Source organism: Flavobacterium aestuarii (assembly GCF_040049115.1).
In the GTDB taxonomy this organism is placed as follows: Bacteria; Bacteroidota; Bacteroidia; order Flavobacteriales; family Flavobacteriaceae; genus Flavobacterium; species Flavobacterium aestuarii.
In genome coordinates, this window is sequence record NZ_JBDLZZ010000003.1 from 1 (window position 1) to 230686 (window position 230686).

General features: G+C 35.5%; 184 protein-coding genes, 1 tRNA gene and 1 pseudogene (1 of these 186 cut by a window edge). 100 read left to right on the plus strand and 86 right to left on the minus strand.

From position 1 onward, the window contains the following. The 3 genes and pseudogenes from ABEG11_RS03755 to ABEG11_RS03765 form a co-directional block, all read right to left on the minus strand. A pseudogene (locus ABEG11_RS03755) lies at positions 1-483 on the minus strand (IS1595-like element ISBbi1 family transposase); the annotation flags it as partial. Between the two features lie 353 nt (positions 484-836). Then, positions 837-998, minus strand: coding sequence for a hypothetical protein (locus ABEG11_RS03760; RefSeq protein WP_348822860.1), 162 nt, complete (start codon positions 996-998; stop codon positions 837-839). A 61-nt stretch (positions 999-1059) separates the two neighbouring features. Then, positions 1060-1704: a Crp/Fnr family transcriptional regulator gene (locus ABEG11_RS03765; RefSeq protein WP_348822861.1), complete on the minus strand. Its 645-nt coding sequence runs from the start codon at positions 1702-1704 to the stop codon at positions 1060-1062. A 729-nt stretch (positions 1705-2433) separates the two neighbouring features. On the opposite strand from ABEG11_RS03765, the gene ABEG11_RS03770 reads away from it, so the two are divergent. After that, positions 2434-2880, plus strand: coding sequence for a response regulator (locus ABEG11_RS03770; protein ID WP_348822862.1), 447 nt, complete (start codon positions 2434-2436; stop codon positions 2878-2880). 67 nt (positions 2881-2947) lie between these two features. On the opposite strand, the gene ABEG11_RS03775 is transcribed toward ABEG11_RS03770, so the two are convergent. From ABEG11_RS03775 to ABEG11_RS03855, 17 genes are all read right to left on the minus strand, one after another. Continuing rightward, entirely contained in the window at positions 2948-3544 is a 597-nt protein-coding gene (locus ABEG11_RS03775) for a murein L,D-transpeptidase catalytic domain-containing protein (RefSeq protein WP_348822863.1), read from the minus strand. A gap of 532 nt (positions 3545-4076) precedes the next feature. Then, positions 4077-5120, minus strand: a complete 1044-nt coding sequence (locus tag ABEG11_RS03780) for a LacI family DNA-binding transcriptional regulator (protein ID WP_348822864.1) — start codon at positions 5118-5120, stop codon at positions 4077-4079. Positions 5121-5405: 285 nt separating this feature from the next. Then, on the minus strand, positions 5406-6731 hold the full coding sequence (locus tag ABEG11_RS03785) for a sugar porter family MFS transporter (protein WP_348822865.1): 1326 nt from the start codon (positions 6729-6731) through the stop codon (positions 5406-5408). 51 nt (positions 6732-6782) lie between these two features. Continuing rightward, complete coding sequence (locus ABEG11_RS03790; protein WP_348822866.1) at positions 6783-8732, minus strand: glycoside hydrolase family 97 protein; 1950 nt, start codon at positions 8730-8732, stop codon at positions 6783-6785. A 143-nt stretch (positions 8733-8875) separates the two neighbouring features. Continuing rightward, complete coding sequence (locus tag ABEG11_RS03795; RefSeq protein WP_348822867.1) at positions 8876-9913, minus strand: LacI family DNA-binding transcriptional regulator; 1038 nt, start codon at positions 9911-9913, stop codon at positions 8876-8878. Positions 9914-10085: 172 nt separating this feature from the next. Next, positions 10086-10595 carry a cupin domain-containing protein gene (locus tag ABEG11_RS03800; protein WP_348822868.1) on the minus strand — a complete coding sequence of 170 codons (510 nt, stop codon included), beginning with the start codon at positions 10593-10595 and terminating at the stop codon, positions 10086-10088. A gap of 18 nt (positions 10596-10613) precedes the next feature. Next, positions 10614-11540 carry an ROK family protein gene (locus ABEG11_RS03805; protein ID WP_348822869.1) on the minus strand — a complete coding sequence of 309 codons (927 nt, stop codon included), beginning with the start codon at positions 11538-11540 and terminating at the stop codon, positions 10614-10616. A gap of 10 nt (positions 11541-11550) precedes the next feature. After that, positions 11551-11685, minus strand: coding sequence for a hypothetical protein (locus ABEG11_RS03810; RefSeq protein WP_348822870.1), 135 nt, complete (start codon positions 11683-11685; stop codon positions 11551-11553). An 11-nt stretch (positions 11686-11696) separates the two neighbouring features. After that, complete coding sequence (locus ABEG11_RS03815) at positions 11697-13880, minus strand: GH92 family glycosyl hydrolase (RefSeq protein WP_348822871.1); 2184 nt, start codon at positions 13878-13880, stop codon at positions 11697-11699. A 27-nt stretch (positions 13881-13907) separates the two neighbouring features. Further along, positions 13908-15338 carry a glycoside hydrolase family 125 protein gene (locus ABEG11_RS03820; RefSeq protein WP_348822872.1) on the minus strand — a complete coding sequence of 477 codons (1431 nt, stop codon included), beginning with the start codon at positions 15336-15338 and terminating at the stop codon, positions 13908-13910. A 36-nt stretch (positions 15339-15374) separates the two neighbouring features. After that, positions 15375-17672 carry a GH92 family glycosyl hydrolase gene (locus tag ABEG11_RS03825; RefSeq protein ID WP_348822873.1) on the minus strand — a complete coding sequence of 766 codons (2298 nt, stop codon included), beginning with the start codon at positions 17670-17672 and terminating at the stop codon, positions 15375-15377. A gap of 3 nt (positions 17673-17675) precedes the next feature. Next, the gene (locus ABEG11_RS03830; RefSeq protein ID WP_348822874.1) at positions 17676-19484 is read right to left on the minus strand and encodes a glycoside hydrolase family 2 protein; all 1809 of its coding nucleotides are present in this window, start codon (positions 19482-19484) and stop codon (positions 17676-17678) included. Between the two features lie 9 nt (positions 19485-19493). Next, entirely contained in the window at positions 19494-20189 is a 696-nt protein-coding gene (locus ABEG11_RS03835) for an SGNH/GDSL hydrolase family protein (RefSeq protein WP_348822875.1), read from the minus strand. A 91-nt stretch (positions 20190-20280) separates the two neighbouring features. After that, on the minus strand, positions 20281-21459 hold the full coding sequence (locus ABEG11_RS03840) for a glycoside hydrolase family 76 protein (RefSeq protein ID WP_348822876.1): 1179 nt from the start codon (positions 21457-21459) through the stop codon (positions 20281-20283). Between the two features lie 65 nt (positions 21460-21524). Beyond that, positions 21525-22652, minus strand: a complete 1128-nt coding sequence (locus tag ABEG11_RS03845; protein WP_348822877.1) for a SusE domain-containing protein — start codon at positions 22650-22652, stop codon at positions 21525-21527. Between the two features lie 34 nt (positions 22653-22686). Then, positions 22687-24303: a RagB/SusD family nutrient uptake outer membrane protein gene (locus ABEG11_RS03850; protein ID WP_348822878.1), complete on the minus strand. Its 1617-nt coding sequence runs from the start codon at positions 24301-24303 to the stop codon at positions 22687-22689. An 11-nt stretch (positions 24304-24314) separates the two neighbouring features. Continuing rightward, positions 24315-27443 carry a SusC/RagA family TonB-linked outer membrane protein gene (locus ABEG11_RS03855; protein WP_348822879.1) on the minus strand — a complete coding sequence of 1043 codons (3129 nt, stop codon included), beginning with the start codon at positions 27441-27443 and terminating at the stop codon, positions 24315-24317. Between the two features lie 540 nt (positions 27444-27983). Between ABEG11_RS03855 and ABEG11_RS03860 the strand changes: the two genes are divergently transcribed. The 5 genes from ABEG11_RS03860 to ABEG11_RS03880 all read left to right on the plus strand — a co-directional run bounded on the left by ABEG11_RS03860 (position 27984) and on the right by ABEG11_RS03880 (position 33611). After that, a complete protein-coding gene (locus tag ABEG11_RS03860; protein WP_348822880.1) occupies positions 27984-29969 on the plus strand; it encodes a GAF domain-containing hybrid sensor histidine kinase/response regulator in 1986 nt (661 codons plus the stop codon). 78 nt (positions 29970-30047) lie between these two features. Next, the gene (locus ABEG11_RS03865; RefSeq protein WP_348822881.1) at positions 30048-30413 is read left to right on the plus strand and encodes a response regulator transcription factor; all 366 of its coding nucleotides are present in this window, start codon (positions 30048-30050) and stop codon (positions 30411-30413) included. A 50-nt stretch (positions 30414-30463) separates the two neighbouring features. After that, positions 30464-31300, plus strand: coding sequence for a hypothetical protein (locus ABEG11_RS03870; protein WP_348822882.1), 837 nt, complete (start codon positions 30464-30466; stop codon positions 31298-31300). Positions 31301-31374: 74 nt separating this feature from the next. Beyond that, positions 31375-32730, plus strand: a complete 1356-nt coding sequence (locus tag ABEG11_RS03875; RefSeq protein WP_348822883.1) for a glycosyltransferase family 2 protein — start codon at positions 31375-31377, stop codon at positions 32728-32730. Positions 32731-32882: 152 nt separating this feature from the next. Further along, complete coding sequence (locus ABEG11_RS03880; RefSeq protein WP_348822884.1) at positions 32883-33611, plus strand: DUF72 domain-containing protein; 729 nt, start codon at positions 32883-32885, stop codon at positions 33609-33611. A 112-nt stretch (positions 33612-33723) separates the two neighbouring features. Here the strand turns inward: ABEG11_RS03880 and ABEG11_RS03885 are convergent, their stop codons facing one another. Further along, the gene (locus ABEG11_RS03885; protein ID WP_348822885.1) at positions 33724-33981 is read right to left on the minus strand and encodes a hypothetical protein; all 258 of its coding nucleotides are present in this window, start codon (positions 33979-33981) and stop codon (positions 33724-33726) included. 426 nt (positions 33982-34407) lie between these two features. Between ABEG11_RS03885 and ABEG11_RS03890 the strand changes: the two genes are divergently transcribed. The 4 genes from ABEG11_RS03890 to ABEG11_RS03905 all read left to right on the plus strand — a co-directional run bounded on the left by ABEG11_RS03890 (position 34408) and on the right by ABEG11_RS03905 (position 38867). Further along, positions 34408-35031: an SDR family oxidoreductase gene (locus ABEG11_RS03890; RefSeq protein ID WP_348822886.1), complete on the plus strand. Its 624-nt coding sequence runs from the start codon at positions 34408-34410 to the stop codon at positions 35029-35031. A 21-nt stretch (positions 35032-35052) separates the two neighbouring features. Continuing rightward, a complete protein-coding gene (locus tag ABEG11_RS03895) occupies positions 35053-35925 on the plus strand; it encodes a mechanosensitive ion channel family protein (protein ID WP_348822887.1) in 873 nt (290 codons plus the stop codon). 213 nt (positions 35926-36138) lie between these two features. Continuing rightward, the gene (locus ABEG11_RS03900; protein WP_348822888.1) at positions 36139-38280 is read left to right on the plus strand and encodes a catalase; all 2142 of its coding nucleotides are present in this window, start codon (positions 36139-36141) and stop codon (positions 38278-38280) included. Positions 38281-38297: 17 nt separating this feature from the next. Further along, the gene (locus ABEG11_RS03905) at positions 38298-38867 is read left to right on the plus strand and encodes a ferritin-like domain-containing protein (RefSeq protein WP_348822889.1); all 570 of its coding nucleotides are present in this window, start codon (positions 38298-38300) and stop codon (positions 38865-38867) included. A gap of 201 nt (positions 38868-39068) precedes the next feature. Here the strand turns inward: ABEG11_RS03905 and ABEG11_RS03910 are convergent, their stop codons facing one another. Further along, positions 39069-41045 carry a TonB-dependent receptor plug domain-containing protein gene (locus tag ABEG11_RS03910; protein ID WP_348822890.1) on the minus strand — a complete coding sequence of 659 codons (1977 nt, stop codon included), beginning with the start codon at positions 41043-41045 and terminating at the stop codon, positions 39069-39071. A gap of 73 nt (positions 41046-41118) precedes the next feature. Continuing rightward, complete coding sequence (locus ABEG11_RS19080; RefSeq protein ID WP_435302826.1) at positions 41119-41436, minus strand: DUF6660 family protein; 318 nt, start codon at positions 41434-41436, stop codon at positions 41119-41121. Positions 41437-41569: 133 nt separating this feature from the next. Between ABEG11_RS19080 and ABEG11_RS03915 the strand changes: the two genes are divergently transcribed. Together ABEG11_RS03915 and ABEG11_RS03920 are read left to right on the plus strand one after the other, a co-directional pair. Beyond that, positions 41570-42604, plus strand: coding sequence for an MBL fold metallo-hydrolase (locus ABEG11_RS03915; protein WP_348822891.1), 1035 nt, complete (start codon positions 41570-41572; stop codon positions 42602-42604). 59 nt (positions 42605-42663) lie between these two features. Beyond that, positions 42664-44949, plus strand: coding sequence for a GH92 family glycosyl hydrolase (locus tag ABEG11_RS03920; RefSeq protein ID WP_348822892.1), 2286 nt, complete (start codon positions 42664-42666; stop codon positions 44947-44949). A 92-nt stretch (positions 44950-45041) separates the two neighbouring features. On the opposite strand, the gene ABEG11_RS03925 is transcribed toward ABEG11_RS03920, so the two are convergent. The 15 genes from ABEG11_RS03925 to ABEG11_RS03995 form a co-directional block, all read right to left on the minus strand. Beyond that, entirely contained in the window at positions 45042-46187 is a 1146-nt protein-coding gene (locus tag ABEG11_RS03925; RefSeq protein ID WP_348822893.1) for an acyltransferase family protein, read from the minus strand. A 92-nt stretch (positions 46188-46279) separates the two neighbouring features. Continuing rightward, complete coding sequence (locus ABEG11_RS03930) at positions 46280-46927, minus strand: DUF1349 domain-containing protein (RefSeq protein WP_348822894.1); 648 nt, start codon at positions 46925-46927, stop codon at positions 46280-46282. 79 nt (positions 46928-47006) lie between these two features. Further along, positions 47007-49223: a glycoside hydrolase family 3 C-terminal domain-containing protein gene (locus ABEG11_RS03935; RefSeq protein WP_348822895.1), complete on the minus strand. Its 2217-nt coding sequence runs from the start codon at positions 49221-49223 to the stop codon at positions 47007-47009. 208 nt (positions 49224-49431) lie between these two features. Beyond that, positions 49432-51072 carry a SusR family glycan utilization regulator gene (susR, locus tag ABEG11_RS03940; protein WP_348822896.1) on the minus strand — a complete coding sequence of 547 codons (1641 nt, stop codon included), beginning with the start codon at positions 51070-51072 and terminating at the stop codon, positions 49432-49434. 180 nt (positions 51073-51252) lie between these two features. Then, positions 51253-53676: a glycoside hydrolase family 2 TIM barrel-domain containing protein gene (locus tag ABEG11_RS03945; RefSeq protein WP_348822897.1), complete on the minus strand. Its 2424-nt coding sequence runs from the start codon at positions 53674-53676 to the stop codon at positions 51253-51255. A gap of 147 nt (positions 53677-53823) precedes the next feature. After that, positions 53824-56037, minus strand: coding sequence for a glycoside hydrolase family 43 protein (locus ABEG11_RS03950; RefSeq protein WP_348822898.1), 2214 nt, complete (start codon positions 56035-56037; stop codon positions 53824-53826). A gap of 6 nt (positions 56038-56043) precedes the next feature. Continuing rightward, a complete protein-coding gene (locus ABEG11_RS03955; RefSeq protein ID WP_348822899.1) occupies positions 56044-57627 on the minus strand; it encodes a glycoside hydrolase in 1584 nt (527 codons plus the stop codon). Positions 57628-57748: 121 nt separating this feature from the next. Continuing rightward, positions 57749-60574: a LamG-like jellyroll fold domain-containing protein gene (locus ABEG11_RS03960; protein ID WP_348822900.1), complete on the minus strand. Its 2826-nt coding sequence runs from the start codon at positions 60572-60574 to the stop codon at positions 57749-57751. Between the two features lie 208 nt (positions 60575-60782). After that, positions 60783-62426 (minus strand): glycoside hydrolase, encoded by a 1644-nt coding sequence (locus tag ABEG11_RS03965; protein ID WP_348822901.1) that lies wholly within the window; start codon positions 62424-62426, stop codon positions 60783-60785. Position 62427: 1 nt separating this feature from the next. Continuing rightward, a complete protein-coding gene (locus ABEG11_RS03970; RefSeq protein WP_348822902.1) occupies positions 62428-64035 on the minus strand; it encodes a RagB/SusD family nutrient uptake outer membrane protein in 1608 nt (535 codons plus the stop codon). Between the two features lie 12 nt (positions 64036-64047). Next, positions 64048-67059, minus strand: a complete 3012-nt coding sequence (locus ABEG11_RS03975; RefSeq protein ID WP_348822903.1) for a SusC/RagA family TonB-linked outer membrane protein — start codon at positions 67057-67059, stop codon at positions 64048-64050. Positions 67060-67202: 143 nt separating this feature from the next. Next, positions 67203-68600, minus strand: a complete 1398-nt coding sequence (locus ABEG11_RS03980; protein WP_348822904.1) for a cadherin repeat domain-containing protein — start codon at positions 68598-68600, stop codon at positions 67203-67205. An 885-nt stretch (positions 68601-69485) separates the two neighbouring features. Beyond that, entirely contained in the window at positions 69486-72278 is a 2793-nt protein-coding gene (locus ABEG11_RS03985) for a DUF8487 domain-containing protein (RefSeq protein ID WP_348822905.1), read from the minus strand. 307 nt (positions 72279-72585) lie between these two features. Continuing rightward, positions 72586-75969 carry a DUF5107 domain-containing protein gene (locus ABEG11_RS03990; RefSeq protein ID WP_348822906.1) on the minus strand — a complete coding sequence of 1128 codons (3384 nt, stop codon included), beginning with the start codon at positions 75967-75969 and terminating at the stop codon, positions 72586-72588. Positions 75970-75983: 14 nt separating this feature from the next. Further along, positions 75984-77360 (minus strand): sugar porter family MFS transporter, encoded by a 1377-nt coding sequence (locus tag ABEG11_RS03995; protein ID WP_348822907.1) that lies wholly within the window; start codon positions 77358-77360, stop codon positions 75984-75986. A gap of 369 nt (positions 77361-77729) precedes the next feature. On the opposite strand from ABEG11_RS03995, the gene ABEG11_RS04000 reads away from it, so the two are divergent. Next, on the plus strand, positions 77730-78614 hold the full coding sequence (locus tag ABEG11_RS04000; RefSeq protein WP_348822908.1) for an AraC family transcriptional regulator: 885 nt from the start codon (positions 77730-77732) through the stop codon (positions 78612-78614). A 9-nt stretch (positions 78615-78623) separates the two neighbouring features. On the opposite strand, the gene ABEG11_RS04005 is transcribed toward ABEG11_RS04000, so the two are convergent. After that, positions 78624-82697 carry a two-component regulator propeller domain-containing protein gene (locus tag ABEG11_RS04005; protein WP_348822909.1) on the minus strand — a complete coding sequence of 1358 codons (4074 nt, stop codon included), beginning with the start codon at positions 82695-82697 and terminating at the stop codon, positions 78624-78626. A gap of 472 nt (positions 82698-83169) precedes the next feature. On the opposite strand from ABEG11_RS04005, the gene ABEG11_RS04010 reads away from it, so the two are divergent. Together ABEG11_RS04010 and ABEG11_RS04015 are read left to right on the plus strand one after the other, a co-directional pair. Beyond that, entirely contained in the window at positions 83170-83631 is a 462-nt protein-coding gene (locus ABEG11_RS04010; protein ID WP_348822910.1) for a hypothetical protein, read from the plus strand. Between the two features lie 49 nt (positions 83632-83680). Further along, the gene (locus ABEG11_RS04015; protein WP_348822911.1) at positions 83681-84445 is read left to right on the plus strand and encodes a hypothetical protein; all 765 of its coding nucleotides are present in this window, start codon (positions 83681-83683) and stop codon (positions 84443-84445) included. Between the two features lie 167 nt (positions 84446-84612). Here ABEG11_RS04015 and ABEG11_RS04020 read toward each other — a convergent pair whose 3' ends face one another. Next, entirely contained in the window at positions 84613-85581 is a 969-nt protein-coding gene (locus ABEG11_RS04020; RefSeq protein ID WP_348822912.1) for a DNA cytosine methyltransferase, read from the minus strand. A gap of 617 nt (positions 85582-86198) precedes the next feature. Here ABEG11_RS04020 and ABEG11_RS04025 point away from each other — a divergent pair. Beyond that, positions 86199-87062 (plus strand): hypothetical protein, encoded by an 864-nt coding sequence (locus ABEG11_RS04025; protein ID WP_348822913.1) that lies wholly within the window; start codon positions 86199-86201, stop codon positions 87060-87062. Between the two features lie 181 nt (positions 87063-87243). After that, on the plus strand, positions 87244-87933 hold the full coding sequence (locus tag ABEG11_RS04030; RefSeq protein ID WP_348822914.1) for a 2'-5' RNA ligase family protein: 690 nt from the start codon (positions 87244-87246) through the stop codon (positions 87931-87933). Between the two features lie 257 nt (positions 87934-88190). Here the strand turns inward: ABEG11_RS04030 and ABEG11_RS04035 are convergent, their stop codons facing one another. After that, entirely contained in the window at positions 88191-88778 is a 588-nt protein-coding gene (locus ABEG11_RS04035; RefSeq protein WP_348822915.1) for a DUF6642 family protein, read from the minus strand. Positions 88779-88955: 177 nt separating this feature from the next. Here ABEG11_RS04035 and ABEG11_RS04040 point away from each other — a divergent pair, with 177 nt between their 5' ends. Both ABEG11_RS04040 and ABEG11_RS04045 read left to right on the plus strand, forming a co-directional pair. Continuing rightward, positions 88956-89390: an acyl-CoA thioesterase gene (locus ABEG11_RS04040; protein ID WP_348822916.1), complete on the plus strand. Its 435-nt coding sequence runs from the start codon at positions 88956-88958 to the stop codon at positions 89388-89390. Between the two features lie 20 nt (positions 89391-89410). Next, entirely contained in the window at positions 89411-89800 is a 390-nt protein-coding gene (locus ABEG11_RS04045; protein WP_348822917.1) for a DUF1398 domain-containing protein, read from the plus strand. Positions 89801-89919: 119 nt separating this feature from the next. Here ABEG11_RS04045 and katG read toward each other — a convergent pair whose 3' ends face one another. Then, positions 89920-92205, minus strand: a complete 2286-nt coding sequence (katG, locus tag ABEG11_RS04050; protein ID WP_348822918.1) for a catalase/peroxidase HPI — start codon at positions 92203-92205, stop codon at positions 89920-89922. Between the two features lie 176 nt (positions 92206-92381). Here katG and ABEG11_RS04055 point away from each other — a divergent pair, with 176 nt between their 5' ends. The 12 genes from ABEG11_RS04055 (at position 92382) to ABEG11_RS04110 (ending at position 110810) form a co-directional block, all read left to right on the plus strand. After that, positions 92382-92759: an iron chaperone gene (locus tag ABEG11_RS04055; protein ID WP_348822919.1), complete on the plus strand. Its 378-nt coding sequence runs from the start codon at positions 92382-92384 to the stop codon at positions 92757-92759. A gap of 438 nt (positions 92760-93197) precedes the next feature. Further along, positions 93198-95705 (plus strand): nitrite reductase large subunit NirB, encoded by a 2508-nt coding sequence (gene nirB / locus ABEG11_RS04060; RefSeq protein ID WP_348822920.1) that lies wholly within the window; start codon positions 93198-93200, stop codon positions 95703-95705. 105 nt (positions 95706-95810) lie between these two features. Then, a complete protein-coding gene (gene nirD / locus ABEG11_RS04065; protein WP_348822921.1) occupies positions 95811-96188 on the plus strand; it encodes a nitrite reductase small subunit NirD in 378 nt (125 codons plus the stop codon). A gap of 32 nt (positions 96189-96220) precedes the next feature. Continuing rightward, positions 96221-96808 carry a DUF4202 domain-containing protein gene (locus ABEG11_RS04070; protein WP_348822922.1) on the plus strand — a complete coding sequence of 196 codons (588 nt, stop codon included), beginning with the start codon at positions 96221-96223 and terminating at the stop codon, positions 96806-96808. Between the two features lie 149 nt (positions 96809-96957). Then, complete coding sequence (locus ABEG11_RS04075; protein WP_348822923.1) at positions 96958-98766, plus strand: sensor histidine kinase; 1809 nt, start codon at positions 96958-96960, stop codon at positions 98764-98766. Positions 98767-99236: 470 nt separating this feature from the next. After that, the gene (locus ABEG11_RS04080; protein WP_348822924.1) at positions 99237-99896 is read left to right on the plus strand and encodes a response regulator transcription factor; all 660 of its coding nucleotides are present in this window, start codon (positions 99237-99239) and stop codon (positions 99894-99896) included. Between the two features lie 206 nt (positions 99897-100102). Continuing rightward, positions 100103-101584 (plus strand): MFS transporter, encoded by a 1482-nt coding sequence (locus ABEG11_RS04085; RefSeq protein ID WP_348822925.1) that lies wholly within the window; start codon positions 100103-100105, stop codon positions 101582-101584. A 152-nt stretch (positions 101585-101736) separates the two neighbouring features. Further along, the gene (locus ABEG11_RS04090) at positions 101737-103125 is read left to right on the plus strand and encodes a CmpA/NrtA family ABC transporter substrate-binding protein (RefSeq protein WP_348822926.1); all 1389 of its coding nucleotides are present in this window, start codon (positions 101737-101739) and stop codon (positions 103123-103125) included. 510 nt (positions 103126-103635) lie between these two features. Beyond that, a complete protein-coding gene (locus tag ABEG11_RS04095) occupies positions 103636-107151 on the plus strand; it encodes a molybdopterin-dependent oxidoreductase (RefSeq protein ID WP_348822927.1) in 3516 nt (1171 codons plus the stop codon). A 75-nt stretch (positions 107152-107226) separates the two neighbouring features. Beyond that, a complete protein-coding gene (locus ABEG11_RS04100; RefSeq protein WP_348822928.1) occupies positions 107227-108654 on the plus strand; it encodes a rubredoxin in 1428 nt (475 codons plus the stop codon). 446 nt (positions 108655-109100) lie between these two features. Then, a complete protein-coding gene (locus ABEG11_RS04105; RefSeq protein ID WP_348822929.1) occupies positions 109101-109853 on the plus strand; it encodes an SDR family NAD(P)-dependent oxidoreductase in 753 nt (250 codons plus the stop codon). 102 nt (positions 109854-109955) lie between these two features. Next, positions 109956-110810 (plus strand): L,D-transpeptidase, encoded by an 855-nt coding sequence (locus ABEG11_RS04110; RefSeq protein ID WP_348822930.1) that lies wholly within the window; start codon positions 109956-109958, stop codon positions 110808-110810. Positions 110811-110861: 51 nt separating this feature from the next. On the opposite strand, the gene ABEG11_RS04115 is transcribed toward ABEG11_RS04110, so the two are convergent. From ABEG11_RS04115 to rocD, 4 genes are all read right to left on the minus strand, one after another. Continuing rightward, entirely contained in the window at positions 110862-112166 is a 1305-nt protein-coding gene (locus ABEG11_RS04115; protein ID WP_348822931.1) for a M28 family metallopeptidase, read from the minus strand. Between the two features lie 137 nt (positions 112167-112303). Then, positions 112304-112540 carry a MoaD/ThiS family protein gene (locus ABEG11_RS04120; RefSeq protein ID WP_348822932.1) on the minus strand — a complete coding sequence of 79 codons (237 nt, stop codon included), beginning with the start codon at positions 112538-112540 and terminating at the stop codon, positions 112304-112306. Beyond that, on the minus strand, positions 112537-113349 hold the full coding sequence (gene cobA / locus ABEG11_RS04125) for a uroporphyrinogen-III C-methyltransferase (RefSeq protein WP_348822933.1): 813 nt from the start codon (positions 113347-113349) through the stop codon (positions 112537-112539). Before cobA ends, ABEG11_RS04120 begins: the two co-directional genes overlap by 4 nt. A 263-nt stretch (positions 113350-113612) precedes the next feature. Further along, positions 113613-114863: an ornithine--oxo-acid transaminase gene (rocD, locus tag ABEG11_RS04130; RefSeq protein ID WP_348823114.1), complete on the minus strand. Its 1251-nt coding sequence runs from the start codon at positions 114861-114863 to the stop codon at positions 113613-113615. Between the two features lie 234 nt (positions 114864-115097). Here rocD and ABEG11_RS04135 point away from each other — a divergent pair, with 234 nt between their 5' ends. From ABEG11_RS04135 to ABEG11_RS04150, 4 genes are all read left to right on the plus strand, one after another. Further along, entirely contained in the window at positions 115098-115550 is a 453-nt protein-coding gene (locus tag ABEG11_RS04135) for an Lrp/AsnC family transcriptional regulator (RefSeq protein ID WP_348822934.1), read from the plus strand. A gap of 112 nt (positions 115551-115662) precedes the next feature. After that, positions 115663-116436: a dienelactone hydrolase family protein gene (locus ABEG11_RS04140; RefSeq protein WP_348822935.1), complete on the plus strand. Its 774-nt coding sequence runs from the start codon at positions 115663-115665 to the stop codon at positions 116434-116436. A gap of 24 nt (positions 116437-116460) precedes the next feature. Further along, a complete protein-coding gene (locus ABEG11_RS04145) occupies positions 116461-117477 on the plus strand; it encodes a M28 family peptidase (protein ID WP_348822936.1) in 1017 nt (338 codons plus the stop codon). 252 nt (positions 117478-117729) lie between these two features. Next, positions 117730-118833 (plus strand): PAS domain-containing sensor histidine kinase, encoded by a 1104-nt coding sequence (locus ABEG11_RS04150; RefSeq protein WP_348822937.1) that lies wholly within the window; start codon positions 117730-117732, stop codon positions 118831-118833. 67 nt (positions 118834-118900) lie between these two features. Here ABEG11_RS04150 and ABEG11_RS04155 read toward each other — a convergent pair whose 3' ends face one another. The 5 genes from ABEG11_RS04155 to ABEG11_RS04175 form a co-directional block, all read right to left on the minus strand. Further along, the gene (locus ABEG11_RS04155; protein WP_348822938.1) at positions 118901-119230 is read right to left on the minus strand and encodes a YegP family protein; all 330 of its coding nucleotides are present in this window, start codon (positions 119228-119230) and stop codon (positions 118901-118903) included. A gap of 173 nt (positions 119231-119403) precedes the next feature. Then, positions 119404-119477: transfer RNA gene (locus ABEG11_RS04160), tRNA-His, on the minus strand. 77 nt (positions 119478-119554) lie between these two features. After that, positions 119555-120271: a bacillithiol biosynthesis deacetylase BshB1 gene (gene bshB1 / locus ABEG11_RS04165; RefSeq protein ID WP_348822939.1), complete on the minus strand. Its 717-nt coding sequence runs from the start codon at positions 120269-120271 to the stop codon at positions 119555-119557. Positions 120272-120343: 72 nt separating this feature from the next. Then, complete coding sequence (locus ABEG11_RS04170) at positions 120344-121408, minus strand: isochorismate synthase (protein ID WP_348822940.1); 1065 nt, start codon at positions 121406-121408, stop codon at positions 120344-120346. 1 nt (position 121409) lies between these two features. After that, positions 121410-121838, minus strand: a complete 429-nt coding sequence (locus tag ABEG11_RS04175) for a PaaI family thioesterase (RefSeq protein ID WP_348822941.1) — start codon at positions 121836-121838, stop codon at positions 121410-121412. A 191-nt stretch (positions 121839-122029) separates the two neighbouring features. Here ABEG11_RS04175 and ABEG11_RS04180 point away from each other — a divergent pair, with 191 nt between their 5' ends. The 9 genes from ABEG11_RS04180 to ABEG11_RS04220 all read left to right on the plus strand — a co-directional run bounded on the left by ABEG11_RS04180 (position 122030) and on the right by ABEG11_RS04220 (position 137133). Beyond that, positions 122030-123556, plus strand: a complete 1527-nt coding sequence (locus ABEG11_RS04180) for a VHS/ENTH/ANTH domain-containing protein (RefSeq protein WP_348822942.1) — start codon at positions 122030-122032, stop codon at positions 123554-123556. A gap of 414 nt (positions 123557-123970) precedes the next feature. Continuing rightward, on the plus strand, positions 123971-127663 hold the full coding sequence (gene purL, locus ABEG11_RS04185) for a phosphoribosylformylglycinamidine synthase (protein WP_348822943.1): 3693 nt from the start codon (positions 123971-123973) through the stop codon (positions 127661-127663). A gap of 109 nt (positions 127664-127772) precedes the next feature. Then, positions 127773-128642 carry a hypothetical protein gene (locus tag ABEG11_RS04190; RefSeq protein WP_348822944.1) on the plus strand — a complete coding sequence of 290 codons (870 nt, stop codon included), beginning with the start codon at positions 127773-127775 and terminating at the stop codon, positions 128640-128642. A gap of 205 nt (positions 128643-128847) precedes the next feature. After that, positions 128848-129483, plus strand: a complete 636-nt coding sequence (locus tag ABEG11_RS04195) for a response regulator (RefSeq protein WP_348822945.1) — start codon at positions 128848-128850, stop codon at positions 129481-129483. Next, on the plus strand, positions 129461-131239 hold the full coding sequence (locus ABEG11_RS04200) for a 7TM diverse intracellular signaling domain-containing protein (RefSeq protein ID WP_348822946.1): 1779 nt from the start codon (positions 129461-129463) through the stop codon (positions 131237-131239). The genes ABEG11_RS04195 and ABEG11_RS04200 overlap by 23 nt, the downstream gene beginning before the upstream one ends. A gap of 136 nt (positions 131240-131375) precedes the next feature. Beyond that, a complete protein-coding gene (locus ABEG11_RS04205; RefSeq protein WP_348822947.1) occupies positions 131376-131981 on the plus strand; it encodes a hypothetical protein in 606 nt (201 codons plus the stop codon). Positions 131982-132139: 158 nt separating this feature from the next. Next, positions 132140-132583, plus strand: a complete 444-nt coding sequence (locus tag ABEG11_RS04210; RefSeq protein ID WP_348822948.1) for a hypothetical protein — start codon at positions 132140-132142, stop codon at positions 132581-132583. A gap of 229 nt (positions 132584-132812) precedes the next feature. Then, a complete protein-coding gene (locus ABEG11_RS04215; protein WP_348822949.1) occupies positions 132813-134591 on the plus strand; it encodes an AMP-dependent synthetase/ligase in 1779 nt (592 codons plus the stop codon). 304 nt (positions 134592-134895) lie between these two features. Beyond that, entirely contained in the window at positions 134896-137133 is a 2238-nt protein-coding gene (locus ABEG11_RS04220) for a nitric-oxide reductase large subunit (protein ID WP_348822950.1), read from the plus strand. A gap of 178 nt (positions 137134-137311) precedes the next feature. Here ABEG11_RS04220 and ABEG11_RS04225 read toward each other — a convergent pair whose 3' ends face one another. The 6 genes from ABEG11_RS04225 to ABEG11_RS04250 form a co-directional block, all read right to left on the minus strand. Then, positions 137312-137935: a putative polyvalent protein kinase domain-containing protein gene (locus tag ABEG11_RS04225; protein WP_348822951.1), complete on the minus strand. Its 624-nt coding sequence runs from the start codon at positions 137933-137935 to the stop codon at positions 137312-137314. 128 nt (positions 137936-138063) lie between these two features. Continuing rightward, positions 138064-140730: a DEAD/DEAH box helicase gene (locus tag ABEG11_RS04230; RefSeq protein ID WP_348822952.1), complete on the minus strand. Its 2667-nt coding sequence runs from the start codon at positions 140728-140730 to the stop codon at positions 138064-138066. Further along, positions 140730-141668, minus strand: a complete 939-nt coding sequence (locus tag ABEG11_RS04235) for a HamA C-terminal domain-containing protein (RefSeq protein ID WP_348822953.1) — start codon at positions 141666-141668, stop codon at positions 140730-140732. The genes ABEG11_RS04230 and ABEG11_RS04235 overlap by 1 nt, the downstream gene beginning before the upstream one ends. 219 nt (positions 141669-141887) lie before the next feature. Next, positions 141888-142700: a hypothetical protein gene (locus ABEG11_RS04240; RefSeq protein WP_348822954.1), complete on the minus strand. Its 813-nt coding sequence runs from the start codon at positions 142698-142700 to the stop codon at positions 141888-141890. 161 nt (positions 142701-142861) lie between these two features. Further along, positions 142862-143863, minus strand: coding sequence for a PorP/SprF family type IX secretion system membrane protein (locus ABEG11_RS04245; protein ID WP_348822955.1), 1002 nt, complete (start codon positions 143861-143863; stop codon positions 142862-142864). 16 nt (positions 143864-143879) lie between these two features. Beyond that, on the minus strand, positions 143880-148253 hold the full coding sequence (locus tag ABEG11_RS04250) for a PKD domain-containing protein (RefSeq protein WP_348822956.1): 4374 nt from the start codon (positions 148251-148253) through the stop codon (positions 143880-143882). A 533-nt stretch (positions 148254-148786) separates the two neighbouring features. On the opposite strand from ABEG11_RS04250, the gene ABEG11_RS04255 reads away from it, so the two are divergent. The 4 genes from ABEG11_RS04255 (at position 148787) to ABEG11_RS04270 (ending at position 154849) form a co-directional block, all read left to right on the plus strand. Then, entirely contained in the window at positions 148787-149248 is a 462-nt protein-coding gene (locus ABEG11_RS04255; RefSeq protein ID WP_348822957.1) for a MarR family winged helix-turn-helix transcriptional regulator, read from the plus strand. Further along, positions 149232-151622 (plus strand): 3-hydroxyacyl-CoA dehydrogenase/enoyl-CoA hydratase family protein, encoded by a 2391-nt coding sequence (locus ABEG11_RS04260; protein ID WP_348822958.1) that lies wholly within the window; start codon positions 149232-149234, stop codon positions 151620-151622. The genes ABEG11_RS04255 and ABEG11_RS04260 overlap by 17 nt, the downstream gene beginning before the upstream one ends. A gap of 94 nt (positions 151623-151716) precedes the next feature. Beyond that, complete coding sequence (locus tag ABEG11_RS04265) at positions 151717-152898, plus strand: acetyl-CoA C-acyltransferase (protein WP_348822959.1); 1182 nt, start codon at positions 151717-151719, stop codon at positions 152896-152898. A gap of 160 nt (positions 152899-153058) precedes the next feature. After that, the gene (locus ABEG11_RS04270) at positions 153059-154849 is read left to right on the plus strand and encodes an acyl-CoA dehydrogenase FadE (protein WP_348822960.1); all 1791 of its coding nucleotides are present in this window, start codon (positions 153059-153061) and stop codon (positions 154847-154849) included. A gap of 149 nt (positions 154850-154998) precedes the next feature. Here ABEG11_RS04270 and ABEG11_RS04275 read toward each other — a convergent pair whose 3' ends face one another. The 15 genes from ABEG11_RS04275 to ABEG11_RS04345 all read right to left on the minus strand — a co-directional run bounded on the left by ABEG11_RS04275 (position 154999) and on the right by ABEG11_RS04345 (position 169756). Continuing rightward, positions 154999-155397 carry an FKBP-type peptidyl-prolyl cis-trans isomerase gene (locus ABEG11_RS04275; RefSeq protein ID WP_348822961.1) on the minus strand — a complete coding sequence of 133 codons (399 nt, stop codon included), beginning with the start codon at positions 155395-155397 and terminating at the stop codon, positions 154999-155001. Positions 155398-155543: 146 nt separating this feature from the next. After that, positions 155544-156068 carry a GNAT family N-acetyltransferase gene (locus tag ABEG11_RS04280; protein ID WP_348823115.1) on the minus strand — a complete coding sequence of 175 codons (525 nt, stop codon included), beginning with the start codon at positions 156066-156068 and terminating at the stop codon, positions 155544-155546. Between the two features lie 115 nt (positions 156069-156183). After that, complete coding sequence (locus ABEG11_RS04285) at positions 156184-156657, minus strand: hypothetical protein (protein WP_348822962.1); 474 nt, start codon at positions 156655-156657, stop codon at positions 156184-156186. Between the two features lie 600 nt (positions 156658-157257). Then, positions 157258-158343 (minus strand): AI-2E family transporter, encoded by a 1086-nt coding sequence (locus ABEG11_RS04290; RefSeq protein WP_348822963.1) that lies wholly within the window; start codon positions 158341-158343, stop codon positions 157258-157260. Positions 158344-158442: 99 nt separating this feature from the next. Then, a complete protein-coding gene (locus ABEG11_RS04295) occupies positions 158443-159144 on the minus strand; it encodes an ion channel (RefSeq protein WP_348822964.1) in 702 nt (233 codons plus the stop codon). A 171-nt stretch (positions 159145-159315) separates the two neighbouring features. Beyond that, on the minus strand, positions 159316-160884 hold the full coding sequence (locus ABEG11_RS04300) for an MFS transporter (protein WP_348822965.1): 1569 nt from the start codon (positions 160882-160884) through the stop codon (positions 159316-159318). A gap of 115 nt (positions 160885-160999) precedes the next feature. After that, on the minus strand, positions 161000-162064 hold the full coding sequence (locus ABEG11_RS04305; protein ID WP_348822966.1) for an HlyD family secretion protein: 1065 nt from the start codon (positions 162062-162064) through the stop codon (positions 161000-161002). A 9-nt stretch (positions 162065-162073) separates the two neighbouring features. Next, positions 162074-163408 (minus strand): TolC family protein, encoded by a 1335-nt coding sequence (locus ABEG11_RS04310; RefSeq protein WP_348822967.1) that lies wholly within the window; start codon positions 163406-163408, stop codon positions 162074-162076. A 42-nt stretch (positions 163409-163450) separates the two neighbouring features. Further along, the gene (locus ABEG11_RS04315) at positions 163451-164368 is read right to left on the minus strand and encodes a transporter (protein WP_348822968.1); all 918 of its coding nucleotides are present in this window, start codon (positions 164366-164368) and stop codon (positions 163451-163453) included. Between the two features lie 140 nt (positions 164369-164508). Beyond that, complete coding sequence (locus tag ABEG11_RS04320) at positions 164509-165264, minus strand: hypothetical protein (protein WP_348822969.1); 756 nt, start codon at positions 165262-165264, stop codon at positions 164509-164511. Positions 165265-165484: 220 nt separating this feature from the next. Then, complete coding sequence (locus ABEG11_RS04325; RefSeq protein WP_348822970.1) at positions 165485-165967, minus strand: hypothetical protein; 483 nt, start codon at positions 165965-165967, stop codon at positions 165485-165487. A 134-nt stretch (positions 165968-166101) separates the two neighbouring features. After that, positions 166102-167208, minus strand: coding sequence for a BamA/TamA family outer membrane protein (locus ABEG11_RS04330; protein WP_348822971.1), 1107 nt, complete (start codon positions 167206-167208; stop codon positions 166102-166104). A gap of 143 nt (positions 167209-167351) precedes the next feature. Beyond that, positions 167352-168596, minus strand: a complete 1245-nt coding sequence (locus ABEG11_RS04335) for a BamA/TamA family outer membrane protein (RefSeq protein WP_348822972.1) — start codon at positions 168594-168596, stop codon at positions 167352-167354. 104 nt (positions 168597-168700) lie between these two features. Next, entirely contained in the window at positions 168701-169207 is a 507-nt protein-coding gene (locus tag ABEG11_RS04340) for a DUF4251 domain-containing protein (protein ID WP_348822973.1), read from the minus strand. Between the two features lie 120 nt (positions 169208-169327). After that, on the minus strand, positions 169328-169756 hold the full coding sequence (locus tag ABEG11_RS04345) for an META domain-containing protein (protein WP_348822974.1): 429 nt from the start codon (positions 169754-169756) through the stop codon (positions 169328-169330). Between the two features lie 124 nt (positions 169757-169880). Here ABEG11_RS04345 and ABEG11_RS04350 point away from each other — a divergent pair, with 124 nt between their 5' ends. From ABEG11_RS04350 to ABEG11_RS04365, 4 genes are all read left to right on the plus strand, one after another. Further along, entirely contained in the window at positions 169881-170405 is a 525-nt protein-coding gene (locus ABEG11_RS04350; protein WP_348822975.1) for a DUF8685 domain-containing protein, read from the plus strand. Positions 170406-170477: 72 nt separating this feature from the next. Beyond that, positions 170478-171005, plus strand: a complete 528-nt coding sequence (locus tag ABEG11_RS04355; protein ID WP_348822976.1) for a superoxide dismutase family protein — start codon at positions 170478-170480, stop codon at positions 171003-171005. A gap of 14 nt (positions 171006-171019) precedes the next feature. Continuing rightward, positions 171020-171589 carry a YdeI/OmpD-associated family protein gene (locus tag ABEG11_RS04360; RefSeq protein WP_348822977.1) on the plus strand — a complete coding sequence of 190 codons (570 nt, stop codon included), beginning with the start codon at positions 171020-171022 and terminating at the stop codon, positions 171587-171589. A gap of 188 nt (positions 171590-171777) precedes the next feature. Then, positions 171778-172980, plus strand: a complete 1203-nt coding sequence (locus ABEG11_RS04365) for an LETM1-related biofilm-associated protein (RefSeq protein WP_348823116.1) — start codon at positions 171778-171780, stop codon at positions 172978-172980. A gap of 53 nt (positions 172981-173033) precedes the next feature. Here ABEG11_RS04365 and can read toward each other — a convergent pair whose 3' ends face one another. The 3 genes from can to ABEG11_RS04380 all read right to left on the minus strand — a co-directional run bounded on the left by can (position 173034) and on the right by ABEG11_RS04380 (position 176621). Continuing rightward, positions 173034-173675, minus strand: coding sequence for a carbonate dehydratase (gene can, locus ABEG11_RS04370; protein WP_348822978.1), 642 nt, complete (start codon positions 173673-173675; stop codon positions 173034-173036). Positions 173676-173756: 81 nt separating this feature from the next. Beyond that, complete coding sequence (locus tag ABEG11_RS04375) at positions 173757-175409, minus strand: SulP family inorganic anion transporter (RefSeq protein WP_348822979.1); 1653 nt, start codon at positions 175407-175409, stop codon at positions 173757-173759. 732 nt (positions 175410-176141) lie between these two features. Then, the gene (locus ABEG11_RS04380) at positions 176142-176621 is read right to left on the minus strand and encodes a Dps family protein (protein WP_348822980.1); all 480 of its coding nucleotides are present in this window, start codon (positions 176619-176621) and stop codon (positions 176142-176144) included. 135 nt (positions 176622-176756) lie between these two features. Here ABEG11_RS04380 and ABEG11_RS04385 point away from each other — a divergent pair, with 135 nt between their 5' ends. Further along, positions 176757-177698, plus strand: coding sequence for a LysR substrate-binding domain-containing protein (locus ABEG11_RS04385; RefSeq protein ID WP_348822981.1), 942 nt, complete (start codon positions 176757-176759; stop codon positions 177696-177698). A gap of 436 nt (positions 177699-178134) precedes the next feature. Here the strand turns inward: ABEG11_RS04385 and ABEG11_RS04390 are convergent, their stop codons facing one another. Both ABEG11_RS04390 and mnmC2 read right to left on the minus strand, forming a co-directional pair. Next, entirely contained in the window at positions 178135-178332 is a 198-nt protein-coding gene (locus ABEG11_RS04390; protein WP_348822982.1) for a hypothetical protein, read from the minus strand. A 153-nt stretch (positions 178333-178485) separates the two neighbouring features. Then, a complete protein-coding gene (gene mnmC2 / locus ABEG11_RS04395; protein WP_348822983.1) occupies positions 178486-179145 on the minus strand; it encodes a tRNA (5-methylaminomethyl-2-thiouridine)(34)-methyltransferase MnmC2 in 660 nt (219 codons plus the stop codon). 307 nt (positions 179146-179452) lie between these two features. On the opposite strand from mnmC2, the gene ABEG11_RS04400 reads away from it, so the two are divergent. Next, entirely contained in the window at positions 179453-180520 is a 1068-nt protein-coding gene (locus ABEG11_RS04400; protein WP_348822984.1) for a branched-chain amino acid aminotransferase, read from the plus strand. Positions 180521-180596: 76 nt separating this feature from the next. Here ABEG11_RS04400 and ABEG11_RS04405 read toward each other — a convergent pair whose 3' ends face one another. Continuing rightward, positions 180597-180980: a pyrophosphohydrolase domain-containing protein gene (locus tag ABEG11_RS04405; protein ID WP_348822985.1), complete on the minus strand. Its 384-nt coding sequence runs from the start codon at positions 180978-180980 to the stop codon at positions 180597-180599. Between the two features lie 373 nt (positions 180981-181353). Continuing rightward, positions 181354-183390, minus strand: a complete 2037-nt coding sequence (locus ABEG11_RS04415) for a dipeptidyl-peptidase 3 family protein (protein WP_348822987.1) — start codon at positions 183388-183390, stop codon at positions 181354-181356. Between the two features lie 278 nt (positions 183391-183668). On the opposite strand from ABEG11_RS04415, the gene ABEG11_RS04420 reads away from it, so the two are divergent. The 4 genes from ABEG11_RS04420 to ABEG11_RS04435 all read left to right on the plus strand — a co-directional run bounded on the left by ABEG11_RS04420 (position 183669) and on the right by ABEG11_RS04435 (position 186395). Then, on the plus strand, positions 183669-184775 hold the full coding sequence (locus ABEG11_RS04420; RefSeq protein WP_348822988.1) for an SRPBCC family protein: 1107 nt from the start codon (positions 183669-183671) through the stop codon (positions 184773-184775). Positions 184776-184836: 61 nt separating this feature from the next. Further along, on the plus strand, positions 184837-185379 hold the full coding sequence (locus ABEG11_RS04425; RefSeq protein WP_348822989.1) for an RNA polymerase sigma factor: 543 nt from the start codon (positions 184837-184839) through the stop codon (positions 185377-185379). A 92-nt stretch (positions 185380-185471) separates the two neighbouring features. Then, complete coding sequence (locus ABEG11_RS04430; RefSeq protein ID WP_348822990.1) at positions 185472-185900, plus strand: hypothetical protein; 429 nt, start codon at positions 185472-185474, stop codon at positions 185898-185900. 15 nt (positions 185901-185915) lie between these two features. Next, entirely contained in the window at positions 185916-186395 is a 480-nt protein-coding gene (locus tag ABEG11_RS04435; RefSeq protein ID WP_348822991.1) for a sensor of ECF-type sigma factor, read from the plus strand. Between the two features lie 57 nt (positions 186396-186452). Here the strand turns inward: ABEG11_RS04435 and ABEG11_RS04440 are convergent, their stop codons facing one another. Beyond that, entirely contained in the window at positions 186453-187517 is a 1065-nt protein-coding gene (locus ABEG11_RS04440; protein ID WP_348822992.1) for a WD40/YVTN/BNR-like repeat-containing protein, read from the minus strand. Positions 187518-187631: 114 nt separating this feature from the next. On the opposite strand from ABEG11_RS04440, the gene ABEG11_RS04445 reads away from it, so the two are divergent. From ABEG11_RS04445 to ABEG11_RS04455, 3 genes are all read left to right on the plus strand, one after another. Then, on the plus strand, positions 187632-188981 hold the full coding sequence (locus ABEG11_RS04445) for a hypothetical protein (RefSeq protein WP_348822993.1): 1350 nt from the start codon (positions 187632-187634) through the stop codon (positions 188979-188981). Between the two features lie 132 nt (positions 188982-189113). After that, positions 189114-191084 (plus strand): KUP/HAK/KT family potassium transporter, encoded by a 1971-nt coding sequence (locus ABEG11_RS04450; protein WP_348822994.1) that lies wholly within the window; start codon positions 189114-189116, stop codon positions 191082-191084. A gap of 101 nt (positions 191085-191185) precedes the next feature. Continuing rightward, positions 191186-192403 (plus strand): RsmB/NOP family class I SAM-dependent RNA methyltransferase, encoded by a 1218-nt coding sequence (locus ABEG11_RS04455; RefSeq protein ID WP_348822995.1) that lies wholly within the window; start codon positions 191186-191188, stop codon positions 192401-192403. A gap of 124 nt (positions 192404-192527) precedes the next feature. Here the strand turns inward: ABEG11_RS04455 and rho are convergent, their stop codons facing one another. Further along, entirely contained in the window at positions 192528-194366 is a 1839-nt protein-coding gene (rho, locus tag ABEG11_RS04460) for a transcription termination factor Rho (RefSeq protein ID WP_348822996.1), read from the minus strand. A gap of 184 nt (positions 194367-194550) precedes the next feature. On the opposite strand from rho, the gene ABEG11_RS04465 reads away from it, so the two are divergent. The 3 genes from ABEG11_RS04465 (at position 194551) to ABEG11_RS04475 (ending at position 197518) form a co-directional block, all read left to right on the plus strand. Then, entirely contained in the window at positions 194551-194964 is a 414-nt protein-coding gene (locus ABEG11_RS04465; protein ID WP_348822997.1) for a DUF4293 domain-containing protein, read from the plus strand. 149 nt (positions 194965-195113) lie between these two features. After that, positions 195114-195776, plus strand: coding sequence for a response regulator transcription factor (locus ABEG11_RS04470; RefSeq protein ID WP_348822998.1), 663 nt, complete (start codon positions 195114-195116; stop codon positions 195774-195776). A gap of 47 nt (positions 195777-195823) precedes the next feature. Further along, positions 195824-197518 carry a tetratricopeptide repeat-containing sensor histidine kinase gene (locus ABEG11_RS04475; protein ID WP_348822999.1) on the plus strand — a complete coding sequence of 565 codons (1695 nt, stop codon included), beginning with the start codon at positions 195824-195826 and terminating at the stop codon, positions 197516-197518. A gap of 4 nt (positions 197519-197522) precedes the next feature. On the opposite strand, the gene ABEG11_RS04480 is transcribed toward ABEG11_RS04475, so the two are convergent. Further along, complete coding sequence (locus ABEG11_RS04480) at positions 197523-198020, minus strand: metallophosphoesterase family protein (protein ID WP_348823000.1); 498 nt, start codon at positions 198018-198020, stop codon at positions 197523-197525. A gap of 235 nt (positions 198021-198255) precedes the next feature. On the opposite strand from ABEG11_RS04480, the gene truA reads away from it, so the two are divergent. From truA to cysK, 4 genes are all read left to right on the plus strand, one after another. After that, positions 198256-199053, plus strand: coding sequence for a tRNA pseudouridine(38-40) synthase TruA (truA, locus tag ABEG11_RS04485; RefSeq protein ID WP_348823001.1), 798 nt, complete (start codon positions 198256-198258; stop codon positions 199051-199053). A 47-nt stretch (positions 199054-199100) separates the two neighbouring features. Further along, complete coding sequence (locus ABEG11_RS04490; protein ID WP_348823002.1) at positions 199101-200870, plus strand: ABC transporter ATP-binding protein; 1770 nt, start codon at positions 199101-199103, stop codon at positions 200868-200870. 240 nt (positions 200871-201110) lie between these two features. Further along, the gene (gene lpdA, locus ABEG11_RS04495; protein ID WP_348823003.1) at positions 201111-202499 is read left to right on the plus strand and encodes a dihydrolipoyl dehydrogenase; all 1389 of its coding nucleotides are present in this window, start codon (positions 201111-201113) and stop codon (positions 202497-202499) included. A 201-nt stretch (positions 202500-202700) separates the two neighbouring features. After that, positions 202701-203615 (plus strand): cysteine synthase A, encoded by a 915-nt coding sequence (gene cysK, locus ABEG11_RS04500; protein WP_348823004.1) that lies wholly within the window; start codon positions 202701-202703, stop codon positions 203613-203615. A 54-nt stretch (positions 203616-203669) separates the two neighbouring features. Here the strand turns inward: cysK and ABEG11_RS04505 are convergent, their stop codons facing one another. Further along, positions 203670-204122 carry an Lrp/AsnC family transcriptional regulator gene (locus ABEG11_RS04505; protein ID WP_348823005.1) on the minus strand — a complete coding sequence of 151 codons (453 nt, stop codon included), beginning with the start codon at positions 204120-204122 and terminating at the stop codon, positions 203670-203672. A 151-nt stretch (positions 204123-204273) separates the two neighbouring features. Between ABEG11_RS04505 and ABEG11_RS04510 the strand changes: the two genes are divergently transcribed. The 11 genes from ABEG11_RS04510 (at position 204274) to ABEG11_RS04560 (ending at position 213948) form a co-directional block, all read left to right on the plus strand. Next, on the plus strand, positions 204274-205434 hold the full coding sequence (locus tag ABEG11_RS04510; protein WP_348823006.1) for a histidine decarboxylase: 1161 nt from the start codon (positions 204274-204276) through the stop codon (positions 205432-205434). A 145-nt stretch (positions 205435-205579) separates the two neighbouring features. Continuing rightward, positions 205580-206233, plus strand: a complete 654-nt coding sequence (locus ABEG11_RS04515; protein WP_348823007.1) for an SGNH/GDSL hydrolase family protein — start codon at positions 205580-205582, stop codon at positions 206231-206233. Between the two features lie 141 nt (positions 206234-206374). After that, complete coding sequence (gene epsC / locus ABEG11_RS04520; RefSeq protein WP_348823008.1) at positions 206375-207166, plus strand: serine O-acetyltransferase EpsC; 792 nt, start codon at positions 206375-206377, stop codon at positions 207164-207166. A 1-nt stretch (position 207167) separates the two neighbouring features. Then, positions 207168-208055 carry a cysteine synthase CysM gene (gene cysM, locus ABEG11_RS04525; protein WP_348823009.1) on the plus strand — a complete coding sequence of 296 codons (888 nt, stop codon included), beginning with the start codon at positions 207168-207170 and terminating at the stop codon, positions 208053-208055. Between the two features lie 117 nt (positions 208056-208172). After that, the gene (locus ABEG11_RS04530) at positions 208173-209159 is read left to right on the plus strand and encodes an aldo/keto reductase (protein WP_348823010.1); all 987 of its coding nucleotides are present in this window, start codon (positions 208173-208175) and stop codon (positions 209157-209159) included. A gap of 15 nt (positions 209160-209174) precedes the next feature. Then, the gene (locus ABEG11_RS04535) at positions 209175-209729 is read left to right on the plus strand and encodes a hypothetical protein (RefSeq protein WP_348823011.1); all 555 of its coding nucleotides are present in this window, start codon (positions 209175-209177) and stop codon (positions 209727-209729) included. Positions 209730-209896: 167 nt separating this feature from the next. After that, positions 209897-210220 (plus strand): ArsR/SmtB family transcription factor, encoded by a 324-nt coding sequence (locus tag ABEG11_RS04540; RefSeq protein WP_348823012.1) that lies wholly within the window; start codon positions 209897-209899, stop codon positions 210218-210220. Between the two features lie 6 nt (positions 210221-210226). Beyond that, complete coding sequence (locus ABEG11_RS04545; RefSeq protein WP_348823013.1) at positions 210227-210691, plus strand: SRPBCC family protein; 465 nt, start codon at positions 210227-210229, stop codon at positions 210689-210691. 5 nt (positions 210692-210696) lie between these two features. Then, a complete protein-coding gene (locus ABEG11_RS04550; protein WP_348823014.1) occupies positions 210697-211074 on the plus strand; it encodes a DoxX family protein in 378 nt (125 codons plus the stop codon). Positions 211075-211364: 290 nt separating this feature from the next. Beyond that, positions 211365-213383, plus strand: coding sequence for a M13 family metallopeptidase (locus ABEG11_RS04555; RefSeq protein ID WP_348823015.1), 2019 nt, complete (start codon positions 211365-211367; stop codon positions 213381-213383). Positions 213384-213504: 121 nt separating this feature from the next. After that, a complete protein-coding gene (locus ABEG11_RS04560) occupies positions 213505-213948 on the plus strand; it encodes a hypothetical protein (RefSeq protein ID WP_348823016.1) in 444 nt (147 codons plus the stop codon). An 82-nt stretch (positions 213949-214030) separates the two neighbouring features. On the opposite strand, the gene ABEG11_RS04565 is transcribed toward ABEG11_RS04560, so the two are convergent. Then, entirely contained in the window at positions 214031-214441 is a 411-nt protein-coding gene (locus ABEG11_RS04565; RefSeq protein WP_348823017.1) for an OsmC family peroxiredoxin, read from the minus strand. 197 nt (positions 214442-214638) lie between these two features. On the opposite strand from ABEG11_RS04565, the gene ABEG11_RS04570 reads away from it, so the two are divergent. The 5 genes from ABEG11_RS04570 to ABEG11_RS04590 all read left to right on the plus strand — a co-directional run bounded on the left by ABEG11_RS04570 (position 214639) and on the right by ABEG11_RS04590 (position 218644). Then, a complete protein-coding gene (locus ABEG11_RS04570; protein WP_348823018.1) occupies positions 214639-215046 on the plus strand; it encodes a hypothetical protein in 408 nt (135 codons plus the stop codon). Positions 215047-215293: 247 nt separating this feature from the next. Further along, positions 215294-215758, plus strand: a complete 465-nt coding sequence (locus tag ABEG11_RS04575; RefSeq protein WP_348823019.1) for a hypothetical protein — start codon at positions 215294-215296, stop codon at positions 215756-215758. A 133-nt stretch (positions 215759-215891) separates the two neighbouring features. Next, the gene (gene rlmD, locus ABEG11_RS04580; protein ID WP_348823020.1) at positions 215892-217304 is read left to right on the plus strand and encodes a 23S rRNA (uracil(1939)-C(5))-methyltransferase RlmD; all 1413 of its coding nucleotides are present in this window, start codon (positions 215892-215894) and stop codon (positions 217302-217304) included. 10 nt (positions 217305-217314) lie between these two features. Then, complete coding sequence (locus ABEG11_RS04585) at positions 217315-217857, plus strand: DUF6452 family protein (RefSeq protein ID WP_348823021.1); 543 nt, start codon at positions 217315-217317, stop codon at positions 217855-217857. Then, positions 217829-218644 (plus strand): DUF6048 family protein, encoded by an 816-nt coding sequence (locus ABEG11_RS04590; protein WP_348823022.1) that lies wholly within the window; start codon positions 217829-217831, stop codon positions 218642-218644. Before ABEG11_RS04585 ends, ABEG11_RS04590 begins: the two co-directional genes overlap by 29 nt. A gap of 131 nt (positions 218645-218775) precedes the next feature. Here ABEG11_RS04590 and ABEG11_RS04595 read toward each other — a convergent pair whose 3' ends face one another. Then, entirely contained in the window at positions 218776-219012 is a 237-nt protein-coding gene (locus ABEG11_RS04595) for a hypothetical protein (protein WP_348823023.1), read from the minus strand. A 283-nt stretch (positions 219013-219295) separates the two neighbouring features. Between ABEG11_RS04595 and ABEG11_RS04600 the strand changes: the two genes are divergently transcribed. Both ABEG11_RS04600 and ABEG11_RS04605 read left to right on the plus strand, forming a co-directional pair. Further along, positions 219296-219733, plus strand: a complete 438-nt coding sequence (locus ABEG11_RS04600; protein WP_348823024.1) for a hypothetical protein — start codon at positions 219296-219298, stop codon at positions 219731-219733. 5 nt (positions 219734-219738) lie between these two features. After that, positions 219739-220059, plus strand: a complete 321-nt coding sequence (locus ABEG11_RS04605) for a hypothetical protein (protein ID WP_348823025.1) — start codon at positions 219739-219741, stop codon at positions 220057-220059. A 79-nt stretch (positions 220060-220138) separates the two neighbouring features. Here the strand turns inward: ABEG11_RS04605 and ABEG11_RS04610 are convergent, their stop codons facing one another. Continuing rightward, positions 220139-221302, minus strand: coding sequence for a THUMP domain-containing class I SAM-dependent RNA methyltransferase (locus tag ABEG11_RS04610; protein ID WP_348823026.1), 1164 nt, complete (start codon positions 221300-221302; stop codon positions 220139-220141). 113 nt (positions 221303-221415) lie between these two features. Here ABEG11_RS04610 and ABEG11_RS04615 point away from each other — a divergent pair, with 113 nt between their 5' ends. The 14 genes from ABEG11_RS04615 to ABEG11_RS04680 all read left to right on the plus strand — a co-directional run. Then, the gene (locus tag ABEG11_RS04615; protein ID WP_348823027.1) at positions 221416-222180 is read left to right on the plus strand and encodes a class I SAM-dependent methyltransferase; all 765 of its coding nucleotides are present in this window, start codon (positions 221416-221418) and stop codon (positions 222178-222180) included. A 108-nt stretch (positions 222181-222288) separates the two neighbouring features. Beyond that, positions 222289-222957, plus strand: coding sequence for a ZIP family metal transporter (locus ABEG11_RS04620; protein WP_348823028.1), 669 nt, complete (start codon positions 222289-222291; stop codon positions 222955-222957). Between the two features lie 210 nt (positions 222958-223167). After that, on the plus strand, positions 223168-223635 hold the full coding sequence (locus tag ABEG11_RS04625; protein WP_348823029.1) for an OsmC family protein: 468 nt from the start codon (positions 223168-223170) through the stop codon (positions 223633-223635). Positions 223636-223736: 101 nt separating this feature from the next. Beyond that, positions 223737-224912: a cation:proton antiporter gene (locus ABEG11_RS04630; RefSeq protein ID WP_348823030.1), complete on the plus strand. Its 1176-nt coding sequence runs from the start codon at positions 223737-223739 to the stop codon at positions 224910-224912. 108 nt (positions 224913-225020) lie between these two features. After that, positions 225021-225833, plus strand: a complete 813-nt coding sequence (gene murQ, locus ABEG11_RS04635) for an N-acetylmuramic acid 6-phosphate etherase (RefSeq protein WP_348823031.1) — start codon at positions 225021-225023, stop codon at positions 225831-225833. Between the two features lie 14 nt (positions 225834-225847). Further along, positions 225848-226309: a hypothetical protein gene (locus tag ABEG11_RS04640; protein ID WP_348823032.1), complete on the plus strand. Its 462-nt coding sequence runs from the start codon at positions 225848-225850 to the stop codon at positions 226307-226309. 2 nt (positions 226310-226311) lie between these two features. Further along, complete coding sequence (locus tag ABEG11_RS04645) at positions 226312-226530, plus strand: DUF6095 family protein (RefSeq protein WP_348823033.1); 219 nt, start codon at positions 226312-226314, stop codon at positions 226528-226530. Further along, positions 226530-227102, plus strand: coding sequence for a pentapeptide repeat-containing protein (locus ABEG11_RS04650; RefSeq protein WP_348823034.1), 573 nt, complete (start codon positions 226530-226532; stop codon positions 227100-227102). Before ABEG11_RS04645 ends, ABEG11_RS04650 begins: the two co-directional genes overlap by 1 nt. Before the next feature lie 554 nt (positions 227103-227656). Then, positions 227657-228121 (plus strand): IS200/IS605 family transposase, encoded by a 465-nt coding sequence (tnpA, locus tag ABEG11_RS04655; protein ID WP_348823035.1) that lies wholly within the window; start codon positions 227657-227659, stop codon positions 228119-228121. A 17-nt stretch (positions 228122-228138) separates the two neighbouring features. Beyond that, complete coding sequence (locus ABEG11_RS04660) at positions 228139-228714, plus strand: DUF1572 domain-containing protein (protein WP_348823036.1); 576 nt, start codon at positions 228139-228141, stop codon at positions 228712-228714. Positions 228715-228808: 94 nt separating this feature from the next. Beyond that, complete coding sequence (locus ABEG11_RS04665; protein WP_348823037.1) at positions 228809-229183, plus strand: DNA topoisomerase IV; 375 nt, start codon at positions 228809-228811, stop codon at positions 229181-229183. 91 nt (positions 229184-229274) lie between these two features. After that, positions 229275-230045: a TerC family protein gene (locus tag ABEG11_RS04670; RefSeq protein ID WP_348823038.1), complete on the plus strand. Its 771-nt coding sequence runs from the start codon at positions 229275-229277 to the stop codon at positions 230043-230045. Position 230046: 1 nt separating this feature from the next. Continuing rightward, positions 230047-230277, plus strand: coding sequence for a nitrate/nitrite transporter NrtS (gene nrtS / locus ABEG11_RS04675; RefSeq protein ID WP_348823039.1), 231 nt, complete (start codon positions 230047-230049; stop codon positions 230275-230277). 49 nt (positions 230278-230326) lie between these two features. Next, positions 230327-230686, plus strand: partial view of a DUF294 nucleotidyltransferase-like domain-containing protein gene (locus tag ABEG11_RS04680; RefSeq protein WP_348823040.1) — the beginning only. It continues 1560 nt past the right edge of the window; 360 of the gene's 1920 nt are visible here — the first part of the coding sequence; its start codon is at positions 230327-230329; its stop codon lies off the right edge, out of view.

Sequence of the window (230686 nt, forward strand, 5' to 3'; positions counted from 1 at the left end):
AACGTTCTGCTTTCCCTCGGCTCCCCGGCCACGTGTACCCTTGCCTCGCTCGATTTCCTTACTGGCCACCGAAAAGTAACCCTCATCCAGTTCTATCATCCCTTCCAGTGTATACCTTGCATCCCGGTTGCCCATCGCCCTGCGGAGTTTGTGTACCATCGCCCATACCGGTTCGTAACGCTTCAATCCTAATTGCTTCTGGAGTTCGTTGGTGGAGAATCCCTTTTTTGTGCAACTCATCAGGAACATCGTTTTGTACCACACCAGAAACGGCAGCTTGGAGCTCTCCATGTTCGTACCGCTGCGCAACGAGGTGCGGAAACGGCAACCTTTGCATTCATAACTCCATTTACCCTGTAACCAATAATGGGAAGTGCCCCCGCATCGCTTGCAGACAACCCCTTCCTTATCACGCTGCTCCTTGAAATGCAAACGACAATCTTCCTCCGAACCGAAATGAGCCGTAAAACTGAATATGTTCATAATCCCTGCTTTTTGAGCGCTAATATACTAAAAATATTAGGTGTGTTTGCGGAGAATCAGAAAAAGCATTATCTATTGATCAGGTAAAAAAATTATACATACTGCTCAATTCAGATATTTCAGATAAATTTGAGGATTCGCATGTAGAAATCATTAGGCTTGCTTCTCAAAAGTGCCATATCGGACAGCCTGTTAATGTTAAATATGAAAATACTTTTCAAAGTGCTGTTCTAAGAATAAGCCTCGGGGCAAGAGTCATTTCGGAAAGCTGGGTTAACAGAGATATCAGTCTCTTTTTTAGAAACATTGAAGCTCAAATGAATCAGATTACAATAATTATAAAAAAGATAGAATTAATCCTGAACCATCCCGAACTGCTGGATTAAACAGACAGGAAAAAAGCCTGCATAATGCCCGGATTCCTTTGTCTTCAATGCTTCCTCATAAAAGGTCAGAATAGGAAACAAAGTGATTCGGTGATGCGGTATCTGACTTCGATTTGGCAAGATTCCCATGCCATTACATTCGAATCAGGATTCGTATTGCCTCAAAAAAACTGATTAGGCAGAATCCCATTTATAGCTTTTCCCTTTTATCCATTAATTCTATATATGCTCTGTGGAGTTTTATTTTTCCTTTTTTCTCCAATGCTTTCAGCAGTCTTGAAACCACTACCCTTGAGGTATTTAAATCATAGGCAATATCCTGGTGCGTGCTTAGAATCCGGTTTGAATTATTGATTTTGGCTTTGTCCAGAAGATAACCAAATAACCGCTCATCCATATTCATAAAAGCTAAATTATCAATAGCAGAAAGCATTTCTTTTAGCCTGTTGTTATAACTGCTGAAAACATAGTTTCTCCAGCTTTTGTATTTGCCTAGCCATTCCTCCATTTTGCTGACTGGTATCATTATGACCTGTCCATCGTTTTCGGCCACGGCTCTTATCTCGCTTTTTGTGTCTCCAATACAGCAAGCCATCGTCATGGCACAGGTGTCCCCTTTTTCCAGAAAATACAGCAGCATTTCTCCTTCGTCTAAATCTTCCCTCATTATTTTAATAGCTCCAGATATAAGTAAAGGCATTTTTTTGATATAATCGCCAAAATCAATTAACACATCACCTTCTTTAAAATCCTTTAGAACTGAGATCTGAGCAATTTCGTCAATGAGTTCTTTTTCAAAAAGGTGCCCGTAAGCCTTTTGCAGTAATTCATTCATTCTATTTTTTTGGTTACAAATTTAATGCGAAATTTCAATGATTCTGTTTTTTAAGTACTGAATTCCATTGAATTTCCATTTACTGATAAAAATTTCATCCTATGATTTTAAAAATAAATATGGATATAATACAATCCTTTAATAATGAATATAATTCCGGCAAAAACCAGCAGATCCTAATACTTTAATTGTTTTGCTTATTTTATATATTTTTTAGAGATTTTGACACTTCTTATTCATTTTATTACATTATTAATTATTCGGTATTCGTATAACCACGAATATTACAGGTATTTTTTTTACTTCAGCAGGCCATTCATTAATTCTTTTGCAATCATCCAATTCTCACGGTTAATACAATATTTTAAACCTAAGAAAATCGAAGAAGTTTTTGTACAACATATAATGATGAAATATCTAAAAATTATAGTCATCTAAAAATACATGTGAGCAGCCTTAATTGATTTATCAAAATAAAAATGCTTTTTGCAGCCGTTCATCCATGATGTTATATTAGAGCATAATATGGACATTTGTATTGTTAACTAAATCTAAAAAAACTAATCTATACAGATTTTCTTAAATAAAAAACGTACCTTTCCATATTATTAACCGTATACACGGATATAATTCGATAGTTTATCGATTTACAAAAGCTTATATTTTTATAAACATTTGCAGATTTCTAAATTCTTGTCTTATGTTTTTGCAGTATAAAAATATAGCATAATGGCCTTAGAAAAACAAAATTCCCAACGATACATTTACTTGGCAGATGACGACCCAGATGATCGGGAACTATTTGTTGAAGCACTGCAGGAAGCTGATCCATCGGTAATTATAACGCAAGCCGAAGATGGCATGCAATTAATGCAGATTCTCGACACTATCACTGAACCGCTTCCTGAAGTCCTTTTCCTGGATATTAATATGCCTGGTATGTCTGGTTTTGAATGCCTGGAAAAGATACGCAGACAGGAAGGAAATATCAGAAAAATAAATATTATCATTCTCTCAACCAGCAATGATCCCACCGTTATTGAAAAAGCACTAGAACTTGGTGCAACATTTTATGCGGTAAAACCAAATAAGTTTGATGTCTTGAGAACTTTTGTAAAAGATGTACTGCAGACTGACTGGCAATTGACTCAGAAAAAAAATTTCAGGCTGATCTGATTTAATTTTATATCATAAAAAAAGAGTTCATACGAACTCTTTTTTTTATCTATATTTCGTTATTAAATTAATAATAAACGTAAAGCATAATTTTAGAATTTGAGCTGTCTATAATTTTTTCAAGCCTTTTAAAAAAAACTTCGTTAACCATTGGACATCCTTGACTCCTAACAATATAATGATCTTGTTCATCATAAGGAACAGCTGAATATTGATGCAATACAATCGCTCTTTTATATGCATTGCTATTGGATTCATCCAAACCGTTCAGCTTAAATGCTTTGCCAAACATGCCATTGTATGATTTCTCAACAGCATATTTTCCGAGTGATGTACAATAGGAATTTGGTGCGTTACTAAATTTTAAATCTCCAGGTACGCCTGTCTCTGAACCGCTTCCGTGAGCGACAAGCCCCTGATCCAGTATTTTATTATTTTGAAGATCGTATACAAAAAAACGATTCTTCCCAGATTTAATTTTCATATCCACTAAAAATGCAATTTTAGAACTGTATTTATGATCAGCACCAATTTGTGATTTAATTTCATTGGCATGATCACTAAGCCTTAGCATTTCTAATTCACTCAATACTGCTTTATTGGCAGTATTATAAGTTGTAAAAGAGCTTAAACAAACAAACAAAGTCATTAAAACTGTTTTCATAAGCAATTGGGTTAGTTGATAAATTAAAATTATTTACAAAACCTAGAAAGCGTTTTTTAGTGGTTACAAAATTATACAGAAAGCTTATATAATTCCCATATAAATGTGTTAATGTTTTGTAAATATTTAAAAATGTGACAAGTACATACTTTTTATTAATTATTATCAATACTAGGCGGGATCATTTTCTACATCACCGGCGTAACAATTCTGGACAAGATTGTCGAACTGATTAGACCGCCGATTAATACAATGGCTAACGGCGCAATCAGAGGATTGGAGTTTAAAGCAATAGGAATCAAACCACAGATGACCGTAACAGCAGATTTGAAATCGGTTTAATAACATTTAGAAGTGTATAATCGCTTCATATTTCTCCATCAATCAAAGAAAATTACTAAAATGTGCTTTTTTTAGCACTTACTGCAAATGCACAATACATAATGGGACTTTCTCCCTCCAAGTACAGAGAACAGGAAACGAATATCTATAAAATTTAAAGAAAAAGCTTTGCGAAGCTGAATAGAATTTATCAGGAAACAATCAAGCTGTTCTTTTTCAATGAAGATTCTCTAATGATAAGATCAGTTTTGAGAATTACTTTGCTAATAGATTCAGAAACATCTTTTTTCTTCAAAAGAGGCAATAAAATTTCCATTAACTTGGTGCTTATTTCTACTAAAGGCTGCGAAACGGAAGTTATCGAAGGATCATAAATTTTGAACATTTCATTATCATCAAAGGCAATAATACCCAAATCATAAATCAAATTAGGCTTATTCTCCTTAAAAACTTCCAATCCTGTTTGTGCCAGATAATTGGTAGCAAAAAAAGCGGCATCTATATCAGCATGCTGTTCTAAAAATTTATTAACGTAGTCTTTGCTTTTTCCTTTATGAATATCATTATATGGAATTTGAAGTACTTTGGTTTCCAGATTATGCTCAAAAACTGCTTTTTCATAACCCGATAAGCGCCCTTTCATTTGCGATTGATCTGAATTGGTAGTGATGAAACCTATTTTTTTAAAACCGTTATCAATTAAATGACTTGTTGCATTGTAGGTTGCTTCCTCATTATCTATAATTACGCTATTGCATTCTAAGTCTTCAAAATTCCTGTCCAGCAAAACTACTGGAATATTTTCATCGATCAATTCTTTAATCGTATTTTTTATACCTGGCGAGGGAACAATAATAAATCCATCGACCTGCCTGAATTTAAAAAGACTGATAAGATCATTAGACTTTTCATCATCGTTTTCATTACTGCAAAAAATGACTTTATATCCTTTTTCATACGCAATATCTTCAATGATACGAGCCAATTTTGAGAAAAAGCTGTTCGAAAGATCTTCGACCATAAAAACCAGTAAATTTGATTTCCCTGTCCTAAGGCTTTGAGCAATCTGATTGGGTTTATAATTAACTTCTTTTGCATAATCCAGCACTTTTTGAGTCAGTTCTTTTGAAATATGTTTTTCTTTTGCTTTTCCATTTAAGACAAAAGAAACTGTTGTCACTGAAATATTTAAATTTGCCGCAATAGTTTTTATAGATACCTTACTTTTTTTCATTCTGCACGCTTATAAGATTAAAAAACTATTTGTTCACTATTTCAATATTCATTAAAATAGTGAACAAAATAACTGCGATAAAAGTAAGCAATGCTGACCTATAAGATTAATAGTATAATTTCAATAAACAATAGTATTTTGACAATCAAATCTTCAATTATAATCAAAAAATTATAATTTATTCAGCTGCATCGTCTAATAATAATGGCTTTATATCAAAATCTGCTGCTGATAGTATCAGTAATTTAACAGTTGCAAAAATCAGAATCTATGCCAAATACTGCTTTATTTGTCTGCAAGACTTTTAGACAGTTCTTCTAATGTTCTTCCTTTTGTTTCGGGCATTTTAAAGACGACCCAAAGCAGCTGAAATACCATCATAATACAAAAAACTGCAAAAACCGTGGCTGCACCGATTTCTTTGAATAAAAAGGGAATAAAAGACGGAATTAATGCCGCCAAGACCCAATGCACAGATGTTCCAAATGAAGTCCCTGAAGCCCTAAGCTTGTTTGGAAACAATTCGGATATAAACACCCATATAACTGAACCCTGCCCAATGGCATGAGAAGCAATGAATAAAAAGAAAAATAGGGGCACAATCATACCTTTCCATTCATTATAAAAGGCTAGTGTAACCAAACCTAATGAAACTATGTATCCAAATGATCCAATATACATTAAGGTTTTCCTTCCATATCTGTCAATCAGTGAAATTCCAATAAACGTAAAAAAAAGGTTTACTGCACCAATCCCGATACTGCTAAAAAATGAAGCTGACTGTTCCAGTCCTGCTAATTCAAAAATACGTGGTGCATAATATAGAAAAGCATTGATTCCTGAAAACTGATTGAACAATGCTATAAAAAAAGCAAGCATCAATGGTTTTCTATACTTTTTCATAAAAATAGATTCATCAAGTGACTCCTGCTGTCTCTCATTTTCCATCGTATTTATTTCCTGTGTGGCCTCTTCATCTGTATTAACCTGCTTTAAGATTGCAATAGCTCCTTCGCGATCATTTTTATATTCATAAACCCAACGTGGGCTTTCGGGAACTCCTAAAACCAATATGGTGTATAAAAATGCTGGTACGGCTTGGACTCCTAACATCCATCTCCATGAATTTTCGCCAAGATCCTGCAGCAGATAATTAGACAGATAAGCGATTAAAATACCAAAAACAATATTAAATTGGTAAAGCGCTACTAATCTGCCCCTGTTTTTTGCGGGAGCAATTTCAGAAACATAAGTTGGCGCAGCTATCGTTGAAACGCCAATACCCAGACCTCCCAAAAACCGGAAGATTGAAAAAACGACAGAACCATTTGAAAAAGCAGTTCCTACTGCCGAAAGAAAAAACAAAACTCCTATTAGTAAAAGTGTCTTTTTTCTTCCCCAAAAGTTCGTAGGAACTGCGCCAACAAGCGCTCCAACTACTGTTCCCCAAAGTGCTGACGACATTACTACCAATCCGTGGGCTAAGTCAGATGTTCCCCATAACTGCTGCAATTGCTTATCGGCACCAGAGATAACTACAGTATCAAAACCGAATAAAAAACCTGCTAATGCCACTACAATTGACCAATAAACTATTTTTCTGCTATCCATTTTGCTTTAATTTGGTTAATGCTATTTCCTTCCAATTATATAAAACCAAGTCTATTTTTTTAATGAAATCTTGGCGGTCCATCCTCCATTTTTTACCATTTCAACAGCGATCTCCTGTCCTTGACTTACTACTCTTTCATTTCTTTTATAATCCATTGCCTGTCTTCCTGCATTGATCCCGTCTGCAAAGGAAACCATATCATATTCTTTGCTTTTATCCAAAAAATCAAGCCTTATCTTGAATGCTCTTTTCTCCTGGCTTCCATTGGCTATTGCTCCAATAAACCACTGGCTGCCTTTGCGCTTAGCCACTATGGCATACTCTCCAGCTTTGGCCTCAAGAGCAATGGTTTCGTCCCAAGTTGTTGGCACCTGAGTAATAAATTCAGTACATTCTTTGTTCTGATAATAGTTGGTCGGATTATCGGCAAGCATCTGCAGGCCGCTTTCGAAAACGACATATAAAGCCATCTGAAAGGCTCTGGTTCCCATACCTGCCGAATTGGGTCTTTCGCTACGATACACATTGGGCTGCATGTTTATCATGGCTCCCGGCGTAAAATCCATAGGTCCTACTGCGTTTCTGATAAAAGGAAGATAAAGACTGTTATCTGGTGTAGCCCCGCCCATTTGCTCCAATCCTCGAACCCCTTCGTAGGAAAGCAGATTGGGATAAGCATATTCTAAGCCTGCCGGCTTGAATGAACCATGAAAATCTACAAACAGCCTGTGCTTGGCAGCCTCTTTTACAACACGTTCATAATAGTTCACCATCCACTGATCGCTGCGATCCATAAAATCAATTTTAACACCTGCAATGCCCCAGTCACTAAAAGTCTTGAATAATTCAAAATGATGTTCAACTGTAAGCCAGGTCAGCCATAGAACAATCCTGACATTCTTTTTTTTCCCGTATTCAATAAGTTCAAAAAGATTAATATCAGGATTTGGGGTAAAAGGATCGGTGGTCGATTTTGCCCAGCCTTCATCCATAATGATATAGGGGATGCCAAAATCCGAAGCAAAATCAATATAATATTTATAGGTTGCCTCGTTATAGCCCGATACGAAATCGACATGATAAGGAGAGGCATCGTTCCACCATTCCCAGCTTACCTGACCAGGCTTGATCCATGATGGATCATTTATTTTATTGGATTCGGCCAAATTATAAGTCATCGTGTTTTCCAGCAGCTGCTTATCTTCCCTGGTGATTACAAAATAGCGCCAAGGGAAGTTTCTTTTACCCGCTGTCTTGGCAATATAATCAGCCTGCGAAGTAATTTTCACGCTTCGGTCGCCGTCGTCCCCAAAGGCCAGAGGAGCCTGGGCAAAAACACCTTTCATTTTATTGGGTGCTATTCCCTTTAAGAACATGGCTGGATAATCTGTAAGATTGGATTCGGAAATTAATATTTTATGGTTTTGAGACGAATTAAGCAGTACCGGCAGAGTTGCCATTTTTGTTTTAGAATCAAAATCCTTAGTATTTACTTTAGAATAAGCATCCTCGTATGAGGTCTTAAAAGATCCTGTCTGCTGTAAATTTGCAATGTAATCAGCCGGTGTATTCAGTATGAATTCCTCATCATAAACCGCGATAACTGCTGGCTTTAAATTGGTAACAAAACGGTAAGCAATACCATTGTTATAGGCACGGAATTCCAGGCTGTAATTACCTTTGAAATTTAATTTTAGCTCATTATAGTGATTGCTGACTGTACTGAATTTTATCGGTACAACTGGTTTATCCTGCTTATTTACAGTTTCGGTTTTTCTGCCAATGAGTTTTGGCTGTCTTCCTAAAACCTGGTCTTTAAGCTTTAAGCTTAGGCTGTTATTTTCAAAAATTGCTTCACTGCCCAAAAAAACCGAATAAGTAATGCTATCCTTCAGATTTATCTGGATTTTCAAACTCCCATCAGGTGATGAAAGAGCTTCTTTTTGAGCGGAAATGCTCAGTGAAAGAAAAAAAAGAAATGAAAAAATAATTCGTCTCATTAAAAGTGGTTTTGAATGTTAAGGTTATCTGGTCAATCATTGAATATATTGAAAGCTGATAACTAAATCGATTTAGCAAACAAGGCAAAAAAACTCCTCTGCAATTCTATTAATCATTTTTTCTAAATAATATTACTCTGCAATTAGATTTTAAACGAGCCATGCAACGATGACTCGCGTATTTTTAATTCGGCATTAAGTACAATTTTTTCTGATATCTCCTTTACATCTTTCTGTTTCAGCAATCGCAGCATAAGTTCCATCAGCTTATTGCCAATACTTTCTAAAGGCTGGGAAACTGCGGTAATAGTAGGGCTGTAAATTTTAAACAGTTCATTATCATCAAATGTAACAATACCTAAATTGTGGATCAGCTCTGGATTATTTTCTTTAAACGATTCTAATCCCGCTTGTGTCAGATAGTTGGTTGCAAAAAAAACAGCATCCAAATCCTTATTAGTTGCAATAAATCTCTTTATAAAATCATTTGCTTTGCCATCATTAGCTTCTCTGTATGGAATTTTGAGAACATTCGCCTTCAGATTATTCTGAATCATAGCACTCTCGTAGCCTAATAAACGATTATGCATCTGCATCTGCTCCGAATCAGTAGTAATGAAACCTATGTTTTTATACTTATTGGCAATCAAATGACTGGTGGCTTCAAACGTAGCTTCGTGGTTATCAATTATAACACTATTGCATTCCAGGTCTAAAAAATATCTGTCTAAAAGAATTACAGGATGATTCTCCTCAATTAATTCTGCAATCATATCTTTTATTCCAGGCGATGGAACAATTATAAAACCGTCTACTTGCCTATTCTTGAACAGTCCAATTAATTCGAGAGATTTTGTATCCTGATTTTCGTTACTGCAGAAAATAACTTTATATCCTTTGTCATAAGCAATGTCTTCGATAATTCTAGCCAATTTGGCAAAGAAATAATTAGAAATATCCTCGACCATGAAAACTAAAATTTTGGATTTTCCAGTCCTCAAGCTTTGTGCAATCTGATTGGGCTTGTAATTAACTTTTTGGGCATAATCTAAGACTTTCTGAGTAAGAATTTTTGAAATATGTTTCTCTTTTGCTTTGCCATTTAAAACAAAAGATACGGTAGTTACTGAAATATTCAGATGTTCAGCAATATTTTTTATAGAAACAGTTTTCTTTTTCATTTAGCTTTAGATAAAATTTAAAACGCTGCAATAATTTTTTAAAATTACGACAATAAAAGTACCAAATATAGACAAAAGTTATTATGTGATTCCTACTAAATACCAGCTCCTTTGCCAAAATATTGCAAAAGATAAAAGCAGGCAATCGCAATCTATTTTTTAAAAAAATTATTTACCTCCCAAAATCATCCTGAAGCCGTACTATATCCTCCTCATCCGATGGATTATCAGGATCAGTATGCTGCCATATCTCAGCGACAATCCCCCATGATTCTAACCCTATCAAGCGGTGGCGTTCTCCTTTATTCATTTGTATAAAACTGTCTTTTGACAGCTCTTTTAGTTCTCCTTCCACATCAGTGTCACTAATTTTTACGCCTACGGGGCCCTGCAGTACTTTCCATATTTCAGCCCTCCTGAAATGATATTGCCATGACAATCTTTTCTCAGGAGCTACTATAAGGATTTTGGGACTCAATTTGTTTGTGATCTGTATATCTGACATTTTAAGATGCGGAAAAAACTGTTCCGCAAAACGGCCTGCCTGAGATTCATCTATTACAAAAAAACCTCCCCAAGGCCTGCTGTTATCCTGCTGTACTACAGTATAATACTGAGTCTGCAGCCATTTAGCTATTTCGCTAAAAATGGTTTCTTTATCAACATGATTGTTATTATCCATACTATAATTATAAGTTATTTAAAAATTAGGCAAGGCTTCTTTTATTTTGCTCCAAAACAATTCGTTAAACATATAACTTGCCCCTATTATACTTGATTCTTCTGTATTTTCTAGAATTATAACCTCTATTTCGCAATTATTATCTTTCCAGATCTGCACTGCTTTTGGCAAAAACAAAGCACTGCATTTTGCGATATTCCCTCCTAAAACCAGTGTCTTGCAATCAAAATTATTTAGAAAAGGAAGCAGAAAAGCACTAAAATTATTGGCAAACTCCTCAAAAACCTTTTTAGAAAAATCATCATTTTTATTTGATACTTCTTTTACACCGTCTGTAATTTGGCTTCCACTGTATTCCTCATACTTTTTGATAAACCATCTTGTAGAGAAAAATTCATCGGCAATATCGTCCTGAAAAATCTTATCCCATAAACAGCCATTTTCTGGAATGTTTTCGCCAGTTGTCAGCGGTATAGTACTATCTAAAAATGAAGCTCCAAAACCGGTACCCAAAGTAATTGCAACCACTTTCTGGACTTTTTTATCCAGCCCATTTATTAATATACTTCCAATGCCAAATGAAGAAGCATCATTTAAGAATCGAAAGCTTATATTTTTTGCTGATGTGATGTATTTTGAAAATTCATCAGGTATAACCACATTATATAATGCTTCGAACTTATCGTTACCTTTGAACATTGCCCTTCCGGTTTCATACTGAAATGGCCCAGGCATAGAAAAAGCAATTTGTATATCATCCTGCGGGCATTTTTCAATAGTCTTATTTATAACTGCTGCCCATTTGGAAAAAATAATTTCTTTTGAAGCCTTATTATCAACAATTCCACTAAAATATGTATCTGGAACTATTTTAAAATTTTCATTATCTACTGCCGCGCTGCTTACGTGGCTGCCTCCTACATCAACACCTATTACTAATGCCATTCTTATTGTTTTAATTTTTATTTAATAATCTAAAATGCTTTCCTGCTCCAGCAGAAAAATTCCTAAAAGCCTCCACGACAAAACATGAAGACATTGCAGCATCATCATCTAAAGTAAGCAAGAAGGCTTTAGGCAAATTATTCATGATTTTTTATATTACTTTTTTGTCTGCACTTCTATCTTTCCTCCATTTTTGAAAAGGTCGTGTGAAATAAAATATCCTTTGTTTTGAGTGCCATTCACTTTGACAGCTTTTAAATTTCTTCCTCCATTCGGATTTGCTATTATCAGCTTTTTACCCGAAGGCATAGTCCAATTTACTTCGCTAAAAATAGGTACTGTCACTATATACTCAGGATCTGCAGGTGATAATGGATAAAGTCCCAATGCGCCAAACACGTACCAGGAAGACATTTCGCCAGCATCATCCATCCCGGACATAGCCAGTTTTTCGGGACCAATGCCGTACATAGTATCAAGGATTTCGTCAATTCTCTGCTGTGACTTTTCGGGTTTATCTACAAAATAATACGAGAACGGTGCTTCATGATCCGGCTGATTGCCGTGGCAATACTGCCCAATAAAACCCGAGATGTTCCAAGCTATATACGATGGATTCCATGGTTTTGTAAAAAATTCATCCAGTTTAGCTTCAAATGGCTGAGCTCCGCCATATAATTCGACAAGACCTTTCATATCATGCGGTGCAAAAAACGATAACTGCCAGGCATTTGCTTCACGATACATATATTCGTAGTATGGAAATTCGGGATTAAAAGGTGTTACCCAATTGCCATCAGCTAACTTTCCTCTCATAAAGGCAGTAGATTTATCAAAAACATTGGCATAGTTTTTTGAACGTTTTACCAGATCATTGTAATGCTCAGTGTCATTCATTTCTTTGGCCAATAATGCAAGCGCATGATCATCATAAGCATATTCTAGTGTTTTGGTAACTCCAGCGTTTGCCTTAGTTTCAATTTTAGGGTCTTTTATATCTTGTTCGGGAACATATCCTTTTGCGATATATTCGGCTATATGAGGTCTTGTACCGCCTTCTTTGTAGGCGTTGTTAAGCAATAGCTGGTAGGCTTTTTTTACATCATAATTTCGTATTCCCCTCATATAAGAACCTGAGATAAACGAAGCGGCGTGGTCACCGTGAAAAAATGTAGGTATAAAACCTTTTATTTCTCCTTCGTTAATGATGGAACTAATGACATCACTCGTAACCTCAGGAGAAAATATACTCAATAAAACAAGTTTATTTCTGTAATCATCCCACAATGACGGCAATGTGTAATAACGGTAATTTTCTTTTCTCACTTTGCCAGCTTCATCTGTAAACTGCCCATTTACATCGCTTCTTAGAGCTGGCCATAGGAAAGACCGGTACAGCATGCTGTAAAACATTACATCCTGCTGTTTACTGCCGCCTTTAACCTGAATTTTAGATAACAGATTTTCCCATGAAGTGCTTCCTTCTTCAAAAACTTTAGTGAAGGTTTTATCGCCCACTTCCTCTTTAAGGTTTTCTTTAGCATTATCGGTACTTACAAAAGATAAGGCAATCTTAACAATGACAGGCTTGGTATCGCCATTCTTAATATTTAGCAGTGCATAACCATTGCTTTTGGCTATGTCCTTTACATCCAGCTTATCTATTGGACTGCTTAGTACTGCATAAAAATATATTTTTTCGCCACCCGTCCTCTGAAAGCCGCTTACAGCATTAGAATTTTCCTGCTTAATCTGCCAGTCATCTACATGATTGTTAGCACGTCCTAAGTCAAAAAGCACTTTTCGTCCTTTGTTATTTTTAAAGGTATATTCATGAACTCCGCAGCGCAATGTGGATGTAAGCTTTACCTTTACATCATATTCTTTTAAGTATACCTCATAGTAAGCTGGACTTGCTTTTTCCAGATCATGGCTAAATAATGATTTATAAGGATACACTGCACCATCAGGAACTGGCAATAATGGAATATGGCAAAGATTCCAATGTCCTTTATTGGTATGTGTAAATCCTAAAATGCTGGTATCTTCATATTCATACCCTGCTCCCGATCTGTATTTTGTCATTGGACTCAGCTGCACCATTGCGTTAGGTACCGACGAACCAGGAAAAACCAATCCTGCCCAGACACGCATATCTGCTGGTGGTGTATAACCAATTATCTTGGTGTCCAGCAATGGTGCCGTACCTATAAATGGATTGACCAAAGCCGTATATTTTCCTTTCGAAAGCCCGCCTCCTGATTCTTGTGCCTCAGCGTTAAAGCCAAAGAATGACACAGAAAGAACAGCAACAGCAATTTTCTTTCTAAATTTTATCATGATATAAATAAATTAGTTTCCTGTTTATTATAGTTCCAGAAGCTTTGGATTTTTTTGATAAGTATCCCACAAAAGTTCCCCAAAAAGCGTATTGGTCCAGGCAAACCAGGATCTAGTAAAGTTTTTGGCATCATCTTTATGGAAAGATTCATGCATAAAACCAGTGTCTCCATGCGAAGCCTTAAGCATTTTTATGCAGTCCTTAATTTCATTTGGGTCAGATGTGGTGTAGGCTCTCATAACAAGAGACATTGGCCAGATCATATCCATACCTACGTGCGGGCCACCTATTCCTTCGGCTATTTTTCCTTTAAAAAAGAATGGATTATCCAGAGAAAGCACAAATTTTCGAGTGTTCTGATAAATTGAATCCTTAACATCAACTGCATCCAAGTATGGCAATGCCAATAAACTTGGCACGTTAGAATCATCCATTAAAAGATGACCTCCAAAACCATCAACCTCGAAAGCGTAAATGTCACCGTATTTAGGATGTTTCACCACCGCATGTTCTTTGATTGCGTTTTCTACTTCTGAAGCCAAATCCCTAAGTTCTTTTGCAAAAGCGGCATCCTTTTTAATTGTTTCCATCATCTCTGCAGCCTGCTTCATGCTTACAACTAAAAAGAAATTTGATGGAATAAGAAAAGAGAAAACCGTTGCGTCATCACTTGGCCTGAATGCAGAACAAACTAATCCTACGGGCTTTACAGGATAACCAAAACCTTTCAGCGGACGGGTATCTGTTGCAAATTGGGTGGTTCTTTCAAATCTGTATGGATTTTTTCCATCTTTCTGCTGCTGATCCCTGAATGTTTTGAGCGTTGCCTGAATAGCTTTTACCCAATTATCATCAAAAGGAGCTGTATCGCCGGTATTTTTCCAATAGTTATACGCCAGTCTTATAGGATAACAAAGAGAATCAATTTCGTATTTTCGCTCGTGAACACCTGGTTTCATATCGGTATGATCGGTTGTCCACTCCCCTTTTTTGTCAGCGTCATTATAAAAAGCATTCGCATAGGGATCCTTAAGGATGTATTCTGTCTGCCTGTTGATAACACCAGCTATCAGATTTTTCAGTTTTGTATCCTTGCCAACAAAAGCCATATACGGCCATACCTGAGCAGAACTGTCCCTTAGCCACATAGCATCTATATCTCCTGTAATTACATACGTATCTGGCCGTCCGTTTTTTTGGCCGTGAGTTACAGTTGTGTCAAGTGTGTTAGGAAAACAGTTATTAAAAAGCCATCCCAATTCTTTATCTTTTACATTCTTCTGGAATTCAGCAATTGCTTTTTCAATAAAATCACTTTCAAAATTTCTTTTGCCTTTTGCAACCCTTACAACAGGAAAATCAGCTGCTGCTGCATTGCCAGCAAATATCTCCATAGGATCTATTAAAGCCAAGCTGCTGAATAAGGCAGTGTTCTGGATAAATTTTCTTCTTTGCATAACTATATATTTTAAATTTCGAGAATTTTTATATTTTTATTCGTTTGTCAATGAGTAAGGAAGATCTTCTTTTTTTGTTCCTCTTTCTTTATTAGGTGTATCACTCATCTCCACATCAATGACAGCACCTTTCATGAGCTCTGTAAAACTGAAATAGTTTTTAGTATATTCCTTGCCATTGAACTGCATTGTTTTAATGTATCTATTGCTGTCGCTGTTTTTAGGCGAATTGATTACTACCTGTTTTCCATTTTCGAGTTGCAGCGTAAGCTTTTTAAACAATGGTGCGCCTATAACATATTGATCTGATGCAGGAGTTACAGGATAGAATCCCATTGCCGAGAACACATACCAGGCAGATGTTTGCCCATTATCCTCATCGCCGCAATAACCATCAGGATTTGGGCTGTATAATCTATTCATGGTTTCCCTTACCCAATACTGCGCTTTCCAAGGTTCGGAACCGTGATTATACAGATAAATCATGTGCTGGATCGGCTGATTTCCATGAGCGTACTGCCCCATATTGGCTACCTGCATTTCCCTCATTTCGTGAATGAAACCGCCATTAAAGCTATTATTAAAAACTGGAGGCAATGCAAATACACTGTCCAATTGTTTGGTGAAAGCTGTGGCACCCCCCATCAAGTCAATAAGTCCCTGCACATCATGAAAAACTGACCAGCTGTAGTGCCAGCTATTTCCCTCCGTAAAGCCTTCGCCCCAGCGGATTGGGTCGAATGGTTCCATAAATTTCCCGTTTGACATTTTTCCACGCATTAAATTATGCGTAGGATCGAAAAGGTTTTTATAGTTCTGGCTGCGTTTTCTGTACAGTTCAATTTCACTTTTTGGACGGTTTAAAGCTTTTGCTAATTGATAAATCGCAAAATCATCATAGGCATATTCGAGTGTGCGGGCGGCGCTTTCATTGACAACATCATATGGCACATAACCTAATTTATTGTATTGCTCAGCACCTGCACGGCCAACCGCTTTGAGTGGCCCAGCATTATTAGCACCGTGCAAAACAGCTTCATATAGATTTTTGATATCATAATTGCTTTGAGCGCCAATTTTCAGGTAAGCATCTGCTACAATTGAGGCCGAATTATTACCGACCATAATATCTCTTAAACCTGGACTTGCCCACTCTGGCAGCCATCCGCTCTCTTTATAGGCATTGCTAAGCCCTTCCTGAATTTCTGCATTTGTTTTTGGGTACGCTAAATTAAGGAATGGGAAGAGTGAACGAAATGTATCCCAAAAACCTGTATCAGTATACATATACCCAGATAATACTTCTCCATTGTATGGACTATAATGAACTGCTCTGCCAGAGGCATTGTATTCATAAAATTTTCTAGGAAAAAGCAGCGAGCGATATAAGCACGAATAGAACGTAGCCGTTTGAGCAGCTGTACCTCCTTCGGGTTTTATCCTGCTTAAATTATCATTCCAAATTTCTTTTCCTTTTGCTTTGAGCTGATCAAAATCGTTATTGCCAATTTCTTTCAGATTGATTTCGGCTTGCTCAAAACTAATAAATGAAGAAGCAACCCTGGCATTGACCTTTTCGCCGTCTTTAGTCTTGAAGCCAATCACAGCACCCGAATGATCAGCTGTCACTTCGAGGGCATCACCTAATCTATCTCCGTTAAAAGTATGCGTTACTGTAAACTCTTTATCAAAAACAATTACGAAATAGTTTTTAAAGTTTTTTGGCACACCTCCACTGTTTTTTGTTGTGTAACCAATAATTTTTTTCTCCTGAGGTATAATCTTTATATACGATCCTTTATCAAAAGCATCTACAACTATATAAGCATCCGTTTTAGGGAATGTAAACCTGAATCTCGCCGCTCTTTCTGTTGGAGTGATCTCAGTAGTTACATCATGTTCTGCGAGATAAACACTGTAATAATACGGAGTTACTGTCTCGGTTTTGTGCGAAAACCAGCTTTGCCTTTCTTTTTCCTTAAACTTGAGTCTGCCTGTTACCGGCATGATAGAAAACTGACCATAATCATTCATCCACGGTGAAGGCTGATGTGTCTGCTTGAAACCTTTTATTTGCGAGGCTCTATAAGTATATGCCCATCCATCTCCCATATTTCCAGTCTGTGGCGTCCAGAAATTCATTCCCCAGGGCATAGCGATTGCGGGATACGTATTTCCATTAGAAACATCATAATCAGAGTCTGTACCCGTTAACGGATTCACCCATTCCACAGGAGTTTTACTATCGCTAACAGGGACACTCTGACCACTACTCGAATTAACGGCGAATAGTGTTACTAACCAAAAACCAAATTTTAATTTATTAACCGGCATAAATTATTTATTAATAGCGTTTATTACTTCTTTATTGATTTTGTTAACTTCAGAAAAAATCATCTTATCTACCTTTCGGTCATAAGTCATAAATCCATTTACTTCACCTTCAACATCTGTTGTCTGAGTGTAGACTGCCGCCGAGAATCCAACTTTTGCCATTTTGATAAGCTGATCAGCATACTCTTTATATTTTGCAGTAGTTTCTCCGGTATTTTTAAATTGAGTATAGCCCCAGTTTTTATCTGTCTGCCATAAATGCCCTTCAACTGGAAGCCCTATACCACCATATTCTCCAAGTACAGTTACTCTTCTTGCATCATATAATTTTAAGTCGGGTCCAGGATAATGATGTATATCTAGAATATCTCCTGTCTGAAAATGATTACCGCCACTCGAAGAATTTACCAATCTGCTTGGATCATAATTTTTGGTCCACTCAGTAATTTCTACAGTTTTAAATTGTCCCCATGCTTCGTTAAATGGAACCCACACTACAATACTTGGATAGGAATATAATTCGTCCATTATTTCTTTCCATTCTTTTCTATAGGTCGCTTCGGACTGTGCGGTTCTTTTCAGTTCATTTCCTTCAAAATATTTGTGCATTTGCCATATAGGACCTTCATCGCCGCTTGGCATATCCTGCCAAACCAAAAAGCCCATTCTATCACAATACGTATACCAGCGTGCTGGTTCAACCTTTACGTGTTTGCGAATCATGTTAAAACCTAATTCTTTCGTTTTTACAAGGTCATATTTCAGTGCTTCGTCTGTTGGGGCAGTATATAAACCGTCAGGCCACCATCCCTGGTCAAGTGGTCCGAATTGAAAAACATCCTTATTATTAAGCTGCATTCTTACTATTCCATCAGCATCCCTTTTAGAAGAAATTTTTCGCATAGCAAAATAGCTTTTCACTTCATCTGCAACTTTTCCATTACTAATCAGCTTAATTTTTGTATCATAAATAAAAGGTGAATCTGGTGACCATAATTTAGGGTTAGCCAATACAATATCTACTGCTTGACCTGCAACTGCTTTGGCCGATGCTATTGTTTTTGCCCCATCAAATACAGAGATTTCAATAATATCACCCGCTGAAGCGCCTTCGATATTACTTAAGATACTGATTGTATTATGATCGATATCAGGAGTAGTCCTAATGTTATTAATATGTTTTTTAGCCACTGGCTCCAGCCATACTGTCTGCCAGATTCCTGTTACGGGAGTATACCAGATAGATTCCGGATTTTTAACCTGTTTGCCACGTGGCTGAGTTCCTTCGCTGGATGGATCCCAGACTTTTACAACTAGTTTTTGAGATTTTCCGTTTAAGAACGGAGTTATATTAAAACTGAAAGGTGTATAGCCTCCAGTGTGAATTCCAATTTTTATATCATTGATCCAGACTTCTGTTTTCCAGTCTACGGCTCCAAAATGCAATAGTATGTCTTTATTTTTCCAATCGCTATCGATAGTAAAACTCGTTTCATACCATAGCTCTTTCTCTGCTCCTACAGTTTTCATTACGCCCGAAAGACTTGATTCGACTGCAAATGGAACTAATATTTTGCCATCATAATTTACTGGCGCTTCTTTGCCTGCTGGCTGAATAGAATAGTTCCATAAACCATTAAGGTTTTTCCATTTGTTACGCTCCATTATAGGTCTTGGGTAATCAGGAAGGGTATGATTTGGATCTACCTCCTCTGCCCATTTTGTTTTTATTTTATCGCCTTGAGGTTTCCACTGGGCCACTGCTGATAAGCTAGCTAATACAAAAAGTAAGATTGTAAATTTGTTCTTCATTATGATTTTCTATTTTTTAGATTTTTTAAAGAGGTCTGCTATTGCTTTATCAACGATAGGTTCCATAATTTTATATCCCGCCTCATTAGGATGCACTCCGTCATCACCCAATTCTTTTTTTAGCCCCAGCGAATTATTTACCATTGGTATATAATAATGAGCAAATGGAATAGTGTGCTCTGCAGCATATTTATTTAGCAAAGCATTAAGCTTAACAACTTTTGGTCCCGGTTCCATTCCTGGTCTCCAGGACAAATCTGATGCAGGAAGTACTGTACAGATTATCACTTTTATGCCATTGGCTTTTGCCAATTCAGCCATAGAAAAAATATTTCCAGCGGTTTCTTCGAGCGTCATTGGCCCAGTATTTTGAGCAATGTCGTTTATTCCTGCCAGTATCACTACCGCAAAAGGCTTAAGATTTATTACATCCTGCCTAAAGCGCAGCAGCATCTGCGGTGTCGTCTGCCCGCTTATACCCCTGTTTATATATGGCTTTCCTTCAAAAAATGAAGGATGTATTCGCAGCCATCCTTCTGTTATGGAATTACCCATAAAAATAACTCTTTTTTCAGAAGCTGCCACAGGAACTAATACAGCATTCTCCTTTTCATATCGTTTTAAATTAGCCCAATCCTGCGCATTAGAATTATGAATTACAAAAAATATTATAAATAGACTAAATGTTAATGCTTTGTTTTTCATTCTAATCTTCTTAAAAAATGCAACATGCAATTAATACCATTAAAACCTGCAGGCAGAAATGCCTGCAGGCATTAAATAACCAAACTACTAATTAATCTAATAAATCTTCTTTATGAAGTTTTGCTGCTGCTTCTATCAGCATAACACCGCTTAACTGTGTTGTAAGATCTGTAGCTCCTGCTGGAAGTGCGTTCCACTTAGGACCGCAAAACATTACAGGTCTTTTTATACCATCATTATATAACGTTTGTGCATTAAATTCAAAGAATTTTACAAAGCTTTCATGATCTGTAGAGTTTACTGTAGGCTCTTCAATAAGTTCAGTAAAATAACGCACAAAGATACCTTTGAACAATCCGCCATCGCCCTGGCCTTCATCTTTCAGCAAACCTTCAGATACCAGTTTAGGACTTGTTAGGGAAGTTTTAGCTGATTTAAGAGCGTCATTTAAATATGACTGATCGGCAGTAATTTGATACAGTCTTAATCCAGCTCCTATCCATGTTCCCATATTATAAGTAAATACCCAGTCTTTGTTTGTAGTTACCACACCATTAGTTTCGGAAATATTATCCCATACTAATCCATTTGCAGGATCAACTAAATTGCTTTTCTGCCAAGCATAGATTTTTTTGGCCCATTCCAGATCATCAGCATTATGACTAATTTCATAAAGACGTAAAGCAACTATCGCCGCAGGAGCATTTGACACAGCATTCTTTTGCTTAGGAGTATCCTGTTTCCAGGTTATACCTCCGCCAAAAACGTCATCACTCCAGCTTAATTTTATTCTGCCCCAAAGGTAATCGGCAACATCTTTGTATTCCTGATCATTGGTCGCTACAAACGCCCTAAGGCTTGCATTAGCCAACCAAATCATATCGTCATTAAAAACGTTGTTATACGTATTTCCGTTTTTTACTTTAATGCCTTGGAGCAGTGCTTTCATTTTAGACAGATAATTGTCATCATGAGTACGCAAATAGCCATCTACCAGTACATCAAGCGTGTGAGCGTTTGGCCAATAATTAAAATTGCTGTTACCTGCATTATCCTGAACAAAAGTTCCATTTGAACCCAAATATCCATTGTAGGTAGCGGTTTGCAATGAATCGGCGGTTTTTGCCCAAGTATATTCAAATTTGGTGCCACCGCCTGCTGAAGGATCTCTCAATGGAATAGCCTCATCATCACATGAAACAGCCGTTATGCCCAGCCCAATTGCCATAGCCATCATTATACTTTGGCGTATCGAAATAAATCTTTTCATATTTGTGTGTTTTTTTTAAAGCTTCTCTTTAATTTATTAGTAACTAAAGAGAAGCATTATTTTATCTAAAGAACCTTAAAACTATGCGTGTAAGCTGTTGCAGTCGCACTAAAGTCGATTACTGCATTTACATTCTTGTTATCAACCGCTCCATCAAATTTGAAACTGTTAGCCCAGTAATCGTTAGTTACGGGAACCATATACCAGTATGCTGGCGACGTGTTAGCGTCTGGCCTGCTGTTATCTCCGTTTACGCTTCCAAACCATTCTTCAGCTGCTGTTCCAGCGTTGTCTACAGTAAACTTAAATTTGTAACGTTCGTCTCTACCCCATGATTCTTGCTTGAATACGATAAGCTTGTTATCGGCTTTCCAGATTCCTTTTCCTGAATAGGTGTACTCAAAAAGATATTGTCCAAGAGGCGGAAACCATAATTCGATTTTTTTGATCTCAGTCATTTTAGCAGAACCGTCACTAAAGTCAATTCGGATTCTGTAAACCTTATCTGCACCTGTAACAGTAGCAGCACCATCTTCTTTTAACTTGCCATTATCAATATAATACGTTTCTGGTGTACCATTTTTTCTGGTAATGAATTTGTATTGACCAGCTTTAAGCTTAGTGTAAATTTCATAAGTTGAAGCACCAGTTTTTTTGAAAGGAACAGCATCAGCTACAGCATCACCTCCTTCAGAACCAGTACCTGTTATAAACAATTGATCTGGCGTAGGGAAACCTCCTGCTCTTTGTACCTGAATTACTCCAGATACTGCCGATTTCACAACATTCAGTCCTTTAGTAGAATATACAGTCCATTTAAGCTTTCCAATGGCTTCTGTATCAATTCCAGCCATTTCGGCAATCTTGTTAAGCTGTGTAAAAGTCAAATTTAAAGCTGGCTGAAAACCTTTTCCATCAGATGGAATTGTAAAAATTGGCTTAGAAAAATCTCCGTTTTCTACATCAAACAGTACATCATAAAGCACAGCACCATTATCTTCGGCCTTTGCTCCTTCCCATTCAAAAACAGCTGAACCTCCTGGAATAGCAAGGTTAAAGAATTTATCATTTGCAGGAGCATATAATGCATTTACTGCACTCACATTTGTATGGCTCATTGTGTCATCATCCTGGCATCCAACTGCCAATACTGAAAACATAAATAGGAATAATTTTATATATATATTTTTCATCTTATTGTTTTTTAAAATTTATATTCAAATACGATTACCAACCTGGATTTTGAGAAAGATTTGGATTAATCAAACGCTCATCTCTAGGTATTGGCCATAAGTAGTGCTTTTCTGGGTCAAATGATCTCAAGTTGACTCTTAGGTAACCATTATCAATAGAAGAAACTCCAAATTTTGCACCATGAGCCCATCCGTTTAATACATCTTCGGCTATTTTCCATCTTCTGATATCAAAGATTCTTAGACCTTCCATACCTAATTCTGTACGGCGCTCGTTTCTTATTACTTCACGAAGTCCCGCCTGAGATAATGAACTATCATAGTTTACTGCTGCAGGATCTGTAAATCCAGCACGTTTTCTTAAAGCACCTATGGTAGTATTCCATGTATTTGCATCTAGCTTGCTAATCTCATTTTTAGCTTCTGCGTTCATCAAAAGGACATCAGCATAACGAAAAAGAATTAAGTTTAGCCCTGACTGTAATGATGTTGTATGCTGAGGATCAAAATATTTACGAGTGTAGTACCCTGTTGGCGTTGCTGAAGAACCTGATACATATTGATCTGGAGAAGTATTATTTGCATCTGGTTTAATGTAAATAGTACGGGTTCCACTAGCGTCTTTCCATTCATATTTATCATATACAACAGTTCCTTTAAGTCTTGGATCTCTGTTCATATAAGGATTATTTTCATCATATCCAGAACCTGTTTCATTAATTTTTTTACCATTAAGCATCAAATAGCTGTCTACCAGTTCCTGAGTTGGAGCCAGAGCATTTAATCTGGCACCTGCCGATATTGGAGCAATATCAAAGAACTCGCCCCACATTCTTAATTGAGGTACATACTGTAAGCTCAGGATATCTTCGCTGTTATATTCATTTTCAGGAAGAAAAACGCCTTCATAAGATGAAAATAGACTATATGGACCATAAGTTCCTGCTATAATTGCATCAGTTGTTGTAACTACTTCGGCCCAGCGGCTTTCATATAAAAGCACTCTCGCTTTTAGCGCCATTGCTGCTCCAGAAGTAATTTTTCCTTTTTCACCAGCAGGGTAAGTTTTTGGCAAATCTGCCACTATTGCATCTAGCTCACTAAGAATAAATGCAATCACCTCTGCATGTGAAGTACGAGTTATAGTGAGAGCTTCTGCCAATGATGGGTCTTTTGCAACAAGTGGTACATCCCCAAACCATGTTGTAAGCTGAAAATGCTGAAACGCTCTTAGAAAACGTGCTTCTGCCTTCATTCTGGCAATAATTTTTTGATCTGCACTTGGTACACGGTCAATGTTTTCAAGCAATATATTGCATGATTTTATCCCCGCATATCTTTCTTTCCATTCATCTTTTAACCTGCCTAATGACGGATCATGTATACCTGCCGCTAATGATGCAGCACCGGCATTATCTCCCCTCCCATTATATGCATTATCAGACAAAGCTTCATTATAAAAGAAATAATTGCTTTTTTGCATTTGCGAATAAGCAGTATTAAGCATAGTCTGTGCCTTATCTATGCTTGTCCAGTAATTAGAATCAGTAAACTGATTTTCCGGTGCCAAATCCAGGTTTTCGCAGCTTACTGTAACCAGCAAGAGGAAAATAGGTATCAGTTTCAATTTTTGTACAAATATATTTTTCATGTTCAATTTTATTAAAAGGTGACATCTAAACCAAGTCCATAATAAACCTGTGTAGGATAGGCTCTACCACTATTTCCGCCAGAAGGTCTCATACTATTATCAAACTCTGACAATTCTGGATCTACAAATTTAACTTTAGATAATGTCAGCAGGTTTTGCCCAGAAACAAACATTCTAAAGCTTTTGAGTCCGATTTCTTTAATTGCGTTTTGAGGAAGCGAGTATCCAATCTGTAAATTTTTAAGCCTTGCATAAGCGCCGTCGTATAAATACATATCTGATCCTCTTCTAAAATTATTGGTATTTGACTGTGTACCATTATTAGCCAAACGCGGATAAGCAGCGTCTGGATTTTGTGGTGTCCAATAATCCAATTGATGCGTGTACATTGTCATACCATAGTTGTAATGAAAAGGCTCTACAAGTTCTCCCCTAATCATCATTGTTCTCTTGCCTACACCTTGAAAAAATATATTGATATCAAATCCTTTGTATGCAATATCATACGTCACACCAAAAGTATATCTTGGGAAAGGATTGCCAAAAACGAATTTATCATTCTCATCAATTTTTCCATCTTTATTAAGATCCACATAACGATTATCTCCTGGCTGTACAGTAAGGCCTACCGGAACTGCAGCCCCTTGTATCTCTTCATAATTCTGGAAATATCCATCTGTTTTCAAACCAACATAAGAGTTGAAAGGCAATCCTTCACGAAGTAAAACCTGTAATTCCTCAATTCCTTGAAGTCTTTCTTGTCCGTTATTATAGTCAAGCACTTTATTTTTTGAATCTCCAATATTTACTGAAAGATTATGATTAAATAATTTCCCTGCATGTCTATAAGTAGCAGTAAGCTCCCATCCTTTGTTTTCTAATTTGCCAGAATTGAAATCAGGAAGATCAGTTCCATATACGCCAGGAACTTGTGGCTTAAGCAAAATATCTGATGTTACCTTATCAAAGAATTCAAAAGATAATCCCAAAGCACCCTTGAAAAAGTCTGCCTCAAGTCCTGCGTTAAAAGTAGCAGCATTTTCCCATTGAATATCTGGATTTGCAAAGTTATAACCTGTACCGCTGGCAACTCCATTATCATATCCATAAGCATTTGCAAAGCCAAAATAAGTAGTCTGATACTGATAGTTGCCTACATTCTGATTTCCTACAATACCGTAGGAAGACTTGAATTTAAGATTTCCAACAGCATTTTTATATCCTTCCATAAAGCTTTCTTTAGTAAGGGCATAACCTACTGCAACTGAAGGAAAGAAACCCCATCGATTCTCCTCTGCGAATTTTGATGAACCATCATATCTAAAAGTGAACTCGGCAAAATATTTGCTGTCATAATCATAAGAGGCACGGCCAATTAATGAGTTAAGGCTGTTCTCTCCAGATTTCTCATTAGAATTATAGGTTTTTGGATCTATAATTGTTTCCGTGATTGGTATTCCAAGATCGGGATCTGTGAATTTCTTATAAACCCCCACCCCTCTTTCTTTAAAATTTTCGCCTGTACCTCCTATTAAAGCGCTTACATTATGACTGCCAAACGATTTATTAAACTCCAGCATTAATTGCGAATTCAGCTCAACAATTTTTTTATCTTCATCTTCTGTATTGGCATCAGCACCAGAAACTCCCTTAGGGAAATACTCAACCTTTTGTACTCTTTTATACAATGTATTAGACCAGACACGTCCACCTATTACCCCTCTTAACTTTAAGTAATTAGTAAGTTTCAGTTCTGCATTTAATGAGCCAAAAATATCATCATTATCATATTTTCTAAAACCGCCCTTTTCTAAAATACCTAAAGAATTGAATTCCTGAAGAATATCATTAGTAAGGTAATTGCCATTTTCATCTTTTTGCTCATAATACAATGGTACCCTGAATGCATCAACCATTAATGTACCAGTACTGCCAGCATGATCTCTGATTTTTTGCTTAGAATATGCTAATATGGAAGTCAGCTTGAATTTACCAAATTCGTTAGTAAGATTGATTCTGTAATTGTATCGCTCCATTCCTTTTTCTGGACCAACAAAAACACTTTCATTATCCAAATATCCTAGCGATACCAGATAAGTAGAATTTTCATTTCCGCCAGTAGCTGAAATATTATAGTTTTGCTGAAGAGCAGGTTTTACAATTTCTTTAGCAAACCACTTAGTATCTCCTTTTTGTTTCATTTCGGCTATCTGAGCTGAAGTAAATACAGCACTGGCCTCACCTGAATTAAAAGCAGCTTCATTTCTTAACATCGCATTCTCATAACCATGCACTGGTTTTGTGAAAAATTTAGGGGTATTAAATCCTACAAGACTGCTGAACTGCAAAGTCATTGGTGATGACTTACTGCCTTTTTTGGTAGTAATAAGAATTACACCGTTACTTGCTCTTGAACCATAAATTGCAGCACTGCCCGCATCTTTCAATACAGAAACATTTTCTATATCAGCTGGGTTAAGTGCATTAATATCGCCACCAGTTACACCATCTATAACTATCAATGGGTTACTGCTTCCTAAGGTGCTTACCCCCCTGATATTAATATTGACACCTGCACCCGGCTCAGAATTAGTCTGCTGAATTGTTAAACTTGGTGCCTTTCCTTGCAATGCCGCAGTTGCATTCACACTGGGTCTGTCTTTGAAAGCACCACTGCCAATTTTATCTACGGCACTGATAAGTTTTGCTTTTTTCTGAGTTCCATAACCAATCACAACAATCTCGTTCAGATCTGTAGCTAAATCTTTCATTACAATAGTAGGGCTCAAACCATCGCTGGCTCTCTTCTCAATCGTTTGCATTCCAACAAAAGAATAAACAACTACTGATTGAGGACTAGCTACTGATAAGGAAAAGTTTCCGTCGAAGTCGGTCTGAGCTGCATTCTTAGTGCCTTTTTCCAAAACAGTAACTCCTGGAACAGAAAGACCAGTCTTGTCAATTACTTTTCCTTTAACAATAGTTTTTGGGCTTGTGGCATTGTTTTGTGCAATACCATTGCTAAAACTAAAAAACAGCAGCAATAAAAGAATTAACCCAATACTCTCGAAGTTATGACCCAATGCTTTTATTGCACCTCTCCGTGGCGGTGAAATTTTTAAATTAATTTTTGTTTTCATTTTTAGGTTGTTTCATTTTGGTTTAATATTAATTGAGATAATATATAGTCGACAGTACAAACATACTAAAACGTTTTAGTAAAAAAACAAAATTATCTACCTATTAAAATTTTTATTAAAAAAATACATTAAACGTTTTTTTTATGATTTTTTTTAGATAAAAAAAACCAAATATTAGTTATAACAAAACATTTTGCAAACAAATACTGGTAACCATAAAATAAAAAATTGATAATATTGTATTAAAACAGCTTCATAAATAAATAAAATACATTTATCTATAAGTAAAAGTCATTTTGACTATATATAATTCAATACAAATTACAGCTGTAAAAAATAATTTTGAGAAATTGCGTTTATAAACATCAATAAATCTGATTTTCAGTAAATCAGTGACAAATAAAATCGAAGCAAATGATTGGAAAACAAACACTTTGTAACTGAGAATAAAAAATACAGCGCTCTGCATAGGCAGAAATACTTTTCATCTGAGATGTTTTATTTGAAATTATATATTTTTGCCACTATACCTTTAACAAAATGAATAGAGAATTTCCAGTACCGTCTGACGAGCTCCAGCGCCTAGCAGCATTGAAACGCTACAATATCCTTGATACGCTTCCTGAGCATGCTTTTGACGATGCCACACAGCTTGTTTCGTATATATGTGGCGTACCAATTGCTCATATATCTTTTATTGACGAAAAAAGGCAGTGGTTTAAATCAGAAATTGGAATTGGGGTTACAGAAGTTCCTCGGGAAATTTCTTTTTGCCAATATACTATTATGGACTCCAAGCTGGTTGAAATACCAGACACCCATTTAAACGAACGATTCAAAGATGACCCCAATGTTCTGGATGGTTTCAAAATAAGATTCTACGCTGGTATACCGCTTACTACACCTGATGGTTACAATATAGGTACCATTTGTGCGATAGATCAAGTTTCGAAAGAGCTGAATGAAAACCAGCGCAATGCACTTTCTATTGTTGCAAAACACGTCATTAATCAATTAGAGTTAAGAACAAAAAATATCGAACTGGCAGCTCAGAAAAAAATTGCCGAACGAGCCTTACATGCAAAAGACAGCTTCTTAGCCAATATGAGCCACGAAATCAGGACGCCTTTAAATGCCATTATCGGATTTACGGATCTGCTTGCCCAGACAAAACTAGACACATTGCAGCAGGATTATGTTGACAATGTACAAATAGCTGGAGAAAATCTTCTATTGATAGTAAACGATATTTTGGATCTTTCCAAAATCGAATCAGGCAGCTTGACTATCGAAGCACAGCCATTCAACTTAAAAAATACACTGAAGCATATTTATAATCTTTTAAAAGTAAAAGTGCCGCCTGCTGTAGAATTCAATCTCTTCCTGGATGCCGACATGCCGGAAATTGTTATTGGTGATCAGGGAAGACTAAACCAGATATTAGTAAACCTAACAGGAAATGCCCTAAAATTTACTGAAGAAGGGGAAGTAACTCTTTCTGTAAAAAAAGTGGATGAAACAAATGATAATTATTCCCTAAGATTCACTGTCAAAGATACAGGAATTGGCATACCTGAAGACAAACTGAAAACAATTTTCGAGCGGTTTACACAAGCTGAAGAAAGCACTACGCGAAGATTTGGAGGCACTGGACTTGGACTGAACATTGTAAAACAGCTAGTGGAATTGCATGACGCTGAAGTGTATGTTAAAAGCAAACAAGACCGAGGTTCAGAATTCATTTTTACACTTGTTTATAAAAAAGCAGACCAAGATGAAACCGCTGCTGAACCATCTCTATACAACAATCTTGGCAAGCTGAAAATACTGCTTTGTGAAGACAATATATTAAATCAAAAACTGGCTAAGAGTGTAATTCATAACTTTGGCTTCGAATTGGACATTGCCGAGAATGGCGAAGCGGGAATTGAACTTCTTTCCAAAAACGAGTATGATCTAATACTAATGGATCTTCAGATGCCTGTCAAAGATGGCTATCAGACCACACTCCACATCAGGAACGAAATGAATTCGGATATACCTATCATTGCCATGACGGCACACTCTCTTGTGGGTGAGCAGGAACATTGCTACAGGGTAGGCATGAATGCCTATGTGCCAAAACCCTTTAAACAGGCTGCTCTTTTAGAAGCAATAACAAAAGTACTTAGCAAAGATGGCAAGACTGATTTAAAGAAAAAGGCAGACTTGTCGTATCTGGATGAAATGTCAGGCGGAGATTCAAGCTTTATTAAGGAGATGATTTCTATTTTTATAGAAAAAATTCCGGATCAGATGGAACAGCTCGTAAAAGCTTTTAACAGCAATGACAATGATACAGTAAAAAAACTGGCTCATAATATGAAAACCAGCATGGATATGTTCGTGCTGGAGGATTTCACTGCATACTTGGATATTATTGAAAAAGAAGCTTTGTCAGGTCAATTCAGCGTTACAACTTCGGATAAAATTACTTCCCTGCAAACAGCAATACTCGAAGTTGTTAAAAATTTAAAGGAACTATGATAAAAGAGAAATATGCAATAGCTTTGTGTATTACTTGATTTTATATACAGGTTTTGCTCCAAAGATAAATTTAAGCCAATGAGAATAGTTTTAGCCGAAGATAATGACATCCTACGCAAATCATTATCTTTTTTCTTAGAATCTAAAGGATTTACTGTAGATCAGTTTGCCGATGGCAAAGATGCGTTGGATGCAATACAATTCAACAGCTACGATCTGATCTTGACAGATATAAACATGCCTGGCATCAGTGGCATGGAAATTACACAGTATGTAAGAGAAAATATCAGCGCCGATATTCCGATAATTATTTTTACTTCTTCTGGTATTGAGCAGACAGAGCTGGATTCATTCAGCATTGGTGCAAACGAATTTATTGCCAAACCCGTTAGTCCTGCAGTACTTTTGGTAAGAATCAATAAACTGCTGAATATCCGTGTCTAATAAATTGTATTATTCCGATTCTCTCAAAAAGGCAATTAAACGCAGCTGATATGCAAAAACTCTTGGAACTTTATAATAATGGCAAATGGACAGAACCTTTCCTTATGTTCTCAATTGGAGTATTTGTAATGACATCATTTATCTTATATCTATGGATTATAAGCAGCCGCAGCAAAAACATCAGAAAAGAAAGATTAGAGATAAAATACAGCGAAATTATTGAAAAATTAATGTTCGCGATGATGTTCCAAGATATTCCTATTGAAGCTATTAAAGAAGATGAAAAATATAAGACGCTTTCTAATAAAGCTTTTTTCAGAAAAGTATTAACTGATTCCATTATCAATCTACATAAAAACTACGAAGGCATTTATGCCCGAAAACTAGAAGAGTTTTATAAAGACACTGGGCTGATGGATGAATCACTGAAAAAGCTTAAGAACCTGAAATGGGAAGTAAAATGCAAAGGTATAACTGAACTCGCTGAGATGAATTTAAAAGAGGCTTTTGATCCTATACTGACAGCTTCTAAAGCCCGCAATAAAACATTAAAAATAACCGCCCTGAATGCCTGTATTAAATTAGCAGGAACAAATGGCATAGCGCATCTTACAGAGCATCCATACCCTATTGATGACTGGACTCAGATAAATATTATAAGCGCTTTTAAAAAACACGATATAGGTGACACCCAAGGCGTTGAATTCCTGCTGGAATCAAAAAACACAACTGTTGTTGCTCTTGGGCTTAAACTTATTAAGGAACTAAAGCTTACCCAAAAACTTCAGTACGTAACTTTATTAGAAACCAAAGCTCCTAATCCATCAATACGTTATGAGGCGCAAAATGTATTGCAGGCATTAACAGTTAACAACATAGGCTCTTGACTTTTTTAACCAATGAAATAACAGCTCTTTTTGACATATATCTCTTGTTTATACTTGGGTATGCAATACTTATTATGTCATCCTATCTTGTATTGGCACACCTTTCTACCAGAGAACTCAGGGAATATCTCAAAAAAAACAGTTTTGCCGATTATGAAGTTCTGCTTACCAGCGAGTTTGCACCAAGCCTTTCGCTGATTGCTCCAGCATATAATGAAGGATTTACCATTGAAGAAAATGTAAAATCATTACTTTCCCTAAATTACAATAATTATCAGGTGATTGTCGTAAATGATGGAAGCAAAGACAATTCAATGGAGATTCTTATCAAGACTTATGACCTAACCCTTACGGAACTTGATATTCATCCAAAAATTGAAACCAAAAAAATTAAAGGCCTCTATGTTTCCAGAAACGCCGCTTATAAAAAACTGATAGTTGTTGATAAAGAAAATGGCGGCAAAGCCGATGCACTTAACGTTGGGCTCAACATTGCCCAAAACCCTTATGTAGTGTGCATAGATGTTGACTGCATCCTGGATAAAGACTCATTGCTCAAACTGGCAAAACCTTTCCTTGAATCCTATGGCAAACGTGTTATTGCAACTGGTGGCGTAGTAAGAATAGCTAACCAGTGCATCATTAAAAATGGCCGGTTGTTTGAAGTAAATATCCCTGACCTTATGCTGCCAAGGATCCAGGTTCTCGAATATTTAAGAGCGTTTCTTCTTGGGAGAATGGCTTGGGGAAGACTCGATGGGTTATTGCTTATCAGCGGGGCATTTGGTGCTTTTGATAAGGAAATAGCTTTGCTGGCAGGAGGATATGATACCAAAACAGTAGGCGAAGATATGGAACTCGTTGTAAGAATGCGCCGTTATATGCTGGAAAACAAACTGCCATATACCGTTAGATACATCCCCGATCCGCTATGCTGGACAGAAGCTCCGGAAGATTTCAAAATATTCAAAAAACAGCGCAGCCGCTGGATGAGAGGAACTATAGAAACATTGAGTTTTCACAGAAAAATGTTTCTGAACCCAAAATATAAGCTTTTGGGCATGATTAGTATTCCCTATTGGACGTTATTCGAGTTCCTTGCTCCTGCTATAGAATTTATAGGCCTCATGATAACTGTAATATTTATCATATTGGGAATGCTTAACTGGCATTTCTTCATTTTGCTTGTCTTGTTTGTTTACTTTTTTGCGGTCATGTTTTCGGTCATTGCCTTATATAGTGAAGAATACTCTTTTCACAAATATCCAAAACAGGCCGATTTTTTCAAGCTGTTAATAGCCGCTTTCATTGAGCCTTTTTATTTCCACCCGATGGCTGTATATGCTGCATTAGCAGGGTACAAAGAAAAAATTATGGGCACTAAAGGCTGGGGGGAAATGACAAGGAAAGGGTTCTCCAAGAAAGAGTAATTATACATTTTATCCTTTTAGTCTATTCGCAAGAAATTGATATTTTACAATATCGGATATATATTCTATAATTTTAGCCAATACCAAGTGATTAAATTTACCTTGAAACCTCAACAGCAATAGGTTCTCCAAAATGAATTTTAATCAGGTTTATGGAAAAGCATACAATTCACATAGGAACATCGGGCTGGTCTTATAAGCATTGGCGTAACAAGTTTTACCCGCAGAATCTCAAAATCAAGGATCAATTTGGTTATTATGCCAAAAAGTTTACTACAGTAGAAATCAACAGCACTTTTTATGGAGTTCCTTCTGATGAAACAATAATTAATTGGGGAAAAAAAGTACCCGAAGATTTTGTATATGTCATTAAAGCCAATCGCTTTATTACACATCTCAAAAAATTGCGGAATCCAGATGAAATTCTGCTTCCTTTTTTGCACAAAATGAAACTTTTAGGAAACAAATTAGGCTTGATATTATTTCAGCTGCCTCCATCTCTGAATGCTGATTTAAAACTTTTAGAAAAATTTCTGCAAAAACTTCCTTTACACCAGCGTTTTGCATTTGAATTTCGGCACAGCAGCTGGTACGCAGACGATGTATATGATCTTTTGCGAAAATACAATGCCGCTTTTTGCATATATGAACTCGCAGGACACATATCTCCTTTGATAACAACTGCTGATTTTGTTTATCTCAGGCTGCATGGGCCTACCGCCAATAAGTATCAGGGAAGTTATTCTGACGAGGCTTTAAGGAAATGGGCTGAACAATGCAAAACATGGCTGAAGTCTGACGATGTATTTGTTTATTTTGATAATGATGAGGAAGGATATGCTGCCTTTAATGCCTTACAGCTAATTGAATTGATGAAATAATAAATATAAATCCAGTACAATTTTATCAGCGGATTTTCAGGTTACAAAAATATTTCCGGCAGAGAAATACAATTTATCTGCCGGAAATATTTTGCGAAAAAACAGCGCTTTCTTATTGCCCTTTTGGAAGCGAATCGGTTCCAGAGCCAGTGGTTCCATTTTTGCTGTTAGGACTGTTTTGACTATCCTGAGCATTTTGATCAATAGCCGTCGTATCAATATTTGCAGAGCCAATGGTATCGACAACAGTTTCTGTAGTATCCGTCTCATATGTTGTTTCTACAGAAGTATCTTCTTTCTTTTTGCATGCAAAAGCTAATCCTATCAGAAGAATTAACATTGCCATCTTTGTTTTTGATAATGTATTCATAATACTGGTTTTTAGTTTCTAAAAAATCAAACTCAATTTCAAATGTAGCATACTGATTTACAATTAATTTATACAATTACAGCTAATAGCTGCAAAAATCAAATAATCCTGATTATAACCCATTGGGTGTAATTCAAAATAAATAAAAAAATGAACCACATAGAGACATAGATTTATAGTTGAACGTGAAAGAATAGATAGAAAATAGACAATTTTTCACATAGATAGACTAATCCTTTAAATATTCAAAAAAATCTATGTTTCTATGTGGTTAAAAATAATTACACCCAACGGGTTGATTATATTTTTTTTTATAGGTTATAAATCAAAATTTTATAAATCAAAGTTTTAATTCTGTAAAAAAATATGCCTTGTGATGGGAGAAATTTGTTATTAATTGAATTCAGGTTATTAAAAATAAAAAGCATGAGAGATCAAGACGATTTTGACAATGCAATAAAAGAAATCAAGGAACAATCTAAAGGAAAAGTATATGGGCTTACGGCAGATGTAACTGAAAAACAAGATATTGAACGAATCTGGAATGAAATAGATAAAACCCTTGGCGGAATTGATATACTTATAAATAATGCGGCATTGCCTGCTAAAGGAGTTATTGACGAAGAATATGAAAATATAAAATACATCTTGGAAACAAATATTTTAGGCTATATCAATTTTACCAAACAAGCAGTTTCTAAAATGCAGTCACAGCAATCGAGCCACATTATAAATATTGGATCAATGAGTGCTGATACCCAGGAAGCAACAGGAACGGTTTATGTAGCATCAAAATCAGCTATCAGAGGATTCAGCGCGGCACTACGCAAAGAAATCAACGCTAAGGGAATTAAGGTTTCCTTAATTGAACCTGGCCTGACAAAAAGCGATATACATTCAATGTCCAAAGAAGAACAGAGAGAAAAAATAAAAAGAATGGAAATGCTGGAAGCCTCAGATGTGGCTATAACAATTTTATTCTGCCTATCCCAAGCCAATAGATGCGATATTGTCAGTCTGCAAGTCAAGCCTCATCTGCAAATCATCTGATGCTATTTAATATAATGCGTTATGGAAGCACTAAATGAATATTGGCAAAAAACAGTACAAGCTGCAATGGCATTCTGGCCACACCTTCTATCAGCGGTTATTACACTAATAATTGGAGTTTTTGCTATAAAAATCTTCAAAAAAATCATGATGAGGCTTATCGATAAAAAACGCTTTGATCCAACCATGCTCAAATTTGTAACCGATGTTCTTATCTGGATTTTCCGTGCCTTGCTTTTTATAAGCATTATAACCAAACTGGGAGTAGAAACCTCAGCTTTTGTTGCCGTTATAGGAGCTGCTGGATTAGCAGTAGGCCTTTCGCTTCAAGGCTCGCTGGCAAATTTTGCAGGAGGCCTGCTGATTATTCTTTTCAAGCCTTTACGTGTTGGAGATTATGTTGAAGCTCAGGGCGAATCTGGAACTGTAGCCGCAATATTTATATTCAGCACAAAAATCATCACTCCAAGCAATCAGTCAATATATATGCCAAATGGAGCCCTGTCCAATGGCATAATCCGAAATTTTTCTAAAGAATTAACCCGACGGACTGATATCACGCTCAGTGTTAATCATGACAGTGAATTGTCTCACGTCAAATCAATAATCTTCAAAGTTATAAAAGCCGATAAAAGAATTCTTCAAACTCCCGATCCCATGGTTATGGTCAAAGATTTAACATCTGAAGCCATGCTTTTATCCATATATGCGTGGGCATCCAATACTGATTATGGTTTTGTTGTTTCAGATTTCTACGAAAATATAAAAAACGCTTTTAAAGAAGAACATATAGAAATGCCAGCTCTGAAAAGAGAAATTACTATAGAAAGAAAAGTTAATTCTACAACTCACAAAAAAATAAATCATCCAGCACAGAAAAGCAGCAAAATATAAATATATGATTCAGGCATCAAAGGCTTATTAAACACAACAAATAAATATAAATTACTCATTTACTAAAAGTTACATCATGGCAATTATAAAACTATAACGAGTAATTCTATAAAAACAATCTGACATTATGAGATAAATTTGAATGATTGAGGATTTATACAGTAAATCTAAAATTTACAGCTCCATCAATAACAAATTAAATACTAATTATTTATGAAAAATTTTCAAGACGAAAAACAGCGTGATTTGTCAATTAATAAATCAGATGGCACCAACAAAATCTTAACTACGAATCAAGGAGTACAGATTAATGATGATAACAATTCGCTTAAAGCAGGCGAAAGAGGTCCTTCATTATTAGAAGATTTTATACTTAGAGAAAAAATTACACATTTTGACCACGAAAGAATTCCCGAAAGAGTAGTTCATGCCCGAGGCTCTGGAGCTCACGGTTTTTTTGAAGTAACTAACCCAATCCCCGAATTGACCAAGGCTGGTTTCCTGCAGGAAGCTGGGCAGATAACTCCTGTATTTACGAGATTTTCTACAGTAGCAGGCTCGCGTGGTTCAACCGATCTCCCTAGGGATGTCCGAGGTTTTGCGGTTAAGTTTTATACTCAGGATGGAATCTTTGATTTGGTCGGCAATAATATTCCTATATTTTTTATTCAGGACGCATCAAAATTTCCAGACCTTGTACATGCCGTAAAACCAGAACAGAATAATGAAATACCACAAGCATCTTCTGCACACGATACTTTTTGGGATTTTATTTCATTAATGCCAGAATCGATGCATATGATCATGTGGCTAATGTCAGACCGTGCCATCCCAAGAAGCTACAGAATGATGGAAGGTTTTGGCGTGCATACTTTTAGATTAATAAATGCTAAAGAAGAATCGGTTTTTGTTAAATTCCATTGGAAACCAAAATTAGGGACTCACGCTGTTGCCTGGGATGAAGCTCAGAAAATTTCGGGAAAAAACCCAGATTTTCACAGGGAAGATTTATACGAAGCTATCGAAATGGGCAATTTCCCTGAATGGGAATTGGGTGTACAGATTATTCCAGCTGAAGACGAAACCAGATACGAGTTTGATTTATTAGACCCTACGAAAATTGTCCCCGAGGAATTAGTTCCAGTTACTATTGTGGGAAGAATGGTATTGAATAAAAATCCTGATAACTTTTTTGCAGAAACGGAACAGATTGCTTTTCACCCAGGACATGTTGTGCCAGGTATTGACTTTACAAACGATCCATTATTGCAAGGAAGATTGTTTTCGTATACCGATACGCAGCTTACCCGATTAGGAGGTCCAAATTTTCATGAAATTCCAATTAACAGAAGCATTGCGCCCATACATAACAATCAGCGTGATGGCTTCATGCGTCAGGAAATTAACAAAGGGCGTGTAAATTATCATCCCAATTCATTAGGAGGCGGCTGTCCTTATCAGCAGCAGATAAGCCAGGGAGGATTTTCCAGCTTCAATGAACGTATCGAAGCACACAAGGTCAGAGAAAGAAGCGAAAGTTTTTCGGATCACTTTGGCCAGGCAAAACTATTCTTTAACAGCCAGACCGCAGCAGAAAAAAGCCATATTGTGAAAGCACTCCGTTTTGAGCTTGGAAAAGTAAAAACAACTGCAATTAGAGTCCGAATGCTAGGACTATTATCTCAAGTTGATACCGAACTTGCCGAAAAAGTTGCTTTAGGCCTCGGTGCTTCGGTACCTCTAGAATTAGAATTTCCTGTAAATAAAGGTGTTTCTCCAGAAAATGAAGGTGGTGATCAGGAACCAAAAACTGTCGAACAATCTGTTGCTTCTTCTGATGCTTTAAGTATGGTAAAAAACCCAGCTAATTCACCCACCATCGAGTCCAGAAGAGTCGCTATACTATGCTCAGACGGTGTCTCCGAAGAAGCGGTATTGAATATGAAAGATGCACTGAAACAGCATGGCGCCAAAGGATTTGTCATTGGACCGCATTTAGGATCTATAATTACAGATTCAGATGGAGCATTATCGGCACAATACAGTTTTTTAACCGCCTCATCTGTGCTGTTTGATGCTGTCTATGTGCCACATGGATTAGGAATTAATGCTTTGGCCGAAAATGATGATGCACTTGAATACCTTAATGACGCGTATAAACATTGCAAAGTCATTGGTGCCGATGGTGAAGCTGCCAAATTATTCAGCGCAGTACCATTTGCAGTTAAAATTACAAACGACGATGCCGGAGTAATTATTAGCAGTGAAGCCGCTTCTAAAGCATTTGCTGAAGAATTCATTACAGCAATGGGCATGCACCGATTCTGGCAACGTGAACCCAACTTATACATTTAATATCAAAAATATTTAACATGAAAAATTCAGAAAAAACAAATCAAGCCAATACAGCGCAGCCAAAAGCAGTAAAAGACATAGTGGAGCCAGCTTCAGATGCTGCAACAGAGTTAAAAGAACTCTTTATCGATAATCTTAAAGACATTTATTGGGCCGAAAACGCACTCGTGAGCAGCCTTCCAAAAATGGCTGCCAATGCTGCATCTCCAGGACTTTCGTCATTAATTCTGGAACATCATGCCATTACACAGCTTCAGGTTGCAAGACTGGAACAGATTTTTGAATCCTTAGGACAAAAAGCAGAAGGAAAAAAATGCGAAGCAATGGCTGGACTTCTCAAAGAAGGAGAATCTATACTCTTGGAAACAGCTCCTGGACCAGTAAGAGATGCCGGAATAATTGCCGCATCGCAAAAAATTGAACATTATGAAATTGCAACTTACGGAACTTTAGCCGCTTTTGCCAAAACACTGGGAGAAAATGATGCAGCAAAATTACTGACTCAAACTCTTGCAGAAGAAAAAGAATCAGATTGCCTGCTTAACGATATTGCATTAAATGCAGTAAATATTATAGCAACAATTTAATTATCTCACAAAAAAAGGCAAATACTTAACTCTTGCTGTTTTTAATTTTGCTGGAAAAACATCTGCGGTTTACTGCAGATGTTTTTTGTTATCAGTAGTAATAGCCTGATTTATTTTCATATTGCTGATTACAAGAGAATAGCCTCATAATTATAATCCTTTTCCCTGTAACAGCATAATAAATCTATGTGTTTTTATAATTTACAGCTTAATTTTTAAACCTCCATTAAAAACAAAACCTTCTGTATGATTCCAAATGTCATCAAAAGATGGGCTGGTATATGGCGGATTTACTACTCCTTTGTATTTACTTTGGCGTTCATCTGTAAAGTTTTCAAAATTTATAAAAACAGTGACCTTGCCAAAAGTTTTTTGAGCGCTGGCTCCAAATTCCCAATAAGACGGTGTTTCTTGACCATTATATAAAAACTGCTTGTCTGTGTAATAGCTCTCTAAACCAATTTTAAAGTCATCTTCCTTCTCGTAAACCAGCGTTAAATTGACTTTGTTTTTAGGTACTAACGGCATGAATTGATTAGTTTCCAAATAGGTATTTTTAGCATTTGCAAAAGTATAGCCTCCAAATAATTTATAATTTTCCTTAAAAATGAATTTAACATTGGTTTCAAAACCATTGCTGGTAATAGGCTTAGATGCGTTTATAAAAAATGAATTGCCTGAGCTGTCCATTTCTAGAACTAATGGCTTATTGATTTGCGTTAAAAAAAACATCTGGTTGATACTAAAGAGCAATTCATCGGCCAGTTTTGCCTTGTAATTAAAATCCAGTGTCCCTCCAATACTCTTTTCGGCCTCAACATTATTTAATGGCAATACATTCTGATATTGAATAGTTTCTGTCTGTTCTGTAAAAGCAGTTGGAATTTTGTATCCCAAACCACCCCCTAAGCGAGTTGAAAGCTGATTATTAATTTTATACAAGCCCGAAATCCTTGGCAGAATAAATGTCTGATTTTTTTTGTAATTGATATTGCTGAAGCTCACATTGTCTAGACGCGCTCCATATTCCAGTTTTATTTTCTCTGCAGCATCCCAAGTGTCCTGAGCATACACTCCCGCTGTGATAGACTTTGCATTCAGGCTATTATTTGCTGATGCTCCTTTTGACTGATCGAAATTATCATAAACAAAATTCAATCCGCTTATTATATTGTGCTGTTTCTGATGAAAAACATACGAAGCATCTGTAAAACTATTGGTGTTCTGCCCAGAAAAACTATAAGCTGGAATGCTGATTTTTCTATCAAAAATACTTAAGCTTTGCTTAAGCTTAAAGCTTTTGTCGTTGCTGAATTTTTTATCAAATTCAAAAACAGTTGTATTCCGAATGGTTTTGTTTTCCTCAAAATACACATTATCTGCACTCGGATTTCCTTTGATGACCTGCATATCTCCACCTAGGCTGCTGCCTTTCAAAAAACTATTGCCCAGCATAAAAGAGACAGATTCATCTGGATAATAAAAAAGCTGTGGATTGACTGTAAAACTATGTGCTTCCGGCAGTTCCGAAAAGTTATCATGATCTACATCATATGCTGACTGATTATTGTACAATGCCAACAAAGTGTATCCAAATTTTCCTTTTTTCTGTGAAGCATATCCCCCAATATTAGTCTGTCCAACATTAGACTGATTGATTAAAAAATTATACTCACCTTTTTCTTTTGGTGTTTTGGAAATAAAATTGACCACACCGGCAATCGCACCGCCACCATACAAAGTAGATGAAGGCCCTTTGATAATCTCGACCTGCTGAAGATCCAAAGGCGGAATTTCCAGTATGCTCAAACCGCTTGCAAAGTTTCCAAAATTAGGATAACTGTCTTTTAACAGCTGTGTATATCTTCCATCGAGACCCTGAAGCCTTACACTTGCATTGCCATTTGTAGCCGATGTCTGCTGTACTTGAATCCCTGTGCTTTCATGCAGAACCATACTTACATTTGCAGGCCTCATATTGTTTTTCTCATCCAGTTCTTCGGCATCAATAGCTTCAATCCGGGTGGGTGTGTTAGAAATGGTTCGGCTTGTCCTTGTTGATTTTACAACTATTTCGTCCAGTTCTTCAGAATCTTTAATGGTATCATTGACTGGCTCCTGAGCAAAAAGCATAACAGAATTGCATACTAATGCCAGTATTAAAAATATTTTTTTCATTGAAAATTAATTTGTTACATACTATAATACCTCACTGATAAAATAGTGAAGGTTTTAAAACATCTATTGTATTTTAACAAATTTTGGGCGGCTGCCAGATGGAAGTATGAAACCCTGAAAGAAAAACAGGACTGTATTCAATTTTAGTATTCTTACTGTTTATTTTTATAATTGCTGAAGTTATATATTCAGCAGTTTTATAAAAACCGCTGTTATGGCAGCAATTGCATATACAAAACGGGGAACAGCTATCCTCGCGATGATCCGCTGAAGATTTATCCTCAGTTTTTACAGAAACCATTTTGTTGTCCATATCATTTACTGCATCCGAACATGGCAGGCATGACAGCGCGATTATATAAATTGATAATATGAAGTGTATAAATTTCACATTGCAAATATAAAATTTTAATGCAGATATGTGTAAAGCAATTTATTTAATAACAACATCAAAATAATCAATAATCCATTTGAAAATACACTCAACAGTAGTACTTTTAGTTTCCAAAAAAAGTTCCTGCCGTATGCGAAAACAATTTGGTGCAAAACCAGCAAAATCGGACATAGCCACATATTCCAAATCAAAACAATGGGATGGCGAAAAATTCTTAAACATTGAAAACACTTCAATAGATATAAGCATCCGGACGATGCCAAAACTTTTATACAAACAATTTTGCCAAAAAAAAGACAGAATGCCAAAAACGCCTTTAAGCATAATTCCGTTTAATAAAGAAGCTTTCGGAATGCCTGCGGAAAACATGCAGTTTATATGGTATGGCCATTCGGTGCTTTTATTGCGGATGAATGGATTGAATATTCTAATTGACCCAATGTTTGGCAGCAATGCAGCGCCTATCTCTCCTTTTGCGATAAAACGGTTTTCTGAAAATACTTTAGATATAATTGATGAACTGCCTGATATAGATTTGGTATTACTTTCTCATGACCACTATGATCATCTCGATTATGACAGTATTCAAAAATTAAAACCTAAAGTAAAACAGTTTTATGTGGCATTGGGCGTAAAGCGTCATTTGGTGAAATGGGAAATTGAATCTACACTTGTTACTGAATTTGATTGGTGGGACACTGTTTTTTTTAATGATGTGCAAATTACTTTTACTCCCACAAGACATTTTTCAGGACGTGGTTTGAGAGACAGGGCAAAGTCATTATGGGGCGGCTGGAGCATGATAACTGCAAAAGAAAAAATATGGTTTAGCGGTGACAGCGGTTATGGAGAGCATTTTAAAGAGATAGGAAAACGATTAGGACCTTTTGATTTTGCTTTTATGGAATGCGGGCAATACAATGAGAACTGGAGTCAAATACATATGTTTCCTGAAGAAAGCATACAAGCTGCAATAGATGCCAAAGCCAAAGTTATAATGCCTGTCCATTGGGCTGGATTTGCTTTGGCACAGCATAGCTGGACTGAACCTGTAAAGAGATTTATGATCGCTGCCAATAAACAGGAATTAAAATATATTGTTCCGCAGCTAGGCGAACTAGTATCGATTAAAACTCCCACAAGCCCTCCAAACTGGTTTCAATAAGAGAATTATATTTTATTTTTTATGCAACAAATTTATCTGCTTAACCTAATGCTCATCTGATGAAAAAAATATTGCTGCCGTTCTTGTTTCTTACTTGCTGTTGCAGTTATTCTCAGCAAAATCTGATTCCCTTTGTAAAACCAATTATTGGTACCGAAAAGATGGGACACACCTACCCGGGTGCCACAGTACCATTTGGAGCTGTACAGCTTAGCCCGGAAACTGATACTATATCCTATGAACTGAATGGAAAATACAATGGCGAAGTTTATAAATACTGCGCGGGATACCGCTATGAAGACAAAACTATAACCGGTTTTAGCCACACCCATTTTAGCGGAACAGGACATTCGGATCTTGGTGATTTTTTGATAATGCCCACACAGGGGAAACTGCAATTGAATCCCGGAACTGCCTCCAATCCAAAAAGCGGATACCGATCTTCATTTTCACATGCTAATGAAACCGCCGAAGCCGGCTATTACAAGGTGAAACTGGATGATGATAATATCTTGGCCGAAATGACCGCCACTACCCGCGTTGGAATGCATCAATATACTTTTCCAAAATCCGAAGAAAGCCATATTATATTAGACTTAATGGCTGGAATTTACAATTATAATGACAAAAATGTCTGGACCTATGTAAGAGTCATTAACGACACTCTGGTTACTGGCTACAGGCAGACCAATGGATGGGCAAGAACAAAAACAGTTTATTTTGCCATGTCTTTCTCTAAGCCTTTCTTTCAATATGGGCAAAAAAATTACGAAAACAAACAGGCCTACAGAGGTTTTTGGGGGAAATTTGATCAAAACAGAAACTTCCCCGAAATAGCTGGAAAACAAATCCGGATGTATTTTGATTTTAAAACCAGTGAGGCCGAAAAAATCAAGATAAAATTCGCAATATCTCCAGTGAGTCAGGAAAATGCACTGCAGAATATGAAAGAAGAGATCAAAGACTGGAATTTCGAAAAAGTAAAAGCCCAAGCGCAATCTATCTGGAATAAAGAACTGAATAAAATCAATATTTCAGCTTCTGATGATATCAAAGTGAATTTTTATACCGCTATGTATCACACTTTTATAAATCCTACGGTTTATACAGATGTGAATGGTGAATACAGAGGCCTGGATCAAGGCACACACAAAGCAGACGGTTTTACGAATTACAGTACTTTTTCACTATGGGATACTTACAGGGCTTTGCACCCTTTTTTTAATATTATTCAGCCATCGCGAAACAATGATATAGTAAAATCGATGGTGGCTCATTATAATCAAAGCAGTCTTCATATGCTGCCTATCTGGTCACATTATGCCAATGATAACTGGTGCATGAGCGGTTATCACAGTGTATCTGTTATTGCTGATGCTATTTTGAAAGGAATTTATAAGGGTGACCCGGATGAAGCTTTGCAGGCCTGCGTAACCACAGCAAAACACCGTGATTACGAAGGTATTGGCCAATATATGGATTTAGGATATATACCTGCCGAAAAAAGCGGTATCTCAGTATCCAGCACATTAGAATATGCTTATGACGACTGGTGTATCGCCCAATTAGCCAAGAAGCTTAACCAAACCGAAATTTACAATGAGTTTTTAAAACGCTCTGAAAATTGGAAAAATAATTTTGAAGCAGAAACAGGTTTTATGCGGCCGAAGCTGGCAGACGGCTCTTTCAAAAAAGAATTTGATCCTTTAAGTACACATGGTCAGGGTTTTATTGAAGGCAACAGCTGGAATTATAGTTTTTTTGCTCCACATAACCCAACAGATCTTATTGCGCTAATGGGCGGAAAAAAAGCTTTTGCTTCTCGATTAGACACTTTGTTTTCCATGCATTTGCCTGATTCGTTTTTTGCCGAAACGGAAGATATTACAAGAGAAGGAATTATTGGAGGATACGTTCATGGCAACGAGCCAGCACACCACGTAGCCTATTTTTACAATTGGACAGACGAGCCATGGAAAACTCAGGCACAAGTACGCAGAATTTTAAATATGCAGTACAAACCTGCTCCCGATGGATTGGGCGGTAACGATGACTGCGGACAAATGAGTGCCTGGTATATTTTTTCATCACTGGGCTTCTATCCATTTGCTCCAGGATCTGGTCAATATGCATTGGGATCACCGCTGGTGAATAAAGCCGAACTCACATTAGAAAACGGAAAAACTTTTACAATAGAAGCTATTAACCAAAGTGCTAAAAATATCTATGTGCAAAAAGTGCTTTTGAACGGACAGCTTATCCATAGTTTATCTATCAATCATGCTGCTATTACTAATGGTTCTAAAATAACCTTTTATATGGGGTCAAAGCCCAAAATAAAATAACCGTACCAATTGCGGATTATCATTAAAAAACAAATTGCCTTTGATTAATTGAAATCAAAGGCAATTTGTTTTTAAATTATATCTGCATGCAGTTATTCTACAGCAACAGCTTTCTGCTTTTGAAATTTGTTCTGCAGCCAATTGCGTACTGGCTCATCATACAGCTTCAAGCACAGGTAAGCAAGAAGTATGCTGCCAAATAAGACTCCTAATCCTAATACAAAACCATTTTCCAATGAAACTTTATTATCAACAACCCAGGCAGTATACCAATAAACGAGCGGATAATGTGTGATATAGATTGGATATGAAATATCACCTAATAATTTGCAGACTTTTAGAGAAAACGGATTATTTATTTCGCCACCAGCACCAATTGAAACTATCAGTGGAAAAATCAGAATAATACAAAAAGACTCATACAAGCCATTCATCCACAAACTGTTTTCGTCTCCAATTCTTGGTACCATAAGAACTGCGGCTATCAATAAGCTGCAAATCCAGAAAGCACCTTTTATATGAATTAATTTTCCTAATCGGGAAAGCAGAATACCTGCAAAAAATGGATACAATAAACGTGTGAATCCAATATTCATTTGTTCCAGATTCAATGACCACCCGCCTATAACATCGCCTTTAGGGCCAAAAACTGTATAATTGACAAGCATTCCTGCAAAAATCAGAACAAAAACACCCAGCACTTTATTAGAGAATTTTCTAAAAAATAAGGCGTATAAAATATTCGCTATATACTCAAAAAACAATGACCAGGCGGGACCGTCCAGCGGATGCATTTCGCCCCAGCCTCTTATCTCCATTGAAGGAGGAATTGGAAGCAATGTGAAACCAATAACCATGGTCAGAATCACTTTCCAGACTTCCATTTCGGCAATCATCGGAAATAGAATATCCGAAGCCTGAAAATAATAAAAAATGGCTCCAATAATCATTCCCATAATTACCATGGGCTGCAAGCGGATTAATCGCCGTTTGTAAAACTCCCATTGAGTCATTCTGCCCCAGCGGTCATCATAGGCATAAGCGACAACAAATCCTGATAAAAGGAAAAAGAAATCAACAGCCAGATAGCCATGGTTTATAATCTGCTTAAACCGGTTTCCGCCAGTAAAAGTTTCAAATATGTGGAAAGCAACCACTAAAACTGCGGCTACACCGCGCAAGCCATCTAATATTTCATAATGTTTTTTTGGTTTGATACCAGTCGAAATAGAACTCATATAAATTGTAGGTTAAAAATGAATTTATGTTTTTGGTTACTCTAAAGTAAAAATACTTTTTTAAACATTTGGCAATGTAATAGATTATTCTGCTACTGATGATTTTTAAGCCATTCAGTTCGGCGCTGATCTGGCAGATGCTTAACCGTGAAGTTCTCAAATCTGGCCTCAAATCCATTGCCATCTGGCGAAGCCGCCATCATGCCAACCATTACAGGCACATTGTCCTGCAATGGTGCATTGCGTGTCAGGATGTAATTTTTATCATCAAAGGAAAAGAATACTTCAACAGCATCTAATCTTCTAACGGCCTTGATCCAGATAAATGGAGGAGCTTTATCTAAAACTGTTACGCTCCAATCGCTTTTATCATGCGTTACAACAGTACTGATATTAAATTTTCCATCTACAAATTCAACTCCAGTCTTAATATAGTTTTTTTCGTCAATACGAATCATTAATCCCATCTGATCAAAACGCGCAATATAATTTCCGGTCAATTTTACTTTGGCTTCAAACTCCCCGCCATAATCAGCATAGTAAAAAGGAGCATCATCAACCGTAAATCCGTAGTGAGAAATCCGCCAGTAATCACTATTGGCAGTCACATTCATGATTAAGGAATTGTTTTTTATTTCCCACTTCTCAGGTTCATTAAACCATTGCATTTTATTTAAGCTTTGTGCCGAAAGATTTTGCAGCGACATGCAAACTAATACAGATAATACTATTTTTTTCATGTTATTTAACTTTTAAAAATAAAGCTGCAATATTTTTACAATTGCAGCTTTACAACTAACCAATTTAGAAATAATGAAATTATTGAAGTGTAAAACTCACTTTTGATTTTATATCTGTTGAAGATGCACCAACGATGGCATCAAAAACTCCAGATTCAGCAACCCAATCGTGTTTTTTATCATCAAAGAAACTCAAAGCCGTTTTATCTACGGTAAAAGTTACTGTCTTCTCTTCGCCCGCTTTAAGCAAAACTTTTTCAAAACCTTTTAGTTCTTTAACTGGTCTAGGCAATGAGGATTTCAAGTCACTGATGTAAAGCTGTACAACTTCTGCTCCATCGCGGTTACCTGTATTTTTTACTTTAACTGAAAACGTAATTTGATCCCTGTTTGAAATTTGCTTTTTGTCTGCAGTTACTTTGCCATATTCAAAGGCTGTATAGCTTAAGCCATGGCCAAATGAAAACAAAGGTTTTACTTTTTGTTTATCGGCCCAGCGATAACCTACAAAAATGCCTTCGTTATATTTTACCTCCTCACCACCTGGGAATTCTCCTAATGCATGAGCTCCATTATCCGATAATTTTACAGGAAAAGTAAAAGTTAATTTTCCGGAAGGATTAATATCACCAACCAAAACAGATGCCAATGCAGTACCCGCTTCGGTACCTAAAAACCATCCTTGAACAATTCCAGGAACTTCGTTTACCCACGGCATTGCCACAGCGTTTCCAGAAATATTTACAAAAACCACATTTTTGTTTACTTTAACCAGCTCATTGATTAATTGATCCTGATTGTATGGAAGGCCTAAATCTTTGCGGTCAGCTCCTTCTGCATCCTGATTGTCGCTTTTATTCAATCCTCCAATAAAAAGAACTATATCGGCTCCTTTAGCTGCTTTTACTGCTTCGGCTGTCAATTCTGCAGGTGAACGCTTGTCCTCCAGACTCACTTTGGCCACAACTCCATTGTAATTACTTGTAGGATCTCCAACATAACCGCGGGCATACACAATCTCAGCCTGATTACCTATTCTTTTCTTTAGTCCTTCCAGAGGAGTAATTTCATATCGTGCTTTCAACGAAGAGCTTCCGCCTCCAACAGTCATCATCTTGATTGCATTTTCGCCAATTACAGCTATTTTTTTAGTTTTAGAAAGATTGATTGGCAGAATATTATTTTTATTTTGCAACAAAACAATTCCTTCCTGAGCAATTTTCAGACCTGCATCGGCATGTTCTTTTGTGCCAAATGATCCAAAAGGTCTTTCTTTATTCATTGTTGTCAAGAACGATAAACGCAAAATACGACGTACTTTTTCATCCAGTTCTTTAGTCCCGATTTCACCTTTTTTGATCATTTCTGAATATGGTTTTGCCAGATAATAGTTGTCATACGCATTACTTGTTCCCCACGAAAGTCCATTGGTCCATGAACCAAATTCCATATCCAGACCATTAGAAATGGCTTGTTTAGTATCATGCACTCCGCCCCAGTCTGAAACTACAACTCCTTTGAATCCCCATTCGCCACGAAGAATATCATTGAGCAGAAACTCATTATGGCAGCAGTGCTGTCCTTTGTACTTATTATAGGAACCCATAATTGCCCATGTATCGCCTTCCTGAACTGCAGCCTTAAATGCCGGCAGATAAATTTCATACAGCGCACGATCATCAACAATTACATTTACTGAATTACGGTTGGTTTCCTGATTGTTTAAGGCAAAATGTTTTACGCAGGCAGCAACTCCAATTGACTGCACCCCCTTTATATATGGCACCACCATTTTTGAAGTAAGAAACGGATCTTCTCCCATATATTCGAAGTTACGGCCGTTTAAAGGTGTTCGGTAGATATTTACACCTGGTCCCAACAGTACATTTTTGTTGCGGAAACGAGCTTCTTCACCAATTGATTTACCATACAAAGAAGCCATTTCCTTGTTCCAGGTCGATGATAAAGCTGTGAGTGCTGGAAATGCAATACAGGAATCATTTGTCCATCCTGCCTGATCCCATTCGTCCCATTTCACTTCGGTACGGATTCCATGGGGGCCATCGGTCATCCAGTTTTCTGGAATTCCCAAACGGGGAACACCTGGTGAACTAAATTTAGATTGCGCATGAATCATGGCAATTTTTTCTTCAGTTGTCATTTTAGAAAGCGCATCCTCTACGCGTTCGTTAATAGTTTTTTTATCATCAAGATAAACTGGAACTTGACTTTGTGCATTGGCTCCGAATGAACCTAACAATAGTAAAAGAACAATTGTTTTAACATTTTTAAACATACCTCTTAATTTATTAAAGCATTAATTTTGTTATCAAGATGCTTATTTTTTTAAGAGCATCTTTGAATGATATTGTAAAGCTAAAACGTTATAGGAACTGTTGAAAATTTAAACAAAAAAAGTAGTCAATTAAAAACTTAAAACATTGAAAACAAATACTTTAAAAAAAATAAAAGATCAAAAAAAGTAGTGGTTTTAAAAGTAAAAATTACACTTTTTGAGACAGCAGACCTATTTTCATCACTGATTCCTCAAAATCATTACGAGAAACAGCAGCCTTGTTGCGGACTCGGGTCCGATAATTATAAATAGTGCTCAAAGAGTAGCGAAGAAATGCTGCAATTTTTACGCTGTCGGTAATCCCAAGACGGATCAATGCAAAAATACGAAGTTCAGTATTCAGTAATTCTCCATGTTTCAATACAATCTGTTCTTCGCTGATAAGCAAAGCATTAAAATCTTTTACAAAAGTTGGATACAGGTTCAGAAAAATTACATCAAAATTCTCATACAGCTCTTTAAGCTCTTTTTCGACCAGCGTTGTTGATTTCAGCATTTTATAAATTTCATCAAACTGCTTCACGGCCGCTTTTTTATTTAAAATAACCCGATAGTTTTCTAACTTATTGATATAAGTCGAACATAGACTGAAGAAATGCGCAATATACTCTTCCTTGATATGATTTGATTCAGATAACTGTGCGTTTCGTTCCTGCAGCTGGCTGTTCGTTTCAGTAATATCTTTGTTTAATTCGGCTAGCTTTTGACTGGTTGCAAAAAGCTCAGCGCGGATTCTCGATACCTTTTTCATTTGCCTGTACACATAAATTACTGCTACAACCAAAAAACCGGAAAGCAGGCTTATGCATAGCAGATACAATTGCAGTTCATTTTTCCTTTGTGCTTCTCTTTCCAGGTAAGCCGTGTTAATAATCGAATATATTTCAGACATAAGCAGAGTCCGAAACTGTACATTACAGTAAAGCGCATCTTCAATCGCTGATTGCGTGAGCTTATAAGCCATGTCTACATCGCCAATCTGATAAAAGACCAAAGCCATTTTCTGCAGTGAAGCATTGTCCTTATTAGCCGTTTTTATATCAGATATTGCTGAAAGTGCATAGTATTTTTTTCGCAATTCAAACTGGTTTCTTGTCTCATAAATATCTCCAATAAGATAGGTAATCATAGCATATTGAGAGTCCTCTTCGCTGGTTACCTTCAATAAGTCCATTAATTGCTTCAGGGCTATTTCAAGCCTTTTTTCAAAAATATTTTTCTGGATCAGGTTTATTTTGAAATTCAATGTTGCGGAATTCAATACACCAAGCAAAGAATCTCTGTATTTTCCAATTTGTGCCATATATAGCTTACTCGGGCTGTTGGCATTATAATGCTCAAAAAATTCCCGATACACCAGATAGTAATTGGGCAGCAGCGATTTGGATAATATTTTTTTATTTATGCTTTTTAAAATTGACTCTGATTCCCTGTACTTTCCAGACGATGAATAGAGGTTGGCTAACTGCAATTGAGCCAGATCTGCTAAATCTTTATTCTGCAGTTCCTGGGCAATGATCAGATTCTTTTTTACATAAAAAATTGCCGAATCCGAATCGAGTTTCTGATATTCGGTATATAGCGTCTTGTTGTAATTGTATTCCTGTTCTTTGGATAAATCAGAGGACTTGATTTTTTTGAAATTCAAAATACGCTCTTCTTTCAGCAAGACATATTGCTGCTTATTTTTTAGTGCCTCATTCAGCTTATCGTAAATAGAATCGGCAGTATCCGATGAATAACCCGAATAACTGATTGCAAATAATAAAAACAGAAGATAATTTTTCAAACTGATAACCGCTAAATGATTGGAATACAAATATAGTAAAGTGACTATTAAATAGAATGTTTTTCGATTTGTATTTGTTACTAAAAGCAAAAAGCTGTCCCTATTAAAAGAAACAGCTTCTGCTAATTAATCAAATTAATTTTATACTCACTTTATTAAAATGATCATCAATACTATAAATTATTTTACTTGAATAGTAACTTCTGCAGACTTTAACCAAGTGCTGGTAAATTTTACAGTTATAGGTTCAGTACCGCCATTTGCCTGAATATAAGCCACCAGATGACCGTGAAATGCTCTTTGAACATTATCTGTATAATCGCCCATATCGCTATTGTTTCCAGCTTCTAACCCCAGTAAAGTACCTGAGCCATTAATTGTGCAAGTGATTTCATTATCTGAAAGCATTACTGGCAAACCTTTTTCATCTAATACCTGCACAATTACTTTGGCTACACCTTTATCCTTATTGATAGTTATGTTCTTTTCATTAATAGCTAAAGCATAAGGCTGCTGTGATGATATTATTGAATACTGGCTCACGATTTTATTGTCTGAGCTAAGACCGATTGCTTCCAATTTGCCTGGAGCATAAGGGATGTCCCAATAAATAACACCTGTCTTTTCATCGTAGTTTTTCTCTTCGCCAACTACTTTGCCGTTTAATTCTAAGCGTGCTTTAGCCGCATTGGTATAACAAACCACTCTGATTAATTGTCCCTCAGTGTAATTATTCCAGATTGGCCATGCATCTTTAGAAAGATCTTTTTCATTATTGCTGATGTAAGTTCCTGCATAAATCATTGGTTTATCTGACCATAATGACTGACGGAAATATCCTCTTGGCTTGATAATCCCTGCCAGATCCACTAATCCGGAGTAGAATCCTCTTGAAGGCCATGCATTAGATTCACCTAAATAATCAATACCAGTCCATAAAAACTGCCCAAATATGTGTTCGTTATTTTTTACTGCCAGCCATGGATCCATATCATGAACATTTTCACTTCCAAAAATTACTCTGTTTGGGTATTTTTTGTGATCAGACAGATATTTGCTTTCAGTATAATTATAACCTGTAATGTCTAAAGCTCCTGGGTATTCTGTTTCGTTAGACATTGCAACACCTGCAAGACCTGCAGTTGTAGGACGGGATTTATCATATTTTTTTACAGCTGCCACAAGACGTTTAGCTATGGCTCCAAGACGCATAGCATCTGGTGCATCTTTTTTGTAGCCGCCATAATTTGCTTGCCCAAAACCATCTTTTCCTTTATCCAGAACAGGGTGCGAATAAGGATCATTTGGATAATCTACCTCATTACCAATACTCCATCCAAATACAGAAAGATGATTGCGGTCGCGACGTACCATGTCTTCCAGATCTTTTTCGCCCCAAGTACCAAATATATCATGAGAACCTTCAAATCCTGGAGTACCAACATTCCATCCTGTTAACCATTTGCGTTTAGGAAATTCCCATTCATCATAAGCTTCATTAAGAACCAGAATTCCTAATTCATCACACAAAGCATAAAAGTCTGGAGCTTGAGGATTATGGCTTGTACGAATGGCATTTACACCAATTTCTTTCAGCGTTTTTAATCTTGATTTCAAAACATCTTTTGGCACTGCCGATCCCAAAACCCCAGCATCATGATGCAGGCAGACCCCTTTCATCTTCATCCATTTTCCGTTCAGGGCAAAACCTTTATTAGCATCAAAAGTAAAATTTCTGAAACCTGTTTGTGTTACTGTCTTGTCAATGATTTTTCCGCCATTCAAAACAGTAGTCTTCAGCTGATAGAGATTAGGATGTTCTAAATTCCATAATTGAGGATTTTTTACATTTATCTGTACATTGCTTTTATTTACTGCATTAGCATTTACAGCTATATTTTGAGAACTTTTGGACACCACTTTTCCATCTGGACCTACAAGTTCATTTACAACCATAAGATTTGCTTTTGCAGCCGAACCATTGTCTAAAGAAACTTCAACATTTAATTTTCCAGCGCCATTTTTGATTTCTGGGTAAGCATACACTCCCCATTGCTCAATATGTACTGGATTAGAATACACCAACCATACATTGCGATAGATACCAGACCCAGTATACCAGCGTGAATCAGCACTTTGGCTGTGATCCACTTTTACGGCAACCGTATTGTTTTCTCCATATTTTACATAAGGCGTAACATCATAAGCAAATGAAATATATCCATTAGGGCGTTTTCCTAAAGAATGGCCGTTAATAAAAACTTCACTTCGGTTGTAAACACCTTCAAAATACAAGTACACTTTTTCGCCTTTCTTATTTTGAGGAATATTCAATGCTTTTCGGTACCAGCCAATACCGCCTGGCAGATATCCTGTACAGCTTGCCAATGTAGGACTTAATCGTCCCTCTACGCTCCAGTCATGAGGAACATTGACTGACTGCCAATTAGCATCATTGTAAGATGGATTTTGAGCATCTGCAACATCCTGCAGCTCAAACTTCCAGTTGTCATTAATCTTTTGAGAATCTCCAAACGATATCTGGCTAAAAGCAGATAAGCAGGAAAAAATCAGCGTTGGCAATATTAATTTTTTAATAGTCATTGTGTATGTATTTTTAATTATTCATTCATAAGTTTAATATCGAAAACAGTATTTTTTTACATAAAAAGTCCCATTATGAAGCCAATAAACTGTCTTCATTTAGATATTATTCATTAAAAAAAATCAAATAAATCCTTCGTTGCAAGCCTATTTTTTTATAGGCTTAACCCCTTCATGAGTTGGAGTTATTGGCAAAATAGCATCATCTTTGCCAAATTCCATTTTATCGATACAGACCTCCCTATTGAATCCTGCTGGATCACCCATAGTAATTCCTTTTGGATAATTAAACCTGTGATAAACTATATACCATTCATCTTTACCAGGAACCTGAAGAACTGAATTATGACCTGTGGCGAAAATGCCTGCTTCCTTATCTTTAGCAAGAATTAAATTGTTTTCAGGAATTGTTATTTTGCCTATTGGCGAATCAGAATATCCATAGCGCACACGGTAGTTTTCGCTTCGAGTATCATCTTCAGACCATAAAAAATAATATTTCCCATTTCTAAAAAAGACTGTAGTTCCTTCACGGAAAGTGTTATCTGGAGTCATTACGATAACTGATTCGGGCTTGATCGAAATCATGTCGTCGTTCAATTCGGCGCAGGCCATATAACCATTACCCCAGTATAAGTAGCTTTTCCCTGTTTTAGGATCTGTAAACACATCTGGATCTATCTGCTGTCCGCCTGAAACTCCATTTGGCAACTTGTCTACTAATGGTTTTCCAGAATCTGTAAAAGATCCTTCCGGTTTATCAGCAACTGCTACTCCGATTTTTTGTGCTGCAGTGAAATAGAAATAATATTTATAACCGTTTCCTGTTTTTTTCTCAGTAATACAAGGAGCCCAAGCGTTTCTGTTTCCCCAGGCAACGTCTTTTTCCAGATCCAGAATAATTCCTTCATCAGTCCAATTCACTAAATCAGGCGAAGAGAATGTTTTAAAATAAGTTCCAGACCAGCCATCAAATCCATCGCTTGTTGGGTAGATATAATATTTTGAAGTTTTCTCAGAATACATTACATCAGGATCGGCATAGAAACCGTTCAAAGCAGGATTATTGGCGACTGAAGCTGTAACAGACCAGATTTCTGCTGGCTGTCCTGCTATTGTTACTGTATATTTTACAGCTCCTTTTGTAAAATCCTGAGGCGTTTTTGGTTCAACTGTAACGCCTGCAAATTTTGTAAAATCAGGTTTGAATGCCGAAAGGTTTGTTCCCCATTTTACAGGAAGATGAACTTGCTTTGCATCAGCATCGGCTTTGATATTTGTTTTCTTAATTGCTGCAGCTTCAGTAGAACTCATGATATCCTTTGCACTTCCCCATTTAGTTTCTAAACGTGCCAGTTCATCTGCAGTTATAGGCATAACCGTTCCGTGGCGAGGGTGAAAATTCATTGTAACAGCATTGTCAATCACTGAGAAATTTTCTAAATCACTCGTTTTTGTAAATTGATATTTTCCTTTAGTATACATATCATACATAAGGATATAATCTTTAGAATTATTCAGTTTAAAAACTCCGGCACCTTCTACAGGATATTTGGTCTGCTGCACATATTTATCTTTCAAGACATAGCCTTCGGTAAGTTTATCAGAAACTGCCACTTTGATTCCTGCTCCTGCTCCTTCGGTTTTGAAAAATAAATGGTATTTATTGTCTTTGAAAATAATTTCACCGTCAATACAGGCTCCGTTTGTCGGGCTGAAAAACAACTGCTTAGGTTCGGTTTCCAAATCGGTAAAATCAGCATTGGCGTAAGCATAATAAATTATATCAATACCATTGCCATGCTGCATTGACCAATAAATCATGTACTTGCCTTTTTTGGTATCATATATGGTCTGTGGTGCCCAGACACGTTTTAGATTTTCCTGATTTGAGTATTTCTTCTGAATATTAATGATGGCAGAAGTCCAGTTTACTAAATCGGTCGATTTTAATAAAACCATAGCCCTGTTCGAATCCCATCCTTTATCCGAAACCATATCAGTGGCTACCATATAAAATGTTTTGCCATCAGCACCACGCAGAATATGCGGATCACGAATCCCTCCTGTAGAACTGATCTGTTTAGAATCAATCACCGGCTGATTATTATTTAAAGCTCTAAAATTATAGCCATCATTACTCACTGCAAATCTGATTGCCTCCTCATTGCCTGAATTACCAGTAAAATAAGCAAACAGATAAGCAGTGGTTTTTATTTTGGCATTTGTTGTTTCCGTTTTAGAAGATTTCTTTTTGGAAGCTTGTTGTGCATTAACAGCTGCCATGGTAATTAAAGCCAATAAAGTAATAATCCATTTACTTGAATCCTTTTTTATTGCTGTTTTTGAATTGTATTTCATGCTTTTTTATTTTAATTCTCCTACAAATGTCACTACTGACCTTGCAGGGATTTCTATTGCATCGCTTTTCTGAACCGCAGCTCTTTTCAAATTAGAACTTTCAGAAGTTACATAAGGAGTTACTTCATTGTTTTTCAGAGTTCCTTTAGTCAGGTTAAATTTATATTTCTGATCAGATTTGCCACAGTTTACTGCAACTACCACCAGTTTTTTATTGGCCACATCTTTGTAAGCTGTTATCATCACATCATTAGCAGCACCCAGTTCATCTTGGTTGGGAACATCAATACGCTGCATTCCCGGACGTACAAACAAAGAATAATTTCCTAAAGCCCAAAGCAGTTTTGAATCATGAAATTCACCGTCATTTTTCACATAATCAGGAGCTGTGCCTCCTTTGCTTTTTCCATCGTCCAGATAAATCAAGCCATCTTTATAATCTACTCTGGTAAGAGATGTCCACCATTGCCATGAGGCCGCATTGGCAACAGCAATATCATTGTGTATCAAACGGGCAACAAATAAAGCTGTCTGCATTCCTAAATCTCTGCCTCCGCCAGCACCTCCAGGGATTTCGGCTTCACCAGGATTTTCCAAAATACAATATTCGGATTGCCAGTATTTCAAGCCTGGATACTGCTTAACATTGGCAGCAATCAGTTTGCGGCTTAAAACCTGTCTGTCCACAGGCCAGGTTGTAAAATAACTGTGACCCAAAATGGTGCTTTTTACATTGGATAATTTTGAAATGTTCGTTTTTGAATTTCCAAAAAAATAATCAATCTGATTATCACGGTTTTCACCATTTACATTTTCATATAGATAATTAATCTGTCCAGCTTCGGCAATAACAATTTCGGTGCTCATTTTTTGAGCTTTTAATTTTTCAGAAAGTGATTTAGTCAAATCATAAATTTCCTGATTGGTCGCCGGCGTTCCTTCCTGGCTGTTTTTGTCGCCATTATTAGGCATCCATTCCCATTGAGGCTCATTTATTGGACTCACATAATCAAATTTGACTCCTTCGTTTTTCTCTAATCCCTGAATACTTTTTACAAAAAAATCAGCAAATTTCGGGATTGATCCTTCCTTTAGGTTCAGCTTATTTTTTTGTGTTGCAAATGACAATCCATTGTTTGTCATAGATACAGGCGGACTGTTTGTAAAAATCAAGTATTTCTCTACTCCACGTTTTTTTGCTGCCTGCAAAAACCATCTCTGTCCTTCCTGTTTTGAAAAATCATAAGTTCCATCTGCATTAAGAAAACATTCACTGCGTCTCCATTCATCAGATACCCTGCTGCTTTCCCCTTGTTCAGTACTTCCTGCCCCGAGATTGAATCTCCAGATAGAAAGTCCGATTCCTTTAGGATTGCCTTCGGCATCAATTTCTTTACTAAACAGCAGATCGGCAATGGCATTCTTTTTCTGCTCAGGCCAGTTTTTGCCAACAAATTGGCATCTCCAGGCATCTGAACCTCCAAAACCGTCCATGGTCTGTACAACATTATCGGTGCTGATTATAGCTGTTCGCTGTGCAAAAGAGTGCAAACCCATTAGCAATACAAGCGAGACATATACCTTTTTCATTTTTTTTTATTCTTTGTATATTAATATTATAACTATTACTAGCTTTTACGGATAACCCGCAGAAGATTTTGACTATCAGCTTGCGGGAAATCTGTAAAAAAATTCATAATCTGATCTAAAATCAATGCTTTACAATAAATTGCTTGGCTACTGTTTTTTCGTTGTTTTTTAACTTCAGTATATAAGTTCCCGATGGAAGAAAAGAAGTGTCCAGTTCAATATTTTTACTATTACTATACGTTTTGCTTATAACAATTTTTCCTTGCATGTCATATACAACAAGGGCTGACGCAGTGCTATTCATTTCGGCAAGACCCATACGCAGTACCTCATTAGCAGGAACTGGCCATAACGACACATTCGCTAACCCGTTTTTCATCTCATTAGAATCTATACCTAAATTGTTCGAAGCAAGAGCGGCTATTTCGCTATCAGATAATGTGTAATTGTAAATCCTGAAATCGTCTATATAGCCATTGAATAATGGATCGGCAGCGTATTGACTGCGGCCGATGTAATTAAGAATTGGCTTAAAATCATTAGGGCTCACAGCGGAGTTATCCAGCTGTTTCACTAATTTACCATCAACATACATTTTTAAGCCTTGTGTTTTACTTACTGTTACAGCAACGTGTACCCAAGTGGAGACTGCTAACTTGTCACTCTCCAATTGAATCTCACCATTTCCATTATTGATTACAAAACGTAAATTACCACTGTTAGCATTGGCAGTTAAAAACATATTTTCATCCACACCATTTCCAAAATCAAAAATTCGCTGCCACTGATTTCCGCCTTTCCAATTTACCCATGTCGCAATAGTACTATCCTCATGATTTGCTACATTTGACGGAAGCTGCAGGAAACCATTGGTACCTTTCAGCGAAATTGCTTTTGAGCCTTTTTTTCCCTCAACAAAAGCAATATCACCGTAAGAAGCACTGTGGTTTAATTGAATACTTTTGTCTAATGTATTATCATCAAATTGAAAATATGCTATGATATCCTTGGTGCCTGTGGATGCAGCCGAAGTTTCATTTGAATAAACAGAACAGTTCAATGAATTATCTACCGCTTTGATTACATAAAAATAAGTTTTCCCTGTATCAGTCGTATTGTCAACAAAAGAAGCTGTTTTTATATTTCGGGCTATTGTATTGTAAGATCCGCCTTTTGATTCGGCTCTAAAAACTGTATATCCAGCAACATCAGTATCTGTACTTGGCGTCCAGTCTAAACGGATAGATGCAGCATTAGCTGTGGCTGTCAAATTACCTGGAGCATTGGGAGATACAAAATCTATAGGCATACCAACAGGGAGCAAACGCCATTGCTGCTGATTACCTCCGGATTTTTCGGATTGTTCGATATTATCGCCAGTACTGGCAGCCTGCAGGCATTTTGCACTGAATCGGCTGCGGATATAAAACCATCCATCTTCGGCATAATCCAGATACCATTGCTGGTTTACCGATTTAAGATCATTCCAAACAACAATTTTTCCTCCATCCTCTAATGAATAATTATAGATATCCAGAGACATGCCATTATGCTGTGCAGTAATTGTAAAATAGCTGAAATCACCACCAATCCTTGAATCGACTGGAGTAACATTCCATTGCTGATATGCTGCACTTGAATTATAATTGTATTGACGAAGGCTTGAACCAGCTGAAGCAGAGCCATTTTCTACTTCCAAAACTTTTCCGCTATTGCGATTTACTAATACATAACGGCCATTAATAACAGGCTGAATATCATCACCCCAAGTAATATTTACAACTCTTTCGGCATTGGTCTGTCCCTTTTGGTAGCCAGTACCTCCTGGCAATGGCATTGTATATTCACGCTGCGGGCCATAACCATCAAAGTAAACCTCTTTATCTTTTGATATAAAACGGTACGTTGTGGCTGCAGCCTGTCTTTCAGAAGTTCCTCCAAATGCCTGTACCTTGCCTTCGCTAGTTTTATAAACTGCGGCAGCTGTCCACTTTGGACGATTTTCTGCATATGCTAATCGTTGTCCATTTCGGCTTGCTTTTACAAATTCACCTCTTGCGAGTTCGGCAGTACCCCACCATATTCCTGTCTGCATACCGTATTGGATACCAACTATAGCTTCCATTACATTGTGTAATTCATCTGCAGTTGCATGCTTACCGTCATTTCGGACTTTTTCAAAAAAGCTTGCATAACCATCAAATCCACCAGCAAGCTGATGGGTGTTTCCTTCATCTAAATTAGACTTTAACTGGTCATACCAATTATGAGCCAGATCGCAATTGAGTGTATTTCCTCCCGAAACACGGATAGCAGAAAAATATGGATTAGCTTTAATACGGGCAGCAATATCATTAAAGTTTGTAACAGTACCCTGCCCCCATCCATTATCTGGTTCATTAAAAGGAGCTACAGATACTACGGTTCTCCCTTTTGCCTGAGCATATTTTGTACTGGCATAAATCAGCTGTTCCCAGCGTTGGGCATAGGTGGCACGATCTCCAGGACTAAACCAGGAAGCTACAAAAGGGTGATCACAATTGAATGCCACTTTTGTTTTTTCTCCTGTTAAAGCCACAAGAGCAAGACGTCTGTCCAGCCAATCAGTTTGACTTTCGTACGTTTTTCCATCGGAACCTACATAGTTGCCGCTTTGAAATTCTCCATTAATCAGTTCACGAGTAGGCTGAAATGATATTCTTACAATATCAACATTTTCTTTGCCCATAAAAGATACGCCTCTACGCATATTATTTTCATCAGGCCAAGCGGTATCAAGTCCCCATGTAACAGGAGATGAAATACCATTATCAAAAACACTGAATGGCACGGTGTTATCTGTAATAGGCTGTGCTACTAAGTTATCACTTGTGCTTGATTGTGCATGTATGTTTATTATTCCAAATCCTAACAATAAAACCCCTAATAGGAAATATTTTTGTCTCATGATTGTCAATTGTTTTTCACTTATTTTTAAATTATATCAGATAGACGCAAATTGCAGCTCACAAATAGTATGTACAATATGACAACTGATTATATATCCTTTTTTGCATTGCTTTTTTTTCCCCCTAATAACTCTAATTCATGTTATCAGGGGTAAAAAAAGCCGTCTTTTCTATTCATCAAAGACAAAATTCTATCCAAAAAATATTTTACTTATAGGTACCTACAAACGTTACAACTGATCTGGCGCCAATTTCAAAATTGGATGCATCAACATCAGTTCCTTTTTTCAGGCTTTTAGAATCGGAGGTAACATAAGGAGTCAATTTATTGTTATTCAAAGCCCCACCTGCAAGATTCAATTTATATGTTCTAGCTGTATTGCTGAAATTAACAGCAACAACAACTAATTTTTTGTTCGCTTCGTCTTTATAAGCAGTCAGCATTATATCTGTGGTGGCTGCAGCGCTATCCAATCCTGGTATCTGTACTCTCACCATTCCAGGTTTTACAAAGAATGAGAAGTTTCCTAAAGCCCAAAGTGTTTTGGAATCTCTGATGTAACCGTCATTTTTACAATAATCAGCATTTCCTGCTCCTTTGCTTGCGCCATCATCAACATGAATAAGACCGTCTTTATAATCACCTCGGCTAATAGCTGTCCACCATTGCCATGATGTAACACCACCAACAGCAATATCGGTACTTATAATACGTGCTGTCCATAATGCTAACTGCATGCCTAAATCTCTTCCTGCTCCTGCTCCACCAGGTAATTCAGCAGTTCCTGGACTTTCTAGAACACAATATTCTGAAGACCAAAGGCTAAGCCCTGGAACTGTCATAATTTTTGAGGCAGCTGATTGTCTCGAAGAAACAAGCTCACTTAATGGCCAAGCCTGCCAATAGCTGTGTCCAGAAATTGTTTTCTTGACATTGCTCATTGAAGCAATATTTTTTGTAGAATTTACTCCAAAGAAATAATCAATCTGGTTGGATCTGCTTGTTGTATTGCTAACCGTTTTATATAAAGGTTCATAAGCTCCAGCCTCACCAACAACAATTTGGGAACTAAGCCCCTTTGCCTGCAATTTTGGAGATAAAACTGATACCAGGCTATAGATATTTGCATTAGTTGCTGGAGAACCTTCCTGACTGGTTCCGTCCCACTCATATTGCGGTTCGTTGAAAGGACTGATATAATCGATTGTCAAGCCATGAACCGTTTTCAATTTATCGATTGAATTCGCCCAGAAATCTGCCAAATCTGGCATTTTTCCGTCCTTCAGATTATAAAACTCCTTGATACTTGCATGAGCCTTGCCATTGCCTGTCAAATAAACAGGAGCACTGTTTGCAAAAGCCAATAATTTATCAACGCCACGCTGTTTAGCAGCTTTCATAAACCATACTTGTCCTGCCTGTTTTGTCATGTCATAAGCCACTCCATCTGCAGTGAAACATTCGGTACGTCTCCATGGATCGCCAATGTCACTGGCCTCTCCCTGCTCTGCACTTCCTGCACCAAGATTAAAACGCCATAAAGACAACCCAATACCTTTAGGATTTCCCTGAGCATCTACATCTTTGCTAAACAATAAATCAGCAATTTGGTTTCTTTTATCCTGAGGCCAATTTTGACCAATGAAATTACATTGCCAGGCATCAGATGCTCCAAAGCTTTCCATTGTCTGCAGATTGGCATCAAGATTTACCTTCAGCTCTCTTGTCGAAGAATTAACAGGAGGCTGTTCATCAGTACTATCAGACGAACTGCAGCTTATTAAAGATGAGTTAATGAAAAGCAAGCCCGCAAATAGCAGGCTCGCTTTATAGTTAATAATTCTAGTCATATTAGTAACCAGCATTTTGAGTTATTAAACCACCACTTAAATCTATTTCCAATTGAGGAATTGGCCATAGTAAATTTTTGGCAGGGTTAAAATTGATTCCTTTGTCCTGTGCTTCTTTCAGATTCGTAGTTTCATAAGGATCTGTAGAAGTCAAGTTATATTTAACAAAAGATCCGTTTGGTCCCATTAAAGATTCTATAACTGGTCTTCCAGTGCTTGGATCTTTCTCACGACGGATATCAAATAAACGGAATCCCTCGAAAGCTAATTCTAAACGTCTCTCTTTGTAAATCTGTCTCAATAAATTTGGACCTGCCAAACCTTCTTTAGGATCTAATTTTGCACGGGTTCTGATCACATTAATATCTGCCAAAGCTGCTCCAGCATCACCCAACTGGTAAGCTGCCTCTGCTCTTGTCAAATACATTTCGGCTAGACGGATCAATGGCACATTCAATGGCAGTTTTCCATCTTTTTTATCTAATGCACGGCGTGTAGCAATTGGAATATAGTATTTACGGCAGATACGACCCGATTTGTTGTCATTCAAGCTGAATTTGTGCGTAGGATTTAACACCTCGTCACCATAAGCAGCTTCACCCCATTTGGTAATGGTACTTCTGCGGCGTACTACGTCACCTTCAGAAAGGTAAGCATTCTCTAAATCACTGGTTGGCATACACCATCCCCATCCGTCAATAACATCTCCAGCATCATTGCTAGGGAAATTTTTCTTATCCTCTCCTCTTGCACCTGAAAAAGTCGGCAGCATAGATCCTAAACTTTTATCCTGTACAGAAGAAGACTGAGCTTCCAAGATTGACTCTACACCATTGTGATTATTTACATCCCAAATTTTCAAGAAATCTGCTTCAAGAGCAAAAGGCCCTTCTGTAATAACTTTATTTGAGTATAATTTAGCTTCGGCCCATTTTTCCTGGTACAAAGACACACGAGCTAATAAAGCATAAGCCGCCCATTTGTTTACTCTACCGTTTCTGTTTACTGTAATACCTTCTAATCTTGATGCTGATTCTTTAAGATCGGCTTCAATTTGTGCATATACAGCAGCAACAGGACTGCGCTCCAATTTCAAATCACCTGTTCCAAGAGAAGTGGTATATAATGGAACAGCTCCAAAATTATTTACCAGCTCATTATAGCAATAAGCGCGAATAAACAATGATTCACCTATATACTGGTTTTTTTGTGCATCAGAAAGCGGTGATAAAGCCATTTTTTCTATACCAATGTTAGCTGATTGAATGGTATAGTAATGAGCTGTATAGATACTGTTCATAGATCCCATATTTTCGGGAGTAACGATGTATTGGGAACAAGGTCTGAAAGCACCGCTGTCTTGTCCAGTATTTCCCATCCAAGCGTCATCTGTCGCAGATTCATTTGTCAATCTTGGTGCCAGCAATGTGTACCAGTCATTTGACATTAATAATCTATGCGTTAATTCATTTACATAATTTTCGCATTCTTGTGCGGTTTGAAAATAGTTTTCTAAAGTTTGAGTCCCTCTTGCGTCTTTCTCTATAAAATCTTCACAGGAAACTGCAAATAATGAAAATGCTATTATCGATACTATTATTTTTTTCATATTCGTTTATTATTAAAATCCTACATTAACACCCATTAAAACTGTTGGCTGCACTGGATAATTCCATCCGCCAAAGCCTGAGCCTAAAACGCCTCCACCTACTTCAGGATCCACACCTGTGTAGTTTGTCCATGTCCATAAATTTTGTCCTGACAATGAAAGTCTAAGTCTGTCCAATCCAAACTGGTTGTGGAAAGTATATCCTAGCTGAATGTTTTTCATACGTACATATGAACCATCTTCAACATACAGAGAAGAAAATTTGGTATAGTTTTCGTTATCATCATTTTTAGACAAGCGAGGAACATAATTTGAAGTTCCCTCACCATGCCAAGCCATATCCTCAAGTCCAGCAACTTTGTTTGTCAAGCTTGCTCCATTGTACAGATCCGAAATATTCTGGTTTACAATTTCATTTCCGATACTTGCATAGAAGTTAGCAATCAAATCAAAACCTTTGTAGGCAAAATTCAAGTTCAATCCCATTGTGTAATCGGCCCATGGAGAACCAAGTTTTGTTCTATCCTTATCATCCAGTTTACCATCACCATTTACATCTTTGAAACGAATATCTCCTTGCTTAGCATAAGGCTGTAATTTAGTACCATGCTCATCTGTATGAGAATTCAGTTCTGTCTGGTTTTGAAATATACCATCAGCAACATAACCATAGTAATAACCAGGCTCATCACCTTCAACAGTCAATGTTCTGTTGCTAGATCCGTATAATTTTTCACCATCAGCTGATAATGAAATCATCTCAACATTAAAAGTAGTAAATGTAAAATCAACTCCGTAAGAAAAATCTCCTTTTTTGTCCTTGTACGCTAACAGCACATCAATACCATTCGATTTCATAGAACCTACGTTTGTCCACATTCTTGAATAATCTGGAAATCCGCTAGAGGTTGGAAATTGCTTAGTAAACAACATGTCTTTTGTTGTTTTTTCGTAATATTCAAATGAACCTGAAATTTTGTTTTTCAAAAGTCCAAAATCAAGACCAAAGTTGATATCTTCAACCGTTTCCCATTTGATGTCTTTGTTAGCCATCGAAGAAGGATAAGCAGTATCTACCACTTCGCCACCAATAACATAATAACCTTGACCAATTTTAGACTCATAAACACCACCTGGCAAACTTCGATTACCAACTTTACCCCAGCCCGCTCTTAGTCTAAGATCATTAATCACTTCTTTAGTATTTTCCATAAAACCTTCATTAGAAATTCTCCAAGAAGCTGATGCAGATGGGAAATCTGCCCATTTGTTATCAGCCATGAATTTAGAAGAACCGTCACGTCTGGCAGTTGCCGTAAGATAATATTTACTGTCGTAATTATATGAAAGGCGTGAGAAGTAAGACTGCATAGATTCAGACCAGCTATTACCACCACTGTTACGGTTTTTTGTAGCTGCATTTACCTCTCTCATCAAATCAGAGTTATTTGGCACTCCTTCGCCATAAGCCCAGGCATCATTTCCATTGTATTCTTCCAAAGCGGCACCTACCATTAAAGACATATTGTGTTTTTGTGCAAACGTTTTATTATAGGTTGCAGTTGTCTGCCATGTCCAGTCATGATTAGTAGTGTTTTTTCTTTCCACACTATTGATTTCAGCTTTTTCGTGAGCCGCATCAATTATGAAATCAGGTCTAAAGATACTTTGTGTTTTATCTCCCACCTCTACAGAACCCTGTGTACGGAAAACTAATCCTTTGATAGGCTCATATTGAAGATATGCATTGGTATTTAAATTATACTGATCTGTGTAATCATCATATCTTGCAACAGAAGCTACAGGATTCCATACATACGAAGGAGAACGTGCATAGATACTGTATTCATTTTCGGTACCATTTAATTGATCTGCTGGTTTATAAATTGGCGTAATTGGATCAATCTTATCAAAATCAGCCCAGTTTCCTGGTGATCCCCATGTTTCAAAACGAGGATTTAAAGTAATACCTACAGAAACTTTATCTGAAAATTTAAAATCATTAGCAATTCTAGCTGTAATTCTTTCCCAGCCTCCAACTCCATAAAAAGAGTCCGATTTATAGTAGTTTAAACTTGCTGCATAGGTGTTTTTTTCAGAACCTCCAGTAACTCCTATAGAAGCATTTCTTACTGGTGAAGCTTTTTTGATTCCTGTTCCCCACCAATCGGTAGTTTTGCCTCTATACTGCTCAGCATTTGGCAAATACTCAGAATATCCAGATGCAGTATAAGCCTTATTCATAATATTAGCATAGCTTTCGGCATCTGCCATATTATAAGGATTGTCCATAATCTGGAAACCATTGCTTAAGTCAACATTAAATTTTGGTTTACCTACTTTTCCTTTTTTGGTGGTAATAAGAATAACCCCATTTGATGCACGAGAACCGTAGATAGCACTTGCAGAAGCATCCTTAAGTACGTCCATAGATTCAATCTCATTATTACTCAAGAAGTTGATGCTAGTTCCCATCGGGATACCATCTACAACATAAAGCGGATCTGTGCTAAGATTTACAGTAGAGATACCACGTATAAGTACTCTAGGCTGACCACCTGGACCTCCTGTACCTGTAATTTGAACCCCAGCTACTTTTCCCTGTAATGATTCGGTAGCATTACCAACTGTCATTGTTTGAAGGTCTTTCCCTTTTACAGAAGAAATAGAGGTAGTCACATCTTTCTTTTTTACAGTAGCATAACCTACTACTACAACCTCTTCAAGGTTTTGTCCTGCTTGCTCCAAAACAACATCTATCGTTGTTCTGTCGGCAACAGTAATTGTTTTAGATGTAAAGCCTATAAATGAAAACTGCAGCTGTGCATCTTTATTTGGCACCACTATAGTATACTTACCATCAAAGTCGGTAGAAGCTGATGCCCCCGATCCTTTCACTGTGATGTTTGCTCCTGGAATTGGCAAGGCAGTTTTGTCCTTAACAGTTCCTTTTACTGTTATCTGCGCAAATGCTGCACTACTGCACAACACGGCTATAAATAACCATATAAATTTATATTTCATATATGTTAATTTTAATTATTAGAAGTCATATATGGTGTCGCCTTTTTATTTGTCGGTATTTGCTTGCGCAAATTTGTTTTAGTTGGCGATTTCATATTCAGATATTTTATTTATTAAATGTTACAACACAAAGCTATAACAAACTATTTTTTTGTTATGAAAGCTCTTTCCAGCTCAGTATCAACGATTACTTTATAAACTCCTGGTGCAGCAGGATATTTAGCATTTCCATTTTCTCCTGGTGACATAGTAGCGATACCGTTTTTAATCAATCTCCATGAAGGGTTCCACCATTGTCCTGTAAATGTTGCTTCCATAGTTCCAGTAAGCGTATACTCACCTACTAACTGATATGGATTATCAGGATTGTTTGCTAAATGAAGTCCTGTTTGAACCCATCCATTCCAAGTATCCCAGTTAGCATCTTTGATTCCGCCTCCGCATACACTTACGAATGGTCTTCTTAATGCTTCATCATCATGCCATTGACCATTTGCAATATCAGCCCATACCTTGCTTGATGGTGTATATTTAGTAACTGTATATTGTAATGTATTCGGATTTACTTTAATTTTATAGTATCCTTTTGTAGGCAGTACAATTGGAGCCGAAGCCACATCGTCTTTTAAATTTCCTGATGCATCCAATCCAAAGCAGTGTGGTGCAAAATCTGACTCTTGTCCTAAGAAATATATTTCTTTATTATTTGAATCAGCATAATATTTAAATTCAAAATCCTGTCCATTTTTATCATGGAAATACATTGGTACACCAACTGCATCTGTTGTAAGATTTGTTCCTTTTGGCTGATCGCATAAATAAATTGCTGGATACTCATTAGTAGCTACTACATTAATATTCAATGCTCCAGTGTTTGGAATAGCAAATTTATCTTTGGCAGTAATTGTCAAAACATAATTAGCAGCAGTTACTGGCAATGTATATGTTTTATTGAAAGTATATGATTGTGGCGAACCAGTTAACTGAACCATTTCGTCAATACCCAATGCATCACATTTAACTTGAACAAAATCAATACCTGAATCATCATTAACAGTGAAGTTTACAGGCATTAAATTGCTTGTTGACAACAATACTACAGCACCTTCTTTTGGAGTTATCATTGTTATCGAAGGAGCATCAAACTCACCGTCTAAACGCAGATTAATATCCTGCTCAACTGTGCCATTAGAAACATCGGTTACTGTAAGTTTAATTTTGAAAGCTTCTGATGTTCCTCTGTCAGATGGAACTTCAAAAAAGTAACTCAAATCATAAGCAGTTACTAAAGGTTCAGTTCCAAATGCGATTACTTTATCTAATGCTAATTCTGGTATTTGAATTCGTACACTTTTTAATCCCAAATCATCAGCCAATGCGGCTTTGATTTCAAATTTCCTGTTAGGAGCACCATATATTTCTGTTGTGCCTACAACAAGAGTAGGTTTTTCTGAAGCTGGAAATTCATCTTCATTATCTTGACATCCCGTAAAAAGGACTGCAAAAAAGGCAAGAAAAAATAAAAATTTAATTTTTTTCATCTCTTTAATTTTAAGGTTATTTTTTTTTGTTTTCTAAACATTGAATGCTATTCAATATTGGCTGGTCTTTTTTTTGTAATTGTTTTAAACGTACACAAGGCAAACCGTTTTCTTCATATATAATAAATCGAATAATTTATTGACGGGCGCCAATATCTCTTTAAAAGCCAAAAGGCTTTCTTTGCTTTGCAATTGAAAACTGCAATAAAAAAATGTTTTGTTGGTTTTTGTCATACTTTGTTTTTTAAGTTAATTAGGTTGTGGTTATTTATAAGTGTTTATTTTACATTTTAAAAATTTGGTGAAAAAAAATTATTTGTCAGCACTGTTAGAAACAAAAATTGCAACAGGATTCAACAAATAATCTATCCATAATATATATCCTTTTATTAATATTAAATTCTTAATCAAAAACGTTGGGACATACAGTAAACCAAATTCTAAATATAGTTACGAAAACGATTTCTTTTTAATTTATATGCTTTCAAAAAAATATCTTGACGCTTATTATTAAATTAATAAATATATAACGTTGTAGTAACTATAAGTGCAAAGTAATGGCTTGTTTCAAAGTTTTATGAGGGGTAAAATGGAAAAAAAAGGAGGTCAAAATGGTAATTATTAATTTTAGATTACTAAAAAATACCAACTATTAAAAAAAACTTACAGATTTTTAAACAAAATACAATTATTACCTTACTTTATTTTTAAATCTAAAAAGATTGAAATTTTAATGATTTCCTTTTCCCTGCATAAAATTGCAGTCAAAAACAACATCTCAAAGCTTTCCTGGCCTTTTAAAGCTTATCATGTATTCAAAGCAGATCTATTCTTAAAAAATCATAATCTTTTAAAAATAGATCTGCTTTAACTTTAATTATTTTTCTAATAAATACTCTTCGCGTCCTCCTTGCCTTTCTCCTTCTGCTCTGTCAAAACTGATTTTATAATTTCAGGATTTTTTATGGGTGCAGGATTAAATGATTCGCTGTTCATATATTTTAAGATTGAAATCAGCATTTGTTTTGCGACTGGGCATTTATCCAAATCGGTGGTTAAATCAAAAGATGCGATTACCAGTTTTCCAGATCCGATGCTTCCTTCAAAGAGCGATGCCAGTTTTCGGTTATTGGCAAAATTATCGACCATTTCAACAATTGGATTTCCTCCTTCTATTCCGTCTGTAATGAGCGTTGTCGAATTTACATTCAAATCCCACCACTGCCAGTCGGTATTCATATCTGTCGGGAAATCGGCCAAAGCTTTATGCGAAGGATTACACAATACTCCCATCGTTCCAGCCTGTTTCGGAAAATGCACCGGACTCCAGAATACAGGAACAAATTTTCCTTCTATTCCTTTGATCTTTTTCCAATCTGGATTCAGCAGTACTTTTTTACCTTTTTTCAGCAGTTTGTACGCTTCATCAAGACTTCTGGTGTAAACTACTTTTCCGTAATCTACAGACTGCTGCTGCGGATACACCCAGATATTCCATTGGTTTTTATAATTTGTTCCTTTCAGATTTACAGTCACTGTTAATTTGGCAGCTTTCGTTATTTTTTGAAGGCTCTCATTTATATCCAATATTTTATGATTGTAACCAATAGAAACTGCAGATTTTGTGCTGCCGGAAGCAACTACAATATTGCCGTCGTTAATGCTCCATTCAATTTCCTGATCTTTTAAAACTGCATCCGAATAATTACTGATATCCAAAGAAGCAGTAAAAGATTCATCGTTTGTATACGTTGCTTTAGCAAAACGCAGCAATGGTACTACCGGAGCCGAAAACTGCCTGAACTCCTCTGGTGAAATTAATCCCTTACTGTCCCAGAAAGCATCCAAAAGACCTACCAATGCAGTTCCCTGTCCCGGAAAATCATGCAGATCCAATAATTGAAAACCGCTTATCCCTGCAGTTTTCAACGCTCTTTCGATTTCTTCTTTGTACAAAATAACGGCTAATTTACCCGACGCTTTAGTATAATCTGCAGCTTTGCTGATTAAACCTTTACGCTCTAAATCTTCCTTAACCGATTTAAAATTGATGGGTTCCAAGACTCCTGTGTATTTAGAAATTTCATCAATTTTAGGATAAACCGCATACTGACCAATTTCGTGCGTAACCAATGGCACCGTCATTCCTTCAACAGAAGCAGCATAATCTTTGTTGAAAGTTGGGGATTCACTGTTAAAAACACCTTGCCCTCGAACCCATCCTTTCTTTGTCCATTGTGTAATAAAGAAATCATCTTCGGGTTCTGGCCAGTCGCCATGTCCTTTTTCAAAAGTAAACGAAGTCGTGGTATAAAGATGTCTGTCATCTTTGGCTCTTAAACTGTTCATCAATTTGGTCAAAACAGTCATATCGCCCTGCAGTTCATTCCCCATCGACCACATACAAAATGAAGGATGATTGCCGTATTCATTAATCATGCGCTGTGCTTCGGCGTATAGAAAATCGGTAGCTTTTTGATCCTGACCAATTTTAAGACTCCAAACCGGCAGTTCCACCTGCAGATAAAAACCCATTTCGTCGGCAACTTCAAACGCAGCCTGTGGCGGACACCAAGAGTGAAAACGCAGGTGATTCAATCCCCAGTTTCTCGCAGTGCCAAAAACTTTTCTCCAGCCTTCTTTATCCATTGGCGGATGCCCTGTCAGCGGAAAAATATCACACTCCAATGTTCCTCTCAAAAATACCGGCTCATTATTATTAGTCAAAACAGAACCTTTTCTGGAAAAACTTCTCATACCAAAATCAACTGAAGCATTCGATTCATTTTTTCCGGCTTTTAATTCGGCTTTCAATTCATATAACTCAGGTGAAAATTCGCTCCAGAGCTTTATGTCTTTCCCCATATTATAATCGGTCTCAACAATTGATTCTCCCGTTTTTATCTGAATTTCCTTTTGAAGTGCTTCAACAGCAATCTTAGTCTTTTTATTTACAGCAGTAATACTCAGAATTCCTTTTGTATTTTTTGCACTGTTGTCAAGCGTCACTTTTACCTTAGCAATTCCTGTACTGACTTCCGATTTTACCTGAAGATTCGCAATTCGGACAGCATCAAAAGCTTCAATTTCTATTCTGCCGATAATTCCGTTCCAGATAATCTGCGTTTCATTGGTATAAGAATGCGCCATATTATCTACGCTGATGTCAAACAGTTTGCGGTTGTCCACACGAATTGTGATGCGGTGTATTTTTCCGGCGGTAAGATATTTGGTAAGGTCAAAATAATGCGGTGCTATCAGACTATTTTGTTCTGCTGGAAGTTCATTTCCATCAATCCAGACATTGGTTTTCCAGATAACGCGCTCCAGTTTTAGAATAAATTCTTTCCCTTTCCAATTATTTGGCACTGTAATCTCACGAGTGTACCAAGCCGCTCCCAGATAACTGTTTTTTCGGGTTAGATGGCTCATCTGCAGTTTCTCTAAACTTGGTTTTAGTTTATTAGGAACTCCAAGACCCGCATCATCTGTAGTTCCCGGCAGTTTCATCAATTGCTTAAAACTCATGTTCTGCCAGCCGTTTTTCAGTCCGCTGTCGGTGCTGTCGAGCTGTACGGTCCATTCTCCCGCAATATCCAGTACCATTTTCTCTTTTGAATCCCATGAAGAGAGAAAAAGCAAAAACAGAACAGACGTTATGATATGTTTAATTTTCATTTTATTACATTTTATAATTATATTCTAAAGTAAGCTGCATTTAATCTTAAACATATAAGTCATGTAAGCTAAACAAAGTCAGTTGTCAGATCATCCGGTTAAAAGTAAATATAAGAAGACAAACCTTTTCATTTTGGTTACGTTACCTTACTTAAATGAACTATTGTTTTACGGATTCTTTTAAACTAAAACTTAAATGACTTATATGTTTTAACAATGAGTTCGGATAAATGCTGCTGTTTGTAGAATTAAGCGAATTTCATAATTAAAGTAGTTTTCCGTTTTACAATTAAACCTTCGCAAATCATTATCTACGAAACGTTTGCTTGTTTATATCCAATTCTTTCACTTTCTGATAATATTTTTCAGATTCGGTTTCATTACCTAATCCGCTGTGACCTAAAGCCATCACATAGTAACAATGCACCTGATTTCTAACATTCAAATCATCATCCCAAATGGCAAGATCCGGAAGTGAAACCGCGAAATAATCTATTCGTGATTTTTCGAATAAATATTTCTCTCCGTGAGCCAGCAGTTTGTTGAAACGGCTTCGGGCTTTGTCTTCGTCACCTAATTCTCGCCAAGCCAATCCCTGATAAAAAATCTTATCCGGCTGCTGATCGTTATAGAAAAATGCCTGAACCGGTTCTGATGACCCCAAAGTTGCTTCAACAAAATTAGCTGTCGCATTTTCTAAATCTCCAAGTCCTTTGTATGCTAATCCTTTATAATAAAAAACTTCATTTTCTTCTGCATTTTTCAGTTTTCCTTCGCCTAAATCATGCGGATAAACTTCGGTTTCTTTCAGTAATTGTACAGCATCTGCAAATCGGTTTTCTGCTATTGCTATTTTTGCCAATTCTACTCTGCATAAAGTATATTGTCCTGTTACTTTTCCTTCACCGCCTTCCCAAGGATGGAATTTTCGCTGTGCAATCAATTCTTTTGCAATGGCGTATTTCCCTGTCTGATTATAAAGTGTAATGCGTTCAATACACAAATCATCACGTTCTTCAACCAGATTTGGATATTGGTTTAAAACTTCTAAACGGAATTCAGGCGTTTTTCCAATTTTCTTGTACAGCTGATCCAATTCCATAAAAATTCTTGAATCGGATGTGTCTAATGCAAATGCTTTTTCTAACATTTCCTGAGCCTTCACTTTGTCATTTGTCTTGTTGAAATAAGCCAATGCAAGGTTTCTTAACAAGGTAGGAAATTTTTCGTCTATGCTGTATGACAGTTCCCAGCATTTTACAGCCTCATCATATTGACGGAAAGCATACCAAAAGTTCCCTAAATAGTAAGGCGCTTTTGCATCCTTAGGATTTAAATGAATAGCGTCCTGCAGCATATTTACTTCTTCAATACGGTTTGGAAAACACTTTTCTGGCGACTCTATAGCCGCTTTTTTATACCATTCTAAAGCTTCGTCTTTATTTCCAGCCATTGAAGCAAAATAACCCAAAGCATAATACACCATTGGATAAACTTCTTCGGCATCATTAATCGATTCCTGCAATAATTGAGAAGCTTCTGCATATAGTCCCGCTCCCGCAAAATCCAAAGCATACTCGATATAACCGTGTGACCACTGGCGCATGATGGTATTCATTTCGTCCAATACCGATTGGTCTTTTGTCAGCAGGTATTTCTCAAAACGGCATCCCATGTTGAAACGGTCAATTTTGAGCGATTCGTCGATCCATGCCAAAGCTTCCTGATTTCTGTTTAATTTTCTTAAAATAGAAGCTTTCAGCTGGCGCGCTTTGTGATTATGCCAATTGCGGATCAATGACGACTTCACTCTTTCCAGTGCTTCTGACCATTCTCCTTTTATGCTGTCAATTTGTGCCAATGCATAAAAACCGGCGTCCTGCCACGCTGCATTCCAAGTTGATTTGAAAAGTGAATTATAAGCGTCTTCAAATTTTCCCTGCAGTTTCAAGCAATAACCCAGATTGTATAAAGGTTCTCCGTCAATCGGATTTGGATTTCGTTCTGTTAAAACTTCAACTGCGGTTCTGAAATAGGTTTCAGCTTTTTCAAATTGACCTCTGCGCAGCATCAATAAACCAACAGCATTATTACATCTCACATCTCTTGAATCTCTGCTTAACGCTTCAAAATAATAATCCAGCGGATTGTAAGTCGCATGTCTGTATTGTTCCAAATGCAGTCCTGTCAGGTACAATTGTTCCATTGAAGCAATATCTTTCGGATCAAGAGCTGCTTTTGCGGGATCAGGAACTGGCTTAATTTCTGCTTTTTCTTCCTGATACTGCACCAGAATTTTACCATTTGAAGTATAAACCGTAAAAATCAAATCCTCAGATGCTGTTTCTCCAATCGAAACTCTCTTTTTATATGGATTTACAGGCGAAATCGTAATTTCATCTTCAAACAATACCGTGTTTTGCTTGTCTTTTAATTCAACTTTTAAGTTTTCATAAAGACCAGTTGTATACAAAATCAGATCCGCTTCGTTTCCTTCAGCTTCTATGTTGATGATTGCATCTTTGGTTGCATTTTTTACATAACCCACTTCGGCATACGGCATGAAATACTGCACCCACGACTTTTCCTCATAAGCCTGAAGCCAAGAAAAATCAGGCTGATTATCTGTGAAAACTCCTGTCATTAATTCGATATACGGACCGTCTTTATCAGTTAAATTTCTGTCCCATGCCAAGCCGAAATCTCCGTTACCCCACGTCCATTGTTTTTTCCCTGGAGACACATGATGATTTGCCACATGCAGTAATCCAGCCTGTACATTATCTTCGTAACCGCCCACAAAATTATATTTGGACTGCACCGCCATATACGATGTTGGCACCGGAATGTTTTTATATTTTGAAATATCAACTCCTGCAGAATAATCCTGCTTGTAATATTCTCCAGTTGCAATCGGAAACTTGGAAACATCTCTTTTTCCGTGGTCAAATACCGCATTCACATCGGGAGGAAAAACCGATTTATAACCATCATTCACTACCACAGCCGGGTTCGCCCACCAAAGGAATGTCTGCGGAAAAGCGGTACGATTGTAGATTTTGACTTTTATTTCAATGTAAGCTTTGTCAGGATGCAGCGTGAATCCCTGCATTCCTTTGGTTCTGAACATTCTTTCTACTTCATTGCACCAGATTGTTTTGCTTCCGTCTTCGTTTTCCTCAATATTATAATCTGTCGGCAAAAAAGTGCTCGGACGGTGGTGCTGAGGCCAGTTAAACTCAATTCCGCCGGAAATCCAAGGTCCTGTAAGTCCCACAAGAGCAGGTTTTATCACCTGATTATAATATACAAAATGACGCTGTTTTACTTTGTCATACGCCATGTGAACACGCCCGCCTAACTCTGGCAGAATCATTATTTTGATGTATTTATTTTCTAAAAATACCGCGTTATAGGATTTATCAACCTTCTCATCAGATAATTTTTCGACCACAGGATAAGGATAAACAGCTCCAGAACTTCCCTGATACACACGTTTTTCAAGAAAAATAGGATTCTTTTCTTCTTCGCCAATTTGATAGGTCGGGAGTAAAATATCTTCTTCCCAAACGCGAACCACACCGTCTTCGTTAACAGTAGACTGAATTAAATAAGCTGTTATTTTTTCGTCCTGAACCATTTCATTTATTGATTGTTCTGCATGCAGATTGTCTGCAATTGTATTTTCCATTTTATTATATGCTTTTATTTTGTCAATTCATTTTCTATTTCCTCTAAAGACTTTCCTTTGGTTTCCGGCAGCGAAATGCGAAGGAAAACAAATCCCAACAGGCAGATTACACCGTATAGCCAGAAGGTTCCGTATGATCCGAGACTGCTGTTTAGTATCGGAAAAGTATAAGTAAGTACGAAACAGGCTGTCCAAAGAGCAAAAGTCGAAACCGCCATCGCCATAGCCCGTATTTTTGTCGGGAATATTTCAGATAAAACGACCCAGGTAATAGGTGCCAATGTCATGGCATAGCAGGAAATCGCTGCAATAACAAGTCCTAAAACTGCAAGTCCTGTTATTTCAAAATAATAGCAGGCGCCAAGTGCCGCGTAGATGAAAAACAATCCAATTGAGCCGATGAGCATGAGCGTTCTTCTTCCCCATCTGTCTACGAAATACATTCCTGCGAATGTGAAGATTACATTCGTTACGCCAGTAATTACGATATTGAACAAGATATCCGAAACGCCATAACCGGCAGCTGAAAATATTTCCTGTGCATAATTGAAAATCACGTTAATACCGCACCACTGCTGAAAAACTGCAATCACAATTCCTAACAAAAGAATCTTTGGCATTTTGCCTTCAAAAAGCATTTTATAATTAGCTTCTTCTTTGACGTCTCCGGCACTTGATTTCAATTCTTCAATTTGTTCTTTTGCAAAAGCAAGCCCGCCAATTTTGGTAAAAATAGATGCCGCTTTATCATATTTTCGCTGACTCGCAAGCCATCTTGGACTTTCGGGTATAATTAGTATCAAAACAAAAAAGGCCACAGATGGAACCGCTCCCGCCCAGAACATGTATCTCCATCCCCACTGGCCATTCCAGGAGCTTAAAATATCCTGTCCATCTATAATTGGATCGGCAATTAACCAGTTTACAATCTGCGCTGCCAATATTCCTATCACAACCGTCAATTGATTTATTGATACAAATTTTCCTCTGGATTCACTCGGAGCGATTTCGGCTATATACATCGGTGAAAGATTCGAAGCAATTCCGATGCCGATACCGCCAACAACTCTCCAGATAATAAACCATTCAATCGTATCGATCATTCCGGTGCCGACAGCAGCAAGCGTAAAAAAGATTGAAGCTACAATCATCAGCGGTTTTCTGCCGTATTTATCAGACAGACTGCCCGAAATCATAACTCCCAGAAGACAGCCCAAAATAGCACTGCCCATTACCCATCCCTGCATCGACGGAGAATTGGTGATATTAAAAAAAACTTCATAAAATGGCTTTGCACCGCCAATCACTACCCAATCATACCCAAACAGCAATCCGCCCATAGCCGAAACTAATGCGATGAAAAGCAGATAGGAAGAATTATACTTTTTCATAAATTTTATTTTCTTTAAATAATTTAACTTTACAAATGTCGTCACATATTATACTTGCAAAAATGTAATATTTATGTAAAACATGTATAAAACATAGATTTTAAAGCTAAGTTTGTTATTCTAAAAATAAAAAAACGTTTTTTTTATTACTGCTGTATTTATTTGAGTTAAAATTTAATGAATTCGCAGTTAACAACAGATAAAATATCTGACTAAAAAAATTCAGCAGTACCGAATTAGCCATTTTAAAGTAACTTTACAATAGAATATGTATATTACCATGGTTTTACATTAAATTGTATTATTTCATAAATTTGGTTTTTAATAACCCTGAAATTTTTCTTTTAAAAATTAATAAATAACCGCATCATGGATCAGATAGCAGATGGATTTAAAGGCGAAAGAGCAATAGTTGTCCCGTACAGCGTACGGCATTTTCAATCTGAAAATGAACTGACAAAAAGTGCTTTTATTACCCACATTGGCTATTATCCCAATGCAAAATATCATTTCAGGAAACGGTCAAAAGGCGCTCTTGAAAACATTCTTATTTATTGTGAAAGCGGCAAAGGGTTTATAACTTTTGAAAATGAACAGTTTTCGCTTACTAAAGATCAGGCTTTTATAATTCCGGCACACAAAGCACACAGCTATGAAGCCGAAATATCAAAGCCTTGGAGTATTTACTGGCTTCATTTTAAAGGAACTTCAGACACATTATATACAGCTGTTTCCGGAAAAGTCCTCAGCCTGAACGACAGCCGTTCAGCAGACAGATTACACTTATTCGAAGAAATCTACCAGAATCTGGAAATGGGTTTCAGTCCTGATAATCTCGAATATTCCAGTATCTGCCTCCAGCATTTTCTTGCCAGCATAAAGTATACGGATCAGTTTTTAAAAATAAAAACGGCTGACACAGAAGTTTTAGATGTAATACCAATGAGTATCATCTTCATGAAAAATAACCTGACAAACAAAATAACACTTCATGATATCGCACAGCACGCAGGTTATTCCAGTTCTTATTTTGGAGCATTATTTTTAGAAAAAACATCATTTACCCCAATGGATTATTACAATCAGCTGAAAGTCCAGAATTCCTGCTCGCTTTTGCAGTTCAGTAATTTGAAAATAAAAGAAATCGCTTATCAATTGGGCTATTACGACCCGTTTCACTTTTCAAAATCGTTCAGGCAGGTAATGGAAATATCACCAAGGGAATACCGCCTTAGATACAAAAGCCAAGTGTAGCCTTCATTTTTATTTTATCACATTCAGATCGGAATTGAACGAACTTTTATACTTCTTGATATATTCTGACGGTGTCATTCCAAAGAGTTTAACAAACTGCTGCCTGAAATACTTTGGGTCTTCAAAACCAACCTCAACACTTGCCTGAGCAATATTCATGTTTTCGGTAAGCATTAACATCGCTGCTCTTCTTATCCGGATGGAACGTATAAAGGCATTAAGCGTCTGCCCGGAAATGATTTTAATTTTGGTATAAAGAGTCCTGTGGCTCATACCCATCTCGGCAGCAAAGTTTTTAATGGTATAATCACGTTTGTGAATATTGGCCTCGATAATCGATATACATTTCTTTAAAATCTCCTGATATTCAGCGGGGACTTTTTGTGTGTTTTCCTTTAAAGTAATACTGTCTAGAAAATAAGACCTCAGATTGCTTCGGCTTTTCAATAACGATTCGACACGAGCAACCAGCAGATCATCATCAAAGGGTTTGGTAATATAATCATCTGCTCCATCACTTATTCCCTGCAAGTGTGTTTCCGGGTTTTTGGATGCTGTCAGCAATATCACTGGAATATGGGAAAGGCTGCTGTTTTCCTTAATTTTACGGCACAATTCAAGACCATCCATGATATCCATAGCAATATCGCTGATAACCAGATCTGGCATGTGTTTTTTGGTCAGTTTTAAACCTTCTTCTCCGTTATCGGCACTATAAATGATATGAGTATCTGAAAATAACCGAACCAGATAATTCCTGATATCAGTATTATCATCTACTATTAAAAGCGTACGTTTTTCAGTAAGCATCATTTTGTGCAGTTCATTATCTGGAATTGACTGGGCAGAAACCTCAACAATTTCTTCAATATCATCGGCCATCAGCTCCTCTACCAAGGGGCTTAATTTGGGAGCAACAATACTTAAATGCAAATCTTCAAAATGGTCTTGGCCTTTCAATAAAGTCAGTTTAAACGAGCTTCCTTTCCCTATTTCACTACTGCAGGTCACTGTGCCTTTGTGTTTTTCGACAAAATACCTTACTATAAAAAGTCCAATTCCAAAACCGGAACTGCCTCCTACCGGCACTTTAGAATTCACTCTTTTAAATTTCTCAAAAATAGTTTCCAGATCCTCTGCAGCAATTCCTGTCCCGCTGTCTGCAACTTCTATGCTGACAGTATTTTCAGTTTCAGACAAATGAAGACTGATTTCGCCCCCAGCTGGAGTAAATTTAAAAGCATTGGAAATCAGGTTAAACAGCGATATTTCTATTTTTTCGTAATCGCCTATTACCTCAATATTGTTTTCAGGTATCTGAAACGTATAATCTATATTTTTGTCTTTTGCCTGATTTACAAAACACTGATAAATTTCGTAGCACAGATTATTTACATTTATGACCGACATCTTAAGTTCATCGGCATCATTTTCGGCCTTGCGAAAAAGCAAAAGCTGATCTACCAGACTCAAAAGCCTTTTGGAATTTCGATGTGCAATTATCAAATCCCCTACAGAATCACTGTTCTCGGCATTGCCTTTTTGAATAGCTTTTTTCAATGGATTTATAATCAATGACAAAGGCGTACGGAACTCATGAGAAATATACGTAAACATTGACGACTGCTTTTCGGCGATTTCCTTTTCCTTTGCGCTTTCTAATTCGGCTATTTTTACCTTGTACTTTAATTTTTCCTTGTTTTTATTATAGCGGATGTATCCATAAATAATTCCCGCTCCAGCCAGAATATAAAAGCTGTAAGCCCACCAGGTTCGATACCAGGGCGGTGAAACAATAACCGTTACAAGGCTTTCCTCTTTGTTCCATCCCCCTCTGAAATTTGTTGTCTTTACTTTAAAAACATAAGTACCTTCTGCTAATCTTGCATAATTTGCTTTTCGGGCCTGACCCACATAATTCCAGCGGTTATCCCAGCCCTCCAGGTAGTAAGCATAATTAATTTTATCGGCATTATTATAATCCAATGCCACAAATTCTATTGATAAGGCTGTCTGGTCATAAGGGAGATTCACTTCCTTAATCCGGCCTGAGTTCCATTCTGAAATAAATTCGTTTTTACTTTTTTCAATTGGTTCATTGTTCAGATAAAAATCGGTCAAAAGTAAATTATGCTTCTGATTAAACTCTTTTATATCTTCTGGAAAGAAAGAATTAAAACCATTTATTCCTCCAAAAAGAAATTCTCCTGTAGACAATTTTAATCCAGCATTGAAACTGAACTGATTGCTCTGCAGTCCATCATTTACCGAAAAATTCCTGAATGTTTTGCTCTTTTTATCAAATCGGCAGATACCGTTATAGGTGCTCATCCATAGATTTCCGTCCTTATCCTCGAGCAGTCTCAAGATGGTATTAGACGGCAGGCCATCATCTGTAGTAAGTCTTTTGAATTTATCTGTTTTGCGGTCAAACAACAATAATCCACCCTCCTGCGTGCCCAGCCAAAGATTTTTGTCCTTGTCTTCATGAATGCATCTTATGGGATTCCCAATCAGGATTTTTTTATATGTACGCAGCCTTTTGTCGATAGCTAATAAAGAAGTATAGTTACATCCCCAGAATTTACCATCACTTGCCTCAATAAGACACTGCAGATTATCAATAGTTTTATTAAAAAGCATAAAACTGTTTTTGGCTCTGTCAAATAAATATAAAGAACCTTCATTAGTCGCACTGGCCCAAATATCTCCTTTAGAATCCTTGTAAACAAACCAGATATTTTTCTCAATCTGTTTTGTAAATGGATTGTAACATGAAAAATGAGTAACACTATTGGTTACAGGATTAATACGGTTTACGCCACCTGCCCATGTAGAAACCCAGATTTCATTATTATTGTCTTTTATTATACCCGTAATAAAATTGCTGCTGATTTTATGAGGAGCCGCCGCCGAAGTATTATAAAGAGTATAACTGTTGTTTTTTTTGTTCCAGTATTTTAATCCAGCCCCATCTGTTCCTATCCACAGATTCTTTTTTTCGTCTTCACAAAACGAGAGGATGAAATTTTTGGCAGGATCGTTGTCGTTATTGTCCCTTATATTTTTAAAATATTTGGGGCTGTTGCTTATCATGCTTATACCGCCGCGCAAAGTCCCAATCCAAATATTCCCCGAAATATCCTGGTGCAGGCTCCATATCGAATTGCTTTTTACAAACTGCTTGCCTTTGGCCATGTCATACTGGATAGCTTTTTGGGTTCCAGCGATTACTTTATAGACACCACAGCCATCAGTAGTAAACAAAATTTCCTTATTCTTATTGATACATATATCTGTCACGGTGCAATTTACAGGAAGATAATTGCTGGATATGGAATTAGAATTAGTTTTAAAAGCGTATAACCCCTCATCTGTCCCTAGCCAAAGAGTTGCATCCTCAGAAAGCTTCATGCATTTTACATCCATGGATAGCGGATATACAACTTTTACTTTTTTTGTACTGTAAACGTACTGGCAAATACCCACATTCCTTACATAGACCCAGCAACGGTTGTTCTTAGGATCATTCTCAAGAACTGTTGCATTGTATGCATATTGATTTTTTTTATTGAATTTTTCGAGACCTATAATCGTTCCCTTAAAAGAACCGTTTTCGTACAGCAGCACTCCAAAATTCTGCGAGGCAACTAATACCTGCTGATCTGATACAGACCTAATCTGATGAATAACATCCTTTACAATCTGGGAATTATTATTCTTTGAAACAAAGACTAAAGGATGAAAAATAGACTCTTTTTTGTCAAAAACACATGCTCCATTTGCACCGCCAACCCATATATTCTTTTTAGAATCACCTTCTATATTGTAAATTGTATTGAAAGACAATGAATTTTTATCATTAATCTTATTGCGATAGACTTTAAAGTTATATCCGTCATAACGGTTTAACCCATCATAGGTTCCAAACCACATGAAACCATCACTGTCCTGATAAATTGCAGTTATAGAATTATTAGACAAGCCATTCGATATGTCAAGAAATTTAACCGAGTACTCTTGCGAATAACTGGTTAAAGAAAAGGCTGTCAGCAGTATAAAATATAATATATTGTTCTTCAAGAGAAGTGGTTTTTTAAGTTTATTTTTTAAAGTGTAAAAACTACAATTATAAAGCAAAATTATAAATATCTTAGAATAATGAGGAAATAATTGTAATAAAATATTTTTTTGATCTGAATAAAAAGAACATGCTAAGTTAGGTCGAATTTGAGTTAAAAACAAGCAAATGCTGTTTTGAATGCTGTCTGAAGCCTCTCTTTCAGTTTTTTATAAGGATACTTTTCAGTTCTATAATCTGCTATGGAGTTTTCTAACAAAGAACTCATCATTTTTTCGAAAAAAATAATAAGCGATCAGGATAAGCAAGCTCGATTTTTACTTCAAAAAATCAAATTAATATGGAGCAATCTGAATGCTTTTAAAATGTAAATTATTTTTTACTATTTTTATAAATCGAATCCAGTCATAAAAAGAAAACAATTCGTCATTATCAAATAATATTTTCTATTAAACAACTATAAAGCAATTTTTTATGAACATTATTGAACTAAAAGAAAGAAATGAAATTTCAGAGAATATTAAAGCTGGCCAAGCCTGCAATCAGCTGGATGAACTGTTGACAGAACTAAGAAAAAAGCAAATTCCTGCCAACATTGCTCAATCCATTAATGAAGATATTGAAGCGTTAAATTCAGCCACAATAAACGATACTGATTTTGGAAAACTAGTTAAGCAAAAACAGTCCAAAATCATAAAACTGGTCGAAAAAGAACTCAAAATTGTACCTCAAAAATATTATACAAAACTGTGGCTGGCACTTGGAATGTCGGTATTTGGCATTCCGCTTGGAGTTTCTTTCGGAATAAGTATTGGCAATTTAGGATTGCTCGCTATTGGACTGCCAATTGGCATGGGTATTGGCGCTCTGGCAGGTTCTGGAATGGATAAAAAGGCTTTTGAAGAAGGAAGGCAATTAGCCATAGAAATTAAATAATATATTAATAACAGAAATTCAAACCCGATAGAAGTTAACTGCCCATTTCATGAAGCTAGAAAACATAGAAGGCTCCAGTAATTATTATGTAAGCTGCAAAAAAACCTTTGCTGGAACTCCCATTTCAAGTGAAGCTATTCAAATTGCTCTGGATTTTGCTTATGAAATGTGTTTTGGTACAGGACACCATAGAAACTGCCGGACTGGCGGACAGCATGAACGCAAGGGAGGTGAAAAATTCTGCAACACATTTCAGGGAAAATTAGCTGAAATAGTATTGTATAACTATTTTAAATCGGAAGGCCTGGAAATTAAAGAACCTGATTTAGGCATTTATAAAGAAGGAGTCTGGGATGATTCGGATTTAGAGATTCGGGGAAAAAAAATCAATGTAAAATCGGCGGGCTCACAATCGAATCTGCTGCTGCTTGAAACAAAGGACTGGAATACAGAGGCACAATATATCCCAAATATACTGCTTGATAATGGCTCTTCTGTTTCCTATGATTATTTTATTCTGGTTAGAATTGAACCCGACATTAAAAAACTTTTTAAAGCTGGAAACATATTCTACAGCAATGAAATTTCCCGAAAAACCATTGTTGATATACTTCTTGCCAAGACTTGGAATTTTGACATTGCAGGCTACTGCACCAATACCGATGTAATAAAAACTATAGCAGATAATTATATGCTGCCCCAAAATGCAATGCTGAACCAGTATACAAAAATGGACGCCAGCAACTACTACATTCAAAGCGGTGATATGAAATGCATAAAAGATTTAGTTCAGGAATTGAAGCTCAAAGCCTGAACGCAATTCAGATAGCCGCAAAGATTATATCTTTTTAATTGCCCACAGATTAAAAAATTAACACTGATTAATCTTTGTGAATCTTTTAATTCTGTGGGTAAATTTTAGAAGTAAAGTACTTTTTCCTAAAACCCAAAATTTAGGCTATTTGGAAACCAATAAATAATCTATTCATTATTACCCTTCAAGACCTTTAAGATATTCTTTGAAACAGCCTGAATCACGGGAACACTCACAGAATTCCCTGCTTGTTTATAAATACTCGAATTGGCACTTTTTGCCGGGATCTTGAAAGTATCCGGAAATCCCTGAAAACGTAGACATTCTCTTGGAGTCAGTTTCCTGAAACCAAACTTAGTCTTAATAAGCGGTACGTTATGCCCGCCGGTTCCCATGTTTGCAGTCAGGGTTGGACAGACATTCGATTTGTTTTCCCGTACATACTGGCGCCTGAATTGGTACACGGTTTCATCGGAGGTCATGGTTTCCTGAAGCATATTATACATATACCTATCCTCACCATAGTAAAAATTATCATCAACTTTTTCTTTACTGATAACCTCTTTTATGGTCTTTGTCAGTTCTTCTTTCTGGGGAAATTCAAAAGTATTTTCGGCATCGGGATATTCATCTTTATCAAAAGCCACAATGAAGATCCGTTCCCTATTGTGAGGAATATTTCCGTAATCTTTGGTATTGAGAACCTTGGCTTGAAACGAATAATTCCTATCTCTTAAGGATTGCTCGATTACTTTCATTGTTTTGCCGTTATCGTGAGTATAAAGGTTTTTTACGTTTTCGAGAAAAACTGCTTTTGGTCTCATCGTATCTACAAAATCGAGTATCCGGAAAAAGTGGTTTCCGCGATTATCATTAAATCCTTTGCGGTATCCTGCAACCGAAAATGGCTGGCAGGGAAATCCGGCAGTGAGAATATCAATTCTGGGAATGGCATCAATATCCAGCTGTAAAACATCGCCCTCGATAAGCTGATGCTCAAAATTATTTCGATAAGTGATGCAGGCATTTTTATCAAATTCATTGGCCCATTTTATATCAAAACCAGAATTCCTAAAACCCAGGCATATACCGCCAATACCTGCGTACAAACTGCCAACAGTAAACTTTTCACTCATTATATTATTTTTTTTCGCTGATTTCTGTATGCGAAATTACATTTTTCTGAAACAAATATACATCTTGAAATGAGTATAAAAAAAAGACTCTTATAAAATTATGGGGCATTTGATGCTTATTTTATTTCAGCCTCTTAAACCTCTGCTGTCAATAACTTACTCGGTTTGGCACAAATGCTGTTTCCAAATGTACATATAGGCATCACAAAAAATGATTTAAAGCAATTTTAATCGGTTAAAATTTTTATATATAAAACACATCTATTTTTAACAAGCAGTAGCATACATTTACTATAGCATTACTATATATTTATTATTGTAAAACTTATTATTTATTATGATATGGCTTTACATTTAATAATGAATAGCTATATAAATATCATCGTACAACCATTCCTTTATTATTAAATAGCATCCAGCGAGATTGAAACTTTGAAAGAAAAAATAAAACTGCTGGAGGCCGAAAAACAGATTTTACTGCAAGTTGTCACCAATTTTCGTAAATAAAAAAACTGGAAATAATTGACTCACCCCAGTATTTGTAAAGCTATTTTTATTATTTTCACAGAAATATAATATGCAATTAAATGCTCTTGTTTATCTTCTATTTGGGGTATATGAGTAATTTTTATAGCTTATATTTAGAAGTTAACTGTTATTTTATGAAGATACACTACGGAATATTTTTAGTTATTTTATTTTTTGCAATTAGTTGTAAAAAAAACTCGAATAATAAAGTGGACGTAAAAAAAACTGAAACTAAAACAATCATTTTTAATAATAGTAACCCTAAGTATTTAATAAACCCTCCAAAAACTGATACACTTTGTATTAATGATATTGAAAGAGCTAAAAGAGATATCAATAAATATCAAAAATTGTTTATTAAAACTATTTGTTTTGGTTGTAGTTCCAAACCATTCGAAACAGAAATTGACGAAGTATTAAAAAAACGGAAAATTAAGCAAGTTATAGAAGATATTGGATGTGTAGTTTATGATGGACAAACTCAAGGATGTTATAGTGGTTTCATTAGTTTAAAAATGAAAGAACAATATGGTGAGAATTATTTTTCGGAAATTGAAAAAGAAGCTGAAAGTATTTTTATCAAAAACATCATCGAAAACAATAAAATTGTAAGTATTTACGATTTACAAGATAAAGAAAAACCAAAAATAATAAATCGAAAAGTTTACATCGAAGGTGATTATTACACAACAATAAAAGTAAATCTACCTGTTAAAATTGATAGTTATAAATCTTTGTTTGCAGACATAACTTTTATAATAGAAAAAAACGGGACTATAAGTAATTTAGGTGTTTCTAATTGGGTAAATGATGCTGTCGATGAAAAATTCAAAAAAGAATTAATTACTACAGCTTTAAAAACTTTAAAAGAAGATTATAATCATTGGAGTCCAGGGAAATATAAAGGTAACATAGTCAGAACCGAAAATACTTTGAGAGTTAACTTCGGATAAAAAAACAACAGTTAACACTTGCTACAATAGATTTAGGCAATTGGCTTAATTTAAAAATGGTCTTGTATTTGGGATGTTTAGGCAAATCCGAAAATAAGGCATTTTAGTCCCAAACCTTAAGTAGACATATCAGCTAAAAACTGACATAAAAGAATTACAGCAATTAAAGCCAGCACTTTCCATGCACAACAAAAACCTACATAAACTCTACCTCGATTTATATAATGAATCTTCTCAAAAAATTCTAAACAATGAATATGCAATTGATCTAAATATAGATAATCCGTTGGATAAAAGATTCGGAATGACATTGGTCATCAAACCAGAAATTGAAACCCAAAAGAAAATTCAGAATTTCCTCAATGAATTAAAAGAAATCGAACCTCAGCAATATTACTATTCAAACCCAGATCTGCATATCACCACGCTTTCCATCATTTCCTGTTACGAAGGATTTAATCTAAATAATATCACAGTTAGCGAATATGCTGCAATCATAAGCAAAAGCCTAGAATCTATCAATGAATTCGAAATTGATTTCGAGGGCGTCACCGCTTCCGAATCGGCGATAATGGTTCAGGGATTTCCAAAAACAGAAACCTTGAATCAAATCAGGGAAAATCTTAGAACTAATTTTAGAAAATCCAGCCTGCAAAAAAGCATTGACAAAAGATATCCCATAATTGCCGCACATATAACAGTTCTCCGATTCAGAGAAAAACTAAATGATGTAAGCCGTTTCATAAATTGTATCGAAAAATACAGGAATCATGATTTTGGAACTTCAAAAGTCAGTACATTAGACTTAGTTTATAATGACTGGTATCAAAGAGAGGAAATCGTCCAGAAACTGGCTGAATTCAAAATTTAAATCAATATTTTTTTCAACATATAAGTCATATAAGTTTTTAAAAAAAGTCTGGTAAATAAGACTTTTGATAGTCAATATAAGGTAAACCTGCTCTTTTGTTAACTCAAATAACTTTACTTAAACGCGCTTTTGATTTTACTCAATTTATTCATATTAAAAACTTATATGACTTATACGTTTAATAACACATATTAGACTTAGTTTATAAAAGGGAAGAAATACGCAAAAAAATGAACTATCACAGTTAAATTAATCAGTTAGTAATACAATCTGAAATCAAGCAATTTACAGAGTGCATAATGTTTTTGATGCAATTCTTCGACAATATCCACTACATCGTCCATTTCCTGGCACAAACAGAAAAAAGCCTTATCCAATAAATTACTATCAATATTCTTGTGAGCCACTCCATAACCCGAAACAGCTGCAGCGCCAGTGATATCCAGAAAATATTGCGCCTCTTCCTCCTTTAAGTCGAGTACTTTGGTATTGGCAAAATGCAAAATTTTACCTTTCATTTTTCCCTCAAATATTTCGGCAATTTCTTCGAAACTATAGTAATAATCATGGAGACAGATTGTATTTCTTCTGCCTTGCATAACCAGATAAATAATTTCGTAATCCTTGAAGCTGTGGTCGTCATACAGCAAAGTATTTAAGCTTTCTTCCAATCCTTCGATAGTATCACAGGTTTTATAAATGCTTGCAATACCTTGCTCAAGAGCCAGTTGTTCCAGATTTTTGACTACCGATGTAACAGTAATTACCTCAACATCAGGAACGCCCTCTAGGCAAAAAATAAACTGGCTATACTCCTCCAAATTATGTTTGTGCTGTAGATTCAAAATACTGAATTTAATTATTATCGATTTAGAATGTAAGATAGGAATTTAAAAATCAAATCATCATAATTCCAGCACAAACCTTGCTTTTTTTAAATAATAATTTTGGCAAAAAGTTATACAGACAGATAGAAAATCCTCACTATCTTAGCCAAAAAATACATAAAAATATCTACAGCTATGGCTACATTCAGCAAACAACTATCTTTTCGCTGGTCTGATTTAGATCCTAATTTTCACTTGCGCCATAGTGCCTATTATGATTTTGGTGCACAGCATCGAGTGGAACTGCTTGAGCAATTGGGAATAACATTGAGAGTTATGCAAAAGGAACATATTGGTCCCATATTATTCAGGGAAGAATGTGTGTTTAGAAGAGAAATCAATCTATCCGATATTATTGTCATGCAGACTAAAATGTCGAAAATGAAAGCCGATGCATCCCGATGGTCAATTATTCATCAGTTTTATAAAGACGATACATTGTGCGCAACCATCACGGTAGACGGAGCCTGGATGGATACTAAATTACGAAAACTTGCCTCTCCAACACCTCAGATTGTTGCAGATGCGTTAAATGTTTTTCCAAAAAGCGAAGATTTTATAGCTTTATAATTAATTCTAAATCTATCAATATGTTTACAATAGAACAAATAAAAGAAGCGCATTCTAAAGTAAAAAGCGGAGCTGATTTTCCAAATTACATACAAGATTTAATCATTTTGGGCGTAAAAGGATATGATACTTTCGTAAATGATGGTCATGTTGCTTATTACGGGGTAAATAATTACAATGTTACTTCTGACGAAAAATATGATGCAATTACCATAGCTCCCATTGCCAATAAAGAACGATTTATCGAATTTCTGGTGATGCATCAAGATGGCCAAACCGATTATTTAACCTTTTGCAATCATGCTGGTCAATATGGCATTGCAAAATGGCGTGTGGATATCATAGAGATGACCTGTACTTATTTTGACAAAGAGGAGAATGAAATTTTGATTGAAAAAATTCCAGTTTAAATTCGTGATTTAAATAATTTAACCGCAAAGAACACGAATAGAAAAAACGCAAAGACCGCAAAGCTTTGCGTAATACTTTGCGATCCTTGCGGTTATATAATATTTGAAAAACTAAGTCTTTAGACCAAGTCGAAACGATCTAAATTCATCACTTTATCCCATGCGGAAACAAAATCATTTATAAATTTTTCATTTGCATCACTGCTAGCATATACTTCCGCTATAGCTCTTAATTCTGCATTTGATCCAAAAACAAGATCGGCTCTTGTTCCTATCCACTTGGGCTGTCCTGTATTATAATCATTCCCAGCATACAGTTCTTTATCATCAGACAATGCCTGCCATTTGGTATTCATATCCAGAAGATTTACAAAGAAATCATTAGTAAGCTGACCTGGGCGATGGGTAAAAACGCCATTCTTTGATCCATCAGAATTAATATCAAGCACACGCAATCCGCCTAAAAGTACGGTTAATTCTGGTGCTGTTAATGTCAATAAATTTGCTTTATCAATAAGAAGTTCTTCCGTAGACACAACCGATTTTGTACCGCGGTAATTACGGAAACCATCTGCTTTAGGTTCCAGATACCCGAAAGATTCAACATCAGTCTGCTCTGCAGCTGCATCCGTACGACCTGGCAAAAAAGGAACAGTTACTGAAAATCCTGCTTCTTTTGCCGCTTTCTCAACCCCAGCATTACCTGCCAAAACAATTAAATCAGCCAGAGAAACTTTTTTTCCGCTTGGCTGCAAACTGTTAAATTCTGCCTGAATACTTTCAAGTTTATCCAAAACCTGTTTTAGTACAGTAGGATTGTTGACCTTCCAGTCTTTTTGTGGTGCCAGTCTTATACGAGCACCGTTTGCTCCTCCACGTTTATCCGATCCTCTAAACGTTGACGCTGAAGCCCATGCTGTTCCAACTAACTGCGAAGTAGTTAAACCTGCATTTATTATTTTTTCTTTTAATTGTACAATATCGTTTTCATCAATTAGTGGATGGCTTACTTCTGGAATAGGATCCTGCCACAACAATTCTTCTTGAGGAACATCGTTTCCAAGATAACGGGAGCGTGGCCCCATATCACGATGTGTTAACTTAAACCATGCACGAGCAAAAGCATCAGCAAATTCGTCTGGATTTTCAAGAAAACGGCGTGATATTTTCTCATAAGCAGGATCTAATCGTAATGATAAATCTGTTGTAAGCATTGTTGGCAAATGCTTTTTAGAACTGTCAAAGGCATCAGGAATAATTGCTTCGGCATTTTTAGCAATCCATTGGTGGGCACCAGCTGGACTTTTAGAAAGTTCCCATTCAAAACCAAATAAGTTTTCGAAAAAGTTATTACTCCACTGCGTTGGCGTTTTTGTCCATGTTACTTCCAATCCGCTTGTAATTGTATCAGCTCCTTTTCCTGAACCAAAACTGCTTTTCCATCCAAGACCCTGCAACTCTAAACCAGCTGCTTCGGGCTCTTTACCTACATGATCGGATGGTCCAGCTCCATGTGTTTTACCAAATGTATGTCCACCAGCAATCAATGCTACCGTCTCTTCATCGTTCATCGCCATTCGCCCAAAAGTATCTCTTATATCTTTGGCAGCAGCTATGGGATCAGGATTGCCATCAGGCCCTTCAGGATTTACATATATAAGTCCCATTTGTACAGCTGCAAGAGGTTTTTCTAAATTTCTAGTGTGAATTTGACCATCTGCATCATCATCAGATGAAACAACTCCATGATCTTTCGGCACACCTTCAGAACCGTCTTTGTAACGTTCGTCTCCACCAAGCCAAGTAGTTTCAGAACCCCAATAAATGGCATCTTCAGGTTCCCAAACATCAGCTCGTCCTCCAGCAAAACCAAAAGTTTTAAATCCCATCGACTCCAAAGCAACATTCCCAGTTAATATCATCAAATCAGCCCACGAGATTTTTCGTCCATATTTTTGTTTAATAGGCCATAAAAGTCTTCTCGCTTTATCAAGGCTTACATTATCAGGCCAGCTGTTAAGCGGTGCGAAACGCTGCTGACCAGCACCAGCACCTCCCCTGCCATCATGAACACGGTAAGTTCCTGCACTGTGCCAGGCCATTCTGACAAATAGACCACCATAATGGCCAAAGTCAGCCGGCCACCAGTCTTGAGAATCGGTCATTAAGTCATGAAGATCTTTTTTTACCGCTTCTAAATCCAAACTTTTAAATGCTTCTGCATAATTAAAATTTTCATCCATCGGATTGGACAAAGATGAATTTTGTCTAAGAATTTTTACTTGCAGCTGCTTTGGCCACCAATCAGTGTTTTTTGTACCTGATCCAGTACCTTGTTTTGAACTTCCTCCTGAAAACGGACATTTGCTTTCTCCGCTTGAATTGTGATTTTCGTTATTTTCCATAATGTGATGATTTTTAAAAACTTAGACTAATTTACCAAAATTATTGTTATTCAAATTATCTTTTTAATAGATAAAAATTATAACATCACTTCAAAAGCCTAGTTTAGAATAATTCTGCATTCACCCAAATTTTATTTGTAAATTAGTTGTATTAAATCCTTCAAAAAAAGTCAGCCATGAAAATCAATTACAAATCGGTAGATGAGTACATTAAGACATTCCCAGATGAAGTTCAATTGATTTTAGAAAAAGTTCGCAAAACTATTATCGAAAAAGCCCCAGAGGCAGTCGAAAGTATATCTTATGGAATGCCGGCATATAAAACAAACGGAAAACCATTGGTGTATTTTGCTGGTTATCAAAAACACATTGGTTTTTATGCAACGCCTACAGGACATAGTGAATTTGCCAATGATCTTTCGAAATTCAAGCAAGGCAAAGGATCTGTTCAATTTCCTATTGACGAGCCAGTACCCTACGATCTAATTGAGCGTATTGTGGTTTTTAGAGTGACCGAAAATAAGAAGAAATCAAAAAAACCTCAATTACAATAAACTACAATGCATATTAATTCGTCTATAGTATTGGCCAAGATTTTCGAATTACAGCATAATTAAATTTAACCAGACCTTCAAATCAATTAAAAAGCAATCATAATTTCTGCTTTTACGTAGTCTTCAACTAAGTAGTTCATTCTTTTCTATCAAAAAACTCTTTTTCTGAAGTAATTATGCAGCTGCGAGAAGCAGTTCCTTTTGTTTTTTCTTTCAAAAAAATGATACAGCAGACAGCCTGAGCTATGCTACATCCTTAAAAAAACCTTACAAATCAACATATTACATTGCAAAAAAGCCTGCAGACAATTCACTATTTAATCAGAAACTAATTACCTGTTATTAAAAATCATTCTATTTAAGAAAAAAAAGCAAAAATAAGTATTAAAATTAAGTATAAATACGTATATTTGCGTAGTAATACTTAATTAACAGATTATGATTAATGTAATAGTAGTCGGAAACGGCATGGTAGGTTATAAATTCTGCGAGAAATTTGTTTCGAAATCTGGGCAGGAAAATTATCAAATTACAGTATTTGGGGAAGAACCAAGACGTGCTTATGACAGAGTTCACTTGAGTGAATACTTTGCAGGAAAAACAGCTGAAGACTTATCTATGTCAACAGCCAATTGGTACGAAGAAAATAATATTACATTAAATACTTCGGAGTTAATTACAGACATTAGCAGAGAGCAGAAAACGATACATACTCACTTAGGAAAAACATACGAGTATGATTACTTAGTTTTAGCAACAGGTTCGGCCGCTTTTGTACCGCCAATTGACGGGGTAGAAAAAGAAGGTGTTTTTGTTTACAGAACCATTGAAGACCTTGATGCAATTATGGCTTATGCCAAAAAAATAAAAGCCAACGGGAGTACTGAAGCAGCAGTTCTTGGAGGTGGATTATTAGGCTTAGAAGCAGCAAAAGCAGTACGGGATTTAGGATTAAATGCTCACGTAGTTGAATTTGCACCACGCTTAATGCCAAGACAATTAGATCAAGGTGCGAGTGATATGCTTCAATCCAAAATAGAAGAATTAAATATAGGAATCCATCTCAATAAAGCAACACAATACATAGATGGTGAAGACAGTATAAAGGGAATGATGTTTGCCAATGATGAATTGTTAAAAGTAGACATGTTGGTTATATCTGCTGGGATAAAGCCTCGTGACGAACTAGGAAGAGTTTCTGGACTTGAGGTAGGTGTTAGAGGCGGAATCGTAGTAAACAATCAAATGCAAACATCAGATCCTAATATCTTCGCTATCGGTGAGGTTGCATTGTACAACCAAATGATATATGGACTTGTGGCTCCCGGCTATGAAATGGCCGATGTTGCTGCCGAACAAATCCTAAAAGGAGATAAAACGATGAGAGAAACCATCGATATGTCTACTCAATTGAAATTAATTGGAGTTGAAGTTGCGAGTTTTGGTGATCCTTTTATTGAAAATGAAAATGTTACTGCAATTGTTTACGAAAATAAATTCAGTGGTATCTATAAAAGAATCAATGTCACCAAAGACGGAAAAACACTCTTGGGAGGAATCCTGGTAGGAGATTCATCTGACTACAATGGATTATTCCAAATTTATGCCAATGCTATGACATTGCCAGCAAATCCAGAAGACCTGATTCTAGGATCTCGTGGCGGAGAGGGATCAACACTAGGAAATGCATCCGATCTGCCAGATACTGCAGTAATCTGCTCTTGCGAAAACGTAACCAAAGGCGCTATCTGCTGTTCAATCCTTGACGGAACTGCCAACACATTTGGTGATGTAGTTAAATTAACCAAAGCAACTACGGGTTGTGGAGGCTGTAAACCAATGGTTGCCGATTTAGTAAAAGGTGCTCAAAAATCAATTGGAAAGGAAGTCAAAGAAAGCATCTGCGAACACTTCAACTACACTAGACAAGAATTATTTGACATTGTCAAAATCAATAAATACAACAATTTCTATGATGTAATTGATCATCATGGCAACGGTGATGGCTGTGAGGTCTGTAAACCTGTAGTAGCTTCGGTTTTCTCCAGTCTTTATAATGATACTGCCAACAAACATGTTACCACTCAAGATACCAATGATAGATTCTTGGGTAACATTCAACGAAACGGAACCTACTCCGTAGTACCAAGAATTGCAGGTGGAGAAATCACACCAGAAAAATTAATTGTTATAGGTGAAGTTGCCAAACAATTCGATTTATACACCAAAATAACAGGAGCGCAGCGTCTTGATTTATTTGGAGCACAATTAAATGATTTACCAGCTATCTGGAAAATATTAATTGACAATGGCTTTGAAACAGGACACGCTTATGGAAAATCTTTAAGAGCCGTAAAAAGCTGTGTGGGTAATGCCTGGTGCCGTTACGGTATGGATGACAGCGTTGGATTTGCCATTGAATTAGAAAACCGTTACAAAGGAATCCGTGCACCACACAAAATCAAGGGAGGTGTTTCGGCCTGTATCAGGGAATGTGCCGAGGCAAGAGGAAAAGATTTTGGATTGATTGCTGTTGAAGGCGGCTGGAATCTTTACATCTGTGGAAACGGTGGAGCTAATCCTAAACATGCAGTTTTATTGGCAGAAGCAATTGACAAAGAAACTGTACTCAAATATATGGATCGTTTCTTGATGTATTATATCAGGACTGCAGGACCATTGGTTCGAACCTCAACTTGGCTGGAAAAACTGGAAGGCGGACTGGATTATTTAAAAGAAGTTATCATTTTTGACCGCATCGGCATTTGCGAAACATTAGATTCAGAAATGGCTTCATTAATAAACAGCTATGAATGCGAGTGGAATCAAGTATTGGAAAAACCAAGATTGATGAAACGTTTCAGTCACTTCGTAAATACAGACGAAAGAGATGACAACCTTGAATACGTAGAATTAAGAGACCAAAAAATGCCAAAATCTTGGTAAAACAAGAATTCCTCCTATCAAATTAATTAAAAAAAAACAATATTCTGCTCCAGGCTCTGCTTATCCTCAGAGCGGGGCTTGGGTCAGAAAATAAAACAAAATATCATGGAAGATCTATTAACTCAATACGAAACCGTAAATTTAAGTGAAGTAAAAGTCTGGTTCAAAGCTGGAAATATCAAAGATTTTCCAAGCAATAGAGGTGGATGCATCAAATACAAAACAAAACAGATTGCTATTTTTAACTTCGAAAGAAGAAACGAATGGTATGCCTGCCAAAACGTATGCCCTCACAAAATGGAGATGGTTTTATCAAGAGGAATGACAGGCTCTGCAGATGGAGTTCCAAAAATTGCCTGCCCTATGCACAAAAAAACATTTTCATTGGTAGATGGATCTAACTTAAACGGCGATGATTTCAAAATAGCCACTTATCCCGTAAAAATTGAAGGAGATGAAGTATTCGTTGGGTTTTTGGAATAATGTATGTATCTTTGAATCATACACTATTATCAATGAAAACCATCCCCTTTTTAAACGCCAGCGCGTGGATTGATGCCGAAAACGAAGCCGATCCAAACAGCGAAATATATCAAGAAATTACCTATCCAAAAGAATTATTATATTCGGATAGAATGTATGAAAGGCTTATGTCTTTTGAGCCCAATGCTTCCGAAGCTGTCCAGATTGCAGCCAAAGCACAGCACATCTGCCGTTGGAAAGTCGCAAGAGAATCCTATCCGATGGATCGTGTTGGTTACTTAAAATGGCGAGAAGACCTAAAAAAATTCCACGCCAAAACTACTGCCGAAATACTAAAAAAAGCAGGATATGAAGACGCATTTATTGATCGTGTTTCTTTTTTGATTGAAAAAAAACTGCTTAAAAAAGATGAAGAAACCCAGCTCCTGGAAGATGTAATCTGCTTAGTTTTCCTTGAGTTTTATTTAGAACCATTCGTTCACAAACATGATGACGAGAAACTGAAAAATATTATTCTGAAAACCTGGAATAAAATGTCGGAGAAAGGACATCAGGAGGCGTTAAAAATCAATTACACACCTGAAAATCTCCAATTAATAAAAGACGCATTAGGATTGTAATTTTATTTTGTAGTTTTAAATAAAATAAAGCCACAGATTAAAAAGATTTCCACAGATTATTTTTTAAAAAATCCTTTTAATCTTTATAATCTGTGGCAAAAAAAAGACACACTTGCACTGATTAGCGGCAAAAAAACAGTACGGTCTTCATGAAAAAAAAATCCAAAGTATCTTTTGATAAAATTTCATTCAAAAAATTAAGGCGAATGTACATCTTCGCCTTAATTACTATTGCTATAACTGTCATTCTCAGCCAATTTCTTATTCAATACAATTTATACAGCCAGCTCAGTGATTCTAAAATCATAAACATATCAGGAAAACAAAGGATGCTGAGCCAGAAATTGACAAAAGAAATTTTAGTTCTCAATTTCATTACTGATTCCACGCAAAAAAAAGAGCAGATTGACAAGATTTCCAAAACAATTGCGCTATGGAAATCAAACCATAATGCCTTGGTAAATGGCAGTGACCGCCTTGGTTTTCCAAAAGAAAAAAATCCAATTTTAACCCGATATTTCAAAAACATTAAACCTAATTTTGATACAATAATCAAGGTTACAACTGCTTTTTTGAAAAACAAAGAAGAAAACAAAAACGAGAAAGAAAATATAAAACTGGTAAAAACTTTACTGGCAAATGAAAGGGTTTTTCTTTCGGAAATGAATCAGATTGTTAGTGAATATGATAACGAAGCACTAGAAAAAGTGACCTTACAGCGCAAAACCGAATACATTATTCTTGCTTTTACGCTATTAGTTTTGCTGCTGGAGTTTGTATTCATATTCAAACCTACAACCAAAAAAATCGAAGCACTCATTTCCAATCTATTATCATCGGAAAAAAAGGCATTAAAACTGGCACAAAACACGGAAATCATCAGTGAGTTAAAAGAAAACTCTGTCAAAGAATTAAAATCGCTCAATTATGCCATGGAAAACACCCTGCTCTATTGCCGAATTGCAACCGACGGAACCATTATCCATATTGGCGAAAAATTCTCAAAACTATTACAATACAATCCGTTCCATACCGGAACTAAATTTGGTGAGGTTCTTTCTCCTATCGAAAACGAACAGCTTTTCATCGACCGCATCGTACTCCAGAACAACCGTAGGGGCTGGCAAGGAGAATTAAATATCACAACCCGAAATGAACAGTCAATTTGGCTGGATTTATCGATGATTCCCGTAACGATTAAAAAAGATCAATCGGAACTCTTGATTATTTGTTTTGACATAACCGAACGCAAAAAAGCCGTTCAGGAAGTAGAACGTTTGAACACCGCAAATATCGAGAACAAACTAAACCAGCAAAAAATAATTTCTAGCAAAATTGTCGAAAACCAGGAAAACGAACAAAACAGGATTGCCAGAGAAATTCACGATGGTATTGGCCAAATGCTGACTGGATTAAAATTCAGCCTCGAAAGCATCAATCTGGATGACAAAGAAAAAGCAACCGTAAAAATTGAATATCTAAAAAAACTTTCATTAGATATCATCAAAGGCGTCCGCACGGCAACTTTCAATTTAATGCCGCCTGAGTTAAGCGATCACGGTATCAATCCTGCCTTATCTAAACTTACTTCCGAACTTTCGAAACTCACTGGAAAAAACATTCTGTTTTATAACAAAACCGATTTCAACGCCCGATTGGATTCTTTAATCGAAATAAACATTTATCGATTAACACAGGAAGCCATCAACAATGCCATAAAATATGCCGATTCTACTCATATTATCGTACAGCTCTCACACAGCGCAACCCTTTTGAGCATCACTGTCGATGACAACGGAAAAGGATTTGACATTAATGCCGTAGAAAAAAAGCGAAACAGCGAATCCGGAATGGGCATGCTCTTCATGAAAGAACGTATTCAATATATCAATGGGCGTGTTTTTTTCAATTCAATTCCAAACGAAGGAACCCGAATCACATTTAATATTCCTATTTGATGTATCACTTGATGGGTATTTTGCCACTAATTCAAAATCAATCCTATTATTAAGTTTTTTTTAAACCCTAAGAGAGTTAAATATTTATAGAAATAATATTTATTTCCGGCAATGCCCCCAGCGGAACCGCATATTTATGTAGTACAACCCGCTGGGGTTCAGGAATCACTTTTCGATTTCTATAAACATGAAAAATCATCTGGATTTCTCTTGACTTAATGATACTTATTTCTGTCATTCACGCATTAGAATAACTTAAAAAACATCTAATTCACCATTTCAATATCAAAAAATCATTAAAGTTTACTTCACCTTTTAATTGTTTGTTAAATTTTCAAAAATCAGCCATTAAATTGATTTTTATCATCGAAACTGAAATTAATTTTTAAAAATACGTATCTTAGCATGCAAATTAGATGAATCTACGTAAAAAAGTAGTAATGAGTAATAAGTAGTATATATTATATAATATGAGTGATAAAATTCAAGTAGTTCTTGCAGACGACCACGTTTTTGTAAGAGACGGCATAAAATCATTATTAGAAAACGAAGCCAACATTACAGTTATAGGTGAAGCAACTGATGGCCTGGAGGCACTGACAGCAATAGATGAACTAAAACCTGATTTATTAATTCTAGACATCAGAATGCCAAATCTAACCGGTATTGAAGTTGTTGAAAAGCTGAGAGGCAAAAACAATAATGTAAAAATAATAATGCTTTCAATGCATGAATCTGAGGAATACGTACTGAAATCCATTCAGGCAGGAGCCGATGGATACTTACTTAAAGGATCCAGCAAGGAAGAATTCCTGAAAGCAGTTCACACAGTCTCGAACGGAGGAAAATATTTCAGTGGTGATATCTCTTCCATATTGATAGGACAGCTTACTAATCCTACATTTACATCTGAACCTAAACCATCATTGGGAGAAGAACAGATAATCACCAAAAGGGAAAAAGAAATCTTGAAACTTTTGCTAAGCGGAAAAGGAAACAAGGAAATAGCAGAAGCCTTGGACATCAGCAAAAGAACGGCTGAAGTGCATCGTTTTAACCTAATGAAAAAATTAAAAGTAAAAAATCTGATGGAGCTTTCTAACAAGGCGACAGAATACGCTCTTTTATAATATTTAAAACATTCCTTTCTTAATATTCTAAGCTTCGAATAGTTTAAATAGAGCATCATCAGAAGCTTAGAATCTAGGTTATATTAAAAACAGCAGTTTTTTTAAAAAAAAATACGTATAAATACTTAATTTATTTTAAAAAACTGCGTTTTCGCAGTTTTTTAATACGATGTAATACTTAGTTTTGTGTAAAAATTATAAGTATTATGTCAACAACAAACTCCCTTTCATTATCACACCGAATTTTATTTCTAAACACTTTAGCATTTACGGTGTGTTTCGCCTGCTGGACTCTTAATGGAGTTCTAGTAACGTACTTAGTAGATAACGGAATCTTTAAATGGGATGTAGTCCAAGTAGGGTGGCTTTTGGGAATTCCGATCTTGACTGGTTCAGTTATGCGTTTGCCAATTGGAATGCTGACCGATAAATTTGGAGGCAAATATGTATTCTCTCTTTTACTCCTGTTCTGTTCCATTCCATTATTCTTATTGCCTTATGCGGATAGTTTTTTCATGTTTGCATTATTGAGTTTTTTCTTTGGTCTGGTAGGAACCAGTTTTGCTGTTGGAATAGGCTTTACTTCTATCTGGTACCCAAAAGAATGGCAAGGAAGAGCCTTAGGTATTTTTGGAATGGGGAATGCTGGTGCAGCCATTACTACATTTATTGCTCCATCTTTATTAAATGAATTTTCAATAAATGACCCGCAAAATGGCTGGAAATTATTACCTGTCATATATGGAATTGCATTGGTCGCTATTGGTATTGTCTTTTTGATTTTTACCAAAAACAAAAAAATGGAGAGCCAGACAAAAAGTGTCCCACAAATGCTTCAGTCCCTAAAAAACACCAGAGTATGGAGATTTGGCGCCTATTATTTTTTAGTATTCGGATGCTTTGTTGCTTACTCGCAATGGTTACTTCCAAATTTTATGAATGTCTATCAAACGAGTCTTGTAATGGGCGGTATGTTTGCTACAATGTTTAGTTTGCCATCTGGTGTTATCCGGGCTTTTGGAGGATTTTTATCTGATAAATTTGGTGCGAGAAAAGTTATGTATTGGGTTTTGGGATCCTCAGTAATTCTAAGTGCATTATTAATGATTCCAAAAATGGATATTACCACATCTGGACCTGGTGTTATGGCTACCAAAAAAGGAATTATTACCGCCGTTTCTAATACACTTGTAAAAGTTGGCGAAAAAGAATTTCCTATCAATTTAAAAATAAATAAACCAATAGAAAACACAATATTCCCTACCCGCAATTCATGGCAGGAAGTGGTTGTGAGCCAAAATCAGGAAGTGAAGAAAAAAGAACTTATTGCAAAAGGAGTTACAGCTATTCATTTTAGTGCCAATATGTGGGTATACCTTATCCTTGTAATTCTAATTGGAATTTCATGGGGAATTGGCAAAGCTGCGGTCTACAAACACATCCCAGAGTATTTCCCTACCGAAGTAGGTGTTGTAGGCGGTATGGTAGGAATGATTGGAGGGCTTGGCGGTTTCTTTGGCCCCATCATTTTTGGATATTTATTGACAACCACAGGAATCTGGTCCAGCTCATGGATATTCATATTAATATTGTCAGTGGCCTGCTTAATCTGGATGCATATAACTGTAACCAAAATGATGAACGAAAAACAGCCTGTTCTATCTAAAGAAATTGATAGAAAAAAATAATACCTTTTTATATTACTCATGTATGACTGCTCTCCTAACCTCTAAATCTGGAGAGCAGTTTTTTTTAAAATTTCAATAGCAGTTCATATTATTATGAACAGCAATATAATTGACCAAAATTCTATACCAACCAAACAAACAACCAAAAGACTATGAAAAAACGCTTCACAAACTTAATTGCACTTTTGGTAATAGTTTTTGCTGTTACCAGTTTTAAAAGCCCAAACAACAATATTCCAATTACAAAAAGGAAAAATATAAATCCTCCAAAAACAAAAAAACTGCCTGTAGAAAAAGCCAATCTGACCATTGGTTTTATTAAGCTTACCGACATGGCTCCTTTAGCCATAGCAAAACACTTAGGCTATTTTGAAGAAGAAGGACTTATAGTAACCTTAGAAGCGCAAGCCAATTGGCGGGAAATCCTTGACAAAGTAATAGACAATCAGCTGGATGGAGCACAAATGCTGGCAGGACAGCCCATTGCTGCTGCTGTAGGCTGTGGACGTCAAGCGCAGCTGGTCACTTCGTATTCTATGGATTTAAATGGAAATGCTATTACAGTTTCTAACGACACCTGGAGCAAAATCAAAGACAGTATACCCTATGAATACGGAAAACCAGTTCATCCAATTCCATCATATGCCTTGAAACCTGTTTTAAATTTATATAAAAAAGCAAACAAACCTTTTACATTTGGTATTGTCGGGGCTTATTCGACCCATAACTACCAGTTGCGCTATTGGCTAGCTGCTGGAGGCATAAATCCAGGTTTTTACAGCAGCAGCAACATTCAGGGAAGTATTGGAAATAATGGTGCAGATGTTCAGCTGAATATTACTGCGCCTCCGCAGATGCCCGAAACACTAAAAACAGGCACCATCAATGGGTATTGTGTTGGAGAGCCCTGGAATCAGCAGGCTGTTGAAGAAAGCATTGGCGTACCAATAGTGACCAGCAAAGAAATATGGAAAAATCATCCTGAGAAAGTTTTTGTAATGACCAAAGAGTTTGTCTCCAAATATCCCAATACATCCATTGCTATAACAAAAGCATTAATAAAAGCTGGAAAATGGCTTGATAATCCTGAAAACCGGAATGAAGCTACCCGCATTTTATCTAAGTCGGCTTATGTAGATGGAAGCAAGCGGGTAATTGACAATTCTATGCTGGGCACTTTTGAATTTGAAAAAGGCGATGTAAGGGCTGTACCAGATTTCAATGTATTTTTCAGATACAATGCTACTTATCCTTATTATTCGGACGGAATTTGGTTTATGACTCAAATGAAACGATGGGGACAGATCGCAGAACCAAAAACGAATGAATGGTATATTAGCAAAATTCAGGAAGTTTATAAACCAGACATCTGGTTCCAGGCAGCAAAATTATTATTGGAGGAAGGATTTATTACCGAATCTGACATACCTGCAACTGATGGCTTTAAACCTGTTACTAACGAATTTATTGATGATATGCCGTATGATGGCAGAAAACCAGTTGAATATATTAATAGCTTTAAAATTGGCTTAAAAAACTAATTCATTCTCTTATAATCAAGAAAAAAATACCACCAGAAACAAACTTGCATTGTGTATGAGCCTGATCTATTTTTCGCAAATAAGTCAGGCTCTTTTTTGTGGCTGATTTGTAAAAAAATGCAGTATATATCCTCTGAAAAAGACAGCTGCGTGAGTGATGGCAGTGGAGCTCTTTTTTAGAGAGGCTTTTTGCCTCTCTAAAAAAAGCGGGAACGAACAGCACGACCCGACCTTTTTTGGAGGGGCACGCCCAAGGCTTAAAAAAGGAGACTTTATATATTTAAGGCAGTACTTATATTTTAAAAACTTATCAATTATTCTGCAATTGCGGTCAATTCTTGCAATAATTCAAAATATTGAACCTATTTTTAGCATTCTAATGATATTGGATTAAACATTGAAATAAAATTAATTTTATACGTATTAATACGTATTTATTACTTACTTTTGTTCATGTACAGTGTACATTACGATTCTTGGATGACTACTTTATAAATAAAGATATACATAATGCAAAACACAGAAATCAAAACTACTTGTTCCTATTGTGGTGTAGGATGCGGAATTATTGTAAAAAATGATTCTAAAAATGGAGTGACGGTTACAGGAGACAAAGACCATCCCGTGAACAGAGGAATGCTTTGTTCCAAAGGGATGAATTTACATTATGTTGTCAATGACACTTCGGACAGGATTATGTATCCCGAAATGAGATGGAGCAAATCGCACCCGAAAGAGAGAGTCAGCTGGGATACGGCCCTGGATCGTGCTGCAGCAGTTTTTTCATCTATTATAAAGAATCATGGACCAGACAGTGTTGGTTTTTATATCTCTGGACAATGCATGACTGAGGAATATTATTTAGTAAACAAACTGGTAAAAGGTTTTCTAAAAACAAACAATATAGACACTAACTCCAGACTCTGCATGAGCTCGGCAGTGGCTGGCTACAAAAAAACCTTTGGCGAAGATTCTGTGCCTATTGCGTATGCTGATATTGAACTGGCAGACACCTTTATGATTACTGGTGCGAATCCCGCATTTTGTCATCCCATTCTTTTTAGACGACTGGAGCAGCACAAAGAGAAAAATCCTAAAGTAAAAGTTATCGTTGTCGATCCACGAAAAACCGACTCGGCGCTTAATGCCGATTTGCATCTGCAGATTCTTCCCGGAACAGACATTGTATTGTACCATGCTATTGGGAAACGATTAATCGAAAAAGGATATACAGATTCGGATTTTGTAAAACACCATACCGAAAACTATCAGGCATATAAAGAGCTTGTGGCCGGCAGCTCGTATGAAAATGCATCCAAAGTATGTGGTATACCTGTAAATGATATTTACTTAGCTGCTGAAATGATTGGCAGAGCAAAAGGATTTATATCAATGTGGGCTATGGGATTGAACCAAAGTGCTATCGGGGTTGATAAAAATACTGCTTTGTTAAACCTTTCGTTAGTAACTGGACAAATAGGAAAACCAGGATCCGGACCTTTCTCTCTAACAGGACAGCCCAATGCCATGGGAGGACGCGAAGTGGGCGGCATGGCAAACCTGCTCGCGGTTCATAAAGAATTGAACAATCCAGACCATCGCAAAGAAGTAGCTGATTTTTGGGGAGTAGATTCGATCTCCGAGAAACCGGGACTAACAGCAACTGAAATGTTTGATGCCTTAGAATCTGGAAAAATGAAAGCAGTCTGGATTATCTGCACTAATCCAATGGTAAGCTTGCCAGATTCCCGCAGAGTTGAAAAAGCATTGGCAAATGCTAAATTTGTTGTTGTTCAAGACATTTCACATAATGCTGATACTGCAAAATTTGCCGATTTATTATTACCAGCAGCCGGCTGGCTGGAAAAGGAAGGAACAATGACCAACTCGGAGCGTCGTATTTCTTATCTGCCAAAAGGAATTAATCCTCCAGGAGAGGCTTTGCCGGATGTTGAGATTTTGCTCAATTTTGCTAAAAAAATGAAATTCTCAGGTTTCAATTTCGAAAATACCGAAGCTGTTTACAAAGAATACTGCTTAATGACAAAAGGCACCAGCATAGATGTTTCGTATTTAAATTATACAAGACTGAAAAACGAAGGAACCTTTCAATGGCCTGTTCCGGACTATGGACACTCAGGAACACCCCGCTTATTTTCGGACAAAAAGTTCTTTACGCCTTCGCAAAAAGCGATTTTCAATATTCCTGCTAATATCAAAAACACTTCCGAAGAACCCTCAGCATTATATCCATTCATATTGACAACAGGACGAATCCGTGATCAATGGCATACGATGACCAAGACAGGAAAAGTGTCTCGATTGATGACGCACACACCCAGCCCTGTTCTTGAAATCAATCCGATTGATGCTTATAAATCCCAAATCAAAAATGGTGATATTGTTGTAGTAACCAGTAAAAACGGAGAAGTACGTGTCAAAGCCAAATTAACTGATTCTATCAAAGAAGGGGTTTTGTTTTTGCCAATGCACTGGGGAAAACAATTGGACAATGATCTGAACAGAACTAATAACCTTACTAACACTATTGTAGATCCTGTTTCGAAAGAACCTGATTTTAAATATACTACCGTATCAGTAAAGAAATATGTAAAACCTTTCCAAAAAATTGCTGTGATCGGTGCTGGAGCTGCAGCGTTTCGTTTTATCCAGAATTATAGAGAAATTAATACTGTCGATGAAATTATTGTTTTCTCGAACGAGGAAAATCCATTTTACAATCGTGTATTATTGCCAGAATATGTTACCGCCGAATTGTCATGGGAGAGTCTTTTAAAAATAAAAGATGATGCTTTAGGACAATTAAACATTACAATGAAATCGGGGGTTGCTATCGAAAATGTTAATGCCACCGATAAAATCATAACCGACAGCCAAGGCAAAACGCATCAATTCGACACTTTGATAATGGCCACTGGAAGCCGTCCTTTCATTCCTGAAAATGCACAGCTCCATTTACCGGGACGTTTTACAATACGCAAGAAAAATGATGCTGACCGTTTAAAGAATTATTTAGATGGAACTAATTTGCCTGCCGAAGAACAGCACGTCGTAATTGTAGGCGGTGGTTTACTAGGACTGGAATTGGCAGCGGCTCTTAAACACAAAAAAGTCAAAATAACAATTATACAAAGAGCTTCCCGATTGATGGAACGCCAGCTGGATCGCATTTCCAGCAAATTATTGGCCGAAGAGGTACAGCAGCGGGATATTCAAATTTATTTTGACAACGAGGTGAGTACAGTTTTTGAAACCGATAATGCCAACGAACTGGAAATTGCCCTAAAAAGCGGACGGATCCTAACCGCCAATGCTATTGTTTACACTATTGGGACCATTCCAAATATAGAATTAGCAAAGGAAACTGGCCTTATTTGCGGTCGTGGTGTCAAAGTGAATCAATATTTACAAACTTCCAATCCAAATGTATTTGCGATAGGTGAAATCGCCGAGTTCAATAATCAATTATTCGGAATCACCTCTGCTGCCGAAGAACAGGCCGATATACTGGCCAATTTTATTGCAGGCGATATCAGCAGTTATTACAAAGGATCAGTATTGATGAATATTTTAAAACTGGAAGACATCAATCTTTGCAGTATTGGCGAAATCGAGGTACCCGAAAATGACGATGCATACGAAGAAATTATTTTTGCCGACTTAGGCAAACGCTATTATAAAAAATGTATCGTCAAGAATGATCTGCTGGTAGGTGCAATCCTGATGGGAGATAAAAATGAGTTTGCCGAATTCAAAACCATGATTGAAAGCAAAATTGAACTGGCCGACAAAAGAAATACTTTATTAAGAGGAAGCAGTTCTGAAGCCAAACCAGTAATAGGAAAACTGGTTTGTTCGTGCAGTCAGGTTGGCAGTGGCAACATTGAAGAATGCATCAAAAGCGGGGTAAATAATTTTACCGAATTATGCAAAACCACTGGCGCAGGGTTAGGCTGTGGCAGCTGTAAAACCGAAGTGAAAGAGATATTAGCGAAGTGTAAATAAGTTTATTGTTTGTTGTTAATAGTTCGTTGTGAGCAGCTATAAACAAAAAACTATAAACCATAAACCAAAAAAAAAATGGAATTAACGAGACTCATTGTAAAAGGTGGCGTAATTTCTCCGGGAGAATTGCGTGAGATTGTAAATATGGGGTTAGAACAAGGTTTGGATGCCATCTCTTTTGGATCAAGACAAGACATCATATTCCCAAAAGGATTCCAAAATAATAATCCCGAAAAAATAGGAAAGCATCATTTTGTATATCCTAATGAAAAAAGCGGCAACAACATAGTATCTTCCTATGTATCTACAGATATTTTGAGCAATACCCCCTGGCTTACCGGAAATAAATTCCTTTACATCCTGGAGCAATTCAAGGAACAGCCAAAGCTGAAAGTCAATATAACCGATCCAAAACAACAGCTCGTTCCACTCTTTACAGGACATATCAACTTTATAGCTTCGCATCATGAAGACTATTGGTTCTTGTATATCCGCTTGCCAAAATGGGACAAAATGGAGCTTTTCCCAGTATTGATTTACAGCTGGGATATCGGTAAGATTTATTATGAAATAGAGAAAATCCTTCAGGAAGAACCCGATTCTATTGACATGATTTTTCAGCTTGTCAGCGATTTAGATACCAATAATAGAACCATCGATTTACCATTAAACATACCGTTTTATCCATTCCCATATTACGAAGGAATGAACAGGATGGGTATCGACCAATACTGGCTTGGACTATATTGGCGCAACAACTTATATGATCTTCAGTTCCTGAAAGAAATGTGTGATTTGTGTTTTGACTGCAAAATCGGAAAAATATGTATCACTCCCTGGAAATCTTTCATTGTAAAAGGAATCCCAAAAGACCGTAAACTCGATTGGGAAAAATTTCTTGGCAAGAAAGGAATCAATGTGCGCCACTCACTTCTTGAACTCAACTGGCATTTACCAGTAGCGATGGAATGGGCATTAAATCTCAAAACCTTTCTAGTGCGTACACTTGACCAGTTCGACATCAGCACTTATGGGCTTACCTTTGGGTTATCCGATTATAACCGTGACGGACATTATTTCACATCAATTGTAATCGAAAAAAACGATCCGCCGAAAGACCTCGAATTAATTAAAATACGTGATACCTTCAATGTGCTGCATGCCAAAAATTTCGATCCAAACACTAAGGAATATATTGTTCATGCCCAAGATGTTGATAAATTGGAATTGCCTAATATCCTCATTGAATTGAGCAAAAAATATTTTGAAGAATTAGGAACCAGCGTACTCGAATTTCAAAATGCCAAAGCAAAAAAAGAAACCAGAACACAAGACATCCATCAATGCCAGGAGTGCTTGACCGTTTATAATTCAGAATACGGAGACATCATTCGAGGTATCGAAAAAGGAACACTCTTCAAAGATCTCCCAGAGGATTATTGCTGTTCACTTTGCGATGCCCCAAAAATTAATTTTATACAACTGACAGAAGCCAAGGTATAATTAAAAATATCATGACGAGCCACCATCCCGATAAAGGGCAAACATTCTTTGTACATGCAAGCTCTTTTATCGGTCTGCCGTCTGGCTATACCCTCCGCCACCGCGAATCGCTTCTGTCCTTCTTGCGAAACAGCACGTTATTACAAAAACTGGCTTCTATTTTTCATATACATAAAAATCCTCCTGCAAGTATCCAATACTTAAAACCTGCATAATTAATTAGTAAAAATTAATATGAACAATAATTCATAACATACATAAAGCTAAAAGACCTTTTTAACTGCAATAAGCAGGAATAAACTATTAAGCATCCAAAAATATAAAAGTATCAAAAACACAATTTACTGATCAGCCTTCTTTATCTTTGTGCAAACAAAATCAATCCTGAAATTTTTCTTTTATAGCATTTAAAATTAAATAGTTTCAGGAATATAATATTGACAAAAATGACAAGAATTGCTTTAATAACAGGTGCAACTTCAGGCATTGGAAGAGCCACAGCAATTAAATTTGCCGAAAATGGGTATAATTTAATATTATGCGGACGCCGTACCGAAAAACTGGAAGAATTGAAAAACACATTATCATCGACTGTAAAAATCCACACTTTGATATTTGATGTCCGGGAAAGAAAAGAAGTCGAATTAAAGCTTAGTTCATTGCCTGAAGAATGGAAAAATATTGACATTTTGGTAAATAATGCAGGAAATGCTCATGGACTCTCTTCTATCGATAATGGTGACATTGACGATTGGGATGCCATGATTGACGGAAACGTAAAAGGGTTATTATATGTTTCTAAAGCAATAATTCCACAGATGGTTGAAAGAAAAAAAGGCCATATTATTAATTTAAGTTCGGTAGCTGGAAAACAGACCTACGCAAATGGTGCTGTCTATTGTGCTTCAAAAAAAGCAGTAGAAGCAATTAGCGAAGGAATGCGCCTCGACCTGACCGAGCATGGTATTAAAGTTACAAATATAGCTCCAGGAGCTGTGGCAACTGAATTTTCGGAAGTCAGGTTTAAAGGAGATAAAGAAAAAGCTCAAAAAGTCTATGAAGGCTACGAACCCTTATTACCGGAAGATGTAGCGGATGTCATATTTTATGCTGTGAACGCTCCCAATAGAGTTACCATCGCTGATGTAACAATGTATTCCAAATCACAATCGGCACCTACTACTATTTACAAAAAGTAAATTTTAAGGAAATTGTCAAAATGAAAAAAACACAATAATTTCAAATAATTTTATAACAGTAAAATCCGTTTTTTAAGTCATTTTTACATAAAAGAAATTTTTATGAAAAAATTGATTATCCTTTTTGCAATTATTGCATTCACGTATTCATCCTGCAAAGATGCAAATGAAAACAAAGCTAAAAAAACAGCTGTTACAAAAACAATTCCTGCAAGAAAAGAACCCAAATCCGTTTCCTACACCCTAGAAAACACAAAAGAATGGCTTAAAAAAAAACAAAGCGAAGCCAATTTAGAAATTGCTCAGGCTGTAAATAGAACCGACAAGAAAAACTTTATCAAGATGGATTCTGTCGTTATTCCAACAGATCTAAGTGGTGACATTGTTTACTACATGCATTTTCCTTTACAAGTAGAATCATTGCAAAGAGCCGACAAGATTATTTTGTTTTCATATCCTGCGCAAACTTTTGCAGCTTATGAAAATGGCATCTTAATGCGTAGTGGTCCAACCAATATGGGGCGTAAAAAAGATCCAACGCCAACCGGATTATTTTTTACGAATTGGAAAGCCGAAGAAACTACAAGCACATTCAATGATGAGTGGGAATTAAAGTGGAATTTCAACATTGAAAATAAAAAAGGGGTTGGATTCCATCAATATGAATTGCCTGGGTATCCGGCATCACACTCTTGCTTGAGGCTTGAAGAAAAAGATGCCAGGTTTTTATATAATTGGGCAGATCAATGGGTACTGGAAGACGATGAAAATGTAAAATTCAAAGGAACACCAGTAATTGTTTTTGGAAGCTACGATTATGACGCTCCTAAACCTTGGCTGCAGCTCATCAAAAATCCACAAGGATTGGATATTTCCGAAAGCAAAATTGAAGAAATAATAAAACCTTATATGAATACTATCATATCAGAGCAGGAAAAAAGAAAGAAATCAAAATAATAAAAGAGCTGCTTAAACATGTCAGGCAACTCTTTTATAATTTCTTTTGAACTATCTTAACTGTGCAGTATCAACTCTTGACGGTGTATCTTTTCCGCTGATAATGGAAGAAGAACTTAAAGCTATAGATTTAATAATTTCGGTCATATTGGCAATATCCAATGTCTCAAATTCATCATCAGCAGTGTGATAAAAGGGCTCATTATCCATTTTTGAAGTCGAAATAGTATGTGCAGGCACTCCCAATTTGGCCAGAGTTGCATTATCGGAACGGTAAAACAGCTCCTGTTCCGGGTACGGATCCGGATAAAACTTAAAAGTCGTTTTCTCTAAATTTTTCTGCAGAATCTTTCCAAAATCAGATTTTTCAAAACCTGTTATATAAGCTGAATTTTTCCCCCATTTGGATTCAGTTCCAATCATTTCTAAATTGAACATCGCAATTACTTTATCTGCAGGAAGCTGTTTTGAGAAATATTTAGCACCAAAACCGCCTAATTCTTCAGCTGTAAAAGTGGTAAAAATAATAGTGCGTTCGTTGTTATTCAGTTTTTTAAAATAATTAGCCAGCATAATCACAGCTGTACTTCCCGCAGCATCATCATTGGCACCATTGTAAATAGAATCATTAGCAGGGTGCGGCGCGCCTTCTTCAGGTGACCCCACTCCAAGATGATCGTAATGTCCGGAAAAAATAACATATTCATTTGGCTTGCTTTTGCCTGGCAATATACCAACTACATTATTCAGCGTTTTTTTAGATATAGTATTGGCTAATTCAACTGAAAAAGCGTTTGCTTCATTAACTCCAAAAACAAACAGAACAGTATTGGTTCCAGGTTCAGAAGTGATTCTGTCAATATGCTGAATATTTGGCAACACATTATTAAAGGAAGCATCAACTAATACCAGATAACTCTTTGAACTCTTGTAATAGTCATTGAATTTCTTTCCTAGATTATCTCCTTTACTGATTTTTACAACAGCTATATCGCTTTTCTCGGTCAAAGAAACCTGTGGCTGATAAGAGAAAGTAACTACTTGATTGTTGTCAATTTCTTTTCCGTCTATAATTATTTTGGAAGAAATCGCTTTTGAAACGGTCATCGAAAATTCCTGTCTAAAATTGGCCGCTCCCATAAACGGTTTTAGTCCCGCTTTTTTGAATTCTGATTCTATAAAAGCTGATGCTTTATCAATTCCGGGAGTAAAAGTTCTCCTTCCCTGCATATCATCTGCCGAAAGCACTTTTTCAATACGGGAAACTTCATTGGAAGTGATTATCTTATCAATCGACTGTCCATGAACACTAAAACACAGACCTAAAACAAATATACCTGCAATACTTTTTTTCATATTTCTATTTTATAAACAACAACTAAGTTAGACCAAAAGTATGCTATTTATTTGTAAAATAATACTGCAATTGGGATTTTTGAATTAAAAAACAAGTAAAAAACCAAAATCCTTAAGAATACTTCAAAAAAACTAAATTACACCCCAATAAAAGGAGGAAGCAGAGCAACTGTATCGTTATTTTTTAAGATCTGATTCGAAAATTTATCAATGATCTTTTGGTTAACTGCTACACTGAAAGGAAACTGCCTGAGTTCGTATTTTTTTTCCAGCTCACCCAATAATCTGCTTAACGGTAAATCCGTAAAATCAATTTTTTCACCACGGCGTCTTGTCCGCGCAGCAAGAGCGCCAAAATACTTTATCCTAATCATATCATTTCATCAAGATTCTGCAATATAAATTCCTCTTCCAAAAAAGAATCAAAAACCATTTCCTTTTCAATATACGAAGTTAGTTTTGATGCATTTTTAACCACTTCACCAATTACGATAATCGCCGGAGAAGCGATTTCGTTCTCTTTTACTAATGCTGTAATTGTACTGATAGTTCCAATTACTTTCTTTTGAGTTGTTTTGGTACCGTTTTGTATAATTGCAATAGGCAGATCATCGGTTCTATTGTTTTGGTACAAAGTGACAATCTCATCCAGTTTATTCATACCCATCAAAATGACAACCGTAGCCGAAGATTGTGAAGCCAGAGCCACATCTTTGGATAATTTATGTTCTGAAGTAGTTCCGGTAATTACCCAGAAACTTTCGGCAACTTTTCTTTGCGTCAGACTGATACCATTAGAAGCAGGCACTCCCATTGCTGATGAAATTCCAGGAACAACTGCTGTCTCAATTCCAAATTGACTGGCAAAATCAATTTCCTCGCTTCCTCTTCCAAAAACAAAAGGATCACCCCCTTTTAAACGGACTACATGCCCTTTACTTTTGGCCATAGAAACGATTAGATCGTTAATCTGATCCTGACTGTAGGCGTGGCATCCAAAACGTTTTCCAACAAATATAATTTCAGCCTGCGGAGCATACTGCAGCAGCTCTTCATTAACCAATGCATCGTACAAAACAACATCGGCACTTTCTAATGCTTTAACTGCCTTTAGTGTAATCAGTTCTACATCTCCAGGCCCTGCTCCTACTATTGTTAATTTTGGTTTATCTGCCGTTTTCATGATTCAAAGTATAAGTTCAACTTCTGATTAACTACGTATAAATACTTATACAAATGTAAGTATTAAAAATAGCGCTTAAACAAAATCTGCTCTTTATTTTCCGAAAAACATTTACTTTTAACTATTTGACAAAAAATGACCTGCAAAAAAGACAATATTCTTTTCAAAGTATTACATATTTGCAAAATTCATTACACCGTAAAATACAAAGAGAGGCTTACCAAAATCTACGGCAGCCTCTCTTTCTATTTTTAATAAGATTATTATCTAAAATCGTTTAATGCTCTCTCGATGATAGCAAGACATTCGTGGATTTGATCTTCTGTAATTACTAATGGCGGTGCAAAACGTATTTTATTTCCGTGAGTTGGTTTTGCCAATAATCCGTAATCTCTGAAACGAAGGCAGATATCCCAAGCCAGATCAGAATCTTCACTGCTGTTAATCACAATCGCATTAAGCAGTCCTTTGCCTCGAACTAATTCTATTAATGGATTACGCTCTGCTATTTCATTCAATCCTTTTCTTAAAATCAAACCTAATTTTTGTGCATTTTCAGATAAATTTTCTTCACGAACCACTTCTAGAGCGGCAACTGCAACAGCCGCTGCAATTGGATTTCCTCCAAAAGTAGATCCATGCTGTCCCGGCTTGATAACATCCATTATCGCATTATTGGCCAAAACCGCCGATACCGGATAAACACCGCCCGAGATAGCTTTACCTAAAATCAAAATATCCGGCTGTACATCTTCATGATGCACTGCCAGTAATTTACCTGTTCTCGCAATTCCTGTCTGAACTTCATCAGCAATAAATAATACATTATGCGCTTCGCAAAGCGCTTTGGCTTTTGCCAGAAAACCTTCGCTTGGAACATAAACTCCGGCTTCTCCCTGAATAGGCTCTACCAGAAAACCAGCAATATTTGCAGATGATTTCAATGCTTTTTCTAGAGCCTCAATGTCATCATACGGTATTTTTATAAAACCTTCGGTAAAAGGTCCGAAAGATTTTCTTGCGCTTTCATCATTCGAAAAAGAAATAATAGTAGTTGTTCTTCCGTGAAAATTTCCTTCGCATACAATAACCTGAGCCTGATTTTCGGGAATTCCTTTTACTTCATAAGACCATTTTCTGCACAATTTCAAAGCAGTTTCCACAGCCTCGGCTCCAGTGTTCATTGGAAGCACTTTATCAAAACCAAAATATCTGGTTACATACTCTTCATAAACACCCAATTGGTCATTATAAAAAGCACGCGATGTCAATGTCAGTTTCTGTGCCTGTTCAACCATTGCTCCAACTATTTTTGGATGACAATGGCCTTGATTTACTGCAGAATAAGCAGATAAGAAATCAAAATATTTTTTTCCGTCAACATCCCATACAAAAACACCTTCGCCTTTTTCCAGAACAACCGGTAACGGATGATAATTATGTGCGCCGTATTTATTCTCTTTTTCAATTAAAACTTCCGATTTTAAAGAAAGTGATTGTGCTGTATGTTCCATCATCTAAAATTTTATAAAATATTCATACAAAAGTAACAAATGTTTTTTATTAGCCAAATAAAAAGCTAAATTTGACTTTTATAAGATCATTTTTAAAAAATAAATATTTATTTGTAACAAAAATAAGTCATGTTGTTATTTTAACGCATCCCGAGACACACAGCGGAAAAAACACATAAAAAACAATTACTTTTATCCCAAATAAAAGTGATTTTAACTTTAAAAAAGGAAAATATGGACATTTTAGATGAATTTGACATCAATATCATAAAAGAATTGGAAAAAGACGGAAGAATGGCTTTTTCCTCAATAGCTAATAATCTCAAGATTTCAAATACTATGGTGCACCAGCGCATCAACCGGTTAATAGAACAGGGAATAATATCTGGAATCAGACCTGTTTTGAACGAAAAAAAGATAGGATACGACTGGGGAACTTTTACCGGAATCACTCTGAAGAAAGATCAGGATTCTGAAAAAGTTATAGAAGCCCTAAAACTGATTCCAGAAATAACCGAATGTTATTACATCACGGGTACTTTTACACTTTACATAAGAATGATTGCCAAAGACCATGAACACATGAGACGGCTGCTTTATGAAAAAATCGACTCTATTCCCGGCATTTCAAAAACAGAATCGTTAATTGAGCTCGGCTGTGCCTTTAAACGGAACATCAGTTTATAATCTAAATACAGCAAAAATTACATTATTTTATTATCCTAAACCTTGAACGAAGTATTTATTCAAGGTTTTTTTTATAACAATTATTTAATGATATTTGTAAAAAAATAACACTATGAAAAACTTACATTTTATTTTTTTTGCAATGTTTATAACTGCAGTTCAAGGATTTGGACAATTAAAGCCAGTACAATACAAAGATGGAAATCAGATATTAAATGGTTTTAAAATTACTCCTGCCAAAAAAAGCAGTCAAAAACCTGGTATACTGATTTTACCAGCTTGGAAAGGAATTGACAAACTGTCTAAAGACACTGCAGAGAGCCTTTCAAAATTAGGATATTATGCATTTGTAGCCGATATATATGGCGAAGGGAATTATCCAAATGACAATAACGAAGCTGGCAAAATTGCTGGATTTTACAAAAAAGATTTTACCGCTTATCAAAAGAGAATCTCATTGGCATTAGAACAATTAATTGCAGCGGGAGCCAATCCAGACAATATTGTAGTTATTGGCTATTGTTTTGGCGGTACTGGAGCTCTTGAAGCTGTTCGTGGCCATCTGAATGTAAAAGGAGCGGTCTCTTTTCATGGCGGTTTAGGCAAAGACACCTCTAGACCAGCAGAACCTATTACTGCCAAAGTACTGATCTGCCATGGTGCAGATGATACTTATGTACCAAATGATGAGGTTTTGAGCTTCCAAAAAGAGATGAGAGATTCAAAAGCCGACTGGCAAATGATTTATTATGCCAATGCAGTTCATTCCTTTACCAATCCTGAGTCGGGTACAGATAATTCAAAAGGTGCCGCTTACAATGAAAAAGCTGCCAAAAGATCTTTTGAGCATTTCCAGCTTTTCCTGAATGAAGTATTGAAAAAATAACAAATTAAACACCCCAAATCTTAAATGAAAAAAACTTTAATTCTATTAGCATTTATTGCAGCTTTAAATTCATTTGCTCAAAAAAAATCGGCTAGTAATGACGATCCAGCCAAATTCATGAATACCATTACAGCCGAAAATTTAAAAACAAAACTCTATATTGTCGCTTCCGATGAAATGGAAGGTCGTGATACAGGATCTGAAGGACAAAAAAAAGCTGGAAAATACCTGATTAACCAATACAAAAAAAGTAAAATATCCTATCCAAAAGGAGCATCCAGCTATTACCAGCCTATTCCTGCCGCTTATTTAAATGCTAAACGCAATGAAGGCCTGCCTGATTCTGAGAATATCTGGGCTTATATTGAAGGTTCTGAAAAACCAGATGAAGTACTGGTTATATCAGCCCATTATGATCACGTAGGGGTAAAAAACGGAGATGTTTATAATGGTGCCGATGATGATGGCTCTGGTACGGTTGCAATCCTTGAAATTGCCGAAGCTTTCCAGAGAGCAAAGAAAAATGGGCATGGTCCAAAACGCTCTATACTATTTCTTCATGTAACTGGTGAAGAGCACGGCTTGCATGGATCACGATTTTATTCAGAAAACCCAATTTTCCCAATTGCTAATACTATTGCCGACATCAATATCGATATGATAGGACGCCGTGACTTTGACCATCCCAATACCAATAATTATGTATATGTAATTGGTGCTAACAGATTATCCAGCGATTTACACAACATTACCGTAGCACAAAACGACAAATACACACATTTAGATTTAGATTTTAAATTTAATGATCCAAAAGACCCTAATCACTTTTATGAGCGTTCAGATCATTATAATTTTGCTAAACATGGAATTCCATCGGTATTTCTTTTCAACGGAGTACATGCCGATTACCATCAGAAAACAGATGAAGCAGAAAAAATTGAATTTGATGCTTTAGCAAAAAGAACTCAGTTAGCATTTGTAATTGCGTGGGATTTAGCCAACAGGACTGAAAGAATTGCGGTTGATAAACCAATAAAATAATCCAATTATTATATCATAACAGAGAGCTTCGAAGAAATTTGAAGCTCTTTTTTTATTAATACATCTGTTACTTGAAAAAACTGCCTTAATCTAACCAAAACAGTTTCAATATATTTGGAGTTTTCTTAAACGATATGTACATTCGCCAATGAACATAACTTTTTATAACGAAATCCAAAAAAAGAATACCACAATTCTTTTATAAAAACAACACTTGAAGAATTGAGAAACTAACATTTGTACAACTCGATAATGACGGCAAACCACAATTCAATCCCAAACTTTGACAACAGATACATTTTCGAAAAATTTTTCGAACTATCTGGTGATTTGTTATGTATTGCTGGATACGATGGTTTTTTTAGAAAAATTAATCCTGCCGTTTCTAAGCTATTAGGCTACACAAATGAAGAACTGCTCTCAAAACCCATCAGTGAATTCCAATTTATTGATGATAGAGAATACACATTAAAATCTCGGATAAAAGTCCTTGAAAACAACCCTCTTTTCAATTTTGAAAACCGTTACGTTACAAAAAATGGCGAAATTGTTTGGCTTTCCTGGACCTCAATGCCAGTGCCCGAGGAGAAATTAGTTTATGCAGTAGCCAAAAACGTTACTCATCGAAAAAAACTGGAAGATGAACGAAATCTGTTGCTTACAAAGTTTACCAAAATCAATAACCACATAAAAAAATTAAGCTATACAACCTCTCACGATCTAAGATCACCTGTAAATAATCTGCTCGCTATATTTTCTCTTCTGGATGTTTCCAAAATTGAAGATTCCGAAACTATCAAGCTTATTGAAATGCTGAAACTGGTAACCGAAAGTTTAAAAGAGACTTTAAATGACTATGTAAATATTTTAATTCAGGAAGACGAATCTGTAGCACAGATAGAAGAGATAGATTTGATGGAATCTTTAAATACAGTTATTTTTTCTGTAAATTCGTTAATCCAAACCTCTAAAGCTACTATCAATATTGACTTTTCACAGCTGGAAAAAATAAATTTCAACAAAACTTATTTAGAGAGCATATTTCTAAATCTGATTACCAATTCCATTAAATATGCAAATCCTGGTTATGCGCCAGTTATCTCGATCTATTCCAGAAAAACTGAAGGTGTAAATCAGCTGATTTTTTCAGACAATGGTATTGGATTTGACATGGCACTTGTTAAGGACAAAATATTTGGCTTGCATCAAAAGTTCAACAATCATATTGACAGCAAAGGAATTGGTCTTTATCTCGTAAATAACCATATTACAAGCCTGGGCGGAAAAATTGATGTAGAGAGCAAAATTAATGAAGGAACAACATTTACCATTTCCTTTAAAAAAGAGTTCATATAAAATAATTTATTATACAAAAAAAGCTTCGAATTTCTCCGAAGCTTTTACCTTTACAACTATTCTATTTTTAGAAATCCTCTTTTACATCTGCATCTGGGGCATTTTTCTTGACCGATTCAATTCCGTTATCTCTTGCTGCGGCTGATTCATACATTTCACTATTACCTATAATCTGTCCGTTTGTTGCTTTTAAATTGAAATAGAATTTCCCGTTTTTAGATTCTAATTTATCAAATCGGGCATCATCCTGCGAATTCTTTTTAACAGATTCAATTCCGTTATCACAAGAAGCTTTTGTCGAATAGCCTTCACTAGCCAAAATAACCTGTCCATTACCTGCTTTCAAAACAAATTGAAATTCATCATTTTTTCTTTTAGTAATCAAAAATGTTCCCATAGAAGTTTAAGTGTTATTAATTTATAAATAGTTAAAATCTGAATTGTTATATCGCCTTCTAAAATACAAAACTTAAATCTGAATTCAAAAATTAGAACAACTTAAATAACATTTTCAACAGAAAGTTTATTCCACAAAAAAAGCCTTGAATTTCTTCAAGGCTTTCTATTCTGGGTGGCTGACCGGGTTCGAACCGGCGACCCGCGGCACCACAAACCGCTACTCTAACCAGCTGAGCTACAACCACCATTTGCGCTTAGCGGTTGCAAATATAGAACAAATGTTTGCTTCTGCAAACAAAAAATCAAAAAAAAATTGACATTTTTACTTCAAATCTCCTAAGCTATTGACTGCCAAATACCTTTCAGCAGTAAAACCTTCTGCATGTTCAACACCAGTAAGCCTCCCAAGATCTCTGGAACGATAATTCAGGCTTTCCAGGAAGTTTTTACTTGATATGGGCGACTCTGGTTCTTTAGAATCTGGGTCATAAAACTGGGAACGGTAAGCCAAAATAGATTCTATTTTTTTATCCGTAAATCCTGTAATGTCTACCACAAAATCTGGCACTATATTTTTCCATTGAATATAATGATACACCACTTTCGGTCTCCAAGGTTTTTGCACTTCGCCATCAACAGCCGTTTCAATTTTTAGCAATCCTGATAAAAAACAGGCATCCGAAACTAATTTACTGCCTTTACCATGATCGATGTGCCTGTCGTCTATCGCATTGCACAATACAGTTTCCGGCTGATACTTACGGATCATTTTTATAATTTCCAGCTGATGTTTTTCGTCATTAACAAAAAAACCGTCTCTCATATTCAAATTTTCCCGAACAGAAACTCCTAGTATTTTTGTGGCGGCGGCGGCCTCTTCATCCCGGATTTCAGCAGAACCGCGTGTACCTAATTCACCTCGGGTCAAATCAATAATTCCAACAGTTTTACCCAAAGAAATCTCTTTTAAAATAGTTCCCGAACATCCCAATTCTACATCATCGGGGTGTGCTCCAAAAGCCAATATATCTAATTTCATATCTTTTTTTGTTTATTGTTTTTAGTTTATAGTTTATTGCTCAGTTCTTAAACAATAAACTATCAACTTTTTTTAACCGTTTAAAACTCTTTTCATTGTCATTGATTTGTTGACGCTTTCCTCCCATTCTTTTTCGGGAATGCTGTCTTTCGTGATACCACAGCCCATATATAAAATGGCTTTACCGTCTTTAATCTGCATACTCCGCAGATTAACAAATAAATCGGAACTGGTTTTATCTGATACCGAACTTCTATTCAATTCACCCAAATAGCCCGAATAAAAAGTCCTTTCGTAATTTTCGTTATCCAAAATATACTGCTTTGCCTTTTCTTTTGGCAAACCACAGACTGCAGGAGTTGGATGCAGTAAATTAATGACTTCTTTCAGATTTTGCACCGAAGTCAACCGACCCGAAATATCCGTTTTTATATGCCAAATACTGCCTGCTTTCATGCTGTAAGGTTCAGAAACCAAAATGGATTCAGACACTTTATTCAATTCTGAAACAATAAAATCGGCAACGAACTGCTGTTCCTGTTTCTCTTTGTCTTTCCATGTAACAATCTCAAAACCAGTATCTTTTTGCGTACCAGCTAATGCCATGGTTTTAAACATATCATTATCCGCTTTTAGTAATTGCTCAGGTGTTGCCCCCATCCAGATTCCTATTTTTGGATGAAAAAAACAGTACACAAAAGTCGCAGGATATAGCTGGACTAATTTTTGAAAAACCTTCACTAAATCAAAATCAGACAAAACAACAGTTTCTCTTCGGGACAATACTACTTTCTTAAATTCCTCATTCTGTATCGCCTTAATTCCTTTGGCAACCAGCAATTCGAAATTTCTTTTATCAGTTTCTGCAGAAGATGTAAAATCTCTTTCAATTTCCTCAATATCTTTGCTTTCAAATACAAAATTCTCAATTTCGGAATATTCTTCTGGGATGATATGGTTTTTGCAACCATCAAAAGAAGCAAAAACAAATCCTTTCTCTGTAAAATCATGCACATCATACAAAGTATCATTCTGCTGAAACATCCCGATTATTGTATCTGAATTGGGTTTGCAGTACAAAACATACGGCAGGTTTTTCTCCTGATGCTGCAGTACTCTTTCAAAAAAATCATTCATATTATTTATTCTCTTTCGTCAAAACCATATTTGTCAATTTGCACAGCGAAATCAAATTCCCAGCTTCGTCCGTGATTTTAATTTCCCAAAGATGCAGGCTTTTTCCTTTATGAATAATCCGTGCTGTTCCAAAAACAAATCCTTCTCGTATACTTTTTAAATGATTGGCCGAAATCTCTATTCCTCTCACCTCCTGGCTTTTTGCATCAATAAAAAAATGTGAAGCCGCACTTCCTACGCTTTCTGCCAATGCCACCGAAGCACCGCCATGCAGCAGACCCATCGGCTGATGTACTGAAGAATTCACAGGCATTTTTGCAGTTAAAAAATCAGGACCTGCGTCAATATACTCGATCTTGAGCGTTTCCATCAAAGTGTTTTTGGAAAAAGTATTGCAGAATTCGAGGATTTTATCTTTATCAAAAGTCATATCTTAATTTTAAAGATTGTAAAAATACGCTAATTTGATAATTCAAAAAAAGAAATATAACAAATACCAAACACAGATAAAGCTGAATTAGAATAATTGTTTATTAGAAAGATTAAATCCAGCAATCATTTAATCTGTCTCTAGTCCTAAGATTCTAATTTATTCCTATTTTTACAAAAAAAATAAATTAAATGCATCGCATCATCTCATTGTTTTTAACTGGAATACTGCTTTCATTTTGCGCATGCCGCAGTGACTTTGATACGGTAGCCAGTACCGGCGAATTAAGATTTTCAAAGGATACTGTATATTTAGACACCGTTTTTACCAACTTGAGTTCCAGCACTTATTCCCTAAAAGTTTACAACCATTCCAAAAACGACATCAATATTCCTCTCATTAAATTGGGCAAAGGACTTAATTCAAGATACCGGATGTCTGTTGACGGCACTCAGGGAAATCAAGGCAAGATGTTCGAGAACGTTACGCTGTTAGCCAAAGACAGCCTGTATATTTTTATTGAAACAACAGTCGAAAGTGATCCTGCGTCTCCAAAAGAATTTTTATACACCGATCAGATAGAATTTGACAGCGGTGCCAATCTTCAAAAAGTAGAATTAGTTACTCTGGTACAGGATGCAGTTTTATTATATCCGAAACGCAATGCCGATGGAACTACTGAAACACTCCCTGTTGGAAACGAAAAAATCTATGGTTTTTATCTGGATAAAAACGATCCCATTCATGGCAATGAGCTTCATTTCACCAGCAAAAAAGCCTATGTGATTTATGGATACGCCGCCGTTCCCGAAAGAGAAACCGTAACATTTGATCCAGGCGCAAGAGTGTATTTCCATGCCAATTCTGGTCTTATCGTGTCCAAAAATTCGTCCATTAATGTTAACGGAACAAAATCCACGACTGACAAACTGGAAAATGAAGTCATTTTCAGCAGTGACCGCCAGCAGCCTGATTTTGCATATATTCCAGGCCAATGGGGAACAATCTGGCTGCAGAATGGAAGCACCAATAACAATATTCAGAATCTTACTCTAAAAAATGCTACAGTTGGATTGCTGATTGATGGCAATAATGGCACAACAGCTTCAATAAAAAACACTCAGATTTACAACAGTACTCATTATGGAATTCAGGCCAAAAATGCGTTGATTGAAGGCGAAAATATTGTTATTAACTATGCTGGACAATCAAGTTTGGCTTGTACCTACGGTGGCAATTACAAGTTTACCCACAGCACTTTCAACAACAATTGGCCAAATCCGGGACAATCTGCTGTTTACATAAGCAATTATGGCAGCGGAGCAGCACCAGAAGTAAAAGACTTGACCAGTGCCACATTCAACAACTGTATTATTTATGGTTCCTATTCGAATGAACTGATTTTGGACAAAAAAAACGAAGCTCTTTTTAACTATCAATTCAACAATTGCCTGCTCAAATTCAATAACACAAATAATAAATACACAAGCGATCCTCTTTATCAATTTGATGCTGATCCTTCGCATTACAACGCAATTATCCTGAATAAAGACCCAGAATTTTTTAACCCAAACATCAACAACTTCAATATTGATGACACTTCTTCTGCTTTCGCAAAAGGGAATTCAGCATATTTAATTCCGCTTGATATTCTAGGAATCAGCAGAACGCTTCCTCCAGATTTAGGGGCTTATCAAAGTAAACCGTTCCCGAAATAGCATTCAAACACGAATTACACGAATTTACACGAATTCCTTTGTCTAAAAAAATTACACAAACCTCTCATCCTGAATTCCGTTATCCTTTTTAGGAGCAGAAAAATCAGGCTTTTTCAGGATAGATTGGTCCCGCTTTTCGTTTCAATCTCCCTGACTGAACCCCAGTCAGGGAGGATTTCCACTGCAATCGGGGCTAAAGGGGAAAATTTGTCTTTTTTGCCAATATCCAGAAAAGAAAAAAGCAGCGGCAATCGGACTAAAACTTAAAAAATCAGTAGTGATTCCGATAATTCAAGTTTCATTAATTCGTGTAAATTCGTGTAATTCGTGTTTTAACTTTATTTGCTTTTCGCATTTGCTCTTACTATTTATTTAAACTAAATTTGCATCGTTAAAAACAACAAACCAACAACAATGATCCATTTCTTTGAAAACCAAAGCAAAACTGTTTTTGCAGTACAGACGCAAAACGAAATTTCGGCTCAAGACATTTCAAAACTTAACTGGCTTTTTGCCGACGCAAATAGAATAGAGAAATCCGCATTGACGGATTTTTTTGTTGGACCACGCGCCACTATGATTACGCCTTGGAGCACCAATGCGGTTGAAATCACTCAAAACATGGGGATTTCCGGCATTATCAGAATTGAGGAATTTCATCCAGCCACGGCAGATTTCACTGATTTTGACCCAATGCTTTCTCAAAAATTCAATCAATTAGATCAGGATATTTTCACTATTAACATACATCCGGAACCCATTCTGGAAATCGATGATATAGCCACATATAACAAAGCAGAAGGTTTGGCTTTAAGCGAGGAAGAAGTAGAATATCTGGATAAATTATCAGCTAAATTAGGCCGAAAATTAACCGATTCAGAAATTTTCGCTTTCTCACAAGCGAATTCAGAGCACTGCCGCCACAAGATTTTCAACGGAACTTTTGTTATTGACGGAGTAGAAAAAGAAACTTCTCTTTTCAAATTAATCAAAAAAACATCACAGGAAAATCCTAACGATATTGTTTCTGCTTACAAAGACAACGTTGCTTTTGTAAAAGGACCAAGAGTACAGCAGTTCGCTCCAAAAACTGCCGACAAACCTGATTTTTACGAAATAAAAGAATTTGATTCGGTTATCTCTTTAAAAGCAGAAACACACAATTTCCCAACCACTGTAGAGCCTTTCAACGGAGCTGCAACAGGTTCGGGAGGTGAAATCCGTGACCGTCTGGCCGGAGGACAAGGTTCTTTGCCAATGGCCGGAACTGCAGTTTACATGACTTCTTACTCAAGATTAGAAAAAAACAGACCTTGGGAAGATGCAGTAGCCGAAAGAAAATGGCTGTATCAGACTCCAATGGACATCTTGATCAAAGCTTCAAACGGAGCTTCAGATTTTGGAAATAAATTTGGCCAGCCATTAATTACTGGTTCGGTTTTAACTTTCGAACACGAAGAGACCTCCCCTAACCCCTCCAAAGGAGGGGAATTAAAAACCCGCAAAATTGGTTACGACAAAGTAATCATGCAGGCGGGTGGAATTGGTTACGGAAAATTAGATCAGGCTATTAAACATAAACCAAAAGAAGGCGATAAAATCGTTATTCTTGGCGGTGAAAACTACAGAATTGGAATGGGCGGTGCTGCGGTTTCTTCTGCAGATACAGGAGCTTTCGGTTCTGGAATCGAATTGAATGCTATTCAGCGTTCCAACCCAGAAATGCAAAAACGTGCTGCTAATGCCATTCGTGGTTTGGTAGAAAGCGATAACAACCCAATTGTTTCTATTCACGATCACGGAGCTGGAGGACACTTGAACTGCCTTTCTGAATTAGTGGAAGAAACTGGAGGATTGATTGATTTGGACAAATTACCTGTTGGTGATCCTACCCTTTCGGCAAAAGAAATCATTGGTAACGAATCTCAGGAAAGAATGGGATTGGTTATTGGTAAAAAAGACATCGACACTTTACAAAGAATTGCCGAAAGAGAGCGTTCTCCAATGTATCAGGTTGGTGATGTTACGGGGGATCACCGTTTTACATTCGAATCTAAAACTACAGGTGTAAAACCAATGGATTATGCTTTGGAAGATTTCTTCGGAAGTTCTCCAAAAACAGTAATGACAGACAAAACTATTGATTACAACTATAGCGGTTTAAACTATGATGTAAAAAATATAGCAACATATTTAGAGCAGGTTTTACAACTAGAAGCGGTTGCTTCTAAAGACTGGCTTACTAATAAAGTTGACCGCTGCGTTGGCGGAAGAGTCGCCAAACAGCAATGCGCAGGACCATTACAATTACCATTGAATAATGTTGGTGTAATGGCATTGGATTTCCAGGGGAAAGAAGGAATTGCAACCTCTATCGGGCACTCTCCTATCGCTTCTTTGATTGATCCAGTTGCAGGAACAAGAACTGCAATTGCCGAATCTTTATCCAACATCGTTTGGGCTCCAATAAAAGACGGATTAAAAGGAGTATCACTTTCTGCGAACTGGATGTGGGCTTGTAAAAATGAAGGTGAAGATGCCCGTTTATATGCTGCTGTTGAAGCTTGTTCCGAATTTGCAATCGACTTGGGAATCAATATTCCAACTGGAAAAGATTCACTTTCGATGAAACAAAAATATCCAAATGATGAAGTAATCGCACCAGGAACGGTAATTATTTCGGCTGCCGGAAACTGTACAGATATAAGAAAAGTAGTTGAACCAGTTTTACAAAAAGACGGAGGTTCTATTTACTATATCAATTTATCTCAAGACGAATTCAAATTAGGCGGTTCTTCTTTTGCACAAACACTGAATGCTATTGGAAACGAAGCTCCTACAATCAAAGACGCTGCTTTCTTCAAAAATGCATTCAATACACTTCAAGAATTGATTTTAGACAATCAAATCTTAGCCGGACACGATATCGGAAGTGGTGGTTTAATTACTACTTTATTAGAAATGTGTTTTGCTGACGTTAATTTGGGAGCCAAAATTGATTTCTCTGTTTTTGAAGAAAAAGACATCATTAAATATCTTTTCTCTGAAAATATTGCTATTGTATTCCAAGCCAATTCAGATGAAGCGGTTGAAGCTAAATTAAGAGCCAACAACGTAGAATTCTTCAAACTTGGAAATGCTACTTCCGAAGCTACTTTAGACTTTGGTCCTTGCAAATTGGACATTACTAAGTACAGAGATATTTGGTTTAAAACGTCATTCTTGTTAGACCAAAAACAATCTAAAAACGGAACTGCCCAAGCTCGTTTTGACAATTATAAAAATCAACCTTTAGATTATACTTTCCCAAGTCATTTTACAGGTAAAAAACCTGAAATTGATGGTTCTAAACCAAAACCAAAAGCAGCTATTATCCGTGAAAAAGGAAGTAACTCCGAGCGTGAAATGGCAAACGCGATGTACTTGGCTGGATTTGACGTAAAGGACGTTCACATGACCGATTTGATTTCGGGACGTGAAACTTTGGAAGACATTCAATTCATCGGAGCGGTTGGAGGATTCTCCAATTCGGATGTTTTAGGTTCTGCCAAAGGCTGGGCAGGAGCATTCAAATACAACGAAAAAGCCAATACGGCTTTGAAAAACTTCTTCAAAAGAGAAGATACTTTATCTGTCGGAATCTGTAACGGATGCCAATTGTTTATGGAATTGGAAGTAATCAATCCGGAACACGAAATTCACGGAAAAATGCTTCATAATGACAGCCATAAACACGAAAGTATTTTTACTTCTGTAAAAATCCAGGAAAACAAATCGGTAATGTTGTCGACTTTGGCGGGAAGCACACTTGGAGTATGGGTTTCTCATGGAGAAGGAAAATTCAATCTGCCATACGCAGAAGATCAGTATAACATTGTTGGAAAATACGGTTACGAAGGATATCCAGCGAATCCAAATGGATCTGCGTTTAACACTGCAATGATGTGTGACCAAACAGGACGTCACTTGGTAATGATGCCACACATTGAGCGTTCCACTTTCCAATGGAACTGGGCTAATTATCCAAAAGACAGAAATGACGAGGTTACGCCTTGGCACGAAGCTTTTGTGAATGCTAAAAAATGGATTGACAATCACAATTCATAAAAATCTAACGTATAAAACAAATTTAAAACCCGTCTCTTTATAATTTAGAGGCGGGTTTTTCATGAAAATATTTTAGTTTTGCACCACCTATAATTTTAAAAAGCCCCCAATGAATTTTTTAAAAAAATCTATTTTTATTTTAAGTTTCCTGTCTTTTTTTAATCCTGCCCTGTCTCAATCCATTGACACTTCTTTAAGAACTAATCCATTGCATGAATTAGGCATAAGTATCACAACATTAGGGATTAAAGGAACTGTAAAAGAAATGCAGGAACATAAATTCACTACTAACAGTCAAGGCCATACAACAAACGATTCTGCCTCAGTGAGCTATCAATATAAATTTGACCCAAACGGCCTCACCAAGGAAATAGAGGAAACTTTAAGGAATCAGCAATCCAAAAAGAGTTTTTTTAGTTATACAAATAAGGGTTTTGTATCTCATATTGATATTGAAACCACTCTCTTATCGAACGAAACAGACTCAACCCAAAATGCAACTGAAAAAGAGCCCCTATTTTCTACAGTAGATTATAAATATGTCCAAAAGAAAAATATTTTATTTAAAGGAGAAGACTACATCGCTGGCATTCCAAAAAAAATAACCGATCGAAAGGAATATTTCTACCACTTTAATGATGACAATCAGATTTTTCAAATTGATTATCAAAATGCCGATCTGGTAACAAAATACAATTACGACATTAATGGGCTGATAAAAGAATCATTAACATTAAAATCGGGAGCGCCATTCTATAAAAACATTTATAAATATGACCGCAATAACAGGTTAATCAATATAGCCACCATCAACTCAGACAACGCTGCAAAATATCCAAATGAAGAAACAGTAATAAGCTATAAACTCGATTCAAACGGTAATGCAATTGAAAAAAAAGTAAAAAGTTATCTGTATTCCCCACAGGGAGTCAAAAAATTTAATGAAGGGTATTTATATCTTTACAAATACACATATTGATTTTTTTTCAAACTGATCGATCATTTTATTTTAATATTTTATTATAGATATAGACGTATCAATGCCTGTTTTTTATCTATACAATAAGTCCTTTTCTGTTCAAAATCAGCATCAATTATAACTTTTTTTAAAATACCCATAAATGGGTATTGTTCTTTTTTCCTGATTAATTGTACCTTGCCACAGATTTACTGGAGAAATTGTTATGGGCAAAAAAATTGTAATTTGCGATGATCACATTCTTTTTTTGGGAGGCATTACCGAAATTTTAAAAAAATTCGGTAAAGATTATACTATTATACCATTTGAAAATTCTGCATCTTGCAAAAGCTATATTCAAAAAAACAGCATAGATGTTTTTATTTGCGATTTGAATATTAATGGTTTTGATGGTTTTGTTCTGATTGAAGAACTCAAAAGTGAATTACAAAACGTAAAATCTATCATTCTTACTGCTTATTTTGAGGATTTTTTGATTCAAAAAGCAGAAAAAATGGGGGTAAATGCTTTTCTGAAAAAAGAAACCACTGCCGAAGAACTGATAGAAGTTATCGAAATGGACAGCGATTCGGATTTTTATGTCAATAAAAACCATGTAAAAATAAACCACAATTACAGTTCGTTAGACGGAACAATTGTAAATAAATTCCGCTTATCCAAACAAGAAAAAGAAATCATAAAACTGATTATTGAAGGAAAAACAAGCAAAGAAATTGCACTAATTTTATGCATAAGCAAATCAACAGTAGATACTCATAGAAAAAATATCAATCGAAAACTAGAAATTTCCAATTGTGGATCTCTAATAAAATTCGCTCATGAGAATAATATTTTTTCTTAGTCTATTTCTTTTTAGCCAATTCAGCATTTCTCAAGATAAAGAACTGCTTATCAAAAAGACTCTTTATGCAGTAGACTCGCTTTCACAATGGACTTTGAACGATATTAAAACTAAAAAATTTCAAGATTTTGATTTACAAAACGGAATTGATATTGGATATAATAAAAACAGTGCTATCTGGTGCATATTAAAAATAAAAAATTATGACAGCCTGCATTATAAGTCCAAATGGATCTGCCTCAACAATAATAATCTTGACAGCATTTCTTTATATAATAATAAAACCGAAAAGCTTCTTGGCGACAGGACTTCGAATATAAGTCCGTTCATCGAATCACAGGCCTTCAAGCTATCCTTAAAGCCTAATGAAGAAAAAACACTGATTTTCAGGGTAAAAAAAATAGTTTCTTTTGCTAATTTTAATTTTAGCATAGAAAATGAAGATACACTGTTTCAAAAATCAAACAATAAGATTGCATTGCTCTCTTTTTCGCTTGGGATTGTTTTTTTAGTTATCCTGTTTAACTTTCACTTGTATTATTTTTCAAAAGAAAAAATCTATCTCTATTACAACTTATACGCAATAGTTGGCAGTATCTATCTGATGATTTCTACTCATTTTGCAAGAAATATTTTTTTTAATAAATTTCTTTATTTCAGCGAATTACGAATCTATTCATCGACAATACTGGTGATTGTTTTGACATTGTTTGTAACTGCTTTTTTAGATCTGAGACATAAGGAACCGCTCAAATATAAAATCATCACTTTTCTTAATACAATTAATTTAATAGTCATTGCAAGCACCGTTTTATTATTGGCAGTCCACAAAAATGAATGGCTTAAACCCTTCTTTTTTGCAGGCTATTGCAATTTTACAGTTATCTTATTTCTTATTTTTATAAGTGTACTTCTAAATTTAAAATACAACAGAAATGCTGCAGTTTATGTCCTGATAGCATTTACACCTCATATTGTATGGGGAATTGTTACTATTTTCAGCGAATTCAAAATTATAAACCATAAGCTGTCTGTGGACTGGCTGATTTACATCTGCTTTTATGAAATTTTAATGTTCGGCTATGTATTAACTCAAAATTACATAAGCACTTTCCAGAAAAACAACGAACTGAACAAAGAGATTATTCAAGAAAAAGAAAGAACGCTACAAAGCATAACTAATACCCAAATTAGGGAACGACGCAATATATCCAATATTATACATGATAACTTTGGAAGTAAAATTGCTCATATCCTCCAGCTTATACAGCTAAAAAACAATGATTTAGCAAAAAGCAATATTGAAAAACTGGCGAGTGACATCCGGGAAATATCTCATACTATTTTACCAAAATCGTTAGATGACGGCGCATTTATATCCAGTCTGGAATCGCAAATACCTTCTTGGAATTTAAATTTAAAAAACATTACTATAGAAATTTTTGCCTACGATTTCCCTGAAAAAATTCAAGAGCAATGGATCTATGACATGTATCTTATGTCACTGGAAATCATTAATAATGCCTTGCGTCATGGAAAACCTAATTCTGTAATCATTGAACTCTATGCCTATCCCAAACACTATCTGTTTCAATTTACAGATGATGGAATTGGTTTTGATTCCAATGCAACAGCCAAAGGTTTTGGGCTTGAAAATATTGAAAAAAGAGTTCTGTTTTACAAAGGCACGTTAGACATCAATAGTTCCAAAAACAATGGAACAGTTATTCAGATATGCATACCAAAAAGACTATAAATACCCATAAATGAGTATTGACACATTTAATTCTATGCTTTTTCTTTGCCAAAGCTAAGTTCATTAAAACAGTTTTCCCAAATTAAACCATTTATCAACTAAATAATTTCCAATGATTACAACTTTATCCCAAAAAATGAAACGCACGAAAACACTAAAAATCATGGCTGTCTATGCAGCAGTTTTTTCAATGGCGGCCGTCTCTTGTACTGCAGAAGATGACAAGTCATCTGATGATCCAAATGCTGTTACAGAAGACCTCCATCTGTCATTTAAAACTCCCGATTGGGAAAGAAAAATAAATTGTGAAAAATTAGATCTTTTTCCGAACGAAATAAACGACACCACATCAACTGTCAATGCAAGTTCCGAGTCTACCAGAGAAACTTTCTGCTTTTCATATCCAAGAGACAGCTCCAGAATTGTTAAGGCTAAAATTTTAAAAAAACATAAAATAATGACAACCTATGAAAATAATGAGCCTTTTCAATTTTCACAGAAACTGCCCTTAGACGCTAACAGCATTGACAATACTTCAAAACGATTAATAAGCCTGGAAGGACTTTCGGAAACAGAATACAATCAGGTAGTTGAAATAAAATATTTAAAAAGCGAGGCAAAATACGCTGTCTTTATAGTTAAATGCAAGTATGAAATGAAAACTTACCTTGTTTCTTCAACAGAGATTATAAAACCGGTTTCAGGTACATTTACATTTAAAATCAGAACAAGCAAAAAATAGAAAGTTCACTCTTAACCCCCAAATACCACTTGCAAAAAAACTCATTCAAATAATAGAATGAGTTTTTTTATGCAAAATTCAGTTTGTACCTTCGCCCTATAAAACTAACATTCATTAAAAGCAATTCCCCTTGCTTCAAAAAAAAATTAACCTACATCATGAAAAATTTTACATTACTGCTTGCCGCACTTGTACTGGGTGCTGTTCAATCTTATGCCCAGATTAAAGTTACAAAAATCAAAAGCGACAATAAAGTGCATTATATAGCTACAGTAATTGGCTACCCAATAACAGGCTTGTATACTTATGTAAATCAAATCGAGCCAACTACGATTCTTAACGAAGACGGGACAGGAATTATGCAAAATGAAGATTTAACGAAAGAAACTATCATTTGGGGAATTGAATGTTCAGAATCAGGTATTCCTATTTTCAAAGAAGGTTTCAATAGTGCTTCTTACTCCCTTTGGTATAAAAAAAGCTCAGCTGCCAGCTCTAAAGCTGCCGATGAAGACGAATGGACGCTGCAGTCATTTTCTATCCATTATGACAAGAAAAAAATGTATATCTCTGGAGAGCGTGTAAAAGAATATATAGAATAATTTCTATACTCAAGAAAGCACAAAAATATTCTCTGAATCAATTCTATTTCAAGCAATTGTTAAAGAAATAATGATTTGTGTATTGAAAATTCATTCAAAACCGGCCTGTTTAAGAAATCGATTTCGTTGATTACCAATACCGTAATTATTATTGCCATAATTAATCTTTGGAAAATAAAAATTATTATTAATTTTTATTTAATTTGCGAGGAAATTTAATAATCTCATAATGATAACTATCAACCGTCTCTTTGATTTTCCATACTATCAGCTAGAAAATTACAATAAACCAGATGCTTTGGTAACAAAGCAAAATGGTGTTTGGGAAAAAACCTCCACTCAGGAATATATTGATAAAGCGAATGTTATCTCTAGAGCATTGCTAAGGCTGGGCGTACAAAAAAATGATAAAATAGCTATCATATCAAGCAATAACAGAACAGAATGGCACATAATGGATGTGGGTATTTTACAGACTGGTGCCCAAAATGTACCTATATACCCAACCATCACCGAGGAAGATTATGAGTATATCCTAAATCATTCGGAGGCGATGTATGTATTCGTTTCGGATATAGAAGTCTTCAATAAGGTAAACAACATTAAAGCGAATGTTCCATCATTAAAAGAAATTTATTCCTTTAACGAAATCGAAGGGTGCAAAAACTGGAATGAGTTATTAAAACTGGGTAACGACAGCAGTAATCAAGACGCTGTTGAAGAAAGAAAAAACAATGTAAAACCAGAAGATTTAGCTACAATCATTTATACTTCGGGAACAACAGGAAGACCAAAAGGAGTTATGTTATCTCATAAAAATATAGTATCGAATGTTTTGGACAGTGCCGACAGAATCCCTTTTGATGCAGGGGTAAGCAGGGCTTTGAGCTTCCTGCCAATCTGCCATATCTATGAACGAATGGTGACCTATATCTATCAATTTTATGGGTGTTCTATTTATTTTGGCGAATCTATAGAAAAAATATCCGATAATATTAAAGAAATAAGTCCATCTGTAATGACTGGTGTACCAAGGCTTATTGAAAAAGTTTATGAAAAAATAATTGCCAAAGGATCAGATCTGACAGGTATCAAAAAGAAATTATTCTTTTGGGCTGTTGGTGTAGGACTAAAATATGAACCTTATGGCGTAAACGGATTCTGGTATGAACTGCAGTTAAAATTAGCCCGGAAACTGATTTTCAGCAAATGGAAAGAAGGACTTGGAGGAAAATTAGATTTGATCGTAAACGGCAGTGCTGCATTGCAGCCAAGATTGGCTAGAGTTTTTGCTGCCGCAGAAATATACATCATGGAAGGCTACGGATTATCTGAAACTTCACCTGTAATATCTGTAAATGATTTTAGAAACAAAGGCTTTAAGATAGGAACAGCCGGCAAAATCATTAATAATGTAGAAATAAAAATTGCCGAAGACGGCGAAATCCTTTGCAAAGGGCCTAACGTGATGATGGGCTATTACAAAGATCCGGAAAAAACCGCCGAAGCTATAATTGACGGCTACTTTCATACAGGAGATATTGGGAATGTGGACAAAGATGGATTTTTATCGATTACCGACAGGAAAAAAGAAATGTTCAAAACCTCGGGAGGAAAATATATTGCTCCACAGCTTATAGAAAATACGATGAAGCAATCCCGTTTTATCGAGCAGATTATGGTAATCGGTGATGGCGAAAAAATGCCTGGCGCCTTTATTCAGCCAAGTTTTGAATTTGTAAAGGAATGGGCTAAGTTGCATGGAATCGATGCTGGAAAAACCAATGAAGAAATAGTTTCAAATCCACAGGTTATTGCCCGGATCAAAGAAGAAGTCGATCATTTAAACACAAAATTCGGAAATTGGGAACAGATAAAACGCTTCGAATTAACACCAGATGTGTGGTCCATAAATGGCGGACACCTCACCCCAACCCTTAAACTAAGACGAAAAATTATATTGGAGATTTACAAAAACCTATATAAAGAGATTTATGGTAATGCCTAATATTCAGCTCTGAATTTTTAAAAAATCCTGATTCATTTGTATCAGGATTTTTCATATATAGGCACTTTGTTTTTGCTATAATCCTACATCAAATTCTTGCTTTTTGTCTAAAAATTAAATACTTATTTATAACAAACAGCTATCTTAAAACTTAACCACAGCTAATTCACATTACATTTTTTTTTATCTTTGAAAGAAACTGTCTTTCTTTTATTACGTAAATCGATATTTTTTAAAGGAAAAAATTTACAAATTTTACCGGTTTTTTATTAATGTAATTACTATAATTTAAAAACAATTAAAGATGAAAAAAGAAAAAAAACTATGGATTGCATTTGCTTTGGTAATGAGTATTTCGTTTTCAGTATTGGGATATTACGGTTATGAAATTTATCAAAAGGCACCACCTGTTCCCGACAAAATTATTTTGGCAGACAGCACAGTTATATTTACAGGCCAGGATATTAAAGATGGACAGAATGTCTGGCAAAGCATGGGAGGTCAGGAAGTAGGTTCAATATGGGGACACGGTGCCTATGTAGCTCCAGACTGGACAGCGGATTGGCTGCATCGCGAAGCGCTGTTTATATTGGATAAATTATCACAGGCAGCATACCAGCAGAATTATAGCAAATTATCAAAAGAACAGCAGGCCGCAATGAAAATACGCCTGCAGAATGAGGTTCGCATGAACACCTATGATGCTGTCAATAAAACCATAACCATTTCAAAAAACCGACAGGAAGCCATTGCATACCTCAGCAGATATTATGAGGGATTATTTATGGATGATCCCAAATTTGATCAATTGAGACATGATTACGCGATTCCTAAAATGTCCATCAAAGACAAAGCAAGAATGCATAAAATGAATGCATTTTTCTTCTGGGCAACGTGGGCAACGGTAACTAACAGGCCAAATGATACTATATCTTACACTCACAACTGGCCAGGAGATGAATTAGTTGGAAATGTCACCACAAAAAGTCTTCTGGTCTGGTCGGGAGTCAGCATTATCCTGCTGATTCTTTGTACAGGTATTTTAATTTTTCACCATGTTAAATCTGGCGAAGATGAACATTTGGAGACTCCTGTTAGTGATCCCCTGCTAAAACAGGGAATGACACCATCTATGTATCAAATCAAGAAATATTTCTGGGTGGTAAGCTTGCTTATAGTACTGCAGGTCATTTTTGGAGTTATTACAGCGCATTATGGTGTAGAAGGAAATGGTTTTTACGGAATTCCGCTCGACGAAATTCTTCCTTACGCAGTAACCAGAACCTGGCACACTCAATTGGCAATTTTCTGGATTGCTACAGCCTGGCTGGCAACTGGTCTTTATATCGCGCCGGCAGTTTCTGGAAAAGACCCAAAATTTCAGGTTTTTGGGGTTAACTTTTTATTCTTCGCCCTGCTGGTTATTGTCTTAGGTTCAATGATTGGGCAATGGTATGGAGTGATGCAAAAATTGGATTTAATTGATAATTTCTGGTTTGGTCATCAAGGATATGAATATGTTGATCTGGGCCGTTTTTGGCAATGTTTCCTATTAGTTGGATTATTTTTATGGCTGGCACTTATGGTTAGGCCATTAATTCCTGTACTTAAAAGAGGTTCCGAAGAAAGAAACCTGATTATCATGTTTCTGATTTCGTGTGCAGCCATTGCTTCCTTTTATGCAGCAGGACTAATGTGGGGAAGACAGACCAATCTGGCAATTTCCGAATATTGGAGATGGTGGGTTGTTCATCTTTGGGTAGAAGGATTCTTTGAAGTCTTCGCTACAGTCGTAATCGCCTTTTTATTTGTAAGACTGGGGCTTCTAAAAACAAAAACAGCTACGCTCAATGTAATTTTTTCGACAATTATTTTTATGTCAGGCGGTATTTTGGGAACTTTTCACCATTTGTATTTTTCGGGAACACCCACCGCAGTTATGGCGATAGGTGCTACATTTAGTGCTTTGGAAATCGTTCCGCTGGTTTTAATAGGATATGAAGCATACCATAATTATACTTTGTCTAAATCTACAAGCTGGATTATAGATTACAAATGGCCCATTTATTATATGATTTCCGTAGCCTTCTGGAATTTCCTTGGAGCAGGTATTTTCGGTTTTATCATTAATCCGCCAATTGCTTTGTATTATGTTCAAGGATTAAATACTACGGCACTGCATGGTCATACGGCACTTTTTGGCGTGTATGGAATGCTAGGAATCGGGCTGATGTTATTTGTAATGAGAAGTCTCTACCGCCACGAAATATGGAACGAAAAATTAATGAAGTTCATTTTCTGGTCTACAAATCTTGGCTTATTGGCAATGGCATTAATGAGTCTGCTTCCTGTAGGAGTCATGCAGGCCATCGCCAGCATTGAACATGGCATCTGGTATGCACGCTCTGCAGAATTCATGCAACAGCCAGTTATGATTGTCCTAAAATGGTTAAGAGCCATTGGTGATACCATTTTTGGCTTCGGGGTCTTAGCTCTCTGTTATTTTATTTTTGAGTTGACCTTTAGAAAAACTAAAAGATAGTTTTCTCTGCACAGTAAATAACCATCTAAGAATATCTAAAAAAACCGTCCTGATTTTAAATCGGGACGGTTTTTCTTTAAAAATTAGTAGATGCTATCTGTTGTATTTAACCCAAAAGACCTGCTTTCTGAAATGACCTCGAAAAAGATTAGGTTTTGGGATTTTAGGATTTGGATATTCATTTATAAAATTGTTCTGTAATGTAGAAAACGGTGTCTATAAAGTACAAATTATCTTCAAAAGTCAGTACATTTTCGTCATGCAAATCTTCAAGAATTATTCCTAAATTTGGATTGAAGTAATCATTGTTTCTTGTGTTTATAAAACCATTTTCATTTAGAAATCTTTTTACATTTTCTAATTCTGTAATCTGATCAAATTTAACAAAAGCTTGCTCAACCACAGCATACAAAACATCATCAGATTCATAAAATCCAACTAACTGATAGGCTGTATCCGGAAAAAAGTAATTATTTAGTAATAGATTATTGAGATAATCTTCCCAGGAAGAATAATAAATAGAGTCATTAAGTTTAAAAACCTGAAACTCATTATGAAGATAAACCCTTTGTTCAGCTCCGCTTGAAACAAAATTATTGATGTCTATTCCTGCATTCCAAAAATTATTCTGGTTGCAAAAATCCCTTATATTCTCTGCTTCTTCACTTTTGATTTGCTTGCTTCCTTTAGCTTCGCAACCTGAGCTCTTGCTTCTTCTAAGGTAACCGGCAACTGTCTGGATAGCATCTCCATACCTAACTTGGCTCTTTCCTGAAATGATATTTTGTAGTTCATGTTTCATGAAATTTAAAGTTCAAAGATAAGAATTATTTTTTATGGTAAACTAAAGGCTTTTTCCTGAAATTACTTCAAAAAGGATTAGGGCTTGGGATTTTAGGGTTTGGATAGTCATTAGTTAAATTTAAGGAATTATATTTCTTTATCTTGCAATAAGAAACCTTTCCTTTTCAAGTACTTGTTGTAAATATTTTTAATATTTAATTCCTTTTGTTTTGATAGCCATTCTATTGGATTTTCTGATTCATCTTCTGGAATTAATTTATATATTTTAATTGCGATTGATCTTGAAATACCTTTAGATATTAATAGTAATACTAAAGTATTACTTGTTCCTAATTCTAACATAGTTGGTAAAGAAATACTATGTTTATACTTTTCTAATTCTTCTTCGTTAAGAATAAATTTCAATATATCTGATAGTAGCTTTGTGTACTTTACTAAAACATAACTTATAATTGAAGAGTAAACTTTAATAACTTCTTTTATTGTTTTATTTATATCATTTTTGTTTTCTTTATCTATTATACCTTTTGTGTCTGCATTAAAATTTATCTCTCTAATTATAAGCTCTTTAAAGCCTCTATTATCTAACCATAATGTCGCATAAAAAACCATTTGAGATAATGATCTAGATATGTCATGCTTAAAATAAGCTTCATTATTAAAATCGAAAACTTCATCAAGTTTAAATAAAATATTTTTCAACTGACCATAAAAATTGCTTTCCTCATGGATCTTCGTTATTAATATTTCTTTTTTCCATCTTGCGTAAAAATTTTTATGATCGTGAAAAACCCATTTTTCAATTCCTTCATTTTTTATTTTTAAATAAAGTTCATTTTGCAGTTCTGGATCAATACTCGGATTAAGTTTTACCAATTCACTTGGGATTTTAATGCTTCTTAACCTTTCAGAGAGATTTTCAACTATCAAATTAATTGAATCTTCATCTACATTTTTATTATTAAGATAATCAATAAGGTTTTGTTCTCCTTTGAGGTATTTTAATTTTAAAAAAATAACTCCAAATTCATTTTTTTTGTTGTTAGCATCTAATGGTTGATTTAAAGCAGCAATTAATTCATTAATAGGATACTTTAAAATTTTATTAATAGCTGGAGTAATCTCTTTATCAGGTTCGTTTTCAAAAAACTCTTCAGCCCAATCTTCATCACTTTTCTCTAAACATATTATTGTGCCTGTAAGAGCGTCTCTGATTCTTCCTGCTCTTCCAACAATATTCCCAAATTCAAATTTACTTAGATCGTTTCCATCCTTTTTTGGGTATGGTATAAAAACTTTTTCCGCAGGTAAATTAACTCCTTCTACTAATGTAGAAGTACATATAATATTATCAAGATAACCATTTGCAAAAAGATATTCTAATTCACCTCTAATAATCTCAGGTAACTTACCATGATGAAATGCGGTCTTAACCTTTAATGTATCAATTAAATAATAATCTGAATGTATCTCTTCTTTAATTAAATCAATTAATTCAAGTATTTCATTACTTAAAATAAATTTTTTATCATCATTGTTTTTTGCTTTTGCTAAATAGATTGCAAAATCTTCTACATAATTAGACTTGGGTAGATAAATGATATTTTTGCTTTTATCTCCAAATCGTAATAATATTTTAACTGTTGTTTTAAGTTTATTTTGCACAACATCTTTTCCATAATCAAAATCAATTGGAACTTCAATAGTATTTATCAATTTCTCTTGAAAAAATATCTTAGAAGTTATTGAATTATTGATTTTGCTAGGTTTAAATGATATTTTTAACTGAAAGACAGGCGAAAACATTGTTTTTAAATTTTCACTAACTTCTTTAAACATTAATTTTAACAATACATCTGGATTATTTAAAAATGGTCCTGCAATTACCTTCCTTGATCTAAACCAATAAGTTTCAATCTCATTTATTAAATACTCAAAAAGAAAACCTCTATTTCCATCATCTTCAATATTTTGTATTTCATCAATAAAAATTAAATCAGGTGAGAATTCATTCTCAGAAGAATACTGCATTAATTTTAAAGTTCTTTCTGGTGTTAAGATAAATATCTCTTTATTTGTAAATTGTCCTTTATCTTCATTTTCTTTTTCAATAAAAGCTGTATTTATGCTAACATCATTACCTAATATTTTCTTAAAATCTTCAGATACTTGAGAAATTAAAGCTCTAGTTGGCACAATATAAACAACATAAAACGAATCCTTGTTTAAAAAAGTTTGTCTGATATAGTTTTGAATGATGAATGATTTTCCTGCTGAAGTAGGTGCTGATATTGCAGTGTTGTAATTTGTTTTTGTTAAAACATTCCACAAATGTTTTTGATAATCAGAACCTAAAATTTTACCGTTTCCACTTTCTATTTCATTTAATGCAATTTTTGAACCTAATTCAAAATCCATCATTGTCCCAAAACTTTTATTAAACAAAAGATTCCCTGTAATTGAATTAATTGTCATCAATTCCTTAAAAAATCTCGATGCAATTAAATTACCTGATCTAGATAAAATTATATAAGCAGTTTTTCTGTATTCTTGAGAATCATATTCAAGAAAAAGAGTAATTCCAAATACAGAACTTAAATATTTATCTTCCTCTTCAATACTTGTAGAAATAATACTTGCTAACCATATCGATTTGTCAAGGATATCTTTTTCAATTATAACTTTTTCTTTCTCAATCTGCAACTCAGAGTAAAATCTATTAGTTATCAATGCTTTCAAAACTTGATTGAAAACAGGATGGTTTTTGGCAGATTCAATAGTTAAATTGCTCATTATTCTTTTCTTTCATATTTTTTTCCGTTATGAAAAACGGTATAACACTTTTCTCTAAAAGAACTTACATCATCAACAGGCATCATAAAAAATTCAAATGTTATATTATTAATTTCGGGTAAGGATGCTTTAATATAATTTGACCTTCGCTTTATTATTGATTTTAAAAAAATTAATACTTGTTTTTCTATTTCTAGAATGTTTCGTGAAATTATTTCTTTGATTTTACCTTCTTTATACATTAAGAAAGCTGGGTAGCAAATATTATATTCTTGAAATTCAATTTGCTTTGTTCTAAGACTTTGGTAAATAAGATCCAAATCATTTTCATCAAGATTATTTAGATCTCGACTTAAATGTTTTTTTGCAACTTCTAATTCTCTATCAATTGATTGCGGATTATTTATATACCTTTTAAGCGAGTCTAAAGCTTCTCCAGCGCATGCATTGAAGTTATTCTTCATTTTTGATTCACCTAACAATAAAGTCGCTTGACCATTTATATTACCAATAAAAAGTCCATCGGAACCTTTTACTTGGTCATTATTGTTATAAGTTTGAGAAATTTTATGAACTATCATAGGTGTTTGCAAAACCGCTTCAATAAATAAATATAAAATTAGCTCACCATATCTTCCATCTGTTAAAGGATCAATATCTCCAAAGTAACTTAATGCTTTATCAGTAGGTGCGTATCCATCCTCAATAAGCTCTTTAATATCTTTTTCATCAAAGACATAATGTACAGCAGCCTCATACAGATGATTTATAAAATCTAAGCCATCAAGACCATTATTATTATATTTTAAACTGTAGAATTTTATTTTTACTTCATCTGAAATTGCTACTTCTTCATTTAAACTAAACAAATTAACAAAGATATCTCTATTAACTTTAAGCAGCTTCTCCCAATTAATATCGCTAATTTTTTTTGTCATTCTGTTTGCCTTTTATTGAATAATTCCCCCTAAAAACCCCATCCAACTCCTCATTCATCTTCTTCCCACTTCCCACCTTACTAGCATTTTCCTGATCAAATTGTACCCTTTCCAATGAAAATCAGTAATTTTTTCCATATTCTTCTCAAATTAATCCAGATAAGACCTAACAGGTTTTCGAAACCTGTCAGGAAAGCAAATTCTATTCTTACCTTATTATTAAACCAGAAAATCCGAAACCAAACGCTGTTTAAATCGGTCAATGGGTTTTAGATCAACATTAGTATCACCATTGAAAATATCAAATGGATCGTCCAGACCGCTGATTAATAAATACAGATAGCAGAATATAAACGTTATAGCCGAGGTCACCAGATAATCGGCAGAGGGACTTTTGAATTTGGTAATCAGCAGCAGTGACATCACTATGAACAAAATGCTCTGCAGCAAGGTATACGCCGGCTTGATGAAGTTGTTTCTCGAAATCGAATAGGCACGTGTGAGCTGTTTCCGCATTGCGTTGGTGTTTTCCTGAATGCCTTTTATGGCTTCTTTATCGACACCTCTTTCGGCAAAATAATAGGCAATCTCGTTGGACTTACGAATCAGCGGAAAAATAACCGTAGAATCTTTGCCACTGGAATAAATCCATGAAATAATACCATCGGTAATAGCAAGCATTTCCTGACGCAGCAAAGTGCTGTTTAATTCTTCTTTGCATAAATCCGTCGTCCCTGTTCTCGGTGCACGGAAAGCCAGGTAAATCCAGTCTTTGATTGCTTCAAGATTTGACGCTACTTCTCCCGGAATTTTTTCGCTTTCCTTAAAATCGGTCATTGTTGCGGCCAATAATAATCCGAACACAAAAAATGCTCCTGTAAAAATAATCGTAATATCCGACAGTTCTATCAAGTCATGAAAATCCTGCCCGTAAAGCGAAAGATGCTTGAAAACAAAATTTTTGATTCCCAATATAGCTATTGCGGCAATAAATGACTTCAGGATTATAGTTCTGTTGGATATAAACTTCATGGTTTGTTTTTTTTGGAAGCAAAGTAAGAAAAATAATAGATCGTTCCTTTCTTTTTTATCAAAAATCCAGCTGTTCTACCCTCTTAAACTGTCAATATTACTGCCCGGAATGTTTTGTCCCGATCTGCACTATTGATTTTTATCCAAAAAAGAATTGCTTGCTACTTTCCAACATAGTTAGGGCATCCAAAACATTTTTTATCCAGATTGAATTGATAAGTCAATGATAATTCATAAGTCCCTCCCGTTCTTCCAATGCTGGATGTATTAAAATCATAAGATACCCCCATGCGCAGGTGTTCGTACTGCAATCCTGTAAAAAAATTAACAGAGGTTAATAAATCATTATTTATGGTGTTTTTTGCAGGGTTTGTGACTGCTGTAAAACCAAAAAATATTTTTTCAAATAAAATGGAAGCACCTAAATCTAAACGATTATAATATCCCTGCTGCATATAATTGGATGTTACAAATAATTTTGTTGCATAAGGAAACAGCTGCACATCTATATAATCCGCCATGAGGAATTCGTAACCTGCGCTTAGAGAAAAAAATGTTTTTAAAGGTAAATTTTCAGTTTCGTTAAATGCAATATTGGGTCTGTTAAGGTGTTTTACAGATAAACCAATCCAAAGATCATCGGTATTAAAAACCATGCCGGCAGAAATATCAAAAAAAGTAATTTTATCATTTTTCAGCAATGGGTCAACGGAACTGGAATTATTTTTTCCTGATTTTATATTAATCTGGTCTTCAAGCAGTAAATTCTGGAAAGCAAAAGATTTTAAGCCAAATCCAGCTTCTATTGCCGGCCTGAAATCCCAGTCATCACTTATTCGTACTTTATATGCATAGTTTGCATTTATCTGGGTAAAATTGTAATTGCTGGTATTTTCTCTTTGGTTTAAAACACTTAGGCCAAATCCGCTATTCATTTTTTCGCTCCAGGTATTGACAAAAACATAATCAGTAGCAATTTTTAAATCTAAATCAGGCCATTGTTCTCTATGAATGATACCTGTATATGTTGTTTCCATAAAACCTGAAAAACCAGGATTTAATGTTTCGGGAACTAAAAAGTATTGCGTGAAAATAGGGTCTTGAGCTTTTGCCTCAGTATAAAAACAACTTGTAATAATTAGAATAAATAGTTTTAATTTCATTGTAAATGTGCTGCTTTTATTTGATTAATGTAAGTGCGCCTTTTTCAGTTATGGTATGATTATAGAAAGTCTTTGCCGTAACTTTAAAATAATAATTACCATTTTCGGCATCTGAACCTTTTATTTTGCCGTTCCAGCCTGCTATATTTTCACCACTTTCTGAATATATAATTCCTCCCCATGTGTCAAAAACTTCGAGAGTTATATTATTTAATCCCAGAAAAACAGGCGCAAATGTGTCATTAAAGTGGTCATTATTTGGTGTAAAGGCATTAGGCATAACTAAACTATATCCTTTTTCGACAACTATTGTGGCTGTATAACTATACTGACATCCGAATGGATAACTAACCAGCTGCTTTATTGTATAAGTTCCTTCTCTGGTATATATATGTGCTGGGCTTTCTTCATCAGAAAAATTCCCATCACCAAAATCCCATGAAATGGATGTAAAATCACCAGTCGCTAAATTAGAAAACAGTATAGGATCATAAATAGAGTAAAGATCATAAACATCCTTTCCATAAGAGCTTATAGAAAAATTGGCTTTCCCCAGAACAGGAGTATTTACATTATAAGGATAATCTGCTTTACATCCAAAACTGTCAGTTACACTAAATAATATTAATCCATTATTATTTGTATTCATGATTTCGCCATTTGTTCCTGTAACCACACCATCTGACCAGTTTAAAGTATAAGGTGGAATTCCCCCCTTTACATGTCCAACAAATGTCTGATGAACATATTTGGTATCACAATCAAAATCGGTTAAAACTTCTATGGATGGAGTTAATTGCTCGAATCTCGTAATTTTCCAGCTCTCTTCTTTTTTACAGCCATTTGCATCAATTACCTTAACAATATAGTTTCCAGGTATGAGATTTTCGAGGTCTTCGGTTGCAGTACCATTCGACCATGAATATAAAAATGGCTGAGTTCCGCCTGTAACAACTAAATTAATAGCACCTGTGTCGGCGGCAGTACAGCTTAGAGGATTGGACACTGTGGCTTTCAATTCTAATAACTGAGGCTCAACAATTAAATATGGCTCTTTAATTACACAGGATTTAGCATCGATAATAGTCACCGAATATTTTCCTGGCCCAAGGTTGTTTCTTTCAATTCCTGCAGCTGGATCATCATCCCATACTAATGAGACTGGCGCTTGCCCTCCAACAAGATTTAATCGGATATGCGCATCTTTCTCTCCAAAACAGGATATCTGTCTTACATCTGGATCTATTTTAAAAACCGGAGCGTTATCTATAATAATCGTAAATTCTTTTGGACAGCCTAATGCATCCATAATTGATATTATATAAGTACCCGCAGTAAGATTCTTTTGTACTAATCCAGATCCTAAATTACTCCATTTTATAATATAAGGATCACCTGTTGCAAACGGCACACCACCAGTTATGCTATTGATGGATATTGAAGCGTCTGAATAGTTGTAACAGGCTATTTCAGTTTTGGTATAATCAAGTTTAATTTCATCATTTTGATGAAGTGTAACCTCTAATTCATCAGTACAGCCAGAATTATCTGTAACAGTCAAATTATATGTACCAGCAGCTAAATTCCTTGGATTCTGAACATTACTATAAAAACCATTTGGTCCTGTCCAGCTATAATTATAGTTAAAAACGCCTGGACTTACTTCTGTAGCTCTTCCTCCAGTTGTTTTTACATTAATTTCTCCAGTGTAATATCCGTAACATAGAATATCAACCTGGCTCACAAAACTCAGCTCCAAAAGTGGCGGTTCATGAATAGTAAAAGTCTCTTTGAGAATATTACAATTGTTGGCTTCGGTTATAGTAACTCCATAAACACCTGGTGACAGATTTCTGAGGTCTTCGGTAGATGCTGCATAAGGGTTCCCGTCTTTTGTCCACACATACTTATAAGGGATATTTCCACCACTTGTATTTATTTCAATTTTTCCATCATTCAATCCATAACAGCTTATGTCATTTTTATATCCCGAGAATTGAAATTTATCTGGTTCTGCTACATAATAACTTTTTGAAAATGGACAATTTCCGTTGTCATAAATTATTAAATTATAATATCCTGATTTTAAATTAGAAATATCCTTATCAGTACTTGAAAACCCGTTAGGACCAGTCCAGGAAAAAGTATATGGGTTTCCTGTTGTAAAAGGAATTCCACCAGTGACACTTAGATTAATTGCTCCATCACTAAGCCCAAAACAGCTTACTTTTTTTATACTTTCTCCAGCATCTATTAATGGATCGACGGTTACTGTAATAGTAAAATCGGGTCCAGGACATAATTTTGATATTGGAGATACTGTGTAAGTAACTGTTGCTCTATTAGGCGTATTATTTGTTAATGTCTGGCTGATACTGGTTGTTGGAGATGACTGTGCAGAAGCTCCGCTTATAGATCCAGCAGGAGATATTACCGGCATTGACCAAACAAATGTAGTTCCCGCCGGGACATTATCTGTTCCATTACTGACTGGCGTTACTGAAAAGCTGTTACCGCTGCAGATTTTTTCAGTTTTAGGTTTAATAACTGGTGAGAGTACTAAATCTACAGAAAAATTCCTTGACTGAGTTGCTGTTCCGCAACTATTACTAACACTAAAAACTGCTTGATAATTGCCACTCTTGGTGTAATTTATTGAGCCAGGGTCAAGCGATGTAGAAGAGGATGGCGTGCCGCCTGGAAAACTCCAAAGATAAGTTAGTTCCGATGCAGGAGCACAGCTTTCAACAACTGCTCCCACAGGTTTTATAGTTGCAGAATTACAATAATCCGAAATTGGGCTTAATGTAATTACTGGTTTTTTCTTCACTTCTATTGCTCTTGAAGTATACTGATATACTCCACATGAATTTAATGTTCTTAGCTGCAGCTGATACGTTCCTGGAATACCAAAATTAATAACTGGATCTTTGGAGTACGGCCCCGTTCCATCTGCAAAAGACCACTGTCCTTTTCCCTTTCCACAAAAGCCTTCGTAATAATTTATTACTTCCCAATAATAACTTTCAGTGCCACAGCTCAAACTTGTATTGGTAGTATTCTTTATCTGAACATTTTCTGAAGCACATGCTTTTGAATACGTAAATTGGGGCTGCAGCACCGGTTCTACGCATATAGTCTGGGTATACGAATTACCAATTCCGCATGGTGTTTCGGCAGATAACTTAATCGTATATGTACCCGGTTTTGTATAAACATGACTTGGATACACCTCCCTTGATTTTGAACTTCCATCGCCAAAATCCCAAGTATAGACATTATAAGTACTACAGTCATTTGTATATCCTGCTCTGGTAGTATTACTAAAAGATATCGCCGTATTAACACATGCAATAGGATTTACGTTAAAACTTACCTTAGGGACATCCAAGATAACAATAGGACCCGCAGTTAGATAGGTGCTTCCGCAAGAAGTGGATATCGTCAATGTAACAGTATTTCCATTAGGGCAATTATACTGCGTAAATGTATGTGGTACCGGAAAATTTTGTGATGATACAGGATTAGACGCATTATAGTATGGAGAACTCTCTAACTGTGCTTGAGTATAGTTTTGCACAGTACCATCACCATAACTAACCTGATAATTGGTATCAGAAGGATTTAGAGCCCATGATCCTATTGCAAATTCCATAGGAGCTACCGGAACACACAAATTTGTCGTATTTCCTGGAGCAATAAGTGCCCCAATTGGATTATTAGAATTTTTAACAATATAGGTAATCGAATTTTCGCAAGCGCTGGAACCTAATGCCGTTACCACCATATTAAAAGATCCCAATTTCATATAAGTATGTGATTTAGGAAAAGTTACGCTGGTTTCGATATTGCCATCTCCCCAATCTACACTGTACGAAGAAATACAAGCAGCCGAGCTAGAAAGATTACCTAGTTTAATAGTATATTTAGGATCTGAATTATTGTCACCACATTTTTCAAAAGGTGTAGTGGAACCCGTCGCAGCATTTAAATTAGTAAATTTCAATTCTGGTTTTTGCTTTACTGCAACAGTTTTTGTAATACTGTTAACTTCGCCATTTTTATCAGTAACTGTTAATTTTACAGTAAAATTTTGAGATCCGCATCCGGTTGCACTAAATATGTGATTAGGATTATTATCTATAGAAGTTGTTCCATCTCCAAAATCCCATGCATACTTAAAAGGACCACTCCCACTCACCGTTGAAGTAAATATAATGGGAGTACCAGAACAGCTTCCATCACTAGTGAAACTAAAATTTACATTGGGTGGAGAGACAAGATATTTAAAACTTGTATAACTGTAATCACTCGTATTGGCAGAAAAACCATAAATTGAAAACGTATTTATAAAAAGAAAAATAATGCAGCAATAGTAAAGTTGTTTCATTGATTATGTCATTAATTTTGGTGTTCAAAAGTATACTTATTTTTAATAAAATAAAGATTACATCTCGACTTTTTTTAAAAAAAATTAATACATACATTCTTCCATTAAATCGTAACTATTCCGCAATCAATCCGAAGGCGTATTTTATTTTATTACGTATAAATTACTATTAATTAAACAATTAATTATTTGAGTGATAAAGCTGAAGCAAAAAAGACAGTCTGACATTAAAAATTATTGTTTCTTATGGCTTTTTATAATCCCAGATAATATCTCAAGGATTTCGGCATTAAAAATTATTAAAAATCTGCTGCAATTATACTGGCCAAAATCTTTTTTAATATTAATAGATTCAATTTCTGCTGCAGCCAAGTGCTGGTATAAATAAAAAATACCCTGCATGCATAATATTTTACCAGCCCCTTATTTTAAAGGACTTTTTTAATTATATTTATAAAAAAATAAAAAAAAATAAATTTTATTATGCATGCATAGTATTTTTTTTATTACATTTGAAATCGATATAGTAACTTATGAAAAACAAAACACTAGATTATATCCTAAGAGCAACATGGCAGGCCGTATCCAGAATGTACAACGAAGAGGCCAATAAATATGATGCAACAATGGCAACCGGATTTGCATTATTAAGTATTGACAGAGAGGAAGGTACACCATCTACCGCATTAGGCCCAAGGATGGGAATGGAAGCAACAAGCCTGACGAGAACACTGAAATCGATGGAAGAAAAAGGATTAATTATTAGAAAAAAAAATCCTGATGATGGCCGGGGAGTGTTAATATATCTAACCGATTTTGGGAAAGAAAAAAGAGAACTTTCAAAGAATACTGTTTTGAAATTCAATGAATCTGTAAGACAGCATGTATCGGAAGAAAAGATCAACAATTTCATCGAAGTTGCCGAAATTATCAATGAACTAATTCAGAATAAAAATATTTTTAACCAACAAGAAAATAATGAAACGCACCATTAAAAAAGTAGCAGTAATCGGATCCGGGATCATGGGTTCAGGGATTGCCTGTCATTTTGCCAACATTGGGGTCGAAGTTCTGCTTTTGGATATTGTTCCAAGAGAGCTGACCGATGCAGAAGCCAAAAAAGGGCTTACGCTTGAAAGTAAAGCTGTTCGCAACCGAGTGGTAAACGAGCATTTAGCCAACTCATTGAAATCGAAGCCCTCTCCTATTTACAGCCAAAAATTTGCCAGCCGGATCACAACTGGAAACACCACAGATGATATGGCTAAGATTGCCAATGTAGATTGGATTATCGAAGTGGTTGTGGAGCGTCTGGACATCAAAAAACTGGTTTTTGAGCAAATCGACCAATTCAGAAAACCGGGAACTTTGGTAACATCCAATACTTCTGGTATTCCAATTCATTTTATGAGCGAAGGACGCAGTGAAGATTTCCAAAAACATTTCTGCGGTACTCACTTTTTTAACCCAGCGCGTTACTTAAAATTATTTGAAATTATTCCAGGGCCAAAGACTTCTGCTGAAGTTTTGGATTTCCTAACAATATACGGAGAAAAATTCTTGGGTAAAACTTCGGTTGTTGCCAAAGATACTCCAGCATTTATCGGAAACCGTATTGGTATTTACGGAATCCAGAGTTTATTCCACTTGGTGAAAGAATTGGGGTTGACTATCGAAGAAGTTGATAAATTAACTGGACCGGTTATTGGCCGTCCAAAATCAGCAACTTTCAGAACTGTGGATGTGGTTGGATTAGATACTTTGGTGCATGTTGCCAACGGAATCTATGAAAACTGCCCTACAGACGAACAGCATGAATTGTTCAAACTTCCGGATTTTGTAAGCAAAATGATGGAAAACAAATGGCTTGGTTCTAAAACCGGTCAGGGATTTTATAAAAAAGTAGATAAAGATATTCTTTCTTTAGACTTGGATACTTTAGAATACCGCGCTGCAAAAAAAGCCAATTTTGCAACGCTTGAATTAACAAAAACAATCGATAAACCTATCAACAGATTTAAGGTTTTGGTTAAAGGAAAAGACAAAGCAGGCGAATTCTACAGAAAGAGTTTCGCCGGAATGTTTGCTTATGTTTCCAACCGTATTCCTGAAATATCTGATGAATTATATAAAATAGACGATGCCATGAAAGCCGGCTTCGGATGGGAAAATGGTCCATTCGAAATTTGGGATGCCATTGGTGTTGCCAATGGAATCGAAATCATGAAAGCCGAAGGTCTTGAGCCTGCAGCGTGGGTAAATGATATGATTGCGTCAGGAAGCAGCAGTTTTTATACTGTAAAAGAAGGAGCAACTTATTTCTACAATATTCCGACAAAATCACAGACTAAAGTTCCTGGACAGGATGCATTTATCATCCTGAACAACATTCGCGAAAGCAAAAAAGTCTGGAGTAACAGCGGTGCTATTATCCAAGATTTGGGTGATGGAATTTTGAACTTAGAATTCCAATCCAAAATGAATACTATTGGCGGTGATGTTTTACAAGCGATCAATAAAGCGATAGATTTATCCGAAAAAGAATACCAGGGTCTGGTTATCGGAAATCAGGCAGCGAATTTCTCAGTCGGTGCCAATATCGGAATGATCTTCATGATGGCAGTTGAGCAGGAGTATGACGAATTGAACATGGCGATCAAAATGTTCCAAGACACAATGATGCGCGTTCGTTATTCTTCAATTCCAGTTATTGTTGCACCTCACGGAATGACTTTTGGAGGCGGATGCGAAATGAGTCTGCACGCTGATAAAGTGGTTGCCGCTGCCGAAACCTATATGGGATTGGTTGAATTTGGTGTTGGAGTCATCCCTGGCGGAGGCGGTTCCAAAGAAATGGCGTTGAGAGCTTCCGATTTATTCCGTAAAAATGATGTGGAATTGAATGTACTGCAGGAATATTTCTTAACTATCGCTATGGCAAAAGTATCGACTTCCGGTTACGAAGCTTTTGACACCGGGCTTTTACAGCACGGTAAAGATATTATTGTAGTAAACAAAGATCGTCAGATTGCCGAAGCCAAGAAACATGCGTTATTAATGGCCGAAGCGGGTTATACGCAACCAATCAGAAGAACCGATGTGAAGGTTTTAGGAAAGCAGGCATTGGGAATGTTCTTAGTGGGAACTGACCAGATGGAAGCTGGAAAATACATTTCAGAGCATGACAAGAAAATCGCTAACAAACTGGCTTACGTTATGGCCGGAGGTGATTTGTCCGAATCTACTTTGGTATCCGAGCAGTATTTACTGGATATTGAAAGAGAAGCTTTCTTGTCTCTTTGTACTGAAAGAAAAACATTGGAAAGAATTCAGTATATGTTAACTAAAGGGAAACCGCTTCGTAATTAGAAAATAGAACTAAGAATACAGAAAATAGATTTCAGCCAACGACTAAAGTCTATTTTCTATACTCTATATTCTCTACTCTTAAAAAATTAAACAAATGAAAACAGCATATATAGTTAAAGCATATAGAACAGCAGTAGGCAAAGCGCCAAAAGGGCTTTTTAGATTCAAAAGACCTGATGAACTGGCTGCCGAAACCATTCAGTACATGATGAATGAACTGCCTGATTTTGACAAAACCCGTATCGATGACGTTATGGTTGGAAACGCCATGCCGGAAGCAGAACAAGGTTTGAACGTGGGGCGCTTAATCTCTCTGATGGGATTAAAAGTAAATGATGTTCCTGGTGTTACCGTGAACCGTTATTGTGCATCGGGATTGGAAACTATCGGAATGGCAACTGCCAAAATCCAGTCAGGAATGGCACATTGCATTATTGCCGGAGGAGCCGAAAGCATGAGTTATATTCCGATGGGAGGTTATAAACCTACTCCTGATTACGCTGTCGCAAAAGCTGGACACGAGGATTACTACTGGGGAATGGGACTGACATCCGAAGCAGTGGCGAAACAATTCAATATTTCCCGTGCAGATCAGGATGAGTTTGCTTTTCAATCGCATAACAAAGCATTGAAAGCACAGGCTGAAGGTAAATTTGACAAACAGATTGTACCTATCACAGTAGAACAGACTTTTATTAATGAAAATGGTAAAAAAGAAACCAAATCTTATGTTGTAAACAAAGACGAAGGACCAAGAGCAGGAACTTCATTGGAAGCATTGGCTGGTCTTAGAGCAGTTTTTGCCGCTGACGGAAGTGTAACTGCCGGTAACTCTTCACAAATGAGTGACGGTGCCGCTTTTGTACTGGTTATGAGCGAGGAAATGGTAAAAGAATTAAACCTTGAACCTATAGCCCGTTTGGTGAATTTTGCCTCTGCAGGTGTTGAACCAAGAATCATGGGAATCGGTCCTGTAAAAGCCATTCCTAAAGCATTAAAACAAGCAGGATTAACTCTAAATGACATTGACCTAATTGAGTTGAACGAAGCTTTTGCATCACAGGCATTGGCTGTAACCCGCGAACTGAACCTAAACCCAGACATTATTAATGTAAATGGAGGAGCGATTGCCCTAGGTCACCCGCTGGGCTGTACCGGAGCTAAACTTTCTGTTCAATTATTCGACGAAATGAAACGCAGAGGTAATAAATATGGAATTGTGAGTATGTGTGTGGGAACTGGTCAGGGAAGTGCGGGGATTTTTGAAGTTTTATAGACAAGTATTCGTTTAGTTTGTCATTGCGAGGAACGAAGCAATCTCGCTAACAATTATGCAAAGTTAGATTTTGCAAATGTGATTGCTTCGTTCCTCGCAATGGCAGGATTGGGAAATAAAATCATAAATAAAAAGATATAAAAATTAAAATAATAAAGTCATGAGCGACAAAACTAGAGGTGGTCAATTCATCGTAAAAGAAACAAAATGTGAAGACATCTTCACCCCAGAGGATTTCAACGAAGAGCAGCTGATGATGCGTGACTCTGTAAAAGAATTTGTGGACAAAGAAATTTGGCCGAACAAAAACCGTTTTGAAAATAAAGATTATGCCTTTACCGAAGAATCCATGCGTAAAGCGGGAGATCTTGGTTTCTTGAGCGTAGCCGTGCCTGAAGCTTATGGCGGAATGGGAATGGGTTTTGTCAATACCGTTTTGGTTTGTGATTATATTTCGGGGGCTACGGGGTCGTTCTCTACTGCTTTTGGGGCTCACACTGGAATTGGGACAATGCCAATCACACTTTACGGAACTGAGGAACAAAAACAAAAATACGTACCAAAATTAGCTACAGGCGAATGGTTTGGAGCTTACTGTTTGACTGAGCCAGGAGCGGGATCTGATGCGAATTCTGGAAAAACAAAAGCTGTTTTGTCGGAAGACGGTACTCATTATAAAATCACAGGCCAAAAAATGTGGATTTCGAATGCAGGTTTCTGTTCACTTTTCATCGTTTTTGCACGTATTGAAGATGATAAAAACATCACAGGATTCATTTTGGAAAACACAGCCGACAACGGAATTTCATTTGGGGAAGAAGAACATAAATTAGGTATTCGTGCTTCCTCTACCCGTCAGGTATTTTTCAATGAAACAAAAGTTCCTGTTGAAAATATGCTGTCTGAAAGAGGAAATGGTTTCAAAATCGCCATGAATGCCTTGAATGTTGGCCGTATCAAATTGGCAGCAGCCTGTCTGGACGCACAGCGCAGAGTAATCACTGGTGCTGTTCATTATGCTAATGAAAGAGTTCAGTTTAATACCGCCATTTCAAGTTTTGGCGCTATCCGATCTAAATTGGCAGAGATGGCAACTTCCTGTTACGCAGGAGAAAGTGCTACCTATCGTGCTGCAAAAGATATCGAAGACAGAATCACTGCCCGTGAAGCTGATGGCGTTTCTCACCAAGAGTCAGAATTGAAAGGTGTTGAAGAATATGCTATCGAATGCTCTATCCTGAAAGTAGCCGTTTCCGAAGACGTTCAAAACTGTGCTGATGAAGGAATTCAAATCTTCGGCGGAATGGGATTCTCTGAAGACACACCTATGGAAAGTGCCTGGAGAGACGCGCGTATTGCCCGTATCTACGAAGGAACAAACGAAATCAACAGAATGCTTTCAGTTGGTATGTTAATCAAAAAAGCTATGAAAGGCCACGTTGATTTACTAGGCCCTGCATCTAAAGTACAAGAAGAATTAATGGGAATTCCGTCATTTGACACTCCTGATTATTCTGAGTTGTTTGCCGAGGAAAAAGAAATGATTGACAAACTGAAAAAAGCATTTCTTATGGTTGCCGGCGGAGCTGTTCAAAAATATGGTCCGGATCTGGAAGGACACCAGCAATTACTGATGGCAGCTTCGGATATTTTAATCGAAATCTATATGGCCGAAAGTGCCATTTTGAGAACCGAAAAACTAGCCAAATCAAATGGTGCCGACAAAGTAAAAGAACAAATCGCTATGGCGCAATTGTACTTGTACCAAGCCGTTGACATCGTTACTCAAAAAGGAAAAGAAAGCATTATTTCTTTTGCCGAAGGCGATGAACAGCGTATGATGCTAATGGGATTACGCCGTTACACAAAATACACCAACATGCCGAATGTTGTTGGCTTGAGGGAAACAATTACCTCAAAACTGGTTGCTGAAAATGCTTACTGTTTCTAAATATTTACAATCTTTTTTAGTTTTTATTTGTTTAAAAAGCCACAACTGTTCCTGAATGACAGTGTGGCTTTTTATCGTTTTGGGATTTTCTTTATTTTAAGAAATCAATTTTTAGCTTTAATAATTTTACTATAGAGCAGTTACACTTTCTATTTACGAACTATTTTATCTAATTTGATTTTAATAACCAATGTAGAATCAGGAGATACATTACTTGGATAGCTCTTTCTTTTCACCAAAAAGTGTGGCGCAATGAGTTCACGGACTTCGCCTGCCTGCATTTCTCTTAATCCTTCATCTACAGCTTGTGTTGCTTGATTGCCGCCTATTAAAACTTTGACAGGCGAAGCTGAATTGTAATTAGAATACAAAACAGTTCCATTTCTATAGCTGGTAGTTTCATAAATAAAAACTTCATCTCCAGCTTTGGCCTTAATTCCCTCCCCTTTTTTTAAAATTCTATATTGCAATCCCGATGCTGTGGTTACAATTTTATTGGCACAATTTGCAAAAATAAACAGCAGAAGAATAAGACTTACAGATTTCATAATTAAATTTTACTTTTGATTCATCTATAAACAGACACAATACTATTTACAAAAAAAAAATACTGATTAACAATACATTACGAAAATAATCAAATTTTATCAAGAAATAGAGCAAAAATATAAAACCAGTCAATTCACTAGACAGCTTAGTCTGTCAACTTACGCTTCATCATTATGTCTATCTGTTCATCGCTGCCAAGTTTAAAAATATGCTTATCAAACTCCACGAAACCATTTTTGCTGTAAAAACGTATTGCTTTATGGTTTTCTTCCCAAACTCCTAACCAAACGTATGCTGTGTTTTTTTGTTCCGCAATTTCGATGGCTTTACTGTACAGCTGCTGACCAGCTTTTTTGCCGTGAAACTCCTTAACAACGTAAATTCTCTCTATTTCCAGAGCTTTACTATCTTGTAATTCTGTTTGAGATTCGCCAAAGTTTACTTTTAAATACCCAATAACATCTCCATTTATAGTCGCAAAATAAAATTCGGAGTTATTGTCATTCAATTCTGCGAGCAGTTTTTCTGTTGAAAAACCTTCCTCCAAATACCTTTTCATGTTCTCTTCCGAATTCGACTCTGAAAATGTTTCCTCAAAAGTCTGTCGACCTATATCCTGCAATGCTTCCAGATCGGCTGCCGTTATTCTTCTTATGATTATATTATCTATCATGTTACTATTATTAAGGGGTTAATTAAGCCTCCTTTTCGGATTTACCTAAACATTCCCAAATACAAGACCATTTTTAAATTAAACCAATTGCCCAAATCTATTGTAGCAAGTGTTAGCGGTTCGGTTTTATTTTCATTAGTTTTTCAGTTTCAGAATTATAAAGCTCAACACCTTTTGAAACTTCTTCATCGTAATAAATTTCGTCTATGCCTATGTAAATTAGTTTGTTGTCATCATTCAAATTTTCATTTTTCATTTCCGCTAATTTTATAGGTTCTTTTCCTCTAATTAAGCATAAGTAAATTTTTTTATCAAAATTCGCTTTAGCAATTTCAACTATTCGCTTGTAAATTATTTCATTAATTTCAGGATAACATATTCCTCGAAAGCATTTTCTAATTGAGCATAATTCTTCAGTTGGATAAAGTGGATATGCTTTGGGTCGTTCTAATTTGCTTAAGTTTTCATTACAATAACTATAATATTCATATTGAATTGTTCCTTTTGGTGGAATTTGTCCAAAAGAAATGGTTATAAACATAAATGCAATAATGATTTTGATGATTTTCATTTCTAATGTTTTCATTTTTTCGATTTCTACCAAACTGACCGCTAACTACCGCATATGCGCTACAACGCATAATTCATTCATCAAATATAATGATTTGTCTCACATTTTGTCCGCTTTATTTTATTATAAATTCTCACAGGGTTCCGAGCTGGAGTTCCAGTTTAGGAATGATTGCCTCTTTCTTTGCAAATTGTTCTTTTTTGTACCGTTTAGGGGGTAAAACAGGTGCTAGACTATACCGTTATACCCCCCTATGCCCCTTGTTTTAGGGTGTATTACCCCTTATAAACATCCCTTACACCCCTTGTTTTAAGGTGTATTACCCCCTATAAGCATCCCCTATACCCCTTGTTTTAGGGGGTATAGGGGGTACAAAACAGGGGTTTTACTCCCTGTTTGAGGGAGTTAAGCCCCTGATAATGGGGAGATATACCCCCTATTTATAGGGACATTGCGGTGTTTTTCAGGGTGTATCACGGCATAAAACCCTCCCTATCACACCCTTTTTTCATCCCCTCCAGTAACAAAAAAAGCCCCATATTGAATAATGGGGCTGATTACTATTTTGACGGCTGTAACTGTACTAGAAATGAGTTGACTGGTGGCACACTATTATTATTCTTTCACATCATTTTCGACTATAATTTTATTTGGTGTATCGTCCATCCAGGCCACAAATAATTTATAGCCAATGGAAAACACAATTGGCCCTACAAACAGCCCAATGAATCCAGACATCATGAATCCGCCAATTACTCCAAGAAAGATTACGAGCATAGGTACCATTGCGCCTTTGCCCAATAATAATGGTTTTAGAACATTGTCTGAGAGTCCGCTCAGGGCAAAAAACACAGTCCATAGCAAAGCTGCGGTGGTATTGTCTAACGAAAAAAGATAAGCAACTACTCCAAGGTTGATGATGATGGGACCTACTTGAATGATCGATAACATTAAAGATAAAACCGTTAGCACTCCTGCAAAAGGTACGCCACACCCAAAAAGCCCAACGGCTTGTATCAGTGTCTGGATTATGGCAACGCCTAGTATTCCTTTGACCACCTGATACACAGTAGATACTGATATGTTTAAAAACTCATCGCCCGAATCGCCTGCAATTCTCCTGATAAAATTGATCGCCAGGTCTTGTGCGCTGGTCGAAACCATCAATACTCCTGCTATAATTACGGAGAGAATAATGGAGAGCAAAGAGCCTATTGAACTTGCTACCTTGCCCAGCAGCACCTTGGACAATTCTACAATTTGCGCTTTATATTCGAGCATGCCTTTCTCCATATCAGTAGATAGGGCATACAGAAAATTATAGGCTTTGTCGCCTATTATAGGCCAATCCTTGATGTTTTGCCCTGGCGTTGCGACTTTGATCGTTCCGTTTTCGACACCAGTTTTTAACTCTACAACTGTTGATGTTACGGAATTAAAAAAAGCTATTGTCGGCAAAATAATAACTGCCAAAATAGCAGCAGTAATAATAAATGAAGCCAGGCTTTTGCGCCCTTTCAGTTTTTTCTGCAAAAAGTTAAATCCCGGATATAGCACAATTGCCAATATAATGGCCCAAAGGATAGGCATCATAAAAGGCAGCAGGAGCTTAATACAGAATCCCAAAATAAGGAAAACGATCCCTAACTGCAGAATGGTTTCGAAGATTTGCTTGTTTTTGTTTTCGGTGTACTCTTTCATATCGGTTTTTTTTTGATGGTTTTTGGTTTATTGTTTTTGGTTTATTGTTTTTGGTTTATTGTTTTTGGTTTATTGTTATTGTTATTGTTATTGTTATTGTTATTGATTATTCTGCTTGGCTTTGTTTTCGCTGGCGTTCGAGACCAGACGGCCTATTAAGATTACGGGGTACAGCACTCCTATTATGGCTTCGATCTGAACCATAGCCCGGGCAAAGGGATGCAAAGGAACTATTTCCCCATAACCAGTGGTGGTAATGGTTATATAACTAAAATACATAAAATTGGCTTCCAGAGTATTGCTCTCAAAAGGAGGCAATGTAATCTGGAAAGCGCCAGGAATATGCCTGTAAATAAACAAGTAAATAACCGACCACAAGTTAGCCAAAATCATATAGACCACTATCGAGCCTATAACTCTATACTCGGTAACAGGTCCTGGCTCGAAGACTTTGGTTAAAACCAGTACAATAAGCAATACAAAAGTGGCAATTGTCAAAATAATATCACTTAACTGGACAAATGGTGTGTTCTCAAAAATCGAAATCCAGTTAAAGAGCACGAACAAAAAAGGAATAATAACCAAGGATAGCGTTTGTCTTCTGGTTTTAGACAAAGCAATAATCCCTGCAATGAGAAACAGCATCCAAAACACATTGATGATAGCAATAAAAGACGAATAGCTGCCAAATAGCGGAATTACAACAAAATGCATCGCAAAAAGCAGTACCAGCATGCCGCTAAGCCCACTTTCCTTGGTCCAGAAATGATTTAAAAAACGGTATTTTTTTTGTGTTAACATGGTCTCTGTTTTTAGTTTCTAAGATTCTAAGCGGCTAAGTCACTAAGCTCTTTTTTAAAATCTATCAGTAATTTATTTATGCTTTTTTAAAAATAATTATTTTATCTTTTTTAAAAATTTATCCGCTTTTATCTTAGCCGTTTAGTAACTCACAAACTTAGCAGCTTTGTTTTAAAATGGAATAGGCTCTACATCGACACTCCCTATTGGCCTTCGTGCTAACCGAAACAGCAGGAGAATCAATATCGGAAAAAAGCACAGCACCGACATTACCAGATAAATATCTTTGTAAGCCAGCATTAATGATGACTTAGCAGTCTGATTGGAAAGATTTTTTTCGGCATTCTTCTGAGCTTCTCCAGCCGATAATCCTTGGCTTAAATAATAATTCCTTGATTTGTTTAATTGAGCTTGCGCCAAAGGATTTAAAGCCGTCAATTGCTGGCTGAGACCCGTTTTGTGCTGCACATTCAAGTTGGAGATGAACGTTCCCAAAATAGCTCCTCCAAGCAGTGAAGCAAAAATGACACGTGCAATAACACCGCTCATCATTCGGGAATCGCCTAGAGGTTTTGGCACATTTTCGGAAATATAAAGCGAGGCGGCAGGATACAAAAAACCAATAGCCAATCCCTTGAAGATAAAAGGGGCGAAAAAATCAGCCGAATCAATTTCGGGATAAAAACGAAAAAACAAAATGACATGATACAGTCCATAGCAGGCGAAACCAGCTGCCCAAATAGTCGCCAGATAAATTCTTTTGAACAAGAGATAAGTCGATAACGGAATCGCTATAAAGAGGCCTATCAGAATAGCCAAATGCGTTCTTGCTGTATAAATACTGTCAAATCCCAGAATATTAGTCATAAAACCCGTTACTATCCCTCCTGTTCCATTCATCATCCCGGTATAAAAAAACAATAAAGATCCCAGGACCACATTCTTATACTGATACACATCGGTATTGATAATTGGTGTCTGAGTGAATCGAACATGAATTAAATAAATGCCCGCAATAATAATTAAGAAAGCAAATGCCATAGCCACTTTGGTATCGCTCAGCCAATTGCGCGTCTGCCCTTCGGCACACAGGAAAAGTACAATAGCAAAAAATAACAATATGATAATCCAGCCTCGCCAATCAAACTGAAAAGAGGATTTCATTGGGGCAAAATCTTTTTTATAAAAAACCCATGCCAGAAGTATGGCTATCAAGAAATTTGCGTTTAGAAAATAAATCCCGAAAGTCCAATTGTGAATGCTGGTCATTTGTGTCCCAAAATATTGATACAGCTGCTTACTGCCCTGTATAATAAACTGAACGATTCCATATAAAATTGGCATATTGAAAACGGGATTGTATTTCATAAGTATTGGAAGCAGCGAAGCAAAGATTCCAATAATCGATAAAATTGCCAGCAGTGAACGCCAAACCGTAAACCACTCAATAGTCTCTGTATATAATGAAGCTGTATTGCAGATAATAGACAGGAAACTAACGGACAGTATCATTGTTTTTATCTTAATCTGTTTTGCAATTTTTAAGCTCAAAGGCAAAAAACCTAACATCGCAAAAAATGGAATATAAGTAGCATAAGTAAAAGCAGCGGTGGATGCTCCAAAATGCCCCAGAATTTGTGAATTATCGTAAGAGGTTACATTCAGCGCATTAAAAAAAGGAATTGTAAGGACATATAATCCTACAAGGGTAAACACACTTCCTTTTTTGACTAAACTCATACTTAAATGATTTTTTGAACACCAGTTTCACGAATTGCACAACATTATGAAAAATCAGTGCAATAAAATTTTAGAAACTAAAATTCGTGCTAATTCATGCAATTCGTATTTTCAATTATTTTTTCACCTCTACTGATACATTCATACCAGGCTTAACATCTTGTAACTCTTTCGAAGAAGCTTCAAAATCAATTTTCACGGGAATACGCTGCGTAATTTTGACAAAATTCCCTGTAGAATTATCAGGTTCCACCATAGAGAATTTAGCACCTGTTGCTGGCGAAAAACCAACAACTTTTCCCTTGAATTCCTTATTATCCAGTGCATCAATAGTGATAGTCACTTCCTGTCCCTGCTTGATTTTTTCGATTTGGGTTTCTTTAAAATTGGCAGTAATCCATAGTTTTTGGTTTAAAACCAAAGTTGCTACGACTTGATTGGCATTGATTAATTCACCGACAGAAACGGTTCTCTCCCCTACATACCCATCAGCCAAAGCTATGATCCGGGTATAAGACAGCTGTAATTTTGCATTCTCCAGATCGGCTCTTTTCCTAGCTACCGATGCTCTTGCTGCTTCCAGATTAGTAACGCTTTGTTCGGTTATTGAACCACTGGCCAATAATTCCTTTTCTGCAGCTTTGAGATACGATTTAGTCGATTGCAATTTTGAAATTACCTGCTCATATTGATTGAGTGTCACTGCAGAATCGGCATACATATTTTTGAAACGATGGTAATCTTTTTCGGCTTTGTCCAGATTGGCTCTATCACCTTCCAGCTTATTCTTGATAGCCTCCTGATTGGAACTAGCCGTAACAATTGATTGCTCCAATGAGTGCAGATTTCCTTCGGCTGCAGCCAGATCAGCTTCGGCCTGCTTTACTTTTATCCGGAATTCAACATCATCAAGAATTGCCAATGTATCTCCTTTGTGAATAAACTGATTGGCTTCAAAACGGATTTCGACTATATGTCCCGTTGCTCTCGCAGTCACACTATTGATATAGGATTCTACTTGAGCATTATTAGTTGTTTCATACCGATTGAAATCAAAAAATAAACTCAATATCCAAACTGCTCCGATTATTATAAAAATAAAGGAAAGAATCGTCAATATCGTATTTCTTCTTTTTTCGGCATTCGCTGCAGTTTCGGTGTTTTTGTCTTGTTCACTCATAAAAAAAAATTAAAGTTTACCCATAGCATACTGCAGGAAGTAATATTGAATAATGGAATCTATATTGGCATTATTTAATGATATTTTGGCTTCATTCAACTGCAGTTCAGCATCCACAATATCGCTGATTAAAGCAAAATCATTGTCATAGCGGCTTTTTACAATTTTGTAATTGCTCAATGCCAAATCAACATCTTTTTTAAAAGTGGAAATATTCTTTACACTTTCTGTAAATCGCACAAAAGCCGACTTTACATCCTGATTAATTACATCCTTTGTGGCATCGAGTGCAATATTGCTTTTATCAATTTGCAATTGGTCACTGTTAATACGATGTTTTAGATTATAAAAGCTTGAAATATCCCAATTGACAGAAAGTCCGGCCACCCAGTAATTCAGAATATTATTAGTATAATTTGGCCATTGCGCAGGATATTGAGTATTCAATAATAGATTTGCGTTAACATTGGGCTTAAAACCGCTCTTGGTAATATCCATACTGGATTCAGCTATTTTTACATTGATTTCAGACCGCTTGATTTCATATCTATTTTGATATGCTTGAGACAGGCTCTCTTCTAGATTTAAATCTTTTTTTGGAATTAAAATCCCATCCAGTACAGGTTTTAATATAGTATTGGCTGGCAATCCTGTGAGTATATCCAAATAATTACTGATTAGTTCTATGGAATTGGTACTACGGAAAACAGCCACTTCAAAATTAGATTGCTGTAATTCAGTTCTCAACAAATCACTTTTTAGGTTTTGTCCATTGGCAACCCTTGATTTCAGCTGCTGGATACGCAACTCTGTGTTAATGATATTCTGTTTGGTAACTTCAATTTGCCTGTATAATTTTTCGAGTGTAAAAAATTGGGAAGTAATTGTCTGCTTGATTTCGGTTTCGGTCATTTTTACCACCGATTCCTGCATACTGACAATTAATTTCTGTTTATCGATTTGATTGTTGATTACGCCTCCTAAGTATAAAGGCATTGAAGCAAAAATCCCAGCCACAGCCTGATGATCAAAATAATCAATGGTGATATTTTTTTCATAAAAGCCTTCGTAAACTTTAGGGCTTCCGATATAATTATATCCCATATTCATGCCAAGGAGTGGTGTTTTGGCAATTTTTGCCTGACTTAGATTCTCATTAGCAATAGAAACATCGGAGCTGGCTAATTTAATCTGATTATTATTCTGGATTCCTAATTGTATGGCTTCATCCAATTTAATAATTCTGAGTTCATCAGTTTGGGCATAATCAGCTTCATAAAAGAAGCAGGCTATTATTGCAATAACAAATTTGTATTTTATTTTTTTTAAGATAAAGCTGCTCATTAACGTCTTTTAAATTTAAAAATATTTCAAATGATAACCGTCTTAAAAAAACACATATTGGTACGAAAAAGTAATCGAATCATAGTTCAATCCAATATCTTTAAAAACCCCGGTATTAAACTGTAATTTGACAGATTGGCTTCTTGATAACGGCATTGACCAGGTTGCACCTATCCTGGAACTATTGATAACACTTCCTGCGGGCAAATCATCGACTTCGGTTTTACCACCGTTAAACCAGTTTGCATTGACACCAACCCACATTTGGTTTTTAAAATAATAACATGCGTGTCCCTGGACAGAGAAAACTGGATCTTGTTTCAGAATATTATCTCCAAGATACTGATCGTTTTTAGTATAAAACCAGACTCCCGAATACAATTCGGCATAAACATGCTTAAAACGCTTAGATATTCCGGCTTCTGGCTTAAATCCCCAGCGATTGGTTCCTATATTGATTCTTTTATCGGGATAATAAATACCTGTAGGAACCGATGTAACTAAACTTACACCAAATATTGTTTTTTGCTGATACTGGCTAAATTCCTTTTTGTCTAACGCAGGAGAACCTAATAAATTTACTCCCAAACGAATACGCATATCTCCAAAACCTGTTCTATTACCAGTTATTTTATCGCCATTCACAGTAGCATGACCATCCATAATTACAAAGGGAATTGCCACTTGGACTCTTGCCAGTTTATTGCCTAAACCAAATGAACGCATATAGCCTGCTCCAAAATTATTACTCGAAATAACAAAATCTTCAATTGGCAATGTAGGCTCCGAAACAACATCTCCTTTCATAAAACCATAACTTCCGACAATCACATTTACACCTTTTGGCATATTTGCATACGCTCTAGGCTCCAGATCTTGTGCTTTTGATAAATTACAAATAAAAAAAAGACTCATGAATATGAATACACCTTTTTTACTGGTTAAATCAATTAAATTCATATTGAATAGTGTAAGGAATTAAATAATAAATTAAAATTATGTATTGCAGTCATTTATAGGCTCTTATTGAAGCAGTTCTCGGTTTTAAATTAAAAAAACCTCAAAAAATTGAGGCTTAATTATTAATTATAATTCCTGATTTAGAATCGATATCCTATACTTATATTATACCTAAATCCAACAGCAGTTATGGATTGAACGCCTTTTTTTTCAACACCCTCATCTCCTGTAATTCCTTCAACTCCAGGAAATTTATCTTTAATGGCCTCAATTACTTTTTGATACACTTCATTGTCCTCCAATCCGGAAATGTGTCCATCTAATTTTGTATTAAATTTATATACCGTAACCGAAGGTCCAAATAAAACGCAGTCAATAATAAATCTATCCCACAAAACAAATTGATATCCAAGCTCTCCTCCAATATTGGTCAGGTTAAATTTGGAAGTAAGATTAGCATTGCTTACTTCACCTGCCGTATTAGTGTGCATGATATTCCTATCAGTCTTAAATTGAAAAAAACTTACAAAAGGAGCCAGATAAACCCCGCGCGGTGCTTTGAATTTATTAATACTTCCCAAATAAAACCTATAATCTGCCCCAACTGAATATCCAGTTCTATCACTATTTTTTGAAAAACTGTTATCCTCACCTAAATCCACAGTAATCAATGGAAATTCCTGATAACCAGCAAAAACATTAATGCTTTGATTTTCTTTCAAAATTCTTTCATATGAAAACTGATAAGAATTATCATACAGCAATGTATTGGAAACATTAAATTTTACAGAATTCTTAAAATCGCCAGTATCTTGAGAAAACAATGTGTTAACACAAAGCAATAATAAAGAGACAAAAATGAAGGCAATTCTAGAGGGGGGTGTTAAAATTTTCATTTTTACAATTTTTAGTTTATAAATCGCTGAAATCTAACTCAAATTTAACATTTATTTTTGCAATAAAGAAAGAAAAATTAACACTTTTATTATAAAAAAACTTATAATTAAAAGTATCTGGTGTGTGTTTTAGCTTATTGATTTTTGAAGAAAGCTTAGATAAAGTTACAAAAAAAGAGCGTAATATTCACATTACACTCTTTAAATCAATCAAATAAGATTATTTTACTTTTGTCATATCCAGTTCGCCAATAAAAGGAATTGCATTTTGAAGGCTGCTTCTGATTTCGGTCTGCAAATAAATTTCAAGCTGGATAAATTTAGCAGCATTTACAGCTCCAATTGCTTTTTTTGCTTTTTCATAATAAGATGAATAAAGCTTATCATAAGCAGTATTATTTTTCAAAGCTTTTTTTGCTATATCATCAGCTTTTTCGTCATTTATCGTTGCATAATCAGTTGCGTACTGATTTATTAATTGGATTTTTTCCTGCCCCAATTTTTTTCGCTCTATTTCGTATGCCTCATAAATCTTTGCAAAATCTGCAGCTTGAGTTCCTGTCAATGCCATATATTGACTTACCAATTCAGACTTAGATTTTCCATAAACAGATTGTACTACATCTACATCATCTTTTAATGTAGATTGGGCAAAACCAGCAGTCGAAATTGCAACTGCCAATAATAAGAAAACTTTTTTCATCTTTTTAAATTTAATTGTTACTAAGCTAATTTAAAAAAAACTCTCCAAATTAACGAAAAAATTCATAACAATTTTATCCAAAAAAATGAATAAAAATCATTACAACATTAATCAATATTGCAAAAAAACAATACTTAAAATGCTTCACTAAAACTCACATAAGTTCCCTTAAGAGATCCTCCATTTCCAAATCCAAAATCAACCCTCAAATTCGTTTTATGCTTACTATCGACCATAATTCTGAGGCCTCCACCATAAGAAAATCTCCATTTCTCAAATGACAAATCGTTGTAACCACTAAAGACACGGCCTGTACCTACGAAACCGGCTACACCAAAAATATTCCAAATAGGCGCACGGTATTCCAATTGGGAATCCACCAAAGCCTTGTCTCTATATCCTCCCTGATAAAATCCTCTCATTCGGTCTGAACCTCCCATCATTGACAAATCATAAAATGGCGTATCTCCAAAAGCATTACTTGTATAAAACTGTAAGGCAATAATATGTTCCAGCCATGGATTGTAATATTTACGCACATCCAAAATAAAATTGGTAAATTGATATGTGCTTCCGAAAAATTTAGGATGAAAAACCAAACTGGAAAGACAATAAACTCCTTGCTGTGGATTATACGGATTCTTTCTGGTATCATATAGACCCGACAATCCTATTCCTACATCATAACCTCCCTTGATGCCATAAACATTTTGTTCAAATAAAAAACTGTCGCTCGGAATTTGCATATTCCAGTAATTTGCGAATTCTATTGGTATTCCGATATATAAATCTTTTTTGACCAGCATCAAATTATTGGAATAAAACTTGATTCTGTCAAAATTAATTAACTCTCCATCATCAACGCCCACATCGTTACCAATACCGAAAATATATTGCGGCTGTTTTTGGTAAAATAAATAACTTATAATCTGATATTTATTTTCTTTAATAAAAAATTGCGAAGAAGCTACAACATTTAATCTTCCTTCGGTAGAATTCGAGACTAAACCACTGATTTTTGAAGGCTTAGAAATGGTATCTTTCTTAGACAGACTAAACACGTTATTTTTAGCTAGACCATAAATACTTCCAGCCTCTGTAGAATATCCGTAAATAGGAACTGGAATTATTTTGAAAATTGCTTCGGCCTTTGCATTAAAGTCATTAAATTTTTCCAGCTTGCTTTTTTTGCCAGCAAGCGTATCTTCTTTTGTTTGCGCCACTGATTTGGTGGAAATCATTAGAATTAAAAGTAGTAATAAAACGAATTGATTGTAATTTTGATTCATACTTAAAATAGGGGTTGTGCTGAATTATCTTTAAACAAATATAGGATTTCATTCATAAAAACAGATAAAGTTTCCTATTAATTAATTTTTAAAAATTAAAATGTTTCGCCAGCATTTAAATAAAAGCCTTTAGAACGGTTTCCTGCTGCATAATCAAAAACAAGATTAGTTCGTGTCGCCTTGTCAATTAAAAGCCTTAATCCTACTCCGAATGCAGGCTGAACATATTCAAAAAGATGAGTATTAGTATATTTATCACTAGCAGTTGTAAAGTTTGCAAAAGCAGTACCGCTAAGAAGCTGATTGCAGGTTATAGGAAACCTCAATTCAGCCTGAAGATAAGCAAGGTTATTTCCGCGAAACAATCCTTGAGTATATCCTTCACCGCTTCGGCTGCGCTGATCCCAGCCTATTGCAGGCAAATTCAGATAAGGCACAACGCCATTAGTAACAAATTGTCCCAATGCCCAAAAACCAAGCACAAATTGCTCTCTTTTTGAATCCAGCGGAACAAAATACCTAAACTCCGTATTCAGCACTTTACTCATTCTCTGGTCATTAAACAACCCCCAGTTAAATCGGTAATTAAAACTTGCAAACCAGCCTTTTCGTGTATTTATCTGATTATCCCTTGAATCATAAATCAAATTAAAGCTTAAGCCATTTACAAAATATTCATTTTCGCTAAATCCGTTTCGAAGACTATAATCATAATGATTGGTTAATTTTCCATTTTCCAAATCAAGATTTTTGTCGTTTATGGTCGAATACCAATCCAATTCAATCCCCCCGCCTACGTAAAAATTTTTCTTTATTTCCCATGAAGCGGTTTGATGAAACTTGAAATAGTTATAATCCATAGGTTCCTCAATCGATTCAATATCAAAATCAGACTCTTCAGCTTTCCTTGGAATTATATTGGTTCCAAGTCCATAATTTGGCTGTGTAAAAATATAAAGCCGATAATCCCCCCGAAGATATATTCTGTTATTTTTTAAAAGAATATTGTTTTTGACATTCACCAGCAATTGCTTTTGAGTAGTAAAAGTCAATCCTAGATTTGCAGAAGAATATTTATCCAATATCCCTTCTCCCTTGAATGTATATTGTGCAGTTGCACCATAACTGAATCCCGTAGCCGGCTGGATTCCAATGATGGGAATTACAAGCAGGAAATTATTTCTCACTGGTTTTACAACAAGAACAGAATCTTTCTTTTTAAACAATTCAAAAATGGTTTTTGGAGGACAAACACCGGTGCTGTCTGAATTAACCTGAGCAATAGCCAAATTTTGATTCAAAAAGAAAATAATTATAAAAGGAACTAAAAATTTAAACATAAAGATTCATTTTTGAAGATATTGCAAGTCAGCATATAACGAAAAAGGGGCTGCATGAATCTCCTTTAAATTTTACCTATCTAATTATTTAAAAAAATTACTGACTATTTTTTTTCTTCAAGCTTATCAATTATCCCCCTATAACTAATTGAGCTGCGGTTTGTTGAAGAGATCGATAAATTAGCACTGCCTTCAAAATAAACTGTCAAGAAAATATCATACGACTCGGTATTGCTTTTTACGCTAGCTTTAATTGTATAATTCTTTTTCCCCTTTTTTATGGAATAGTCCTTAATGGCTCCTTTAAAATCCAAGCCACCATCGCCCCCGTAGCCTACGCTAAAAGCTCGTCCAAAAAAAGGCATTTCACTATGAATAGTATCTTTTTGAAATCGCAAAAAATTAGGATTTGTAGTAAGGCTAATACTTCTGGTTCCCTGTGGATAAGCCATATCTGCTACGAATTCATATTCTTTGGATTCTACCAGAGCATCTATTGCTTTTTGCTTCGCTAGTTTTTGCTCTTCTTTAATCTGCTGTTTACTTTTTTCCTGAGCATAACCAATAAGAATTGAAAACGAAAGAAAAAAAGCGGTTACCAATGTTTTCATAATACATTTATTTAGTGTTAAATTCTTGAGTAAATTCACAGAAAAAAAATTAATTATCTCTCTGCCATCATTCATCAAATCAATTATTATACCATTTAAATCATTGAATTTTCAAAAAAATTACTGGCGTGAAAATCGCATCATTACAATATCTCCCAGCAAAAAGCTGAGTGTTTTACCTTCATCAGTAATTGTATAAGATTCTATTTTTTGCAGCGTTTCCATGTACAGATCGTCTCCGCTTCCATCACAAGCCATCATGGTCATTCCTAATTTAGCATTCATAAAATTAATTTTTCTGCCATCAAGCAGCAATGTCCCAAAATATTGATTACAGCTATTATTCCCTACAATTTTATTGTTTTTAGTATCGAATATAATTGTTGGCTTTTTATCAGGATATAATGCCGCAAAAGCAATTTTTGGCCCGGTAATGTAATTTAACTGCCAAGTCCCATCAAGTAAAGCGGTATCGGCAACAGCCATTTTAGAATTGCATGAAGCAAAAATTAAAAAAACAAATACGATCGGGAACATTATTTTCTTCATAAATATAGATTTAGATTGAAATTGTTCCCTGTAAATATAAGAAAAATTAATACTAAAAAAAGTTGATTTGCTTTTGAATTTGCTTTTTAAAAATGGTATAATTATTTTCGTAAAAAGAAAAAAAATGACATTATTAGGAATAGGTTCACGAATTGAGCATCCCGAATATGGGAAAGGGGTAATTACCAATGTTACATCCAAAGAGTATTGGGTTACATTTATAGAAAATGGACTTGAAACCATTGCACTGAACGATGAATTCAAAATCATTGAAGCTGCAGTAGACGAGGTTGATACGGTAAGTTTCTCGGAAGTAGAGCAATCTTTAAGAGATCTTCTTAAAAAATGGTCTGATGTTTCCGAAATTGTCCCAATTGGAGACAAATGGAAAGGCGGCAAACTGATTTTGGAACCTGGACAAGCTGGTTTGGCTTCCAAAGAAATTCCAATCGACACTTTTTTTCATAAAATAATAATGGTTCGGGATCGTTTGCGTGTTATGGAACAAAAAATAAACAGCAGCAAAATAGAGGAGATAGAAAAAATTGAACTGCAGCAATACATCACACGAATTTATGGTTCTTTAACTTCTTTCAACATTTTGTTCAAATCGCCAACCAATCATTTTGTTGGAGAAAAATCAAAATAGATTTTAACAATATGTTAATTCTATTACGGCTTTTTTATACGTATTTTTATACATTCAACTAAATTTACATTTATGAAAAAAATAATCTTCTCCATCGCAATCATTATAATTGCAATCATTGGATGCAAAACCAAAAACAGTTCGGCAGATTCAAAAAGCCTCAACCTTACTTTTGAAGCAAAAAGCAATAGCAATGTCGCAGGAACGGCCACATTTACTGAGAAAAACGGCAAAGTGACTTTTGTTGCAAAAATTACTGGATTACAGCCTGGTGTTCACGCTATTCATATTCACGAAAAATCGGACTGCTCTGCTGCCGATGGAAGTTCAGCGGGAGGACACTGGAACCCAACTTTCAAAAAACATGGAAAATGGGGTGATGCCGAGCATCATAAAGGTGATATAGGCAATTTTACTGCCGATGAAAAAGGAAATGGAACCATCACTTTTACTACAGACGAATGGTCTATTGGTGGTGAAGACCCTACAAAAGATATCCTTGGCAAAGGACTTATTGTTCACCAAGGAGCTGATGACTTTGTAAGTCAGCCTGCAGGAAATGCTGGAGCAAGAGTAGCTTGTTCGGCAATTATCAAATAAAAAACTGATTTTCCTTGCAAGAGAAAGAACAGCATTATTTTAAAAACGCATCAGAATGGCGGGAATGGTTACACAACAACCATGATTCGTCAACTGGTGTGTATTTAATTTTTTATAAGGTAAACAGTCCTTTCGAAAGCATGCGTTGGGAAGAAGCGGTTCAGGTAGCTATCTGCTATGGCTGGATTGATTCTACAGTGAAAAGAATTGACGAACACCGTCGAAGACAATTATTTACTCCCAGAAAAGAAAAAAGCATCTGGAGCAAACTCAACAAAACTTATATCGAGAAACTCATTGCTGACAATTTGATGCATGAAAGCGGATTGGCCAAAATTGAAATCGCAAAACAAAATGGTTCTTGGACATCCTCGGATGCAACCGAAGATTTAATAATTCCAGAAGATTTAAAATCAGCTTTCGAACAAAATAAAACAGCATTCGAAAACTACCAAAAGTTCAGCCCATCTTATCGAAAAGGCTATCTACATTGGCTCAATCAAGCCAAAAGAGAGGAAACCAGAAATAATAGAATTTCCACAATAATTGACCTTTGCTATCAAAATAAAAAGTCGAGAGATTAAATTTTCTGCCTTTCTGAAAATCTAATTAAGGTTTAAATAAAATTTTGGGAATTGAAAAATTGAATTCATATTGGAACCCAATCCAAAAGGGAAATTTCACAAAAAAAGCCAGGTAATCAATTTTATAACTTTAAGAATTAGGCATCGCTTTATAAAATAGCATAGTTTTGCATAATCAATACAAAGCAATGATCAACCCATCGGCATCTGGCTGGATAGATAAATTTTTTACAAAGCTGAAGTTATCAGAACACAACATTTCTGAAACTGAAGCCAGCTATTACCAAAAATTAAGGAATACAGGTTTTATTTACGGACATATTATTTCGATTGACACTTCTTTTGAAATACAAACCAAGGGCTGGTTTAATGAAGAAATTTCGAAAGTGGCATTGCTGAATGCTTTATACGGGATTTTTTCTTTGAACAATACCGAAAAAGAACCCATGGATTTTATTGAACAAGCCAATCTTTTTTACAAGGAAATGCATCCGGAAGGATTTAGCTTATTCAAAAAAATTGTTCCAAAAAATTCACCTTCATTGACTTTGGAAAAAATAATTGATGAGCGTGTACAAACGAATGACAATATAATCAACAAGAATTTTTCGCATTTAGTTACCAATGCGCTTTTGTTTATTGATGTTTTAGCTTTTCGCCAATATCTTATTCAAGGCCAGATTCCTGATAAATACCTTAAAAAAATCGAAGAAACGATTGTAAACATAGTTATTCTTGCCTTGAAAATAAAGAATAACAAATCACAATATGACGATTTATTGATTAAATTATTTGAAGCTTCCATTAGATATAGCAAGTTTTCCAAAAAGGAAAATATTACATTGGATACACTGGAATTGGATTATTTCACCGCCGAACTGGAGAAAAAATACTTAATTGATATTGCTGGAATGGCATTGTGGAGCGATGGGGTAATGGAAAATAATGAGTCATATTTTTTACATATATTAGCCAACACCCTATCTATTGAAGACGAATTTGTAACACAAGGTATTCTCAATACAGATAAATTTATAAGCAAACACAAAAAAGAAATTCCTTATTTTAATTACTCGAATCCTGTAAAGCATTTTTACGATCAAACTACAAAAAGTGTTATTACACTGATTTCACGCAATAAATCGAGATTAATCAAGGAAATTATTGGAAGCAAGGATTTGATGCTTCTTTTGGCGCATTCGACCCACAGGGATCTGGACGAAAAAGAAAAGAAAAAAGTAAAAAAACAGTTATTGGATATTTGCAAGACCATTCCATCATTAACTATATTTTTACTTCCAGGAGGAAGCTTGTTATTGCCTATCCTGATTAAATTTATTCCTACACTGCTGCCTTCGGCATTTAATGAAAATCTGGAACAAGATGACTAAAGAAAAGGCTGCCTAAAATTAGACAGCCTCTTTCTTTTAAATCAACAGCCCGTTTATTTTGGGATGTTAAGCTGGTAAACCTCGTCAAGATCAGCATTCGAGCTAAAGTTAACCCCTAAATCAGTTACAAAACCTGAATTTAAACCATAAACCCATCCATGAAGTGATAAATCCTGGCCGTTTTTCCAAGCGGCCTGCACGATGGAAGTTTTAGCCAAATCAAATACTTGTTCTTTAACATTGATTTCTACAAAAGCATTGAAACGAGCTGTTTCATCTTCGATAGCATTCAAATATTTATCATGCAAACGATACACATCTTTTATATGACGAATCCAGTTATCAATAATACCAATTGAATCATTGCCCATTGCCGCTTTTACACCACCACATCCATAGTGTCCACAAACAATAACGTGTTTTACTTTTAGCACATTTACTGAATAATCCAATACACTCAGCATATTCATATCCGTGTGAACTACCATATTGGCAATATTTCTGTGAACAAAAACCTCTCCTGGTTTCGCACCAATGATCTCATTTGCAGGTACACGGCTATCAGAACAGCCAATCCATAGCAATGGTGGCTGTTGTCCTTTGGCTAAATCCTTAAAAAAATCAGGATCCAAATCCAATTGTTCTTCAACCCATTTTTTATTATTGTCTAATATTTTTTTATAAAAGTCGCTCATTTTAGTTTTTTTTTTAAAAGTCTATTATTAGTTAAATTGAATAAAATTATGTTTTTATTACCGCATTAAAATTACAAATTATTATAATGATTCGTCAGTTACAATCTTTTTTTCGACCATTTCCCTTTTTACAAAATCGTAATGATGTTCAATAGATACGTGGTTTTGAGCCTCGGCAGTATTCTCCAGGGCATATTCTTTTTTAAATCCGAGCAGGCTAACTTTAATATTGTCATCTATAGCTCTTGTTGTTTTGAACTCGTGAATCAAATCCAGAATATCGTGAGCAATATAAACGGTATCCTTTGCATCAATAACCACAGCACTGTTTTTAGGAATCTTGGCTAATGTCATTTTGATAGCTGCTTTGTTCAGGAAAGATACTTCCTGAGCTAAGTCAATATGAATAATATCTCCATCCACATATTCGTTTTTTCTAAAGCTATATGCTCTTTTAAGATTTCCTCTCAAGATAAACACAACACAAATTATGATTCCCAAAACTACACCTTTTAACAAGTCGGTAAATACAACTCCTAAAAAAGTAGCAATAAAAGGCAAAAACTGATATTTTCCATAACTCCAGAAATGTTTGAAAGTTGCAGGTTTTGCCAGTTTATATCCAACTAAAATTAAAACTGCAGCAAGTGTCGCCAAAGGTATTTTATTCAGAATAAAAGGAATTGACAATACACATACCAATAATAAAACACCATGAATTATTGCTGATAATTTAGTTTTAGCGCCAGCTGCATTATTCGCAGATGTACGGACTACGACAGAGGTTAATGGCAAACCGCCTATCAAGGAGCAAACTATATTGCCAATTCCCTGAGCTCTTAATTCTACATTTGTATTTGTATATCGCTTGTGGACATCCATTCTATCGGCAGCTTCAATACACAAAAGAGTTTCTATAGATGCTACTACTGCTATAGTTACACCAACCACCCAGACCTGAGGATTTAGAAACCCTGCAAAATTTGGTGTCACGATAATTGCTTTAAATTCATCGAAGGATTTTGGCACAGGCAGTGTAACTAAATGCTCCTTATTTATTGCCAATGAACTACCTGATGAAATAAAAAATTCATTCAGCAATATCCCTACAATTACAGCAACCAAAGCACCTGGAACTAATTTTAACTTCTTTAATGCCGGCACTTTATCCCAGGCAATCAAAATCGCTATTGATATTACTGTTATGATTATAGCTCCCAATTGCAAATGATTCAGCACATTCAATAAGGAAGAAAAAGTGTTGTCACCTGTTGTTTCTACAAAAGACTGATCTCCTTCAAAATCTGCATCATAGCCAAATGCATGAGGTATCTGCTTCATAATAATGATGACACCAATACCTGCTAACATTCCCTCTATTACATTAGTAGGGAAATAATTCGAAATGCTTCCCGCTTTTACAAGACCCAAAGTCAACTGAATAATACCTGCAATAAAAACGGCTGTTAAAAAAACATCGAATCCGCCCAGGCTGGTTATAGCTGTCAATACAATAGCTGTCAAACCCGCAGCAGGTCCAGAAACACTTATTTGTGACTGGCTCAAATATCCAACAACAATACCACCAACGATTCCTGTAATAATACCAGAAAACAAAGGAGCTCCCGACGCCATAGCAATTCCCAGACAAAGTGGCAAGGCTACCAAAAAGACTACTAAACCAGATGCAAAATCCGATTTAAAATGACTAAACAAATTAGTTTTATTTGACATAAAAAATATTATAATAAGATTGATTTTAGATTACCATTACATATCATATTGTAATGGCGGCTGTCCACGTTTAATTCAAAACGATGGGTTAAGAATATTTTATCATTTCAAAAGTATGAGTATTGTAATAATAAATACCAAATCAGTTTACAATGTCAGCATAAAAGATTAGACACAATAAAGCAATAACATATATCAGTATACTATTAATGAAAGGCACCAGCATAACCGCTAAAAAGCAGTTTATTTAGAAAAAAATCTAAAAAACTAATATCCAGATACTAATGATAATAAAAAAGGGGTATTGCAACTACAGCCTGTTTGGAGGGGGAATAAAAATGGATGCATAATTTGAATCATGCTTTGATAAATTTTCAAACATGATAAGACCAGAACTTTTTTTAGAGCCTAAAAAAGAAATCTCTAAAAAAGAGTGAAAGGTATAATATTTTATATCATGCTTTAATTCTTCAAAAGATGAAGAAGTATTGCAGCTCGTGCATAAGCTAGTATTATCCTTGTCTTTTTCCATACATGCCACTATAGTGGGCGCTGCCAGAAAAAAAACGAATAACAACAATACTATGCTTGCAAAAATTTTCATGTGGGCAAAAATAGCGGATAGGATTTGAACAAAAAAATTAGTTCTACAAAATTAATCTAATTTTAACACAAATAAAACAGCCTAAATATCACAAAAGATGTTTAGGCCATCAAGCAAAAAACAGTTGCTTATAAATTCTCTTCCAGCCATGCTTTCATCATCCAGATGGTTTTTTCCTGCTCGACAATAAAATCACTCATTAATGAATTTGTTCCTTCATCATTGATATCAGATGCTTTGTTAAGAATATCTCTTTCTATTTTTAACAGCTGAGAAAGCGAAGTTACAATTAAATGAATACCCGTTTCATCATTTGAAATATTCTTTCCAACTGGCAGCTGATTGAATTTTATATAGTCCTCAAAAGTATGCAGCGGCCTGCCTCCCAGCGTCAGCACTCTTTCGGCTATCAGATCTATTTTAAGCTGAGAGTCATTATACAATTCCTCAAATTTAAGATGTAAATCAAAAAAACGTCTGCCTCTGATGTTCCAATGCAGACCTCTCAAACTCTGATAATAGATTTGATAATTCGCCAGCAGAACATTTAATTCGACAATAATAACTTCTGATTCCTGGATTGGCAATCCTAATGCATTTACTTTCATATTTTTAATTATTTGTCTCTCATTAATTGAGATTGTGTGTTTTATTTTTTATTTGACCAAAATTATGCAATAAACCAAAAAACACCCATAAATTAAATTGATTGTTTTTATATTTGCATAAAAATATACTATCTAATGACTATCACTCAACTTAAATATGTACTAGCTGTAGCTGAACATAAAAATTTTACCCTGGCCGCCGAAAAATGTTTTGTTACTCAGCCGACATTGAGTATGCAGATTCAAAAAATTGAAGATGAATTGAATATTCAAATCTTCGACAGAACAAAAAAACCAATCCAGCTTACCGATATTGGCCAGAAAATTGTATCCCAAGCCAAAAACATTGTTAATGAAGCCGATAGGATCCAAGATATTGTAGAACAGCAGAAAGGCTTTATTGGCGGTGAATTCAGGTTAGGCATTATCCCGACCATCATGCCGACTTTATTACCTATGTTTTTGAATAATTTTATTAAAAAATATCCAAAAGTAAAATTAATCATTGAGGAGCTGAATACCGAAGAAATAATAACAAAATTAAAGAATGGAAATCTGGATGCAGCCATTGCTGCAACACCTCTGGAAGATGAAAAAATAAAGGAGATTGTTCTATACTTTGAACCTTTTGTAGCCTATATTCCTGAAAATAATGCCAACTTTAAAAAAGAAGAAATTGAGGTTGACGACCTTAATATAAATGAAATTTTATTATTACAGGACGGGCATTGTTTTAGGGACGGGATTTTGAATTTATGCAAAAACAGGAACGAAGACGGCCTTAAGTCATTCCAAATAGAAAGCGGCAGTTTTGAAACACTGATAAAACTAGCCGATGAAGGTTTGGGCACAACGTTGCTCCCTTATTTGCACACATTGGATCTGAAGGAATCAGACAAATCAAAGCTTAGGCATTTTAAAGAGCCTAAACCTGCCCGTGAAGTAAGTTTGATTTACCCAAAAAGCGAATTAAAAATTCAGATTATTGATGCCTTAAGAAATACAATATCTGGAGTTGTAAAAGGAGCAATAGTTTTTCAAAATGTTCAGATTATAAGTCCGCTTTTAAAGAAATAAAAAAAGGAACCAAATAGGTTCCTTTTCTAATTCTTTCTACCTCGCATTTTTAATACATATTTTCAGTCTTGGTTTAATTCGTAATGAACTAATGCCCTTTCTAAATATGCTTATACGCTAAAGGTAATAAGTTTTTTTATTGCTTTTTTCAATTCTTTTAAAAAAGTAAAAGATCGAAGCTCACTCTTTCGAGAAACCAATTTTGGAATAATCATAATTACAAAAAAGGTTTAAATAGATTGTCTTAGTAAACAGTGCAAAAGTATTGAAATTATTCATTGCAGCAAACAAAAACAATCCATAAAATACAATATAAACCGATAAATTACCTATTTTATAATTTTATTGTAAGTTAAATATTCATTTTAATTAGAATTATCCAATTAAAAATCAAATTCACAAAAAAAGAGGAACCAATTTATGATTCCTCTTTTTATTATGGATTTACAATCACCAGACACTGTTTTAATTCGGGTTTTTCAATTGTGAAGTCAAATAGCCATTCTCTCAATTGATCCAATTCAAAAGGCAACAGTGTTCTAATTGCTTTTTCTAACTCTTTACAGAAAAGTACTGGGTCAAAACTCACTCTCTCCAGCACTGATTTTGTGTAATCAAACATTATTTTAGACATAATAAATTAAGATTTTTGGGGTTATATCTCGATTAATAATAGTGTAAATGTACATTATTTTTCAGATACAAAAGCTTTTTTTAACACCGAAATATGAAAATTATAACGATTTCGCCTATTGTGCTAATAAACAAAGCAGCTTTCAAAAAAAACTCATTTTCTGGCTCTGAACATTTCTCTTTTTCCAGGAGGTCCAGCGAGTTTTTCTACGGTAAAACCAGCCTCAATCATGTTTCTTTTAATCACCCCTCTTGCTGCATAAGTCACCAATACAGAGTTGTTTTTTAATGACTTGAACATTCTTTCAAAGACAGAAACACTCCATAATTCGGGCTGGACACGAAATCCAAAAGCATCAAAATATATTAAATCAAATTTTTCTACATCATCAATATCTTGAAAAAACTGCTTTCGTTTGGTCAAGGAAAAACTTTCAGACAGATTATTTTTTTCCTCCCACTTCTGGGCATGCATTTTATCAAAAACTGCTTTATGTCCTGTAGCATCAAGCTCTTCTGGATAATTCATAGACATCAGTTCGCCATCTGAAATTGGATATGCCTCCACTCCTGTATAATCGATAGTCTGCCCTAATCCTTCAGCTTCCAGATAAGTAATAAAAGCGTTCAAGCCAGTTCCAAAACCTATTTCAAGAATAGAAACTTTTTGATCTGGAAATAAAGCCAGCCCATTTTTAATGAACACATGTTTTGCTTCCTGTATGGCACCATGTTTTGAGTGATAACATTCGTCCCATTCTTTGATATGAATTGTTGTAGATCCATCTGATGTGCGTATAATTTCTCTTTCCAAAGTATTGTTTTTGAGTTGATGCAAGTATTACTGTTACAATATTGCTTTCAAAATTAAATAAAAGAATTTCTTATCGTTATATAAAAACCGTATTTATTATATATTCAGCAGAATTTAACATCAATTTTTAAATAAAATTATACAATAATTAAATCACAGTTAAAACCCATAATTAATGATTTTTTGACAACAATTTATCTGATTTTTATTTAATTTTGCAATCAACGATAAAGGATACAGAAAATTTATCTTATATACTGATTTTAGCAACTAAATAACTCTTTTTTTAATACTATAAGCAATTATTATGAGTACCACTCAAACTAACAAAATAGAAACGATAAAGGCTTCTGCAACAAAAATAAATGGTGTGGATTTTGACCATTTAAGTTTTGGAGCCGTATTTACAGACCATTTATTAGAATGTGATTATATTAATGGAGAATGGCAGCAGCCGGTCATTAAGCCGTATGCTCCACTTCAGCTTGATCCATCTGCGAAAGTCTTTCATTATGGTCAGGCTATTTTTGAAGGAATGAAAGCTTATAAAGACGTTAACAATGATATTTGGCTTTTTAGGCCAGATGAAAACTACAAGCGCTTTAACAGTTCGGCGGTAAGAATGGCCATGCCTGAAGTTCCCGAATTTGTTTTCATCGAAGGTTTGAAGCAATTATTAAAATTAGATGAAGCATGGGTAAAAAACGGAAACGGAAGTACGATGTACATCAGGCCTTTTATGATTGCCACTGGTGCTGGAGTTGTAGCCAACCCATCAGAAGAATATAAATTCATGATATTATTATCTCCTGCAAAAGCATATTATTCTGGAGAAGTAAAAGTATTAATTGCTGAACATTTCAGCAGAGCTGCAAATGGAGGTATTGGCGCAGCAAAAGCCGCAGGAAACTATGCCGGGCAATTTTACCCTACAAGTTTAGCTAACAAGGAAGGATTCCAGCAGGTAATCTGGACTGATGATGCTACACATACTAAACTGGAAGAAGCCGGTACAATGAATGTGTTCTTTAGAATAAATGATACTTTATTAACTGCTCCTGTCAGCGAAAGAATCCTGGATGGTATTACTAGAAAAAGCCTTATTGATATGGCCATAAAAGAAGGAATTAATGTAGAGGTTCGCCATGTACTGGTTTCTGAATTGGTAGAAGCTTCCCAAAAAGGAACATTAAAAGAAATTTTTGGAGCTGGTACTGCAGCTGTAGTAAACCCAATTGCGGGCTATTCATACAAAGAAGTTTATTATGAACTGCCAAAGATCGAAAACTCTTTTGCTTCTTTATTGAAAGAGAAACTGACTAATCTTCAAAACAAGCTGACCGAAGATACATTTGGCTGGACTGTTAAAGTATAGATCGCAGATCGCAGATCGCAGATCGCAGATCGCAGATTTACAAAAAATCCCAATTGCTATTGGGATTTTTTATTTACTACAAAAGTATCTTGGAAAAATCTGGCTTGAAATAATTTGGGCCTTTCATTACTTTTCCATCTTCTCTATAAATTGGATTTCCATCTTCGCCCAATTTACTCATATTGCTGCGCTGAATTTCATCAAAGACTTCTTCAATTTTATACTGCAGGCCGTGTTCTATGATAGTACCGCAAAGAATATACATCATATCACCAAGAGCATCAGCAATTTCGACTAAATCATTATTTCTGACTGCCTCAAGGTATTCTTCGTTTTCCTCCTTCATTAGATTATAACGGAGTTCTTTTTTACTATCTCCCAAGTCTGCAATTGGAGATTCACTATGCCCTATCCTGAATGCTGTGTGAAATTCTTTTACTGCGTTGATTTGTTTCTGCATCTTTACAATTATTGATTTGAAATGGAAAATTAACAACTATTTCTAAACTATTGCCTAAATTTGCAGAAAATTTTTCAAACATGTTCAGTCAAGGCCAACTCATATTTGCTCTCTGTTTTTTTATAACTTTTGTCATCATAATGATTTTTGCATATCGAAAAGACGCCAATCTTCATAAAGTTTTTTATAAAGGAAATTATAAAATCCTGATTGGTTTTCTGGCATTTATAGGTCTTTTATTTGTCATCAAGATTTATTTTAAACATTAAAAAAAAGATGCTAAGTTGCTAAGACATTAAGATTCTAAGACAATTAAACCTTAGAATACTAATTACTCAGAGACTTAGCAGCTTAGAATGAGGAACTTTAATCCTTAATTTTCTAAAGGTAAAAATCCATATTTTTTAGAATATTGCAGCATTTGCTCTGCAAAGGTTTTTGGCTGTTCAATCATGATTGAAATAATTTCGCCTTTAGCATTTAATTTAGGAACCAGAACTGGATTCACAAAACCACTATATGGAGCATCTGGGAATTGTTTATTACGTTCCAAAATCTCTGCATGGAGTTTTTGATCCACTTTTACTCCATGAGTTTCAACCAATGCTTTTCCAGCTTCGTAATCACCTTCCGATTTAATTCGCTGTACTTCTTTCAGCAATTGCCCAAACAGATCATGCAGTTTATCATAATCGGTAATATTAAAATAGGTTTTACCATTGCGGGTAATTTTTTCGATAACATTATCATTCTTCCCTTTTTCAAAAACCCAGGCACTCACCCACTGGCGGTTTCTCATGTGTGCTTCTTCGATATTTGCTCCTAATTCCAAACGTACTAATTGCGTCATTAATCCGTTTCGGATATAACCATCATAGCATTGCATTCCAAGCTCTTTCCAATTATCTGTCAATCCAATCTCTTGAATTTTTGGGCTGTATAGATAATATAATCCAACTAAGTCTGCTCTGCCTTCTTCCAGTGTTGAGGCATAGTTTTTCAAAGTTTCTTTTGGAGTTCCCACTCCTTGATTTATCTGTCCTGATGCATGACCAACTACTTCATGCAGAGAAGTATGTAATTTACCGCCCAGCTCTCCATATTTTTGTGCTAATCTAATTTCTTCCTCATCATTAGCAAATTCCTGCAGCCTGCCCTTACCGCCAGCTTTAGAATAAGAATCGATAATATTGCCAAGTGAAACCGACTTAGATCCATGATCAGCACGAATCCAATCTGCATTGGGTAAGTTTACCCCGATTGGTGTACTAGGAGATGCATCGCCCGATTCACCCGCTACAACAACCGTTTTATAGGAGACACCAACAACTTTTTTCTTTTTATGTTCGGGTGCTAACGGCGAATTATCCTCAAACCACTGCGCATTGCTTGATACTACTTCCATTTTTTTAGACATGTCAAAATCCTTAATCTGAACAATGCCTTCATAAGACCCTCTATAACCCAATGGATCATTATACACTTCGATAAAACTGTTGATATAATCAATATTTCCTTCTGTAGCCTGCAGCCAAGCAATATTATAATCGTCCCATGTTTTTAAATCGCCTGTTTTATAATATTTAATCAAAAGACCTATTGCATCGCCCTGCTTTTTATTCTCGGCAACTTTTTGAGCTTTTTCTAACCAAAATATAATCTTATCAATCGCAGATCCATACATTCCGCCACTTTTCCAAACCTTTTCTTCTAATTGCCCATTTGCATTGCGGACTAATTTTGAATTCAATCCAAAAGAATATGGTTTTTTTGGATCCGGACTCTTTTTGCTGGCATAAAAAGCTTCGACTTCTTTCTGAGTGATTCCTTTATCATAAAAGTTAATCGCAGAACCTTCAAGCAAGCCTTTTGAAATATCAAGATTTACTTTTTTTGAATCAACATCATTAAATAAAATCTCGACAATTTCTGGAGACAAAGCCGTTTTGGTATCTGTCAATAGAGTTTTGAAATACGTAATCGAAAAATCGGGCTTAATTTTATCGTTTGAATAATGATGATGGATACCGTTTGAGAACCAGACTCTTTTTAAATAAATTTCAAAATTTTTCCAATCGGCGCTGTTTTTATCACCTTTGTAATTCTGATAAATATCTTCTAATGCTTTGCGGATTTTCAAATTATATTTATAATGCTGATCCCACATTATATCTCTTCCTGAATTTCCTGCTTGTGTCAAATAATAAACCAGTTCCTGTTCCTTTAAAGTCAGATTTTCCCAGCCAGGAATCTGGTAACGCAATACTTTTATATCCGAAAACTGCTCGACAAAAAAATCGAAAGGCATATTTTCTTCAACCTTAGCCACCGCCTTTTTATCATTTTGCGCATTCCCTACAGCGGAAACAGCAAAAGCCATAAAAAGGCCTATGATCTTAACTAATTTCATTTTTATACTTTTAGATATTAAACAAATAAATACCTAACAAATATACCACTTCTTTAAACAAATAATAAAAACAAATCCAATAATGATTAATAATTTACATATTTATCAGCTGCCATAAGAGTTTTTTATAAGCCAATACACAATATATTGAACTTCCTTTTTGTTTTGTATACTGTTACAATAATTACCAATGGAACTCCATAACATTTTATGAATTGAGATTGTAGTATAATTAATTAAATTTCTAACTTTACAACAGAAAACCATTGACCCAAATTATGAGAATTTTAAAATATCTTTTTCTTTTATTCCTATTAAGCCTTGTTGCGCTCACAATTTATATTGCAACTCAAAAAGGTGATTTTACAGTAGAGACCAGTAAAGTGATCAATTCTCCAAAAGCAACGGTTTTTAATTATGTAAATGATTATAAAAACTGGCCAAAATTCAGTTCCTGGATATCCGGAGACACATCTATAAGACCTTCATTTTCACCCTCCACTATTGGCCGTGGGAGTTCATTGACATGGGAAGGAAACAATGAAGCTGGCAATATTCAAACTTTATACACAAAAGGCAATGACAGCATCGTTCAGAAAATGGAATTTGACGAAACTTCTTCAAATGTGTATTGGAGTTTCAAGGACACTGTAGGCGGAACAAAAGTTACTTGGAAATCCGTAGGGAAAATGGATTTCATGCTGAAAGTGAGTTCTTTTTTTAACTTAGGTACAAAAAACACCTTAACAAAAGTCTACGACAAATCTCTTGCAAATCTGGATAAAACTTTAAATCTTGAAAACTCAACTTTCAGCGTAAAAATAAATGGAATTGTCAAGAAACTTGAAACCTATTATCTAAGACAATCATTTACCAGTAAAATATCTGACATCTCTAAGAATGCTAATGCTGTATTCCCTAAAATCATTACTTTCTGCAAGCAGAATAACATTATACAGAACGGAAAACCATTTATAATTTACCATACTTACGACACTATAAAAGATTTAACAAGAGTTTCTTTTTGCGTCCCAATAAAAGAACAAATTTTTACTAGTGAAGGAAGCGAAATCCTGGCAGGAAAATTAGAGGCTTTTGAAGCACTAAAAACAAGTTTAAGCGGAAACTACACCTATAAAAATAAAGCTCTCGCCGAAACTGAAGCTTACGCTGCAGCTAAAAATATTCTGACAGGTACAGCATTTACGCATTTGGAAATTTTCACTAAAAGCAAGATTGAAAACTTAAGCCCATCAAAATGGCTGACAGAAATGTATTTCCCTATAAAGCCTAAGGTGGTGGTACCTGTATATAAAAAGATTATAAGAGACACCTTAGCACCTCCGCCTAGCCCTAAAAAACAGGAAAACGAATTTGATTTTTAAATAATTTAAATCAGATTAAACCTTTTCTATTTTATAGCATCCAAGTTTAAAAAAAAGCAAATTGCAGGACGAAAAGGAATTTATTTTGAGTCTATTGAATCCGCAAACGCAAAATCAAGCGTTTCAAAAACTCATGCAAGACTATCAAAAACCTTTGTATAAGCATGTGCGTAACATTGTTTTGAGTCATGACGATGCCGATGACGTTTTGCAGAATACATTTGTAAAAGTTTTTCAAAATTTAAAAAATTTTAAGGGCGAGAGCAAATTATTCACATGGATTTACAGAATTGCTACCAATGAGGCATTGACTTTTTTAAATCAAAAAGCAAGAAAAAGCGGGATATCATCAGCCGAATTACAAAACAAAGCAATTGAAAACCTAAGAGCCGATGTTTATTTTGAAGGTAATGAAATTCAAATTAAATTACAAAAAGCTATTGCCCAATTGCCCGAGAAACAGCAATTAGTCTTTAAGATGAAATATTTTGAAGATTTGAAATACGAGGAAATATCAGAAATATTAAGAACATCAGTAGGTGCGCTAAAAGCTTCCTATCATCATGCCGTAAAAAAAATAGAAGCTTTTGTAACAGCCAATTAAACCATTTTAAGATTAATCAGTCCAATTCACAAAATAAAATATTATTGAAGCTCACATCAGCAGAATTGGCTATTTCGTAAAAAACAATACACATGAAACCATTTAAATTAGAGGACGGAACAAAAATAGAATCGGGTTTTAAAACCCCCGAAAACTACTTTGAAAATTTCCAATCCAGCTTAATGGAAAAATTAACCGCAGAACCAGTCGCCAGAGAAATTAAAGTCATATCAATTTTTAGAAAAAGAAAAGCAGTTCTTTTATCTATTGCTGCAATTTTAATTCTTGCATTAATGACTCCAATAATTTATCAATCCTATTCAAAAAGCAAAGATCTGGATGCCGCAACAATTGAAAACTATTTAACTGAAGAAAGCCATTTAAATCAAGACGAAATAATAAGAGAAATTGAACCCGAAAGCAATGTACTTATTTTAGACACAAAAGAAATTGAAATGCAGACATTAGAAGACATGCTCGCTTCCAACCCTAATATTGAAAATCTGGTTATTGAAAATTAAAACTTTTCAAAAAAAATGAATAAACTTAAAACAGACATTATGGACTTTAAAAAAATCTATCCTATACTTTTTTTATTTTTATCCTTTAGTGTTTTCGCTCAAAGCGAAAAATTTAAAGAGAAGAAAGAAAAAATAAAAGCAATGAAAGTAGCTTTTTTGACTACTGAGCTTGACCTTACACCTAATGAAGCTGAAAAATTCTGGCCTCTTTACAATACATTTGATGACAAACAATTTGAATTAAGGCATCAAAAAATGAAAAGCTATTTTAAAAGAATGCAGGGCGAAAATCTTGATAAATTGTCAGAGAAAGAAGCCAATGCACTTTTGAATCAAATGGAGGATAACGAAGAAGATTTATTTAATCTGAGAAAAAAATTTGTAAGCAGCCTAAAAGAAATTCTCCCTGCAATTAAAATTATAAAATTAAAAAAAGCAGAAGAAGATTTCAACAGGAAACTATTGCAGCAGTATAAAGAAAGACCTAATAAATAATTTTATTATTAATTCAGAAATTCCCAATTTATAATTGATTTTATTAATTGGGAATTTTTATTTGAAGAGGATACGGATCATTTTGTTCCGGCCAGCAGCAATTGCAGTATTTTTGTTTACAAACCTGATAGTGTACAAAGCTGGATCTGTGCTGAGCTGTACCCAGTTTTGCCCTCCATCATGAGAGTAATGCAATCCTGTTGCACCAACTGTTATAATTCCTCTGCCTTTACTTTCTGGAACATATTGAACACAAGAGGCAAAACCAAATCCTGTGTTATCTGCAATAAGCTTCCATGTTTTTCCGCCGTCATCTGTTATGGCTTTATTATCAAAATTCTGGCTGGGAATTTCATAATTGCCTCCAGCTGCAAAACCTTTTTCTGCGTCATAAAAATCAGCTGTGAAAATACCCGTCATCTGTTTGCCCTGATCAATAGGTGTTTTATGACTGCTCCAGGATTCCCCTTTATCAGATGAATAAAAAACTCTTGCTTTTTTTCCTCCCGAAACAATCCATGTATCATTTCCTTTTATAATAATGTTTGTATTACTAGCTGCGAAATGTGCTTCACCGTCAAACAATTCAGGAAGTTTACTGTCGAGAATTTTACTCCAAGTAAATCCTCCGTCAGCCGTTTTTAGAATACAAAGCTTATTTGTAACAGGATCGCCAATTGCAATACCCTCCTTATCATTCCAGAATTGCATACTATCATAAAAAACCTTTTCGTTTCGTTCTTGGTAAACCAGTTTAATATCTTTCCCGTCCTTAGTTATTCTATACAACAATGCCGGATTAGCAACACTAAGAACATATATAAAGGTATTGGTTTTTGCAATACTCCGGAATTCGATCTTCAGTGTATCTTCAACAATTATGTTTTCAAATCTTTTATTGAGTTTCAGATCATAAAAGCCAAATCTGTTTTTGTCACCTGCGTACCAAACCTTGTCCTTATCCACAACTATTGCCCTTATACTTATTTTATCTTCAAATAAGGTATCAATTTGAACGGTACGGAAACCTGCATTAGTAATTTTATTTTTATTTAAATTTTGAGCTTTCACAAAACACAAACTGCTTAAAAACAAAAAACTAATAACTATTTTATTCATCATAAAACATTATTTTTAATCAAATATATAATTTTATTTAAGATACGTTACCAATAAAACACATTTGTGGCACAGTTGTTGTGTACATGATAATACAAACCAATTAATTTTAAAAACATGAAAACCCAAATACAATTAGCCATTATCACCATCTGTTTTGCTTTCCAAATGCAGGCACAAAATAGAACCACAATAAACGCTATGAATTCAGATATTAGCGACAATCTTGATTTGACCGCAGTATCATCTATTTTTGGCGAATCACAAAACTTAAATGATTTTGAAAGACGTCTGAATGATCCAAAACTTCAAATTTCAAATTTAGATTTAAATAATGACAATCAGGTTGATTATTTAAGAGTAATAGAATCCGTAGAAAACAGTACACATATTATCATTATACAATCAATACTTGGCCGTGATCTATATCAAGATATTGCTACAATAGAAGTAGAAAAAGACCGAAGCAATAAAATTTCAATCCAAATTGTCGGGAATTCATTTATTTACGGACAAAACTATATTTATGAACCGCAATACTGCTTAACGCCACAAATTTACGCTTCATTCTGGACGGGTTATTACAGACCATATTATTCAGCTTGGACCTGGAATATTTATCCAACATTTTATGTAGCATGGAATCCATATCCAGTATATCAATACAGACAAAATGTTTATAACTGCGTAAATTACCGCAATACATACACTTATGTAAATTACAGAAGATGCTACAGAGCACCAGCAATCTATACTTCGTATAGCTGTAATACTTATGAAAGAAGACATCCGGAATATGCCTTTTCTAGAAGAAACAGCAGCTATTCAAATCATTATGAATTAAATAAAAGAAGATACAGCACGGATAACCGTGATAGAAATGAGGTAGCTTATTCCAGAAACAATTCTAACTATTCATCAAGAAATAACAATAATTATAATAACTCATCAAGAGAATACAGCCAAAATAGAACAAATTCATCGAGATCAAATAAATCTATAATTGAATATCAAAAAGACAACAATTCTGGCAGAATCAGTTACCCAAGAACCGTAGGTACAGAAAGAACAGAAACTCAGAAAGAATATAATCAAGACAGAAGAAATTCTTCTGGAGAAAATTACGCTCAAAGAGATTATTCTCAAAACGCAAATAATGTTTCAAGAGAAAACGTACAAAGAGAACTTCCTCAAAGAGAGTATAACCAAAACAGGGTAACTGTTTCCAGAGACAATTATAACAGAAAAGAGTACTCACAAAACACAAATTCTTCAAGAGATAACAACGTACAAAGAGCACAATCTCAAAGGGATTATTCTCAAAACAACGCTGGAACTTCTAGAGAATATAATTCACAAAGAGATCATTCTCAAAACAGAAACAGTTCAACAAGAGAAAATACTCAAAGAGCTGAACCACAAAGAAGCAATGAATATGCTTCCAGAGGCAATAACAGAAGAATTTAAAATAAAAATGCATCATCGTACAAAAGAGGCTTAATATTAACATATTAGGCCTCTTTTATTATTTTAATAAATAAGTACTTTTTTATTATTGAAAAATAGTAAATTTGACCCAGTTTTTTATACAAATAATAGATGAGCGCAACGCACAAAGACCTCCATAGCAAATTAACTTTAGGCGGTTTATTAATTTCTTTAGGAATTATTTATGGAGATATTGGTACTTCTCCATTGTATGTAATGAAAGCCATACTTGGCGAATATATAATCAATGCAGATGTCGTTTTAGGTGGTGTATCGTGTGTGTTCTGGACACTAACATTACAAACAACAATAAAATATGTTCTCATCACATTAAGTGCAGACAATCACGGTGAAGGCGGAATATTTGCCTTGTATGCCCTGGTTAAAAAAACAAAAATAAAGTGGCTTATAGTCCCTGCAATTATTGGAGGAAGTGCCCTGCTTGCTGACGGAATTATTACACCGCCCATTTCGGTATCTTCTGCCGTCGAAGGGGTGAGAAGTTATTTTCCTCATATTAATACTGTTCCTATTGTTATAGGCATCTTAGTAATATTATTTATCATACAGCAATTTGGAACCAAACTGGTTGGAAAATTCTTTGCACCAATAATGCTGATCTGGTTTGCAATGCTTGCTATAATTGGAGCAAGCCAAATCTCCTTACATCCAGAAGTTTTCAAAGCTATTAATCCGTATTATGCTTATCATTTATTAAGCATACACCCAGAAGGCTTTTTTGCATTAGGTTTTGTATTCCTGTGTACCACAGGAGCCGAAGCTTTATATTCAGACATGGGGCATTGCGGAAGAAAAAACATCAGAATAAGCTGGATTTTTGTAAAATCAGCTCTGGTTTTAAATTATTTTGGACAGGCTGCTTATTTAATACACCACGAAGGTGTAACATTGCAATCTTTAGGTGGCGATTTTGCCAATCCATTCTACTTGATAATGCCGTTATGGTTCAAACCTTTTGGAATTGTTATTGCTACAATGGCAGCAGTAATTGCATCACAAGCTCTTATTTCGGGTTCTTTTACACTAATTAATGAAGCAATGCGATTGAGCTTCTGGCCAAAAGTCAGAATCAAATACCCAACAGAACTTAAAGGGCAATTATACATCCCTTCAATAAACTGGCTGCTGCTTATTGGCTGTATCGGAATTGTACTGCATTTTGAAGAATCCAGCAATATGGAACATGCTTATGGCCTAGCCATTATATTATGCATGATAATGACCACAGTACTATTGAACTTTTATTTAATAATGAAACGGGTAAAATGGTACTTTTTTGTTCCTTTGATTACCATTTATCTTTGTATTGAATTAAGTTTCCTTGCTGCTAATGTCACAAAATTTGCCGAAGGCGGTTATGTAACACTTTTTATAGCAATAATCCTGATAAGCATAATGACCATTTGGTACAGAGCCAAGCAAATTAATAAGAGCTATACCAAATTCGTGAAAATTGATGATTATAAAAAAGTTTTGAGCGAACTGAGTTCTGATTTGTCAATTCCAAAATATGCCACTCATTTGGTATATATGACAAATGCTAACCGTTCTGATGAAATAGAAGAAAAAGTAATGTTTTCTATCTTGCAAAAAAGACCTAAAAGGGCCGATATATACTGGTTTGTTCACGTAAATATTGTGTCTGAGCCTTATAAAACAGAATATAAAGTAAGAGAAATCCTTAAAGACGATTTATACAGAGTAGATTTCAATCTTGGATTTAGAGAGCCTACCAAAATCAACCTGATGTTTAGAGAAGTTATCAAAGATATGGTGAAAAATGGTGAGGTAGATATTACCAGCAGATACGAATCACTTAACAAAAACAACATTATCGGGGATTTTAAATTTGTATTATCTGAAAAATTCTTATCTCCTGACAGTGATTTATTATGGCATGAAAAATTAATTATGAACTCTTATTTCCTAATTAAAAAACTAAGCTTATCCGAAGAAAGTGCTTTTGGTTTAGACAGCAGTTCTGTAAAAATTGAAAAATTCCCAATGGTTCTCCATCCACCGGAAAACATTGGGCTAACGAGAGTCTTCGTTAAAAATTAAAAAATTCAAAACACTGTTCGCAAAACAGTGTTTTTTTTTGGTTAAAATTTAAAATTTGGTTTTGACCAATAAATAGTACCTTTGCAATTCAATTATTTAAAATGAGATTACACAGAAATTTAGTTTATACTACTATTGATGCACTGAACGCTATTTTCAACGAAGGAGAATATGCCGATAAAATAGTAGCAAGATCCCTGAAAAAAGACAAACGCTGGGGAAGTTCGGATAGAAAATTTGTTGCCGAAACCATCTACGAAATCGTACGCTGGAAAAGATTATATGCTGAAATTGCCGAAGTAAAAGAACCTTATGACAGAGATAATCTTTGGAGAATGTTCTCTGTCTGGGCAGTTTTAAGAGGTTATCCGATTCCTGATTGGAGACAACTGGAAGGAACTCCTGAAAGAAAAATAAAAGGCCGCTTTGATGAACTTTCAAAAATAAGAGCACTAAAAGAATCTATTCCGGACTGGATGGACGAATTAGGCGTAAAAGAACTGGGCGAAAAAATCTGGGCTGCAGAAATTGCTGCACAAAACCAGCCTGCAAAAGTAATCTTAAGAGTAAACACTCTTAAAACAACCAAAGAAAACCTAAGAGCAGTTTTGATGGATTTAAACATTGAAACTGAGTTCCTGAAAGATCAGCCTGATGCATTAGTTTTAAAAGAAAGAGCCAATGTTTTCCTGACTGATGCTTTTAAGCAAGGTTTTTTTGAAGTTCAGGATGCCAATTCACAATTAGTTGCTCACTTCTTAGACGTAAAACCAGGCATGCGTGTCGTAGATACATGTGCAGGCGCTGGAGGAAAAACACTGCATATTGCTTCTTTGATGGAAAACAAAGGACAATTAATCGCAATGGATTTGTACGAAAGCAAATTAAAACAATTAAAGCTTAGAGCTAAAAGAGATGGTGCTTTTAATATTGAATATCGCATTATTGACTCAACCAAAGTAATCAAAAAACTGCACGAAAGAGCAGATAGAGTTTTAATTGATGCACCGTGCAGCGGTTTAGGTGTCCTTAAAAGAAACCCAGATTCTAAATGGAAATTAAAGCCTGAATTTATTGATAACATCCGTAAAGTTCAATCGGAAGTATTAGAAAGTTATTCTAAAATTGTAAAACCTGGAGGAAAACTAGTTTATGCCACCTGCTCTATTTTGCCATCAGAGAATCAGGAACAGGTTCAAAAATTCTTAACTACTGAAATAGGAAAACAATTCAATTTCATAGAAGACAAAAAAATATTAGCCTCAGAATCTGGTTTTGACGGATTTTATATGGCTTTATTGGAACGTAAAGAAAATTAATAAAAAAAAATAGAGAATAGAATAAAGATATTTAGACTCTCATATAACAAAAAATCCTCGATAGTTTCGAGGATTTTTTTATGCTAATTTGTCTTTTATCTTTCTTCTATTCTCTATTTTCTCACTAGTCATTCATAGAAATCAGAAACTCATCATTAGTTTTAGTCTGTTTGAAACGGTCATTAATAAGTGTCATTGCTTCGACAGGGTTCATATCTGAAAGCATTTTTCGCATAATCCACATTCTCTGTAATGTTTTCTGATCCAGCAATAAATCATCACGTCTGGTACTTGATGATGTCAAATCAATCGCTGGGAATATACGCTTATTGGCAATCTTACGGTCTAACTGTAATTCCATATTTCCAGTTCCTTTGAATTCCTCAAAAATTACCTCATCCATCTTGGAACCTGTTTCAGTCAAAGCAGTAGCAATAATACTTAAAGACCCACCATTTTCTACATTACGGGCCGCTCCAAAAAAACGTTTTGGTTTTTGCAGTGCATTGGCATCAACACCACCGCTCAAGACTTTACCAGAAGCTGGCTGTACTGTATTATAAGCTCTTGCTAAACGCGTTATGGAGTCCAAAAGAATTACAACATCGTGGCCGCACTCTACTAAACGTTTTGCTTTTTCAAGAACTATATTAGCGATTTTCACGTGTTCCTGAGGCTCTCTGTCAAAAGTAGAAGCTATTACTTCGCCACGCACACTGCGCTGCATATCAGTAACCTCCTCAGGACGCTCATCTATCAATAAAACGATCAGGTAAATTTCAGGATGATTAGCTGCGATTGCATTGGCAATTTCTTTCAACAGCATTGTTTTACCTGTTTTTGGCTGTGCTACAATCATACCACGCTGCCCTTTTCCTATTGGAGAAAACAAATCGATAATTCGGGTCGAAATAGTACTCTGCTTTTCGGCTAATTTAAATTTTTCAGAAGGAAAAACCGGGGTTAAATGCTCAAAAGAGACTCTATCTCGAACTACTTGCGGGTCGTGTCCGTTAATTTTCAAAACACGCACAAGAGGAAAAAATTTCTCACCTTCTTTTGGAGGGCGAACCACTCCTTTTACAGTATCACCTGTTTTTAGACCGAACAAACGCACCTGGGATGTCGATAAATAAATATCATCAGGTGAAGCTAAATAATTATAATCAGAAGAACGCAGAAAGCCATAACCATCAGGCATCATTTCAAGAACACCTTCGCTCTCAATGATTCCGTCAAATTCAAAATCAGCATCTTTGAAATTGCTTTTTTTGTTTTTAAAATTAGGATTCTGGTTTGGATTTTGATTTTGATTCCCGTTTGGATTGGAATTCTGATTTTGGTTTCCATTTGGATTGGAATTACCATTTTGATTTGGGTTAATCTTGTTATTTGGATTCTGCCCTTTTTTATTTAATTGGTTCGGATTTATTTTTTTATCCGTAATCGTCGTACTTTCAGTTTTCTCAGCAGTTTCTTCTGCGATGCTTTCTGGAGCAGTTTCTTCAGCTGTATTTGCTTCTTTCAAAGCTTCTTTTTCTCTCTGCAAAGCCATCTTTTTTTCATATGCAGATTTACTGAATTTTACAACTTTAGTTCCTTTATCGGAAGCGCTTTTGTCATCATTGGCAGAAGTTACATCTGTGGCAATAATTTTAGCTTTTTTTTCTGAGGAATTTATAATTTTCGGAGTTTCCTTTTTTTCTTCATGCTGCAACAGTTCAGGGGCATCATTCGACTGAATTGTTTCCTTTTTTTCTGCAGCAATACGTACTCTTTTCGGCTTTTCGACTGGTTCATCCTTAGTCGTCTCGGCAGATTCAATACTTTTTGCCTGATGCTCCAAAATAAGACTAATTAAAGTATCTTTTTTTACACCGTTGAATTTAATGGTTTTAGCCGTTTTAGCTATTTCTTGAAGCTCAGAAAGCTTCAAATCTTTTAATACAGAAATATCAAACATGAATGTTCTATGTGTTTAATTAATTTTGGAAAATAATGCAAAAGATTTTTTAGGTAGTATCTTATTTTAAATAACCCGCAGTATGAAGTGCTTACGGTAATGTGATGCAATAATACAAATAAAATTTATCATACAATAGTATTTATTAAAAAGAAAATATATTTTTGTACAAGAATATTAAGACATGATACAACGAATCCAGACCATATATCTGATTATTGCCTTTTTGCTTGTTGGCGTTTTGCCATTCGTTTTTCCACTTTGGACTTTGAGCGATGGGAAAGATTATTTTTCTATGCAAAGCCAGGTTTATTCCATTTTGCTTGGTTTAAGCACCGCAATAACTGTATATAGCATTATATCATTTAAAAAAAGACAAACTCAATTTGTTGCTAACAGATTGAATATCGTATTAAATTTGATTTTGTTAGGATTGTTTGTATATCATTCACTAAATTTATCTGGAGAAGCAGCTGCTGTTTCTGAGAAAGGTATTGGGATGTTTCTGCCTGTCTTGGCTATCGTTTTTTTAGTTTTAGCTAACAAGGCGATCAAGAAGGACGAAGATCTTGTAAAATCTGTGGATCGATTGAGATAAACCTATAAAATTTAATTTATTAATGTGCGAAGAAATCCCGAATGTAACAGTTCGGGTTTTTTTATTAAAAATCCTGATTAAATTTATATTAAAAAATAACATGATTAAAAATGTTTTTTTTATAAATTTGAATACAGTTATTAATACCTATGACAAAGAATATTAGAATTCATCTTGCCGATGATCACCAAATAATTATTCACGGAATCCAAACCTTACTCAATACAGTTCCAAATTTTCAAGTTGTTGGTTTTTCACTTAATGGAACTACAGTTTTTGAAGATGTTACCAAAAATAAGGCGGATGTTCTAGTTCTTGACATTAGTATGCCCGAAAAAGATGGTATTGAAGTTGTTAAAGAATTTGCAGAAAAAGGATTTCCTTGCAGAGTAATCATACTTTCCAGCTATGATGATTTAAAATTAATTAAAGAAATCATGGATTTAGGAGTAACTGGCTATTTAACAAAACAATGTGCTGGCGACAGTATTATTGAAGCAGTACAGGCAGTTGCTAATGGCGAAGAATATTTTTGCGAAACAATCAGAGAAAAAATATTCAGCCATGCCACAAAAAACAATCCAAAACTCAATACGTATAAGCCAAATGTAAACCCATTATTGACCGAACGTGAAATTGAAATTATTATTTTGATTGCACTTGAGTATAGCGGGAAAGAAATAAGCGAACAGCTTTTTATAAGTACTAATACTGTAGAAACGCATCGAAAAAATATCATGAAAAAACTAAAAGCCAAAAACACCATTGGCATAGTAAAATATGCCATGAATAACCATTTGATTATATCATAATTCAAAAAAAAACTACAACTCATTATATTTATCGATCCAATAAAAATATGTTTCAAATCAGGTTTCGGGTATTAATATCTTTCTTATTTCTAATCCTTTTTAGCCAAACCTCACTTGCTCAAAATAAAGCCCTTACCTATATCGAAATAACTAATTTACTGAAAGATGCCAAATCTAACAGAATTAATGGCTTTTACGAACAATCACTATTAAAATCGAGAGTAGCATTAGAGCAATCCATAAAAATTAAAAACAACGATTTAATTGCTAACTCTTATCTCATAATTGCTTCCAACTTTGACGAGCTGACAGAACCGCTGAAAGCTTTGCATTATTACAATTTAGGGCTTTACTATGTTAATAAGACCAATAACTATGCCTTAAAAAATCAATTTTATAACAATCTGGGAAATATCTATTGTTTTGACAAAAAGCAATATGATAAAGGAATTTACTATTATCAAAAGTCATTACAGCAAAGTCAAAAGATACTGGACAAAAAACAGATTTTTTTCACAAAACTCAATATAACCTGGGCTTATTTTGACATTGGACAATTTCAGGAAGGACTCCCTTATTTGGAGTATATCAATAAATATCAGCCTATATTTGGAAGCGAATCTTCGATTGTAGCACTAAATATGCTGAATGGCATGTATTTTAATGAAATTAACGAAAATGAAAAAGCTGATTTTTATTTCCAAAAAGCAATTGAATTAGGCAATGCTGGAAATGAAAAATCGGATTTATCATTTGCTCATTTAGAATACTCTAAATTTTTAAACAAAAATCTTCAGCCCCAAAAAGCCTATGAAAATCTATGTCTTTTCAATAAGATAACTGAAGAGCTGCATATTGAAGAAAAATTAACCAAGGCCAATATTGTAGGCATCAATCTGGAAATTGATCATTATAAAAGAGAAATAGATAAAATTGAAACTTCTTATAAAAACAAGCAGGATATATTGATTGAAGAGCAATCCAAAAATAAAAAAATAGTAATTATAGTTCTTCTTATCCTAATCTGCACTATTATATCTTTCTATTATTTTTTCCAAAACATACATTTAAAACAAAAAAATAAGCTGATAGATATTCAAAGCAGAATTCAGGAAAGAATCATCAACGCCTCTATTGACGGACAGGAATTGGAACGAAAAAAAATCTCAACGTTTTTGCATGACAATATAAGCGCATTACTTTCGTCTGCTGGTCTGCACCTGAATGTTTTTACTTCCCTGCAAAAAAAACAGCCCGAGGAAATAAGCAAAACCAAAGAAATACTTGAGGAAGCACACAAACAGATCCGAAACTTATCTCATGAGCTGATGCCAGCACTCTTAGTACGCTTTGGGCTATTGTATGCTCTGGAGGATCTATGTGAAAAAACATCCAATTCCCGAATTAAGATTGCGTTTAACTCTTTGATTAAGATCAAAAAAAGATACAATGAAGATTTCGAAATGAAATTATATTTTATAATTGCCGAGTTAATCAACAACATCGTAAAACATAGTAATGCAACGCATGCTTCTATTAACGTTGAAGAAACTGAATCATGCCTGATTATACATGTTACAGATGATGGAACGGGCTTTAAAAACAATCAGTTTGAAACTTATGAAGGATTTGGAATAAACCAGATCAGAGCCCGAATCAACAATATGAAAGGCGAATTTGTTATTAATTCTGCTCCCAATAAAGGCACAGCCATTTATTTGAAAGTTCCTATTGAAGATTAATAAATTATGCTTTCTTCCCTATTTCTACAATTTCCAGATCTTTAATGGCCTCGCCGTCAATCACAAAACGAAGCATCGTCCTTACCTGATGAAAACCACTTTTTCCTGCAGCACCAGGATTCATGTGCAGCAGATTATTTTTTTTATCAAATATTACTTTTAAAATATGCGAATGCCCGCAAATGAATAATTTTGGAGGATTTGATGCCATCTCATCTTTCAAAGCGGGATTGTATTTCCCCGGATAACCGCCAATATGGGTAATCCAGACATCAACGCCTTCACAAAAAAAACGGTTATGGAGCGGAAACTCCAAACGTGCCTGAGCATCATCAATATTACCATACACACAGCGCAGAGGCTTCAGTTTTTTTATAGTATCAGTAACAGATAAATCTCCAATATCGCCGGCATGCCAAACCTCATCGGCCTGATTTGCATATTTCAAAATCGTATCATCTATATGACTGTGTGTATCTGAAAGGAGAAGAATTTTTTTCATTTTTTTGGAGCTATTTCCCGCTATCCGCTATATCTTTTCCTTTTTAAAGAAAAAAGAAAAAGGATGTCGCTGCTATCGGGGCTAGGAGATTCAAGCAAAAATAGACATTCTGCTTTTAAATAAAAAACTACCATTGAAGATACATTCTTTGTAAATTTGCCAATATTAATTCTTTCATTGCACACTTTTCAGCATTACAAGCTGAATACTGAACACTGAATACTGAACACTTACTTTGAGGTATTTTATAAAACTAGCATACAACGGAACCCATTATAACGGTTGGCAAATCCAGCCAAACGCTCCCTCTGTTCAGGAAACTATGAACAAAGCATTTTCGATTATTCTTAGCTCTCCAATTAATCTCATGGGGGCAGGCAGAACAGACACGGGAGTTCATGCCAGAGAAATGTACGCCCATTTTGATTTGGAAAAATCTTTTGACATTCCGATCACTATTCACAAACTCAATTCTTTTCTTCCAAAAGATATTGTAATATATGATATTTTCCCAGTTGCTGATGAAGCACACACCCGTTTTGATGCCACCAAAAGAACATACGAGTATCACATAAATACTTTTAAAGACGCATTCCTTCATGAACAAAGCTGGTATTTTCATCAAAAACTGGATTTGGATTTAATGAATAAAGCTGCAAAAATATTACTGAAACATACCGATTTTCAATGTTTTTCCAAAGTCAATACCGACGTTAATACTTTTGACTGCGAAATATTCGAGGCATTCTGGACTCGAGGCGAAACCGAACAGAGCGGAGCTAAAGAAAACAATGGCAGGTTGATTTTTACCATTTCGGCCAATCGTTTTTTAAGAAATATGGTCCGTTCTATAGTAGGAACACTAATTAATATTGGTTTACATAAAATTACTTTGGATGATTTTGAACAGATCATAAAAAGCAAAAGCAGAGAGAAAGCAGGCTTTTCAGTTCCTGCACATGGTTTATATCTGACTAAAATTAAATACGATTTTGAAAAAATTAGAAAATTAGATAATTTGACAATTAGATAATACCCAAAAAACCATAAACAACAAACAATTAACTTATAAAGTCAATTTTGAAAGCAAAAGCATTTGATACCCGATTATTCAAGAGAATTTTAACTTACACCAAGCCCTACCAATGGCGTTTCAACGGCGTAGTAGCATTTGCTGTTTTCTTATCTGTATTTGCTGCTGTACGACCCTATTTATTGAAACAGACTGTTGACAGCTATATTCAGCCAAAAGACCAGACCGGTTTATTGATTTACATTACTTTGATGGGGATTGTACTTTTGCTGGAAGTATTTTCACAATTTTTCTTTGTGTATTGGGCGAACTGGCTGGGACAGGATATTGTAAAAGATATTAGAATAAAACTATTCAAACATATCCTGAGTTTCCGAATGAAATATTTTGATCTAGTTCCTGTGGGACAGCTCGTAACCCGATCTGTATCGGACATTGAAGCGATTGCCCGCATTTTCAGCCAAGGATTATTTATGATTATCAGCGACATGATGAAAATGCTCGTGGTTCTTATATTTATGTTTTACATGAACTGGAAACTGACTTGGATTGTGATTATTGCCATGCCTATCTTAGTTTACATCACTAGCATTTTTCAGAAAAAGATGCAGATTGCCTTCGAGGAAGTGCGTACACAAATTGCCAACATGAACTCTTTTGTACAGGAAAGAGTTACGGGTATGAAAATTGTGCAGCTGTTTCACCGTGAAGATATTGAAGCCGAAAAATTCAAGGTAATTAACGACAAGCACAATAAAGCATGGATAAAAACCATTTTATACAACTCGATTTTCTTCCCTATTGCTGATATTATTTCATCATTAACACTTGGTTTTATTGTTCTCTATGGAGGTTTTCATATTTTGGACGGAGACAGTTCAACTACATTTGGAGATTTATTTTCATACACAATGTTCATCGGAATGTTGTTCAATCCGTTGCGCCAGATTGCGGATAAATTCAACGAGATGCAACTGGGAATGATTGCGGCCAACCGTGTTTTTGACATCTTGGACACCCAAGACCAAATTCAGGACACCGGAACAATCGAAGCACCTTTATTTGACGGCGACATCCGTTTTGAGAATATTCATTTTGGCTATATTCCAAACGAAGAGGTAATAAAAGGAATCAGCCTTGATGTAAAAGCAAGCCAGACCATTGCTATTGTTGGTTCTACCGGAGCCGGGAAATCAACTATCATTAATTTACTGAACCGTTTTTATGAAATTAACAGTGGCTCCATCTTTATAGACAATCACAATATTGAGAATTATACTTTGAGTTCACTGCGTAAACAGATTGCTGTGGTTTTGCAGGATGTATTTCTTTTTGCAGATACCATTTACAATAATATAACGCTCAACAGCCCTGAAATTACAAGAGATCAGGTATTGGATGCTGCCAAAAAAATAGGGGTTCATGATTTCATTATGAGCCTGCCGGACAATTATGATTTTGATGTAAAAGAACGAGGCGTAATGCTTTCGTCGGGACAAAGACAGCTTATCGCGTTTTTGAGAGCTTATGTCAGCAATCCGAGTATTCTTATTCTGGATGAGGCGACTTCGTCTATTGATACCTATTCGGAGGAATTAATTCAGCGCGCGACTGAAACGATTACTAAAGGCAGGACTTCGATTGTAATTGCACATCGTTTGGCAACTATTGTCAATGCCGACAAAATTGTGGTAATGGACAAAGGCCTGATTGTAGAACAGGGAACACATCAGGAATTAATAAATCAGGAAAGCGGCTATTACAAAAACTTGTATGATTCTCAGTTTAACACTTCGAATTTTGACAGCACTTTATAAGCTGAGTGTAATTTTCCGAACACTTTTTTATAACAAAATGTAGAAAAACTTTGCTACTCTAATTTCACAATAATTAAATAAATCCTTAAATTCGCAATCTCAATTTATTACATTAATAACTAAAAACAGCAATGAGTTTTACAAATTCATTTTTACAGTAATTTAAATAAAAATTCAAAGAAATGACACGAGCGTTAGCGACTTCATTTTATCATTAAAAACAAATAAAAAAAATTTAAAATGAAATACGATATTATAGTTTTAGGAAGTGGCCCTGGAGGATATGTTACAGCAATTAGAGCCTCTCAATTAGGATTTAAAGTTGCTGTAGTCGAAAAAGAAAACCTTGGCGGTATCTGTTTAAATTGGGGTTGTATTCCAACGAAAGCGTTACTGAAATCGGCTCAGGTTTTTGATTATTTGAAACACGCTTCAGATTACGGACTAACTGTAAATGAATTTGATAAAGATTTTTCGGCTGTTGTACAACGCAGCCGCAGTGTTGCAGAAGGAATGAGCAAAGGTGTTCAATTCCTGATGAAAAAAAATAAAATTGACGTTATTGATGGTTTTGGAAAATTAAAACCAGGCAAAAAACTTGACGTTACTGATAAAGACGGAAAAGTTACTGAATACAGTGCTGACCATATTATCATCGCTACTGGAGCTCGTTCTCGTGAATTGCCAAACTTGCCACAAGATGGTGTAAAAGTAATTGGATACCGTCAGGCGATGACTTTACCAACACAGCCAAAATCTATGATTGTTGTAGGTTCTGGAGCAATTGGAGTTGAATTTGCACATTTCTACAACTCAATGGGAACTGATGTAACCATCGTTGAATTTATGCCAAATGTAGTTCCTGTTGAAGACGAAGATATCTCAAAACAATTTGAGCGTTCTTTGAAAAAAGCGGGTATCAAAATTATGACAAACTCTTCAGTAGAGCGTATTGACACTTCTGGAGCTGGAGTTAAAGCTTTCGTTAAAACTGCAAAAGGCGAAGAAATTCTTGAAGCTGATATTTTATTGTCAGCTGTTGGAATCAAAACTAATATCGAAAACATCGGATTGGAAGAAGTAGGTATTGCTGTTGACAGAGATAAAATCTTGGTAAATGCTTACAACGCAACTAACATCCCAGGTTACTATGCAATTGGTGACGTAACTCCTGGACAAGCATTGGCTCACGTAGCTTCTGCTGAAGGTATCAACTGTGTTGAAAAAATTGCAGGTATGCACGTTGAACCAATCGATTACGGAAACGTTCCTGGATGTACTTATGCAACTCCAGAAATCGCTTCTGTTGGATTGACTGAAAAACAAGCAAAAGAAAAAGGATACGAATTGAAAATTGGTAAATTCCCATTCTCTGCTTCTGGAAAAGCGAAAGCTGCCGGAACTCCTGATGGTTTTGTAAAAGTAATTTTTGATGCAAAATATGGCGAATGGTTAGGATGCCACATGATTGGTGCTGGTGTTACCGATATGATTGCCGAAGCAGTTGTTGCTCGTAAACTAGAAACTACAGGACACGAAATACTTAAAGCCATCCACCCTCACCCAACAATGAGCGAAGCTGTTATGGAAGCGGTTGCTGATGCTTATGGTGAAGTAATTCACTTGTAATATTCAGATTTAAAATAAAAATTTAGATTTATATAGGAATCCGTTTTGTGAAAGCAGAGCGGATTTTTTTTTTGATTCATTTTGAACTTCATTTTAGATCTCAAATTATATCTCTACAATTTTTGTAGAATTTAAAACACATAACACTTTGAAAATAGCATTTTCTATCTTATATTTACGATAATAAAATCTATAACTAAAATGACACACAATAACATATTAGAAACCATTGGCAACACGCCACATGTAAAAATCAACAAACTATATGGTTCAGACGCCAATGTTTGGATAAAACTGGAAAAAACAAACCCAGGAGCCAGCATCAAGGACAGAATTGCCCTTTCTATGATAGAAGACGCTGAAGAAAAAGGATTAATCCAAAAAGGCAGCACTATTATTGAGGCAACATCGGGAAATACAGGTATTGGACTTGCAATGGTTGCTGCCGTAAAAGGATATAAATTAATCCTTGTAATGCCAGATTCCATGTCAGTAGAAAGACGCCGATTAATGAGTATTTATGGAGCCGAATTTGTACTTACTCCCCGTGAAAAAGGAATGAAGGGATCTCTTGAAAAAGCGCAGGAATTACTAGCTGAAATTCCAAATTCCTGGTCTCCTCTACAATTTGACAATCAAGCAAACATCGATATTCACAAAACCACCACAGCCCAGGAAATCATCAAAGCTTTTCCAAATGGATTGGATTATCTAATCACTGGTGTAGGAACCGGAGGACATATTACAGGCTGCGCTGAAGTGCTGAAACAGCAATTTCCAAATCTGAAAGTGTTTGCTGTAGAGCCAGAATTATCACCTGTTATTAGTGGCGGAGCACCTTCGCCCCATCCTATTCAAGGTATTGGAGCAGGCTTTATTCCAACCAATTTACATACAGAAATCCTTGACGGAGCCATACAGGTAAGCAAAGATGAAGCGTATGAATATGCACAGAGAGCTGCAAAAGAAGAAGGAATCCTCCTTGGAGTTTCATCTGGAGCTTCTTTGGCAGCTGTTGCTAAAAAACTCAAAGAAATCCCCGCAGGATCAAAAGTACTAACATTCTGCTATGACACAGGAGAACGTTATTTAAGCATCGAAGGATTATTCGAATAAAAAAACAATCATTTACTAAAAACCGATTTGTGAAAGCAGATCGGTTTTTTTATGCTATAAATTAAAGGCAAAATCATTTTTAATCTCTTCCATTACAAAAGAACTCTGCACATTCGAAATTCCTTTGATTACCGACAGCTTATCAATCACAAATTTCTGGTATTCATTCATATCATTTACCGCAACTTTCAGTAAAAAATCATAATTTCCTGATACGTGAAAGCATCCCGAAACTTCAGGAAAGACAAGAATATGCTGCTTAAAATCATCAATCAGCTCTCTCGAATGCACCGCCAGAGTCACCTGACAGTATACACTGATTGATTTCCCAATTTTCTCTGCATCCAGCAAAGCCACATAATTCTTGATATACTGTTTCTGTTCCAATTTTTTGATTCTTTCAAAAGTTGGAGAAACAGATAATCCAACTTTTTCGGCTATTTCTTTCGTGTTTTGCTTGGCATCTTTTTGCAAAAGCATCAATATTTTTTTGTCTATCGCATCCATCACAGAATAATTATATTGTTTTAGAAAAAATAAAAATTGATTTCAATATTAAAAAACGGAATTAATATCCAAAATTAGAATTATATTTTGAATTATATAACAAATAAAGAATATTAAGCCTTTAAAACTATATTTACAGAAAAAAAATATCATGGCATCTATTTCAGAATCACTTTCCGAGCAGGACAATCAGCGTTTGTCCGAACTAACACAATACATCGAAAATGCCCGCGATAATTTCCTTGGCTATCCGGTTTCCAAAGATTTTGACTATTCGGAAATCAGTCATTTTTTAAAATATCCAATTAATAATCTCGGCGATCCATTTGAAGACTGCACCTACAAAGTGCAGACCCACGAACTCGAAAGAGAAGTCGTTGGATTTTTTGCCAAATTATTCCGAGCCAACCCAAAAGATTATTGGGGTTATGTGACCAACGGCGGTTCCGAAAGCAACTTGTACGGATTATATCTCGCCCGTGAATTGTATCCAAAAGCGATGGTTTACTACTCCGAATCGACGCATTACAGTGTCCGCAAAAACATCCATCTTCTCAATATCCCGAGCATCGTTATCCGTTCACAGGAAAACGGCGAAATTGATTATACCGATTTTGAAAATACCGTAAAAATGAACCGTCACAAGCCAGCCATCGTACTTACAACTTTTGGAACAACGATGAAAGAAGCCAAAGATGACGTTTCAAAAATCAGGAATATACTAAAAGGACTGGCCATACAGGACAGCTATATTCACTGCGATGCGGCCTTATCGGGCAGTTACGGCGCATTTATGGAGCCTCGATTACCGTTTGATTTTACCGATGGAGCCGACAGTATTTCCATCAGCGGACACAAATTCATTGGCTCTCCTATTCCAACCGGTGTAATTATTACAAAGCGTTCTAACCGTGACCGAATCTCAAAAGGAATTTCATACATCGGTTCTTTGGACACAACTATTACAGGTTCAAGAAACGGTCATTGTCCTTTGTTTTTATGGTACACTTTAAAAAAATTGGGAGTTGATGGTTTAAAAAAACGCTATCTGCACAGCCTAGAAACAGCTGAATATTGTGAGCAGAAATTAAAAAGCATAGGCATTCCAGCCTGGAGAAACCCGAATTCCATCACAGTAGTTTTTCCAAAAACGACCGAGGAAATTAAATCCAAATGGCAGTTGGCTGCCGAAGGTGACATTTCACACATCATCTGTATGCCCAATGTGACCAAGGAACAAATTGATTTATTCATCAATGACATTGAAAACTGCATTGAAAATCCTGAGGAATTAATAGAATTTGGCTTCTAAGTACAAGTTCCGAATTTAAAAATTCATAATATTAAAAATTGCTTCAGGTTAAAATGATTTTCATCTATTAAAACCTCGAAATCATTTTAATCTGTGGTATTTATTTTTAAAGATTAGTTTTTAACTTTGGAAAAAAACAAAACAAATGCTTTCTGCTTTCAAGATTATAATGGAGAAAAAAATCAAAAATCCAGATTGGGGGTATTTAAACAGATTCAAAGATGAAAATGCTCAGATTATAGCTTTGCCCATCGAAGAAAAAAGAATAGTATTTTTTGGTGATTCCATTACAGCTGGATGGAAAATACATGATCCAGAATTCTTTATCAACACAAATTATATCAATCGAGGCATAAATGGTCAGACAACCTCACAAATGCTGTTGCGTTTTAGACCCGATGTAATCGAACTGAAGCCTGAAAAAGTCATTATTTTGGCTGGCACCAATGATATTGCAGGAAATACTGGCCCGACAACTCTCGAAATTATTTTAGGAAACCTTATATCGATGTGTGAATTAGCCAAAGCAAATTCTATAAAACCAGTTTTATGCTCCCTCCTGCCTGCTTTGGATTACCCTTGGCGAAAAGAAAAACAGCCTGCAGAAAAAATTGCGGCACTAAACTCTATGATTAAGCAATATACTGCAATAAACAATATTATATATGTAGATTATTATTCGGCTATGGTAAACAGCCAAAAAGGTCTGAAATCAATTTATTCTGAGGATGGTGTTCATCCAAACAAAGAAGGATATTACAAAATGAAATCGATACTAGAACCCTTCATTTCAATGTGATATAATTCCCAAAAAGTAACGATTATGTTATATCTCGCAAAACCATTTTGCTCCAGCTAATTCTTTGACCAATCGTTGTTATTTTTTCTAAAAAACACCTTACTTTTACCTCTTCAAAAATAACAATACAATTTCATAATCATGACCAAGGATCTGATTGTTCAAAATATTAGTGCTTTAAAAAGTGATTTTACTATAAATTATAGCATAAAGACTAAAACTGAAGCCTTTACCGAAAAATTATTTTACACTTTATTTGATTCAAATGCACCATTAAATGAGAGCATTGATGAATTAGAAAAACAATTTAAGGAAATTGCTTCGTTGGCCTGCAAAAAAGCTCAGGCTTCCTGTGAAAGTGCCTGGGATAATTTTTTACATAAACTTCCATCTGTGCTCGAAAATCTGAATAAAGATGCTTCTTACATCTTAGAAAATGATCCTGCCTCCAATGGAATTGAAGAGATTTACCTTGCCTATCCCGGATTTTACGCCATTGCCATTTATAGATTGAGCCATGAATTGTATTTACTTGACTTGATGCTTTTTTCAAGATTGATGAGCGAATATGCACACCGCATTACTGGAACAGATATTCATGCGGGTGCCACGATTGCATCTCCTTTCTTTATCGATCACGCCACAGGAATCGTAATTGGGGAAACTGCCGTTATCGAAAAGAATGTAAAAATATACCAAGGAGTAACTTTGGGAGCATTAAGTGTGAGCAAAGACATGAAAAATTCCAAAAGACATCCCACTGTAGAAAAAAATGTATGCATTTATGCCAATGCAACTATTTTGGGAGGCAATACCGTTATAGGCAAAAACAGTATCGTTGGCGGAAATTCATGGGTAACCAAATCAATCCCTCCAGATTCAATTGTATTGAACACCACCACAACCGAAGTCAAAATAAAAGAAAAAAAGTAAAATGAATACTTATAAATTAACAGAATTAATCGGGAATACTCCATTGGTGGAAACCGTCAATCTGGTAACAAACAAAAACGTAAAACTGTTATTAAAACTCGAAGGAGACAATCCTGGCGGAAGCGTAAAAGACCGTGCTGCCTATAACATGATTGCATCTGCCATCGAAAGAGGAGATATTAAAAAAGGAGATAAGTTGATTGAAGCTACAAGCGGCAACACCGGAATTGCTCTAGCCATGATAGCCCAATTATTCAATATCGAAATCGAACTGGTACTGCCGGAAGATTCTACTATCGAACGCACACAAACCATGCAGGCTTATGGCGCAACAGTTATTCAGACTCCGGCCAGTGAAGGAATAATTGGTTCCAGAGATTATGCCGACAAAAAAGTAGCCGAAGGCGGTTATGTCATGCTGAATCAGTTTGCCAATGAAGATAACTGGAAAGCCCATTACAAAACTACAGGTCCCGAAATATGGAATGATACTGATGGAACTATAACGCACTTTGTGTCAGCGATGGGAACTACCGGAACAATTATAGGAACCTCAACTTATCTGAAAGAGAAAAACCCAAATATCCAGATTATTGGTGCACAGCCCAGCGATGGATCACAGATTCCAGGTATTAGAAAGTGGCCACAGGAATATCTGCCAAAAATTTATGATGCCTCAAAAGTGGATATCACCGTTGATATCAGTGAAGAAGAAGCCCGTATAATGACCAAAAGATTAGCAAAGGAAGAAGGTGTTTTTGCTGGTATGAGCAGCGGAGGTTCTGTTGCTGTTGCCGTAAAAATTGCCAATCAGCTGGAATCTGGAGTTGTGGTAGCCATTATCTGTGATCGCGGCGACCGTTATTTATCTTCGGATTTATTCGAGTAAAAGTGACTAAGTCTCTGAGTTGCTAAAATTCTAAGTTTAAAATCTTAGCGACTTAGTATCTCAGCATCTTATCAACTCAAAAAAAACTCAGCAACTTAGTAACTTTAAAGAAAAAAAATGAACTATCGCAAACTAGGAAAAACCAATTTTAATATTTCAGAAATAGCACTTGGCACTTGGCAGGTGGGCGGAAAATGGGGTTCGCCTTTTAATGACAAAACCGCCGATGAATTAATTAATACCGCAATTGACAAAGGCGTTAATTTTATTGACACTGCCGATGTTTATGAAAATGGATTGAGCGAAACTGCTGTTGGTCGTGTTATTCGATCCCGCTCGGAGCGTATTTATGTAGCTACAAAATGTGGCCGTCATATCAATCCGCATGTAAATGAAGGCTATCAGCCAAAAGTACTGCAGCAATATGTAGAAGACAGCCTGAAAAGAATGAAGCTGGAAACAATCGATCTTATTCAGCTGCACTGTCCGCCGACACAGGTGTTTTACCGTCCTGAAATCTTCGAAATGTTTGACCGTCTGAAAGAACAAGGAAAAATTTTGAATTTGGGTGTCAGTGTAGAAAAAGTTGAAGAAGCCTTAAAAGCTATCGAATTTTCTAACGTAACTACTGTTCAGATTATCTTCAATCTTTTCCGTCAGCGCCCTTCCGAATTGTTTTTTAAAGAAGCCAAAAGAAAAGACATCGGAATTATTGCCAGAGTACCGCTTGCCAGCGGATTATTAACGGGTAAATTTGATGCCAAAACTACTTTTGACGCACAGGATCACCGCAATTTTAACCGTGATGGAGCTGCTTTTGACAAAGGTGAAACTTTTTCGGGCATTGATTATGAATTAGGCTTAAAAGCTGTTGATGCCCTAAAAGCTTTATTTCCAGAAACTGAAAACCTCGCTCCTATTGCCCTGCAATGGATTTTGAGCTTTAACGAAATCAGCTGTATTATTCCGGGCGCATCAAAGGAAAGCCACGTTTTATCCAATCTTTCTGTATATGACATGCCCGAACTTACTCCTGAAAAAATCAGTGCGATGAACGCCATTTATGAGCAGTACATCAAACCGCAGGTGCATCAGCTTTGGTAATTATATTAATAAAGCATGAGAAACTACATTAGAAAATACATAAATGGTAAAACAGTATTGCTGCTGTTTGTGCTTTGCAACATTGTATATTCTGTAATGCTCATCGTTACCATACCCGAAATAATGCATTATTCAGGGAATATAAAAATATTAGATATGATGCCTGCCGGATATGATACAGAATATGTCAATATCCTTTTTAAAGCATTAGGGACTTCTGGCAGAAATGCATATTTATACCATCAGCTTCCGCTGGATTTGATTTATCCCGGTCTTTTTGGCATCAGCTCCTGCTTGGTTCTCTGTTATTTTTTTAACAAATTAGGAAAGCTGGAAAGCTCTTTATTCTATTTATCCTTGATTCCAATATTTTCGGCAATTTTTGATTATGCCGAAAATATTGGAATTATAAATATGCTGAAAGATTACCCAGCAATCAGCGAAACGCAGGTTCAGATTACAAGTTTCTTTACAATCTTAAAAAGTATTTTGACCTCCATTTACTTTATCATTCTAATTATTGTCTTATTGGTACTAGCCCAAAAAAAGCTGTCTGCCAATAAGATTTAAAATTCTAAATTACCATTGTAAAACATCTTTAACTATTCGGATTAAAGGTGTTTTTGTTTTTTACAGCCCAAAAAACTTATTGATTTTCAATATCATGCAAAAAAATAATCATAAAAATTTGCGTAGTTAAATAACTACACTTATATTTGAAGTCAAATAACTACACAATGATTTTAAGAAGAGATGTATTTCAAGCTTTAGCAGATCCAACACGCAGATCCATATTACTGCTGGTCGCTGCACAATCCATGACAGCAGGTGCCATAGCATCCAACTTTGACACCGCAAGACCTACGGTTTCCAAACACCTGCAGATCTTAACCGAATGCGAACTGCTAAGACAGGAGCAAAACGGCAGGGAGATATCCTATCATTTTAATGCTCAAAAAATGAAAGAAGTAGCAGACTTTATCGAACCCTTCAGACAAATGTGGGAAGAACGATTTAATAAATTAGAAACTGTAATGAAAAATTATAAACCTAAAGAATAATTCAAAATGGAACAGAAAACAAAAATCAATGCCGAAGACGGCAGACAGGATCTGGTGATAACAAGGGAATTCGATATACCATTGGAATTGCTTTTCAAAGCCTACACCGAAGCAGAGCTAGTAGAACAATGGATGGGCACAAAAGTGCTGAAATTAGACAATAAAAACCACGGAAGCTATCAATTTGAAACTTCACACAATGGTGCAGTCATGTTTAAAGCAAACGGTACCATTCATGAATTTGTTCCTGATCAAAAGATTACACGGACATTTGAAATGGAAAACATGCCAATCGGTGTCCAGCTTGAATTTTTAGAATTTGAAAAAATTACGGAGAATACCAGCAAAATAAAAATTCATATCATTTACAAATCGTCGGCACATAGAGAACAGCAGCTAAAAATGCCTTTTGCTTATGGCTTAAATATGGCTCACGATAAATTAGAAGAAATAGTAACTAAATTAAAATAACTATCATGGAAAAAAGAAAACTGATAACGTATTGGATTATTACAGGATTGCTTTGTTTCTGTATGCTTGGAGGAATAGGACAATTATTTCAGGTTAAAGAAGTTGTAGCCGGATTTGCACCGCTTGGCTATCCTTTATATTTTATATCAATAATTGGGTTTTGGAAAACTTTGGCAATCATAGCCATACTAATTCCAAAATTTCCACTGCTAAAAGAATGGGCTTATGCGGGGATATTTTTTGCAATGACAGGTGCATCAATTTCTCATATAGCAGTTAACGATTCTGCATTTCACATCATTGTGCCATTAATAATTGCAGGTTTAGCAATAGCTTCCTGGTATTTGAGACCGGCATCAAGAAGAATAATTTCTCCAAATTAATAGCAAAACAATAACGTATTTATATAGGTTTATCCTTTTTGGATGAGCCTATATTTTTTTTAAATACCTCTCTATATGCAGCATTCTGAATTCACGAGCTTTTTCAAAAACAATAATTTATAAGATTTAGAGTACTTAAATTATTTTACTGCAAATGTTTTTCACTATATTTGACGCAAATGTTATATTTTTAAATAAAAACAGATTCAGATCATTATATCACATCTGATTTATAAATGCAAATACTGACTCACGAATTATATATCAACTAATTATTAAACTAAAATTAAATGAGGAATTATACAATCGCTTGTATAAGCATTTTGCTAGTGGCATCATCTTGTCAAAAAAAAGAAGAACTCACCTCGGGTATTGTTAAAAAAAACATGGATACCTTGGTTAAGCCAGGTGACGATTTTAACAGATTTGTAAACGGAAACTGGGAAAAAGTAACACAGATACCCGCAGATAAAGCTTCATATGGTGCTTTTTATATGCTCGACGACAAATCAAAAAAAGACGTAAAAGCTATTATTGAAGAAGCGGCAAAAGCAAACAATGCAAAAGGCAGTGACGAACAAAAAATTGGTGATTTCTATGCTTCATTCATCGACAGAAAAACAAGAGACAGCAAAGGAATCTCGCCAATACAGCCTGAATTTGCTAAAATAGATGCTATTAAAAGCTATACTGATTTAGCGACGTATTTTGGCCGTGCAAATCGCCTAGGGCTTAATTCGCCTTTCGAAATTTCCGTTTTAAATGATTTTAAAGATCCTGCAAAATATACTGCTATCACTTGGCAAGACGGTTTAGGACTGCCGGACAGGGATTATTATCTTGCAAAAGATGCCAAAATGCAGGACATACGAACCAAATATATTGTTCATCTTGAAGCTATGTTAAAGTTAGCAGGTATAGAAAATCCAGCTGAAAAAGCCAAAACTATTATGGCACTTGAAACTGCCTTGGCAACTAAGCAAATGAAGAAAGAAGATACTCGTGATATTCAGAAATTGTACAATCCCTATACTGTAGCGGATCTAAAAACTTTAATGCCAGATTTTGACTGGTCTGCAATGCTGAAAGAATCTGGTTTTGACAAAGAGAAAAAAATTGTAATAGCACAAATAGAATATACGAAAAGCTTAAACGATATAATTAAATCTACTCCAATCGATACTTGGAAAACATTCTTAAAATGGGGTGTTATAGACAATGCTTCAACGAGTTTAACAACAAAATTAGATAATCAGAACTTCGATTTTTTCAGCAAAACTTTATATGGTACTGAAAAACAAGAAGAAGACTGGAAGCGTGCTGTAAAAACAGTAAACAACAATTTGGGTGAAATTGTAGGTAAGGTATATGTTAAAAAACACTTTTCTCCAGAAGCCAAAGAAAAAATGACTGATCTGGTAAAAAATCTATTGAAAGCCTATGCCGAAAGCATTAAGAAACTGGATTGGATGACCGATGCTACTAAAAAAGAAGCACTTAAAAAGGTGGATAAATTCATGATTAAAATAGGATATCCAGATACATGGAAAGATTATTCTAAAGTAACCATCGACAAAAGTGATTTATATGGCAATATTGAAAGAGCAACTGCTTTTGAATATCAGCGAAATCTGGACAAATTAGGAAAACCAGTAGACAGGACTGAATGGGATATGACACCGCAAACTGTGAATGCATATTACAATCCAACACTAAACGAAATTGTATTTCCTGCAGCTATACTTCAATCTCCATTTTTTGATATGAATGCAGACGATGCCGTAAATTATGGTGGCATTGGCGCAGTTATCGGACATGAAATCGGGCATGGTTTTGATGACCAGGGAAGCACTTTTGATGGTGATGGCGTAATGAAAAACTGGTGGTCTCCAGCAGATTTAAAAGCATTCAAAGCAAAAACAAATGCTTTAGTGGGACAATACAATGAATTCAAGGCATTTCCCGATTTGAACATCAATGGCACCTATACTCTTGGCGAAAACATTGGAGATCTTGGAGGATTAAGCATTGCCATCAAGGCATACAAAATGTCTTTAAACGGAAAAGAAGCTCCAGTTCTAGACGGCTACACAGGAATTCAGCGCGTATTCCTTGGCTGGGGACAGGTTTGGGCTGAAAAAAGCAGAGAAAAAGCATTACGCAGCCAAATTGCAACCGATCCTCACTCGCCTGCAAAATTCAGAGTAAATGGTGTGGTCCGTAATGTCCCTGAATTCTACGAAGCTTTTAATATTAAGCCAACTGATAAATTATATCTGGCTCCAGAAAAAAGAGTGAAAATCTGGTAAAATATCAAATCAAATATTCTCAACCGCCTCATGATCTGGGGCGGTTTTTTTATATAAATGAAAAAATTAATCAATTCGTTTATTATTTTTGAATTCAATCTTATGAATCTACTATAAAAAAATGCTTAGCAAATCTAATTTTAAGGAGTGGCTCGACCGGTATAAATATTCAGAATTGGCAGCTACGAGTACTGCATTAATCGCATCACAATTTAGCAGGATATTTAATGGATTGACAACTGCATACCTAATAACGTTTGCCGAATATTTTGCGTTTTATAGTGTGATGATTTACAGATTGCATAAAACCAAAACAGCCGAAAACAAAGCTGCAGGCCAAAAGGTAACTTTCAGGGAAATATTGATTCTGATTAGAAATTTATTTTTGGAGTTCGGCTATCCTGCAGTTTTGGATTTCTTTTTTATTCGCCCATTCTGCATGTATTGGATGCCGATAGTGGCTGGCAGTTATTTTTTCGGAATCATTTTAGGTAAAATTATCGCAGATAGTTTTTTTTACTTTTTATCAATTATAAACTATGAGTTGATAAAGAGGAAAACTTGATTGTTTTAAAAATTTAATCGCAAAATGTACTTGGTTATGCAATGAGCATCCAGCTTTGTACATTTTGCGATTAAATAAAATTTTAAACCAAAGCTGCCGTTGTAGAAATTTCGGTATTGAATAACTTTGAAATCGGACAATTTTTCTCGGCCTTAGTAACTAATTCCTGAAATGTTTCATTTGATATTCCTTGTATTTTTGCGGTTACAGTCAAATGAGAGCTATTAATCGTTCCTTCTTGCAAGCTAATATCACATTTGGTTTCAATGCTTTCAATAACTGCGTTTGTTTCGCCAATGAAAGCAGTCAATTGCATAGTAAAACAACCTGCATGTGCCGCTGCTGCGAGTTCTTCGGGATTTGTTCCTACACCTTCTTCAAATCGGGATTTAAAGGAATATTGCGTGTTATTTAAGGTTGTACTTTGAGTTGTTAATTTACCAGATCCCTCTTTAAGGGAACCGTTCCAGACTGCCGTTGCATTTCTTTTCATAATTGATTATTTTTCATTAGTTCTCTCAAATTTAAGACTTAAAACAATCATATTTTTTTGAAAATAAGTTATTTAACTAAAATTTAATAGAGAATTGAATATAACAAATGCACGTTTCATAAAAAAATTAAGGCTTTTTTTTAGAATGCAAGCAACCTTCCATTTAAATAAACGTCTAGTTATAAAAACAAACTATTATGAAAAATTTAAACTTTTTATTTATTGCCTTATGTATGGCTCTAATTGGCTGTAATAATGATGATTCGTCTACTAAAGAAGAAGAAATGCAAAATTTAACCAATATGTATAATGAAATTATTGATGCTTCGATGGCCAACAGTACTCCATGCACAAATGCCTCCGAATGGTCATTTACTGCTATTGGCTCAAAAGCTTGTGGAGGCCCAACTGGATTTATTCCGTACTCATTAAAAATTAATACTGCAGGATTTTTAAAAAAAGTGGAAGACTATACCAATAAACAAGCTGCGTATAATGAAAAGTGGAAAATCATGTCTACATGCGAAGCAGCACAACAGCCATCTGGAGTTGATTGTGCGGCTGGGAAACCAATATTAGTTTATACCAATCCTTCACAATATTAGTTTTTCTGCCCCCGATTACTTCGTCAGTTCGCTTCGCTCGTGTGCAGTGAAAAACCCGGAGTTCTGGAAGTTTTACAACACTTGCCCCGAAAGAGCGACCAAAGGAAGCTCCTTTCCGGGCTTAGTGTTATAACTTCCAGAACGAGGATTTGCAACGAAAAGCGGGATTAGGCTCTGACAATAATTATTTTTGATACTTTACAGTTAAAAATTTCGTTACTTTATACAAACAACTAATTTATTATCTATGAAAAAACTGATCGTAATAAGCTGTATGTTACTTGTTTTTGGCTGTAAAACTAAAAATGTAAATGGAAAAATAATTGGGAAGAGTGTTGCTGCATCCGAAATGAATGCCAGCAATGAAGTTCAAAAAAATAAGGCTTATGAGTTAGGAAAAAGGCTTATGATGACTTGCAATACATCAAAATTTACTCCTTTTGCCAAAAGCGAAGCTACAGATAAAGTCATTGCAAATTCTACCGTAAAAAAAGTCAAGGAAATTGGCGCCAAATACAGCCTGAAATATGGTCATTTTAAAGACCTGGAATTTATAGAAATGGTTCCAAACAAGACAGACAATACCAATATTTACAGGTTCAAGGCGCTGTTTGATTATGCCAAAGCTAATAAGGAACTACGTGTAACGATGAACCTGGAAAATAAAATTTCGGCAATTACCACCAAGGACTGGAAAGACGAATATCAATAACGGTTTTTAAAGTTCGTTGTTATGGTTTGACTTTTGATTTCTGCTAATATCTTCTTTATTAAATCCTGAAAACTATAAATCGAAAATTTTAAAAAAAAATAGAATTAAATTCTAAAAGCCTTACTTTTGCGCTATGGCAAAGAAAAATACAGACAAAGTTGTCTTTCATCAAATTAAAGTCCTTGATGCTGGTGCAAAAGGCGTTTCGGTAGCAAAAGCTCCCGATGGCAAAGTAGTTTTTATCCCAAATGTAGTTCCTGGAGATGTTGTTGATGTGCAGACTTTCAAGAAGCGCAAAGCATATTATGAAGGTAAAGCGGTTCATTTTCATGAATTATCAGAACACCGTGTTGACCCGATCTGTGAACATTTTGGAGTTTGTGGCGGATGCAAATGGCAAAATATGAACTATGGCCAACAGTTGTTTTTTAAGCAGAACGAGGTGAAAAATCATCTGCAGCGCATTGGCAAAATTGAACTTCCTGAATTTGAATCAATTCTAGGTTCTGAAAAAAAGTTTTTTTACAGAAATAAAATGGAATTTTCGTTTTCGAACAGCCGCTGGTTAACCGAAGCTGAAATTGGAAGCGAAGAAGATTTAGGAAATAGAAATGCTCTTGGTTTCCACATTCCAAAAATGTGGGACAAAATCCTAGACATCAACAAATGTCATTTACAGGAAGATCCATCGAATGCCATCCGAAATGAAGTCCGTGCTTTTGCAAATGCAAATGGCCTGACTTTCTTTAATCCAAGAGCTCACGAAGGTTTATTGAGAACACTGATGCTGAGAACAGCTTCGACTGGAGAAATCATGGTTTTGATTCAATTTTTTGAAAATGACAAAAAAAATCGTGAATTGATTCTGGATCATCTTTACGAAAAATTCCCGCAGATTACTTCACTGCAATATGTGGTTAATAATAAAGCAAACGATACTTTGTATGATACTGATATCAAGTTATACAAAGGAAGAGACTATATTCTTGAAGAAATGGAAGGTTTAAAATTTAGTATTAATGCTAAATCTTTTTATCAGACCAACTCGGATCAGGCTTATGAACTATACAAAATAACTCGTGATTTTGCAGGCTTGACTGGGAACGAAGTAGTCTATGATTTATACACTGGAACAGGAACTATTGCCCAGTTTGTATCCAGAAAAGCAAAAAAGGTAATAGGTGTTGAAAGTGTGCCAGATGCCATTAAAGATGCAAAGGCCAATGCTGAACGCAATAGTATTGATAACTGTGAATTTTATGTTGGTGATATGAAAGTGGTTTTTAACGATGCATTTATTGCACAGCACGGACATCCGGATGTCATTATCACCGACCCTCCACGCGACGGAATGCATAAAGATGTTGTAGAACAGATCATGAAAATTGCACCACAAAGAGTAGTTTATGTAAGCTGTAATTCGGCTACACAAGCTAGAGACCTAGCATTGATGGACGAAAAATACAAAGTGGCCCGAGTAAGACCTGTAGATATGTTCCCGCAGACTCATCATGTTGAAAATGTTGTACTCCTGGAAAGACGATAAACCTTATTAGATGAAAAAAATTCTTGCTTTTTTAATGATTCTTGGTTTTGCTTCTTCAAGTTGCGAACCTGATGATATTTGCGATCCTACAACACCAACTACGCCAAGGATGCTGATTCAATTTTTCGACGTTAAGGATCCTTCAACAGCTAAAAATGTCAGCAAACTAAAAGTTATAGGAGTAGGAAAAGATGAAGAAGGGGTAATTCTTAATCCATCCGCATCAGGCGATCAGAAATATGTTACGAGTGGCAATAGCATTCTGCTTCCATTAAATACAGAAAGCGATGTAGTTAAATATAGGCTAATCAGCAATTATGATAACAAAAATCCATTGCTTGTAAACGAAGATATTCTGGAATTCAAATATACTCGTCAAAGCAGTTATGTTTCACGGGCTTGCGGATTTAAGACCATTTTCGAATTGGATGATACAAATCCTTACAAACTAACGGATAAAACACCAGCAGACACCATGTGGATTCAATATGTGAGAGTAGAACAAAATAATATAACATCTGAAAATGAAACAATCATTAAAATATTTATTTAGTTTTTTCTTTTTGTTGTCATTCTTTTTTGTTCATGCTCAAGAAAAAAATCCTGCGACGGCCGTTCCGCCTGAAATAGTAGTCAAAGGATCTAACGGCACAAAAACAGAAAAAGTTCCCGAAAAAAAACTTGAAGCAGTTACCGATACAGTAAAACCAAAAACTGACCGATATGGTTTGATCCTAGGAGTAGATGTCTTTAAAATTGCAAGATCTTTTTATGATTCAGACTATAAAGGAATAGCTTTTGTTGGTGATTATCGATTGACAAAAAAATATTACATTCATGGAGAAGCAGGAAGCGAAGATGTGACCGTTGATGATCCTCTCTTAAATACAACCACAACTGGAGCTTATCTCAAGGCAGGATTCAATTACAATGCTTACACTAACTGGTTAGATATGGAAAACCTAATCACAATAGGAGTAAATTATGGTTTTAGCGCTTTTAAAGAACAATTAAACACTTATTCTATCTATAATCCGCATCCTTATTTTGGCCAGACTTCCAGGATTGAATCAGGTAAATCATATGATGGCTTAACAGCAAGCTGGCTTGAAGTTTCTCCAGGAATTAATGTAAAAGTTTTTAATAATATATACGTTGGATTTTCTTTGCAATTGAAGGTATTGATTACCAATTCTGAACCAAACGGTTTTGAGAGCCTTTATATTCCAGGATATAACAGAACCTATGATGGCAGTTTTGGAGCAGGTTTTAATTATACTATTGGATATTTCATTCCAATTTACAAGAAAAAAGTAATTCCAGCAAAAACTAAAAAATAGCCTTTTTTTTTAGGATCCTAAAAAAAACGCAGCGATTAGACAAATTGGTCAATCGCTGCGTTTTTTTTTGCATTTATTATTTATTAGCACCACTCCTTAAGACAGTCTCATTATATTGAAACAGCTATTTTCTAACCAATTTCCTTGATTCCTTTGACAAACAGCCAAGACATGAATAATTTTTCCCCATCCTTAGTTTTGGCAGCTTGAAATTTTGGTGCTAAAAGAGTGCCTGCAATAAAAGCAGTCATTGGAATCCACAAACCGGATAAATTGGTATACTGTTCTATCAGGTATCGAAAAGTGATAAACAATATAGCAAAACAGCCCAGATTGTATAGAAATGCTCTTACTTGTAATTTTGACATTTTATTATTTTTAATTATGATTTCCAAAATTACTTCAAATTCTATAGAATCACGTTAAAAGCACTTTTTTATTTCATTAAATATACATTCAATCTGGTATGATATCATAATTATTGGAATCAGTTTACTTTTGTGTTTATTTATGTATTAATTTTATAATCCTCAAAAAAACATAAAACACTATATTACAAATACATACTCCTTAATCTGATTGCAACCAATTTTTGAACCTTATTCTATATATAGACAAAGCACAGCCTAAAAACGAAAATAATATCCCAATATGAAAACTAAAATTTTAGCAATAACATCCTGTCTTTTTTTACTGCTCAACAGTTGTGTCTCAGTAAAATTAGTACCCGATTATAGTGAAGCAATAGAAAATCAAATTATAGAATCTCAAAAACAAAATGAAAAACTATATGTTAATCTGCTGGAACTGCCGCAAGAAAAACGAACTTATGCGAGTGTTACCAATGAATATCTAGAAATAGAAAGTAATATCAATTCCATTTTATTTCAATACCAGTCGCGAGAAAAAAATGAAGATTTTGTAAAAATGGCTAAACTGCTGAAAGATAATTTTATGCAGTATAAGAAAGAACATAAGGACAAAAAAACGCTGAGCGATAGTGAGATCAGCTTATACATAGCATATATAAACGGTTTTTGGCAGCCATTATTAACGGCTGAAAGAGCATTGAAGAATATTAAAAACTAACTCCCATGAAATTAGATATCAACGAAATATTAGCAGATATGCTGAATGCGATTAAAATAAGCCTCAAGGATGATTGGTCTATAGTAAAAAAATCGGCTAATAATTTTATCCAAAGCAAAAAAGACAGGCTAGAAATGCTTTCACTAATGAGGTTAAACGGAGAAATCAGCGAATCTTTTTTTGAAAAAAGACTGGCCGATGAAAAAGAAATTTTAGCCTCCGAATTACACTCAATTGCTATTGTAAACAAAGTGATGGCCCAAAATGCAGCAAATGCCGCTATCCATGTTCTGGAAGACATTGTAAACACAGCATTAAAAATTTAAGCTTAAAAAAACAAAAATCCCGATAAACACCATTCTAAATAGCATTTATCGGGACTTTTGTTATACCTATAAAACCAAATTATTCTGAAACAGTCTGAAACTTGGTTCTCTTACTTCCTTCGTACATTTCGTATTTCACCAATCTGGCTTCAATACTGGCGTTGAAAAGCTTTATTTTTCGGGAAGGCTTCAATCCTACGAATTTCAAAGCTTCCAAATTTCCAGTAATGAACCAAGCATTTGTCCCTGGATAATTTTTCTTTAAGGTATCACCAATATTTTTATAAAACTGTTCCATGTGTATGTCCAAACGTTCATCATACGGCGGATTGAAAACTACATGTAATTTCCCTTGCGAATTTTTCTCTGTATCAAAGAAGTTATTTTCCTGTACAGAAACATACTCGGACAAATTAGCATTTCTCACATTGTCTTTGGCTTTTTGAACGGCAGATGGCGCTTTGTCATAGCCTTTGATCGTATAATGAAATTCGCGGACTTTTTTCATCAGCGAATCCATAATCTGATCAAACAATTCATTATCCCAATCGTTCCATTTTTCAAAAGCAAATTCTTTACGATTAATATTTGCGGGAATATTACAGGCAATCATCGCCGCTTCTACAAGGAAAGTTCCAGAACCACACATCGGGTCCAAGAAATCAGTTTGTCCGTCCCAACCCGAAAGCAGTAAAATTCCGGCTGCCAGAACCTCATTTATAGGAGCAATATTAGTAGCCGTTCTATACCCGCGCTGATGTAATGAATTTCCAGAAGTATCCAATGAAACCGAAACCTGATCCTTATCAATATGAATATTAATTCTCAAATCAGGAAAAGCTTTGTCAATGCTCGGACGCTGGCCTGTTCTTTCTCTAAACTGATCTACAATTGCATCTTTACACTTTTGAGATACATATTCAGAGTGATTAAAATACTCCGAATGTACCGTTGTATCTATCACAAAAGTCTGATTGGCATTGATATATTTTGACCAATTCGTTCCGCGAATCCCTTTATATAAATCTTGTTCGTTTTTTGCCTTAAAAAAATAAATTGGTTTCAAAATCTTCAATGCAGTACGCAAAGACAAATTTGCTTTGTACATAAACCCTTTGTCGCCCTTAAAACTCACCATTCTCACCCCCTGCTCCACATCCTGAGCTCCCAACATTTGTAGTTCTTTTGCCAGTATTTCTTCAAAACCAAAAAAGGTTTTGGCAATCATCTTAAAATTCTCCATTTCCCTGTATAAATTCCAATAATTAAATTTCAAATCCCAAACGGGCTGAAATAGTATATTTTCTGCAAAAATACACTAAATTTGCGGGACTTAAATTAATTGAAAAAGAATAAATGTCCGATTCTGCAAATAACGAAACACAAATCAGTAGTTCCAATCCGGAAAATTGGTTCGCTTCTTGGTTTGACAGCCCTTATTACCATATCCTTTACAAAGAAAGAAATTATAGAGAAGCCCAATTGTTTATGGACAATCTGACGCATTATCTCAATCTCCCCGAAAAAGCCAAAGTGCTTGATTTAGCCTGCGGAAAAGGCCGTCATGCCATTTACCTGAACCAATTGGGATTCGACGTTATCGGTGCCGATTTATCCGAAAACAGCATAAAGGAAGCACAGAGAAACAGTAACAAAACCCTGCATTTTCAGGTGCATGATATGCGTGAGGTTTTTGAAGATAAATTTGATGCCATTTTCAATTTGTTTACCAGCTTTGGCTATTTCGAAAACGATGAGGATAACCTCACCACTCTAAAAGCCATCAAGGAAAGCTTAACCGAATATGGCTTTGCAGTAATCGATTTTATGAATGTTACCAATGTGCTCAATAACTTGGTTCCCGAAGAAGTAAAACACGTAGACGGAATCGATTTTCACATCAAACGTTACTTAAAAGACGGACATATTTACAAAGAAATTGATTTTGAAGACAAAGGACACAGCTACCATTTCACTGAAAAGGTAAAAGCCCTTACGCTAAAGGATTTTGAAGAAATGATGAATGAAGCCGGCATATTTTTATTGGATATTTTTGGTGATTATAAACTGAAAAAATTCCACAAAACAGAGAGTGAAAGATTGATTATGATTTTCAAATAAGATTTTAGGAAAAGTCTAAAATTGTTTAAATATTTAAAATTGTTTGATACTGAAAACAACTAAACTTTTAAACTCATAAACTTTTTTTAAACATTTAAACTATTAAAAATGAATTACCTTTTACCTTTACTTTCCGTACTTCTTGGTTACTTTATCGCCTTGTTTTTAAAGCCAAAAAGTAAAACCAATCTAAAGCTTCTGCTTGCTTTTAGCGGTTCGTTCCTGTTATCACTCACCGTGATGCATTTACTTCCAGAAGTATACGAAAGCCACGATCATAACATTGGAATTTTTATAATGCTGGGAATTTTGTTCCAGATCATACTGGAATTTTTCTCCAAAGGAGCCGAACACGGACACGTTCACGGCCATGACAAAATGTATCATATCCCTTGGCTTTTATTCATAAGTCTTTGTATTCACGCGTTTTTGGAAGGTTTTCCGGTAGGTCATCATCATGATTTAGCGTTGGGGATAGCCATTCACCATTTTCCGATAGCCATAATTCTTACTATGTTTTTCATCAATTCCAAACTAAATAAAATAGCCATTTTTGTCTTTATGACCACTTTTGCGGTTATGACTCCAATGGGAACGCTGGTCTCTGATTATCTACCTATTTTGAATAATTATTATCCACAAATTACTGCCATGGTTATTGGAATATTGTTTCATATTTCATCCACCATCATTTTTGAAAGCAGTGAAGGACACAAATTCAACATCGCCAAAGTATCGATGATTGTTATTGGAATTGTATTGGCTTATTTTTTATAAAGTTTGGGCGTGCCATTAAGTTAAGGATTTCTTATTAAAGTTTGTCTAAATATAATTCTCGCAGAGACGCTAAGACGCAAAGGAATCCGATTTTAACTTTGCGCCTCTGCGTCTTTGCGAGAGTGAAATAAAACTTAACTTAATGACATTGGCTTCTATCCCTCACACAGAAAGTGCTATAAACAAGTTTGAGAATAAATCAGAAAGATCATGGGATTTAAACATTTATTTAAAGCAAAATTAAATTGGACTTCAATTCCAAAAGAAACAATTTCGACTTCAAAAAAACACTTTAAAAACCATCAGATTGCCATTGAAGGAAAAGAAATTTTAAATCTTTCGCCAGCCAAGGCATTCAAAGGCGATCCCAGTTTATACAATCCCGAAGATTTACTATTGAGTTCTGTGGTTTCCTGTCACATGATGTCCTATTTGTATGTATGCTCCCAAAACGGAATCGATGTCGTTTCTTATCAGGACAATGCCGAAGCCACTCTTGAAGTTTCCGAAAATGGTTCGGGACGTTTTATCGAAGTGCGATTATATCCAAAAGTTGTCATTCAGCAAAAAGAAAAAATTACCGAAGCGTTAAGCCTGCACAACAAAGCAAACGAACTTTGTTTTATAGCTAATTCGTGTAATTTTAAAATTGTACATAATCCTAGCTGTACTAATTAACTGTTTTAATATTCTTCTTCAACACACTTCATCTCTTGAACAAATCCTTATATTTACAAAATAGCCATATTCAAGCACACAATAGTTTCTAAAATTCAAAAATGACAACATCTATCATAATATCAATATGTCTTTTATTGATTCTTGCCTATATATTTGACATCACTTCATCAAAAACAAAAATCCCTTCGGTTATATTATTGCTAATCGTAGGCTGGGCCGTAAAACAGGGAACCGATTTTTTTGAAATACGTGTTCCAAATTTAACCTCCATTTTACCTGTGCTCGGAACTGTGGGGCTAATTTTAATTGTTTTGGAAGGTTCTTTGGAATTAGAATTAAACAAATCGAAATTTCCGTTTATTGGTAAAACAGCTCTAGTCGCTATTATCCCAATGCTCCTTTTTAGCTTCGGACTGGCGTTTGCTTTTCATTATTACGGCAACGTTTCTTTTAAAGTTGGGTTGGCTAATGCTATTCCGCTAGCTGTGATTAGTAGTGCTATAGCTATTCCGAGTGCACAAAATCTTATCTCAAAAAACAAAGAGTTTATCACTTATGAAAGCAGTTTATCGGATATTTTTGGCGTACTTCTTTTTAATTTTATTACACTTAATGACAATATTGGAGCTTCGTCGGTAGGTCATTTTATTTTAGAAATACTTGTAATTCTTATCATATCATTTGTGGCAACATTGGGGCTTGCCTTTTTATTGAGTAAAATAAAACATCCTGTAAAATTTATTCCCATCATATTAAGTATCGTACTGATATATGCCGTTACCAAAATTTATCATTTACCAGGGCTGATTTTCATACTTCTTTTTGGTCTTTTTCTGGGTAATCTTGACGAAATTAAAGGCAATAAATTTATTCAAAAACTACAGCCAAACCTTTTGAATAAAGAGGTTCATAAATTCCACGAACTTACCACGGAAATTGCTTTTTTAGTAAGAGCTTTATTTTTTCTGTTATTTGGTTATTTAATTGAAACGAGCGAATTATTAAACACGGAAACCATCGTCTGGGCAATTGGAATTTGTTCCGCAATATTCGCTTTGCGTTACATCATGCTCAAAACATTTAAAATCAACATCAAACCTGCTTTATTTATTGCTCCAAGAGGCCTGATTACCATTTTACTGTTCCTGTCAATTCCTGACAATCAAGTAATTGATTTAGTCAATAACTCATTGGTTATACAAGTCATTATCCTGAGCGCATTAGTGATGATGTCTGGACTTATGAGCCATAAAACAGATGATGAAAACAATTAAAATCATCCTCTAAAATTTATCTTATAACACGGTTGCTACTATTAAATTATTTAAGTTTGTAATACTAAATAAACCGTGTTTGTTTTACACTTTTGAACCTTAAAAACAATGACTTTCACCAAAACCACCGAACAATCTTCGAAATACGAACATCTCGAAAAAATGTCCGTTCGAGAATTAATAACCAATATCAATCAGGAAGACCAAACCGTACCTCTTGCCGTCGAAAAAGCTTTACCGCAGATAGAAACATTAGTAACAGAAATTGTTTCTAAAATGAAACTGGGCGGACGCTTATTTTACATTGGAGCAGGAACCTCAGGACGTTTGGGCGTTGTTGATGCTTCTGAGTGTCCTCCTACTTTTGGAGTTCCGTTCGATCTGGTTGTCGGCATCATAGCCGGTGGTGACAAAGCCATCCGCAGAGCCGTAGAAAATGCCGAGGATAATGCAACCCAAGCTTGGATTGACTTACAGGAATTCAATATCAATGAAAATGATGTTGTCATTGGTATCGCCGCATCGGGAACAACGCCTTATGTTATTGGAGGATTACAGGCCTGCAACGAAAAGAATATCAGCACCGGAAGTATTTCCTGCAACGCTGGGAGCCCGCTTTCGCAAAAGGCAAAATTCCCTATCGAAGTTATTGTCGGTCCTGAATTTGTAACAGGAAGCTCTAGAATGAAAGCTGGAACTGCTCAAAAGTTGGTTCTGAATATGATTTCGACAGCTACGATGATTCAGCTTGGAAAAGTGAAAGGAAACAAAATGGTCGATATGCAGTTAAGCAACAGCAAACTGGTAGACCGCGGTGTAAAAATGATTATGGGAGAAATTCCAGTAACCTACGAAGAAGGTTCTGAACTGCTTGCAAAATACGGAAGCGTAAGGAAAGCCGTTGACAATTGGAAACAATAAAATCTATAATAAAAATGAAAAAACTCATTACTCTATTTGCCATTCTTCTTTCTGCAACAGCCTTTTCGCAGGAAATAACAATCGAGAAAAATCATTTTCTTCTGGAAGGAAAACAAATTTCGCCAAAAGAAGTCAAAACATTATTAGCATCTAACACTGAGGCTTTAGCTCTTTACAAATCTTACAGAACTAAAGGAGGTATAGGAGGTTTTTTACTTGGATTTGGTGGAGGATTAATCTTAGGCGACCTAATTGGAGGAGCAACCGCAGATGTAAAATATCCTACAGCACTTACTTATGTGGGGTTAGCCTCATTAGTAACCTCAATTCCTGTATTATCAGGAAGAACTAAAAAACTAAATGATGCTCTTGCTCTTTATAATGAAGGCTTAAAAAAATCTGCAACAAACGATTCAAAATTTGAATTAAATATAGTTGCCAATCAAAACGGTTACGGTTTACAATTTCAATTTTAAAAATGGCAAATAAAGAACTTTTGGCAAAGGGAATGAAATATTTAACGGGAGCTTTACCTCTTATGTTTATAGGTCCATCCGTGATTTACAATGCATTTATGAACCAGCATACCAATTGGCATTATTTGGTTTTAGGAATTGGAATCATTGCCTGCCTTGCCTCAATGTATTTGATGTTTATGGGATTGAAAATAATAATGAAAGGCATATTTAACGACTAATGGAAGACCTGATACACATTCAAAAAACATTTGAAAAAATAAACTATATTGACAAGAAGATTCACAATCGTGAATTTGAAGACTGCGTTTTCAAGAACTGTGATTTCTCGAATAGTGATTTCTCTAACAATAGTTTTATGGACTGCGAATTCATAGAATGCAACTTATCAATGACCCAATTGGGAGGTTCCAGCCTGAAGACTGTCAACTTCAGGAACTGTAAACTAATGGGAATTCAATTTCAGTCTTGTCAGGATTTTTTGTTCAATGTGCTGTTTCAGGATTGTATTTTGGATTATAGTTCTTTTGCTAATAAAAAAATGCCGAAAACCAAATTCAATTCCTGTTCCTTGAAAGAAGTAACTTTTATTGGAACTAATTTAACCCAATCTGTTTTTGGAAATTGTAATTTAGACAATGCTATTTTTAACGATACCATTTTAGCCGGTGCCGATTTTACGACTGCTTACAATTATAAAATCGATCCCGAATTCAACCCAATGAAAAAAGCAAAATTTTCGAGTCAGGGAATTGCGGGGCTTTTGGATAAATATGATATAAAAATTGAATAAATCGTCTAAGCTAGCTTATTGTTGAAAAAAACATACGACCCCGCTGGGGTCAATCACAATACTCTACACATTTTCTATAAGCATTAAACCCCGCTGGGGTTTTCAAGAAAAATTCAGCGACAACAAGATAATTAATAATTTATAGAAATAAATAGTTATGCACACTAAAATTTTCAATAGATGTTCGTAACCCCAGCGGGTTATATGTTTATAGAAATATGAAATAATGTCAAAACAATCCCAGCACGGTTGTATGTTTATCAATCAAGAGTTTTCAAACCGCAGAGCGGTTAAATGTTTATAAAAAATAATAAATCACGTTACAACAACCCCAACGGGGTTGAATAATTATAACTAGTTTTCTGAGTCATAAAATATATGATACATTTTCTAAGAATACATAATAACGCTTAGATTAAAAAACTAAACAATTAAAAACCGCAGAGCGGTTGCATGTCTATAGAAAATAATAAATCACGTGACAACAACCCCAGCGGGGTTGAATGTTTATCGGTCAATATAAAGCTAACAAATAATTAATTTTAAGAATATATATGGCAAATACTTATTCTCAAATTTATATTCAAATTGTTTTTGCAGTTCAAAATCGAAAATCTCTTATCAGCCATTCATGGGAAGAAGAATTATACAAATATATAACGGGAATAGTAACCAATAAAGATCAAAAGTTACTAGCCATAAATGGAATGCCGGATCATATTCATATCTTTATTGGAATGAAACCAACGTGCTGTTTATCGGATTTGGTTAGAGAAATTAAAAAAGCATCTAATAATTTCATAAAAGACAATAATTTTTGTCCGTTGGGTTTTAATTGGCAAGATGGTTTTGGAGCGTTTTCATATAGCCATAGCCAATTGAGTAATGTTATCGAATATATACAAAACCAGAAAACTCATCATCAGAAGAAAACTTTCAGAGATGAATATTTAGGTTTGTTAGAAAAATTTAATATCGAATTTAAGAATGAATATTTATTTGAATGGGTTGAAAATTAATGACAATATCTGATATTATGAACACAGCTACCTCCTATCTTGAAAGCGTAAAAAAGCAGTTTCTCTACTATAAAATGCTGGGAGAAAAAGCGATGGAACAATTGGAACCGGAACAATTATTTGTATCCATAAACGAAGACACGAACAGCATTGCCGTGATTGTAAAGCACCTTTCAGGCAACATGCTGTCGCGCTGGACGGATTTCCTAACCACCGATGGCGAAAAGGAAACCAGAAACAGAGACGGCGAATTTGAAAATGATCTGCAGACAAAAGAACAGGTATTAAAAGTCTGGGAGACCGGCTGGGATTGCTTTTTGGGAGCATTGAACAGCTTACAGCCCGAACAGCTTTCGGAGATTATTTATATCCGAAATGAGGGGCACACAGTTATTGAAGCTATCAACAGACAGCTGGCGCATTATCCGTATCATATTGGGCAGATTGTTTTTTATGCCAAACAGCTTAAAAACAGTGAATGGGATAGTTTATCAATTCCTCGAAATAAGTCAAACAGTTATAATGCCGATAAATTTGCTCAGGAAAAATCGATTAAAAATTTTACTGAAGAAGAATTTAGACGAATGAAATAATATAAAAGCTTTAAGCAATAAGCCATAGGCATTGTCACTGCTTAAAGCCTATGGCTTATTGCTTAAAGCTAATCAAAATATCAAAACTACCTAAATGAAAAAAATAATCTTCCTCCTTCCCTTGCTCTCACTACTGTCGTGTTATAATGTTGAACGAAACTGCAAAGATTTCAAGACTGGAAAATTTAAGTTTGAATACGAAATTGACGGCGTAAAAAAAACAACGATGTTTGAGCGCAATGATAGTATTGAAATTGAGACTTTTGAAGGAAAAACAGATACTTCAACCGTTCGCTGGGTGAATGACTGCGAATACGTTTTACAGAAGAAACACCCGAAAAATAAGGCCGAAGAGAAAGCGATCAGCATGAAAATTTTGACTACCTCAAAAAATTCCTATACCTTTGAATTTGGAATGGTAGGATCCGATTCGAAACAAAAAGGAACGGTTATCAAGATTGCAGATTAGAGAATCTAGATAGCAAAATTCAGAAGGTTGAATAAGCAATTTCGTCAAACAACAAACAACAAACAATAAATCATAAACAAACTAACAACGCATGGAAGTATTTTTGAATCCAGATGCATGGATTGCCTTATTAACGCTTACTTTTTTGGAAATTGTTTTAGGAATTGATAATATCATTTTTATTTCAATTGCAACCGGAAAATTAGCTATAGAAGACCGCAAAAAAGCAACCAAAGTGGGTATGTTTTTGGCTATGTTTATGAGAATAGCGCTTTTGTTTGGAATTAATTTCCTTACTCAAATGAAGAAACCCTGGTTCACGATTGACTGGAACTGGCTTCATGCAGGCGTTACGGGACAAAGCCTTATTTTATTATTTGGAGGATTGTTTCTGATCTATAAAAGCACCAATGAAATCCGCGAGAAAGTAGACGAAAAAGGTCATGAGGAGAAAGAATTGGGCAAAGCAGCCGCAAAGTCTTTTCAGAGTGTCATTCTTCAGATTATAATGATTGACCTGGTTTTCTCTTTTGACAGTATTTTGACTGCAGTCGGGATGACTAACGGTGTTGAAGGTGCCTTGATTATCATGATTACCGCTGTAATTATTTCGGTTTTGATTATGATGCAGTTTGCCGTTCCTGTTGGGAATTTTGTAAACAAACATCCTTCTATTCAAATATTAGGGTTATCCTTTTTGATTTTAATTGGATTCATGTTGTTAACAGAAAGCGCGCATTTGTCTAATGCCCTTATTTTTGGAAGTCATGTAACTCCTGTTCCAAAAGGATATTTATACTTTGCCATTTCGTTCTCATTATTTGTAGAAATAATAAATATGAAAGTGACCAAAAAGAAATAATATGCTTTCCAAAAACATAAAAAACGCCATAATTATTGCTGTTGTAGTGGGAACAATATTGAACACAATTAACAGCTATGACGTAATCTGGGAAAGTAATTTTACTTTTAGAAATGTTTTAAGAATTGTATTAACGTACATCACTCCGTTTTGTGTTTCTTTATATTCTTCTACATTAGCATCAAAATCATTTGAAAAAACAAATACTAAAAACACAGTTACCGAAAAGTAGCTGTGTTTTTTTTATATAAAAATCCAGTACCAAAAAATATTCTCATCAGATGAAAAATACTATTTCGCATAGAGTTGCCGATTTTCTTAAGAACTTCCCTCCTTTTACTTTTTTAAATCAAAATGATATTGAAGTGCTTTCTGAGCAGATTTCAATTATTTACAAAGAAAAAGACAGTGTTATTTTTGCCGAAAACGAAGAAACTCACGACTCTTTTTATGTAGTGCACAAAGGTGCAGTAGCTCTTAGAAAGGGAGTGAAAAATGACACTATTGATATGTGCGATGAAGGAGATATTTTTGGCCTGAGACCCCTGATAGCAAATGAAAACTACCAGATGGAATCGAGAGCCTATGAAGAAACCATTCTGTATGCTATTCCTATTGCAGTTTTCAAGCCGTATGCGTTG

What these genes read in the sequence shown, in the direction of transcription:
- ABEG11_RS04630 (WP_348823030.1), top strand. Translation starts at nt 223,737, where the DNA reads ATGACAACATCTATCATAATATCAATATGTCTTTTATTGATTCTTGCC.
- ABEG11_RS04565 (WP_348823017.1), bottom strand. Translation starts at nt 214,441, where the DNA reads ATGAAAAGAAATGCAACGGCAGTCTGGAACGGTTCCCTTAAAGAGGGA.
- ABEG11_RS04100 (WP_348822928.1), top strand. Translation starts at nt 107,227, where the DNA reads ATGGAATTAACGAGACTCATTGTAAAAGGTGGCGTAATTTCTCCGGGA.
- ABEG11_RS04300 (WP_348822965.1), bottom strand. Translation starts at nt 160,884, where the DNA reads ATGAGTTTAGTCAAAAAAGGAAGTGTGTTTACCCTTGTAGGATTATAT.
- ABEG11_RS03980 (WP_348822904.1), bottom strand. Translation starts at nt 68,600, where the DNA reads ATGAAAAAAATTAAATTTTTATTTTTTCTTGCCTTTTTTGCAGTCCTT.
- ABEG11_RS04170 (WP_348822940.1), bottom strand. Translation starts at nt 121,408, where the DNA reads ATGAATGATTTTTTTGAAAGAGTACTGCAGCATCAGGAGAAAAACCTG.
- ABEG11_RS04240 (WP_348822954.1), bottom strand. Translation starts at nt 142,700, where the DNA reads ATGAAGTTTATATCCAACAGAACTATAATCCTGAAGTCATTTATTGCC.
- ABEG11_RS03870 (WP_348822882.1), top strand. Translation starts at nt 30,464, where the DNA reads ATGCAAAAACTCTTGGAACTTTATAATAATGGCAAATGGACAGAACCT.
- ABEG11_RS04585 (WP_348823021.1), top strand. Translation starts at nt 217,315, where the DNA reads ATGAAAAAAATTCTTGCTTTTTTAATGATTCTTGGTTTTGCTTCTTCA.
- ABEG11_RS03785 (WP_348822865.1), bottom strand. Translation starts at nt 6,731, where the DNA reads ATGGATAGCAGAAAAATAGTTTATTGGTCAATTGTAGTGGCATTAGCA.
- ABEG11_RS04550 (WP_348823014.1), top strand. Translation starts at nt 210,697, where the DNA reads ATGGAAAAAAGAAAACTGATAACGTATTGGATTATTACAGGATTGCTT.
- ABEG11_RS04135 (WP_348822934.1), top strand. Translation starts at nt 115,098, where the DNA reads ATGGACATTTTAGATGAATTTGACATCAATATCATAAAAGAATTGGAA.
- ABEG11_RS03925 (WP_348822893.1), bottom strand. Translation starts at nt 46,187, where the DNA reads ATGAGTTCTATTTCGACTGGTATCAAACCAAAAAAACATTATGAAATA.
- ABEG11_RS04385 (WP_348822981.1), top strand. Translation starts at nt 176,757, where the DNA reads ATGACTATCACTCAACTTAAATATGTACTAGCTGTAGCTGAACATAAA.
- ABEG11_RS04530 (WP_348823010.1), top strand. Translation starts at nt 208,173, where the DNA reads ATGAACTATCGCAAACTAGGAAAAACCAATTTTAATATTTCAGAAATA.
- ABEG11_RS03760 (WP_348822860.1), bottom strand. Translation starts at nt 998, where the DNA reads ATGGGAATCTTGCCAAATCGAAGTCAGATACCGCATCACCGAATCACT.
- ABEG11_RS04380 (WP_348822980.1), bottom strand. Translation starts at nt 176,621, where the DNA reads ATGAAAGTAAATGCATTAGGATTGCCAATCCAGGAATCAGAAGTTATT.
- ABEG11_RS04250 (WP_348822956.1), bottom strand. Translation starts at nt 148,253, where the DNA reads ATGAAACAACTTTACTATTGCTGCATTATTTTTCTTTTTATAAATACG.
- ABEG11_RS03875 (WP_348822883.1), top strand. Translation starts at nt 31,375, where the DNA reads ATGTCATCCTATCTTGTATTGGCACACCTTTCTACCAGAGAACTCAGG.
- ABEG11_RS04335 (WP_348822972.1), bottom strand. Translation starts at nt 168,596, where the DNA reads ATGTTTAAATTTTTAGTTCCTTTTATAATTATTTTCTTTTTGAATCAA.
- ABEG11_RS04255 (WP_348822957.1), top strand. Translation starts at nt 148,787, where the DNA reads ATGAAAAACAAAACACTAGATTATATCCTAAGAGCAACATGGCAGGCC.
- ABEG11_RS04605 (WP_348823025.1), top strand. Translation starts at nt 219,739, where the DNA reads ATGAAATTAGATATCAACGAAATATTAGCAGATATGCTGAATGCGATT.
- ABEG11_RS04145 (WP_348822936.1), top strand. Translation starts at nt 116,461, where the DNA reads ATGAAAAAAACTTTAATTCTATTAGCATTTATTGCAGCTTTAAATTCA.
- ABEG11_RS03830 (WP_348822874.1), bottom strand. Translation starts at nt 19,484, where the DNA reads ATGAAGAACAAATTTACAATCTTACTTTTTGTATTAGCTAGCTTATCA.
- ABEG11_RS04115 (WP_348822931.1), bottom strand. Translation starts at nt 112,166, where the DNA reads ATGAAAAAAAGTATTGCAGGTATATTTGTTTTAGGTCTGTGTTTTAGT.
- ABEG11_RS04355 (WP_348822976.1), top strand. Translation starts at nt 170,478, where the DNA reads ATGAAAAAAATAATCTTCTCCATCGCAATCATTATAATTGCAATCATT.
- ABEG11_RS04150 (WP_348822937.1), top strand. Translation starts at nt 117,730, where the DNA reads ATGACGGCAAACCACAATTCAATCCCAAACTTTGACAACAGATACATT.
- ABEG11_RS03850 (WP_348822878.1), bottom strand. Translation starts at nt 24,303, where the DNA reads ATGAAAAATATATTTGTACAAAAATTGAAACTGATACCTATTTTCCTC.
- ABEG11_RS04620 (WP_348823028.1), top strand. Translation starts at nt 222,289, where the DNA reads ATGAATTACCTTTTACCTTTACTTTCCGTACTTCTTGGTTACTTTATC.
- ABEG11_RS04610 (WP_348823026.1), bottom strand. Translation starts at nt 221,302, where the DNA reads ATGGAGAATTTTAAGATGATTGCCAAAACCTTTTTTGGTTTTGAAGAA.
- ABEG11_RS03910 (WP_348822890.1), bottom strand. Translation starts at nt 41,045, where the DNA reads ATGAAAAAAATATTTTTAATACTGGCATTAGTATGCAATTCTGTTATG.
- ABEG11_RS04275 (WP_348822961.1), bottom strand. Translation starts at nt 155,397, where the DNA reads ATGAAATCTGTAAGTCTTATTCTTCTGCTGTTTATTTTTGCAAATTGT.
- ABEG11_RS03985 (WP_348822905.1), bottom strand. Translation starts at nt 72,278, where the DNA reads ATGAAAATTAAACATATCATAACGTCTGTTCTGTTTTTGCTTTTTCTC.
- ABEG11_RS04545 (WP_348823013.1), top strand. Translation starts at nt 210,227, where the DNA reads ATGGAACAGAAAACAAAAATCAATGCCGAAGACGGCAGACAGGATCTG.
- ABEG11_RS03950 (WP_348822898.1), bottom strand. Translation starts at nt 56,037, where the DNA reads ATGAAATACAATTCAAAAACAGCAATAAAAAAGGATTCAAGTAAATGG.
- ABEG11_RS03895 (WP_348822887.1), top strand. Translation starts at nt 35,053, where the DNA reads ATGGAAGCACTAAATGAATATTGGCAAAAAACAGTACAAGCTGCAATG.
- ABEG11_RS03840 (WP_348822876.1), bottom strand. Translation starts at nt 21,459, where the DNA reads ATGAAAAGATTTATTTCGATACGCCAAAGTATAATGATGGCTATGGCA.
- ABEG11_RS04155 (WP_348822938.1), bottom strand. Translation starts at nt 119,230, where the DNA reads ATGGGAACATTTTTGATTACTAAAAGAAAAAATGATGAATTTCAATTT.
- ABEG11_RS04210 (WP_348822948.1), top strand. Translation starts at nt 132,140, where the DNA reads ATGAAAAATTTTACATTACTGCTTGCCGCACTTGTACTGGGTGCTGTT.
- ABEG11_RS03935 (WP_348822895.1), bottom strand. Translation starts at nt 49,223, where the DNA reads ATGTTTAAAAATGTTAAAACAATTGTTCTTTTACTATTGTTAGGTTCA.
- ABEG11_RS04235 (WP_348822953.1), bottom strand. Translation starts at nt 141,668, where the DNA reads ATGACAAAAAAAATTAGCGATATTAATTGGGAGAAGCTGCTTAAAGTT.
- ABEG11_RS03970 (WP_348822902.1), bottom strand. Translation starts at nt 64,035, where the DNA reads ATGAAAAAAATAATAGTATCGATAATAGCATTTTCATTATTTGCAGTT.
- ABEG11_RS03810 (WP_348822870.1), bottom strand. Translation starts at nt 11,685, where the DNA reads ATGAATAATTTGCCTAAAGCCTTCTTGCTTACTTTAGATGATGATGCT.
- ABEG11_RS04080 (WP_348822924.1), top strand. Translation starts at nt 99,237, where the DNA reads ATGAGTGATAAAATTCAAGTAGTTCTTGCAGACGACCACGTTTTTGTA.
- nirB (WP_348822920.1), top strand. Translation starts at nt 93,198, where the DNA reads ATGATTAATGTAATAGTAGTCGGAAACGGCATGGTAGGTTATAAATTC.
- ABEG11_RS04315 (WP_348822968.1), bottom strand. Translation starts at nt 164,368, where the DNA reads ATGAATTTAATTGATTTAACCAGTAAAAAAGGTGTATTCATATTCATG.
- ABEG11_RS04415 (WP_348822987.1), bottom strand. Translation starts at nt 183,390, where the DNA reads ATGAAATTAGTTAAGATCATAGGCCTTTTTATGGCTTTTGCTGTTTCC.
- ABEG11_RS04420 (WP_348822988.1), top strand. Translation starts at nt 183,669, where the DNA reads ATGAGAATTTTAAAATATCTTTTTCTTTTATTCCTATTAAGCCTTGTT.
- ABEG11_RS04505 (WP_348823005.1), bottom strand. Translation starts at nt 204,122, where the DNA reads ATGGATGCGATAGACAAAAAAATATTGATGCTTTTGCAAAAAGATGCC.
- ABEG11_RS04205 (WP_348822947.1), top strand. Translation starts at nt 131,376, where the DNA reads ATGAAACGCACGAAAACACTAAAAATCATGGCTGTCTATGCAGCAGTT.
- ABEG11_RS03990 (WP_348822906.1), bottom strand. Translation starts at nt 75,969, where the DNA reads ATGGAAAATACAATTGCAGACAATCTGCATGCAGAACAATCAATAAAT.
- ABEG11_RS03805 (WP_348822869.1), bottom strand. Translation starts at nt 11,540, where the DNA reads ATGGCATTAGTAATAGGTGTTGATGTAGGAGGCAGCCACGTAAGCAGC.
- ABEG11_RS03890 (WP_348822886.1), top strand. Translation starts at nt 34,408, where the DNA reads ATGAGAGATCAAGACGATTTTGACAATGCAATAAAAGAAATCAAGGAA.
- ABEG11_RS04555 (WP_348823015.1), top strand. Translation starts at nt 211,365, where the DNA reads ATGAGGAATTATACAATCGCTTGTATAAGCATTTTGCTAGTGGCATCA.
- ABEG11_RS04440 (WP_348822992.1), bottom strand. Translation starts at nt 187,517, where the DNA reads ATGATGAATAAAATAGTTATTAGTTTTTTGTTTTTAAGCAGTTTGTGT.
- epsC (WP_348823008.1), top strand. Translation starts at nt 206,375, where the DNA reads ATGACCAAGGATCTGATTGTTCAAAATATTAGTGCTTTAAAAAGTGAT.
- ABEG11_RS04345 (WP_348822974.1), bottom strand. Translation starts at nt 169,756, where the DNA reads ATGAAGAAAATAATGTTCCCGATCGTATTTGTTTTTTTAATTTTTGCT.
- ABEG11_RS03790 (WP_348822866.1), bottom strand. Translation starts at nt 8,732, where the DNA reads ATGAGACGAATTATTTTTTCATTTCTTTTTTTTCTTTCACTGAGCATT.
- ABEG11_RS03920 (WP_348822892.1), top strand. Translation starts at nt 42,664, where the DNA reads ATGAAAAAAATATTGCTGCCGTTCTTGTTTCTTACTTGCTGTTGCAGT.
- ABEG11_RS04400 (WP_348822984.1), top strand. Translation starts at nt 179,453, where the DNA reads ATGAGTACCACTCAAACTAACAAAATAGAAACGATAAAGGCTTCTGCA.
- ABEG11_RS04535 (WP_348823011.1), top strand. Translation starts at nt 209,175, where the DNA reads ATGAGAAACTACATTAGAAAATACATAAATGGTAAAACAGTATTGCTG.
- ABEG11_RS04365 (WP_348823116.1), top strand. Translation starts at nt 171,778, where the DNA reads ATGATCAACCCATCGGCATCTGGCTGGATAGATAAATTTTTTACAAAG.
- murQ (WP_348823031.1), top strand. Translation starts at nt 225,021, where the DNA reads ATGACTTTCACCAAAACCACCGAACAATCTTCGAAATACGAACATCTC.
- cysK (WP_348823004.1), top strand. Translation starts at nt 202,701, where the DNA reads ATGACACACAATAACATATTAGAAACCATTGGCAACACGCCACATGTA.
- ABEG11_RS04320 (WP_348822969.1), bottom strand. Translation starts at nt 165,264, where the DNA reads ATGAAAATTTTAACACCCCCCTCTAGAATTGCCTTCATTTTTGTCTCT.
- ABEG11_RS04055 (WP_348822919.1), top strand. Translation starts at nt 92,382, where the DNA reads ATGAAAATCAATTACAAATCGGTAGATGAGTACATTAAGACATTCCCA.
- ABEG11_RS04650 (WP_348823034.1), top strand. Translation starts at nt 226,530, where the DNA reads ATGGAAGACCTGATACACATTCAAAAAACATTTGAAAAAATAAACTAT.
- rlmD (WP_348823020.1), top strand. Translation starts at nt 215,892, where the DNA reads ATGGCAAAGAAAAATACAGACAAAGTTGTCTTTCATCAAATTAAAGTC.
- ABEG11_RS03780 (WP_348822864.1), bottom strand. Translation starts at nt 5,120, where the DNA reads ATGAAAAAAAGTAAGGTATCTATAAAAACTATTGCGGCAAATTTAAAT.
- cobA (WP_348822933.1), bottom strand. Translation starts at nt 113,349, where the DNA reads ATGAAAACGGCAGATAAACCAAAATTAACAATAGTAGGAGCAGGGCCT.
- ABEG11_RS04465 (WP_348822997.1), top strand. Translation starts at nt 194,551, where the DNA reads ATGATACAACGAATCCAGACCATATATCTGATTATTGCCTTTTTGCTT.
- ABEG11_RS04260 (WP_348822958.1), top strand. Translation starts at nt 149,232, where the DNA reads ATGAAACGCACCATTAAAAAAGTAGCAGTAATCGGATCCGGGATCATG.
- ABEG11_RS04215 (WP_348822949.1), top strand. Translation starts at nt 132,813, where the DNA reads ATGATAACTATCAACCGTCTCTTTGATTTTCCATACTATCAGCTAGAA.
- ABEG11_RS03815 (WP_348822871.1), bottom strand. Translation starts at nt 13,880, where the DNA reads ATGATAAAATTTAGAAAGAAAATTGCTGTTGCTGTTCTTTCTGTGTCA.
- ABEG11_RS04475 (WP_348822999.1), top strand. Translation starts at nt 195,824, where the DNA reads ATGTTTCAAATCAGGTTTCGGGTATTAATATCTTTCTTATTTCTAATC.
- ABEG11_RS04615 (WP_348823027.1), top strand. Translation starts at nt 221,416, where the DNA reads ATGTCCGATTCTGCAAATAACGAAACACAAATCAGTAGTTCCAATCCG.
- bshB1 (WP_348822939.1), bottom strand. Translation starts at nt 120,271, where the DNA reads ATGAAATTAGATATATTGGCTTTTGGAGCACACCCCGATGATGTAGAA.
- ABEG11_RS04570 (WP_348823018.1), top strand. Translation starts at nt 214,639, where the DNA reads ATGAAAAATTTAAACTTTTTATTTATTGCCTTATGTATGGCTCTAATT.
- ABEG11_RS03995 (WP_348822907.1), bottom strand. Translation starts at nt 77,360, where the DNA reads ATGAAAAAGTATAATTCTTCCTATCTGCTTTTCATCGCATTAGTTTCG.
- ABEG11_RS04305 (WP_348822966.1), bottom strand. Translation starts at nt 162,064, where the DNA reads ATGAGTGAACAAGACAAAAACACCGAAACTGCAGCGAATGCCGAAAAA.
- ABEG11_RS04120 (WP_348822932.1), bottom strand. Translation starts at nt 112,540, where the DNA reads ATGATTAGGATAAAGTATTTTGGCGCTCTTGCTGCGCGGACAAGACGC.
- ABEG11_RS03770 (WP_348822862.1), top strand. Translation starts at nt 2,434, where the DNA reads ATGGCCTTAGAAAAACAAAATTCCCAACGATACATTTACTTGGCAGAT.
- ABEG11_RS04200 (WP_348822946.1), top strand. Translation starts at nt 129,461, where the DNA reads ATGAGAATAATATTTTTTCTTAGTCTATTTCTTTTTAGCCAATTCAGC.
- ABEG11_RS03795 (WP_348822867.1), bottom strand. Translation starts at nt 9,913, where the DNA reads ATGAAAAAGAAAACTGTTTCTATAAAAAATATTGCTGAACATCTGAAT.
- ABEG11_RS04660 (WP_348823036.1), top strand. Translation starts at nt 228,139, where the DNA reads ATGAACACAGCTACCTCCTATCTTGAAAGCGTAAAAAAGCAGTTTCTC.
- ABEG11_RS03775 (WP_348822863.1), bottom strand. Translation starts at nt 3,544, where the DNA reads ATGAAAACAGTTTTAATGACTTTGTTTGTTTGTTTAAGCTCTTTTACA.
- lpdA (WP_348823003.1), top strand. Translation starts at nt 201,111, where the DNA reads ATGAAATACGATATTATAGTTTTAGGAAGTGGCCCTGGAGGATATGTT.
- nirD (WP_348822921.1), top strand. Translation starts at nt 95,811, where the DNA reads ATGGAAGATCTATTAACTCAATACGAAACCGTAAATTTAAGTGAAGTA.
- ABEG11_RS04265 (WP_348822959.1), top strand. Translation starts at nt 151,717, where the DNA reads ATGAAAACAGCATATATAGTTAAAGCATATAGAACAGCAGTAGGCAAA.
- cysM (WP_348823009.1), top strand. Translation starts at nt 207,168, where the DNA reads ATGAATACTTATAAATTAACAGAATTAATCGGGAATACTCCATTGGTG.
- ABEG11_RS04645 (WP_348823033.1), top strand. Translation starts at nt 226,312, where the DNA reads ATGGCAAATAAAGAACTTTTGGCAAAGGGAATGAAATATTTAACGGGA.
- ABEG11_RS04575 (WP_348823019.1), top strand. Translation starts at nt 215,294, where the DNA reads ATGAAAAAACTGATCGTAATAAGCTGTATGTTACTTGTTTTTGGCTGT.
- ABEG11_RS04560 (WP_348823016.1), top strand. Translation starts at nt 213,505, where the DNA reads ATGCTTAGCAAATCTAATTTTAAGGAGTGGCTCGACCGGTATAAATAT.
- ABEG11_RS03900 (WP_348822888.1), top strand. Translation starts at nt 36,139, where the DNA reads ATGAAAAATTTTCAAGACGAAAAACAGCGTGATTTGTCAATTAATAAA.
- ABEG11_RS04640 (WP_348823032.1), top strand. Translation starts at nt 225,848, where the DNA reads ATGAAAAAACTCATTACTCTATTTGCCATTCTTCTTTCTGCAACAGCC.
- can (WP_348822978.1), bottom strand. Translation starts at nt 173,675, where the DNA reads ATGAGCGACTTTTATAAAAAAATATTAGACAATAATAAAAAATGGGTT.
- ABEG11_RS04030 (WP_348822914.1), top strand. Translation starts at nt 87,244, where the DNA reads ATGCACAACAAAAACCTACATAAACTCTACCTCGATTTATATAATGAA.
- ABEG11_RS04180 (WP_348822942.1), top strand. Translation starts at nt 122,030, where the DNA reads ATGCATCGCATCATCTCATTGTTTTTAACTGGAATACTGCTTTCATTT.
- katG (WP_348822918.1), bottom strand. Translation starts at nt 92,205, where the DNA reads ATGGAAAATAACGAAAATCACAATTCAAGCGGAGAAAGCAAATGTCCG.
- ABEG11_RS03820 (WP_348822872.1), bottom strand. Translation starts at nt 15,338, where the DNA reads ATGCAAAGAAGAAAATTTATCCAGAACACTGCCTTATTCAGCAGCTTG.
- ABEG11_RS04085 (WP_348822925.1), top strand. Translation starts at nt 100,103, where the DNA reads ATGTCAACAACAAACTCCCTTTCATTATCACACCGAATTTTATTTCTA.
- ABEG11_RS04430 (WP_348822990.1), top strand. Translation starts at nt 185,472, where the DNA reads ATGAAACCATTTAAATTAGAGGACGGAACAAAAATAGAATCGGGTTTT.
- ABEG11_RS04625 (WP_348823029.1), top strand. Translation starts at nt 223,168, where the DNA reads ATGGGATTTAAACATTTATTTAAAGCAAAATTAAATTGGACTTCAATT.
- ABEG11_RS03835 (WP_348822875.1), bottom strand. Translation starts at nt 20,189, where the DNA reads ATGAAAAACAAAGCATTAACATTTAGTCTATTTATAATATTTTTTGTA.
- ABEG11_RS04510 (WP_348823006.1), top strand. Translation starts at nt 204,274, where the DNA reads ATGGCATCTATTTCAGAATCACTTTCCGAGCAGGACAATCAGCGTTTG.
- ABEG11_RS04330 (WP_348822971.1), bottom strand. Translation starts at nt 167,208, where the DNA reads ATGATTTCCACCAAATCAGTGGCGCAAACAAAAGAAGATACGCTTGCT.
- ABEG11_RS03915 (WP_348822891.1), top strand. Translation starts at nt 41,570, where the DNA reads ATGCGAAAACAATTTGGTGCAAAACCAGCAAAATCGGACATAGCCACA.
- ABEG11_RS03905 (WP_348822889.1), top strand. Translation starts at nt 38,298, where the DNA reads ATGAAAAATTCAGAAAAAACAAATCAAGCCAATACAGCGCAGCCAAAA.
- ABEG11_RS04375 (WP_348822979.1), bottom strand. Translation starts at nt 175,409, where the DNA reads ATGTCAAATAAAACTAATTTGTTTAGTCATTTTAAATCGGATTTTGCA.
- nrtS (WP_348823039.1), top strand. Translation starts at nt 230,047, where the DNA reads ATGCTTTCCAAAAACATAAAAAACGCCATAATTATTGCTGTTGTAGTG.
- ABEG11_RS03930 (WP_348822894.1), bottom strand. Translation starts at nt 46,927, where the DNA reads ATGAAAAAAATAGTATTATCTGTATTAGTTTGCATGTCGCTGCAAAAT.
- ABEG11_RS03845 (WP_348822877.1), bottom strand. Translation starts at nt 22,652, where the DNA reads ATGAAAAATATATATATAAAATTATTCCTATTTATGTTTTCAGTATTG.
- ABEG11_RS04445 (WP_348822993.1), top strand. Translation starts at nt 187,632, where the DNA reads ATGAAAACCCAAATACAATTAGCCATTATCACCATCTGTTTTGCTTTC.
- ABEG11_RS03855 (WP_348822879.1), bottom strand. Translation starts at nt 27,443, where the DNA reads ATGAAAACAAAAATTAATTTAAAAATTTCACCGCCACGGAGAGGTGCA.
- ABEG11_RS04295 (WP_348822964.1), bottom strand. Translation starts at nt 159,144, where the DNA reads ATGTTAACACAAAAAAAATACCGTTTTTTAAATCATTTCTGGACCAAG.
- ABEG11_RS03880 (WP_348822884.1), top strand. Translation starts at nt 32,883, where the DNA reads ATGGAAAAGCATACAATTCACATAGGAACATCGGGCTGGTCTTATAAG.
- ABEG11_RS04540 (WP_348823012.1), top strand. Translation starts at nt 209,897, where the DNA reads ATGATTTTAAGAAGAGATGTATTTCAAGCTTTAGCAGATCCAACACGC.
- ABEG11_RS03965 (WP_348822901.1), bottom strand. Translation starts at nt 62,426, where the DNA reads ATGACTAGAATTATTAACTATAAAGCGAGCCTGCTATTTGCGGGCTTG.
- ABEG11_RS04230 (WP_348822952.1), bottom strand. Translation starts at nt 140,730, where the DNA reads ATGAGCAATTTAACTATTGAATCTGCCAAAAACCATCCTGTTTTCAAT.
- purL (WP_348822943.1), top strand. Translation starts at nt 123,971, where the DNA reads ATGATCCATTTCTTTGAAAACCAAAGCAAAACTGTTTTTGCAGTACAG.
- ABEG11_RS04090 (WP_348822926.1), top strand. Translation starts at nt 101,737, where the DNA reads ATGAAAAAACGCTTCACAAACTTAATTGCACTTTTGGTAATAGTTTTT.
- ABEG11_RS04515 (WP_348823007.1), top strand. Translation starts at nt 205,580, where the DNA reads ATGCTTTCTGCTTTCAAGATTATAATGGAGAAAAAAATCAAAAATCCA.
- ABEG11_RS04015 (WP_348822911.1), top strand. Translation starts at nt 83,681, where the DNA reads ATGAAGCTAGAAAACATAGAAGGCTCCAGTAATTATTATGTAAGCTGC.
- ABEG11_RS04190 (WP_348822944.1), top strand. Translation starts at nt 127,773, where the DNA reads ATGAATTTTTTAAAAAAATCTATTTTTATTTTAAGTTTCCTGTCTTTT.
- ABEG11_RS03885 (WP_348822885.1), bottom strand. Translation starts at nt 33,981, where the DNA reads ATGAATACATTATCAAAAACAAAGATGGCAATGTTAATTCTTCTGATA.
- ABEG11_RS04045 (WP_348822917.1), top strand. Translation starts at nt 89,411, where the DNA reads ATGTTTACAATAGAACAAATAAAAGAAGCGCATTCTAAAGTAAAAAGC.
- ABEG11_RS04095 (WP_348822927.1), top strand. Translation starts at nt 103,636, where the DNA reads ATGCAAAACACAGAAATCAAAACTACTTGTTCCTATTGTGGTGTAGGA.
- ABEG11_RS04270 (WP_348822960.1), top strand. Translation starts at nt 153,059, where the DNA reads ATGAGCGACAAAACTAGAGGTGGTCAATTCATCGTAAAAGAAACAAAA.
- ABEG11_RS04590 (WP_348823022.1), top strand. Translation starts at nt 217,829, where the DNA reads ATGAAACAATCATTAAAATATTTATTTAGTTTTTTCTTTTTGTTGTCA.
- ABEG11_RS04040 (WP_348822916.1), top strand. Translation starts at nt 88,956, where the DNA reads ATGGCTACATTCAGCAAACAACTATCTTTTCGCTGGTCTGATTTAGAT.
- ABEG11_RS04665 (WP_348823037.1), top strand. Translation starts at nt 228,809, where the DNA reads ATGAAAAAAATAATCTTCCTCCTTCCCTTGCTCTCACTACTGTCGTGT.
- ABEG11_RS04220 (WP_348822950.1), top strand. Translation starts at nt 134,896, where the DNA reads ATGAAAAAAGAAAAAAAACTATGGATTGCATTTGCTTTGGTAATGAGT.
- ABEG11_RS04600 (WP_348823024.1), top strand. Translation starts at nt 219,296, where the DNA reads ATGAAAACTAAAATTTTAGCAATAACATCCTGTCTTTTTTTACTGCTC.
- ABEG11_RS03860 (WP_348822880.1), top strand. Translation starts at nt 27,984, where the DNA reads ATGAATAGAGAATTTCCAGTACCGTCTGACGAGCTCCAGCGCCTAGCA.
- tnpA (WP_348823035.1), top strand. Translation starts at nt 227,657, where the DNA reads ATGGCAAATACTTATTCTCAAATTTATATTCAAATTGTTTTTGCAGTT.
- ABEG11_RS04435 (WP_348822991.1), top strand. Translation starts at nt 185,916, where the DNA reads ATGAATAAACTTAAAACAGACATTATGGACTTTAAAAAAATCTATCCT.
- ABEG11_RS04020 (WP_348822912.1), bottom strand. Translation starts at nt 85,581, where the DNA reads ATGAGTGAAAAGTTTACTGTTGGCAGTTTGTACGCAGGTATTGGCGGT.
- ABEG11_RS03945 (WP_348822897.1), bottom strand. Translation starts at nt 53,676, where the DNA reads ATGACTATTAAAAAATTAATATTGCCAACGCTGATTTTTTCCTGCTTA.
- ABEG11_RS04470 (WP_348822998.1), top strand. Translation starts at nt 195,114, where the DNA reads ATGACAAAGAATATTAGAATTCATCTTGCCGATGATCACCAAATAATT.
- ABEG11_RS04285 (WP_348822962.1), bottom strand. Translation starts at nt 156,657, where the DNA reads ATGAAAACATTAGAAATGAAAATCATCAAAATCATTATTGCATTTATG.
- ABEG11_RS04350 (WP_348822975.1), top strand. Translation starts at nt 169,881, where the DNA reads ATGACATTATTAGGAATAGGTTCACGAATTGAGCATCCCGAATATGGG.
- ABEG11_RS04455 (WP_348822995.1), top strand. Translation starts at nt 191,186, where the DNA reads ATGAGATTACACAGAAATTTAGTTTATACTACTATTGATGCACTGAAC.
- ABEG11_RS04070 (WP_348822922.1), top strand. Translation starts at nt 96,221, where the DNA reads ATGAAAACCATCCCCTTTTTAAACGCCAGCGCGTGGATTGATGCCGAA.
- ABEG11_RS04175 (WP_348822941.1), bottom strand. Translation starts at nt 121,838, where the DNA reads ATGACTTTTGATAAAGATAAAATCCTCGAATTCTGCAATACTTTTTCC.
- ABEG11_RS03865 (WP_348822881.1), top strand. Translation starts at nt 30,048, where the DNA reads ATGAGAATAGTTTTAGCCGAAGATAATGACATCCTACGCAAATCATTA.
- ABEG11_RS04595 (WP_348823023.1), bottom strand. Translation starts at nt 219,012, where the DNA reads ATGTCAAAATTACAAGTAAGAGCATTTCTATACAATCTGGGCTGTTTT.
- ABEG11_RS04140 (WP_348822935.1), top strand. Translation starts at nt 115,663, where the DNA reads ATGAAAAACTTACATTTTATTTTTTTTGCAATGTTTATAACTGCAGTT.
- ABEG11_RS04340 (WP_348822973.1), bottom strand. Translation starts at nt 169,207, where the DNA reads ATGAAAACATTGGTAACCGCTTTTTTTCTTTCGTTTTCAATTCTTATT.
- ABEG11_RS04405 (WP_348822985.1), bottom strand. Translation starts at nt 180,980, where the DNA reads ATGCAGAAACAAATCAACGCAGTAAAAGAATTTCACACAGCATTCAGG.
- ABEG11_RS03955 (WP_348822899.1), bottom strand. Translation starts at nt 57,627, where the DNA reads ATGAAAAAGGTATATGTCTCGCTTGTATTGCTAATGGGTTTGCACTCT.
- ABEG11_RS03765 (WP_348822861.1), bottom strand. Translation starts at nt 1,704, where the DNA reads ATGAATGAATTACTGCAAAAGGCTTACGGGCACCTTTTTGAAAAAGAA.
- ABEG11_RS03960 (WP_348822900.1), bottom strand. Translation starts at nt 60,574, where the DNA reads ATGAGACAAAAATATTTCCTATTAGGGGTTTTATTGTTAGGATTTGGA.
- ABEG11_RS04110 (WP_348822930.1), top strand. Translation starts at nt 109,956, where the DNA reads ATGAAAAAATTGATTATCCTTTTTGCAATTATTGCATTCACGTATTCA.
- ABEG11_RS04075 (WP_348822923.1), top strand. Translation starts at nt 96,958, where the DNA reads ATGAAAAAAAAATCCAAAGTATCTTTTGATAAAATTTCATTCAAAAAA.
- ABEG11_RS03800 (WP_348822868.1), bottom strand. Translation starts at nt 10,595, where the DNA reads ATGGATAATAACAATCATGTTGATAAAGAAACCATTTTTAGCGAAATA.
- ABEG11_RS04010 (WP_348822910.1), top strand. Translation starts at nt 83,170, where the DNA reads ATGAACATTATTGAACTAAAAGAAAGAAATGAAATTTCAGAGAATATT.
- ABEG11_RS04245 (WP_348822955.1), bottom strand. Translation starts at nt 143,863, where the DNA reads ATGAAATTAAAACTATTTATTCTAATTATTACAAGTTGTTTTTATACT.
- ABEG11_RS04290 (WP_348822963.1), bottom strand. Translation starts at nt 158,343, where the DNA reads ATGAAAGAGTACACCGAAAACAAAAACAAGCAAATCTTCGAAACCATT.
- ABEG11_RS03825 (WP_348822873.1), bottom strand. Translation starts at nt 17,672, where the DNA reads ATGCCGGTTAATAAATTAAAATTTGGTTTTTGGTTAGTAACACTATTC.
- ABEG11_RS04670 (WP_348823038.1), top strand. Translation starts at nt 229,275, where the DNA reads ATGGAAGTATTTTTGAATCCAGATGCATGGATTGCCTTATTAACGCTT.
- ABEG11_RS04480 (WP_348823000.1), bottom strand. Translation starts at nt 198,020, where the DNA reads ATGAAAAAAATTCTTCTCCTTTCAGATACACACAGTCATATAGATGAT.
- ABEG11_RS04195 (WP_348822945.1), top strand. Translation starts at nt 128,848, where the DNA reads ATGGGCAAAAAAATTGTAATTTGCGATGATCACATTCTTTTTTTGGGA.
- ABEG11_RS04000 (WP_348822908.1), top strand. Translation starts at nt 77,730, where the DNA reads ATGGATCAGATAGCAGATGGATTTAAAGGCGAAAGAGCAATAGTTGTC.
- ABEG11_RS04450 (WP_348822994.1), top strand. Translation starts at nt 189,114, where the DNA reads ATGAGCGCAACGCACAAAGACCTCCATAGCAAATTAACTTTAGGCGGT.
- ABEG11_RS04325 (WP_348822970.1), bottom strand. Translation starts at nt 165,967, where the DNA reads ATGAAAAAAGTTTTCTTATTATTGGCAGTTGCAATTTCGACTGCTGGT.
- ABEG11_RS04025 (WP_348822913.1), top strand. Translation starts at nt 86,199, where the DNA reads ATGAGTAATTTTTATAGCTTATATTTAGAAGTTAACTGTTATTTTATG.
- ABEG11_RS04105 (WP_348822929.1), top strand. Translation starts at nt 109,101, where the DNA reads ATGACAAGAATTGCTTTAATAACAGGTGCAACTTCAGGCATTGGAAGA.
- rho (WP_348822996.1), bottom strand. Translation starts at nt 194,366, where the DNA reads ATGTTTGATATTTCTGTATTAAAAGATTTGAAGCTTTCTGAGCTTCAA.
- rocD (WP_348823114.1), bottom strand. Translation starts at nt 114,863, where the DNA reads ATGGAACATACAGCACAATCACTTTCTTTAAAATCGGAAGTTTTAATT.
- ABEG11_RS04310 (WP_348822967.1), bottom strand. Translation starts at nt 163,408, where the DNA reads ATGAGCAGCTTTATCTTAAAAAAAATAAAATACAAATTTGTTATTGCA.
- ABEG11_RS04390 (WP_348822982.1), bottom strand. Translation starts at nt 178,332, where the DNA reads ATGTCTAAAATAATGTTTGATTACACAAAATCAGTGCTGGAGAGAGTG.
- ABEG11_RS04225 (WP_348822951.1), bottom strand. Translation starts at nt 137,935, where the DNA reads ATGAAACATGAACTACAAAATATCATTTCAGGAAAGAGCCAAGTTAGG.
- ABEG11_RS03975 (WP_348822903.1), bottom strand. Translation starts at nt 67,059, where the DNA reads ATGAAATATAAATTTATATGGTTATTTATAGCCGTGTTGTGCAGTAGT.